Here is a 223,702-nt window from a genome sequence, read left to right on the forward strand (position 1 = left end):
AGGCCCTGCGCATGCAGGCGGCGCATGCCTTCAGGGGCGGCGCCGACGCCCGGCAGGATCACCCGGTCGGCGCGTTCCAGGCCGGCGGCGCCGTCGACCACCTGCGGCTGCATGCCCAGGCGTTCCAGCGCGTAGCAGACCGAGCCGAGGTTGGCGCCGCCGGCATCGATGACGACGACGCGTTTGCCGGCCGCGCTCACAGCACCCCCTTGGTCGACGGCAGGGCGTCGCCCTCGCGGCGGATGGCCTGGCGCAGCGCGCGCGCCAGCGCCTTGAAGCTCGCCTCGATCTTGTGGTGGTCGTTGTCGCCGCTCACGCTGATGTGCAGGTTCAGGCCCGCCGCGTCGCACAGCGAGCGGAAGAAGTGCGGCACCAGCTCGGTCGGCATGTCGCCCACCCGCTCGCGGGCGAAGCTGCCCTGGTAGACCAGGTACGGGCGCCCGCTGAAGTCCAGCGCCGCGCTGGCGTGGGTTTCGTCCATCGGCAGGGTGAAGCCATAGCGGCCGATGCCGCGCTTGTCGCCCAGCGCCTCGCGCAGCGCCTGGCCCAGGGCCAGCGCGGTGTCCTCGATGGTGTGGTGCTCGTCGATGTGCAGGTCGCCCTCGGCCTCGATCTCCAGGGCGAAGCCGCCGTGCTTGCCGATCTGTTCCAGCATGTGGTCGTAGAACGGCAGGCCGGTGTGGATCTTCGGATCGGCCGCGCGGTCCAGGTCGACCGCGACGCGGATCTTCGTTTCCCTGGTGTCGCGCTGGACCACGGCGCGCCGCGGCGCGTCGGCCAGCTCGTGGGCGATGCCGGCCCAGTCCCACTCGCCGCCGAACTGCGGGGTCTTCAACTGGAACGCACGGATGCCGAGGTTGGCGGCGAACTCGTTGTCGGTCGGGCGGTCGCCGACCATCGCCGAGCGCTTCCAGTCGATCGAGCGGTCCTGGATGTAGGGCAGCACCAGGCCGATGCCCGGCTTGCGCGTGGGCTTGTTCTCGTGCGGCCAGCTGGTGTCGATAAGCACGTCGCGGAAGCGGATGCCCTGGCTCTCGAACACCTGCATCATCAGGTTGTGCGGGCCCTCGAAGCTCTCCCGCGGATACTTGTCCGTGCCCAGGCCATCCTGGTTGGAGACCATCACGAACTGGTAGCCGGCGTCGCGCAGCTTCAGCAGGGCCGGGATCACGCCTTCGACGAAGCGCAGCTTCTCGTAGGCGTCGATCTGGAAATCTTCCGGCTCCTCGATCAGGGTGCCGTCGCGGTCGATGAAAAGGATCGGGGTCATGCAGCGGCTTCCAGTGCGGCCAGGATGGCCAGCACGCGTTGGTTCTGTTCGGGGGTGCCGACGGTGATGCGCAGGGCGTCGCCCAGCTGCGGCGCGGCACGCTGGTCGCGCACCACCACGCCGGCGGCCAGCAGGCCGTCGAACGCGGCCTGGGCGTCGTCGAAGCGCACCAGCAGGTAGTTGCCGGAGGACGGATAGACCCGGCGCACGCCCGGCGCGGAGGCCAGCGCCGCGGCCAGCCGCGTACGCTCGCTGCGCACCACCGCCACGCGCTCGGCGGTACGCGCCAGCGCCTCCGGCGACAGGCCGGCGACGGCCAGCTCGGCGCACGGCGTCGGGATCGGATATGGCGCCTGGCAGGCACGCAGCACGCGGATGAGCGAGGGATCGGCGATCAGCGTGCCGATCCGCGCGGCCGCCAGCGCATGCGCCTTGGACAGCGTGCGCAGCACGGCGATGTTGCGGTGGCCGCCCATCAGCGTGGTCGCCGAAGGCTGGTCGGAGAACTCGCCGTAGGCCTCGTCCACCACCACCAGTGCGCGCCCGGCCAGGCGCCCGGCCAGCGCGGCGATGCCTTCAAGCGGCACGTCGCCGCCGGTGGGATTGGACGGGCTGCACAGGAAGACCAGCTTGGCATTGCCCTGCTCCGCCGCCGCAGCCACTGCCTCGAGGTCGACGATGAAGCCATCGGGGCCATCGACCAGCGGCACCTCGCGCAGAGGTGCGTTCTGAAGCCGGGCGCTGACCGCGTACATGCCGAACACCGGCGGCGTGGCCACCACCGCGTCGCGCTGCGGCACGCACAGCGCGCGCACCAGCAGGTCGATGGCCTCGTCGCTGCCGCGGCCCACCAGAACCTGCGACGCCTCGCAGCCGTAAAGTCGCGCCAGCGCCTGCACCAGCGCGGCCGGCTGCGGGTCGGGATAGCGGCGGCAGCTGCTGCGCGGATCGGCCGGGTTGGCCCAGGGGCTTTCGTTGGCGTTGAGCCAGATCTCGCCATCCAGCGCGTGGCTGCGCGCGGAACTGTAGCCGCCGAAGCCGCGCAGGTCTTCGCGGACCAGGGAAAGCAGGTCGTCGCTCATGCCGCCGCCCCCTCCAGGCGCAGGGCCACGGCATTGGCGTGGGCATCGAGCCGCTCGGCGCGGGCCATGGTCACCGCGCAGTCGCCGATGGCGAGGATGCCCTCGCGGCTGGCCGCCTGCACGCTGACGAAGTTCTGGAAGCTGGCCACGCTCACCCCGCTCCAGGCACGCGCGGCGCCATTGGTCGGCAGGACATGGTTGGTGCCGCTGCAGTAGTCGCCCAGCGCCTCCGGCGTCCAGTCGCCGAGGAACACCGAACCGGCGGCCTCGACCCGGTCCAGCCACTCGCGGGGCTGGCGCAGTGCAAGGATCAGGTGCTCGGGCGCATAGGTGTTGCTGATGGCGAAGGCCTGGTCAAGCGAATCGACCAGGACCAGGCGCGAGGAGGCCAGCGCCTTGCGCGCGATCTCCGCCCGCGGCAGCGCCTCCAGCTGGCTCGCAAGCTCGGCCTCGACGCGGTCGATCAGGCCGGCGCTGTCGGACAGCAGCAGCACCTGCGAGTCCGGCCCGTGCTCGGCCTGCGACAGCAGGTCCGAGGCCACGTAGGCCGGGTTGGCGCCGTCGTCGGCGATCACCAGCACCTCGGAGGGGCCGGCCGGCATGTCGATCGCCGCCGCGCCGCACTGGGCGACCTGGCGCTTGGCCTCGTCCACGTAGCTGTTGCCCGGGCCGAAGATCTTGTCGACCTTGGGCACGCTGGCGGTGCCGAAGGCCAGCGCGGCAATCGCCTGGGCGCCGCCGAGCTTGAACACGCGGTCCACGCCGGCCAGCCGCGCGGCCACCAGCACCGCCGGGTCGGCCGTGCCATCGGCGCGCGGCGGCGTGCACAGCACCACCTGGCGGCAACGCGCCAGCGCGGCCGGCACGCAAAGCATCAGCGCGGTCGAAGGCAGCGGCGCGCTGCCGGCGGGAACGTACAGGCCGACGCGCGGCACCGGGCGGATGATGCGTTCGCAGACCACGCCCGGCGCGGTCTCGACGCTGTAGCCCTTGCCCATGCCGGCACGGTGGAAGGCCTCGATGCGCGAGGCGGCATCGGCCATGGCCCGGCGCAGTTCCGGCGACACGGCGGCTTCGGCCGCGGCGAATTCCTCGGCGCTGACCTCGAAACGCTCCAGCTCGACCTTGTCGAAGCGCGCGGTCAGCTCGCGCAGTGCCTCGTCGCCGCGGCTGCGCACTGACTCCAGCACGGCGGCCACGGCCTGGCGGGTGGCGTCGGCCACGACCTGCACCGGACGGGTCAGCGCGCGGGCGCGCCCGGCCTCGTCCAGCGCGGACCACTGCAGCCGGTTCCAGGCCGGCTGCGCGGGGGTGTTCTGCACGGCGCTCATGCCAGCGACCTCTCCACGCCCAGGACCATCAGCTGGCGCGCACCGGCGCGCTCGAGCTCCTCCAGCTGCTGCCAGCTGATCGTACCTTCGCACATGGCCTGCAGGGTCAGGGCGCCATTGGCCGAGGGCAGCTGCACCAGCGGGCCGGCGTCGGCCAGCAGCCGTTCCAGCGCCGGCAGCGCCTCGCGGTCGGCGTTGAACATCAGCAGCTTGCGCTCGCGCACCTGGAGCACGCCGTCCATGCGCCGCAGCAACATCTGCGCCAGCGCGGCGCGGGCGTCGTCGAAGCCACCGACCGGGCCGGCCAGCACCGCCTCGCTTTCCAGCAGGGTTTCCACCGGCTTGAGCTGGTTGGCCTTGAGGGTGGCGCCGCTGGAGACCAGGTCGCAGATCAGCTCGGCCGTGCCCAGGCGCGGGGCGATCTCGACCGAGCCGGACAGCTCCACCACCTGGGCGTCGATCTGCTGTTCCTGCAGCCAGCGCGAGAGGATGGACGGATAGCTGGTGGCGATGCGCAGGCCGCGGCCGCGCAGCTGCGCGGGGCCGGTCCAGTCCCAGTCCTCCGGCACCGCCAGCATCAGCCGGCACTGGCCAAAGCCCAGGCCGCGCAGTTCGCGGTAGGCCTGCGGCAGGCCAACCTGCGCGCGCGCGCCGGCCTGCTCGTCCAGCTCGTTGCGGCCGACCACGCCCAGGTCGCAGACGCCGTCGGCGATCAGGCCGGGGATGTCGTCGTCGCGGACCAGCAGCAGGTCGACCGGGAGGGATTCGCCGTAGCAGAACAGCTTGTCGCGGCTCTCGCGCCAGCTCAGGCCGCAGGCAGCCAGCAGCTTGCGGGCCGGCTCGGCCAGGCGGCCGCTCTTCTGGATGGCGATGCGGAGGCGGTCGCGGGTGGCCGCACCCAGGGGGGGACTCATGGGGATGCTCTCTCGCTGGTGGAAGCGCGCAGGGCGACGGCCCGCGCATAACCGCCGGCACCGCGCTCCAGCGTGCGTGCGACCCGGCCGATGGTGGTGACGCTGACCCCGGTCAGCTCGTAGATCTCGCGATAAGGCACGCCTTGCTGCAGCAGCGGCACCACGTGCCAGCGGTCGGTCATGGCCTCCAGCTCCGCCGGAGTGCACAGGTCCAGCAGGAAGGCACGGACGGCCTCCGGCTCGTCTAGCCGGGCAAGGATCGCCGACAACTGCGCCAGACGCTCCTCGAACCCTTCTTCCCCGCCCTTGACCCGCCGTTTCATTCCGAACCAATGTATTAACGCGTTAGCACATTAGAACACGCAGGCCGGACCCAGGTCAAACCGCCTGGCTGGCTGCAAGTCGACCGGGGATGCGGGGAGGCGCCGCGCGCGATACGGGACAGGCCTCGCCCCGCCGGGAAGGCCAGGAATGCAAGGATTCCGGCAAGTCGCCCCTGCCCGCTCCCGGAAGAGCAGGAAGACCCGGGCGGCGGGGCGTGCAAGGGTCGCCGCCGGTGCGGCTCAGCCGGCCAGCGCCTCCAGCAGCGCGCCGGAAGCCACCAGCTGGACCATGGTGGCGACCTCGCCGTCCAGCGCGCGATCGCGGTCCAGGAACGGCACCGCCTCGCGGATGCGGGCATGGGCCCGGGCCACCGCCGTGCCGGGGTGGAAGGCGTCGGCCGCGGCCAGCTGCGCGCGCAGTTCCTCGACCTCGGCCAGGAAGCGCGCGCGCAGCGGCGCATCCGGCTCCGGGCCACCCTGCACCTTGGCCGCCAGTGCCTGGGCATCGGCGCGCCGGGCCAGCGCGCGGGCGGCGTTGATCATGTCCCGGCGCAGGTCCAGCGCCTGGGCCGCGGTGTACAGCTCCAGCGCCAGCACCTTGCCCAGGTCCTCGACCATGGCCAGCACGTGGCGCGCCTCGTTGGCACCCATCGACACATGGTCCTCGGCATTGGCGCTGGTCGGCACCGAGTACACCGAGGCCGGGTGGGCGCGGCTGGCCAGGTCGTTGACGATCGCCGCGGCGGTGTACTGCACGATCATGTGGCCGGATTCGGTGCCGTCCTCGTTGCCGATCAGGAACGCCGGCAGGCCGTCGTTGGTGGCCGGATCGACCAGCTTGTTCAGCCGGCGCTCGGAGATCGAAGCCAGGGTCGGGATCGCCGCCTTGAGGTAGCTGAGCGCCAGCGCCAGCGGCATGCCGTGGAAGTGGCCGGCGGAGATCACCTGCTCCTCCACGTGCGCCGCGTCGGCCTTGTCCGGGAACACCAGCGGGTTGTCGGTGACCGCGTTGAGCTCGATGTCGAGCACCCGCGCCGCCTGCGCGGCGGCATCGCGCACCGCGCCGTGCACCTGGGGGATGCAGCGCAGCGAATAGCTGTCCTGCGGCTGGTGCTTCTTGCCGCCGCGGAACGGCAGGAAGCGCTGGTAGAACTTCTCGCGCCCGTGGCGCTGGTCGGCCGGCACCCAGTCCCAGCCGATATCGAAACGCAGCCCGCGCGACTCCTCCGTGTCCCAGCTCGATGGCAGCCACGGCCGGAACTTCGGCACCAGGTGGTACGGGATGTCGGCCAGGGTCGAGCCGGAAAGCAGGCGCCGCAGGTTGGCCGCCACCTGCACCTGGCCCGGGTGCGGGCGCAGCGCGTGCACCTCCTCGGCGAACGCGCCCAGGCGCCCGGCGAAGGCGTCGATGGTCATGGCCGCGGCCAGGTCGGCCGTGTCCAGCATCAGCTCCAGCCGGTGCAGCGCCAGCACGCCCATGGCCAGCATCTGCGCGGTGCCGTTGTTCAGCGCCAGGCCTTCCTTGTACGACAGCGACACCGGCTCCAGCCCGGCGCGGCGCAGCGCCTCGGCGCCCGGCATGCGCCGCCCCTCGAAGAACGCCTCGCCGCCGCCCAGCAGGACGATGGCCAGGTGCGACAGCGGCGCCAGGTCGCCGGAGGCGCCGACCGATCCCAGCTGCGGCACCACCGGCACGATGCCGGCGTTGAGCATGGCCGCCATCGCCTCCAGGGTCTGCACCCGGATGCCGGAATGGCCCTTGAGCAGGGTGTTGAGGCGGATGCACAGCATCGCCCGCACCACGTCCGCGGCCATCGGCTCGCCGACGCACACGGCGTGGGTGACGATCAGGTTGCGCTGCAGCTCCTCGTGCAGGGAGCGCCCCGAAGGCGCCGCGCCGGGCAGTTCGTCGCGCAGCGGATGCGCGCCCAGCAGCTTGTCGGCGTTGCTGCCGAAGCCGGTGGACACGCCGTAGATCGGTTCCTCGCGGCGCACCTGCTCGGCGAGGAAGTCCGCCGCGCGCGCCACCGCCTGCAAGGCCTCCGGATCCAGCGCGACCTTCGCGCCTTGGGCCACGGCCACCAGCTGGCCGCGGGTCAGGGATTGCCCGTCGAGACGGATCGTCGTCATGCGCCTGCCTGTTGCGTTGTGCGATGAGGAAGGCGCCGGCGTGCCCGGCGCCGGGAGGCACCGGCCCGCGGCATGGCGGGCCGGGCGGATGGCTCAGCGCCCGGCCAGGGCGCGGGCCTGCTCCAGTTCGACCTTGAGGGTCTCGGCCAGCTCGGCGCGCGGCACGTCGAACTGCTGCTCGCGCACCAGGTCCTTGACCGCGACCACGCCGCGCGCCAGTTCGTCCGGGCCGGCCAGCACCACGAAGCGGATGCCGGCGCGCGAGGCGTACTGGAACTGCTTGCCGATCTTGCGCGGCTCCATCTGCACCTCGGTGTTGATGCCGCCCAGGCGCAGGTGGCGGGCGATGTCCAGGGCGTCGGCCAGCTGGTTCTCGTCCATCAGCGCGACCATGGCCTGCACGCTGCTCTCGGCGATGCCCTCGATCAGCCCGGCCTCGCGCAGCTGCCAGAACAGGCGGGTCAGGCCGATGGAGATGCCCACGCCCGGCAGCTTCGACTTGGTGTAGTGGCTGGCCAGGTCCTCGTAGCGGCCGCCGGAGCAGATCGAGCCGATGCCCGGGTGCTCGACCAGCTGGGTCTCGTAGACGGTACCGGTGTAGTAGTCCAGGCCCCGGGCGATGGAGAAATTCAGGCAGTACGCCGACTCCGGCACGCCCATCGCGCGCACCAGCTCCAGCACCTCGCGCAGTTCGGCGGCGCCGGCGCGCAGCACCTCGCTGGCGCCCTCGCCGGCCTCGGCCAGCACCGCGTCGATCTTCGCCAGTGCGTCGGCGTGCGAGTCCGAACGCACCTCGACGAACGCCAGGATCCGGTCCACGGCCGCGGCCGGCAGGCCGAAGTCCGGGCCGGTCAGGGTCTGGCGCACGTACTCGGGGCCGCGCTTGTCGAGCTTGTCGACCTCGCGCAGGACCAGCGCCTGCTGCTGCGGGTCGGCCACGCCCTGGGCCTCGAAGAAGCCGCGCATCAGCTTGCGGTTGTTGAGCTGCACGCGGAACGCGCCGATCCCCAGCTCGGAGAACACCGAGTGGATCACCGCCAGCACCTCGGCGTCATAGCGGATGGACAGGGTGTCCTTGCCGATGACGTCGATGTCGCACTGGTAGAACTCGCGGAAGCGGCCGCGCTGGGCGCGCTCGCCGCGGTACACGCGCTGCATCTGGTAGCGGCGGAACGGGAAGCTCAGCTCGTGCTCGTGCTCGGCCACGTAGCGCGCCAGCGGCACGGTCAGGTCGAAGCGCAACGCCATCTCCGGCAGGCCGCCGGCCGCGCCCTCGGCGGCGGCGTTGGCCAGCGCACCGGTGGACTGCACGAAATACACCTGCCGCTCGGTCTCGCCGCCGGACTTGGTCAGCAGCACGTCGGACAGTTCGAACACCGGCGTTTCCACCGGCAGGAAGCCGAAGCGTTCATAGTTGCGGCGGATGACGTCGAGCATGCGCTGGAAGGCGATCTGCTCGCGCGGCAGCAGCTCCATGACGCCGGCCGGGGTACGGGGCCTGATCAAGCGGAAAAACTCCTGTGCCAGGGCACGGACGGGATTTGCGATTCTACCGTGTCGGCGGTGCCTGCTGGCGGCGCGTGGATCGCCCCGGCGGGGTACAATGGCGCGCACCCTGTCCTGCGTGCCCGTAATGGCCTGGCCTCCGTTTGATAGTCCCTGCCTCACCCCGCCTCCCGACGAGGCAGGACCGCTGGGCCCCTGCGCGCACTGCCAGGTGCGCCACCTCGCCGTGTGCTCGGTCCTCACCCACGAGGAGATGCACGCGCTGGACGCGGAGGCCAGCAGCCAGCTGCTGGGCCCTGGCGCGGTGCTGGCCCGGCAGGGCGATCCGCGCCGGCACGTGTTCACCGTGGTCCGCGGCGCGCTGCGCATGGTGCGGCTGGCCGCCGACGGCCGCCGCCAGGTGGCCGGCTTCGCCCTGCCGGGCGATTTCGTCGGCCTCAGCGGTTCGCCGACCTACCGCCACGACGTGGAGGCGCTGGGCGAGACCGAGCTGTGCCGCTTCGGCATCGACGCGATGCGGCGCCTGGGCGAGCGCTATCCGCAGCTGCGCGAGAAGCTGTTCGAGCGCGCCTGCGTGGAGCTGGACTCGGCCCGCGACCAGATGATGGCCCTGGCGCGCATGAACCCGATCGAGCGCATGGCCGACTTCCTGCTCAAGCTGGCCGCGCGCGAGGCGCGCGCCGGCAACCCCGGCCCGATGGTGGCGCTGCCGATGCCGCGCGCCGACATCGCCGACCACCTGGGCCTGACCGTGGAAACGGTCAGCCGCTGCCTTACCACCCTGCGCGGCAAGGGCCTGATCGCGGTGCCGGAGACCTACCGCATCGAGATCCTGGATTTCGCCGGGCTCGAGTCCCTGCGCGCGGCCTGATCCGGCGCCGCGCAACCCGCGCTACACCTCCTGCAAGCGCCCCTGCTCCAGCCGCAGCCGCCGCCACGGCAGCGCGGCCGGCACCGGCGCGTGCGAGACCAGCAGCAGGCTGCGCCGCCCCAGCGCCCGCTCCAGGTCCAGCAGCAGGGCTTCGGCGGCGTCCACGTCCAGGCCTTCCAGCGGTTCGTCCAGCAGCAGCAGCGGCCCGGGCCTGAGCAGGGCGCGGGCCAGCGCCAGCCGCCGCGCCTCGCCGCCGGACAACAGCGCCCCGCCCTCGCCGGCCTCGCAGTCCAGCCCGCCGGCGGCGCGCACCCGTGCGTCCAGGCGCAGGGCTTCGAGCGCGCGCCACATCGCCGCCTCGCCGGCCTGCGGATCGCCCATCCGCAGGTTGGCGCGCACGCTGCCGGCGAACACCGGCGCGTCCTGCGGCGCCCAGGCCAGGCGCGCATGCCAGTCGGCCTGGTGGAACCGGCGCAGGTCGATCCCGGCCCAGGCGATACGCCCGGCCTGCGGCTCGAGTACGCGCAATACCAGGGCCAGCAGGGTGCTCTTGCCGCTGCCGCTGTCGCCGGCCACCACCACCCGCTCCCCGGGGCGCAGGCGCAGGTCCAGCCCGTCCAGCAGGGCGCGCCCGTCCGGATGGGCGAAACACACCTCTTCCAGGTGCAGCGCGCCGCGCTCCGGCACTGGCACCGGCCGCGGCGGATCGCCCACCGCCGGCGGCTGCGCGACCAGCGCGTGCAGGCGGCGCGCCGAGGCCTGCCCGGCCAGCAACGCCTGCCAGGCCAGGCCGGCACCGGCCCAGGTTTCCAGCAGGGCCAGGGTGGCGAAGCCCAGGGCGGCCGCCTCGACCGCCCCGATCCGCCCCGCGTGCGCGGCCTGCAGCGACAGCGCGAGCATCGCCAGCAAGGTGGCCGCGCCAACCAGCGACATGCCCATTGCGGCGGCGGAAACGCGACGCTGGCGCTGGCGTCCGGCCCGTGCCAGGCGCGCGGCCGCCGCGTCCACCCGCGCCGCCCAGGCCCGGGTGGCGCCCATCGCAGCCAGGTCCGCGGCCCCCTCGATGCCCTCGTGCACCCGCACCCGCAGGCGCTCCTGCAGGCGCACGTCGCGCGCCTCGCGGCGCAACCCGTCCCAGGCCACCGGCAGGGCCGAAGCCGGCCCCAGCAGCAGCATCGCCGCGGCCAGCACCAGGCCGGCTTCCGGCAGGATCCAGGCCGCCCAGGCGACCGCCGCCAGGCCGAGGCCGAGCATTGCCAGCAGCGGCCCCAGCGCGCGTACCAGCCGCCCTTCCACCTGCGCGATGTCGTCCAGCAACCGCGCCATCAGCGCGCCGGTACGCATCCGTCCCAGCCGCGCAGGGGCCAGCGGCAGGGCGCGGCGGAAGAACCAGCTGCGCAGGTCGCGCGCCAGGCGCAGCATGGCGTCGTGGCCGAGCAGCTTCTCGAAGTAGCGCGAGGCGATGCGGGCGAAGGTCAGCGCGCGGATCCCGGCCGAGGGCGAGAAGAAGTTGAAGCCGCTGGCGGCCCCCGCGGCCAGCGCGCAGGCGGTGATGAAGCCGCCGGCCAGGCCCAGCAGCGCGGTGCCGGCCAGCATGGTCGCCAGCAGCACGGCGACCACCGCGGCCATGCGCGCCCGCCGCCCCGGTGGGAACGGCTGCAGCGGGTCCTCGTGCCGGCTCATGGCGCCACCCCCAGCGCCGGGCGGATGCGCCCGGACGGCAGATCCAGCACGCGCCCGGCCCAGCGCATCACCCGCGGGCTATGGGTGGCCACCAGCACCGCGCAGCCGGGCGCATGGCGCGCCAGCGCTTCCAGCAGGGCCGCTTCGGTGCCCGGGTCGAGGAACGCGGTCGGCTCGTCCAGCAACAGCAGTTGCGGCCGCCGCAGCAGCGCCCGCGCCAGGGCCACGCGCCGCGCCTCGCCGCCGGACAGGCCGTAGCCGCGCTCGCCGACCGGCGTGTCCAGCCCGCGCGGCAACTGCCGGGCAAAGCGCAGCACCTGGGCAGCCTCGGCCGCGGCGTGCAGTTCGCCCGCATCCTGCGCAGCGGCCAGGCGCAGGTTGCCGGCCAGGCTGTCCTGGAACAGCCAGGGTCGCTGCCCGGCATGGCCGCAACGCACGCCCCCGGCGATCGCGATGCTGCCCTCCAGCGGCGCGACCCAGCCGGCGATGGCCTCCAGCAGCAGGCTCTTGCCGCAGCCGCTGGGCCCGGCGAGGGCCAGCCGTTCGCCGGGCTGCAGCTCGAACTCCAGACCCTCGAACAGCGGCGCGGCCCCGGGCTCGGGTGCCAGGGCCAACGCATGCACCCGCAACAGCGGCGCTGGCCGGGCGCCGGTCGCTGGAGGCTCCGGCGCCGGTTCCGGCGCGTGCGCAGGGGCGGCCACGCCCGGCAACCGGCCAAGCACGTCCTCCACTTCCGCCGCCGCGGCCAGGGCGGCGGCGCGATCGTGGTAATGCGTGCCCAGCCGGCGCATCGGGGCGAAGAAATCCGGCGCCAGCAGCAGGCAGAACAGGCCGGTGCGCAGGTCCGGGGCCAGCTCCAGCGGCAACATGCCCAGGTAGCCGAGGCCGAAATACAGCGCCACGATCGCCACGCTCAGCGAGGCGAAGAATTCCAGCACCGCCGAGGACAGGAAGGCGATGCGCAGCACGCGCATGCTGCGCTCGCGCAGGCCCTCCGCCGCGGCGGCGATTCCGGCCAGTTCCGCCTCGCCGCGGCCGTACAGCCGGATCAGGCCCAGCCCGCGCAGGCGGTCGGCGAAATGCCCGCCCATCCGTGCCAGCTCGGCCAGCTGCGCGCGGCTGGCGGATTCGGCGCCCCACCCGACCAGCGCCATCGAGACCGGCAGCAGCGGCGCGGCGAACAGCAGCAGCAGGCCCGGCACGAGGTCGGCGGCGGCCACCGCCAGCAGCAGGACCGGCGGCACCCACGCGACCTCGGCGCGTGCCAGGCGGTACCCGGCGTGGTAGTCGCCGGCCGCCTCGGCATGCGACAGTACCAGTTCGGCCAGCGCCCCGCTGCGCTGGCGGCGCAACCAGCGCGGGCCGCGCGCATGCAGCGCCGCCCATGCGCACCGGCGCAGTTCCTGGCGCACGCCTTCGGCCAGGTCGCCGGCGGCAATGCCGGCGCGCCAGGCCAGCACCGCGCGCGTAGCCAGGCAGCCCCCCAGCAGCAGGAACAGCGGCAGCGTCCCGTCCAGGCCCCGGCCCCGCGCCAGCACCGCATCCAGCAGCACGGCGATCGCCCAGGCCTGCGGCAACAGCAGCCAGCCGCCGGCCACGGTGCAGGCCACCGCCAGCCGCCGCGCGCCGCGAGCGGCGTCGCCCAGTCCGTCCAGCCAGCGCTCGCGCCGGACGCGGGCGTCCTGGTCGTCGGTTGCGGCTGGATCGGCGGTCACGGCCAACGGCGGTCCCTCGCTCCCGGAATTCCGGCAGTCTAGGGCCGATGGCGTGACCGCAAACGCAAAGAGCGGGCCGTAGCCCGCTCCTTACGCGTATCCGGCGATGTGGCGGCGCTTACTGCGCCACGCCCTCGCCTTCCTCGACGGCCTTGATCGACAGGCGGATGCGGCCCTGCTTGTCGACTTCCAGCACCTTGACCTTGACCACGTCGCCTTCCTTGAGCTTGTCGGAGACCTTCTCCACGCGCTCGCTGGAGATCTGCGAGACGTGCACCAGGCCGTCCTTGCCCGGCAGGATGGTCACGAACGCGCCGAAGTCCATGATCTTGGCGACCTTGCCCTCGTAGATCCGGCCCGGCTCCACGTCCGAGGTGATCTGCTCGATGCGGGCCTTGGCGGCCTGGGCGGCGGCGGCGTTGACCGAGGCGATGACGATGGTGCCGTCGTCCTGGATGTCGATCTGGGTGCCGGTCTCCTTGGTGATGCCCTGGATGGTGGCGCCACCCTTGCCGATCACCTCGCGGATCTTGTCCGGGTGGATCTTGATGGTCAGCAGGCGCGGCGCGAACTCCGACAGCTCGGCGCGCGGCGCGGTGATGGCCTTGGCCATCTCGCCGAGGATGTGCAGGCGGCCGGCCTTGGCCTGCTCCAGGGCCTGCTTCATGATCTCCTCGGTGATGCCCTCGATCTTGATGTCCATCTGCAGGGCGGACACGCCGTCGGCGGTGCCGGCGACCTTGAAGTCCATGTCGCCCAGGTGGTCCTCGTCGCCGAGGATGTCCGACAGCACCACGAAGCGGTCGCCTTCCTTCACCAGGCCCATGGCGATGCCCGCCACCGGGGCCTTCACCGGCACGCCGGCGTCCATCAGCGCCAGCGAGCTGCCGCAGACCGAGGCCATGGACGAGGAACCGTTGGACTCGGTGATCTCCGAGACCACGCGCACGGTGTACGGGAACTCCTCGAGGGTCGGCATCACCGCCAGCACGCCGCGCTTGGCCAGGCGGCCGTGGCCGATCTCGCGGCGCTTGGGCGCGCCGAAGCGGCCGCACTCGCCCACCGAGTACGGCGGGAAGTTGTAGTGGAACAGGAAGTTCTCGCGGTACTCGCCGCTGACGGCGTCGATGATCTGGCCGTCGCGGGCGGTGCCCAGGGTGGTGACCACGATGGCCTGGGTCTCGCCGCGGGTGAACATGGCCGAGCCGTGGGTACGCGGCAGCACGCCGGTCTTCACGGTGATCGGGCGCACGGTGTCCAGGGCGCGGCCGTCGATGCGGACCTTGGTCTCCAGGACCGCGTCGCGCATGGTGCGGTACTCCAGCTCGCCGAACTCCTTGGCCACCTCGGCCGGGTCCCAGCCCTCGGCGGCCACGCGCTCGGCCAGCTGCTCGCTGACATCCTTCTTGATCGCGGCGATGGCGTCGCGGCGCTCCAGCTTGTCGCGGATCTTGAAGGCCTCGGCCAGGCGGTTGCCGACGGCCTGCTTCAGCGCGGCGACCAGCGCCTCGTTCTTCGCCGGCGGCACCCAGTCGCTGGGCTTGACGCCGGCCTCGGCGACCAGCTCGTTGATCGCGTTGATGACCTTCTGCATCTCGCGGTGGCCGAAGGTGACCGCGCCGAGCATCACTTCCTCGCTCAGCAGCTGGGCCTCGGACTCGACCATCAGCACGGCGTTGGCGGTGCCGGCGACGACCAGCTCCAGCTTGGACTCGGCCAGCTCGGAGGTGGTCGGGTTGAGGATGTACTGGCCGTCCTTGTAGCCGACCTTGGCGGCGCCGATCGGGCCCTTGAACGGGGTGCCGGCCAGCGACAGCGCCGCGGAGGCGCCGATCAGGGCCGGGATGTCGCCGTCGATCTCCGGGTTCAGCGACATCACCGTGGCGATGATCTGGACCTCGTTCTTGTATTCCTCGGGGAACAGCGGGCGGATCGGGCGGTCGATCAGGCGCGAAACCAGCGTTTCCTTCTCGGTCGGACGGCCTTCGCGCTTGAAGAAGCCGCCGGGGATGCGGCCGCCGGCGTAGAACTTCTCCTGGTAGTCAACGGTGAGCGGGAAGAAGTCCTGGCCTTCACGCGCGCTCTTGGCGGCGACGGCGGTGACCAGCAGTACGGTGTCGTCCATCTTGACGATGACGGCGCCACTGGCCTGGCGGGCGACCTCGCCCGTTTCCAGGGTCACGGTGTGTTTGCCGTACTGGAAGGTTTTGGTGATTTTTGCCACGTCGGTTCCTTGGGGAATCTGCTTGCGATTGACCGGTGACGGCCCTTGCCGGCAACGGGTGGCCGGAGAAGCCCGGCCGCTTGCGGGTGTTGCGCCCCGGTGGTCCCGGGGACGGGCGCCCGCGGTGCTTTGCCGGCGCCCAAATGCAAACCGCGGCGCATCTCTGCGCCGCGGCGGGAAGGTACGTCAGCGACGCAGGCCGAGCTTCTCGATCAGGGCCTTGTAGCGCTCGTTGTCCTTGCGCTTGAGGTAGTCGAGCAGGCTGCGGCGGCGGTTGACCAGCTGCAGCAGGCCACGGCGGCTGTGGTGGTCCTTCTTGTGGATCTTGAAGTGCTCGGTCAGCTGCTCGATGCGGGCGGTCAGCAGGGCGACCTGGACTTCCGGGGAGCCGGTGTCGTTGGCGCCGCGCGCGTTGTCGGCGATGATCTTCTGGGTGTCGATGGACATGGTTTCTCTCTTGGATGCGAGGCTGGCAGGAACGCGCTGGTGCGCACCGCCTGGCCCGCCGCTTGCTTGAAGGCCGCCCTTGGAACCGGCGGGAATGATTGCCTGGGAAAAAAGGCGCGCGAATTGTAACCCCCCGCCGGGGGCCGAACAAGGCAAAACCGGTGCCGCCGGGCGGCCGCCTCAGGCCCCGGCGGTGTTCCTGAACAGCCGTTGCGGCGCCAGCAGCCCGCCCGGCTCCACCCGTCCCAGCCCCAGCGCCTTGCCGTCGGGGCCGTGGACCGCCACCGGGTCGGCCGCGGCCCAGGGCCCGCGCAGGCGCTGGCCCTGGCCCAGGCGCGCGGCCTGGGCGGCATCCAGGTCGACCCGCGGGAAGCCCGCCAGGCCCGCCTCCGGCGGCAGCAGGCAGGCCTCGAGCGCGGCTTCGCCGCCCTCCTCCGCGAGCTGCTGCAGCTGCTCCAGGGTGAACATGGCCGGCGCGGTGAAGGGCTCCACCCACAGCCGGCGCAGGCTGGCGATGTGCGCGCCGCAGCCCAGGACCTCGCCCAGGTCGCGGGCCAGGCTGCGGATGTAGGTGCCCGTGCCGCAGGTCACGCGCAGGCGCAGGAAGGCCGGCTGCATCTCCAGCAGCTCGATGGCGTGGACCTGCACCTGGCGCACCGGGGCCTCGATCACCTCGCCGCGGCGGGCGCGGGCGTACAGCGGCTCGCCGCCCTGCTTGAGCGCCGAGTACACCGGGGCGCGCTGCTGCAGGGTGCCGACGAAGCCGGCCAGCGCGCCCACGACCGCGGCATGGTCCAGCCCGGGGACCGGCCGCTGGCGCAGCACCTGGCCGTCGGCATCGTCGGTGTCGGTGGTGGTGCCGAGCACGATCCCGGCCTCGTAGGCCTTGTCCGAGCCCAGCAGCAGGCCGGCCAGCTTGGTGGCCTCGCCGAAGCACAGCGGCAGCAGGCCGGTGGCCAGCGGGTCGAGGCTGCCGGTATGGCCGCCCTTCTCGGCACGGAACAGGCGGCGGGCCGCCTGCAGGGCGGCGTTGGAACTCATCCCCGCGGGCTTGTCCAGCAGCAGGATGCCGTCGAGCGGACGGAACTTGGTCTTGGTGCGGGTCATCGGGGAACGTCCTGGCGGCCGGGTGGCCGGCCCGGGAGGCCGGCGCCGGCCGGGACGGCGTGGATGCTTACTCGTCGGCCGGGGCCGGCGGATTTTCCTTCAGCAGGATCTCGATGCGCTCGCCGCGGTCGACCGAATCGTCGTAATGGAAGTGCAGCTCCGGCACGTGGCGCAGCTTGACCCGGCGGGCCAGCTCCATGCGCAGCTCGCGCGCCATCTCCTTGAGCGCCTTGACCGCCTCGGCCGAACGGTCCGGCAGCAGCGCGGTGACGAACACCTTGGCATGGGCCAGGTCGCGGGTGACTTCCACGTCGGACACGCTCACCGACGGCAGCCCGTGCTCGCGCACGGCCTCGTGCACCAGGGTGCCCAGTTCGCGGCGCAGCTGCGCCGAGACGCGGCCGGTTCGATGGAAGGATTTGGTCGGCATCTGCGGACTCCTTGCCGGGCGCGGCGCCCGGTCTTGCCTGCGGGCCGGCGGCCCGCCACTGCAGGCCGCCAGGTGGCGGCCCGGAAACGGCGGGACGGCCGCGAGGGCCGTCCCGTCGTCGCGGGCGCCGGCACGGCCTCCATGGCCGCCGGCGCCGCGCAGGTCACAGCGTGCGCTGGACCTCGATTCGCTCGAAGCACTCGATCTGGTCGCCCGGCTTGACGTCGTTGTACTCCTTCACGCCGATGCCGCACTCGGTGCCGCTGCGCACCTCGTCCACGTTCTCCTTGAAGCGGCGCAGCGATTCCAGCTCGCCCTCGAAGATGACCGTGTTGTCGCGCAGCACGCGGATCGGCTTGTTCCGCTTGACCACGCCCTCCACGACCATGCAGCCGGCGACCGCGCCGAACTTGGAGCTGCGGAAGACCTCGCGCACCTCGGCGATGCCGATGATCTCCTCGCGGATCTCCACGCCCAGCAGGCCCGAAGCCACCTGCTTCACCTGGTCGATCACGTCGTAGATGATCGAGAAGTAGCGCAGGTCCACGCCGTTGGCCTCGATGATCTTGCGGGCCGAGGCGTCGGCGCGGACGTTGAAGCCGATCACGGTGGCCTTGGTGGTCACGGCGATGTTGGCGTCGGACTCGGTGATGCCGCCCACGCCGGAGCTGATCACGTTGATCCGGATCTCGTCGTTGGACAGCGCGGTGAGCGACTGCTTGAGCGCCTCCACCGAGCCCTGGACATCGGCCTTGACCAGCAGGTTGAGGACCTGCTGGCCCTCGCCCTTGCCCATCTGCGCCATGATGTCTTCCATGCGGTTGCCCGCGGCCTGGACCAGGCGCGATTCGCGGCGCTTGGCGTCGCGCTGCTGCGCCACGTCCTTGGCCAGGCGCTCGTCCTTGACCACCACGAAGTCGTCGCCGGCGTCCGGCACGCCGGACAGGCCCAGGACCTGCACCGGGATCGACGGGCCGGCCGAGTTCGGCTGGCCGCCGGTCTCGTCGAACAGGGCGCGGACGCGGCCGTAGTGCACGCCGCACACCAGGTAGTCGCCCTTCTTCAGCTGGCCCTGCTGGACCAGCACGGTGGCGACCGGGCCGCGGCCCTTGTCCAGCGCCGACTCGATGACCACGCCGCTGGCGTTGCCGTCCGGCACCGCCTTCAGCTCCAGCAGTTCGGCCTGCAGCGAGATGGCGTCGAGCAGGTCGTCCACGCCCATGCCGGTCTTGGCCGACAGCTCCACCATCTGGGTGTCGCCACCGAAGTCCTCGGCCACGACCTGCTCGTTGAGCAGTTCGTTCTTGACCCGCATCGGGTCGGCCGTGGACTTGTCGATCTTGTTGATCGCCACGATCAGCGGCACGCCGGCCGCCTTCGCGTGCTGGATCGCCTCCTTGGTCTGCGGCATGACGCCGTCGTCGGCCGCGACCACCAGGACCACGATGTCGGTGATCTTGGCGCCGCGCGCGCGCATCGAGGTGAACGCGGCGTGGCCCGGGGTATCCAGGAAGCTGATCACGCCCTTGGGCGTTTCGACGTGGTAGGCGCCGATGTGCTGGGTGATGCCGCCGGCCTCGCCCGAGGCGACCTTGGTGCGGCGGATGTAGTCCAGCAGCGAGGTCTTGCCGTGGTCGACGTGGCCCATGATGGTGACCACCGGCGGACGCGGCGCCGGCTCGCCCTGGGCGCGCTCGACCTGCGCCAGCAGCTCGCTCTCGGCGTCGTCGGTCTCGGCGCGCACGGCCTTGTGGCCCAGCTCTTCGGTGACCAGCACCGCGGTGTCGTGGTCGATGGACTGGTTGATGGTGGCCATCACGCCCATCTTGAACAGCGCCTTGACCACGTCGCCGCCCTTCATGGCCAGCTTCTGCGCCAGGTCGGCCACGGTGATCGAGTCGCCGATGGCGACCTCGCGCACCACCGGCGCGGTCGGGCGCTCGAAGCCGCCCACGCCGCCGCCGTTGCCGCCGCCGCGGCTGTCCTGGCGGCGCTGCGGCTTGCCGCCGCGCCCGCCCGGGCGGGCGGTGGAACGGCGTGCGCGGTCGGCGGCCGACAGGTGCAGCTGGCCGGCGAAGCGCGCCGGGGTGTCGTCGTCGTCGGCGATGGCGTGCCCGCCGCGGCCCTTGTGCTTGGGCGCGGCACGGCTGTCCTCGGCCGCGCGCGGCGCCGGGCGCGCCGGACGGGCCGGCGCCGGCTCGGCCGGCTCCGGCTCGGGCGCGGCCTCGCGCTCCTGCTGCCGGGCCGCCTCCTCGGCTGCCTTGCGCTCCTCTTCCTGGCGCTTGCGCTCGGCCTCTTCCTCCTGGCGCTTGCGCTCGGCTTCCTCGGCGCGCTGGCGGTCCAGCTCGGCCAGGCGCTGCTGCTCGGCGAGGTTGCGCTGGCGGGATTCCTCCAGCTTGCGCAGCACCTCGGCGCGCTCGTCGTCCACCGGCGCCTCGGGGGGAGCCGCCTCGGTGGCCTTGATGTAGGTGCGCTTCTGGCGGACCTCGACGGCGACGGTGGTCTTGCTGCGGCCGCCGCCGACGGTCAGTTCCTGCACCTTGCGCCGGGCCAGGGTGATCTTCTTCGGCGCAGCGATCTCTTCGGCCGGAGCCGCCGAGCCCTTGCCGTGGGTACGGCGCAGGAAGCCGAGCAGCTTGATCTTCTCGGCACTGGTCACGACCTGGTCGGGACCGCTGAACTTCATGCCGGCCTCGGCCAGCTGCTCCAGCAGCTTCTCGACCGGGGTGTTGACCAGCTCGGCGAGCTTGCGAATGGTGGTTTGCTGCGACATTCGGATCCTATGCTCTGTTTGGCGCCCCCTCGCCAGAAAGAGCAAGGGAAACGCGGATTCTAAGCCCTGGCGGGTGCAGGGCGGTGTTCATCGCCGGCTCATGCGCCATGCTCCGGGTGCCTGGCGGGGGCGCCGGTGGGGCGTCCCGGCCGTGCCAGCGACATGCTCATGCGCCACGCTCCAGGCGGGCGATCTCCTCGGCGCGGGCCGCCAGGATCAACGCCGCGGCGCGCTCCTCGTCCAGGCCCTCGATGCCGAACTCGACCACCTCGTCGGCGGCCAGGTCGGACAGGTCCTCGGCGGTGCGCACGCCATGGGCGGCCAGGGCGAAGGCGGTGTCCTCGTCCATGCCCTCCAGCGCCAGCAGGTCCTCGGCCGGGGCGTCCCCGGCCTCCTGCTCCTCCACCGCCAGGGCTTCGTTGAGCAGGGCGTCGCGGGCGCGGGCGCGCAGTTCCTCGACGATGTCCTCGTCGAAGCCCTCCACCGCCAGCAGCTCGCCGACCGGGACGTAGGCGATCTCCTCGACCGTGCTGAAGCCCTCGGCCACCAGGATGCCGGCGATCTCCTCGTCGACCTCCAGCTTGTCCATGAACAGCTGGCGGGCCACGGCCTGCTCGGCCTCGCTCTTGGCCTGCACCTGCTCGGCGGTCATCACGTTGAGCTGCCAGCCGGTGAGGCGGCTGGCCAGGCGCACGTTCTGGCCACCCTTGCCGATGGCCTGGGCCAGGCGGTCCTCGGCCACGGCCAGGTCCATCGAGTGCTTCTCTTCGTCGACGATGATCGACTGCACCTCGGCCGGCGCCATCGCGTTGATGACGAAGTTGGCCGGGTTCTCGTTCCACAGCACGATGTCCACGCGCTCGCCGTTGAGCTCGTTGGACACGGCCTGCACGCGCGAGCCGCGCATGCCGATGCACGCGCCGATCGGATCGGTGCGGTTGTCGTGGGCGATCACCGCGATCTTGGCGCGGTCGCCCGGGTCGCGGGCGCAGGCCTTGATCTCGACCAGGCCCTGGCCGACTTCCGGCACCTCGAGCTTGAACAGCTCGATCATGAACTCCGGCGCGGCGCGGCTGATGAACAGCTGCGGGCCGCGGGGCTCGCTGCGGACCTCGTACAGGTAGCCGCGGACGCGGTCGCCGGCGCGCAGCACGTCGCGCGGGATGCCCTTGTCCTTCGGGATGAAGCCCTCGGCGTTGCCGCCCAGGTCGACGTAGACGTTGCCGCGCTCCACGCGCTTGACCACGCCGGTCACCAGCTCGCCGACGCGGTCCTTCCAGGCGTCCACGACCTGCTGGCGCTCGGCCTCGCGCACGCGCTGCACGATCACCTGCTTGGCGGCCTGCGCGGCGATGCGGCCGAACTCGGGGTTCTCGATCTGCTCCTCGATGTAGTCGCCGACCTCGACGCCGTCGGCCTCGTCGACCGCGTCCATCAGGCGGATCTGCCGGTCCGGCGACTCCATCACCACGTCGTCGGCCACCACTTCCCAGCGGCGGAAGGTCTCGTAGCTGCCGTCCTTGCGGTCGATCGAAACGCGGGTCAGCACGTCCTGGTCGACGTAGCGCTTCTTGGCGGCCGAAGCCAGGGCCGCCTCGAGCGCCTCGAAGATCACTTCGCGCGGCACGCCCTTTTCGTTGGCGACCGCGTCAACTACCAGCAGAAGTTCCTTGCTCATCTGTTTACTCCGCGTGCGGCTTGCCGGCCGCCGGCTTGTTGGAATGCTTGCCCGAATTGCCGCCCTTGCCGGGCTTCTTGCCTGGCGCCAGGCCCAGCGCCTCCCAGTCGGGCACCAGGCGGGCCTTGTCGATGTTGTCCAGCTCCACCACGAACTCCGCGCCGTCCAGGGCGAAGGCCACCTGGCCATTTTCCACCCTCAGGATCGTGCCTTGCAGCCTGCGGCGGCCTTCCTGCGGCAGCTTCAGCCCGACCTTGGCCTGCTGGCCGGCGAAACGGGCGAAATGCGCGGCGGTGAACAGCGGCCGGTCCATGCCCGGCGAGGACACCTCGAGGGTGTAGTTGCCGGAGATCGGGTCGGCCACGTCCAGCTGCGCGGACACCTCGCGGCTGACCGACTCGCAGTCGTCGATGGTGACGGTGCGCTCCGGCTCGCCGCCTTCGGCGGCCGGCACGTCGATGTACAGGCGCAGGGTCGCGCCGCCCGGTGCCGGGAGGTATTCGACGCCCAGCAGCTCCAGCCCGAGCGACTCCACGGTCGGGGCGAGCAACTGGACGATTTCGCTGGTCTTTTCGCTCATCTTCGGCGGCAACTCCAACGCGGTGGGACGGGGCACGGCCTGCCGGCCGCATAAACGACAAGAGGCCCTTGCGGGCCTCTTGTGCTCGAGAGCCCTGTCGGGCTTCTCATCCGATGGTGCTGGAATCGGCGCAACGGCGGGAACATGCGCCGTTGCAAGCCCAGTCTTGAGGATCCCGCAGCCCTGGAAACCCAGGAACACCGCACAACCTCGAAACATGGTAGCGGGGGCAGGATTTGAACCTGCGACCTTCGGGTTATGAGCCCGACGAGCTGCCAGACTGCTCCACCCCGCATCAGAAGCGGAATTATGCCGGCTATCGCGCCTTGATGCAAGGCCCTTGCCGCATCTTCCGGAGCCTGCCCCGTGCCGGCGGCCTGCTCCCCGGAGCCGGCCGCGCGGCCGTCCCGGAACGCGGAGATTATACATGAACGAGCCGCGCGGATGGCCAGTCCGCGCACCTGGAAGACGCGGCGCGGCATCGCGCCCGCCTGCCCTGCAACGCAAAAGCCCCCGGAAAACCGGGGGCTTTTGCGTGTTCCGCGCGGAGCGGCGCGTCCTCACATGAAGGCGCGCTGGCACCACACCATGATCGGATCCCAGGCCAGGCCGAGGGCGAACAGGCCCACCGCGTTGACGCCCAGCACCACGCCAAGCACGCGGTCGTTGTGCGCCGCCAGCGGGGCGCCGGCCGGCTCGTCGAAGAACATGACCTTGATCACGCGCAGGTAGTAGTACGCGCCGACCACCGCCGCGACCACGCCGAGGATGGCCAGCCACAGCATGCCGCCCTGCAGCGCCGCGCGCAGCACGGCCAGCTTGGTCCAGAAGCCCAGCAGCGGCGGCACGCCGGCCAGCGAGGCCATCACCAGCAGCATCAGCAGCGCCATCCACGGGCTGCGCGCGGCCAGGCCCTTGAAGTCGTCGATGTTGTCCGCCTCGAAGCCCTTGCGCGACAGCGCGATGATCACGCCGAAGGCCGCGGCCGACATGATCGCGTAGCCGATGGTGTAGAACAGCGCCGCGGTGTAGCCGACCTGGTCGCCGCCGGCCAGGCCCATCAGCAGGTAGCCGATGTGCGAGACCGTCGAATAGGCCAGCATGCGCTTGATGTTGGTCTGGGCCAGCGCCATCAGGTTGCCGACCACCAGCGACACCGCCGACAGGCCGGCCAGCAGCCACTTCCATTCCGGCGCCAGCGGGCCCACGCCCATCTCCAGCAGGCGCCAGGCCATGCCGAAGGCGGCCAGCTTGGGCGCGGTGCTGACGAACAGCGCGACCGGGGCGGTGGCGCCCTGGTAGACGTCCGGCAGCCACATGTGGAACGGGGCGGCGCCCAGCTTGAAGGCCACGCCGGCGACCATGAACGCGGTGCCGGTCAGCAGCAGCGTGCGCTCGTCGCTGCCCTCGATCGAGGCGCGGATGGCGTCCAGGTGCAGGGTGCCGGTGGCGCCGTAGACCAGCGACATGCCGTACAGCAGCAGGCCGGAGGCCAGCGAGCCGAGCACGATGTACTTCATCGCCGCCTCGGTGGCGCGGCCGTTGTCGCGGTCGGCGGCGACCAGGGCGTACGAGCTCAGCGCCAGCAGCTCCAGGCCCAGGTAGACGACCACCAGGCTGCCGGCCGAGACCAGCATCATCATGCCGGCGGTGGCGAACAGCACCAGCACCGGCAGCTCGCCCTGGTACAGGTTGCGCTCGCGCAGGTAGCTCCAGCCGTAGACCAGGGTCAGGCCGCTCATCAGCACGATGGCGAGCTTCATGACGTCGGCGGCGGTGTCGCGCACGAACATGCCGGACATCACTTCGCCCTGCCCGCCCACGCCGGTGGCCAGCATCGCCAGCACCACGGCCAGCACCAGCACCGACAGGAAGTGCGTCCACACCTTGTGGCGCGCGTTGATGAACAGGTCGACGATCAACAGGGCGAAGGCACCGCCGATCAGCACCAGCTCGGGCAGCAACGGCACCAGCTCGGCGGCGGACGGCATCGCGAGGGACGTGGTCATCTTCGAAGAATCCTTACAGCTTGCTGGTGGCGATCTGGGTCGCCAGGTGCGCGATCGACGGTTCCATCAGGTCGGTCAGCGGCTTGGGCCACAGGCCGAACAGCAGGGTGCCGGCGGCGAACACGCCCAGCACCAGCACTTCGCGTGCGTTGATGTCCTTCAGCTCGGCCACGTGCGCATTGGCGACCTCGCCGAAGAACACGCGGCGGTACAGCCACAGGGTGTAGGCGGCCGCGGTGATCAGGGTCGTGGCCGCCAGCAGCGCCACCACCGGGTGCTTCTGGAAGCTGGCCAGCACCACCATGAACTCGCCGACGAAGCCGCTGGTGCCCGGCAGGCCCGCGTTGGCCATGAAGAACAGCATGGCGAAGGTGGCGAACCACGGCATCACGTTGGCCACGCCGCCGTAGTCGGCGATGCGGCGGGTGTGCATGCGGTCGTACAGCACGCCGATGCAGGAGAACATCGCGCCGGAGACGAAGCCGTGCGAGATCATCTGCATCATCGCGCCCTGCAGGCCCAGGCGGGCGGCGTCGACCGAGCCGAAGTCGCGCACCAGGGTGAAGGCGATGAAGCTGCCCAGGGTGACGAAGCCCATGTGCGCCACGGAGGAGTACGCCACCAGCTTCTTCATGTCGTCCTGGACCAGGGCGACCAGGCCGACGTAGATCACCGCGATCAGCGACAGGGCGATGATCAGCCAGGCCCACTCGTGGCCGGCGTCCGGGGTGATCGGCAGGTTGAAGCGCAGGAAACCGTAGCCGCCGATCTTCAGCGCGATCGCGGCCAGGATCACCGAACCGGCGGTCGGCGCCTCCACGTGCGCGTCCGGCAGCCAGGTGTGCACCGGGAACATCGGCACCTTCACCGCGAAGGCGATGGCGAAGGCGAAGAAGATCCAGGTCTGCTCCTTCGCGCTCAGCGGCAGCGCGTACAGGTCGGCCAGCTGGAAGCTGCCGCCCTTGATGTACAGGTAGATCAGCGCCACCAGCATCAGCACCGAGCCGAGGAAGGTGTACAGGAAGAACTTCATCGCCGCGTAGATGCGGCGCGGACCACCCCAGACGCCGATGATCAGGAACATCGGGATCAGCATGGCCTCGAAGAACACGTAGAACAGGATCGCGTCGGTGGCGGCGAAGATGCCGACCGTCACGCCCTCCAGGATCAGGAACGAGGCCACGTACTGGTTGACCCGCTTCTGGATCGACTCCCAGGCACCAATCAGCGCCAGCGGGGTGACGATGGTCGTCAGCAGGATCAGGGCGACGGCGATGCCGTCGGCGCCCAGGTTGTAGTGGATGTCGTAGGCCGGGATCCAGGCATGGCTCTCGACGAACTGCAGCCCGGGGGCGGCATAGTCGAACCCGGTCACCAGGCCCACGCTCAGGACCAGGGTCAGCAGGGCCACGCCCAGCGCGGACCAGCGTGCGGCCGCGGGCCGGTCGCCCAGCGCCAGCACCAGCGCACCGCCGATGATCGGCAGCCAGATCAGGACACTCAACAGGTGGTTCGCCACGTCGTGTTCTTCCGTGCAGTCAGTTCATTGCCAGTAACGCATGAGCACGGCCAGCAGTGCGATGAGGCCGATGATCATGGCGAAGGCATAGTGGTAGAGGTAACCGGACTGGGTGCGGCGCAGCAGCGCGGCGGCCAGGCCGATCACGCGGGCGCTGCCGTTGACGAACAGGCCGTCCACGATCTTGCTGTCGATCCAGCGCGACACGCGGCCCAGCGCCAGGCCGCCGCCGGCGAAGCCCTTGATCCACAGGTGGTCGAAGCCGTACTTCTCCTCCAGCACGCGCACCAGCGGGTGCAGCCAGCGGCGCAGGCGGCCCGGGACGTCCGGCTTCCACAGGTACAGCACCGCGGCGAGCACGAAGCCGGCGACGGTCAGCCAGAAGGCCGGCATCAGCATGCCGTGCAGCGCGTAGGCCACCGGGCCGTGCCAGTACTCGCGGCCGACCGCGGCGACGGTGTCGCGCGCCGGATCCAGGAAGTCGATCACGCCGGTGAAGAAGTTCACGGCCTGGCCCGGGACCAGCGCCTCGGCGTGGTGGCCGCGCCAGTCGGTGCCGAACAGCATCGGGCCGATGGTGAAGAAGCCGATCAGGATCGACGGGATCGCCAGCAGGACCAGCGGCACGGTCACCACCCACGGCGACTCGTGCGGCTCGTGCGCGCCGTGGTGGCCGTGGTCGTCGTGGCCATGGCCGTCGGCACGCGCGTCGTGGCCGCCCTGGGCCTCGGCGTCGGCGTGCGCGGCCGCGCCATGGGCGTGCTCGTCGTGGTGGGCGACGGCGTCGCGGAAGCGCTCCGGGCCATGGAAGGTCAGGAACAGCAGGCGGAAGCTGTAGAAGCTGGTGACGACCACGCCGCCGATCACCGCCCAGTAGCCGTAGGTGGCCACCCAGGAGCCGGCCTCGTGGGCGTGGTGCGCCGCGGCCTCGATGATCGTGTCCTTCGAGTAGAAGCCCGAGAAGAACGGGGTACCGACCAGGGCCAGGGTGCCGATCACGCTGGTCCAGTAGGTGACGGGCATGTACTTGCGCAGGCCGCCCATCTTGCGCATGTCCTGCTCGTGGTGCATGCCGATGATCACCGAGCCGGCGGCCAGGAACAGCAGCGCCTTGAAGAAGGCGTGGGTCATCAGGTGGAACACCGCCGCCGAGTAGGCCGACACGCCCAGGGCGACGGTCATGTAGCCCAGCTGCGACAGGGTCGAGTACGCGACCACGCGCTTGATGTCGTTCTGCACGATGCCGATCAGGCCGGTGAAGAACGCGGTGGTGGCGCCCACGAACAGGACGAAGTCCAGGGTCGCCTGCGACAGCTCGAACAGCGGCGACATGCGCGCCACCATGAAGATGCCGGCGGTCACCATGGTCGCGGCGTGGATCAGCGCCGAGATCGGGGTCGGGCCTTCCATCGAGTCCGGCAGCCACACGTGCAGCGGCACCTGCGCCGACTTGCCCATGGCGCCGATGAACAGGCACACGCAGATGATGGTGGCCACGCCCCAGGAATGGCCCTCGATGACCTGCACTTCCATGCCCTGCAGCATCGGCGCGCGGGCGAACACGGTGGCGTAGTCCAGGGTGCCGAACCACCACAGGATCGCGGCGATGCCCAGCAGGAAGCCGAAGTCGCCGACGCGGTTGACGATGAACGCCTTCATGTTGGCGAACACCGCGCTCGGGCGCTTGAACCAGAAGCCGATCAGCAGGTACGAGACCAGGCCCACCGCTTCCCAGCCGAAGAACAGCTGCAGGAAGTTGTTGCCCATGACCAGCATGAGCATCGAGAAGGTGAACAGCGAGATGTAGCTGAAGAAGCGCTGGTAGCCGGGGTCGTCGGCCATGTAGCCGATGGTGTACACGTGCACCAGCAGCGAGACGAAGGTGACGACCACCATCATCATCGCGGTCAGGCGGTCGACCATGAAGCCGACGTGGGCCGAGTAGCCGCCGACGTCGAAGAAGGTGTAGACGTTCTCGTTGAACGGCGCGGCGCCGCCGGCGACCAGCTGGTACAGGACCCAGCACGAGAGCGCGCAGCTGACCGCCACGCCCAGGATGGTCGCCGACTGCGCGCCCCTGCGGCCGACCTGGCGCCCGAACAGACCCGCGATGATGCTGCCCAGCAACGGGGCCAGGACGATCAGCAGCAGGTGGGTTTTGGAGATGATCATGGTTGCCGTCTAAGTTCCAGTACGTGCCGTTCGTGCCGTGATGCCGGTGGATCGAGCCGCCGGCCGCGCATGCCGCCACTTCCAATTCCGCCCGGCCTGGGCCGGGTCGGGCGCCGCCGGGGCGGCGCCCTTCGTCTTTGTCGCCCGCCGCTTTCGCGGCGCCCCTACCCGCCCCGGGGCGTCAGCCCTTGAGCGAATCCACCTCGGCGACGTTGATGGTGCCGCGGGTACGGAACAGCGCCACCAGGATCGCCAGGCCGATCGCCGCTTCCGCGGCCGCGACCGTCAGGATGAAGAACACGAAGAGCTGCCCCGCCGCATCGCCCAGCTCGCGCGAGAACGCGATGAAGTTGATGTTGACCGACAGCAGCATCAGCTCGATCGACATCAGCAGGACGATGATGTTCTTGCGGTTGAGGAAGATGCCCGCGAGGCTGATGCAGAACAGCACCGCGCCCAGCGCCAGCATGTGTCCGAGGGTGATCATGCCTGGCCCTCCCCTTCGGCCTTGGGTGCAAGCGGCGCCGGCTTCTCCGCCGGCATGGACACCATGCGCAGGCGGTCGGCGGCCCGGACCCGCGACTGCTCGGAGGCGTTCTGGGTCTTGATGCCGGTGCGCTTGCGCAGGGTGATCATCACCGCCGCGATCACCGCCACGGTCAGGATCACCGCGGCGAACTCGAACGGCAGGATGTACTCGGTGAACAGGGTCTCGGCCAGCCAGCGGGTGTTGGAGGTCTCGGCCGCCAGCGCCGCGGCGTTGTCCGCCGGGAACGGGCTGGCCGAACGGGCCTTGACGCCGATCAGCGCCAGCACCTGCACCAGCATCACCACCGCGACCACCAGGCCGACCGGCAGGAACCGGACCCAGCCCTCCCGGATCGCGGCGACGTCGATGTCCAGCATCATCACCACGAACAGGAACAGCACCATCACCGCGCCGACGTACACCAGGATCAGGGCCACGCCGAGGAACTCGGCACCGACCAGCAGCCAGGTGCAGGCCACGGAGAAGAAGGTGAGGATCAGGCACAGCACCGCGTTGACCGGGTTGCGCACGCTGATCACGGCGCCGGCCGAGGCCACGGCCACGGCGGCGAAGGCATAGAAAGCGATCTTGATCCAGTCCATCGTGGCCTCAGCGGTAGGCGGCGTCGGCGGCGCGACGCTCGGCGATCTCCGCCTCGAGGCGGTCGCCGATGGCGAGCAGCTGCGGCTTGGTGACGATGTTCTCGCCGCGCTTCTCGAAGTGGTATTCCATCACGTGCGTCTCCACGATCGAATCCACCGGGCAGCTTTCCTCGCAGAAGCCGCAGTAGATGCACTTGAACAGGTCGATGTCGTAGCGCGTGGTGCGGCGGGTGCCGTCCTCGCGCCGCGCGGAGTCGATGGTGATGGCCAGCGCCGGGCACACCGCCTCGCACAGCTTGCAGGCGATGCAGCGCTCCTCGCCGTTCGGGTAGCGGCGCAGCGCATGCAGGCCGCGGAAGCGCGGCGACTGCGGGAACTTCTCCATCGGGTACATCATCGTGTACTTGGGACGGAACAGGTACCGCAGGGTCAGCCCCAGGCCCTGGATCAGCTCCAGCAGCAGCAGGCTCTTGAAGTAGTGGACGACTTTGTTCATCGGATCAGGCGCCCTTCTCGAACACGCCAAAGAACACCAGCAGAGCGGTCACCGCGATCCAGAAGATCGTCAACGGGATGAAGACCTTCCAGCCCAGACGCATGATCTGGTCGTAGCGGTAGCGCGGGAAGCTGGCGCGGAACCAGATGTATGCGCTGGCGAAGAACACCACCTTGGCCAGCAGCCACGGCCAGCCGCCCTTCCAGACCCAGTCGATCCACGGCGAAACGTCCGCCGTGACCCAGCCCTGGATCGGGCTCAGCCAGCCGCCGAGGAAGAAGATCGAGATCAGGAAGCTGACCAGGATCATGTTGGCGTACTCGGCCAGGAAGAACAGCGCGAACGCCGAACCGGAGTACTCCACCATGTGGCCGGCCACGATCTCCGACTCGCCCTCGACCACGTCGAACGGCGCGCGGTTGGTCTCGGCCACGCCGGACACCCAGTACACGACGAACAGCGGCAGCAGCGGCAGCCAGAACCACTCGAAGAAGCCGGCGTTGCCCGACTGCGCCATGACGATGTCGGTCAGGTTGAGGCTGCCGGCGGCGATCAGCACGCCCACCAGGGCGAAGCCCATCGCGATCTCGTAGCTGACCACCTGGGCGGCCGAGCGCATCGCGCCGAGGAAGGCGTACTTCGAGTTGGAGGCCCAGCCGGCGATGATGATGCCGTACACGCCCATCGAGGTCATCGCCAGCAGGTACAGCAGGCCGGCGTTGGCGTTGGACAGGACCAGCTGGTAGTCGAACGGCACCACCGCCCAGGCGGCGAAGGCCGGCGCCAGCACGATCAACGGCGCGATGACGTACATCACCTTGTGCGCGTTGGCCGGACGGATGACCTCCTTGAACAGCAGCTTGAAGACGTCCGCGAACGCCTGGAAGATGCCCATGCCCACGTACATGGGCCCGTGGCGCACGTGCATCCAGCCGATTAGCTTGCGCTCCCAGACCACGTAGAACGCCACGGCGATGATCACCGGCATGGCGATGGTCAGGACCTTCAGCACGATCCACAGCGCCGGGCCCAGTTCGCCCAGGCCGTAGAACCACTCGCGCAGCGGACCGACCGCGTTGATCAGCAGCTCGTTCATGCCTTCACCACCTCGACCCGGCCAGCGCCCAGCGGCGCGGTGGCGCCGTGGCCACCTTCAATCCATGCCGCACCCGCGGCCACCCGCGCATCGACCACGGCCGGCAGGGTGGCCGTGCCATGCGCGCCCTTGACCTTGACCACCGCGCCGGACTCGATGCCGGCGGCGTCCGCCGGGTTGAGCACGATGCGCGGGGCGACGTTGAGCGGATGCGCCTGCAGCGCGGCCGCGCGGCGCACCACCGCGTCGGTGCGGTAGATCGCCGGGACCAGGGCCAGCTCCAGGGCGCCCTCGCCCGCCGCGCCGGCCGAGCCGGCGCGCACCTGCACCTGGCGGCCGCCTTCCAGCATCGCGCGTGCGCCGGCCAGGTCGGTGAACTCGAAGCCGGCCAGCCCCAGCTCGCCGCCGAGCGCGCGCAGCACGCGCCAGCCCTCGCGGGCCTGGCCCGGCAGGCGGCCGGCCGCGTGCGCGGACTGCTCGACGCCGTTGAGGTTGGTCAGCGTGGCCTCGATCTCCGGCAGCAGGCCGATCGGCAGGATCACGTCGGCCACCGCGCGGGTGGATTCGCAGGCGAAGTGGCTGAAGGCCACGACCTTTGCAGCGTTCAGCGCCTTCAGCCCGGAGGCGGTGTCGGCGAAGTCCAGGCCCGGCTCGATGCCGTACAGCACGTAGGCGCGGCGCGGCTCGGCGAACATGCCGGCGACGTCGCGGGCGGCCGGCAGCACGCCGGCGCGGGCCAGGCCCACGGCGTTGGCGCCCTGCGGGATGCGGCACAGCGCCGCGCCGGTGGCGGCGGCGAAGTCGCGCGCGGCGGCGCGGATCGCGGCGGCCTGCGGGTGGTTCTCGGCGATGGCGCCGACGATCACCACCGGGCGGGTCGCGCCCTGCAGCGCGCCGCGCAGCTCGGCCCCGCCCAGCACCTCGGCGATGCGCGACGGCGGCACGATGTGCTTGCCGGCGGCGGCGAAGGTGAAGTCGAAGTCGACCGGGTTGACCACGTGGATGCGCGCACCGCGCTTGGTCTGCGCCTTGCGCAGGCGGGCGTGCAGCAGCGGCAGCTCGTGGCGGATGTTGGAACCGACCACGACGACCACGTCGGCCTGCTCGATCTCGGCGACCGGCAGGGCGAACGGCTCGGCGACCGCGGCGTCGGAGAAGTCGCGGTTGGCGATGCGGTGGTCGATGTTGGCGGTGCCCAGGCCGGCCGCCAGCGCGGCCAGCAGGCCGCCCTCCTCGTTCGAGGTCGCCGGGTGCACCAGCACGCCCAGGTCGTCGCCCTTGTTCTCGCGCAGGATCGCGGCGGCGGCGGACAGGGCCTCGGCCCAGGTCGCCTCCTTCCACTCCCCGCCCTGCTTGACCAGCGGCACGGTGGCGCGGTCGGCGGCGTTCAGGCCCTGGTGCGAATAGCGGTCGCGGTCGGACAGCCAGCACTCGTTGACCAGCTCGTTCTCGCGCGGCACGGCGCGCAGCACCTCGCCGCGGCGGCTGTGCAGGAACAGGTTCGAGCCCAGCGCGTCGTGGTAGCCCAGCGACTCCTTGGCGATCAGCTCCCACGGACGGGCGCGGAACTGGAACACCTTGTTGGTCAGCGCGCCGACCGGGCACACGTCGATGACGTTGCCGGACAGCTCGGTGGTCAGCGGCTTGCCGTCGTAGGTGCCGATCTGCAGGTTCTCGCCGCGGTACATGCCGCCCAGCTCGTACGTACCGGCGATCTCGCCGGTGAAGCGCACGCAGCGGGTGCACTGGATGCAGCGGGTCATCTCGGTGGCGACCAGCGGGCCGATGTCCTCGTCCGGCACCACGCGCTTGCGCTCGACGAAACGGCTGACCGAGCGGCCATAGCCCAGCGACAGGTCCTGCAGCTCGCACTCGCCGCCCTGGTCGCAGACCGGGCAGTCCAGCGGGTGGTTGATCAGCAGGAACTCCAGCACGTTGCGCTGCGACTTGAGGGCCTTCTCGTTGCGGGTGAAGACCTTCATGCCGTCCATCACCGGCGTGGCGCAGGCCGGCGACGGCTTCGGCGCGGCGCGGCCGCCGACCTCGGTGTCGACCAGGCACATGCGGCAGTTGGCGGCGATGGCCAGCTTGTCGTGGTAGCAGAAACGCGGGATCGGGATGCCGGCCTTGTCGGCAACCTGGATGATCATCGACCCCTTGGGCGCGGCCAGCTCGACGCCGTCGATGAAGACGGTGACGTGGTCCGGCGGAAGGTTCGGGTTGACGGGCTGCGCACTCACGCGGCCACCTCCACGTTGGAGCGGACGACCGTGCCGTTGCGCTCGTCGTCGACGAGGAAGCGCTTGTTCACGATCGCGTATTCGAATTCATGCCAGAAGTGGCGCAGGAAGCCCTGCACCGGCCACGCGGCGGCCTCGCCGAACGCGCAGATGGTGTGGCCCTCGATCTGCCCCGCCGCGGTGCGCAGCATGTGCAGGTCGTCCAGCGTCGCCTCCAGGTTGGCGATGCGGGTCAGCATGCGGTACATCCAGCCGGTGCCCTCGCGGCACGGCGTGCACTGGCCGCAGCTCTCCTTGTAGTAGAAGCGGGCGATGCGCTGGCAGGCGCGCACCATGCAGGTGGTGTGGTCCATGACGATGACCGCGCCCGAACCCAGGCCGGAACCGGCCTTCTGGATCGAGTCGTAGTCCATGGTCAGACCCATCATCACCTCGCCCGGCAACACCGGCATCGACGAGCCGCCCGGGATCACCGCCTTGATGCGGTTGCCGTTGCGGATGCCGCCGGCCATCTCCAGCAGCTCGGTGAACGGGGTGCCGAGGCGGATCTCGTAGTTGCCCGGGCGCGCGACGTGGCCGGAGACCGAGAAGATCTTGCAGCCGCCGTTGTTCGGCTTGCCCAGGCCCATGAACCACTCCGGGCCGTTGCGGATGATCGCCGGCACCGAGGCGTAGGTCTCGGTGTTGTTGATCGTGGTCGGCTTGCCGTACAGGCCGAAGTTGGCCGGGAACGGCGGCTTGAAGCGCGGTTGGCCCTTCTTGCCCTCCAGCGACTCCATCAGCGCGGTTTCCTCGCCGCAGATGTAGGCGCCGGCGCCGAGGGCGTTGTAGATGTCGATGTCCACGCCCGAGCCGAGGATGTCCTTGCCCAGCCAGCCGTGCTTGTAGGCCTCGGCCAGGGCTTCCTCAAGGTGCTCGAACGGCTCGTGGTGGAACTCGCCGCGCAGGTAGTTGTAGCCCACGGTCGCGCCGGTCGCGTAGCAGGCGATGGCCATGCCCTCGATCACCGCGTGCGGGTTGAAGCGCAGGATGTCGCGGTCCTTGCAGGTGCCCGGCTCGGACTCGTCCGAGTTGCAGAGGATGTACTTCTGCATGTCGCCCTTGGGCATGAAGCTCCACTTCAGGCCGGTCGGGAAGCCAGCGCCGCCGCGGCCGCGCAGGCCGGACTGCTTGACCATCTCGATGATGTCGGCCGGCGGGATCTTCTCGGTCAGGATCTTGCGCAGCGCCTGGTAGCCGCCGGTCTTGAGGTAGTTCTCGTACGACCAGGGCTTGTCGAAGTGCAGCGTCGTGTAGACCGCCTGGTGCTCCTTCGGCGCGGGGCCGACCGGGCCGTAGCCCTCGGAAATCTTCGGGTGATGTGCCATCTGCGCCGGCCTCACTTCAGTCCGTCGAGCAGCTCGTCCACCTTCTCGGGGGTGAGCTTCTCGTGGTAATGGCCGTTGATCACGACCACCGGGGCGCCGCAGCACGCGGCCACGCACTCTTCCTCGCGCTTGAGGTAGACGCGGCCGTCGGCGGTGGATTCGCCCAGCTTGCAGCCCAGCTTCTTCTCGGCGTGCTCGACCAGCTCCTGCGCGCCGTTGAGCCAGCAGCTGATGTTGGTGCAGAACGCAACGTTGTTGCGGCCCACCGGCTGGGTCTCGAACATCGAGTAGAAGGTGGCGACCTCGTAGGCCCACACCGGCGGGATGTCCAGGTACTTGGCGACGGCGGCGATCAGTTCGTCGCTCAGCCAGCCCCCGTTCTGTTCCTGGGCCGCGTGCAGGCCCTGCAGCACCGCCGACCGCTTGCGGTCCGGCGGGAACTTGGTCAGCCAGTGGTCGATGTGCGCGCGCGTCGCGTCGCTCAGCACGACCATCGGGTCGACGTTGCGCGCGTTCTCGAAATTACCGGTGGCCTTCATCGATCCACCTCACCAAACACAAGGTCATAAGTACCGATCATGGCCACGACGTCGGCCAGCATGTGGCCGCGCACGATCTCGTCCATGGACGACAGGTGCGCGAAGCCCGGGGCGCGCAGGTGCACGCGGAACGGCTTGTTGGCGCCGTCGGAGACCAGGTAGCAGCCGAACTCGCCCTTCGGCGCCTCGACCGCGGCGTAGGTCTCGCCGGCCGGCACGCAGTAGCCCTCGGAGAACAGCTTGAAGTGGTGGATCAGGGCTTCCATGTCGTCCTTCATCTCCTCCCGCTTGGGAGGGGCGACCTTGTAGTTCCTGACCATCACCGGGCCCGGGTTTTCCTTCAGCCACTTCACGCACTGGGCGATGATGCGGTTGGACTGGCGCATCTCGGCGATGCGGACCAGGTAGCGGTCGTAGCAGTCGCCGTTGACGCCCACCGGGATGTCGAAGTCCACCGCGTCGTACTTGGCGTACGGCTGCTTCTTGCGCAGGTCCCAGGCGATGCCCGAGCCGCGCAGCATCACGCCGGTCATGCCCCAGGCATAAGCCTGCTCCGGGGTGACCACGCCGATGCCGACGGTACGCTGCTTCCAGATGCGGTTGTCGGTCAGCAGCGTCTCGTACTCGTCGACGCGCTTGGGGAACTCGCGGGTGAAGTGCTCGAGGTAGTCCAGGAGCGAACCCTCGCGGGCCTCGTTGAAGCGCTTGAGCTTGGCGCCCTTGTGCCAGGGCGACTCCTTGTACTTCGGCATCCGGTCCGGCAGGTCGCGGTAGACGCCGCCGGGACGGTAGTAGGCCGCGTGCATGCGCGCGCCGCTGACCGCCTCGTAGACGTCCATCAGCTCCTCGCGCTCGCGGAACGCGTACAGGAACACCGCCATCGCGCCCAGGTCCAGCGCGTTGGAGCCGACCCACATCAGGTGGTTCAGGATGCGGGTGATCTCGTCGAACATGGTGCGGATGTACTGGGCGCGCTCGGGCGCCTCGATCCCCAGCAGGGTCTCGATCGCGCGCACGTAGGCGTGCTCGTTGCACATCATCGACACGTAGTCCAGCCGGTCCATGTACGGGATCGACTGGTTGAACGGCTTGGACTCGGCCAGCTTCTCGGTACCGCGGTGGAGCAGGCCCACGTGCGGGTCGGCGCGGACGATGGTCTCGCCGTCCATTTCCAGGATCAGGCGCAGCACGCCGTGCGCGGCCGGGTGCTGCGGGCCGAAGTTCATCGTGTAGTTGCGGATCTCCTGCCGCAGCGCGGAGGAGTCGCCGGCCGGCGCCTGGCCGGGCTGGCTGTGGCTGTCGGTAAGCATCTGGGCGCTCACTTGGCGGCCTCCCGTTGTGCGGCCTCGCCTGCGGCGGTCTGGTAGCGGGCGTCGTCGCGGATCACGCGCGGCACGCCGACGCGCGGCTCGACCGAGGTCACCGGCTCGTAGACCACGCGCTTGCGCTGCTCGTCGTAGCGGACCTCGACGTTGCCGATCAGCGGGAAGTCCTTGCGGAACGGATGGCCGACGAAACCGTAGTCCGTCATGATCCGGCGCAGGTCCGGATGGCCTTCGAAGACGATGCCGTACAGGTCGAACGCCTCGCGCTCGAACCAGTTGGCGCCGCGCCACACCGGGGTCAGCGACGGCACCACCGGCAGCGAGTCGTCCTCGGCGAAGCAGCGCACGCGCAGGCGGCAGTTGTTGGCGTAGGACAGCAGGTGGGCGACCGCGGCGAAGCGGCGCTCCGGCGCCAGCACCGGCAGCGAGCCGGCCGGGCCCTGCTCCATGGGCTTCTCGCCCCAGCCGAAGCGGCCCGGGCCCTTGCCCTCGACGCCGCGGCTGAAGCCGGTGGAGGACACGTCCTCGGTATCCCACTCGTCGCTGCCGTAGCCCATGTAGTCGACGCCACACAGGTCGGTGAGCTGCTCGAAGCCGAACTCGTCGCGCAGGGCGTGGCAGGTGGCCAGCAGGTCCTGGGCGGAAACCTCGAGGGTGACTTCACCACGGGGCTCGGCCACGGTGACCGTGGCGCCGGGGAATCGGTCGCGCAGTCGCTGGGCGAAGGTGGCAGCTGGCTCGGCCATGGGGCTTGGCGTTTCCGTCGTTCGTGCGCGCCGGGGCGCGCGGTGGATCAGGTAGGAGGGTCAGCGGGCGATGGTGTTGTTCTTGTTCGCCGCCACCGTCTGGGTGCGCCAGATCTTCTTCTGCAGCTGCAGGATGCCGTAGACCAGCGCCTCGGCGGTCGGCGGGCAGCCGGGCACGTAGATGTCCACCGGCACGATGCGGTCGCAGCCGCGCACCACGGAGTAGGAGTAGTGGTAGTAGCCGCCGCCGTTGGCGCAGCTGCCCATGGAGATGACCCACTTCGGGTCGGGCATCTGGTCGTAGACCTTGCGCAGCGCCGGGGCCATCTTGTTGACCAGGGTGCCGGCCACGATCATCACGTCGGACTGGCGCGGCGACGGGCGGAACACCACGCCGTAACGGTCCAGGTCCAGGCGCGCGGCGCCGGCGTGCATCATCTCGACCGCGCAGCAGGCCAGGCCGAAGGTCATCGGCCACATCGAGCCGGTGCGGGCCCAGTTGACCAGGGCGTCGACGCTGGTGGTGACGTAGCCCTTCTCCAGCAGCGGGTTCTCGCCGGCGGGCCGCAGGATGTCCTCGACCCGGCCCTCGGGCATCGGGTTGGTCATCAGGCGGTCGATGGTTTGGATCACTCCCATTCGAGCGCTCCCTTCTTCCAGACGTAGACGAAGCCGAGGAAGAGCATCCCCACGAACAGGGCCATGGTGACCAGCGCGCGCGGCCCCAGGTCCTGGAACACGAGGGTCCACGGCACGATGAAGATGATTTCCAGGTCGAAGACGATGAACTGGATCGCGATGAGGTAGTAGCGCACGTCGAACTTCATGCGCGCGTCCTCGAAGGCCTCGAAGCCGCACTCGTACGGCGACAGCTTCTCGGCGTCCGGACGGCGCGGTCCGAGCACGCGGCCAACGATGATCAGCGCGATGCCGATCCCGGTGGCCACGATCAGGAACAGCAGGGTCGGCAGGTATTGGGCCAGCACGTGTGGTTCTCTCTTGCCTCTGCCCTGGAGCGGGCTTGGGTGGGCGGTGGCGGCCGCGTCAGCGGCTCCCCCTCGCCTGTCCTGCCGCGGCCTGGCCGCGGAACTTGCCAATGCGCCGCGCGGCACGGGAGACCCCGGCCGCGCGGTTGTGCATAGCAGCGGGATTGTAGCGTCCGCGGCGATAAGGGTAAACGCTTTGGACGTTTGTCGCCGCCTCCGCAACTTTCCCGCGGAAACAAAGAAGCCCGCCGAAGCGGGCCGTCTTCGCCCGGCGCACGCGCCGGGACCATGTAGTTGGTGCCCAAGAGGGGACTCGAACCCCTACGACTCTCGTCGCTACCACCTCAAGGTAGTGCGTCTACCAATTCCGCCACCTGGGCCTGAAACCTTCACCGCGCCGCCTGGCGCGGTGGCGCATTGTACGCGTTACTGCTGCGGCTGCGTAGCCGTTCCGGCGGCATTTTCTTCCTGCGCCGGGGCCGGGACCTCGCCCGCCGCCGGCGTGGCGGCCGGGACCTCGGAAGCAGCCGGCGGGGCCGGCAGCTCGCCCGGGGCCGCGACGGGCGCCGCCGGGACCTCGAGCTGGCCCATCACGCCCAGGTCCTGCTGCACCACCGGGCGGGCGCTGTGGGTGGCGTACCAGGCCATGAACAGGCTGATGCCGAAGAACACCACGGCCAGCCACTTGGTGCTCTTGGACAGGAAGTTGGACGCGCCGCGCGCGCCGAACACGGTGCCGGAGGCGCCCGCGCCGAAGCCGGAGCCGGCGGCCGCGCCGGCGCCGCGCTGCAGCAGGATCAGCACGATCATGGCGATCGCCACCAGCACGTACACCACGTTGAGGATCAGCATCAGCATTGTCAGGGTCTCGCTTACCGCGCCGCCGCAGCGGCCCGGGCAATGGCCAGGAAATCGGCGGCCACCAGGGAGGCGCCGCCGATCAGCCCGCCGTCCACGTCCGGCTGCGCGCACAGCGCGCCGGCGTTGTCGGGCTTCACGCTGCCCCCGTACAGGATGGGCAGCGAATCGGCGATTCTAGCATTGTGCGCGGCGATCTGGCGACGGATGAAGGCGTGCATCTCCTGGGCCTGCTCCGGGCTGGCGGTGCGGCCGGTGCCGATCGCCCAGCACGGCTCGTAGGCGACCACCGCCGATTCGAAGCCCCCCACCCCGACCAGGTCCAGCACAGGCTGCAGCTGGGCGGCGATGACGTCCTGGGCGCGGCCGGCCTCGCGGTCCTCCAGGTGCTCGCCCATGCACAGCACCGGCACCAGCCCGGCCTGCAGGCAGGCCTGGAACTTGCGCGCGACCAGCTCGCTGCTCTCGGCGTGGTAGCGGCGGCGCTCGGAATGGCCGCACAGCGCGTAGCGGGCGCCCACGTCGGCCACCATCCGCGCCGAGACCTCGCCGGTGTAGGCGCCTTCCATGTTGGGGCTCACGTCCTGGGCGCCGAACACCAGGGCCGAGCCCTCGAAGTCCTCGATCAGGTCGCCCAGGTAGGGCATCGGCGGCATGACCACCAGTTCCACGCCCGGGACCGGGGCCTGCGCGGCGACCTCGGCCACCAGCGAGGTCGCGAAGTCCCGCGTTCCATAGAGCTTCCAGTTGCCGGCGACGATCCTGCGACGCATGCCTGCTCCCGAATCAGCGGTTGGGGCGCGGAAGAATACCCTGCGGTACGGAAAAGCGCCCCCTGACAACGCTGGACAGGGGGCGCTTCCACCCAGGTGGTGCTTACTTGAGCTTGATCTCGCGCAGGCGCTGCTCGAGGAAGCCCTGGGCGGTGATCGGCTCCGGATAGCGGCTGGGGTTGTCCGCGCTCACGCAGGACGGCAGCACGTCGATCAGGAAATCCGGGTTCGGGTGCAGGAAGAACGGCACCGAGTAGCGCGGCTTGCGCGCCTCCTCGCCCGGGGGGTTGACCACGCGGTGGATGGTCGACGGGTACACGTGGTTGGTCAGGCGCTCGAGCATGTCGCCGATGTTGACCACGATGGTGTCGCCCTCGGAGGTGAACGGCACCCACTCACCCTCGTGCGAGCGCACTTCCAGGCCCGCGGCGCTGGCGCCGACCAGCAGGGTGATGAAGTTGATGTCGCCGTGGGCGCCGGCGCGCACGTTGGGGATGTCGTCGGCGGTGATCGGCGGGTAGTGGATCGGGCGCAGGATCGAGTTGCCGAAGTTGGTCTTGTCGGCGAAGAAGTCCTCCGGCAGGCCGATGTGCAGCGCCAGCGCGCTCAGCACGCGCGAGCCCAGCGAATCCAGCGCCTGGTACAGGGCGTAGCCGTACTCGCGGAACTCCGGCACCTCCTCCGGCCACAGGTTCGGCGGCATGTACTGGCGGTACTTGGAGTCGTCCGGGATCTCGCGGCCGATGTGCCAGAACTCCTTGAGGTCGTAGTGCTGGCTGCCCTTGGCGGTTTCCACGCCGAACGGGGTGTAGCCGCGCGCGCCGCCGCCGCCGGGCACGTGGTACTTCTTCTTCACCTCCTCCGGGAGGGCGAAGAACTTCTTGAAGGCGGCGTAGGCGTTGTCGATCAGTTCCGGCGGGATGCCGTGGTTGCTGATGCCGGCAAAGCCCCACTCGCGGTAGGCCGCACCGAGCTCGGCGACGAAGGCCTCGCGGTCGGTGTCGTAGCGGGTGATGTCGAAGGTGGGGATACGGGCGGACATTAAGGGGAATACTCCGGGGTGGTGCGGCGCCGGCCACCCGGCCGGCGCCTTGGGGATCTGCCGGCTCAGCCGGCCGCCTGGCGCACGGCCGAGGCAAGGGTGTCGAGGGTGGCCTGCATCAGCGCGGCGTCGTCGGCTTCCACCGTGACCCGCACCACCGGCTCGGTGCCGGAGGGACGCAGGAAGGCGCGGCCGCGGCCCTGCACCGCCGCCTGGGCCTGCTCCAGCGCCTGGCGCACGCCCGGCGCGGCGACCACGTCGGCCGCCCTGGCGCCGTCCAGGCGCACGTTGACCGTGGCCTGCGGCACCACCGACAGGCCTTCCAGGGCCTGGTCCAGGCGCTTGCCGGCGCGGCGCAGGGCGTCGAGCACCTGCAGCGCGCTGACGATGGCGTCGCCGGTGGTGGCGCGGTCCAGGCACAGCAGGTGGCCGGAGGCCTCGCCGCCGAGCACGCCGCCGCCCTCGACCAGGGCCTGGTGCACGTAGCGGTCGCCGACCTTGGCGCGCAGGAACGGGATGCCGGCCTGCGCCAGCGCCTTCTCCAGGCCGTAGTTGGTCATCAGCGTGCCGACCACCGGGCCGCGCAGGCGGCCGCTGGCCTGCCAGTCGCGCGCCAGCACGTACAGCAGGCCGTCGCCGTCGACCGTGCGGCCGGCGGCGTCGACCATCAGCACGCGGTCGCCGTCGCCGTCGAAGGCGATGCCCAGGTCGGCACCGGCCTCCACGACCTTGGCCGCGAGGTTGCCGATGTGCATCGAGCCGACGCCGTCGTTGATGTTGATGCCGTCCGGGGCGGCGCCGATGGCGGTCACCTCCGCGCCCAGCTCGCGGAACATCAGCGGGGCGATGTGGTACGTGGCGCCGTGGGCGCAGTCGAGCACCACCTTCAGCCCGCGCAGGTCGAAGCCGCGCGGCACCGAGGCCTTGCAGAACTCGATGTAGCGGCCGACCGCGTCGCGCGCGCGCGCCACCTTGCCCAGCTGCCCGGACTCGACCGTGGCGAACGGCGCGTCCAGCGCGGCCTCGATCGCCAGCTCGGTGGCGTCGTCCAGCTTCTCGCCCTCGGCGGAGAAGAACTTGATGCCGTTGTCGTAGTGCGGGTTATGCGAGGCGCTGATGACGATGCCGGCGTCCGCGCCCAGGGTACGGGTCAGGAACGCCACCGCCGGGGTCGGCATCGGCCCCAGCATCTGCACGTTGACCCCGGCCGCGACCAGGCCGGCCTCCAGGGCCGACTCGAACATGTAGCCGGAGATACGGGTGTCCTTGCCGATCACCACGGTCGGGCGGGCCTGGCCGCCGGCGGCCAGCACCCGGCCAAGGGCATTGCCCAGGCGCAGGACGAAGTCGGCGGAAATCGGCCCCTGCCCGACCCGGCCGCGAATGCCGTCGGTCCCGAAATAGCGGCGGGAACTGCTCATGCTGCGTCCAGCGCCCCGTCGTCGGGCTTGGGCTGGCGCATCAGCATGGCCAGCAGGGTGGCCAGGCGGTCGCGCAGCTCGCGGCGGTCGCAGATCTGGTCGATGGCGCCGTGCTCGAGCAGGAACTCCGAGCGCTGGAAGCCCTCGGGCAGCTTCTCGCGCACGGTCTGCTCGATCACGCGCGGGCCGGCGAAGCCGATCAGCGCCTCCGGCTCGGCGATGTTGAGGTCGCCCAGCATCGCGAACGAGGCCGACACGCCGCCGGTGGTCGGATGGGTCAGCACCGAGATGTAGGGGATGCCGGCCGCGCGCAGGCGGCCCAGGGCCGCCGAGGTCTTGGCCATCTGCATCAGCGAGAACAGGCTTTCCTGCATGCGCGCGCCGCCGGAGGCGGAGAAGTTGACGAACGGGGCGCCGATCTCCAGCGCGCGCTCGGCGGCCAGGGTGAACTTCTCGCCCACCACCGAGCCCATCGAGCCGCCCATGTAGGCGAAGTCGAACGAGCTGGCCACCAGCGGCCGGCCCTTGAGGCGGCCCTCCATGGCGACCAGGGCGTCGTACTCGCCGGTGGCCTTCTGGGTGGCCTTGATGCGGTCGGCGTAGCGCTTCTGGTCGCGGAACTTGAGCACGTCGGTCGGCGCCAGGTTGGGGGCGATCTCGGTGGTGCTACCGGGGTCGAACAGCGAGGCCAGGCGCGCGCGGGCACGGATGGGCATGTGGAAGGCGCACTTGGGGCACACCTCCAGGTTCTCCTCCAGCTCCGGGCGGTAGAGCGCGGCGCCGCAGCGGTCGCACTTCTCCCACAGGCCCTCGGGGACGCTGCGCTTGCGGGTGGAGGCGCTTTCGGTGCGGATGCCGGAGGGCATCAGTTTGCTGAGCCAGCTCATGCGGGGCGGTCGTTTCCGTTCAGCGGCCGGGGCGGCCGGTAAAGGCGGACAGTCTAGCCCAGCACCCCCTCCCCCCGCGCATGAAACCATTTCCGTACCAATACGTATGGTACGCTCCTGCCCCCGCCCCCGATCCATGTTCCCACCGTAATGACGCCCGCGCTGATGCGCCACGGCATGAACCTGTGGCCCCCGTTCCTGTTCACCGGCATCCACGTCGCCGAGCTGGCGCCGGACTGGCGCCATGCCCGGGTCGAGCTGCGCCTGCGCCCCTGGAACCGCAACTACGTCGGCACCCACTTCGGCGGCAGCCTGTTCGCCATGACCGACCCGTTCTGGATGCTGTTGCTGATGCACTGCCTGGGCCGGGACTACTACGTGTGGGACCGCGAGGGCCGGATTGAATTCCTGCGCCCGGGGCGCAGCACCGTCTCCACCGAATTCCGCATCGACGACGCGGTGCTGGAGCAGATCCGGGCCGCCACCGCCGGCGGCGACAAGTACCTGCACTGGTTCGCCAACGACGTGGTCGACACCGAGGGCCAGGTCGTGGCCCGGGTGCACAAGCAGGTCTACGTGCGGCGCAAGCCCGACCGGCGCCCGGCCCCGGGCGGCTGAAGCGGCCGACCGGCGACGGCATCCTCCACGCCGCCACCGCCGCGGCCAGCAGCCTGCCGGCTTCCGGGTCCGGGGGCGGTCCCCGACCCGCCCGGACCATGCGGGTGGCGCTATACAATCCGCGCCATGACCCCCGCCGCCCCTGCGCCGTCGCGCGCCTCGCTGCAACGCCTGTTCCTCACCGGACTGCTGACCCTGTTGCCGCTGTGGCTGACCTGGGTGGTGATCAAGTTCGTGTTCGTGCTGCTGTCCGGGATCAGCAGCCCCTGGGTGGGGCCGCTGTCGCGGCGCATCGCCGCCTCCTTCCCCGGCTACCTGGACTGGGTCCAGGCGGTGTGGGTGCAGAACACCATCGCCATGCTCGCCACCCTGCTGGTGATCCTGGGGGTGGGCGTGCTGGCCCGGCGCGTGGTCGGCCAGCGCCTGCTGCGCTGGTTCGAGACGCTGATCGCGCGGGTGCCGCTGGCCAACGTGATCTACACCAGCGCGCGCAAGCTGCTGGACATCCTGCAGACCAAGCCCGGCAGCACCCAGCGCGTGGTCCTGATCGACTTCCCGCACCGGGAGATGAAGTCCATCGGCCTGGTCACCCGGGTGCTGCGCGAGGAAGGCACCGGGCGCGAGCTGGCCGCGGTGTACGTGCCGACCACGCCCAACCCCACCTCCGGCTACCTGGAGGTGGTGCCGGTGGAACTGCTCACGCCCACCGACTGGACCGTGGACCAGGCCATGGGCTTCATCATCTCCGGCGGCGCCGTGGCCCCGGAAAGCATGCCCTTCACCCGCGCGGGGGAGCGCTGATGGAAGCGGCCGTGTTCGCCCGTCCGCTGCAGGACCGCGCGGTGCGGCTGTTCGTCGTGCTGGCCGCGTTCTTCTGCGCCAACGCGGTGCTGGCCGAGTTCATCGGGGTCAAGATCTTCGCCCTGGAGGACACCCTCGGCCTGGCCCCGTTCGAATGGAACCTGTTCGGCCAGAGCGGCTCGCTGAGCTTCACCGCCGGCACCCTGCTGTGGCCGGTGGTGTTCGTGATGACCGACACCATCAACGAGTTCTTCGGCCGCCGCGGGGTGCGCTTCATTTCCTGGCTGGCGGCCGCGCTGATCGGCTACGGCTTCCTGTTCGCCTTCGCCGCGATCTGGCTGGCCCCGGCCGGCTGGTGGCGCGAGGCCGCGGTGGCCCAGGGCGTGCCGGACTACCAGGCCGCGTTCGCCGCGGTGTTCGGCCAGGGCCTGTGGACCATTGCCGGCTCGCTGACCGCGTTCATGGTCGGCCAGCTGATCGACGTGGCCGTGTTCCATCGCATCCGCCGCGCCACCGGCGAGCGCCACGTATGGCTGCGCGCCACCGGCTCGACCGCGGTCTCGCAGCTGGTGGACAGCTTCGTGGTGATCTGGATCGCCTTCGTGCTCGGCCCGCAGAAGTGGCCGACCTCGCTGTTCCTGGCGGTCAGCACCCTCAACTACGCCTACAAGATGCTGGGCGCGATCGCCCTGATCCCGCTGCTGTACCTGATGCGGCGGGCGATCATCGCCTACCTGGGCGCCGAGCGCGCCCGCCAGCTGCGCGAGCAGGCGGCGGCCTGACCCCCGCCTTCCGGCATATCCCGGGGCCGCCCCGGGCACGCTAGGCTGCAGCCAGTCCCTGGACTGGAGCCGCGCCGATGCTGCGACTGCTGCCCTTGCTGATGCTTGCCGGCACCCCGGCCGCGCAGGACGTGCACGACGTGCCGGAGCAGGTGCAGGCGCTGCTGCGCGACTACCAGGGCCAGGTGCCCGGCGCCTCGGTGCTGGTGCTGCGCGACGGCGAGCCGCTGCTGCGCGCCGCCTGGGGCATGGCCGACCTGGAGGCCGGGGTGCCGGCCACCCCGCGCAGCTGCTACCGCCTGGCCTCGCTGACCAAGCAGTTCACCGCCGCGGCGATCCTGCTGCTGGCCCAGGACGGGCGGCTGTCGCTGCACGATCCGGCCAGGCGCTGGCTGCCCTCGCTGCCGCCGGCGGCCGCGGCGGTCACCCTGCACCACCTGCTGTCGCACACCTCCGGCCTGGTCGACTACGAGGACGTGCTGCCGGCGGGCCTCGACCGCCAGGTGCACGACGCCGACGTGCTGGCCATCCTCGAAGGCCAGGACCGCACCTACTTCCCGCCCGGCAGCGCCTACCGCTACAGCAACAGCGGCTACGCCCTGCTGGCGCTGGTGGTCGAGCGCGCCTCGGGGCAGGACTTCCCGGCGTTCCTGCGCGAACGCATCTTCGCGCCGCTGGGCATGGCCACCGCCGTGGCCCATCGCGAAGGCCACGACACCGTCGCCCACCGCGCCTGGGGCTACAGCCAGGCCGGCGGCGCCTGGGTGCGCACCGACCAGAGCCCGACCAGCGCGGTGCTGGGCGACGGCGGCATCTACGCCTCGGTCGACGACCTGGCGCGCTGGGAGGCGGCGCTGCACGACGACCGCCTGCTGCGCCAGCCCTGGCGCGGGCTGATGTTCGCCCCGCACACGGCCACCGACGAGCCCGACGTGCCGCACTACGGCTATGGCTGGCGCCTCAACGGCGACAGCACCTGGCACAGCGGCGAGAGCATCGGCTTCCGCAACGCCATCGTGCGCTGGCCGCGGCAGCGCCTGGCGGTGGTCGTGCTGAGCAACCGCGACGAACCCGGCCCCTATCCGCTGGCGCTGGCCCTGGGCCGCCTGTACGGCGCGCCCGCGGCCGGCGCCGGGCCCTGACTCGGATTTTCCCGCCCCCGGCACCCGCCATCCGCCGATGGCGCCGCCGGCCGACCGGTCCGCATCATCCAGGAGTTCCAACGGAGGAGACGAATGCTGCAGATCCGCTCGCTGTCCAAGACCTACGCCAACGGCGTACAGGCACTGAAGGACGTGTCGCTGGACATCCCCAGGGGCATGTTCGGCCTGCTGGGCCCCAACGGCGCCGGCAAATCCACCCTGATGCGCACCATCGCCACCCTGCAGGAGCCGGACAGCGGCAGCATCACCCTCGACGGCCTGGACGTGCTCGCCAACAAGGAACAGGCGCGCAAGCGCCTGGGCTACCTGCCGCAGGACTTCGGCGTGTACCCGAAGGTCTCGGCCGAGGCGATGCTGGACCACTTCGCCGTGCTCAAGGGCGTGACCGCGCGCGGCGAGCGCAGGGAGCTGGTGCAGGCGCTGCTGCAGCAGGTCAACCTGTGGAACGTGCGCAAGCGCAAGCTCGGCACCTTCTCCGGCGGCATGCGCCAGCGCTTCGGCATCGCCCAGGCGCTGATCGGCCAACCCTCGCTGGTGATCGTCGACGAACCCACCGCCGGCCTGGACCCGGAGGAGCGCAACCGCTTCCTCAACCTGCTGGCGGAGATCGGCGAGAACACGGTGGTGATCCTGTCCACCCACATCGTCGAGGACGTGACCGACCTGTGCCCGCGCATGGCCATCATCGCCGCCGGCCAGGTACGCCTGGCCGGCGAGCCGCGCGAGGCGATCCGTTCGCTGGAAGGCCGGATCTGGCGCAAGCGGGTGGAGAAGGAGGAGCTGGACCGCCTGGTGCACGAGCACGCGGTGCTGTCCTCGCGCCTGGTCGCCGGCAAGCCGGTGGTGCACGTGCTCGCCGACAGCGACCCCGGCGACGGCTTCGCCGCGGTCCCGGCCAGCCTGGAAGACGTCTACTTCGGCGAGCTGCGCCAGGTCGCGCTGGCTTCCGCCCCGGCAAAGGCGGCCTGAGCCATGTTGCGCCACATCCTGTCCTTCGAAGGGCGCCTGCTGCTGCGCAACGGCGTGTTCTGGATCGTGCTTGCGGTGTTCGGCCTGTTCGGCTTCGCCAGCATGGCCTCGGACAACGTCAGCTTCGGCGGCGGCGTCGGCAACATCATGCGCAACGCGCCGGCGGTGGTGGTCAGCCTGCTGTGCGCCTTCAGCGTGCTGAGCGTGCTACTGTCGACCATCTTCGTGGCCGGCATCGCCCTGCGCGACTTCGAGCAGCGCACCGCGGAGCTGTTCTTCGCCACCCCTCTGCGCAAGCGCGACTACCTGCTCGGCCGCTTCGGCGGTGGTTTCCTCGCCAGCCTGGCGATCATGCTGGTCATCGCCTTCGGGCTTTGGCTGGGCAGCCTGATGCCGTGGCTGGACCCGGAGCGCCTCGGCCCCACGCCCTGGTCCGCCTACGCCTGGGCGTTCGCGGTGCTGGTGGTGCCCAACCTGCTGTTCCTGTCGGCGCTGCTGTTCCTGCTGGCCACGCTGACCCGCTCGATGCTCTACACCTACATCGGCGCGATCGCCTTCATCGTGCTGTGGACGGTCTCCAGCTCGCTGACCTCGGACCTGGACACGCGCTGGATCGCGGCGCTGGTCGATCCGTCCGGCGGCGCGGCCGTGGACGAGCACATCCGCTACTGGTCCAGCGCCCAGTACAACACCCAGCTGCCGCAGCTGGGCGGCCTGCTGCTGGGCAACCGCCTCCTGTGGCTGGGCGTGAGCGCGCTGCTGCTGGCTGCCGCCTTCCGCCTGTTCCGCGCCGACCGCGAAGGCCTGGTCCTGCGCCGACGCAAGGGCGCGGCCGCGGCTGCGACGGCGCCGGCCGCGCTGCCGCCGCTGGCCGGCAGCGCCCGCCTGCGCCTGCCGGCCGTGGGCCTGCGCGAGGGCCTGGCCGCGCGCTGGACCCAGTACCGCAGGCTGGCCGCGTTCGACCTGCGCGCCTCGCTGCTGGGCGCGCCGTTCCTGGTCATGCTGCTGCTGGGCCTGCTGGTGATCCTGGTCGCCCTGATGTTCGGCGACAACATCTACGGCACCGAGCTGTACCCGGTGACCCGGCAGATGCTCGGCACCATCCGCGCCAGCATGAGCCTGTTCCTGGTCGTCGTGGTGACGTTCTACGCCGGCGAGCTGGTCTGGCGCGAACGCGGCGCGCGCGTGGCCGAGGCCACCGATGCCTACGCCCTGCCCGACTGGATCCCGCTGGCCTCGAAGCTGACGGCGCTGGCCGGTCTGGTGCTGGCCATGTACCTGGGCGGCGCGCTGTTCACCCTCGCCTGGCAGCTGGGCCACGGCTTCACCGCGATCGAGCCGCTGCTGTACCTGAAGGGCATCGCCCTGGACGCCCTCGGCTTCATGCTGATGGCGGCGCTGGCGGTGTTCCTGCAGGCGGTGTCGGGCAACAAGTTCATCGGCTACCTGCTGATGATCGTGTTCCTGGTCGCGCAGGCGGCGAAGGGCATGCTGCACTTCGACCACCTGCTGTACAGCTACAACGCCACCACCCCGCTGCCGTATTCGGACATGAACGGCTACGGCCACTTCCTGGGCGCGCACCTGACCGTGCGTGCCTACTGGGCCGCCCTGGCCGTGGCCCTGCTGGCCGTGGCCCTGCTGTTCTGGCCGCGCGGCACCTCGCTGCACTGGCGCGACCGCCTGCGCCAGGCGCGGGCGCGGCTGCGCGCGCCGGTGGCGGCCACCCTGGCGGCCTCGCTGCTGGCCTTCGCCGGGCTCGGCGGCTGGATCTTCTACAACACCAACATCCGCAACGAGTACGTGCCCGGCGACCTGGCCAAGGAGCGCGCGGCCGACTACGAGAAGCGCTACCGCCAGTACAAGGACCTGCCGCAGCCGCGCATCGCCTCGATCCGCGCCGACGTGGACATCTTCCCGGAGGAGCGGCGGCTGCAGATCCGCGGCCACTACCGCCTGGAGAACCGCGGCGACGCCCCGATCCGCGACCTGCACGTGCGCCTGTCCCCGGACTACGAGGTGCGGCGCATGGAATTCGGCCCGCACACCGTGGTCGATGCCGACAAGGTGCACGGCTACACCATCTACCGCCTGGAGACCCCGCTGGCGCCGGGTGCGGCGATGGACTTCGAGTACGAGATCGCCGCGCACCCGAACGGCTTCACCGTCGGCGGCACCGATACCCAGCTCGTGTACAACGGTTCGTTCTTCAACAACTACGCCGTGCTGCCGCAGTTCGGCTACAGCGAGCGCGCGCAGCTGCAGGACCGCAACGACCGCCGCAAGCACGGCCTGCCCGAGCTGCCGCGGATGAACCCGATCGACGACCCGGCCGGGCGCAACGCCAACTACCTGACCACCAACGGCGACTGGGTGGACTTCGAGACCGTGGTGTCCACCAGTTCGGGCCAGGTCGCGCTGGCCCCGGGCTACCTGCAGCGCGAGTGGGAGGAGAACGGGCGCCGCTACTACCACTACAAGTCAGAGGCGCGGGTGCTGCCGTTCTTCTCCTGGCTGTCGGCCGACTGGAAGGTGGCGCGCGACCGCTGGAACGACGTGGCGATCGAGGTCTACCACCACCCGACCCACGCCTGGAACGTGCCGCGGATGATCGACGCGACCAAGAAGTCGCTGGACTACTTCAGCCGCAACTTCTCGCCCTACCAGTTCCGCCAGTTCCGGATCCTGGAATTCCCGGGCTACCAGACCTTCGCCCAGGCCTTCGCCGGCACCATCCCGTACTCGGAGTCGATCGGCTTCATCGCCGACCTGCGCGATCCGGACGCCATCGACTACGTGTTCTACGTGACCGCGCACGAGGCCGCGCACCAGTGGTGGGCGCACCAGGTCATCGGCGCCGACGTGCAGGGCGCGACCATGCTGTCGGAGTCGCTGGCGCAGTACTCGGCGCTGATGGTGATGGAGAAGGAGTACGGGCCGCGGCAGATGCGCCGCTTCCTCCGGTACGAGCTGGACCGCTACCTGGGGAATCGCGCGGCCGAGCGCGTCCAGGAACTGCCGCTGGCGCTCAACGAGAACCAGCAGTACATCCACTACCGCAAGGGCTCGGTGGTGTTCTACGCCCTGCGCGACGCGATCGGCGAGGAGCGGCTCAACGCGATCCTGGCCGAGTTCCTGCGGCAGTGGGCGTTCAAGGGCCCGCCCTACCCCACCACCCGCGACTTCCTCGACCTGCTTTACGCGCGCACCGAACCGGAGCACCACCCGTTCATCCGGGACCTGTTCGAGCGGATCGTGTTCTGGAACCACCGCGCCACCGTGGCCGAGGCGCGCAAGCGCGAGGACGGCAAGTACGCGGTGACCCTCACCGTGCAGGCGGAGAAGGTCTCCACCGACGGCAAGGGCAAGGAAACCCAGGAACCGGTGGACGTGATGGTCGACATCGGCGTGTTCGCCCGTCCGCCGGACGGCAGCGAGGCCGACGAGAAGGTGCTGTACCTGGCCAAGCACCGCCTCACCCAGGCGGAAACCACGCTGGAGCTGGTGGTCGACGAACTGCCCTACGAGGCCGGCGTGGACCCGTACAACAAGCTGATCGACCGCGCTTCCGGCGACAACCGCAAGAAGGTCACCGTGGTGCAGTGAGCCAAGGTTCCCGGCCCCGCATGGCGCGGGGCCGGAACCCATCCGGCTTGCGCGGCCCGCCTGCCGCGCGGCGGGCGCCGCCTCAGCGCAGGTCGCCGATCACCACCTGGGCGGCGTTGTGGCCCGGCGCGCCGGTCACGCCGCCGCCGGGATGGGTGCCGGAGCCGCACAGGTACAGGCCCGGGATGGCCCCGCGGTAGCGCGCCTGGCCCAGCATCGGCCGCGCCGAGAACAGCTGGTTGAGGCTCAGCGCACCATGGAAGATGTCGCCGCCGACCAGGCCGAACTCGCGTTCCAGGTCCAGCGGCGAAAGTACCTGCCGGCCCAGCACCGAGGCGGCGAAGCCCGGCGCGTAGCGGTCCACGGTGGCGATCATCAGGTCGGCCACTTCGTCGCGGTGGTCGTCCCAGCTGCGGCCGCCGGGAAGTTCCGGCGCCACGTGCTGGCAGAACAGGCTGGCCACGTGCATTCCCGGCGGCGCCAGCGAATCGTCCAGGCTCGAGGGCACCAGCATCTCGACGATGGGCTCGCGCGACCAGCCGTGCTCGCGGGCGTCGCGCCAGGCGCGGTCCATGTAGTCCAGGCTGGGCGCCAGGATGATGCCGGCGGTCAGGTGCTCGCCCTCTCCCGGCAACGCAAGGAAGTCGGGGGCCCGCGACAGCGCCACGTTCATGCGGAACGTGCCTGAGCCGCAGCGCCAGTTGCGCATGCGCTCGGCGGTGGCCGGCGGTACCGCGCCGGCCGGCAGCAGGCGCTGGTACAGCAGCTTCGGGTTGACGTTGGCCACCACCGCGCGGGCGCGCAAGGTCTCGCCCGCCGCGGTGACCACGCCGGTGGCGCGCCCGCCCTCGACCAGGATCCGCTCCACGCCCTGGCCGGTGTGGATTTCCGCGCCGGCCGCCTCGGCCGCGCGCGCCATCGCCCGGGTGATGGCGCCCATGCCACCGATGGCGTGGCCCCAGGCGCCCTTGACCCCGTTGGCCTGGCCGAACACGTGGTGCAGCAGCACGTAGGCGGTGCCCGGGGCGTACGGGCTGGCGTAGTTGCCGACGATGCCGTCGAAGCCGAGCAGGGCCTTGATCGGCCCGCTCTCGAACCAGCGGTCCAGGTATTCGGCGGCGGAAATGGTGAACAGGTCCAGCAGGTCCTGGCGCAGCGCCGGCTCCAGCGCATGCAACTGCCGGCCCAGCCGTGCGGTGCGCAGCAGCTCCGGCAGCGCCTGCAGCCAGCCACCGTCGGTGACGTTGGGCGGCGGCTGCAGCGCCAGCGCGCGCAGCACGTCGGCCATCGCCTCCAGCCGCGCCTCGTAGGCCGGCAATGCCTCGGCGTCGTGGCGGGAGAACTTCGCGACCTCTTCGGCCGTGCGCCCGCCGCCGGTGAGCAGGTAGCGGCCGTCGGGCAGCGGCAGGAAGTTGTTGCGCCGGCGCAGGACGATGCGCAGGCCGTGGCCGTGCAGGTCCAGGTCCTCGATCACCTTCGGCTGCAGCAGCGAGACCGTGTACGAGGCCACCGAGTTGCGGAAGCCGGGATGGAACTCCTCGGTGACCGCCGCGCCGCCGACCACGCCGCGGCGCTCGAGCACGGTCACCTTCAGCCCGGCCCGGGCCAGGTAGGCGGCGCAGACCAGGCCGTTGTGGCCGCCGCCGACCAGGAGCACGTCACGCCGCGCGTCTTCGTTCCGCATGCGCGCAGGTATACCACCGGCCACCGGAGCCGCGCCTCAGACCGCCAGGCGGGTACCGGGCCGCGGCAGTTCCACCCGCGCCCCGAAGCGGCGGCCGAGTTCGCCGGCCAGTGCCTGGCGCGCGGGGTCCTCGCCGTGCACCAGGGCCACCGGCGGGGTGCCGCGGAACTGGCCGTACCACTGCAGCAGCCCGCGCTGGTCGGTATGGGCCGACAGGCCGCCGACGGTGTGTACCTGCGCCGCCACCCGCAGCTCCTGGCCGTGGATGCGCACCCAGGGCGCGCGCTCGACCAGGCGCCGGCCGAGCGTGCCCTCGGCCTGGTAGCCGACGAACACCACGTGGGTGTCGCGCCGCTCCAGGCGGTGGCGCAGGTGGTGCTGGATGCGGCCGCCATTGGCCATGCCCGACCCGGCGATCACGATCGCGCCGGAGGCGATCGCGTTGATCCCCATCGAGGCCTGGGTGGTCTCGGTGTAGTACAGGTTGGGCAGCCGGAACGGCGAGGGCCGCTGCCGCCAGACCTGGCTGGCCTGCTCGTCGAACAGCGCCTGGTGGCGGTCGTACACGGCCACCACCTTCCCCGCCATCGGGCTGTCCAGGAAGATGCGCCAGCGCTCCAGCTTCCACTCCTGCCAGTAGCGCGCGAACCAGTACAGCAGCTCCTGGCTGCGGCCCACGGCGAAGGCCGGGATCAGCACCGTGCCGCGCTCGCGCCAGGCGTGCTCGAACACCTCGCCCAGCTCCTGCACGGTGGCGCTGCGCTCGCGGTGGTTGCGGTCGCCGTAGGTGGACTCCATCACCACCAGGTCGGCCTCGGCGATGGCCTCCGGGTCGCGCAGGATCGGCGTGCCCTTCGGCCCCAGGTCGCCGGAGAACACCAGCTTGCGGCCGTCGCCCCACAGCTCGACGATGCTCGAGCCGAGGATGTGCCCGGCATCGCGCAGGGCCAGCTCCACCCCCGGCAGGATCGCGGTGCGCGCGCCATAGTCCAGCGGCCGCAGCAGGTCCAGGACCCGGGCCACGTCGGCCGCGGTGAACAGCGGCGCCTGGGCCGGCTCGCCCGGTGCCCGCCGGCGGTTGGCGCGCTCGGCCTCGGAGGCGGCCAGCGAGGCGGCGTCCTCCAGCATCACCGGCAGCAGGTCGGCGGTGGCCCGCTGCAGCCAGACCGGCCCGCGGTAGCCGCGCGCCACCAGCAGCGGCAACCGGCCGATGTGGTCGATGTGGGCGTGGCTGAGGACCACCGCGTCCAGCCCGGCCGGGTCGAACGGGAAGGGGGCGGCGTTGCCGGCCTCCAGCTCGCGTCCGCCCTGCAGCATCCCACAGTCCAGCAGGATCCGCCGGCCGGCGGCCTCGACCAGGTGCATGGAGCCGGTCACTCCGCCGGCCGCGCCATGGAACTCGATTTCCATCCGCCCTCCTCCCGGGTCCCGGCGCATTGTGCATGACCTCCGGCAGTGCCACCGGCAGTAGACGCTGGCGTACAGTCCGTGCCACTGCCCCCCAGGGGGCCATTGCACGCCCATACGGGCCGGAGACCCCAAACCGTGAACATGCGCAAGACCCAAGCCCTGCTGCTGCCGCTGGCGATCGCCACGGCGCTGGCTGCCTGCTCCAAGAAGGACGAGTCCGCCCCCGCCGCGGAAGCGCCTGCCCTGACCCTGGACGAGAGCCGGCTGCCGCCGGTCAACCGCTTCCAGGTGGCTGACCTGGACGAGACCAAGCAGGCCTGCCACGACTTCGCCGGCTACGCCAACGGCAAGTGGCTGGACGCCAATCCGGTCCCGGGCGACCGCACCAGCTGGGGCGCGTTCGAGATGCTCGACGAGCGCTCCACCGCGATCCAGCAGCAGCTGGCCGAGCAGGCCGGCGCCGACGCTTCGGCCACCGGCGTGAAGAAGATCGTCGGCGACCTGTGGGCCACCGGCATGGACGAGGCGAAGATCAACGCCCAGGGCATCCAGCCGCTGGCCGCCGAGCTGGCCGCGATCGACGCGCTGGCCGACAAGGACGCGATCGCCGAGTACCTGCGCAGCCGCGCCGCCAAGGGCGGCAACTTCCTGTTCGGATTCGGCCCGGAGGCCGACTTCCAGAACCCGGACATGAACATCGCCTACGTGTCGCAGGGCGGCCTGGGCCTGCCGGACAGCAAGTACTACACCGACGCCGACAAGCAGGACATCCGCGACAAGTACGTGGCCCACATCGCCCGCATCCTCGAGCTGTCGGGCGTGGACGCGGCCGCGGCGCAGGAGCAGGCCAAGCAGGTGATGGCGTTCGAGACCCGCCTGGCCAAGGCGTCCAAGTCGCGCGAGGACCTGACCCGCGACGTGTCCCTGTTCTACAACCCGGTCAGCCTGGCCGACGCCGATGCGCTGACCCCGAACTTCCCGTGGTCGAAGTTCTTCGAGTCCCAGGGCGTGGCCGCGCCGGAGATGTTCTCGCTGGCGATCCCGGACTTCCACAAGGAGGTCGACAAGGCCCTGGCCGACACCGACGCGGCCGTGTGGAAGGCCTACCTGCGCTTCCACACCGTCGACGGCGCCGCGCCGTACCTGAGCGACGAGTTCGTGCAGGAGAACTTCAACTTCTACTCGGCCACCCTGCGCGGCCAGAAGGAAATGAAGCCGCGCTGGAAGCGCGTGCTGGCCACGATCAACGGCCAGGCCGGCGAGGCCCTGGGCCAGATGTACGTGCAGGTCGCCTTCCCGCCCGAGTCCAAGGCCAAGATGGAGGCGCTGGTCGCCAACCTCGGCGAGGCCCTGAAGGCGCGCATCCAGAACCTGGAGTGGATGAGCGAGGAGACCAAGGCCAAGGCCCTGGACAAGCAGGCCGCGTTCACCACCAAGATCGGCTACCCGGACAAGTGGCGTTCCTGGGACGGCCTGGAGACCGGCCGCGACAGCTACATCGGCAACGTGCTGGCCGCCCGCGAGTTCAACTACCGCTGGGAGCTGGGCAAGATCGGCAAGCCGGTCGACAAGTCCGAGTGGGGCATGCCGCCGCAGATGGTCAACGCCTACTACAACCCGCTGTCGAACGAGATCGCGTTCCCGGCCGCCATCCTGCAGCCGCCGTTCTTCGATCCGGAAGCCACCGACGAGATGAACTACGGCGGCATCGGCGCGGTGATCGGCCACGAGATGACCCACGGTTACGACGACCAGGGCAGCCGCTTCGGGCCGACCGGCAAGTTCGAGAACTGGTGGACCGAGGCCGACGCCAAGGGCTTCGCCGCGCGCACCGCCAAGCTGATCGAGCAGTTCAACGGCTACACCACCGCCGACGGCCAGAAGGTCAACGGCCGCCTGACCTTGGGCGAGAACATCGCCGACCTGGGCGGCCTGGCCACGGCCTACGACGCGATGAAGAAGGCCACCGAGGGCCAGCCGGACCCGATGACCGACGGCCTGACCCGCGACCAGCGCTTCTTCCTCAACTGGGCCACGGTGTGGCGCCGCAACTTCACCCCGGAAGAGCTGAAGCAGCGCATCGCCACCGACGAGCACGCCCCGTCGCAGTTCCGCGCCATCGGCGCGCCCTCGAACCTGCCGGCGTTCGCCGCGGCGTTCAAGTGCGAGGCCGGCGCGCCCATGGCCCGCCAGGGCGATGCCCAGGTCGTGATCTGGTAAGCGCACGCGCAAGGCAAGCGCACGCGGGGCCCGGCATTGCCGGGCCCCGTTCTTTTTGCGCCGGCGGCGGGCACCCCGGGCCGTCCCCGGCATCGCCGCGGGGACCGTGCCCTCCCCGCCCCGGGCCGGCACCGCTTCGGTCCGGCCGCGCAAACAGGAAAGGCGCGGTTGCCCGCGCCTTTCGCTTTTTCTTTCCCGCCCGCGCCTACTTCACCCGGCGCAGGTGGCTGGGACCGCGCGGCGGGCGCCGCCCGCCAAACGGCGGCTGGCCGCGCCAGTAGCGGATCACCAGCCAGCCGAACAACATGCCGCCCAGGTGGGCGAAGTGGGCCACGCCCGGCTGCCAGCCGGTGAAGCCCAGCACCAGCTCGATCGCGCCGAACACGATGACGAAGGTGCGCGCCTTCATCGGGATCGGCGGGAACAGCAGCATCACCCGCTGGCTGGGGAACAGCATGCCGTAGGCCAGCAGCAGGCCGAACACGCCGCCGGAGGCGCCCAGGGTGGGATACGGCGGGCCGCCGGCGGAGACCGTCCACCAGCCCACCAGCAGCTGGCACAGGCCGGCGCCGGCGACGCAGATGAGGTAGTAGGCCAGGAACCGGCGCGGGCCCCAGGTCAGCTCCAGCGGGGAGCCGAACATGTACAGCGCCAGCATGTTGAACAGCAGGTGGCCGAAGCTGCCGTGCAGGAAGCCGTAGCTGAGCAGCTGCCAGGGCTGGAAATTCTGCGCGGGCGAGAACGGATCGAAGCCTTGCGGCGGCCACAGCATGAAGGTCGAGAAGGTGGCGTTGCCCAGCATCAGCTGCAGCAGGAACACCACCACGTTGGCGATCAGCATGGCCTGGGTGACGGGGGGCAGTCGCGCGAACATCCGCGGCTCCATGGAAGGGGAAGCCCATCATAACGGCCCCGCGCACCGGGCCGGGCCCCGCGCTCAGCGCGGCGGCGGCCCCCACACCATGGCGTCCAGGTCGCCGTGCGCGCCGGCCATCAGCTCGCGGCGCACGCGCCCGTCCACCACCGCCACGCCCTCGGCGCGCAGCCGCTGGCACTGCTCGCGGTAGCCGGCCGACCCTTCGGGGAAGGCGATGCGGCCGTCGGCGCGCAGCACCCGGTGCCAGGGCAGCGTGCGGTCGGTATTCTGCGACAACACCCGTGCCGCCAGGCGGGCGCGTCCGGGCAGGCCCGCGCGCCGCGCCACCTCGCCGTACCCGGCCACCTGCCCGCGCGGGATGGCGCGCACGGCGGCGAGGATGCGGGCGGCGGCGTCCTGGGTGGCGTCGGGCATGGGCCCAGCTTAGCCAGCACCGCCGCGCCGTAAAAGCGAAGGCCGCCTTGCGGCGGCCTTTGCTTTGCAGCGGCGTGGCGGCAGGCAGGCGCTCAGGCCCAGCCGAGCGCCTTCATCCCGCGCAGGAACAGCCAGGCCAGGCCGCCGGCGGCGGGGATGGTCATGATCCAGGCCCAGACGATGCGCTCGATCACGCCGATCTTCAGCGCGCGCGGGTTCTTGGCGAAGCCCACGCCCATGATCGCGGTGGAGATGCTGTGGGTGGTGGACACCGGCATGCCGAAGTGCGCGGCCAGGGTCAGCACCGTGGCCGAACTGGTCTCGGCGGCGAAGCCGTGGATCGGGTGCAGCCTGACCATCTTGTGGCCCAGCGTCTTGATGATGCGCCAGCCACCGGACGCGGTGCCGGCAGCCATCACCAGGGCACAGGTCAGCACGATCCAGGTGGCGATGTGGGTGCTGTCGGTGTCGCCCGGGTGCAGGAACGCCAGCCAGCCCGGCAGGTCGTCCAGGGTGCCGGCGGCCTCGGCGCCCATCAGGGTCAGGGCGATGATGCCCATGGTCTTCTGCGCGTCGTTGTGGCCGTGGGCGAAGCCCATGTACGCGGCCGAGGCGATCTGGGCCTTGCCGAAGAAGGCGTTGACCCAGCGCGGGCGCGCCAGCCGGCGCAGCACGCCGCCGGCGCGGGCCATGGCGGCGATGATCGCCCACAGCAGGACCATCACGCCCACGCCCATGACGAAGCCGGCCAGCGGCGAGGTGACCATCGGCAGGAACACCTTCCACAGCAGGCCCTTGTTCTTGGCCCAGTTGCCGAGGTCCTGCGACCAGATCAGCGCGTCCCAGTTGTTGCCGGCGGCGGCCAGGCCGGCGCCGCAGAGGCCGCCGATCAGCGCATGCGAGGACGAGGACGGCAGGCCGAACCACCAGGTGATCAGGTTCCAGCCGATGCCGCCCAGCAGCGCGCACAGGATCACCTGCGAGCTGGCCTCGACCACGTCGGTGTTGAGGATGCCGGTGGCGATGGTCGCCGCCACCGCGGTCCCCATCAGCGCCCCGACCAGGTTCATCACCGCCGCCAGCGACACGGCCGCGCCCGGCGACAGCACCTTGGTCGCCACCACCGTGGCGATGGAGTTGGCGGTGTCGTGGAAGCCGTTGATGAACTCGAAGACGAGCGCGGCCAGGATCACCACCAGCACGAGGGTCAGCATGGCAGCGGCCCGTCAGCTGTTCTTGAGCGTGATCTGGTAGACCACCACGCCGGCCTCGCGGCAACGGTCGATGGCCTTCTCCAGGATCTCGAAGAATTCCTTCAGCAGGAACATCTGCAGGTGGTCCAGGCGCCCGGAGTAGATGTCGCGGTACAGCTCCAGCATCAGCCGGTCGGCCTCGTTCTCGATCGACCGCAGCTTCTCGTTGAGCACGGTCATCTTGTCCAGGTTCATGTGGCGCAGGCCATGGACCATCTCCACCACCACGCCCGCGGCCTGCTCCAGCATCGCCGCGCGCGGCGCGAAGTCGATGTGGGCCAGGTGCTGGGTCGCCAGCGAGTAGCGGTCCGCGAACTTCTCCACCTGCTTGGGGATCTTGTACAGCGCCGAGCCCAGGGCCTCGATGTCCTCGCGCTCCAGCGGGGTCATGAAGCTGTCCACCAGGGCCTGGCTGATCTTCTCCGAGGCGGTGCGCTCGCGCTGGCGGGCCAGCTTGAACGCATCCAGCGCCGGCTGCCGGTCGGCGGCCTTCATCATCTGGTACAGGGCCTTGGTGCTGTCGTGGGCCGCGATGGCCGCCTCGTCCAGCAGGGTGAAGAACTGCTTGCCGGAGCCGAAAATGGTCTGGAGTGAGAACATCGAAGACTGTCCTCCGCCTCGGGACGGGCGGCGATCCGGGAAATTATGACAGCCCGCGCCGGAGCCCGGTACTGCCGCAGCGCAACATGCCCCGGCGGGAGGCTCCCGCGGCTCTGTTATCATCGCCCCCGCGCCCCGCGGGCGCAGCCTATGGACGACGACCCTAGCCCCCACTTCCGCCGCGCCCTGACGGCGCTGCACGACCAGCCCTCCCATGCACGCCGCGGGGTCCGCCGCCGTGGCTGAGCTGCTGATCGTTTTCGCCCTGATCCTGCTGAACGGCTTCTTCGCGATGTCGGAGATGTCGGTCATGACCTCGCGCAAGAGCCGCCTGAAGCAGCTGGCCCAGGCCAGCAAGCGCGCGGCGCGCGCCCTGGCGCTGTCGGAGAAGCCGGAGAACTTCCTGTCCACGGTGCAGATCGGGATCACCCTGATCGGCATCCTCACCGGCCTGTTCGGCGGCGAGGCCATCGGCCTGGCCATCGGCGACTGGCTGGACGACGTGTTCCCGGCCCTGGGCCAGTACGCGGCCGGCATCGGCAAGCTGCTGGCGGTGGCCCTGATCACCTACTTCACGCTGATCTTCGGCGAACTGGTGCCCAAGCGCCTGGCGATCACCGCCCCTGAGCGGATCGCCGGGTTCGTGGCCATGCCCATGGGCTGGCTGGCGAAGGCCGCCTTCCCGTTCGTGTGGCTGCTGTCGCAGAGCACCCGCCTGGTGCTGCGCGCCGTCGGCCTGGGCAAGGACCAGGTCAGCACCATCTCCGAGGAGGAGATCCGCATGCTGGTGGCCGAGAGCCACGAGCAGGGCGTGATCGACGCCTACGAGCGCGACATGATGAACCGGGTCATGCGCCTGGGCGACCGCACCGCCGACAGCCTGATGACCCCGCGCAACCGCATCGCCTGGCTGGACGCCAACGCGCCGCTGGAGGAGAACCTGGCGGTCATGCGCGAACACCGCTTCTCGCGCTATCCGGTCTACCGCGGCAGCGACGCGGACGTGGCCGGCGTGCTGGAGGTCAAGTCGCTGCTGCACACCGGCGGCGGCATCGAGGGCGGGCTGTTCGACCACCTCAGGGACACGCTGTTCGTGTCAGAGTCCACCCATGCGATGAAGCTGCTGGAGATCTTCCGCGAGGAACAGCAATCGATGGCGCTGGTGGTGGACGAGTACGGCGAGATCCAGGGCCTGGTCACGGTCAACGACCTGATGGGCGCGATCATCGGCCGTCTGCAGGCGGTCGAGCACAACGACGGCGAGGCCCTGGTGGTCGCGCGCGACGACGGCTCGCTGCTGGTCGGCGGCGCCCTGCCCACCGACGACCTGCGCGAGCTGATGGACGGCGCCGCCCTGCCCGACGCCGAGGACGGCGACTACCACACCCTGGCCGGCATGTGCATCGCCCACTTCGGCCGCATCCCGCACGTGGGCGAGCACTTCGACTGGGCCGGCTGGCGCATCGAGGTGGTGGACCTGGACGGCGCCCGCGTGGACAAACTGCTGCTGACCCGCCTGCCGGCGGAGGAAGATGGCCAGCCCGCCTGACCAGGGCGGCACCACCCCGCGCAGCGGGCTTACCCGCGTGCTCGACGCGTTCGCGCACGGCGACCCGGAGGAGCTGCTGAGCCTGGACCGCCTGCTCGGCGGGCTGGGCCGCAGTGCGTTCGGGATGTTCCTGTTCGTGGCCATCCTGCCCGGCTTCATCCCCATCCCCGGCGCCGGCGGGGTCGTCTCCGGACCGCTGGTGATGCTGATCGGGCTGCAGCTGGTGGCCGGCCTGGCGCGGCCATGGCTTCCCCGCTTCGTCGGCCGCCGCGGTCCGCGGCGGCATACCCTTAACCGCTTCCGCGCGCGGATCGCGCCATGGCTGGCGCGGCTGGAGCACCTGGTGCGGCCGCGCCTGCAGGGCCTGGCCGGCAACCGCGCCGCCAACGTCCTGACCGGGCTCCTGCTGCTGGTGCTGGGCCTGCTGCTGGCGCTGCCGATCCCGATGACCAACTACATCTTCGCCGGCCTGCTGCTGCTGTTCGCCCTGGCCCTGCTGGAACGCGACGGCGCCCTGCTGCTGGGCCTGTGGCTGGTCTCGGCCGCCACCATCGCCGGCATGGCCCTGGTCTCGGGCGAGCTGGCGCAGCTGCTGGGCGAATGGATCGGGCGCCTGCGCCGCGCCTGAGCCGGCTCAGGCGTCCCGCGCCGCCAGCCGCGCGGCCAGCTCCTCGGCGCCCAGCGGGTGGCTCAGCCAGTAGCCCTGGACCAGGTCGCAGCCCAGGCCGGCCAGCAGGTCCAGCTGCGCCTGCTTCTCCACGCCCTCGGCCACCACGGTGATGCCCAGCGAGTGGGCCATGGCGACGATCGCGCTGGTCAGGGCCAGGTCGTCCGGGTCGCGCTGCATGTCGGCGATGAAGCTGCGGTCGATCTTGAGCCCGTCCACCGGCACCCGGCGCAGGTGGCTGAGGCCGGAGAAGCCGGTGCCGAAGTCGTCCAGCCAGACCTTCACGCCGGTGGCGTGCAGCCGGGTCAGCAGCGCCCCGGCCTGCAGCTCGTCGCTGATCAGCGCGGTCTCGGTCAGCTCCAGGTGCAGGCACCCGGCCGGCAACCCGGACTCGGCCAGGCACTGGGCCACGATCCCCGGCAGCTCGCCGTGGCGCAGCTGGCGCGGCGACACGTTGACCGAGACGAACGGCGGCTCGCCGCCGCACTCGCGCGCCCAGCGCGCCGCGTCGATGCAGGCCTGGCGCAGCACGCGCGGGCCGAGCTGGTCGATCAGTCCGCTCTGCTCGGCCACGTCGATGAACGCCGCCGGCGAGATCGTGCCCAGTTCCGGGTGCTGCCAGCGCAGCAGCGCCTCGGCGCCGACGATCCGGCCATCGCTGGTGCGGCCGATCGGCTGGTAGACCACGCTGACCTCGCCGCGCTCCCACGCGCCGCGCAGTTCCTGCTCCATGTGCGCGCGGCGCTCGACGGCGTGGTCCATGGCCCGGCTGTAGAAGCGGAAGCCGTTCTTGCCGGCGCTCTTGGCCTGGTACATGGCGATGTCGCCGTTCTTCATCAGGCCGCTGGCGCCGGTGGCGTCCTCGGGGAACAGGGTGATGCCGATCGAGGTGCCCAGGAACACCTGGCGGCCCTCGATCTGCAGCGGGTCGCGCAGTTCGGCCACCAGCACCCCGGCCAGGCGGGTGGCCAGCGGCCGCACGTCCTCGCCCTCGACCAGGATCACGAATTCGTCGCCGCCGAAGCGCGCCAGCCGCGCGTCCGGGCCGCCGTGGCGGCGGACCGCCTCGCGGATGCGGGTGGCGAACTGCAGCAGGGCCTCGTCGCCGGCCTCGTGGCCGAGGGTGTCGTTGACCCGCTTGAAGTCGTCGATGTCGGCGAACAGCAGCGCCAGCTGGCGGCCGGAGCCGTGCAGCTGCTCCAGGCGCTGTTCCAGGTCCTCGCGGAAGGCCAGGCGGTTGGTCAGGCCGGTCAGCGGATCGGTATAGGCGATCTGGCGCACGTCGCGGTCGTGGCGTGCCACGCTCTCGCTCATGCGGTTGAACGCGCGCTCCAGCTCGCCCAGTTCGTCGTTGCGGGCACTGGCGCGCACCTGGACGTTGTAGTCGCCGGCCTCGATCCGGCGCGCCGAGGCGGCCAGGTCGCGGATCGGCCGCACCAGCACCCGCTGCACGTACCAGGCCATGCCCAGCACCACGGCCAGCAGCAGGCCCAGCAGCAGCGCCACCCAGGCGTTCTGGCGCCGCGCCAGCTCGTCGGCGCGCTCGCGCAGGCGTTGCAGGTTCTGCTCCTCGAAGCGGTGCGCGACCTCCAGCGCCAGGCCCACCCGGACCTGGCCGATGCGGCGGCCGTCGCGGCGGACCGGCGCGATCGCCTCGAGCACGTCCTCGTCCTGGCGCACCACCACCTCGGCCACCGGCGGGGCCCCGGCCGGCGGCTCGATCACCCGGAACGGCCCCTCGTCGGCGCGCCCGGCTTCCTGCACCACCCGCCCGTGCGCGTCGGCCACCTGCAGGTACCGGACCAGGCCGTCCTGGCGCTGCTCGCGCAGCAGCGCGGCGATCGCCTCGGTGTCGCCCTCCTGCAGCGGCCGGGCCAGGCGGGTGGCCAGCTGCTGCGCCAGGGTACGGGCGCGCGCATGCAGGTGCGCGTCGATCAGCTCGTGGATCGCCGCACGGCTGAGCTCCTCCGACTCCTGGCGCATGGCCTGCTGCCGCTGCAGGACCAGGCCGAGCAGCACCAGGACCACCACCAGCAGCAGCGACATCGAGGCCAGGAACCTGGCCTGCAGGCCCATGCGCAGCTTCATTCGCCCTCCGTGCAGGCCAGCCGGCGCCGGGACGGCGCGGCCTTGGCAGGGCAAGGATCGGCCCGGAGGAAGGCCACCGCAACGGCCATCGCCCGGCCGTACCTCGACGCACCCGGCAGCGCCCGCGGCGCCACCAGGACCGGATTGCGCATGCTCGACAAGCGTGAATCCCCCCTGTGACCGGCAAAGCCTAGCCGAAAGCCGCTCAGGGCGACAGCGGCCCCTTGCCCGCCGCGCCTGCCAGCCGCGCCATGCGCTGGGCATCGGCCAGCACCCCGCGCAGCAGCCGCACCTCGTGCGCGGTCAGGCCGGTGCGCACGAACAGCCGGCGCAGCTTGCGCATGGCCGAATCCGGGGAGCGCCCCTTGTGGAAGTCGATCTCGTCCAGGGTCTGCGCCAGCTGCGCGAAGAAGCCTTCCAGCTGCTCATGGGTGGCCGGCTGCGCGTCCGGCGGCAACGGCTCGGCCGGAGCCGGATCGGCGGCCAGCACCGCCAGCCGCACCTCGTAGGCCAGCACCTGCACCGCCGCGGCCAGGTTGAGCGAGCTGAACGCCGGATCGGACGGGATGTGCACCGAGGCGTGGCACAGCTGCAGCTCCTCGTTGGTCAGGCCGGTGCGCTCGCGCCCGAACACGATCGCCACCGGCCCCTCGGCGGTGACCTGCAGCGCCCGCTGCGCGGCCGCGTCCGGCTCCAGCTGCTCCAGCTGCACCCGGCGGCTGCGCGCGGTGCAGCCCAGCACCATGCGGCAGTCGGCCACCGCCTCGGCCAGGGTGGCGTATACCGGGGCGCGGTCGAGCACGTCCTCGGCGCCGGCGGAACGGCGGTAGGCGGTGTCGTCCAGCGGCTTTTCCGGGCTGACCAGGACCAGCCTGGACAGGCCCATGGTCTTCATCGCGCGCGCGGCGGCGCCGATGTTGCCCGGGTGCTGGGTACCGACCAGGACGATGCGGATGGCGCCGGCGGCCCCGGCGGCGGATTGTGGGGCGATGGGGGATTCGGACATGGCGCAGATGGTAAACTGCGCGGCCGGCCTCGCGTGCCGGAACGCTCTTTTAATTCGCCCAACCCCCACAGCCTTTACCGGGAGCCTTCGCCATGCTCAACCCCGCCGTCAACGTCATGGTCAAGGCCGCGCGCCTGGGCGGTAACGTCCTGCTGCGCAACATCAACCGCCTCGACGCCCTGAACGTGGTCCAGAAGCAGCGCATGGACTACGCCAGCGAGGTCGATGCCGAGGCCGAGAAGGTCATCGTGAAGGAACTGCGCCGCGCCTACCCGGACTACGGCGTACTGGGCGAAGAAGGCGGCCACCAGCCGGGCCGCCAGTCGCGCTTCCAGTGGGTGATCGACCCGCTGGACGGCACCAGCAACTACCTGCGCGGCTTCCCGCACTACTGCGTGTCCATCGCCCTGGTCGACAACGGCGAGCCGATCGACGCGGTGATCTTCGACCCGCTGCGCAACGAGCTGTTCGCCGCCAGCCGCGGTGCCGGCGCGGTGCTCAACGACAAGAAGATCCGGGTGGCCGAGCGCAAGGACCTGTCCGGGACCGTGATCGGCACCGGCTTCCCGCCGCGCGAGCGCGCCCGCGCCAGCGCCCAGCTCAAGTGCGTGGACGCACTGCTGACCCACGCCGAGGACGTGCGCCGCACCGGCTCGGCCGCCCTGGACCTGGCCTACGTGGCCTGCGGCCGCTTGGACGCCTATTTCGAGGCCGGCGTGAAGGCCTGGGACATCGCCGCCGGCGTGCTGCTGGTGCGCGAGGCCGGCGGGCGGGTGTGCGACTTCCGCGGCGCCAACGCCGCGCGCATGGACGAGCGCGGCCCGGACGGCCGCCAGATCATCGCCGGCAACGTGAAGGTCGCCGACGAGCTGCAGAAGCTGGTGGTCAACACCGGCTACGCCGCCGCGTTCAACTGAGATCCGCGAAGAAAGCCGCCTGCCCTCCGGGGTGGGCGGCTTTTTCGTGCCCGGCTTCTGGCTCCCTCTTCCTTTGGGGCGTGATGGCATCGCCCGCGCGCCCTGGCGCGCATGCCCATCGAACGCCGGCACCCCGACGCGGGCAGGGACGCTGACCGGGGGCTGGGATGTGGGTCGGGATCGCAGCCGCGCCGCGCGTGCGGGCTGCTCCAGGCACCCTGCTCTTTCCCCAACCCCTCCCCCAGGGGGAGGCGCTTGCTTCCGGGAAAAGGAAAAGCCGCCCGAAGGCGGCTTTTCCGGAACCTGCCAGCGGCGTCCGCTCAAGGACGACGCGCCAGCTCCGCCTCGTCCCTGGCCTTGGGCAGCAGGTCCTGCTTGGTGACCTTGAGGAAGCCCAGGGTCAGCAGCGGGCAGGCCAGGAAGATGGAGGACAGGGTGCCGACCACGGCGCCAATCATCTGGGTCAGGGCCAGGCCCTCCAGCGAGCCGCCGCCGTACAGGTACAGCGCCAGCACCGACAGGAAGAACACCAGCGAGGTGATGATGGTGCGCGACAGGGTCTGGTTGATCGAGCGGTTGAAGATCTCGTGCGGCTCCGCGCGCATGGAGCGGAAGTTCTCGCGCACGCGGTCGAACACCACGATGGTGTCGTTGATCGAGAAGCCCATCACCGACAGCAGGCCGGCCAGCACGGTCAGGTCGAAGTCGCGCCCGCTCCAGGCGAAGTAGCCGGCCACCACCAGCACGTCGAACAGCGTGGTCAGGGTGGCGGAGACCGCGAACTTCCACTCGAAGCGGAAGCCGATGTAGATCAGGAAGCCCACCACCACGAACAGCGCCGCGTACAGGCCGTTCATGGCCAGCTCGCGGCCCACCTGGGGACCGACGAACTCGGTGCGCATCAGCGTGGCCGGGTTTTCCGCGGTGGAGACCGCGGCCAGCACCTCCTGCGCGGTGTGGTTGTTGGCGTCGGTGGTGGTCTGGCCGTCGCGCGGCTGCAGCCGCACCAGCACGTCGGTGCCGCTGCCGAAGCTCTGCACCTGCGCGCCCTCGTAGCCGGCGCCGGCCAGGCGCTCGCGCACCTGGTCGACCGGGGTGGACTGGGCGAAGCGCACCTCGACCACGGTGCCGCCGGTGAAGTCCAGAGCGTAGTTGAAGCCCTTGGCGATGCCGGCCACGGCGGCGGCGAACATCAGCACGGCGGCGACGATCGCCACCCAGCGCATCTTCATGAAGTCGATGCGCGGCTCGTGCGGGATGAAAGTCAGCGGGAAGATCTTCATGTCCGGTTTCCTTCCCTCAGACGGCCAGGGACTTGAGCTTCTTGCGGCGGGCGTACAGCAGCACCGCCAGGGAGCGCGACACGGTGATCGCGGTGAACATCGAGGCGAAGATGCCGATCACCATGGTCACGGCGAAGCCCTTCAGCGGGCCGGTACCGAAGGCGTACAGCGCGATGCCGGCGAGGATGCCGGTGAGGTTGGCGTCGAAGATGGTGCCGGAGGCCTTCTCGTAGCCGTTGGCGATCGCCGCCTTGGGCGGCACGCCGGCGCGCAGCTCCTCGCGGATGCGCTCGTTGATCAGCACGTTGGCGTCCACCGACAGGCCGATCGACAGCGCCAGGCCGGCGAAGCCCGGCAGGGTCATGGTGGCGCCGAACAGCGACATCACCGCGACCACGATCAGCAGGTTGAACAGCAGCGCGATGCCGGTCAGCACGCCGAACATGCGGTAGTACACGGCGAAGAACACCAGGGTGAACAGGAACGCGTACAGCACCGCGGTGACGCCGCGCTCCACGTTCTCCTTGCCCAGGCTGGGGCCGACGATCTTCTCCTCGACGAAGTCCATCGGCGCGGCCAGCGAGCCGGCGCGCAGCAGCTTGGCCAGGTCGTCGGCCTCGGCCTTCTCCAGGCCGGTGGTCTGGAAGTTCTTGCCGAACACGCCGTTGATGTTGGCCACGGAGATCACTTCCTCCTTGACCCGGAAGCTGCGCACTTCCTGGCCGTTGACCATCTTCACCTGCGGGATGCGCTCGGTGTAGACCACCGCCATCGGCTTGCCGACGTTGGCGCTGGTGAACTCGAACATGCGGTCGCCGCCGACGTTGTTGAGGGTCACGCTGACCGCCGGCAGGCCGTTCTGGTCGACCGTGCTCTGCGCGGCCACCATCTGGTCGCCGGTCACGATCACGCGCTTGCTCAGCAGCACCGGCGAACCGTCGCGGCGGTAGTAGACCTTGGCTTCCGGCGGCACCCGGCCGGTGCGCACCGCGTCGATCGCGCTGCCCTCGACCACCGCGCGGTACTCCAGGGTCGCGGTGGCGCCGATCATGCGCTTGGCCTCGGCGGTGTCCTGCACGCCGGGCAGCTGCACCACGATGCGCTCCTCGCCCTGGCGCTGGATGATCGGCTCGGCCACGCCCAGTTCGTTGACGCGGTTGCGCAGGGTGGTGATGTTCTGCTCGATCGCCGAGCCGGCGATCTGCTGCAGCTCGGTTTCCGGGATCCGCACCAGCAGGCGGTTGCCGCCCTGCACCTCGACCGACATCGCCGGCAGCGCCTGCGCCAGCACGGTGCGGGCCTGGGCCGGGTCGGCGCCGCTGGCCAGGGCCACGGCGATGGTGTTGTCGGGGCGGCGGTCGACCGCGGTGTAGCGGATGCGGCGGTCGCGCAGGGTCACCCGCACGTCCTCGGTATAGGCGTCCAGGCGCTTGTCCAGCGCCGCCTTCTGGTCGACCTGCAGCACGAAGTGCACGCCGCCCTGCAGGTCCAGGCCCAGCACCATCGGCTTGGCGCCGATGCGCTCCAGCCAGTCCGGCACGTTGGAGGCCAGGTTCAGGGCGACGGTGTAGTTCTCGCCCAGGCTGCCGCGCAGTGCGTCGGCGGCCAGGGTCTGCGCCTCGGCGTCGTCCAGGCGCACCAGCAGGTTGTCGCCCTCGACCGCGACCGACTTGGGCGTCACGCCGGCGGACGACAGCGCGCCGGCGACGCGCTCGGACAGCGCCTGGTCCAGGGCGGCGCCGCGGTTGCCGGTGATCTGCACGGCGTAGTCGCTCTGGTACACGTTGGGCAGCGCGTACAGCACGCTGAGCGCCAGCACGGCCAGGATGACCAGGTATTTCCAGCGGGGAAACTCGAGCATTGCGGGACCCCGCGCGGCCCCGCCCCGCGGGACCACGCTCAGTGGTGGAACGGACGGATCAGGCGGACTTCAGGGTGCCCTTGGGCAGCACGTTGCCGATGGCGGCCTTCTGCACGCGGATGCGGACGTTGTCGGCGATCTCGACGGTGACGAAGTTCTCCCCGATCTCGGTGACCACGCCGGCGATGCCGCTGTTGGTCAGCACCTCGTCGCCGCGCTGCAGCTTGCCGAGCATGGCCTGGTGCTCCTTCTGCCGCTTCATCTGCGGGCGGATCATCAGGAAGTACATGATCGCGATCAGGATGATCGGGAACAGCAGCATGCCGAAGCCGCCCTGCGGCGCGGGGGCCGCGGCGATGATGGCGGTCGGGCTGAGGGTGGCGAGAAGGCTCATCGGTGGTTCCTGTCAAGGCTGAAAATAGCCGTGGATTATGCCATAGGGGCGCCCCGCCCCCATTGCAACGAAACTGGGACCCTTCCGGGGCGCCTCCGGTTCCCGCCGGGCCGACCAGCGGCACCCTGCCCCCGCCCGGCGCCGCCGGACCGGCTCAGCCGCCGGCGCGCGCGGCGTAGAAGTCGCGGCGGAACGCCTCGAACCGGCCCTGCTCGATCGCCGCGCGCATGTCCGCCATCAGCTTCTGGTAGTACCAGAGGTTGTGCAGGGTGCCCAGGATCGGCCCCAGCATCTCGTTGCAGCGGTCCAGGTGGCGCAGGTAGGCGCGGCTGTAGCCGCCGCTGCAGGCCACGCAGCCGCAGCCCGGCTCGATCGGGTCCATGTCCCGCTCGTAGCGGGCGTTGCGGATGCGGACCGTGCCGAAGGAGGTGAAATAGTGTCCGTTGCGCGCGTTGCGGGTGGGCATCACGCAGTCGAACATGTCCACGCCGCGGGCCACGCCCTCGACCAGGTCCTCCGGGCGGCCCACGCCCATCAGGTAGCGCGGGCGGTCGGCCGGCAGGCGCGGATGCAGGTGCTCGAGCATGGCGTTGCGCTCGGCCTCCGGCTCGCCCACGGCCAGGCCGCCGATGGCGTAGCCGTCGAAACCGATGGCCTGCAACCCATCCAGCGAGCGGCTGCGCAGGTCGTGGTAGACGCTGCCCTGGACGATGCCGAACAGGGCGGCGTCGTTACCCAGCCCGTCGTGGGCATCGCGCGAGCGCCGCGCCCAGCGCAGGCTCAGCTCCATCGAGCGCCGGGCCACGTCCTCGCTGGCCGGGTACGGGGTGCACTCGTCGAAGATCATGACGATGTCCGAGTCGAGCACCTTCTGGATCTTCATGCTCTCCTCCGGCCCCAGGAACACCCGGGCGCCATCGGTCGGCGAGGCGAAGGTCACGCCCTGCTCGGTGATCTTGCGGCGGTGCGCCAGGGAGAACACCTGGAAGCCGCCGGAGTCGGTCAGGATCGGCCCGTCCCAGCGCGCGAAGCCGTGCAGCCCGCCGTGGTCGGCGATCACGTCCAGGCCCGGGCGCAGGTACAGGTGGAAGGTGTTGCCGAGGATGATCTGCGCGCCAAGGTCGCGGATCTGCCCCGGCAGCACGCCCTTGACCGAGCCATAGGTGCCGACCGGCATGAACGCCGGCGTCTCCACCGTGCCGCGCGGGAAGGTCAGGCGGCCGCGGCGGGCGGCGCCATCGGTGGTCTGGAGCTGGAACTGCAGTCGGGACATGGGCTCGGGGCGGCAAACGGGCCGCGTATTGTCGCCGATCGCGGGCGCCGGCGCGGGCCGGCGGCGGTCAGCGCTGGAACAGGGCGATGCTCTCCACGTGCGCGGTGTGCGGGAACATGTCCATCACCCCGGCCGAGACCAGCCTGTAGCCGCGCTCGTTGACCAGGAACCCGGCGTCGCGCGCCAGCGAACCGGGGTGGCAGCTGACGTAGACGATGCGGTCCATGTCCTGCAGCGGCAGCTGTTTGAGCACCTCCTCGGCGCCGGAACGCGGCGGATCCAGCAGCAGGCGGTCGAAGCCCTGGCGCATCCACGGCGTGCCGCGCTGGTCCTGGGTCAGGTCGGCGGCGAAGAAGCGGGCGTTGGCCAGGCCGTTGCGCTCGGCATTGGCGCGGGCACGGGCCACCAGGCCCGGATCGCCCTCCACGCCCACCACCTCGCGCACCTGGCGCGCCAGCGGCAGGGTGAAATTGCCCAGGCCGCAGAACAGGTCCAGCACCCGGTGCCCGGGCGAGGTGTCCAGCAGTTCCAGGGCGCGGGCGATCATCTGCTCGTTGAGGCGGGCATTGACCTGGATGAAGTCCAGCGGCTGGAACGCCAGCTCCACGTTCCACCGTGGCAGGCGGAAGGCCAGCTCCGGCGCCGGCTCCTCCAGCGGATGCACGCTGTCGATGCCCTTGGGCTGCAGGAAGATGGCGAAACCATGCTCGCGGCCGAACGCGGCCAGCGCGGCGCGATCGGCCTCGCCCAGCGGCACCAGGTGGCGCACGGTCAGGGCGATGGCGTCGTCGCCGGCGATGAATTCGATCTGCGGGATGCTCTCGCGCGCCTGCAGGCCGTCGACCAGGGCCGACAGCGCGGCCACCTTCATCCCGATCTGCGGGATGGTGGTATGGCACTCGCGCAGGTCGGCGACGAAGCGCGGGTCCTGCTCGCGGAAGCCGACCAGGGTCTTGTCCTTCCTATTGACCCGGCGCACCGAGAAGCGGCCCTTGCGCCGGTAGCCCCAGCTGCCGGCGGTCAGCGGCGGCAGCACCTCGCCCGGGTGGACCTTGCCGATCCGCTCCAGGTTCTCCAGCAGCACCTGCTGCTTGGCGCCGATCTGCTTGCCCTCGTCCAGGTGCTGCAGCACGCAGCCGCCGCAGGTGCCGAAATGCGGGCAGCGCGGCAGCACGCGGTCCGGCGACGCCTCCAGCACTTCCAGGGTGCGGGCCTCGTCGAAACGGCGGCTGCGGGCGGTCAGCTCGACCACCACCGTCTCGCCCGGCAGGGCGCCGGCGACGAACACGGTCTTGCCGTCCTCGCGGCGGGCCACGCCGCGGCCATCGTGGCTGAGGTCGAGGATCTGGAGCTGGAACGGGGTACGGTCGAGTCGGGCCACGTGGCGGAGGCTTCGGGGCGGCAAGGGGGCGGGCATTATCCCGGAATGCGCCTGCGGCGTGTCCCAAATCTGAACGGATGCCCTTGCGGGGCGGCGCCCCTGCGCTAGGATGCACCCAGCCGACAGGGAGTCAGCCACATGGGAGCGCGAGAACCCTCCGTGCCCGCCACCCCGCGGGTCCTGCTGGTCGAGGACGACAGCATCAGCCAGGCCTATTTCCAGGCCGTGCTCGAATCCCTCCCCGCCACCGTGGAACTGGTGGCCACCCAGCAACAGGCACTGGCGCACGGCACCGCCATGCGCCACGACCTCTGGCTCATCGACCTGACCCTGCCCGACGGCTCCGGCATCGAGCTGCTGCGGCAGCTGCAGGCGCACTGGCCGGAGCCGCCGCCGGCGCTGGCCCACACCGCCCATTCCGACCCGGCCGCCCACGCGCCGGCGCTGGAGGCCGGCTTCCGCGAGGTCCTGGTCAAGCCGATGCCCGGCGCCCAGCTGTTGCAGGCCGTGCGCGCCGCGCTGGCTACCGCCGGCAGCCTGCCGGACTGGGACAACGCCGCGGCCGCCGCCGCACTCAACCACGACACCGAGAACATCCGGGTGCTGCGCCGCATGTTCCTGGACGAGCTGCCGGGCGCGCGCGAAGAGGTGCTGGCCAGCGCCCGCCGCGGCGACATCGGCGCGGTGCGCGCGCGCCTGCACCGGCTGCAGGCCGGCTGCGGCCTGGTCGGCGCGCGCCGCCTGGGCGCGGCGGTCGAGTCGCTGCGCCGCGCCCCGGATTCGCCGCGGGCGCTGGAGCACTTCGACCACGTCGCCCGCGACCTGCTGCGCTGAACGCAGCCGGCCCCGGATGGCCAGGCCACCCGGGGCCGCGCCGGCGCCCCGTCAGCCCAGGCTCGCCGAACGCTCGTACCAGTCGATGCGGCGGGTGACCAGCATCACCAGGGCGAGCACGCCGAACAGCAGCAGCGAGCCCATCAGCAGCGCGTGGTCCTCGGCCGCCAGCAGGCTGTAGAGCATCCCGTACAGCCCGGACAGCAGCCCGGCGAACACGCCGGCGCGCCACCAGCTGCGCAGCACCCCGGACACGTAGGCGAACTGCAGGCCGATGCAGGCCGCGGCGGAGGCCAGGTAGGCCAGACCGAACGCGACGTGCTCGGACAGGGCCAGCAACAGCAGGAAGAACACCGCCAGGGCCAGGCCCACCATCAGGTACTGCAGCGGGTGGATGCGCAGCCCCCGCACCAGCTCCAGCAGGGCGAAGCCGACGAAGGTCAGGACCACGAACAGCACCCCGTACTTGGTGGCGCGGTCCACCCGGGTGTGGGCGTCGACCGGATCGACCAGGGCCACCTCCAGGCTGTCCCAGTCCGCCGGCGCGCCGGGGCGCGACGCGGCCTGGCCAGTCGCCGGATCGGCCACCGCGGCCAGCACCTGGGCGCGCGCCGCGCTGGCCAGCGAGGACACGCTCCAGCTGGCGCTGAATCCCTCCGCGCCGACCTCGCGCTGGCTGGGCAGGAAGCGCCCGCCGAACGAGGGATGCGGCCAGGCCGACCGCAGCCGGACTTCGTTGCTGTCGGCGACCGGCACGATCGCCAGCGACTGGGTGCCGGCCAGCTCCATGCGCAGCCGCGCGCGTGAGGGCTCCAGCCGCCTCGCATCGGCGGCCGGCGGCACCAGGCGCGCATGCACGCCGTCCAGGCGGCCGCCCAGGTCGGCGGTGCCGGCGCTCAGCCGCGCCGCGGCGCCATCGACCTCCAGTACCGGGGTGCCGACCAGCCCGCGCACGTCGCCCAGGCCGAATGCCAGGTACGGGGTGCCGTAGCGGCGCCCGTCCACGCGCGGCAGGGCCAGCGGCTCGAACGTCGCCTCCAGCTCGGCCTGCCAGCGGAACACGCGCACGTCGTACAGGCCGACCCGGCGCGCCTCCGGCAGCAGCACGCCGCCGGCGTGCAGCGTGGCCGGCGCCTGCACCAGGTAGCCGGACACGGTTTCCTCGCGCAGTTCCAGGCGGCCATCGGCGCCGGCCGCGCTCACCCGCCGGGTCGCGGTCCACGGCACCACCCTGAGGGGTCCGGCCAGCCGCTGCGGCCCGGCCATGCCCTCGGCCACCCGCTGCACCGCCGCGGCGCGGTGTATCTGGCGGTCCTGGACCAGCCCACGGATCATCGCCAGCGGCACCAGCAGCAACAGCACCAGGGCGCCGACGGTGAGGAACCGCAACAACAGCCTGAATGAAGTCATCGGAATGCTCCGCGGTGGACTGCGGCGCATCCTCGGCGACGTGCGTGGCGGAGCGATGGGGCGTGTTTGAAGCCAGGGTGAAGTCGGCGCCGGCCTAGCCGCGCGGCAGGGCCAGGCCGGCCTCGGCGCCGCCGCCGGCGCGGTTGCCCAGCCAGGCCCTGCCCCCGTGCAGGCGCGCGACCTCGCGCACGAACGGCAGGCCCAGGCCGGAACTGCGCGGCTGGCCATCGGGCCGCGGCAGCGAATAGAAGCGCTCGAACACCCGCTCCAGGGCGTAGTCCGGCACGCCCGGTCCGCGGTCGAGCACGCGCAGCACCGCCTGGCCGCCCTCCTCCGCCAGCGCCAGCACCAGCATGCTGCCGCGCGGAGCGAAGGCCAGGGCGTTGTCCAGCAGGTTGCCCAGCGCCTGGCGCAGCAGGAAGGGATCGCCGGCGACGCGCGGCGGCTGCGCTGGCAGTTCCAGGCACAGGTCCACGCCCGCCGCGGCCAGGCGCGGCTCGCCCGCCGCCGCGACCACGGCGGCCAGCTCCGCCAGGTCCACCGGCTCGCGCCGCTGCAGCCAGCCATGCTGCTCGACCTCGGCCAGGGCCAGCAGCTTGTCGATGGTCTCGGTCAGCCGCCCCTGCTGCTGCAGGATGTTGCGGGCAAAGCGCTGGCGCTCGGCCTCCGGCAGCGGTTCCTGCAGCAGCTCGGCAGCGCCGCGGATCGCCGCCAGCGGGCTCTTCATCTCGTGGGTCAGCGACTGCACGTACTGCTCCACGTAGGCCTTGCCCTCCAGCTTGCGGCGCATGTCCTCCAGCGCCCGCGCCAGGTCGCCGAGCTCGTCGCGGCCCGGTGGCGGTGGTGCGGCCGGCTCGCCGGCGGCCACCGCGCGCGCATAGCGGGCCAGGCGGCCGATGCGGCGCGACAGCCAGGCGGTGACCAGCACCGCGACCAGCGCCGACAGCCCGACCAGCCATGCCCCCTGGTGCAGCATGCGCCGCTGCCCGGCCTCGATGAACGGCTCCAGGCTGCGGTTCGGGCGGGCCACGGTCAGCACGCCGATCAGCCGTCCCGGATCGTCGGGGTCGTGCACCGGCGCGGCCACGTGCATCACCGTGTGGGCGTGGTCGCCGGGCGCCTCGGGGCTGGAGCGCGCGCCGTACTCGCCGCGCAGGGTGCGGTAGACGTCGTTCCAGCGCGAGTTGTCGCGGCCCAGGTCGCGCCCGCGCGAGTCGTACACGACGATGCCGCGGGCATCGGTCACGGTCACCCGCAGGTCGATGCCGCGCTTGGGCACGTCCCAGATGCGCGCGCCCGGGTCGCGCCTGGCCGCCTCGGCCAGCTGCCGGGCGAAGTCGCCCTCGGCGATGCGCCCGGCCTTGAGGTCGGCGGCGGCCATCACCGCCAGCGCGTTGGCGGTGTCGACCAGGGTGGATTCCATGGCCTGGCGCACGCCGGGCTTGACCTCGTCCACGAACACCCGCAGCACGAAGAACGCGGCCAGGCCCACGATCAGGAAGAAGCCGAGGAACAGGCGCAGGCCCAGGCGCATTCAGGCCTCGATCGCGTAGCCGAGGCCGCGGTGGGTGCGGATCGGGTCCGGCTCCACGCCGGCGGCGCGCAGCTTGGCGCGCAGGGTCTTGACATGGGTGTCCACGGTGCGGTCGCCGCTGGCGGCGGCGCTGTCCCAGGCCCGGTCCATCAGCTGGGCGCGGCTGAGGATGGCGCCGGGACGCTGCAGCAGGGCCTCCAGCAGGGCGTATTCGTAGCGGGTCAGGTCCAGCGGCCGGCCGCGGTAGTGGATGCGGTGCCCGGCGCGGTCCACGGCGAAGTCGCCGCGTTCCAGCCAGGCTGCGTCCGCGCCCGCGGCGGGGTGCCGGCGCAGGCGCGCGCGCACCCGCGCCACCATCTCCCGCGGCGAGAACGGCTTGGCCACGTAGTCGTCGCCGCCCAGTTCCAGGCCCAGCACCCGGTCGATCTCCTCGCCACGCGCGGTGAGGAAGATCACCGGCACGCCGCTGAACGCGCGCACCTGGCGGCACACATCGAAGCCGCCGATGTCCGGCAGGCCCACGTCCAGCACCAGCACGTCGACCCCGCCGGCGCGCACCCGCTCCACCGCCTGCCCCCCGAGCAGGCAGTGCTCGGCCTGCAGGCCCTCGCTGCGCAGGGCATAGAGCAGCGTGTCGGCGATCGCCGGTTCGTCGTCGACGATGAGGATCAGCGGCGCGGATGGCATCGGCCAAGCATAGTCGCGCCCCATGGCGGCGGCTATGCTGCGCGCATGAATTACCGCCACGCCTTCCATGCCGGCAACCATGCCGACGTGCTCAAGCACGTCGTCCTGCTGGCGCACCTGGACGCCCTGCTGCGCAAGGACGGTCCGTTCTTCGTGCTCGACACGCATGCCGGCCGCGGCCGCTACCTGCTGCAGGGCGAGGCCGCCGGCCGCACCGGCGAGGCGGCCGGCGGCATCCTCGCCCTGGCCGGGCGCGGCGAAGCGCCGCCGGCGGTCGAGCGCTACCTGCGCGCGGTGGCGGCGATCAACCCGGTCGACGCCCTGCTCGCCTACCCCGGCTCGCCGCTGCTGGCCGCGCAGGCCATGCGCGAACAGGACCGCCTGGCCGCCTGCGAACTGCAGCCGGAGGAAGCAGCGGAACTGAAGGCGCTGTTCGCCCACGACAGGCGCGTGGCGGTGCACGCGCGCGACGGCTACGACGCGGTGCGCGCCCTGCTGCCGCCGCGGGTGGACGGAGTGCGCTACGCGCGCGGACTGGTGCTGGTCGACCCGCCGTACGAGGCCCAGGAAGCCGAATACCCGAAGGTGGTGGCGGCGGTACGCGAGGTCCTGCAGCGCTGGCCGCAGGCGGGCGTGGCGATCTGGTACCCGGTCAAGCAGCGGCGCTCGCTGCAGCCGTTCTTCCGCAAGCTGGCCGGGCTGCCGGCGCGCTCGGTGCTGCTGGCCGAGCTGCTGGTGCGCCCGGACGACTCGCCGCTGCGCCTCAACGGCAGCGGCATGGCGCTCATCAACCCGCCGTGGAAGCTGGACGAGGCCATCGCCCCGGCCCTGCCGTTCCTGCAGCGCCACCTTGGCGAGGCCGGCGCCTCGACCAGGCTGGAGTGGCTCCGGCGCGACGAGGGCTGAGCGCGCTCAGGCGGCCGGGCGGTCCTCGCCCTCCGGTTCGAAGAAGCTCCAGCGCACCACCGGGAACCGCGCCTTGAGCGCGCGCTCGACGGTGTCGATGTCCTCGAGCATGGCCGGGCCATCGTGGGAACGGCGCATGCGCGCATGGGTGGAGACCAGCACGTCGTGGCCCTGCTGCAGGGTGATCACGTGCAGCACCTCGGCGATCTCCGGGCGCGCCGCCAGGAACTCGGCGACCTGCGCCTGCAGGAAGGGATCGACGCTCTGCCCGATCAGCATGGCCTTGACCTCGATCGCCACCAGCACCGCGACCACGATCAGCAGCAGGCCGATGGCGATGGTGCCCAGCGCGTCCCACAGCGGGTTGCCGGTGAGCACCGCCAGGCCAACCGCCACCAGGGCCAGGACCAGGCCGGTCAGCGCCGCCAGGTCCTCGCCGAAGATCACCACGAGTTCGGCCTGGCGGCTCTCGCGGAACCAGCCCCACAGCGAGCGGCCGCCGCGCGCCTTGTCCACCTCGCGCAGGCAGGCGCGCATGGAAATGCCCTCGGCGACGATGGCGAACACCAGCACCCCGGCGGCCCACCACCACTGCTCCAGCGGCTCGGGATGCTGCAGCTTGTGCACGCCCTCGTACACCGAGAACATGCCGCCGACGCTGAACAGCATCACCGCCACCAGGAAGGACCAGAAGTAGATGGCGCGCCCGTAGCCCAGCGGGTACTCCGGGCTCACCGGACGCTTCGACTGGCGCAGCCCCAGCAGCAGCAGGAGCTGGTTGCCGCAGTCGGCGAAGGAGTGCACGGTCTCGGCGAGCATCGCCCCGGAGCCGGTGACGAAGGCGGCCACGCCCTTGGCCAGCGCGATCGCCAGGTTGGCGCCCAGCGCGAAGAAGATCGCGCGCGTGGAATCTCCATTGCCGGCCATGCCTGTCCTCCGTCGCGGGGCCGGCGGAGTCTAGCAAGGCCCCCCGGCTCCCCGCGTGCAGCCCGATGTGGGAATATCGGACCCATGCCACGCAACCGGCTTCCCCCCTGGCACGAGGAATTCGTGCTGCCCAACCGCAGGGCCATCCTGATCCGTCCGATCCGCCCGGAAGACGCCGCGCCGCTGCACGCCGCGTTCGGGCTGCTGGGGCCGGAGGAGATCCGGGTCCGCTTCGCCGGCGGCGAAGGCGGGCTGGACCTGGACGAGGCCGGCCGCCTGGCCCGCCCCGATCCACGCCAGGAGCTGCTGCTGGTCGGCGCCGAGCCCTACCCGCCCGGCGAGGCGATGATCGCCGGGCTCGGCCGCGCGCGCCGGGTGCCCGGCACCCGCCAGGCCGAATGCACGATCCTGCTGGCCCGCTACGTGGCCGGCCTGGGCCTGGGCCGGCACCTGCTGCAGAAGCTGGTGAAGTGGGGCCGCGGCCGCGCCGTTGACCGCCTGTTCGGCGACATTCCCGCAAGCAACGTGCCGATGCTGGAGCTGGCGGAATCGCTGGGCTTCCGCCCGGAGCCGGAGGCGCAAGTCCCGGCCGGGCTGGTGCGGGTGGTGCTGGACCTGGCGCGCGGCTGAGCGCCGCGCGCGGACGCACCCGGTCGGGTGCGCACGGGCCGCCCGCGCCCGCCCGGTACAATGGACGGCTCATGTCGTCGTCGAACCGAGCCGTGTCTCCCATTCCCCCGCTTCCCCGGCGTGGCCAGGCCCGCGCCTGGTGGAACGCGCCGGCCTCGCCCTCCGCGCTGGCCTGGCACCTGGTGCGCGCCGCCCGCGCCCATCCCGGTCCGCTGCTGTTCGTGGCCCGCGACACCCTGTCCGCGCACCAGGTCGAGGCCGACCTGCTGACCCTGCTGGGCGCCGGGGCCGACCTGCCGGTGGTGCCGTTCCCGGACTGGGAGACCCTGCCCTACGACCGTTTCAGCCCGCATCCGGACATCATCAGCCAGCGCCTGGCCGCGCTGCAGCGCCTGCCGCGGCTGGAGCGCGGGATCGTGGTGGTGCCGGTGCAGACCCTGCTGCAGCGGCTGCCGCCGCTGCGCTACATCGCCGGCAGCAGCTTCGACCTGAAGACCGGCCAGCGCCTGGACCTGGACGCGGAGAAGCGCCGGCTGGAATCGGCCGGCTACCGCAACGTGCCGCAGGTGCTGGACCCGGGCGACTTCGCCGTGCGCGGCGGCCTGCTCGACGTTTACCCGATGGGCGCCGAGGCGCCGCTGCGGATCGAGCTGCTGGACGACGAGATCGACTCGATCCGCCGCTTCGACCCGGAGAGCCAGCGCTCGCTGGAGAAGATCGAGGCGGTGCACATGCTGCCCGGGCGCGAGACGCCGATGGACGAGGCCAGCCTGGCGCGGGTGATGGACGCCCTGCGCGAGCGCTTCGACGTCGATACCCGGCGCAGCGCGCTGTACCAGGACCTCAAGGCCGGCATTGCCCCGGCTGGCATCGAGTACTACCTGCCGCTGTTCTTCGCCCCCAGCCGCGATGGTTCCGGATCGACCGCGACGCTGTTCGACTACCTGCCGGTGAGCGTGCTGCCGGTGCTGGCCGACGGCGCCAGCGCCTGCGCCGACGCGTTCTGGCAGCAGGCCGGCAACCGCTACGAGCAGCGCCGGCACGACGTCGAGCACCCGGTGCTGCCGCCGGCCGAGCTGTACCTGCCGCCGGACGCGCTGCGCGAGCAGCTCAACCGCGGCATCCGCATCGAGGTGTGCGGCCCGCAACACACCCACGCCGCCGACGCCGCCGCCCTCGGCGACCAGCCGGCGCCGGCGCTGCCGATCGCCGGGCCCGACCAGCCGCGCGCCGGCGAGGCCCTGCGCAGCTTCCTGTCCAGCTACCCGGGCCGGGTGCTGGTGGCCGCCGACTCGCCCGGCCGCCGCGAGGCCCTGCTGGAAGTGCTGCAGGCCGCCGGGCTGCAGCCGAAGACCGTGGCCGGCTTCCCCGCCTTCCTCGAGGGCGACGAGCGCTTCGCCCTGGCGGTGGCGCCGCTGGAAGACGGCTTCGCCCTGGACGAGCCACGGCTGGTGGTGCTCACCGAGCGCCAGCTGTTCCCCGAGCGCGCCACCCAGCCGCGGCGCGCGCGCCGCGCCGGGCGCGAGCCGGAGGCGATCATCCGCGACCTGGGCGAGCTGACCGAGGGCGCGCCCATCGTCCACGAGGACCACGGCGTCGGCCGTTACCGCGGCCTGGTGGCGATGGACATCGGCGGCATGCCCGGCGAGTTCCTGGACATCGAGTACGCCAAGGGCGACCGCCTGTACGTGCCGGTCACCCAGCTGCACCTGGTCAGCCGCTACTCCGGCGCCTCGCCGGAGACCGCGCCGCTGCACTCGCTGGGCGGCGAGCAGTGGACCCGGGCCAAGCGCAAGGCCCAGGAGAAGGTCCGCGACGTGGCCGCCGAGCTGCTGGAGATCCAGGCCCGGCGCAAGGCCCGCGCCGGCCTGGCGCTGGACATCGACCGCGCCATGTACGAGGGCTTCGCCGCCGGCTTCCCGTTCGAGGAGACCCCGGACCAGCACGCGGCGATCGAGGCGGTGCTGCGCGACCTGCAGTCCAGCCAGCCGATGGACCGCGTGGTCTGCGGCGACGTGGGCTTCGGCAAGACCGAGGTCGCGGTGCGCGCGGCCTTCGCCGCGGCCAGCGCCGGGCGCCAGGTGGCGGTGCTGGTGCCCACCACCCTGCTGGCCGAGCAGCACTACCGCAACTTCCGCGACCGCTTCGCCGACTGGCCGCTCAAGGTCGAGGTGCTGTCGCGCTTCAAGAGCAGCAAGGAGATCAAGGCCGAGCTGGAGAAGGTGGCCAGCGGCCAGATCGACGTGATCGTCGGCACCCACCGCCTGCTGCAGCCGGACGTGAAGTTCAAGGACCTGGGCCTGGTCATCGTCGACGAGGAGCAGCGCTTCGGCGTGCGCCAGAAGGAAGCGCTGAAGGCGCTGCGCGCCAACGTGCACCTGCTGACCCTGACCGCGACCCCGATCCCGCGCACGCTCAACATGGCCATGGCCGGCCTGCGCGACCTCAGCATCATCGCCACCCCGCCGCCCAACCGGCTGGCGGTGCAGACCTTCGTCGTGCCCTGGGACGACAACCAGCTGCGCGAGGCGTTCCAGCGCGAGCTGTCGCGCGGCGGCCAGCTGTACTTCCTGCACAACGACGTCGAAAGCATCGGCCGCATGCAGCGCCAGCTGCAGGAACTGGTGCCGGAGGCGCGCATCGGCGTGGCCCACGGGCAGATGCCCGAGCGCGAGCTGGAGCGGGTGATGCTCGACTTCCAGAAGCAGCGCTTCAACGTGCTGCTGGCGACCACGATCATCGAGTCGGGCATCGACATCCCCAACGCCAACACCATCATCATCAACCGCGCCGACCGCTTCGGCCTGGCCCAGCTGCACCAGCTGCGCGGCCGCGTCGGCCGCTCGCACCACCGCGCCTATGCCTACCTGCTGGTGCCGCCGGACCGCCGCGCCATGACCCCGGACGCGGAGAAGCGGCTGGAGGCGATCGCCTCGATGGACGAGCTGGGCGCCGGCTTCACCCTGGCCACCCACGACCTGGAGATCCGCGGCGCTGGCGAGCTGCTGGGCGAGGACCAGAGCGGGCAGATGGCCGAGGTCGGCTTCAGCCTGTACACCGAGCTGCTGGAGCGGGCCGTGCGCAGCATCCGCCAGGGCAAGCTGCCGGACCTGGACGCCGGCGAGGAAACCCGCGGCGCCGAGGTCGTGCTCAACGTGCCGGCGCTGATCCCGGAGGACTACCTGCCGGACGTGCACACCCGCCTGACCCTGTACAAGCGCATTTCCAGCGCCGGCGACGGCGAGGCCCTGCGCGAACTGCAGGTGGAGATGATCGACCGCTTCGGCCTGCTGCCGGACGCGGTCAAGAACATGTTCGCCATCGCCGAGCTGAAGCGGCAGTGCGACGCCCTGGGCATCCGCAAGCTGGAGCTGGGCGAGAACGGCGGCCGCATCGTGTTCGAGGCCAAGCCGAAGGTCGATCCGATGTCGGTGATCCGCATGATCCAGCAGCAGCCGAAGCTGTACGCGATGGACGGCCCGGACAAGCTCAAGGTGCGGCTGCCGCTGCCGGAACCCGCCGACCGCTTCAACGCCGCGCGCGGACTGCTCACCGCCCTTTCCCCCAGCTGAGCGCCCGCCACCGCTCCTCCCCCGCCCCCACATGCCCGACCCCATCCCCGCGCTGGCGCTGCCGCTTGGCCGCGCCAGCGCTTCGCTCCGTGCGCTGGCCCTGGCCCTCGAGCAGCGCGACGCCTACACCGACGGCCACTGCGACCGCGTCTGCCGCCTGGCGGCGCTGCTTGGCCAGCGCTTCGACCTGGACCGCGAGCGCCTGGCCCACCTGGCCCTGGCCGCGCGCTTCCACGACATCGGCAAGATCGGCGTGCGCGACGACGTGCTGCTGTATCCGGGCCGGCTCGACGCGGCGCGGCGGCAACGCATGCGCCTGCATCCGGAACTGGGCGAGCGCCTGTTCCGCGCCACCGAGCGCGACGACGCCGCGCAGGTGGCGCACCTGATCCGCCACCACCACGAGGCCTACGACGGCAGCGGTTATCCGGACGGCCTGGCCGGCGACGCGATCCCGCTGGAGGCGCGGATCCTGGCCGCGGCCGACGGCTACGACGCGATGACGTCCGACCGCCCGTACCGGCCGGCCCTGCCGGCGCGCGCGGCGCTGGAAGCGCTGGCCGCCGAGCGTGGCCGGCGCATCGACCCGGAGGTCTACCGCCAGCTCGAGGCGGTGCTGCGCCGCGATCCGGACGCCTGAGGCGCCGGCCTCAGAGCTGCGATTCCAGCGGCAGCCAGCCGATCACGCGCGCGGCGGCGCGTTGCCAGGCCTTTGCCTCCGGCTCGCGTTCCCAGGTGGCCGGCGGCTGCGCCGCGTCGTCGTGCCAGCGCAGGCGGCCGTCCTCCAGGGCCAGGCGGTAGGCGGTCTGCGCCGAGGTCTTCTTCGCGTACAGCGCCTCCAGCTCGGCCGCCGCGCCGGGATGGTCGAACATCAGCCCCATCTCGGTGTTGAGCTTGATCGAGCGCGGGTCGAGGTTGAACGAGCCGATGAAGCCGTGGCTGCCGTCGACCACGTAGGCCTTGGTGTGCAGGCTGGCGCCGCTGGAGCCGAACAGGCTGGTGTCGACCGCGCCATGCGGCTTGAGCTCATACAGCGCGATCCCGGCGCGCAGCAACGGCACCCGGTAGCCGGCGTAGCCGCCGTGCACCGCCAGCACGTCGTTGGCCGCCAGCGAGTTGGTGAGGATGCTCACCTCCACCCCGCGCCCGCGCATGCCGGAAAGCCACTCCAGGCCGGCGTGGCCCGGGACGAAGTACGGCGAGATCAGCTTCAGCTCGCGGCGCGCGGTGCTCACCCGCGCGACCAGCACCGGGGTCATCCAGTCCGGCCGTTGCGGCGCGCCCTCGGCCTTCTGCGGCGGGTCGGACACCAGCATGGCGTTCTCGGTCCAGTGCACGCTGCCCCGGCCCTGCAGCAGCTCGCTCACCCGCTCGGAGGCGCGCAGGCGCTCCAGGTAGGGGCCGGCGCGATCCGAGCCCAGGCCCGCGTCCAGGCTCGCGCGCACCCTGTCCAGCGCGTCCGGCGCCGGATCGACCAGCGCCGCCAGCGGGATCGCGCTGGCGCTGTTCCAGTAGGCGTCGAACACCTCCTCGGCCTGGCGCGCGGCGCTGCCGACCATGGCCACGTCGGTGTCCATGAAGTTCACGTCGGCGGCGGCGTCGAAGTACTCGTCGCCGATGTTGCGCCCGCCCACCACCGCGATGCGGCCGTCGGCCAGCCAGATCTTGTTGTGCATGCGCCGGTTGAGGCTGACGAAGCGCAGCAGCAGCTCCACGCCGCGCGCCAGCGTGCCCTCGCGGGCCCGGGTCGGGTTGAACAGCCGGACCTCGATCAGGGGGTGGCTGTCCAGCGCCGCCAGCACCGAGTGGCTGCCATGCACGTTCATGTCGTCCAGCAGCAGGCGCACGCGCACCCCGCGGTCGGCCGCGCGCAGCACTTCGTTGTGCAGCATGTTGCCGGTGAAGTCGTCGTGCCAGATGTAGTACTGCAGGTCCAGGCTGCGCCCGGCCGAACGCGCGGTCATCGCGCGCACGGCAAAGGCGTCGAGGTTGTCGCCCAGGATCACCATGCCGGTCTGGCCCGGGCGCGCGTCGGTGAGCGGCACCACCGCGCGGTCGATCGCGGTCTGCGCGTCGGCCAGCGGCAGGGCCATGACCACCTCGCCGCGCGCGCGCTCGGCGAAGCGGCCGTAGGCGTACAGCGACAGCAGCGAGGCCATGGCGAACACGGCCAGGCCGAGCGCGAGCCACTTGAGGACCTTCTTCGCCTTCGCCTTCATCGCGCCCTCGCCGGTGTGGATCGGCGGATTGTAGGCACGGACCCGCGAGGACGCCGCATGCGGGCGCGCCGCCGTGTCCGGCCTACTCGGCCAGCAGCCGATGCAGCGGCGCGGTCGCCTCCTGGCCTGCCTCGTCCTCGATCCAGGCAGCCACCGCCGCCACTTCCGGGCGCAACTCGGCCTCGGCCTGCAGCAGCCAGTAGCCATGCCCGGAAGACGCCGGCGCCGGCAGCTGGTCCAGCACCACCAGCCGCCCCTCCTCCAGCAAGGGCCGCACCAGTTCGCGCCGGCCCAGGGCGATGCCCTGCCCGGCCAGCGCGGCCTGGATCACCAGGTCGTACTGGTTGAAGTGCAGGATCGCGCGCGGGCGTGCCTGGCCCCAGCCGATGGAGGCCAGCCAGGGCAGCCACTGGATCCAGGGATAGCCGGGCTTCTCGAACTCCAGCAGGGTCAGCCCGGCCAGCGCTTCCGGGCCCTCCAGCGCGTCCACCCGCAGCGCCGGGCTGGCGACCGGGACCACGGTCTCATGGAACAGCAGGCGCGCCCCGGGCGGCGCGCGTTCGGCGCTGGTGTAGCGGATCGCCAGGTCGACCCCGTCGTTGCGCAGGTCGACCACGCGGTTGTGCGCCGACACCCGCACGTCCACGCCGGGATGCCGGGCCTGGAACCGGCTCAGGCGCGGCAGCAGCCACAGCCCCGTGAAGCCGATGGTGGCGCTGACCGTGACCGGCCGGCTGCGGGCGCGCTCGCGCACCGCGCCCAGCGCGTCCTGCAGCTGCTGCAGGGCGGCGTCGGCGCTGCGGAACAGGCGTTCGCCCTCGGCAGTGAAGGCCAGCGAGCGATGGCCGCGGCGGAACAGCCGGGTCCCCAGCTGCTCCTCCAGCGCCTGCACCTGGCGGCTGACCGCCGACTGGGTCAGGCACAGTTCGCGCGCGGCCTCGGTGATGCTCAGCCGCCGTCCGACGGCGACGAAGCCGCGCAGCAGGTCCAGCGAAGGCAACCGGTGCAGGTCCACTCGCATTCCTCCAGCGCATGCAGGCAGTCCGAAATCTCGTTTGAGCCGGACGCTCCGACCACGGTTAATGGCGGCAACCGCAGCTTACACGGATCGCCGCCATGACTTCCCGCATCCTCGAGGATTCCATGACCGCATGCGAACCCGGGCCCGGCCGGGCCCGGGTGTGGATGGTGGTGGTGGCGGCCGGCGCGGTGATGGGCCTGGCCCTGGGCCTGCGCCACGTGCAGGGCCTGTTCCTGTTGCCGGTCACCGGGACCCGCGGCTGGTCGCGGGAACTGTTCGGCCTGGCCCTTGCAGTGCAGAACCTGGTCTGGGGCCTGGCCCAGCCGCTGGCCGGCATGGTCGCCGACCGCCACGGCTCCGGGCGCGTCGTCGCCAGCGGCGTGGTGCTCTACGTGCTCGGGCTATACGGCATGACCCGGGCCACCACCGCCGCCGGATTCGTGCTGGCGGCGGGCGTGGTCACCGGCCTGGCCCTGGCCGGGACCGCGTTCGGCGTGGTCTATGCCGCGGTCAGCCGCCAGGTGCCCGGCGAGCGCCGGGCCTGGGCGGTGGGCATGGCCGGCGCGTTGGGCGGACTGGGCCAGTTCCTGCTGGTGCCGGCGACGCAGGGGCTGATCGAAGGCCTGGGCTGGCAGGGCGCGCTGCTGGCCGGTGCCGCGGCGTTCGCCCTGGTGCTGCCGCTGGCGCGGGTGCTGCGCGAACCGCGCCCGGCCGCCGGTGCGCAGTCCGCTCCCCCGCAGGCGCTGGGCGAAGCCCTGCGCGAGGCCTGCGGCCATCGCGGCTTCTGGCTGCTCAACCTGGGCTTCCTCGCCTGCGGCTTCCAGCTGGCCTTCATCGCCAACCACCTGCCCGCCTACCTGGCCGACCGCGGCCTGGCGCCGGAGGCGGCGGTGGCCGCGCTGGCCACGATCGCGCTGGCGAACGTGGCCGGGATCTACGCCTGCGGCGTGCTCGGCGGCCGCTACCGGCCCAAGTACCTGCTCGCCGGGATCTACCTGGCGCGCAGTGTCGCCATCGCCCTGTTCGTGCTGCTGCCGCCGGGGCCGTGGACGCTCTACCCCTTCGCCGCGGTCATGGGCCTGATGTGGCTGGGCACAGTACCACTGACCAACGGCGTGCTGTCCGGGGTGTTCGGGCTGCGCTACCTCGGCACCCTGTTCGGCCTGGTGTTCATCGGCCACCAGCTGGGCTCGTTCCTGGGCGTGTGGATGGGCGGGCGCGTGTTCGAGGCGACCGGTTCCTACGTCCTGGTGTGGCTGCTGGCCATCGCCCTGGGCGTGCTCGCCGCCGCCCTGCACTGGCCGATCGACGACCGCCCGCTGCTCCGCTCCCCCGCGCCGGCCGCCGCATGAGCCGCCTCCGCGCCGCCGTCGCGCTGCTGGCCGCCGCGGTGGCGTGCGTGCTGCTGTTCGCGGCCTGGCTGCACCCGCGCGTGGTCGCCGCCTGGCTGGGCGCCTGGACCACGGCGCTGTGCGGATGACCCCAACCCCGCTCCATGGAGTTCCGATGCGCATCCACTACGACAACGAACAGCATGCCGCCGACTTCATCCGCCTCAACGAAGCCTGGATCGGCGAGTACTTCCGGCTCGAGGAAGCCGACCGCGCGCTGGCACGCGACCCGATGCGGATCGTGCGCGAGGGCGGCTCGATCCTGACCCTCAGCAACCGCGGCGAGGTCATCGGTGCCTGCGCGCTGCTGCGCGAGGAGGACGGGGTGATGCAGCTGGCGCGCATGGCCGTGGCCGCCGGCGAACGCGGCAAGGGCTGGGGCCGGATCCTGCTGGCCACGGCGCTGCAGCGGGCGCGCCAGCTGGGCGCCAGGCGCGTGCGCCTGTTTTCGAACACGCGCCTGGGGGCCGCCATCCACCTCTACGAGGCCTTCGGCTTCCGCGCGGTGCACCGCGGCCCGCACCCCCGGTACGCCCGCTGCAACATCGTGATGGAATGCGAGCTGCCGCCGGTCGAGGCAGGCGGCACGCCATCCACGGATCCGGCCCCGGAGGTCGAGGCATGAGCCCTTCCCACACGCGTCCGGTGGCGATCGTCACCGGCGGCAGCCGCGGCATCGGCCGCTGCATCGTCGAACGGCTGCATGCCGGCGGCCATGCGGTGCTGTTCACCCATTCGTCCCCGGATGCGGAAGCGGCCGCGCTGCAGGCGGCGCTGGATCCGTCCGCGCGCAGCTGCCGGGCGCTGCGCCTGGACGTCACCGCCGCCGATGCCGCGCCCCGGCTGTTCGATGCCGCCGAGGCACTGGGACCGGTGGCCGCGCTGGTCAACAACGCCGGCGTGACCGGGCGGCTGGGCCCGATCGAGGCGCTGGACGACGCCGACCTGGAACGCATCCTCGCGGTGAACCTGGCCGCGCCGGTGCGCCTGTGCCGCGAGGCCGCGCGGCGCTGGCGCGGGCGCCAGGCACGCTCGGACATCGTCAACATCAGCTCGGTGGCCGCGCGCACCGGCTCCCCCGGCGAATACGTGGCCTATGCCGCCTCCAAGGCCGCGCTGGAAGCGCTCACCGTGGGCCTGGCGCGCGAACTGGCGCCACACCGCATCCACGTCAACGCGGTGGCACCGGGCACCATCGACACCACCATCCACGCGCGCGCCGGCGAACCCGGGCGCGCGGCGCGGGTCGCCGCGCGCATCCCGATGCAGCGTCCCGGCCAGCCGGAGGAAGTCGCCGCGGCGGTGGCCTGGCTGCTGTCCGCGCAGGCGTCCTACGTGACCGGCAGCGTGCTTGCGGTCACCGGCGGCCTGTAGCGCCGGCCCGCCGTTCCGCAACGGAAATATGGCGCCCGGCGCACGTGGGCGCCGGGCGGACATATGCTGCCCCGGCATCCCGCGCAAGGAGTACCGTCATGCCGCTGGTGACCGCCACCGTCCGCAAGCCCAAGAGCGCGGAATTCAAGACCCGCCTGCTCGATGCCGTGCACGCCGCCCTGGTCGCCTCCGGGGTACCGGAGACCGACCGTTTCCAGCGCGTGATCGAGCTGGACGCGGCGGACTTCCGCTACGACCCCAGCTATCCGGACCTGTCCTCGCCACGCGGCGAGGACTTCGTCCTGATAGAGATCCTGTGGTCGGTGGGCCGCAGCGTGAAAGTTAAGAAACGGTTGCTGGCCGACCTGATGGAACGGCTGGCCGCCCAGGGCCTGGATCCGGAGCACGTGATGGTGTGCTTCAAGGAAACCACCTGGGAGAACTGGTCCTTCGCCGGCGGCCGCCTGATCCACGCCTGACCGGCCGCGGGCCGCGGTAGCATCCGCAGGCCCACCCGCGCACCGGAGCCCGCATGCAGATCCGCAGTGCCACGCCCGAAGATGCCGCGGCCATCGCCGCGATCTACAACCCCTACGTCGCCGGCACCTGCATCACCTTCGAGACCGAGCCGGTAGCGACCGCGGAGATGGCCGCGCGCATCTCCGAAACCCTCGATGGCGGCCTGCCATGGCTGGTCGCGGAGGAAGCCGGCACGATCCTCGGCTACGCCCATGCATCGCGCTGGAAGGGGCGTTGCGCGTACCGCTACTCGGTCGAGACGACGGTCTACCTCGACCAGGCCCGCACCGGCCGCGGCATCGGCAAGGCGCTCTACTCGCCCCTGCTTGACGGGCTGCGCAAGGCCGGGCTGCATGCCGCGATCGGCGGCATCGCCCTGCCCAACGAGGCCAGCGTCGCCCTGCACGAACGGCTCGGGTTCCAGAACGTGGCCCGCTTCCGCGAGGTCGGCTTCAAGCAGGACCGCTGGATCGACGTCGGCTACTGGCAGCTGATGCTGCAGGGGTCCTGACCGCCACGCCGATCCACGGCGCCAGCCAGCGCAACCAGCGCGGACGCCAAGCCAGGGCGAACGCCACCGCCAGCGCCGCACCGGCCAGGGCCATCACCCAGACCAGTACCGCCATGCTGGCGTGGTCGGCGGCCAGGGCCAGCAGGAGGCCGACGACGAGCGCCGTGCCGCCAAGCACCCGCAGCAGGCGCGCAGCGCCCGGCGCCAGCGCCCTGCCCCAGGCCTGGCGCGCATGCACGTCCATTGCCAGCGCCAGCCAGCCCATGCCGGCCACGCAGGCCAGCAGGGTCGCGGCATGCAGGAGGGCATCAGGCATGCACCGCCTCCCCCTGCCCGGCCGCAGTCTCACGCAGCGCGGCTGCGGCCGCGGCGGCGCGGGCCTTTCGCCCCAGCCGGACCGCGACGGAACCGGCAATCATCGCGGCCGCCAGCAGCGACAGGTCCACGCCCGCCACCGGCCAGTACCCCTGGCCGAGGGTGCGCAGCAGGTGGTCGCCGGTGGTGATCCAGTTCAGCACCGGTGCGGCCACGGCCAGCAGCGCGATCGCCCAGGCCTGCTCGCGCCAGGCCGGACTGGGCAGTCCGCGCGCCACCGGCGCGCTGCGCCAGGCGGCATGCACCAGCGACGCCAGCCAGGTGCCCCAGAACGCCCAGCGCTCCCAGTCGCCGCGCCCTGCCAGGTCTTCCGGCAACACGCGGTTGGCCACCAGGATGCCCAGGGTCGCCAGGACCATGCCGGTCACCGCGGCCACCGCCAGTGCGTCGACGATGCGCGCCCCCTGGCTGCCGCGCGCGGCATGCTGGCGCTTGCGCTTCTCCACGAAGAACAGGAAGCCGGTGGCGATGCATGCCGCCCCGCTGAGTCCGCCCAGCACGTACAGCCAGCGCAGCAGCCAGTGGCGGAAATGCTGCAGGTGCAGGCCGGTGAGGAACTCCGCCACCCGCGCCGCCGGCGTGGCCGGCGGATCCTCGCGCAGCAGCTCTCCGGTATCGGCCTTGAAGTGGATGCCCTGCCCGACCAGGGCGATGCGGTCGGTGCCAGCGCGGTACACGCTGACGTAGCCGTTGGCATCGCCCACGTGCTGCAGCACCAGGAAACCGACATCGCCGGCCATGCCCCGCGCCTCCCAGCGTCGCTGCGCCTCGGCCACCATCGCATCCACGTTGGCCAGCCCCGCAGGCACGCCGGAACGGCCGTGCGGCAGGCCCAGTGCGGCGGCCTCGTGCTTCTCGTGCAACTCGTGCAGGTCGTGCAGCTGGGTGTGGCCAACCGGGAAGTAGTAGGTCGAAGCGAAGATCAGCAGTCCGGTGAAGGCGAAGAAGAAGTGGAACGGAAGCGCGACCACGCCGGTGAGGTTGTGCAGGTCCAGCACGCTGCGCAGGCGGGCACGGTCGGGGCGGAAGGTGAAGAGCTCGCGGAACAGCCTGCGGTGCATGACCACGCCGCTGACCAGGGCCGCCAGCATCGCCATGGCGGCCAGGCCCACGATCCAGAAACCCAGGTTCTTCCAGTCCACGGTCAGGCTGTAGTGCATCGGGTAGAAGAACCCGCTGCCGATCTTCAGCTGGTCGTCCCGCAGCGCCGAGCCGTCACGCGGATCGATCGTGCCCAGCGCGTACAGCTGCTCGTCCGGGTCCCTGGCGCCAGGCACTTCCCAGCCGGCGTAGATCGCCAACACCGGATCGCGATGCGTGGTGTAGGCGCTCCAGTAGGCGATGCGGTCGAAGCGTTCCGGCATCGGCCCATCCACCCGCGGGCGCATCGCTTCGACCAGGGCTGGATCCGGCTGCAGGCGCTCGAACGCCGGCCGCAGCACCCGTTCGAACGAGGGCATGGGCTGCGGCTCGAAGCGCGTGGCCGGCAGCGCCCAGCGGTCGATCTCGCGGTCGAACACCGACAGGGCGCCGAAGAAGAACGCAGCCATCAGCACGAAGCCGAGGACCAGGCCGAACCAGGTATGCAGCCATGCCATGGCCTGGCGGAAGTTCTGGAACATGCGTGGTCTCCTTCAGGCCATCGTCGATTGCACGAACGAGCCCAGCGCCGCCAGCAGCGCACCGCCGCCGAGCAGCCCCAGCCAGGCCCAGGCCGGATTGCGGCGCCCGGCCACCACGCCCAGCAGCACCGCCAGCCACAGCAGCAGGCCCAGCGCGCTGGCGACGAACTCGGCATCGTGGAATTCCATCCCGGCCTTGGACATCAACGCCATGCCGGCGGCAATGAAGCCCCAGGCGAAGACATAGCCGCCCACCACGCCGGCACCGACCCGCGCGGCAAGCTGCAGGCGTGGATGGCGGGAACGGATCGACGTGGCGGACATGGCTGCGTCTCCTGCGGGGCCGGCGTCAGAAACGCCAGTCCAGGCTCAGGGTGTAGTTGCGCGGGGCACCGTAGTAGCCGGCGCCGTAGCGCAGGGTATTGATGTACTTCTCGTCGCCGATGTTGCCGGCGTTGATGCGCACGGTCGCATTGGGCAGGAAGTCCCAGGCCGCGTACGCGTTGAGCACCGCATGGCTGTCCTGGCTCACCGTGCCGTTGAAGATGCGGCCCTGCCAGCGTCCACCGACACCCCAGGAAAAGGCTTCGTAACCGGGCACGCGGCCAGCCAGCAGCAGGTTGGCGCTGCGGCGTGGCACCCAGGGATAGGTGTCGTCGCCATCCAGCCCGTCCAGCCCGTCCAGCTCGAGCGCGGTATAGCCCACCACCACGTCCAGGTGGTCGTTGATGCGGCCGGTGGCTTCCAGTTCCACGCCGCGCGATTCCACGTCCACGCCGGCATAGATGTAGGTGCCCAGGTCGTTGACGCCCACCGGCGTGGCCAGGTTCTTCTGGTCGGCCCTGAACACGGCCATGGTGGCCAGCAGGCGGTCGTCCAGCCAGCTGGCCTTGACGCCGGCCTCGTAGTTCACGCCCTTGCTGGGGTCGAGGTACCGGTCGTCCGCATCGACCTGGTCCTGCGGCTGGTACAGGTCCGAGTAGCTGACGTAACCCAGCACCTGGTCGCTGAAGTCGAAGGTGAAACCGGCATAGGGACTGGTATGGCGGGTGGTCTGGTCGAACGCCGTCCCCGCCAGGTCGCCGCTGCGCCGGTACTCGGCGAAGTTGGCGCCGAGGATGGCCTTGAAGCGGTCGGTCAGGGCAATGCGGGTGGCGCCGAACACGCGCTTGAGGCGCTGGTCCAGCACCGAGTAAAGCGTGCGCTCGCCCCAGGCCGGCTCGGGGATGGCGTCGGTGGGATAAGGGAACGCAGGCAACGCCCCCCAGGCCGGCGAGGCCGGATCGGCCGGGTACTCCCAGCCATCGGCATCGCTGCGCGACACGCTCGCGCCCAGCACCAGCTCGTGCTCGCGGCCCAGCCACTGGAAGCGGCCGTCCAGCACCAGCGAACCCAGGTGTGCGGTGGACGCGTCCGCCCCTCCCCAGGGATAGCCGTAAAGGCCCAGGCCGGTCTCCGGATCCAGCCCGTCCGCACCTTCGTAGGCATAGAACATGCGGTCGTCGCCGGTGGCGCGCCGGTAGTTGTAGGCGGCCTTCAGCTGCCAGGCGTCGCCGAGGCGGTGGGTGTACTCGACGAAGGCGGTGTGGTTGGTGGTGTTCCACCAGGTCCAGTCCTGGGTGGTGGTGGCGCTGGTCGGCCACTGCGCCTGGGTGCCGTCGTTGTTCGCAAACAGCAGCGCGCCCCACATGATCCCGTCGGACTTCGCGCGCTGGTACGACCAGCCCAGCGCCAGGGTGCCGTTCGCCCCGACCTGGCCATCGACCACGCCGTAGACGAAGTCGCGCTGGTTGCTGTTGGCGCGCAGCCAGGAATCGCCGTCCTCGTGCGCGGCCACCACGCGGCCGGCCCAGGTGGCGTCGGCGGTGAACGGCGTGGAATAGTCCAGCTCGACGCGGGTGGTGTCCCAGGTGCCGCGGCTGATGCCCACGTTGCCCTGCCGCGCGTTGGTCGGGCGCTTGCGCACGTAGTTGATGGTGCCGGCCGCGTTGCCCACCCCGGTCAGCAGGCCATTGGCGCCGCGGATCACTTCCACCTTCTCGTAGCCGGCGGTATCGAACGCGCCGGTGGCGATGCCCCAGCTGTTGGGCATGCCCACGCCGTCGATCTGGGTGTTGAGGATGTCGAAACCGCGCGAGCTGTAGCTGGTGCGGTTGGTCTCCCACTCGTCCACCTGCACGCCGGTGGCCAGGCGCAGGGCCTCGTTGACGCTGTCGGCCCCGAACAGGTGCATCTGCTCGGCGGTGACCACGCTGATCGACTGCGGGGTCTCCTTGATCTCCAGGTCGAGGTTGGTGGCGCCGGTACTGGCGCGGCTGGCGCGCTGCGCGACCACCAGGACCGCGTCCAGCTCGGTGGCGGCCGGCACGCCGCTCTCCCCGGCCAGCACGGACGCGGCGGGCGCGGCCAGCGCGAGGGCCATCGCCACGCACGCGGCAAGGGTGCGGCGGGGGGCAGGCATCGGGACGGGAAACGACGGGGTGCAGCGAGGACTCACGTGACGGCTCCGGGAAGGACATGGAAGGCCGGTCGCCGGGCTCCGGCCCCGCCCGCCCAAGCCAACCGCGATGGCGGTTTCAGGCGTTGGGGCGGCATGGAGCAGTGGCATGGCGGTGGCGGCAGCGGTAACGCCCTGGCCGGCCGCTCATGCGTCCGGTGCCGGGCTGTGCAGCCTGCTGCCTTGGAGTGCCTCGCCTTTCCCGGCGCTGCATCGGCGGCCGCGGGTCCCTGCGGCCGTCCTGGGTGGAGCTGCTGCGCGCATTAAATGCGAATCGCTCTCATTCCGCAAGCGCCACGACTCCGCACCGGCGGTAGGGCGCGGATCAGGGGTCGATGGCGATGCCCAGCCGGCGGCACACCGGCCCGGCCAGGAGCGCACCCAGCACGGCGCTGGGGAAGCCGTACAGCAGTACCGGCACATACGCCATGGACGCCCCGCCCCCGGCATCGGGCCGGATGCAGTCCACGTAACCGGCCCACAGCAGCCATGGCGCGAACAGCGCGCAGGCGCCCACCGCGCGCAGCGGATTGGCGGTGGCCAGCGAGACCAGCGCCGGCAGCAGCGGCGGCAGGACGAAGACGCCCAGGCCGATGGCGAACCGGCGCAGGTCCTGGCCATGGCAGCCGAACCCCAGCACGGCCTGGAGGGCGATCACCACCGTGATCGCGAGGATGCCGGCAAGCCGCGCGCGGGGTCGTCGGATACGCATGGGTCTGCTGCACGAAACGAAACATCCGGCCGGAGCCGGGTGTTTCGATGGTTGCCTACCTGGCCTTGCCCTGGGCGGCGACCGCCGCGGCGGCGCGGGCCGCCGCTTCCGGATCGCCCAGATAGCGGTGCGAGACCACCTTCAGCTCGTCGTCCAGCTCGAACAGCAGCGGGATGCCGGTGGGGATGTTGAGCTCGAGGATCTCTTCCTTCGAGACGTTGTTGAGGTACTTGTACAGCGCGCGCAGCGAGTTGCCGTGCGCGGCCACCAGCACCGTCTTCCCCGACTTCAGCGAGGGCGCGATGGCGTCGTGCCAGTACGGCAGCACCCGGTCCAGGGTGGTGGCCAGCGACTCGGTCGACGGCAGCGCGTTGCGGTCCAGCCCGGCGTAGCGCGGGTCGTTGGCCGGGTGGCCGGCGTCGGACGGATCCATCGCCGGCGGCGGGATGTCGTAGGAGCGGCGCCAGATCTTGACCTGCTCCTCGCCGTGCTTGGCCGCGGTCTCGGCCTTGTCCAGGCCCTGCAGCGCGCCGTAGTGGCGCTCGTTGAGGCGCCAGCTCTTGTGCACCGGGATCCAGTCCTGGTCCAGCTCGCCCAGCGCGATGTTGAGGGTGCGGATGGCGCGCTTGAGCGTGGAGGTATAGGCCACGTCGAAGCGCAGGCCTTCCTCGCGCATCAGGCGGCCGCCGGCCGCGGCCTCGGCCCGGCCCTGCTCGGTGAGGTCGACGTCGACCCAGCCGGTGAAGCGGTTCTCGAGGTTCCACTGGCTCTGGCCGTGGCGCAGCAGGACTAGCTTGCGGGTCACTGTGTGGGGTCTCCGGTTCGGGGGCGAAAGCGAGGCCGATTGTAGCGGCAAGTTGTAGCGGCAAGTCGCCGCCGCAAGCCGCGCCGCATCCGTCCGTCCGGGCGCGTACGGCCACCCCGGCGGCGGCGCGGAAAGCACCGTCGCGGCCACGCGCGCGCAGCGGCGCGCCGGGCATGCAATGCTGCGCCCCGGTCCTTCCCCGGAGCGCCGCCATGACCACCCTCGTCGAACCCCGCGTCCACGATCTCGGCAACGGCTTCCTGGTACGCCGCGCGGTCCCCTCCCTGCAGGCGCGCAGCGTCGGTCCCTTCGTGTTCGTCGACCACATGGGCCCGGTGGTGTTCGACCGCGGCCACGGCCTGGACGTGCGCCCGCATCCGCACATCGGCCTGGCCACGGTGACCTTCCTCTGGGACGGCGCGATCCGCCACCGCGACACCCTCGGCTCGGACCAGGTGATCCGCCCGGGCGACGTCAACTGGATGACCGCCGGCCGCGGCATCGCCCATTCCGAACGCACCCCGGCCGAGGAGCGGGCGACCGGCAGCACGGCCCACGGCATGCAGACCTGGGTGGCCCTGCCGCAGGCGCACGAGGAAGCCGAGCCGGCGTTCTTCCACCACCCTGCGGCCACCCTGCCGCAGCAACGGCGCGAGGGCGCCTGGCTGCGGGTGCTGGCCGGGCGCGCCTACGGCGAGGAATCGCCGGTGCGGGTGTTCGCCGACACCCTCAGCGTGGCCATCGACCTGGAGCCGGACGCCGAAGTGGCGCTGGACACCGGCCATGCCGAGCGCGCGCTCTACATCCTCGAAGGCGAGGCCCAGCTCGACGGCCGCGACATCCCGGCCCGGCACCTGGTGCTGCCCGACCGCGGCACGCGCCCGGTGCTGCGTGCGCGCACCCCGCTGAAGGCCATGCTGCTGGGCGGCGAGCCGCTGGACGGGCGCCGCCACCTGTGGTGGAACTTCGTCTCCAGTTCCAGGGAACGCATCGAGCAGGCCAAGCAGGACTGGCTGGAAGGCCGTTTCGGCCAGATCGACGGCGACCCCGAGTTCATCCCCCTTCCCGCCCGCTGAACGCACGTCTCACGCAGGCTGCGACGCCCACGTCGACCTGCGTCCTCTTCGGTTACGATGGTGCAATGCAACAGCCAGACCCGAAGCGTGGACCCTCCATGCTCTACCAGCTGCATGAACTCAACCGCGCCATGATGGCCCCCTGGGTCCATCTGGCCGAAGCCAATGCCCGCATCTTCTCCGACCCCAACAGCTGGGTGTCGTCGCTGCCGGGGGCCGAGCGCATCGCCGCCAGCAACGAGCTGGTGCACCGCCTGGGCAAGGACTACGAGAAGCCTGCCTGGAACATCCACGAGGTGGAGGTCCAGGGCCGGCAGGTCCCGGTGCTCGAGCAGGAGGCGCTGCGCAAGCCGTTCTGCCGGCTGGTGCGCTTCAAGCGCTACAGCGACGACGCGGCCACCATCGCGGCGATGAAGGACGACCCGGTGGTGCTGGTGGTGGCGCCGCTGTCCGGCCACCACGCCACCCTGCTGCGCGACACCGTCTCCACCCTGCTGCGCGACCACAAGGTCTACGTGACCGACTGGGTCGACGCGCGCATGGTGCCGGTGGAAGCCGGCGCGTTCTGCCTGGACGACTACGTGGCCTACGTGGAGGACTTCATCCGCCACATCGGCGCGCGCGACCTGCACGTGGTCAGCGTGTGCCAGCCGACGGTGCCGGTGCTGGCCGCGGTGTCGCTGATGGCCGCGCGCGGCGAGCCGATCCCGCGCTCGCTGGTGATGATGGGCGGCCCGATCGACGCCCGCCGCAGCCCGACCGCGGTCAACAACCTGGCCACGCGCAATCCGCTGTCCTGGTTCGAGAACAACGTCATCCACACGGTGCCGCCGCCGTACCCGGGCCAGGGCCGCGACGTGTACCCGGGCTTCTTGCAGCACGCCGGCTTCATCGCCATGAACCCCAGCCGCCACTTCATGTCGCACTGGGACTTCTACTCCAACCTGGTCAAGGGCGACCTGCAGGACGCCGAGGCCCACCGCCGCTTCTACGACGAGTACAACGCGGTGCTGGACATGCCCGCCGAGTACTACCTGGACACCATCCGCATCGTGTTCCAGGAGTTCCTGCTGCCGCGCGGGGAATGGGTGATCGGCGGCGAGCGCGTGGATCCGGCGGCGATCAAGGACACCGCGATGTTCACCATCGAGGGCGAGCTGGACGACATCTCCGGCCTCGGCCAGACCGAGGCAGCACACGACCTGTGCAGCGGCATTGCCAAGTCGCACCAGAAGCACCTGATCGTCGAAGGCGCCGGCCACTACGGCATCTTCAGCGGCCGCCGCTGGCGCGAGAAGGTCTATCCGCAGGTGCGCGAGTTCATCGCCAGATACGCACGCGACTGAGCCTTGCCCCATTGGCACAACGGAAAGGCCGCCCCATGGGCGGCCTTTCTTCCTGCAGGACCGGGATGCCGGCTGCGTGCTCACTGCGCGCTGATGTCCTCGGGCGCCAACCGGCGCACCACCTTGCCGGCCTCGTCCAGGAACTCGACCGCGGCGGCGCCGTCGGCGGCCACCCTCAGCACCAGCCGGACCCTGCCTTCGGCGTCCCTCAGGGACAGCAGGGAGGAGCGCTCGTGGTCCTTGCCCAGGAACACGCGCGCGACATTGGCCGGTCCGCCGGTGAGTTCGACTTGGCGTTTCTGCCTCTCGTCCGGCGGCAAAGCGTTCAGCTCCTCCAGGTTCTCCAACATTGGCTCGGACGATCCATCGGGCTGGTCCAGCACCGTGACTCCCGCCCAGCGGATGCCATCCCGTTCGTACTGACCGAACGTGGCCACCTGGTCCTGCTCGTACTGGTCGAAGGAAAAATGCCCTCCTGCACGGGGCTTTCCATCCGGACCGCGCGAGCCACCAAAGACCAGGCCACCGTTCTCGGTGCCCTCATCGTTGTAGAACAGCATGCCGGCGACCTCGCGCGGATGGCGGTGCTCCTTGCCACGGAAGATCAGGCCCGGGAAACGCGTCCGGTTCGATACCACCAGGCGCAGCGTGCCGTCCGGCTCGCGCACGTTGATGCGCTGCACGTCGATCTCCTCGAAGCTGGCGCGCTTGCCCGGTGCGGCCGCGCCGGTCAGCAGGAAGGCGCATACGGCCACCGTCAGCGCGCCTGAATAGGCCAGCAGCCAGCGCATCGCGGTTCTCTGCTCCATGTCGTCCTCTCCACAGACGCCGCGGATCACGGCGGGGGCGACGTTACCGCACCGGGTTGCTCCCGGCAGGACCTTGGGGGCCAACCGCCGAAATTGCCGGCCAGACATGCCGGATTGGATCGCGAACGCGGCACGGGTGTGCACATCCATCGCCGGATACGCGCGCGCCCGGGCCTTGCGCCACGGCTCCGGAAAACGGAAAGGCCGCCCCATGGGTGGCCGTTCCCCTTGCCCGGCGCGGAATGTCCAGGCCTGCGGCAGCCGCCCCCCTGCCTCGCCCCTGGCGCCGAGGCGTCGAGGGCCTCGACCCGCGGCACGGTTTCGGGAAGGACCGGCCGGCGCCATTGGCCGGCCGGGAGGTGGGCTCAGACCACCGGATTGCGCACCAGCAGGTGCTTGGCCAGCCAGCCGTGGCAGCGCCCGACCAGGCGCGCCAGGTGCAGGGTCGCGAACAGCAGCAGCAAGCCGATCGCGAACGCCAGCAGCGCGCCCGCCCAGCTGTCGGCCAGGGCGAAGTACAGGCCGTCCAGGTGGAAGCCGGGGCTATCCCACCAGCCGAACAGGGAGGCCAGCGGCGTCAGCAGCAGCCCCAGGCTCACCGCCAGCAGGGTCACGATGCAGCTGAAGTACGCCGTGCCCAGCGGCAGCATCGCCAGCATGTAGGCCATCGCCGTCCAGGTGCGGCCGTCGGTGAACAGCTCGCCGATGCGGGTCAGCCAGGGCTTGTCGCGCTGGATGTACAGCGGCCGCCGCGGCATGCGCACGCCCAGCAGCACCTCGACGATGCGCCCTTCCACCAGCGACAGCAGCCGCACCGACATCAGGAACAGCAGCAGCAGCGGCACGCCGATGATCAGGATCAGCAGTCCGCCCGAGGTGGAGATGCCGGTGACGACCCAAGTGAAATAGAACACGCCGGTGGCCAGCGACAGCAGCATGTAGAACAGCGCGCCGTAGGTGTACGGGTCGGCGGCCACGCCGAAGAAGCGGCCGACCAGCGAGCGCTGCTTGGGCGGACGCGGCGGGCGCAGGGCGCGGTTCACGGTGACCTCGGTCTCGCGGTAGATCTCGGCCACTTCCTCCGGCGCGCCGTAGCTGCCGGCCACCGCGGCAATCACCTCGGCCTCGTCGCGGCCGGCCTGCTCGGCCAGCTCCGAGCGCAGGTATTCCTCCGCGTCGTACAGCGCGTCCTGGACCAGCGCCGGATCCGCGCCGCGAAGCGCCTCGCGCAGCTGCTCCAGGTATTCCGGGATGGTGGTCGGCAGCGGCCGACCCTGCTTGGCGTTCATGCGCTTACTCCTCCAGGACGGAATCGACGGAATCGCGGGTGGCGCGCCAGGCGGCGGCCCATTGCGCCAGGACCTCGCGGCCGGCGCCGGTGATGCGGTAGCAGCGCCGCGGCGGGCCGGCATCGGATGGCTCGACGTGGCTTTCCAGCAGGCCTGCGCCCTCCAGGTTGCGCAGCACCGGGTACAGCGCGCTCTGCTTGCCGCTGAGCACGCCGCCGCCCACCTGCTCCAGGCGCTTGGCGATGAGGTAGCCGTACAGGGGCTCGCTGGCCCGCGCCAGCACCGCAAGCAGGACCAGCGACACGGTGCCGGCGCTGAGCTCCTTCTGGAACTTCTTCAGCTGGGCCTCGATGTCGACCATGGATGGGCTCCTCGCCTGCCTCTGGCAGGCTCCGGAGCAAGGCTATTCTTAACTTCGGTATAGCGGATGTGCCGATAGTCACCCGGGGCCGTACTGGCCCTGGCGGCCGGGGTCGGGCCAGAATCCGGGCTCCATTCCCAGGTGCCGCCCATGACCCTGCGCCCCGTCCTGCTCGCCTGCGCCCTGTGCGCCGCCTTCGCCGCTCCTGCCCCCGCCCAGGCCCAGACCCGCGGCCTCCAGGAGATCCTCGCCGACGCGCCGGCCTCGGCCTGGCGCGACCTGGACCCGGAGCGCACCCTGTACATGGACCTCGAAGCCGGCCGGGTGGTCATCGAGCTGGCGCCTGCGTTCGCCCCGGCGCACGCGCGCAACATCGCCACCCTTGCACGCGGCCATTTCTGGGACGGCACCAGCATCTACCGGGTGCAGGACAACTTCGTCGCCCAGTTCGGTGATGTCGATGGCGAGGACCCGGAGAAGGCGAAGGATCTCGGCCGGGCCGCACGCAAGCTGCCGGCGGAATTCGAGCGCGAGGCGGCGGGACTGGATTTCCACCGCCTGCCCGATGCCGATGGCTGGGCGCCGGAAGTCGGCTTCGTCGACGGCTTCCCCGCCGGCCGCGACCCGCACGAAGGCAAGGCCTGGCTGGCCCACTGCTACGCCATGGTCGGCGCCGGCCGCAACGCCGAGCCGGACAGCAGCATCGGCGCCGAGCTGTACGCGGTGATCGGCCAGTCGCCGCGCCAGCTGGACCGCAACATCACCCTGGTCGGTCGCGTGGTGAAGGGCATCGAGCTGCTCAGCTCGCTGCCGCGCGGACCCGAACCGATGGGCTTCTACGAAGACCCGGCCCAGCGCACGCCGATCTTCTCGGTGCGGCTGGCCAGCGAGGTGCCGGCCGGCGAACGCCTGCGCCTGCAGGCCCTGCGCACCGACAGCGCCGCCTTCGCCGAGCTGGTGGAAGCGCGCCGCAACCGCCGCGACGACTTCTACAAGCGCCCGGCCGGGCACATCGACCTGTGCAACGTGATGCTGCCGGTGCGCGTGGCCGCCGACTGAGGCTCAGCGCGCACGCTGGCTGATCGCCACGCTGCCCAGGATCAGGGCGCCGGCCAGCAGCATGGCCAGGGTCACCGGCTCGCCCAGGAACACCCAGGCGAACAGCGCGCCGAACAGCGGCACCAGGTAGGTCACGGTGGACGTGCGCGCGGCGCCGATGCGGTGGATCAGGCCGTAGAAATAGATGAAGGCCAGCCCGGTGCACAGCACGCCCAGGCCGATGGCCGAGCCCCAGGCCTGCGCCGAGACCGCACCGGCCGGCCAGTGGGTGGCCGCCAGCGGCAGCAGCAGCAGCGCCGAGCAGCCCAGGGTCACCGCCGCCGAGGCCGCCGGCGGCAGCCCGGCCATGTAGCGCTTCACCAGGTTCAGGCCGACGCCGTACAGCAGCGCCGCGGTGGCGCCGGCGAACACCGCCGGGCCGATGCTCAGACCGGACACCTTGGCCGTGGCCAGCACCACCACGCCGATGAAGCCGGTCAGCAGCGCCACGGCGCGGCGTGCGCCGATCTTCTCGCCGAACACCAGGTACGCCACCAGTGCGGCGAACAGCACGACCATGGCGTTGCAGATCGCGCCGATCGCCGCCGGCGCGCGTTGCGCCGCCCAGGCGAACAGCAGGAACGGCAGCGCCGAGTTCACCACGCCGATGGCCGCCAGCTTCGGCCAGATGCGCAACGGGAACTGCGCCCGCGCCAGCCACAGGAACGGCAGCAGCACCATCGCCCCCAGCGCCAGGCGCAGCTCCACCAGGGCGTAGGGCCCGAACTCCGGCGCGGCCACCCGCATGAACAGGAACGAGCCGCCCCATACCGCGCCCAGCGCAAGCAGTTCCAGCGGGGTGCGCCAGTCGCGGGCGCCGGCCACGGGCGCGGAGGCGGCGCCGGCTTCCAGGCATTGCTTGGTGCCATCCATCGGTATCTCCTCGGGTAACCGGAGCGGCCACGTCGCGCACGCGGCGCGGCGGCCAGGGGGAAGGAATCGTGCGCCGGTGGCTGCCTTGCCGCTCGCCGTTTCCGGCCATCGCATCACCGGCGCGATGGCCACAGCTTCGGCGTCGCCGGGCGCGCCGACAAGCGCGTAGTATCGGGGCGAGCCACAAATCTGGTTCGTGCCTCGCATGGTCATCCGTCCTGCCCTGCTGCCCGCGCTGGCGGTGTTCGCCGCCGCCGCGCGCCACCAGAACTTCGCCCACGCCGCCGAGGAACTGCACCTGACCGCCAGCGCGGTCAGCCACCACGTGCGCAAGCTGGAATCGCTGCTGGGCACGACCCTGTTCCAGCGCCACGCCCGCGGCGTCACCCTCACCCCCGAGGGCCGGCAGCTGGCCGACGCCGCCGCCGCGGCACTGGCCGACGTCTCGGCGGTGGCCGGCAACCTGCGGCCGGATGCAGGCACCCGGGTGCTGCGGATCAGCACCCTGCATTCGCTGGTGCACTGCTGGCTGCTGCCACGGTTGCCGCAGTTCTGCGCCGCGCACCCGGAAGTCAGGCTGGAGATCGACACCAGCCCGGCGCTGGCGCGCTTCGACGAGGGCGGCCCCGACCTGGCGGTGCGCTATGGCCCCGGGCACTGGCCCGGGCTGGTGGCGCACCACCTGATGGACGATGCGATGTTCCCGGTGGCTTCGCCGCGCCTGCCGGGCGTGGCCGGCATCACCGATCCGCGCCAGATCGCATCGCTGCCGCTGATTTCGGACCTGACCCAGCAGGGCTGGCGCGAATGGTTCCGCGCCGCCGGCGTGCGCGGCGTGCGGCTGCCGCCGATGCACAGCTTCAGCGACAGCACGGACGCCATGCGCGCGGCCGCCGAAGGCATTGGCGCGACCCTGGCCCGCCGCCACCTGGCGCTGGGCTGGCTGGAGCGCGGCGACGTGGTGCGGCTGCCCGGACCGACGATGCAGGCGCGGTTCGCGTACTACGCGGTGTATCCGGCGCACCGCCCGCTGGCGCCGGCGGCCTCGAAGTTCATCGACTGGATCAAGCAGCAGGCCAAGGAGGCGCCATGGGCCGACGCGCCGGAACGGCGGCCGCCCGGCGCGCGCCGGCGCAAGGCCCGGGAGGAGGCCTTCCTCACCCGGCCTTGAAACCGGCGTGGCTAGGCTGCGCGGCATCCATCGGGAGAGTCCGCCATGCCCCAGCTACGCCTCCGCATCATCGGCAACCAGGACGACCTGCGCGCGGTCGCCGACCTGCTGCAAAGCATCGAGGGCGTCGAGCACGTCGAGGAAGTGGCCGACCTGATGCCCCGCCTGGACGACGAGGATTCCAGCTCGGCCGGCCTGTCCGACGACATCGGCCCCGGCGCGCACGACCTGGAGATCGAGGCGCCCAACGATTACACCGCCCGGCGCGTGCGCCAGGCGGTGGAGGAGCTGGCGGTGCGCCTGGGCCTGGTGGTGGAGTTCGAGGCGGAAGAGGAGGAATAGGCCGCCACCGCGCTACACGCTGGCGCCGTCGAAGCGCACCACCTTCAGCGCGTCCAGGTCCACCTCCGGCAGGCAGCGCACGTTGATCGCCACGGTCGCGGTGCCGTCCGGGGCGGTGCCCTCGCCGAACGGCGCGATGCCGCAGGTCGGGCAGAAGTGGTGCTGGATGTGCTTGCGGTTGAACAGGTAGGTGCCCAGCCGCTCGCGCGGGGTGGCCAGCTCGAACGCGCTGGCCGGCACGAACCACAGCAGGCCGCCGCGCCGCCGGCACATCGAGCAGTTGCAGTCGACCACCTGGTCGATCTGTCCTTCGACGGTGAACGCGATGCCGCCGCAATGGCAGCTTCCCTGGTACTTCATGGTGTCCTCCCCGTGCGTGGTGGCGCGGCCCAGCCAATGGCAGGGGCATGGGCGGCGCCTTGCCCCTATCCTGCGCCATCCCTCGACACCGGTATAGCCATGCGCCCGAACCTGCGCCCCTGCCTGCTGGCCCTCGCCCTGCTCGCGCCGCTGGCGGCCTGCCAGAAGCCCGAAGCCCCGGAAGCCGCGTCCACCGCCACCGCGCCCAGCCCGGCCGACGCCGCCTTCGCCGACCTGTCCGCGCGCGCGCTCGAGGCCTGGATGCGCTTGTCGCCGGTGGCCGCCACCCAGGCCGGCGACCACCGCCATGACGCCGAGCTGGACGACCTCTCCGCCGAGGGCCGCCGCCAGGCGCTGGAGACCAGCCGCGCCCTGCTGGCCGAACTGGATGCGCTGGACGTGGCCGCGCTGTCCCGCGACAACCAGGTCGACGCCGCGATCCTGCGCAACCGCCTGGAGTACGACATCTGGAGCGCGGAAGTGCTGCAGCCCTGGGCCTGGGACCCGCAGGTCTACGGCGACCTCGCCGGCAGCGCGATCTACGGACTGATGGCGCGCGAGTTCGCGCCGCTGCCCGAACGCCTCAGGTCGGCCACCGCGCGCATGCGCCTGATCCCCGGCCTGCTGGCGCAGGCGCGCGCCAACCTGGATCCGGCGCGGGTGCCGAAGATCCACGCCGAGACCGTGGCCCGGCAGAACTCCGGCCTGCTGGGCCTGGTGGACCTGCTCGTGGTCCCGGCGCTGGACCAGCTGGACGCGGCCGACCGCCGGGCCGCCGAGGAGGCGATCGCCGGCCTGCGCGCGGCCGTGGTCGAGCACCAGGCATGGCTGGACCGGACCCTGGTCCCGAACGCGCGCGGCGACTTCCGCATCGGCGCGGAGCTGTACGACCGCAAGCTGCAGTTCGCCCTGCTGTCCTCGCTGTCGCGCGCGCAGATCCGCCAGCGCGCCGAGGCCGAGCTGGAGCGCGTGCGCGCGGAGATGTACGGCATCGCCCGCACGGTGCTGGCCGACCGCCCGGGTGTCCCCGAACTGCCGGACTCCCCGACCCCGGAACAGCAGCAGGCGGCGATCGAGGCCGCACTGGAGCTGGCCTACGCCGAGCGCCCGGCGCGCGACCGCGTGGTCCCCGACGCCGAGGCGGCACTGGCGCAGGCCACGGCGTTCGTGCGGGAGAAGGACCTGGTGACCCTGCCCGACGCGCCGGTGGAAATCATCGAGATGCCCGAATTCCAGCGCGGCGTGGCGGTGGCCTATTGCGACTCGCCCGGCCCGCTGGACCGCAACCTCAAGACCTTCTACGCGGTCTCGCCGATCCCGGAGGAATGGACCCAGGAACAGGTGGACTCGTTCCTGCGCGAATACAACTCGCGCATGATCCACCTGCTGAGCATCCACGAGGGCACGCCCGGCCACTACCTGGAGGGCTGGCACTCGGCGCGGCATCCCTCCACCCTGCGCGCGGTGCTGCGCTCCGGTCCGTTCGCCGAGGGCTGGGCGGTGTACACCGAGAAGGTGATGGCCGACGCCGGCTACCTTGGCAACGACCCGCTGTTCCGCCTGGTGCAGCTGAAGTTCTACCTGCGCACCATCGCCAACGCGATCCTCGACCAGGGCGTGCACGTGGACGGCTGGAGCCGCGAGCAGGCCATGGACCTGATGGTCCGGAAGACCTTCCAGCAGGAGCGCGAGGCCGCCGGCAAGTGGGTGCGCGCGCAGCTGACCTCGGCGCAGCTGCCGACCTACTTCGTCGGCGCGCAGGAGCACTTCGACATGCGTGCCGCGGCGGAGGCGGAGCTGGGCGAGCGTTTCGACGCGAAGACCTACCACGACCAGGTCCTGTCCCACGGTGCCCCGCCGGTGCGCTTCGTGCGGCAGCTGCTGCTGGGCGAACCGGTGAGGTGACCGGTTCGTGATTCGTGATTCGTGATTGGTGATCCGCGGGAGCCGCCGTCGTCCCGGCATTGGCCGGAGCGACGGGACGCATGCGCAGCCCGGATACGCGGAGCGCGTCCGGGCTGACGCGCCTGCCATGCCAGCCGAAGCCATGGCCGAATGTGCCTGGAGCCGGCGCTGCCCTGGCGGGGGCTTACTCCACCGGCTTCAGCACCAGGTCCTGGAAGTCGAAGCTGAAGTCGGTCAGGTCCGAGGCCGCCTCCATCCGCGCCTCGCGCACCTTGCCGTCCGGATCCAGGTGGAAGGTGACGAAGGCATCGCCGTTGAGCGTGCGCTCGCGCCACTTCACCAGGAAGGTGTCGTGCTGCCAGTGCTGCAGCTCGCCCACCAGCAGCGGGCTGCGGGTGAAGCGCATCAGCAGGCGCCCGTTCTCCTGCTTCACCTCGACGTCGCCGTACCAGGCATCGCGGTAGGTCGCGGCGTAGCCGGACAGCGGCAGCGAGGGCTTGGAGCGCTTGTCGCGCGCGGCCACGCGCTTGGCCCAGGCGTCGTCGGCGCGGGCCTTCGACTTTTCCGCCGCCGCGGCATAGGCCGCCACCCAGTCGACCCGCTCGGCCGGCTGCAGGAAGGCGTCGAGCACGTGCAGGGTGACGGCGTTGAACGCGCCGCCGGATTCCTGGTTGGTCAGCACCACCACGCCCAGGTTGCGCCCCGGCACCAGGGTCACCCGCGAGACCATGCCGGGCCAGCCGCCGGTGTGCCACACCAGCTTCTCGCCGCGGTAGGTCGACAGCATCCAGCCCTCGCCGTAGCCGAGGAAGTCCGGCCTGGACGCGGCCAGTTCCGGCACCGCCGGCTCGGGGATGTTGATCGGCGTGTGCAGCGTCCACATCGACTTGTGCCGGCGCTCGGAGAACAGCCGCTGCTCCCGGCCCTCGGCATCGGTGTAGCGGCCGCCGGCCAGCTGCGCGTTCATCCAGCGCGCCATGTCGTGCACGCTGGAGTAGATGCCACCGGCGCCGGCGGCGTTGTGCCAGGTGAGCGGGAAGGTCGGGCGCAGGGTGGTGAAGTCGGCCTTGGCATGGCCGCTGGCGGCGCGGTCGCCGGGACGCAGGGCGTCGGCGTTGAAGCGCGTCCCGGCCATCCCCAGCGGGTCGAAGAAGCGCTGCTGCAGGAACTGCGCGTAGGACTGGCCGGAGACCCGCTCGATCAGCAGGGTGGCCGCGGCGTACAGGATGTTGTCGTAGGCATAGCGCTCGCGGAAGCTGCTTGCCAGCGGCACGTCCTTCAGGCGCGCCACCACTTCCTCGGTGCTGTAGTCGCTGCCCGGCCAGAACAGCAGGTCGCCGGCGCCCAGGCCCAGGCCGCTGCGGTGGGTCAGCAGGTCGCGCACGCGCATCTGCGCGGTGACGTAGGGATCGGCCATGCGGAACTCCGGCAGGTGCTCGACCACCCGGTCTTCCAGCGACAGCTTGCCCTCGTCGGCCAGCATCGCCAGCGAGGCGGCGGTGAAGGCCTTGGTGTTGGAGGCGATGGCGAACAGGGTGTGGGCATCCACCGGATCGGGCTGGCCCAGCTCGCGCACGCCCCAGCCGCCCTCGAACACCACCTGGCCATCCTTGACCACCGCCACGGCGATACCCGGCACCTCGAAGCGCTCGCGCGCCGCTTCCACCCAGGCGCCAAGCTGGGCCGGATCCAGCGCGGCCGGCGCCGGAGCGGTGGCGGCGGCGGGCTCCTGCGCCACGGCCGGTGCCAACGGCACCAGGCCCAGCGCGAGCAGGCAGGACAGGCACAGGGACGAAGGGCGCAGGGCCATGGGCAGCTCCGGTATGGGTGTGCGCCGATTCTAGGCGCAGCCGCCGTGCGCGCCCGAGTGTCGGAAGTCGGGGCGTGGCCGATGCAGGACCCGCGCGCCGGGTCGGCTACGATCGACATCCGCTCCTCCCCGGCCACCGCCATGTCCGACCTGTTCGATCCCGCCCCCGCCGCTTCCGGCCAGCCGCGCATCCGCGTCGGCATCGGCGGCTGGACCTATGCGCCGTGGCGCGGCGGCGTGTTCTACCCGGAGAAGCTGGTGCAGCGGCGCGAGCTGGAATACGCCAGCCGCCACGTCACCGCGATCGAGATCAACGGCACCTACTACGGCGCGCAGAAACCGGAGACCTACGCCCGCTGGCGCGACGAGACCCCGCCGGGCTTCGTGTTCACCGCCAAGGCGCCGAAGCGGATCATGGCCAGCCGCCGCCTGGCCGGCACCGGCGCGCAGGTGCAGGACTTCGCCGGCGGCATCGCCACCCTGGGCGACCGCCTCGGCGCCATCCTGTGGCAGTTCGACCGCGGCCAGAGCCCGTCGCTGGAGGCGCTGGCCGACTTCGTCGCCCTGCTGCCGCCGGAGGTGGACGGCCTGCGCCTGCGCCACGCGCTGGAACTGCGCGACCCCGCGGCCTTCACCCCGGAGCTGCTGGCCCTGCTGCGCCGGCACAACATCGCCCTGGTCGCGGCCGCCTCCGACGAGCACCCGTCCTTCGCCGACATCACCGCCGACTTCGTCTACGCGCGGGTGATGCAGGCGCGCGCCGGGCTGGCGCAGGGCTATGCGGACGCGGAGCTGGACGCCTGGGCCGCACGGGTCCTCGCCTGGCATGCCGGCGAGGATCCGGCGGACCTGGCGCACGTCGGTCCGCCGCTGCCGCCCGCGAAGCCGCGCGAGGTGTTCGTGTTCTTCATCGCCGCGGCCAAGGAGCGCAACCCGGCCGCGGCCATGGCCTTGCTGCAGCGCCTGTCCGCGGCCTGAGCCCGCCCGTCGCCGGCCCCTGCCCGGCCGCGGCGGTCCGTGCGAGGATGCGCGCCCATGAGCGCGCCCGCATCCGTACGCCGTCCCGTTCCCACCCGCCATGCCCTGGCACTGCTCGCCGCCTACGCGGCGATCTGGACCGCCCTGGCCATCAATCCCAGCTACCGCGAGGACTGGGCCCTGGAGAACGTGCTGGTGGTGGCCGCGGTGGCGCTGCTGCCGGTGCTGTGGCGGCGCATGCCGCTGGCCTGGCCCAGCTGCATCGGCCTGTTCGTGTTCGGCGTGCTGCACGCCATCGGCGCGCACTACACCTATGCCGAGGTGCCGTACGACGCGTTCTTCCGCGACCACTTCGGCTTCTCGGTCGATGCCCTGTTCGGCTTCCAGCGCAATACCTACGACCGCCTGGTGCACTTCGGCTACGGCCTGCTGCTGGCCCCGGCCTGCGTCGAGCTGCTGGACCGGGTGGCGCCGCCGCGCGGGGCATGGCGCTACGTGCTGCCGGTGAGCTTCGTGATGTCCCACGCGCTGTTGTTCGAGATCTTCGAGTGGCTGGCCGCCAGCATGTTCGGCGGCGACCTGGGCCAGGCCTACCTGGGCACCCAGGGCGACGAGTGGGACGCGCAGAAGGACATGCTGCTGGCCACCCTGGGCGCGGCCTTGTCGGTCACGGCGCTGGGCCTGGCCGGCTGGCTGTCGCCGCGGCGCTGAGCCCATGGACGCGCGCCGGCGGCCCCGCCGCGGGCGATAATGCGCCATGCCGATGAACCCCCACACCCGCGCCCTGCTGCAGGTCCACTTCTGCGTCCTGCTGTGGGGCTTCACCGCCATCCTCGGCAAGCTGATCGCGCTGCCCGCGCTGCCCCTGGTGTGGTGGCGCATGCTGCTGGTGGTCGCCGCCCTGGCCCTGCTGCCGCGCGTATGGCGCGGGCTGCGCGCAATGCCGCCGCGGCTGGTGGCCGGCTACGCCGGCGTCGGCGTGCTGGTGGCCCTGCACTGGCTGACCTTCTACGGTGCGATCAAGCTGGCCAATGCCTCGGTGGCGGCCACCTGCATCGCCCTGGCGCCGGTGTTCACCGCGGTGATCGAGCCCTGGGTGGCGCGGCGCCCGTTCCGCCCGCGCGAGCTGGTGCTGGGCGTGGCGGTGCTGCCGGGCGTGGCCCTGGTGGTCGGTGGCGTGCCGGACGGCATGCGCGCCGGCGTGGCGGTGGGCGCGCTCTCGGCGCTGCTGGTGGCGGTGTTCGGCTCGCTCAACAAGCGCCTGGTCGAGCATGCCGATCCGCTGACCGTCACCGCGCTGGAACTGGGCGCCGGCACCCTGGTGCTGGGCGCGCTGGCGCCGCTGATGCCGCTGCTGGCGCCGGAGTTCGCCGGCCGGCTGCTGGCCCTGCCGGGCCTGCACGACGGCATCCTGCTGCTGGTCCTGGCACTGGCCTGCACCCTGCTGCCGTTCGCGCTGGCGCTGGTGGCGCTGCGCCGGCTCAGCGCCTACGCGGTGCAGCTGGTGACCAACCTCGAGCCGGTGTACGCGATCGTGCTGGCGGCGCTGCTGCTGGGCGAGCAGCGCGAGCTGAGCCTGCAGTTCTACCTGGGCGTGGCCATCGTCCTGGCCGCGGTGTTCCTGGACCCGCTGCTGTCGCGCCGGCGCCCGGCGGCGAGCGCGCCGGCGGCGGACGCCGCGCGCCAGCTGGTGGACTGATTCAGTCGGCCACTTCCACCCGCGCGCGGCCGCCGACCTTGGCGCGGTACATGGCCGCGTCGGCGCGGGCCACCGCCTGCCCCGGTTCCTCGCCGGGGCGCCACTGCGCCACGCCGATGCTGGCGGTCACCCCGCCGCCGCCCTCCACCACCGCCACCGCGCGGACCAGGCTCTCGCAATGCGCGCGCGCCTGCCCCAGGTCCAGGCCCGGCAGCAGCAGCGCGAACTCCTCGCCGCCATACCGCGCCGCCACGCCCACGCCCTGCATCCGCTCGCCCAGCGCGTGGCCGACCTGGACCAGCACGCGGTCGCCGGCGGCGTGGCCGTAGGTGTCGTTGATCGATTTGAAGTGGTCCAGGTCCAGCACCGCCAGCGACAGCGGCGTGCCCTCGCGCCCCGCCCGCTCCACCGCCGCGCGCAGTGCCTCGCCGTAGCCTCGGCGGTTGCGCAGCCCGGTCAGCGGGTCGGTACGGGTCTGCTCGGCCAGGTCGGCGTTCTGCGCCTCCAGCAGCTGCGAGTAGTGCAGCAGCTGCTGCTCGTACCAGGCGCATTCGCGCACGTACAGGTTCAGCGCCTCGGTGGTGCGGCGCAGTTCGATCAGGAAGCCGGCCTGGCGCGCCAGCGCGCGCAGCGCCTCCGCACCCTCCTCGCCCAGTACCCGCGGGCGGCTGTCGAACACGCACAGGCTGCCCAGGGCGTGGCCTTCGGCATCCAGCAACGGCACCCCGGCGTAGAAGCGGATGTGCAGGCCGCCGGTGACCAGCGGGTTGGCGGCAAAGCGCGGGTCGCGGGTGGCGTCCTCCACCACCAGCATGCGCTGCGGCTCGAGGATGGTGTGCGCGCAAAAGGCGGCGTCGCGCGGGGTCTCGCAGGCGTCGAAGCCGGTGCGCGCCTTGAACCACTGGCGCTCGGCGTCGATCAGCGAGACCGCCGCCATCGGCGCGCCGGTGATCGCCGAGGCCAGCGCCACCAGGTCGTCGAACGCCTGCTCGCGCGGGGTGTCGAGCAGGCGGGTGGCGCGCAGCGCCGCCAGCCGTTCGGCTTCGTTGCCCGGTCGCGGCGGACGCGGCGCTGGTGCTGTTGCCGGCTGCATGGTCTTCACCAGTTGTCGAACTGCGGGAGCAGGCCGCGCAGTTCCTCCGGGGTCAGGTTGCGCCACTGCCCGGGCTTGAGTGCGCCGAGCCTGACGTTGTCGATGCGCACCCGCCGCAGCTGGGTGACGCGGTAGCCGAACGCGGCTGACATCAGCCGGATCTGCCGGTTCAGGCCCTGGCGCAGCACGATGCGGAAGCCGAACTTGGCGATCCGGCTGGTGCGGCACGGCAGGGTCATCTGCCCGTGCACCGGCACGCCGCGGGCCATGCCGCGCAGGAACTCGTCGGTCACCGGCTTGTTCACCGCCACCAGGTACTCCTTCTCGTGCCCGTTCTCGGCGCGCAGGATCTCGTTGACGATGTCGCCGTTGCTGGTCAGCAGGATCAGGCCTTCCGAATCCTTGTCCAGGCGGCCGATCGGGAAGATCCGCTGCTCGTGGCCGACGAAGTCGACGATGTTGCCCTTCACCGAGCTCTCGGTGGTGCAGGTGATGCCGACCGGCTTGTTCAGGGCGATGTAGACATGGCGGCGCTTGCCCGGCCTGGCGGCGCGCAGCTTCAGCGGCTGGCCGTCCACGCGGACTTCGTCGCCCTCGCCGACCACGACGCCGACGCCGGCCGGCTGGCCGTTGACGGTCACCCGGCGCGCGGCGACCAGGCGGTCGGCCTCGCGGCGGGAACAGAAGCCGGTGGCGGCGATGTACTTGTTGAGGCGGGCGGCGTCTTCGGTCATGGCCCATTATCCGCTTCCGGCCGCCGCCGCGCTGCGTCGCGCGCTCCCCGTGGTCGGGAACGGCTCAGCCGGCCAGCTGGACCTGGTCGCGCCCGCCGCGCTTGGCCGCGTACATGGCCTGGTCGGCCCGGCGCAGCAACGCCGCGGCATCGGCATCGCCGTCGCGCAGGGTGGCCACGCCGATGCTGGCGGTCAGCGACAGCCCCTCCAGGCCCAGCTCGCGCGCGGTGGCGGCCAGGCGCACGCGCAGGGCATGCATGCGCTGCACCGCCGAGTCCGCGGCCACGCCCGGCAGCAGCATCAGGAACTCCTCGCCGCCCATGCGCGCCGCTTCGGAGGCACCGCGCACCGTGGCCCGCAGCGCCTGCGCCACCGCCACCAGCACCCGGTCGCCGGCCTCGTGGCCGTGGTCGTCGTTGATCGCCTTGAAGTGGTCGATGTCGATGAAGGCCACGCTCAGCGCCGTGCCGTCCTCGCGGGCGACGGCGAACATCTCGCCCAGCCGGCGCAGGCCGGCGCGGCGGTTGGGCAGGCCGGTCAGCGGGTCGGTCTCGGCCAGCTGCTGCATCTCGTCGCGCTGGCGGCGCAGGCGGCCCAGGCGCAGGTTGAGGGCGTAGGCGCTCACCGCCAGGAACCAGGTGACCGCCAGCTGGATCACCTCGACCCGGTACTCGATCAGCAGGCGGCTGCCGGCCAGCTCCAGCAGCGCGATCAGGGCGAACGGCAGCATCCCCGCCAGCGCCGGCAGCACCCCCGGGCGCTGCCGCCACAGCCGGTGCAGGGCCCAGCCCAGGATCAGCAGGTAGACCATGCGGAACGCCAGCTCGACCCCGACCGCCAGCGGCTCCAGCCACGCCAGCGGAGCCAGCAGCACGGTGAGGCTGGCGGCGATCCAGGTGCCGGCGGTGGCCAGGACCATGCGCCGGCGCACGCCCGGCGGGAGGCCGGGGCCGGCCACCAGCAGCCACATGCCGCACAGCACCGCGCCCAGGCCCATGCTGGACAGGCCCACGAACCAGCGCGGCTCGTGCCCGGCCACCGGCAGCCAGGGTTCCGGGTAGCCGCTGAGGCCGCTGAGCACCGCCTGCCAGACCACCGACAGGCCGCACAGCGCCGCATAGCCGAGGAAGGTCCAGTCGCGCGCGCCGGGATAGGCCATCAGCGCCGTGGCCGCCAGCACCAGGGCCACCGCCAGGCACGCGGTGCGCACCACCAGGCGCAGGGTGTCCACGTGCTGCACCTCGCTGGGCGCGCCGATGCGGATGGTCGGGATCCAGCCGGGCTTGAGTGCCGGCTGCCAGTACACGATCACCGGGTCCTGGTTACCGGCCTGCGGCACGATCACCATGCCCACGCCCGCGCGGAAGCGGGAATCGCGGGTGCGGGCGTCGTGCATCAGCCCGCACACCCGGTGCCCGCCGTACTCCAGGCGCACCTCGCCGGCGAACACGTTGAACACGCTCACCGCCTGCGGCACGCCGGGCCAGCCGCCCGGCGGCGGATGCACCACCGCCCGCGCCGGCGGCACCGGGGCGTCGGCGGGGCAATCGCGGGTGCGGGGCTGTTCCTGGGTGGGCTGGCCGGTCACCAGGTGGGCGGTCGGCGGCCAGCGCTGGATGCGGCCGAAGGCATTGGCGACCACCACCGCGATCGCCAGCAACGCGAGCACCATCAAGCCGACCCTGGGCCAGATCCATGGATGGAGCCGCGCGCGGCCCGGTCTGCTCCGTTGCGGTTTCACCCGCCCATGATACGGAGCGCGGCCACGGTCGCCCACGGGCCTGGATCATCCTTTGGGATTGTTGCTTTTGTGACCGCCATCAGCCTACCCCGGGGCCGGCCCCGCGCCGGTCAGGAACGCGGGCGCGGCGGTCCCTTGCGGTGCGGTTTCGGGCCGCGCGGTGCGGGGCGCGTCCCGGTCGGGCGGAAACGCCCGCGCGCCGGCGGCGCGTTGGGCGACGGCGCATGGCTGCCATCCCAGCGGCTGATGCGCAGCTGCTGCCCGACCACCCAGGCCTTCTGCAGCACGCCCATGATCTCCGGCGGCATGCCGGCCGGCAGGTCGAGGATCGAATGGTCCTCGTGGATGTCGATGCGGCCGATGTAGCGCGCCTCCAGCCCGGCCTCGTTGGCGATCGCGCCGACGATGTTGCCCGGCTTGACCCCGTGCACGTGCCCGACCTCGACCCGGTAGGTCTCCATGCCCGGCTGCGGCGCCTCGCGCGGCGGCTTGGGCGCGCGCGGCGGGCGCGGCTCGAACTCCCCGTCGTCGCGGCCGCGGCGCGGGCGCTCCTCGAAGGCGCGCGGTTCGCGTGCCGGGCGCTCGCGCGGGGCCGGCTCGTCGCGGGCCTCCAGCAGCAGCGGCACGTCGCCCTGCAGCAGCCGCGCCAGGGCGGCGGCCACGTCCTCGGCGGCCACCTCGTGCTCGGCTACGTAGCGGTCCACCAGCGCGCGGTATTCTTCCAGGCCGCCGGCCTGCAGCGCCCCGCCGATGCGCTCGAAGAACCGCGCCACGCGGCGGTCGTTGACCGCCTGCACGGTCGGCAGGCGCATTTCTTCGATCGGCTGCCGGGTGGCGCGCTCGATCGCGCGCAGCATGCCCTTCTCGCGCGGGGTGACGAACAGGATCGCCTCGCCGCTGCGCCCGGCGCGGCCGGTGCGGCCGATGCGGTGGACGTAGCTCTCGGTGTCGTAGGGGATGTCGTAGTTGAGGACGTGGCTGATGCGCTCCACGTCCAGGCCGCGCGCGGCCACGTCGGTGGCCACCAGCACGTCCAGGCGGCCGTCCTTGAGCTGCTGGATGGTGCGCTCGCGCTGCTGCTGCTGCATGTCGCCGTTGATCGCCGCGGCGGCCACGCCGCGCGCCTGCAGCTTGTTGGCCAGCTCCTCGGTGGCGGCCTTGGTGCGCGCGAACACGATCATCGCGTCGTAAGGCTCGGCCTCCAGGATCCGGGTCAGGGCGTCGAGCTTGTGCAGGCCGCTGACGAACCAGTAGCGCTGGCGGATGTTGGCCGAGGTGGTGGTCTTGGCCGCGATGGTCACCTCGACCGGATCGCGCAGGTAGGTCTGGGCGATGCGCCGGATCGGCGGCGGCATGGTCGCCGAGAACAGCGCCACCTGGCGCTGCGGCGGGGTCTTCTGCAGCACCGCCTCGACGTCGTCGATGAAGCCCATGCGCAGCATCTCGTCGGCCTCGTCCAGCACCAGCGCGCGCAGGGCCGACAGGTCCAGCGAGCCGCGCTCGAGATGGTCGATGATGCGCCCGGGGGTGCCGACCACCACGTGCACGCCGCGGCGCAGCGCGTGCAGCTGCGGGCCATAGCCCTGGCCGCCGTAGATCGGCAGCACCTGGAAGCCCGGCATCTGCACCGCGTAGCGCTGGAACGCCTCGGCGACCTGGATGGCCAGCTCGCGGGTCGGCGCCAGCACCAGGGCCTGGGGCCGGGCCAGCTTCAGGTCCAGGTGCGACAGGACCGGCAGGGCGAACGCCGCGGTCTTGCCGGTGCCGGTCTGGGCGGTGCCCAGCACGTCGCGACCGGACAGCAGTGCCGGGATGGTCGCGGCCTGGATCGGCGACGGGGTTTCGTAGCCGACCTCGGTCAGGGCGGCCAGCAAAGGCTGGGGAAGGCCGAGGTCGCCGAAGCTCGGCGCGGCAGGGGTTTCTTGGTCGGGGGAAGACATCCGGGACTCCGGCGGCGGCGCCTGGGGGCGCGGCGGGGGTACATGAAAGTTGGCCATTGTGCGCTGCAACGCGAGGTTTGTCGCCTCGCGGCTGAATGCGGACCTGCCGTCCGTTCAGCGCATCATGCCCCGGCAAGGCGTTTATCCGCCGCGAAGCCGCACCCGGATGCGACCGGGCCGGCCTCACCCCGGACACCGGCACCGCCGGGTGCAGGGAGGAGCGCTCAGCCCCCGCCGGCAGTCCCGTCGACGTCCGGGCTGCCCTTGGCCGCCACGTCGGCCCCGGGCACGGGCTCGGCGCCTGCAGGGTCGTCCCCGCCCGCCGTCGCATCCGCGGCGGCGCCCAGCGTCGGCTCGACCGCGTTGAACTCGGCCAGCGGGCTCTCCGCCGGGCAGGTGTCGTCGGGGAAACCAAGCCCGCGGCGCAGCTCCAGGCCGCAGGCATTGCGCGCGTACACCTCGCGCTCGCCGCGGCAGCGCTCCTCGAACGCGCGGATCCAGCGGTCGCGCCGCTGCATGAAGTCGTCGCCGCACTTGGCCAGCAGCCGCATCCGGTCCAGGTCGTCCTGGGCGGCGTTGTTGCCGTCCAGGCCGTAGGCGGCCAGCTCGTCCTGGTTGAGCAGGCGCAGGCTGCGGTTGGGCACGGTCTTCATCACGTCGGCCAGCAGCGGCGAGGCGCCGTTGCGTTCCAGGTAGGCGCGCACGGTCCCGTACACCGCCTGCAGCTCGGTGTTGAGCTCCTGGCGGCTGGTGGCGGTGGAGCTGAGGCGGATGATGCGGTGGATGCCCACCCGCCCGGCCAGCACCCGACTGTCGCCGCCGGCCAGCACGAACACGCAGGCGCTGTGGCAGACCGAGTCCTCGCGCACCCACAGGGTCCAGTGGTGGTTGCCGATCCAGTCGCCAGCGCGGATCGCGTCCTCGACCTGGCCGCCGGTGGAGTCCAGGTCCAGCACGCGGTGGACGATGCCCAGCTCGTCGGCGGTCACCGTGACCCGCTGCACCAGGGCGGTGAACTCGGGGCTGATCTTGCCGGTGTAGCGCACGCGCACGACCTGCCCTTCGCGGCAGGCCTCGACGCCCTCGCGCAGCGCTTCGCGCTCCAGCGAGGCCAGCGCCGCGCCGTCGCCCTCGCGGTAGTCCAGGCTGCAGCTGATCCAGGCCTGGCCGGACAGCTCGCGCGGCGACCAGTCCACCTCGCCCTCCGGCTCGGCCGCCTGCCCCTGCGGCAATGCCTCCACCGACATGGCCTCTTCGGGCATCGGATCGCGGCTGACCGCGCCCCCCTCTTCCGGCGAGGCCACCGGCTGGGTCTGGACCTCTTCCTCATCGACCACGAAACGCTGGCAGGCGACCAGCACTCCGATGGCCGCGGCCAGCAGCAGGACCACGGACAGGATTCGGCGGGAGGCCTTGGACATGGAAGGACGGTCGGCTTGCATGCACCCAGTCTAGGCGGTGCCCGGCCGCGCCGGACAACCGCCGATGAACGTCGACGAACGGTTCAGCGCAACAGCGGCAGCAGCACCAGCAGCAGGCCGGCCATCGAGACGCCCCATGCCAGCGAACGCAGGTAGCGCACGCCGTACACGTACAGCGGCACGTACACCACGCGCGCCCAGAAATAGGCCTGCACCCCGAGCGCGGTCCAGGCATCGGCCTGGCCGGTGGCGACCACCGCCAGCACCGCGGCGGCGAAGAACGGGAAGGTCTCCATGAAGTTGCGGAACGCGCGGTCGGCACGCCCGGCCCTGGGCGGGAGCGGACCCGGATCGGCATCGCGCGGCCCGGTATTCCATTCGACCCCGCGCTGGCGGGTCACCAGCATGCCGGCCAGCAGCAACTGCGCCACGCCCAGCACCACCGACCAGCCCAGATAATGGATCTCGATGCCCACGGCCACCTCCTGTGATGTAGGCCCTCAGGGTAGCAACGGCGTTGGGGCTACGATATGCGCATGTCGAACGCGCGCCTGCCCCCGGTCCCGGAGCCTCCTTCCCCCGGGCCGCAAGGCCTGCTGCGCGAGATCCGCCACGTGCGCCCGCTGCCGCCTGGCCGGCTCGGTTTCTCGCTGCGCGCCGCCCTGGCCATGGGCATCCCGGTCCTCGCCGGCTGGCTGGCCGGGGATACGGCGGCCGGCATGATGGCCACCATCGGTGGCTTCACCGCCCTGTACTGCGGCGACCGTCCCTATGCCGCCCGCGCCATCGCCCTGGCGGCGGTGGCGCTGGGCTTCGCCGTGGCGGTGATGTTCGGGCTGTGGCTGCAGCCGCATGCCTGGGCCATCCTGCCGGCACTGGCCCTGGTGGCGATGTTCGCGACCTGGCTGTGCAACGCCATGCGCATCGGCCCGGCCGGCGCCTACCTGTTCGTGCTCGCCTGTGCCGCCAGCACCGCGATCCCGGCCGCCCACCTGCCGCCCTGGCAGGCCGGCCTGCTGGTGCTGGGCGGCGGCATGGGTGCCTGGCTGCTGCACACCGTCGGCATCCTGCTGCATCCACGCAAGCCGGAGCGGCGCGCGGTGCTTGCCGCCGCCCGCGCGGTGGCCGCGGCGATCTCCGCCGACGCCAACGGGCATCCACGCGCCCGCCGGCGTGCGGCCCAGGCCCTCTACGACAGCTGGCAGATGCTGGTGGGCTTCCAGCCGATCCCGGCGCGCCCGAACGGCGAGCTGGCCCGGCTGCGCGGGATCAACCGCGAGCTGCACCAGACCTTCGCGGCCAGCCACGACCCCGACCTGCCGGCCGAACGCCGCGCACAACTCCTGCGGCACGCCGTCCAGCTGGGCGAGGAGGTCCAGCAGGAAGCGATCCGGCGTCCGCGCACGCTGCCGGCCGGCACCGTGCCGCACGGTTACCCGCGCTCCTGGACCCTGCTGCGCGAAGGCCTGGCACCCGGCTCCAACCCGCGCCGCCAGCTGCTGCGCATCGGCATCGCCTGCCTCGCCGCCGGCCTGGTCGCCGGCGCCCTGGACCTGGAGCGCGCGTACTGGGCGGTGGCCGCGGCCCTGCTGATGCTGCACCAGGGCCTGACCTGGCCGCGCACCCTGCAACGCAGCCTCGAGCGCACCCTCGGCACCCTGGCCGGGCTCGCCCTGGCCGGCGCCATCCTCTGGCTGCATCCGACCGGGCCATGGCTGGTGCTGACGGTGATGGCGCTGCAGTTCACCATCGAGATGGTGGTGGTCCGCAACTACGCGCTGGCGGTGGTGTTCATCACCAGCGCGGCGCTGACCATCGCCAGCGGCGGCCAGGCCGTGGACGACATCCCCGGCATGCTGCTGGCACGCGGCGTGGACACCGTGATCGGCTGTGCCTGCGCCCTGCTGGCCTTCCGCCTGCTGCCGCCGCGCGCCAATGCACGCACCGTGGCCTCGGAGATCGGCCAGTGCCTGCTGGCGATCCGGCGGGTTTGCCCGCACCTGGAGCGCGGCGAGGTGACCACGCCGCAGGCGCGGATCGATCGCCGCGACCTGCAGCACCGCAGCTTCCTGCTGGAGCAGGCGCTGGACCAGGCCCTGGACGGCTCGGCGGAGGAGCGCCGCAGCGCCAGCGAGCACTGGCCCGCGGTCGCCGCCTGCCAGCGCCTGGTCTACCGGGTGCTGGCCGCGTGCTGGGACCTGGAACGGGAAGCAGAGGCCGAGGCGCCGGCACGGGATTCGGCCCAGGCCTCCGCCAAGGCCCTCCCGCAGGCGCCCGCGGACGATCCGGGAAGCATGGATGCGGCGGTCGAGGCCCTGTCCAGCCTGTCGCGGGCCTGGACCCACGGCGAGCCACCGCCGCGCCTGCCACACGGGCTGCCCCCGCTGTTCGCCGGCGACCTGGGTGACCTGCACCGGTTCCTGCGGCAGAAACTCCGGGCCTCCTGAGCAGGCTGGCGAAGACGGTCAGCTGGCAGTGGCACGGCGCGCCGGTCTAGCTGTGTAAACCCAGTCGCCCATGGAGTGGAAGACTCGGGAAGGCGAGCCGCGACCCTCTACGAAGTCAATGTAGAGAGCGAATTCTTCGGAACCCTGGGTTTCTTCTTCGGCCACCGTGATCTCCCCCATCACGTTCTAACGCCTGAATTAGGCCGCGCCGCGAAGCGGCGTCGGCTTGAATGAATTGTTAGGTGTGCTAGCCGACGATACCAGCATGCTGCTTGTCGATCTCACGACTAACCTCCCGCAGTTTTGTGTCTAAGTCGGCGTACGTTTCGTGCACTGCCTGAAGTCCGGCTGGAGAGTTGCTCAGAACCTTTGCGAGGTGCTCTTGGTGTCTCATCAATGCAAGGTAATGAGTCCGAAGCGCCAGAAGCGCGTTGAGGCGTCCGATGTCATTAGACCTCTTGGCTTCCCTCGCACTCCAGCGGGCATAGAGGGCAGCTAGGCTGGCCGCTAGAAGCGCCATTGCGGAGAGAGATAGCTCCCAGTTCATCCCGAATTCCCCTTGCACACCTAACACCAGAATTAAGCCGTGCCGCTAAGCGGCATCGGCTTGAATGATTTGTTAGGCAGCACGCCGAGCGCCTTAGCGGTCTCTTCAAGTGGCGTACTGAACCCCAGCTTCTTGGATGGCCGGGCGTTCATTTCAATTACCAGCTGGTCAAAACTGCAGCGATTCAAGCCACCATCTTGCTCGATGAAGCCTTCATAGTCGAGCGCGCAGTTAGTCAGCACGCCGAGCTGGGAAAGATCGGAAGCTCGCGCAAATGCAACAGAGCGATACCCATTCATCACTCGCTCCCGCACATGCCCGGGGTAACCGGCAAGCTCAAGCACTAGGGAAATGCCCCGAACCAGGCTAATGAACAGCTTTTCGGGCGTGAGGCGCTCTCCCTCCAGCATGAGGAAGCTCAGCTGAGTGCGACTACTCATGTACACAAAGGCATTCCGCTCTGCCATTGGCAGGAACGTCACGTACCAATTACCAAGCGGCGCGTCGGTTGGCCGAGCTTCGCCCAAGTGATCTCGTTTGATACGAGCTCTCGTAGCTATGGCGCGTGTAATGATCAGATTAGCCATGACATGTCATATGCGGCCTAACGCCTGAGTTAAGCCGACTTGTGTAGTGGAGCCAAAGCCATGGCAAGCTTTTTCTGCCATGGCTTTGGTGTAACGAAGCAAGTTCGGCTTGAACGAATTGTTAGACCCCGCTGCTATCTCTCTAAACTCTCTGCGAGTGACATCGCGCCAATGCGGCAACCAAAGGTTGCGATGATCAACAGCACAAGAGTGAAGAACGGTCCCCACATGCCATTGAAAAGAGTTGCAAGTAGGGCAACTGGAACAACGCCAACGCCCATGAGCACCAGGCCAACAATTACAGCGAAAATTCCCCATGTGAAGTACGTGAGTAGCAGGCCGAACATCCACAGCGTAGCGCCGAATACATAGGATGCTATGAGAATCGATACGCTTGAGAAGCCTCGTGTAGCTCGAGGAATGGCCAGAGGCAAGAGCACAAAAATAACAATGGCGAACGCTACTAGTGAAATTAGAGTAAGCCAAGGCAATAGGTGTTTACTGACCCACACGCCGCCAAGGATAAAGGCGGTAACAATAGCTATACCGACGGCGGCAATGGCCAAGAAAAGCGCGAATCCGCCGATAGCACCTAATGTCTCTTTTACGTTCACGTTGCTCCCCCTGCTTTTCCTCAGTGATTACGAATCACTGTTGCGAGTTTTGAACGCGCCAAAGACTACGGCCGCGATCGTGGCGATGTTAACGAGTGACCAAAACTCTCTCGTAGCATGCACTGGAAAGATCGGATTGTAGATCCCTGCGAGAACTCCCCATACCCAGACCCAAGTCTGCTGTTGCTGTTCGTGTGACTTGACTGCCAAATAAACGAAAATTGCACAAACGATCCATCGCATAACAGAGTAGTATCCATACGGATTGGAAGGAAGAAGCGCCCACAGAAGTAGCGCCACAACAAGGATATGCGGGGCGAGGGTATTCCAGCTGTTGGAAGGCTCAGTCATCTGTCTTGCGGGGTCTAACGCCTGAATTAAGCCGCGCCGCGAAGCGGCGTCGGCTTGAATGAATTGTTAGGCATTACCAGAAAACGCTGAAAGCAGGATATACCCAGCGGCGAGGACGTAACAGATGCACGTAAGCGCCATGCCAGTGACCCGAAATCGCAAGACTTCGTTCTCCTGCGACACTCCGTAGGCATGGACGAGCCGACCGAGCGCCAACAGGCTGCCAAGGGAATGAACCAGCAGACTCGGCGCACCCAGTTGCTCAGACGCTGCCATAAGGAGCAGTCCGAGCGGCACGTACTCGGCGAAGTTACCGTGGACGCGGATGGCCCGCATTAGGAGAAGATTCTTTCCGTGACCGAGCGAAACGCGGTAGCGCTGCCTAAGGCGAATGGTGCGGAAAGTGAGAAATGCGAAGAACAAGCTAAGTAGAGCAGCGTAAATAGTCCAGATCATGAAAATCTCTCCGTAATGCCTAACGTCTGAGTTAAGCCGCGACGCAGAGCGGCGTCGGCTTGAATGAATTGTTAGATCTCACTCGGCGGAAATCTCTAGAACATTCGATGGCAGAGGAAAATCCAGGATGTCGATCCGGGGGCTATCTGGCATGCCCATCGGTATGCCCTCCACGCACAAGCAGACCTGCTCGACGATGTGAGCAATGTCATGTGTGCCTTGGCTAAGCATTGCGATAAGCTCGGCTTGGCTCCACACGTTTGGTGCACCACCCCGGGAGCTTTCAAATGCGACTGCATCGCGGTGCCATACGCAAGCAGACCCGTCAGGTTGCATGTAAGAGGCAGACGCTCCAAACGCCTGCTCGTCGTAGAACATCTCGACGATCGCGTAGCGGTTTGCAAACGTGCTCTGGCGGCTGAGCTGGTCGGAAAAGTGGGATAAGCCCGAAGAGGTCTGCTTTGAGTCCCACTTGTAATTCGCCGTAGAAAGCCGCGGCCACTTCCCTTCTATGAGCAGAATCTTCCCGATACGGCCCCTTCGGACAATGATGGCTGCATCACACCCCGTCTCTCGCTCTTCCGGGGGACGAAGGACGAAGGATTTAGCCTTTAAGCCTGTGTGGCTGTAGGAATTGATGTTTCGTCGAAGCGCGCCCGTAAAGTTCGAGGTGTAGTCGTTCTCGCTAGCGATTTCGCCAATTATGAGATCACTCCGAATCTCTTTATCTGAGAGCGAAGCGAAGTGACAAAGCTCTCGAATTTGGTTAGGTGGTAGGAGTGCCATGAGTCTTCCAGTGAGATCTAACTCCGGAGTTAAGCCGTGCCGCGAAGCGGCATCGGCTTGGACGAATTGTTAGGCGCTACTTGCCAGCAAGTATGGCCGTCATGTCATGGTCGTAGTAGGCGCGATCGGCGCAGCGCGCATTGAATCTGTCAACAGCTGCGTTAAGAGCATCGACTCTTGCATTGACAGCTGGAAGTTTGGAGTTGTATGTGCCAACCAACCTTCTGTGATCGTTGATCAGCGCATTGAACCTGTCGACGGCTTGTTGGTTGTACACGTCAACGTGAGGCTCCATTGATGTTATGCGGGCCTCAAGTGTGTTGATCTTGGTCTCATCTGCCCGCAATGACGATTGGAGTCGCTCGACCGCGTCTTCTTGGCCGTTGATCTGATTCTGCTCGGTGACACACTGTCTAAGTTGCTCCCTCGTTAGGACGGGGCCGCTATGTCTGGCTCCAGGAGCCAATCCGCGCCCGCCAATCCTAACTCTCCCGCGCCGCGCCTCCGACTCCATCGGTAGCGTAGAGGCAATCGCCCCGAGCAGTCCAAGCAGCAACATTCTTCTTCCGACAGGCATCGGATACTCCCCCTGTAGCGCCTAACACCTAAGTTAAGCCGAGACGCGTAGTGGAGCGAAGCACATGGCAAGCTGTACCTGCCATGTGCTTTGCGTAACGAATCGGCTTCGGCTTGAACGCATTGTTAGGGCTCACCCGACAAACGCCGAGGACCCTATTGTCAATGCACCGAGGAATAGCTTCTTGACGAGCTCACCCACTGTCGCGCGAGCCCCATCATTGAGCGCGTCCGACAATTGCTCCGCAATGGGACGACGCTCAATTCCCTCGTTAACGGCAGCAGGGACTGCTCCAAGCAGAGTGAAGCCTTTGAGGGTTAGCACCGATTCCGGGAACACCGTCTCAGGCTGCTCCAGATAACGTTGATCTGGGCGGCACTCTATGAACCCTTCTTTTGCCAGGAAGTTCATTGCGCCAACGGAATCCTGAGTAAGCACCCGGAACTGCTCTTCTTCGGGGCTCTCAAGGAGATTGGCCACTTCCTGGCCGATTGCTTGAACGTCGAGTAAGACAGGGTTTGGGAACTCCCGATAGAGACGATCGAGGATCCGGGCCGTGAGCTCCTGGAAGATCTGGATATTGCGAGGTTCCGTCATGATGAGCCCTAACGCCAGAATTAAGCCGTGCCGCGAAGCGGCATCGGCTTGAATGAATTGTTAGCCTGCAGCTAGGCGGTACCGCTCAGCCAATGGCAAAAGTGCTTGGGCCGGATCTTTGGCGCCGGTGCGCATTGCATGAACTGCCTCTCCAGCTTGAATGATCCAAGGACGCAGCATTGGGTCATGGATTGAATCGGCGATTCTGTCAAAAACCTCGGCGGCGTTTGAATATTGCTTGAGGTGGAGTAGCAGCGCGCGTTTGGTAGTGCCAATGTCCGCGCCAATGGATTGAGCGAGGCTATCAGCGGCGCCGTACAAGATTGCGTAATACGGTGCCCATACCTTCGGAGGATTGGCGCCAGAAAGCATTGCGTCCATTGCTTGGGCGGAACTCCAAGTCTCCGCAAATGTATCAATCATCTTGGCGAGTTTCCGATGTTTCCCAAAGAACATAGAGTCTCCCTCTGCAGGCTAACACCTGAGTTAAGCCGCGTCGCGAAGCGGCGTCGGCTTGAACGAATTGTTATACGGACTCGAGTTGCTTCAGGGTTTTCCCGCTGGCGTCCTTCCATGCCGTTCGACCATTTGCCGTGCCACCATGGATTACCGCTGCTGCTGCACTTGGGCTAGAGAACTCGTGATTCTTGGTGAACACAAGGTACCCGTCGGCCGGCGCCAACACGCCATCTTTGAGGAGCTGCTCACGAGCGTTAACGACCCAAGGGTAGTCTTTAGCTGAGGGGCGGAGCGAGGGAACAGCCTGCGACTGAGCAAGCACCACGATGCCGTTTGGTGTGAGGTGCCCGCTGGCCTTGAGGCCACCGATCTCACAGAAAAGGAGGCGCGCCTCTTCTTTGGACTCGGGTGGGGCGGCGATGGGCACCAGCACTTCCACTCCTAGAGCGGGAAGCAACTGCTCGATCTTCTCGAGGAAGATTTCCATATCCGCGCGATCAGACTCGGGAAGCTTTGACGTTGTTGCCTGAGAGTTCGTAAGGCTCGCCCGGCCAGCGAGCTTTGCCAGTTCGATGAGTCGGCCTTCCAGGTAGCGGATATGGGACTTGGTTAGGTTCTCGTCTTTGCTCGTGAAGTAAACGACGTGGTTCCAGAAGTCCTTATCTACGTGCTGCCTGAGGCGCGATTGAATCGACTCTGCTTCGCCAATATAAACGGCTGGACCACCGGACAATGGGTCTACGCCAGTGAGCAAGTAGACGCCGACATTGGCCGCCTCCTCGCGCTTAAGGAGCTGGTCGAGCTCTGTTCGCGGGCCCGCGACGGCTTTCCCCGACCAGTTGGAAATCTCACCAGTCCGCAGACGCTTCGGGTCGCCGTGGGGCAGGTAGATTTTGATCGTGGCGCTAGGCATGTGTGTTGTCCGTATAACGCTAGAGTTAAGCCGAGCCGCGAAGCGGCTTCGGCTTGAATGAATTGTTAGGACCCAGGCCCGCGCTTAGTTGCAATAGACAGTTGAGCCAATTGTTTGGCAGGTACGGGTATTTCCATCACTGTCGGTCGTGTAAGACGTACTGCCGATGCGCTGAGTGGTGCTGGTGCGACCATCGCTGCCAGTCTCATACATAGTGTTGCCGATCCGCTGGCGAGTGCTGCTATAGCCATCACTATCGTTTCGATAAGTGGTATTGCCGATAGTCTGGTAGGTGCCGCTCGTGCCATCTGAATCGTTGCGATAGGTAGTATTTCCAATGCGCTGATATGTGCTGGAAGTGCTGTCGTCGTTGTTCTGGTACGTGGTACTTCCAATGCGCTGATAAGTGGACGATTGAGCGAAAGCAGTGGAGGTGACGAGCAGCAGTGCTGCACAAACGAGAATCTGCTTCATAAATGTTCCCCCTGTGGCTGAAGCGGTTTCAGTGTAGCGCAACCGAGAGTCTCCGGCTGGGCCCTAAAACCTGAGTTAAGCCGCGCCGCGAAGCGGCGTCGGCTTGGACGAATTGTTAGGTACTCCGCTGCGTACGCCGGAACCACTCATACATGACCTCCATGGCTAGCTTCGCATCCGCTTCCAGAATCATAGCGGGGTGCGCTTTGGTAGCGAGGAATCGCGTGCCGAACGCGTCGGGGTGATCAGGCGCTTTGCGGTGAGTGAACGGATTGCGGAGTAGGCGAAGCCTGTCAGTGCGGTCAAACAGATCGCTAGGCAGTGGCAGGTGTTGCCGGCCAGCTTTGATCATGAGCTCGAATGTGCGGCGCTCTTGTACAGGCACCACGCTTTCAAGTTCTTCACTAAGGGTCTGCTCTACGAAGGACGTGGCGAGGAGCAACGCGCCCACGAAGTGACCGGAAATGAAACAGAGCCGAGCCTCTTCCAGCATGTGGAGCACGGCCAGCTCACCCATCACGGCACCGGGATGGAAGTAGTGCTGAGCCAGCCACTCAATTCGCTCTACGCGAGCGGCCCGCGACGATTCGTCGGCCCGTACAAGAGCGGCACTGAGGTTTTCACGAGTGGCTGGAATGGGCATCGGGGTGCCTAACGCCTAAGCTCAGCGGCGTGGCCGCGAAGCGGACACGTCCGCTGGAGCGCCTTGTTGGGCTATAGCTGCCCACTTACGGGCGAGGTTTTGGTAGCCAGCACGCTGCAATAAATCTGGTAGCGAGGTTGGAAAATTATATTGACGAAGAATGTCGTCTATGAATTGAAGGTCCTTCCGAATACTGTTCTGCCTGTCTTCATTGACGATGCTGCCGGAATGCACGTAATAGCTGAATGCGAAGTAACCGCCATAGTTATCGCCCTCTCCGAATAGCTTCTTGGTTTTGGCTCCGATCATGACGTAGACCTTTGGATTATCAAGCTGAAGAAAGCTGACAAGCTTTGGATCTTCAACCCGAATGAAACCTTGACGTGTGCCGCCTGAGTATCCGAGGGTGGCGTTCACTGTCCAGCCCGATGTGGGCACCACGCGTTCTCCTTTCCGTTGGGCAAGAAGCTCGATGGCTTTCCTTGCGGGTAAGATTCCTTCCAGCAGCTTCGCCAGCGACTCTGAGGCGTTTTTGATGTCGCTTAGGAAAAGGGCCACCTCATGCGCAAGAGCTTCCTGACCTCTCAGGATTTCATCGCCTGCGGTGTCTTGAACTTCATCGTGATGGGATTCGCTTTCTTGAGCAGATTCACCGCTCCTAATCTTCTGAAGAAATGCCGCAACATGATTTTTGTGAACGAAGATGGCATCGCCACCTTCCACCGACAGGTTGATGATCTCTTCGGCCGCAATGTAGTCCTGTATGCGGGTAAGAAAGCCGTTTACGACCGCCTGTGTGTTGTACAAATGATTCGATGCAATGAATTTCTCCATCTCTGACAGCTTGACGATTTCGCCTTTTCTTAAGCCCTCCTCAACGCAGTCATCGGCGATCTGCCTGCCGATGAGAACGAATTTCTGTGAGTGTTCCATCAACATTGCAATGATGTCATCGCCGCTGTTTTGGCTGCCAAAAGTCTTTTTCAGGAAATCAAACACGCTTTGCGCCCTCTCATTTTCATGCGCTCTGTCCGAACGCTGACGTAATCGTTGCTTCAATTGGGATTCCTGAACGCTCCAGCAACTGCCGCTCGAAATCTTGTACTTGCATATACGCGAGATTGCAGAAGGCTGGCGTCAAATAGCTGTCCCAAGCCGCTTTCATTACTTCTTTCAGGTCGGCCTTGGAAGATACATGCGCTGTTTTCTCTATCGGCTGGCCATGCGCAATCTGGTCTCTTATGGTCTTCAGGGTGGCGACCGTTAGATACGGCTCGATGCTTTCGTCGTAGCACAAGCCGAGTGTCGTCATTACCTCTTTGATCTTTTCGGGAAATGGCCTGCGTTCTTTCCAACCTGAAACGCACTTGCTGCCGATGAAGTTGATTAGCGCTTCCACTGAGAATGCCAGCGCCACAACGCAACTCATGCAATCCAATGCCACGGCGTCCTCGATTTTCTCGTTGACTTTTCTGTTGATCGTCTCGTGGTGGTAGTGCGCAAGGTTCAAGAGATCATTGTGCGGATAGATGTGGACGCTATGGGTCATGAGTAGCCGCCAAATAAAGCCCAACACCTGAGTTAAGCCGCGCCGCGAAGCGGCGTCGGCTTGGACGAATTGTTAGACCGCAAGCCCGGTGGGTACGGTTCCGTAGCTTGCAGCCACTTCAAAAGCCTGGGACGATTCAACAGGGACGAGCTTAATCTTGGCCAAGTCTTTGGGGCCGAGCGGGAAGAATGCGCCACCCGGCTTAGAAAACAGATAGTGGTCGCCGAAGTTTGCGCCACACTTGCAGATGTTCGCGTAGTAGGCGAAGCCTGCGGTGAGCGAGCCGACCTTGGCAAAAGACTCTTCGCCCACAGGCAGTGACTCTGCCAGCGGAGCGGGCAGCTCTTCTACGTTCTGCAGAAAGTACGGGCCCTCGAAAGCTGGCCCATCGTCCCCGGTGATCTCGCTTGCGATGAAACCGTACACGGCACAGCTTTGCCCGCATTTCCAACAGTCCTGCTGCGACTCAACTAGGAAGAACGGTGGATGGATCGTGATTCTGTCCATGCGGTCTAACGCCCGAGTTAAGCCGCGCCGCGGAGCGGCGTCGGCTTGGACGAATTGTTAGCCGCCGCCGCCTTCCGAAGGGGCCGACGGCAGGCTTTGCGTCTCCGGTTGCGGCCGGTTCGACGATCTGCGCGGCCACCTCTTCTGCGATCGTGCGCTCACCTCGGCTCGCACCTCGACTTGCGGCAAGCCAAACTTCGCTGATACCGCGCCATCGGTTGCGTTGACCACGTAGTCAAGCAAATCTTTGGCGCTCAGCAGGTCTTCCACTTCTAGGGCTCGCTGCTTGCCCGTCTCGAACTTGGTTGCAGGCACTGCCTTTCTGTAGCGTTCGTCCACGATGCCGCGGTTGTGAACGATAAGATTGCGCGTGGCGATCAGTTCGACAATATGCTCGCGCTTTCCCTCGGGAACCAGGATGGGAATGCCTCGAGACTGGCACCAATCCTCTAAGTCACCAAAGCCGTCATAAGAGAGGCTAGCAACTTTTCCTTCGATCCAATCCTTAGTAAGGCTGTCGATCGAGTCGAACTGAAGGACATAGCCCAAGGTTAGCTCTTGCTTGCTTGAGCTCAGGATTCGCGGCTGCTTGTGCAGAACCTCGCGGAGAATCTCGACGACGTACACCTGAAAGTTATCGACGGCCCTACTGAGGAACATTTCGATGAACTCTTGCCTTGAGTCGCGAAAGGCTTGCGTGCGGGGCCCGGGCTCATTCTTGGCAAGCTTTACCGGATCGAACTCCTTGTAGCCGTCCTTACCGTCCAGGGCGTCTTGGAGCACGCGCATACCGTAGTCCCCGGTAAGGACAGTATCTGTGACGAAATTGAGGAGCCGCAGATCACAGGCACTGGCCCAGAAGTAGCTGAGCGCGGCGCGTGATCCGCTTTCCAGCGGGCGCGAATGGCTGAATTCTCGCTTGCTCATACCTTCCTACCGCATTGAGTGGCTAACACCTGAATTAAGCCGAGCCGCGAAGCGGCTTCGGCTTGAATGAATTGTTAGGCAGACTCGCGGCCCGCCAACACATCACGCAGCTCTTTAATGCGACGAAGTAAGAAGTACCAAAGGTATGGCAGGGAAAACAGTAGTAGAACTACAAGGGCGATCCCGGCAACGTCCTCCTTGATGTTATCGATCCGGCCTTGTACATCAACCAACTCTCTTTGAATGCCGGTAGCTCCGCCTAGACTTTGGAGAACTTGCGGGTCGCAAACGAGCTTGGGCGAGTCTTTGCCTTGTGGCTCGGATGAGGGCGGGTCAAATTGATCAAATGGGTTTGGCTTTGTGCACTCCTGCACGAGCCTTTCAAGGCTGCGCCTCTCAGGTGCGACTCGAACCGAGTAGGTAAGGATGCCAATCCCAATCGCCGCAACCAAACCAATCAACATCAGTCGGAGCGTGCTTTTGTGGGTCACGAAAATCCCCCTTGCCTGCCTAACACCTGAGTTAAGCCGCGCCGCGAAGCGGCGTCGGCTTGGGCGAATTGTTAGACCAACTATTTCGTCTTCTTGGGTTTCCCCGGGTTCTTGTGCGGCACGGCCTTGTGGACCTCCCGGATCTTTTTGTCTAGTTCCTCAAAGGCTGTGCGAGCGCCGTCCTTCTTGCCCTGAGTGTAGACCGCCTCAAGAACCTGCGAGAGACGAACGCCGTGATAAAGCGTCATGTCCTCCGTAATCTCATCGAGGGCGCGGGACACTCGCGGACTCGCGTAAACGGCAACATGCCCCGACTGCACGGGGATCAAGTTCTTCTGGTTTCTCGGCGCGCCCTTGGCTTTCGCTGGAGCCGCCGTCGTTCCCGACGTAGACGCAGACTTCGTAGGCTTCTTGGATCGAGTTGCCATGACACCTCCCATGTTGGTCTAACACCTGAGTTAAGCCGCGCCGCGAAGCGGCGTCGGCTTGAACGAATAGTTATGCCCTGGCCGCGCCATGCTCTGTAACCAAGGCCGTCTTAAGTGCTTTGTATGCTGCAAGTGCCCGATTGTAGTCAGCGCGGGAATACATCTCATGCTCCAGCGACGTTACCTCGTGGAGATGCTCGTTGCACCGGATGTCCCACACCCAATCCAGCTCAGCCTTCAGTTCGGCGTTGATCACGCCGCTCGTTACCAGACGCGCAGTGCGAACGGTGTATGACCTGCGACTGCCGCCACCGCGCGTGGCTTCTTTGGTTAGCCACTCACAGAGTGCGCCAATGATGCAGATTGCCTCTTTTACGATCATGCTCAGAGCGGCGCCAGACAGATCCGTACGGACGCATAGCCAACGAAAGACATCCAGAGTCATCGAGGCATAGCACGCGTTACGTCGCTGAACCTCTGTGCCGATATTGGGAAGAGTGCTCCGGTAGGTAGCAGCGGGAAGAATGAAACCACGAGGAAAGCGAATCCGCGCCTCAGCGACATTGCTGCGACCGTAGTTCTCTTGGATAGCGGCCAAGGCCTCGTTGGCCTTAGCAACCGTCTCAGCAAGTTGGGTAGGTGATAGGGGCATAACTACCAGTAGACCCCAAACCGGGGTGTAGCCCCGAGTCTGCGGCTGGGTCCCTTACCGCGTCAATTGACGAAGTCTTACTCGAATCAGGCATTTGCCTGATGGTGACCCACTGACCGCCGCGGCACCCTTGCGGTTTCGGCGGCAAGGAGGCCGCGATATGTCTTATGACGGCGAGCAGGCCGCGATAAGCGGGGGTGTAACACCCGGAGGGGCGCCCCGGTTACTTGACCAGGTGCGCGCGCGTTTGCGCCTGAAACACTACAGCCTGCGCACGGAGCAGGCGTATCTGTACTGGATCCGCCGGTATGTCCGGGCGTGGCTGCCGCGGCATCCGGCGGAGCTGGACGGGGCGGCGGTGGAGGCGTTTCTCACCGGGTTGGCGACGCGGGACAACGTGGCCGCCAGCACCCAGAACCAGGCGCTGGCCGCCCTGCTCTTCCTCTATCGGGAGGTGCTGGGCATCGAGCTGCCGTGGATGGAGAACGTGGTCCGTGCCAAGCGGCCGCGGCGGCTGCCGGTGGTGCTGTCGCGCGCGCAGGTGGTGCGGCTGCTGGAGCGCCTGTCCGGGCGGGAGGCGTTGATGGCCGGGCTGCTCTACGGCAGCGGGCTGCGCCTGATGGAGTGCGCGCGGCTGCGGGTCAAGGACGTGGACCTGGAGCGCAACGAGCTGACCATCCGCGATGGCAAGGGCGGCAAGGACCGGATGACGGTGCTCCCAGGCGCGCTGCGCGAGCCGCTGATGCGCCAGCTCGCGGAGGTGCGCCTGTTGCATGCACGCGACCTTGCCTGTGGCCTGGGCCGGGTGCACCTGCCGCACGCGCTGGCACGCAAGTATCCCAACGCGGCCGCGGAGCCGGGATGGCAGTACGTGTTCCCGGCCACGCGCATTTCGGTCGACCCGCGCGACGGGGTGAGGCGGCGCCACCATATCGACGAGAAGGTGCTGCAGTCGGCGGTGCGCCGGGCGGCGCGCGAGGCCGGCTTCGACAAGCCGGTCACCCCGCACACCCTGCGCCATTGTTTCGCCACGCACCTGCTGGAGTCCGGCGCCGACATCCGCACGGTGCAGGAGCTGCTGGGCCACAAGGACGTGGCCACCACCCAGATCTACACGCACGTGCTCAACCGCGGCGCGCTCGGTGTGCTCAGTCCGCTGGACCGTTGACCCCTCGCCCGCCCCACGCGCGCCCTGTGACCGGGTGCGCGCCAGTGTCTGCCACTGGGCCTCGACTGGAAATCACTGGCCGTCGGCTGATTTCCATGCGCGCGCGTATCGAAATCACTAGGACGCCGGTGATCTCCATTCACCGTCGTATGCAAATCGCTGGCGCGCCAGTCTTGATCGCTGGTCGCCGTATGGAAACCGCTCGGCGTCCAGTGATTTCCATTCATCCGCGTATGGAAACTGCTCGACGGCCACTGATTTCCATTCGTTCGCGTATCGAAATCGCTGGCGCGCCAGCGATTGCCACTCATCGCCGGGTGGGAATCACGCAATCAACCGTTTCTGGCCTCTACCCGGCCGGCTGCCCCCAGGTCGAGGCTGCCCCGCACCACCGTCCCGCGTCCCGCCACGCCAGAAGCGCCATGGCGTGTGCCGGCTGCCGGGAGGTAAAGGAGGAGGTGCTCGCCCGCGAGGGCCAGGACCGGGGGCGGGACGGCAGCAGGCCACACGCCAGGGCGCCCCGGCGACCGCCGCCGTGCCTTGACCTCAGTCCATCAGTCCCTCAGTCCCTCCGGCATTCCGGGTAATTCGGCAACCTGGCGACCACTGAAGCGACGGGACGACCGTCACGGCCGTACCACCGCCCCCCGGCGCCCTCGGTCCTACCGCCCCAGCATCGGCAGCTGCAGCCCCTGCTCCTTCGCGCAGTCGATGGCGATCTCGTAGCCCGCGTCTGCGTGACGCATCACCCCGGTGCCGGGATCGTTCCACAGCACGCGTTCCAGGCGGCGGTCGGCGGCCTCGCTGCCGTCGCACACGATCACCACGCCGGAGTGCTGGGAGTAGCCCATGCCCACGCCGCCGCCGTGGTGCAGGCTGACCCAGGTCGCGCCGCCGGCGACGTTGAGCATGGCGTTGAGCAGCGGCCAGTCGCTGACCGCGTCGCTGCCGTCGCGCATGGCCTCGGTCTCGCGGTTGGGGCTGGCGACGCTGCCACTGTCCAGATGATCGCGGCCGATCACCACCGGGGCCTTGAGTTCGCCATTGCGCACCATCTCGTTGAACGCCAGGCCCAGGCGGTGGCGCTGGCCCAGGCCGACCCAGCAGATGCGCGCCGGCAGGCCCTGGAAGCGGATGCGCTCGGCGGCCATGTCCAGCCAGCGGTGCAGGTGCGGGTCGTCGGGGATCAGTTCCTTGACCTTGGCGTCGGTCCTGGCGATGTCCTCCGGGTCGCCGCTCAGGGCCACCCAGCGGAACGGGCCAACGCCGCGGCAGAACAGCGGACGCACATAGGCCGGCACGAAGCCTGGGAAGTCGAACGCGTTGCTGCAGCCCACGTCGAAGGCCATCTGGCGGATGTTGTTGCCGTAGTCGAACACCGGCACGCCCATGCGCTGGAACGCGAGCATGGCTTCCACGTGCACGCGCATGGACTTCTTGGCCAGGTCGCGCACGCGCTCGGGCACCACTTCCTGTTCCTCCTCCCACTCGGCCACGGTCAGGCCCTGCGGCAGGTAGCCGCGCAGCGGATCGTGCGCCGAGGTCTGGTCGGTGACCGCGTCCGGGCGCACGCCGCGGCGCACCAGTTCCGGCAGGACGTCGGCGGCGTTGCCCAGCAGCGCCACCGAGCGCGCCTGGCCGGCCCGGGTGTAGCGCTCGATGCGTGCCAGGGCGTCGTCCAGGTCGGTGGCCTGTTCGTCGACGTAGCCGGTGCGCAGGCGGAAGTCGATGCGGCTCTGCCGGCACTCGATGGTCAGGCTGCTGGCGCCGGCCATGGACGCGGCCAGCGGCTGCGCGCCGCCCATGCCACCCAGGCCGGCGGTCAGGATCCACTTGCCGGTAAGGTCGCCGCCGTAGTGCTGGCGGCCCATCTCCACGAAGGTCTCGTAGGTGCCCTGGACGATGCCCTGCGAGCCGATGTAGATCCACGAGCCGGCCGTCATCTGGCCGTACATCATCAGGCCCTTGCGGTCGAGCTCGTTGAAGTGCTCCCAGCTGGCCCAGTGCGGCACCAGGTTGGAATTGGCGATCAGCACCCGCGGCGCGTCCGGGTGGGTCGGGAACACGCCCACCGGCTTGCCGGACTGCACCAGCAGGGTCTGGTCGTCGCGCAGCTCGCGCAGGGTGGCGAGGATGGCGTCGAAGCATTCCCAGTCGCGCGCGGCGCGACCGATGCCGCCGTACACCACCAGGTCCTCCGGGCGCTCGGCCACGTCCGGGTCGAGGTTGTTCTGCAGCATCCGGAACGGGGCTTCGGTCAGCCAGCTGCGGCAGGTCAGCTGGCTGCCGCGCGGCGCGCGGACGACACGGGAGGGATCGTGGCGTGGATCGGACATGCCGGTACACCTGGATGGAAGGTGCCGGCATTATCGCAGCGGCCCCGCGCCGGCCCGTTGTGCAGCGCGGGGCGCGGTGGCTCAGTGGCCGGCGCGGGGCGCTTCCTGCTGGCGCTGCAGGCGGCGCTCCTCGGCCTCGCGGGCGCGCTCGATCTCCTCGCGCTCGCGTTCGTACTGGATGCGCCGGGCCTCGAACTCCTGGCGGTAGCGCTCGCGCTGTTCGGGCGAGGCGGCGTGCAGCATGCGCCGCTCGGCGCGCGCGCGGTCGGCCTCCATCCGACGGCGGTTGTCCTCCAGCGCCAGGCGATGCCGCTCGGCGGCGGCGCGGCGGCTGGCGTCCAGCTGCTGCTGGCGGGCTTGCTCCGCGGCCTGGCGCGATCGTTCCCAGGTCTGCGCACGGGTGTCCTGGTCGCCGGCACGCTGGCGGTAGCGGTCGGGGGTGACGGACTGGGCCTGGGCCAGCGGAGACAGGGCCAGCCACAGCGCGATGGCCAGGGCCGGGAGGCGTGCGGCTCGCGGGATCGGCATCGGGTCGGCGCTCCGTATGGATACGCCCCCGTTATAACGCGCGCGGCGGCAGCCGCGCCGGCGGGAGCGCGGGCTGCTTCAGCCGGCGCTCGGGAACCGCTCAGGCGCGGTTTGGCCGGTGCACGTCAAGGCTGGCGGACGGCAACGCGCATCTGCCAAGCTTCCGCACCTGTTTTGCCCTCTCCCCATGTGATGTCCTGTTTGCCGCGCCTCGGCGCCTTCCTGTTCCTGTTGCTCTCCCTGGCCGCCTGCGCGGCCGCTCCCGCCCGCACCGCCAAGGAGCCGGCGTACACCCCGCTGCTGCTGGTCTCGGTCGATGGCCTGCGCGCCGATGCGCTCGGCCGCGGCGATACCCCGGTGCTCGACGCCCTGGCGCGCGAAGGCGTGCAGGCCGAGGGCATGCGCCCGTCCTTCCCGGCGCTCACCTTCCCCAACCACTACACCCTGGTGACCGGCCTGCGCCCGGACCACCACGGCGTGGTCCACAACTCGATGAAGGATCCGCAGCTGGGCCGCTTCGTGGTCGCGGACAAGCAGGCGGCCACGGTCGCCGGCTGGTGGCAGGCCGAGCCGCTATGGACCACGGCCGAGCGCGCCGGCATCGCCACCGCGGTGTGGGCCTGGCCGGGCGCCACCGCCGAGCGCGACGGCGTGCTGCCGCGCCAGGGCCAGGCCTTCGACGCGAACATCCCGCTGGACGAGCGCGTCGAGCGGGTTGCCGCGTGGGTGGCGGCGCCGCAGGGGCCGCGCCCCGGGCTGGTGGCGATGTACTTCGAGATGGTCGACGGCGCCGGCCACGACCATGGCCCCGGCTCGGAACAGGCCCGCGCGGCGATCCGCACGGTGGACGCGGCCATCGGCCAGCTGCTGGCGCGACTGGAGACCGCCGGCGTGGTCCCGAACGTGGTGGTGGTGTCCGACCACGGCATGGCCGACGCCCGGAACTTCCTCGCGGTGGAGGACATCGCCGCGATGGAGGAGGCCGAGGTGGTGAGCATCGGCCAGGTGATCGGCCTGGTGCCGCGCGCCGGATACGGGGACGCGCTGCGCGCGCGCCTGCCCGGCCGCCACGCGCAGTACCAGTGCTGGGAGAAGGAGCGCATCCCGGCGCGCCTGCACTACGGCAGCCACCCGCGCATCCCGCCGATCGTGTGCCAGATGGACGAAGGCTGGAACGCCCTGCCGCGGGCGATGATCGAACGGCGCAATGCCGAAGGCCGCCGCGACGCGGGCGCGCACGGCTACGACCCGGACCTTCCGTCGATGCGCGCGGTGTTCCTGGCCCATGGCCCGGCGTTCCGCCGCGGCCTGCGCCTGCCGGTGTTCGACAACGTCGACGTCTACCCGCTGCTGGCGCGCCTGGTGGGCGTGCAGCCGCAGCCGGGCGACGGCAACCCGCAAACCCTGCTGCCGGCGCTGCAGGCGCCCTGATCCGCGGCGCCGCCGGCGGCCGGGCCGTGCCGGCGGCGTCCGCTTTGATGTCCGGAAACGGCCAGTCGGGCCCGGGCGCCGGTGCTAGCCTGCGCGCATGTCCTCCGTCGCCGCCCTGCCCGATCCGCGCGTATGCGAACGCGCCCGCCTCAGCCGCGACCCGCGGTTCGACGGGCTGTTCTTCACCGCGGTGCGCAGCACCGGCATCTATTGCCGGCCGGTGTGCCCGGCGCCGCCGCCGCTGCCGGCCAACGTCGACTACTACCCCAGCGCCGCCGCGGCCGAGGCGGCCGGCTTCCGCCCCTGCCTGCGCTGCCGCCCCGAGCTGGCGCCGGAGGACGGCGCCTGGCGGCGTGGCGATGCGCTGGTGGCGCGGGCGTTGGCGCTGATCGAGCAAGGCTTCCTGGCCGAGCATCCGGTGGCGGCCCTGGCCGAGCGGCTGGCGGTCGGCGAGCGCCAGCTGCGGCGGCTGTTCGTGCAGCGCCTGGGCGCGGCACCACTGGGCGTGCACGTTACCCGCCGCCTGCTGTTCGCCAAGCAGTTGCTGACCGAGACCACGCTGCCGGTCACCGAGGTGGCGCTGGCCGCCGGCTTCGGCAGCCTGCGCCGCTTCAATGCCGCGTTCCAGGAGGCTTATCGCATGGCGCCGCGCGAACTGCGCCGCAGCCTGCAGCAGCGCCCGGCGCTGGCGGCCGACCGTTCGCTGGTGCTGCGCCTGGGCTACCGGCCGCCGTACGACTTCGCGGCCATCCTGGATTTCCTGCGCGACCGCGCCCTGCCCGGGGTGGAACGGGTGGATGGTCAGTCCTATGCGCGCGTGGTCGGCGACGCCAGCGCGCCGGCCTGGCTGCGGATCAGCCATTGGCCATCGACCCGGGCGCGCCCGGTGCATGCGCTGAGGCTGGAACTGCACGGCGTGGCGCCGGCCCGGCTCGCGGACACGGTGCAGCGGGTGCGGCGGATGTTCGACCTGGATGCCGACCCGAACGCGATCGCCGCGGTGCTGGGGGCCGATCCGCGCCTGCGGCCGCTGCTGCGCCAGCGACCCGGGCTGCGCCTGCCCAGCGGCTGGGACGGGCTGGAGATCGCGGCGCGCGCGGTGATTGGCCAGCAGGTCAGCGTGGCCGCCGCGCGTACATTGGCCGCGCGCCTGGTGCAGCGCCATGGCGCGCAGGTGGCGCTGGACGCCGCACCCGGCCTGGACCGGCTGTTCCCGGACGCGGCCACCCTGGCCGCGGCGGACCTGGACGGCCTGGGCCTGACCGGTGCGCGCATCGCCAGCCTGCGCGCGATCGCGCGCGCGGTGCTGGAGGGCAAGGTCGGCTTCGGCCCGGAACAGACCCTGGAGGAATTCGTCGAAGCCTGGTGCGCCCTGCCCGGGATCGGCCCATGGACAGCGCAGTACCTGGCCCTGCGTGCGCTCGGCCATCCGGACGCGTTCCCGGCCGAGGACCTGGTGCTGCAGAAGGCCGCGTCCGGCGACGGCACGCGCCTGTCCACCCGCCAGCTGCGCGAGCGCGCGCAGGCCTGGCGCCCCTGGCGTGCGTACGCCGTCATCCATCTTTGGCGCGAGGCCGCCTTGCCCGCGTCCCGTGCCGGCACCGAAGCGGAGGTCATCCCATGAGCGCCATCCATTACTGCCGGTTCGACAGCCCGGTCGGCCCGCTGACCGTGGCCGCCTCCGATGCGGGACTGCACGCAATCGAGTTTCCGCAGAACCGCCATCCGCAGCGCCGGCTCGGCTGGGTGCCGAAGGAGCACCCGGTGCTTGGCGAGGCCAGGCGCCAGCTGCAGGAGTACTTCGACGGCGAGCGCCGCGAGTTCGACCTGCCGTTGGCGCCGCAGGGCACGCTGTTCCAGCGCCAGGTGTGGCTGGCGCTGGCCGACATCCCCTACGGCAGCACCATCAGCTATGCGCAGCTGGCGATGCGCGTCGGCCGCCCCGCGGCGATGCGCGCGGTCGGCGCGGCCAACGGCCGCAACCCGCTGCCGATCGTGCTGCCCTGCCACCGCGTGATTGGCGCCGACGGCTCGCTCACCGGCTTCGGCGGCGGCCTGCCGACCAAGCGCTTCCTGCTGCAGCTGGAAGGCGCGATCCCGCCGCAGGAGGCCGCGCGCGATCTGTTTGGTGGGGTTCGGGATCCGGGACTGGTGATTGGTGATTGGTGATTGGTGATTCGGGATTCGGGTTGATACGGGCGTCACTGGCTACGCCCGTAGTGGCGGGCGTGGCTTGCGGGCGGTTCGAGGAGCAAGCCACCGGGTGCTGGCGTTTGCCGGCCTGAGCGCTGGTGGACGGATTCGCAGCCCGGCCAAGCGAAGCGCACCAGGGCTCCCGGCGTCCAACGCCAGGGCTGACGCGCGCCCGCCCCGGATGCGGCCCGGGGCCTTGTCCAGGGGTATGCGCGAGCGCCGAACGAGGCCACGGTCGGGACCGCCCCGAAGACGTGATGTGCCGCGCCGTCGTTCAGCCGGCGTCGATTGCGGCGCGCAGCGGGGCGAGGAAGGCGCGGGCGCGGGCGGCGGCATCGTCCGCATCGGCGGCTTCGGCCAGCACCGATACCAGCGCCGAGCCGACCACCACGCCATCGGCGCCGGCCGCCATCGCCTTGGCGCTGGCCGCGTCCTTGATGCCAAAGCCGGCCACCACCGGCACCTTCGCCGCTGCCCGCAGTTCCTCCAGGCGGCGGCTGGCGGCATCCGTGTCCAGGCGGTCGGCGCCGGTCACGCCGGCATAGCTGACGTAGTACAGGTATCCCTGCGCGCTGGCGCTGAGCATGGCCGCGCGCTCGTCCGAGGTGGTCGGCGAGGCCAGCATCACCAGGGCCAGGCCCAGTTCGTTGAACGCCGGCTGGAACTGCGGCGCTTCCTCCGGCGGCAGGTCCACCAGCAGCACGCCGTCGACGCCGGCGGCCACCGCCTCGGCGGCGAACCGGGCCGCGCCGCGGATCTCCACCGGGTTGAGGTAGCCCATCAGCACCACCGGCGTGTCCGCGTCACGCTCGCGGAAGCGGCGCACGCAGTCGAACACGTAGGCCACGGTCGCCCCGCGCGCCAGCGCGCGCTCGGAGCTGCGCTGGATCACCGGGCCATCGGCCATCGGATCGGAGAACGGCACGCCCAGCTCGATGCAGTCGGCGCCGGCCTCGACCAGCGCGTGCATCACCGGCACGGTCGCCTCCAGCGCGGGATCGCCGGCGGTGATGAAGGGGATGAGTGCCTTGCGCCCGTCGGCGCGCAGTCGCGAGAAGGTGGTTTCGAAGCGGCTCATGGATCGCCCGTGGGTTGCGTCGCGCCGGTGGCGCGTTTGCGCGGTGTGGATGCGGTTCGGCGCCAGCACGGCCGGCGCCGGGTTCACAGCTGGATGCCCTCGCGCGCGGCGATGGTGTGCACGTCCTTGTCACCGCGGCCGGAGAGGTTGCACAGGACCAGTGCGTCCTTCGGCAGCTCGCGCGCCAGCTTGATCGCCTGCGCGACCGCATGGCTGGATTCCAGCGCCGGCAGGATGCCCTCGGTGCGGGTCAGCTTGTGGAAGGCTTCCAGCGCCTCCTCGTCGGTCACGCCCACGTACTCGGCGCGGCCGCTGTCCTGCAGGAAGGCGTGCTCCGGGCCCACGCCCGGGTAGTCCAGGCCGGCGGAGATCGAGTGGGTCTCGATGATCTGGCCGTCGTCGTCGCACAGCACGTAGGTGCGGTTGCCATGCAGCACGCCGACCCGGCCGGCCGACAGCGAGGCCGCGTGGCGCCCGGTGTGCACGCCGTCGCCCGCGGCCTCGGCGCCGACGATGCGCACCTGGCGGTCGTTGAGGAAGGCATGGAACAGGCCCATGGCGTTGCTGCCACCGCCGACGCAGGCGGTGATCACGTCCGGCAGGCGGCCGAAGTCGGCCAGCATCTGCGCCCGCGCCTCGCGCCCGACCACGGCATTGAAGTCGCGCACCATGCGCGGGTACGGATCCGGACCGGCGACGGTGCCGATGATGTAGAAGGTGTCCTGGACGTTGGTGACCCAGTCGCGCATGGCCTCGTTGAGCGCGTCCTTGAGCGTGGCCGAGCCGGAGGTCACCGGGACCACGGTCGCGCCCAGCAGCTTCATGCGGTAGACGTTGATCTTCTGCCGCTCGATGTCGGTGGCGCCCATGTACACCACGCACTCCAGGCCCAGGCGCGTGGCCACGGTGGCGCTGGCCACGCCATGCTGGCCGGCGCCGGTCTCGGCGATGATCCGCTTCTTGCCCATGCGCGCGGCCAGCAGCGCCTGGCCGATGGTGTTGTTGATCTTGTGCGCGCCGGTGTGGTTCAGGTCCTCGCGCTTGAGCAGGATCTGCGCGCCGCCCACTTCCCGGCTCAGGCGCTCGGCGTGGTAGATCGGGCTAGGCCGGCCGACGTAGTGCTTCAGGTCTTTCTCGAAGGCGGCCTGGAAGGCCGGGTCGGCCCTGGCCTCGTCATAGGCGGCGGCCAGTTCCTGCAGCGGGCCGATCAGGGTTTCGGCGACGAAGCGGCCACCGTGCTGGCCGAAGTGGCCACTGGCGTCGGGATAGGCGTGGAAGTCCTGGATGGGGGCGCTCATCGGCTTGACGGTATGTAAGGTGGGTTGACCTTAACGCACGACATGCCGCCCATAAAGCGATAAAGTCTGGCGCGACACGTCAGGAAAACTCACATGTCACGCGACCTGCCCCCGCTCAATGCCCTGCGCGCCTTCGAGGCCGCCGCCCGCCTGGGCAGCATGGCCGCGGCGGCCGAGGAGCTGCACGTGACCCACGGCGCGGTCAGCCGCCAGGTCAAGCTGCTGGAGGACGCGCTGGGCACCCCGCTGTTCACCCGGCACGGCCGCGGGCTGGCGCTGACCGCCACTGGTCGCCGCCTGGGCGAGGCCGCGGCCGCCGCGTTCGAGCCGCTGCGCCGGAGCTGGGCGGAGTTGCGCTCGCCGGCGGCGGCCCCCGCCCTGGTGCTGGGCTGCCCGGGCAGCCTGCTGGCACGCTGGATGATCCCGCGGATGGAGCAGCTGGCGACCGAGCTGCCGGACCTGCGCCTGCACCTGGCGGCCAGCGAGGCGACGCCCGATGCGGCGCTCACCGGGATGGACGCCGCGCTCCTGATCGGCACCCCGCCCTGGCCGCCCGGCTGGGACGTGCACCGGCTGGCGCCGGAACGCATCGGGCCGGTGCTGAGCCCGCGACATCCGGCGCATGCCCGGCTGCAGGGTGCTCCCGCCACCGCGCTGCTGCAGGAGGCGCTGCTGCACACCGCCTCGCGGCCCTCGGCGTGGCCGGAATGGGCCCGCCGCAACGGCCTGGATCCGGAAGCCCTGCGCCTGGGCACCGGCTTCGACCATCTCTACTACCTGCTGGAAGCCGCCGCTGCCGGCCTGGGCGTGGCCATCGCCCCGCAGGAACTGGTCGCCGACGACCTGCGCGCCGGCCGCCTGGTCGCACCCTGGGGCTTTACCGAAACCGACGGCTACTGGGCGCTATGCACGCTGCGCGGTGGAGGCGATGCGCGGATCGCGCCGTTCACCACATGGCTGCGGAAGCAACTGGACCACTGAGTCCGGCACGCCGGGCTGGCGCAGGAACCACTACAACACCAGAAGCGTTGCCACCACGGAATTGTGGATGGCATGCGTGATGGAGGCAGCAAGCACCGCCCAGCCCGCACCGAACTTCAGGTACCTGACATATACGAAGGAAAACACCGCGAAGTTGGCCAGGTTCGCGATGCCGCTGATCCAGTCGGCGAGCCCGTGCACCAGACCCCAGACCACGCTCGACATCAGGATTGCCAGCGCGCTGCTGCGTGTCCTTGGCAGGAATATCCAGGAAAGCAACGCCCCCATCACCAGGGTTTCCAGCAGCGGGCTGACCAGCACCCACCCGAACACCCGCCACCCCTCGGGAGACTGAAGTTCGCCGACAGAACCGGTGCTGCCTGTCGCGCCAAAGGCAAAAGCCAAGCTGGCGCCACCGGCGAGGCTGACCGCGCTCGCGCATGCACTTTCCGCAACCAGTTTGGGGATAGGCGGTCGAGTCATGCTGCCCCCATGCCTCCGTCCATTGGAGCCGGGGCAGGCACCGCCCGCCCCGGCCCTTCAATCAAGCGCCGTACACGTTGATGAAGGTGGCGGGCTTTCTTGCCTCCTTGCATGACGCATCCGGCGTCGCGGATCAAGGATCCATCCTTGATTCCTGGGTACGGTCCTCGCGGAATACTATGGCGCTGCCCGGCAAGATCAATCGGATTTACCTGCACCGATGCGCAGGAACAAACCGGCGCTTTGGGTCGGATCCCCCCGCATGAAGCCAGGGTTCCAGGTACTACCGGGCCGCGTCCCCGGCTGCATGCCGGGTTCACCCGACTGCCAGCGGCGCTGCTTCAGCCGGAAAGCCCCACTCATCCCGCAAGCCGCCCGCGGGGAGGGCCTCGGCCATCCCCGCCTACGGACCGCAGCAGCCTCAGGCCGCCGCCGAACGCTCCCGCGGCTCGGGCGTGGGACTGGGGGCCAGCCAGTCCAGCCAGGCTTCGGTGGCATCGTCGCGCCCCGGCGGCTTGTAGCCGGGCGCCACTACGACCAGGCCGCCGACTACATGGCGGAGTTCCTCTTGGGTCATGTCGCGCATCTCGTCCTCCGTTGATCGAGGCCGCCCCGGGCGGGACGGCCACATGCAGCCACGGATGCAGCGGTCGCGCGGACCGGCAGTCGGGCCGGTCCGCGCACCCGCCGGCAGCCGGTCAGGGGGCGACCGGCTTCACCTGCTGGTACTGCTCCAGCAGCCATTCCAGCTCGCGCTGGGCGCGATCCAGGTAGCCCGCCAGCGGATCCGGCGGCGGCACCCGGACCAGCTCGCCACCGCCGACATGCGGGAATTCCCCGCGGTACAGGTCACGCATTCCTCGTCTCCCGTTCGATTGCCAAAGTGATCCGCGCCGGTCAGCGATGCTGCCGGTAGCGGCGCTCCTGTTCCCTGAGCAGGTTGAGCAGCAGTTGCCACCCCGTATCGGACACGCCCGTCCACGGCTGCGGCGGGGGCGCTTCCTCGCCCGCCCCGCCCGCCACCTTTCCGATCTCTGCCTGTTCCATCACGCGCATTGGCGATCTCCTCGAAGTCCTAGTGCACCAGGGATGGCCGTGCCGGCATCCGCGTCGCGCGGGCATGCCGGCCGCAGCCAACCAACGAACGGCTTCACGGCTTCAACCGTGCCTCTATCCGTTCGCGCCGGATGTCGCCCCACTCGGGAATTTCCGGACGGGGGTAATCAGGCGGCTCGGGAGGCCAGGGCCAGGTCTGTCCACCCACCACCTGCCCGACCTCTCCGCTTTCGATCTCGCGCATTCCTGTGCTCCTCTGGGTTGACGGTTGCACCACACATCCGGCGGGCCGCAGCTCTCGCGCCGCGCCCCGCCTCAGGGCCTGGGCTGGTTGCGCCGCGCCTGCTCTTCGAAGAAGTCGAGCCATTGCTGCCACTCGGCCTCGGAGATGCCGCCCGGCAGCGGCAGGTGCGGGGACTCGTCCGGTTCGCCGACCCCGCCCGCGATCCGGGCCATTTCCATCTGCGCCAGCTTCCGCATGTGTTCCTCCTGGAACGCGTACCTGTCCGGTGTGTTCCGCACACCACGGTATGCCGCCCGGGCCGCACCGGCCCGGGCACTCTCAGCACGGCACGGGCACCAAGCGCCCGTCGACGACCTCGTGGCGCAGCTGCTGCACGATCCGCCCCTGGTCCATGACCAGGACGCGGTCGGCGCTGGCGATGGTTTCCGGGCGGTGGGCCACGATCACCTTGGTCAGCGCCAGGCCCTTCACCGCCTCGTTGACCAGGCGCTCGTTGGCCACGTCCAGGTGGCTGGTGGCCTCGTCGAGGAACAGCAGCTTCGGCTTGCGGTACAGCGCACGCGCCAGGATGATCCGCTGCTTCTGCCCGCCGGACAGCGAGCTGCCCATGTCGCCGATCAGGCCGTGGTAGCCCATCGGCATGGCCGCGATCTCGTGGTGGATGGCGGCCAGCTGCGCCGCCTCCTCGATCCGCGCCTGGTCGGCCTGCGGGTCGAAGAAGCTGATGTTGTCGGCGATGCTGCCGGCGAACAGCTGGTCGTCCTGCATCACCGCACCGACGATCGCGCGCACGTTGCGCGGCCCGACCTTCTGGATGTCGTAGCCGCCGATGCAGATCCTTCCCTCGGTGGGCCGGAGCAGGCCCAGCATCAGCTTGACCAGGGTGGTCTTGCCGCAGCCGGAAGCGCCGACGATGGCCACCGACTCGCCAGGCTCGATGGTGAAGCTGCAGTCCCTGATCACCCACGGCTCCGCGTCGCCGTAGCGGAACGACAGCCCCTCGACCTCGATCCGGGTATCCGGCGGCGGCGGCAGTTCCGAGCGTTCGCGCTCGTCCTCCGGCGGCGTCAGCACGATGTCGGCCAGGCGCTCGCCATGCAGGCGCAGCATGCGGAACTCGATCCACTTGTCGATCAGCGCTGCCATCCGCGTGGCGAACTGGTCCTTGTAGGCCAGGTAGGCGATCAGCATGCCCACCGACAGCACGTTCTGCAGCGCCAGCACCGCGCCGATCCAGATCACCACCACCCGCTCGATGCCGAACACCAGCTGGCTGGCGCTGTTGAAGCCCAGGCCCATGCGCGCCAGCCGCACCTCGTGGTTGACGGTGTCGACCATCAGGTTCTCGTACGCGGCGCGCCGCCGCGGTTCCTCGCCGGCGACCTTCAGGCTCTGCATGCCGCGCAGCGATTCCAGCAGGTGGGTCTGCTGCCTGGCCGCGGCGACCAGCTGGCGCTCGGTGCCGTCGCGCACCGGGCGGTAGGCCAGCGCGCGGATGCCGATGTACAGCGCCACCGCCAGCAGCGTCACCAGGGCGAGCTTCCAGCTGTACAGCAGCATCAGGCCGAGGGTGACGACGGCCATCAGGCCGTCGATGAGCGCCTCCACGAAGCTGGTGGTGAGCGTGCGCTGGATCGCCTGCACCGAGGACATGCGCGAGGTGATGTCGCCCAGGTGGCGCTTCTCGAAGAAGTCCAGCGGCAGGCGCAGGGCGTGGGCGAACACGTTGCCCATCCACTGCAGGCCCAGCCGGGTGGACAGGTACACCACCGACCAGCCGCGCAGCAGGCCGATGCCGACCTGCAGCAGCAGCGCCAGCAGGAAGCCCAGGCCGAGCACGGTCAGCAGGTCGCGATCGGCGGACACCAGCACCTGGTCCACGACCCACTGCATGAAGAACGGCGCCAGCACCACGAACACCTGCAGCGCCACCGACAGCACCAGGATCTGCGCCAGCGCGCCCCACAGCCCGCGCACCGGGCCGGTGAGCTGGCGCACGCCGACCGAGGCCGGCGCCTTGCGCGGGCGGAACTCGGCCGCCGGGCCCAGCTCCAGCGCCACCCCGGTGAAGTGGTCGGACGCCTCGCGCAGCGACACCCGGCGCTCGCCGCTGGCCGGATCCAGCAGCACCACGCCGGAGCGGTCGACCCGCGCCAGCACCACGAAGTGGTTGAAGTCCCAGTGCAGGATGCAGGGCAGCCGCAGCTTGTCCAGTTCCTCCAGGTCCAGCCGCAGCGGACGGGTGGCGAAACCCAGCTGCTGGGCGATGCGGATCAGCTGGTCCAGGCGCGCGCCCTTGAGCGAGAGCGGGAAGCGCTGGCGCAGCTCGGACAGGCTGGTCTGGTGCCCATGCGCGGACGCCACCATGGCCAGGCAGGCCAGTCCGCATTCGGCCGCCTCGGCCTGCAGCACCACCCGCGGGGAACGGCCTAGCATGCGCGCCCGCCCTCCCGCAGCCGGCACGCCGGCGCGCGCGCCGCCGCCTGCCCTGCCAAGCGCGCCGCCGCCATCCTTTCCTGCCGTTGCCGCCACATCCGCATCGCCTTCTCCGTCCACCGCCGGCGCGCCGGCGCGCGCCGGATCCCGCCGCCGCTCAACCGGCAACCCGTCCCTGCACCGACCACAGCGGCTCCAGCAGCCATTCGATCAGCGTGCGTTCCTCGCCGAGGATGTCCGCGTCCAGCACCATGCCCGGCTTGAGCGGCTCGGCGCGGCCGTAGGCGCGGATCGCCTGCGCCGGCAGCGTCACCGTCACCCGGTAATAGGGCTCGGGTGCCTGCGCGTTGCCGGTCAGCGTGGCCAGTTCGCCCGGACCAAGCGCGCTGCGGCTGATCCGGTCCACGGTGCCGCGCTGGTGCCCGAACTTCTGGTAGGGGAAGGCCTGGTAGCGCAGCATCACCGCGTCGCCAGGCTCGATGAAGCCGATCGCGCGGCTGGGCACCAGCAGTTCCGCCTCCAGCGTGCCCTCGCCCGGCAGCACCGACAGCAGCGGCTGCCCGGCCTGCACCGACTGGCCCGGCTTGATCAGCTGGGTGGCGACCACCCCGCTGATCGGCGCGGTCAGCACCAGCTCGCCGCGCGCCTGGGTCTCCACCAGCTCCTGCTCCAGCGCCGCCAGCTCGCGCGCGAACGAGGCCTCGCCGGCGCTGCGCTGGCCGGGAATCTCCGCCAGCGCCTGCTGCAGCTGCGCGATCATCCGCCGGGTGGACACGGCCTGGCGCTGCAGCGCCTGCATCTCGCCGACCTGGGTCAGCGCCACCGATTCCTGCTGCTTGATCTGCAGCAGGCTCACGTAGCGCTCGTCCTGCAGCTGGCGCAGGCGGTCCAGGGTCTCGCGCGCCAGCCGGATCTGCTCCTCGCGGGTGCGGATCTCCGCCTCCACCTGGGCCAGTTCCTGGCGCGCGGTGGCCAGCTGCACGCGCAGCCCGGATTCCTGCGCTTCCAGCTGCGCCAGTTGCGCCGCGTGCGCCGATTCCAGGCTCTCGCGGCGGCGGCGCAGGCGCTCCTCCAGGGCGGCGTTGGTGTCGCCGGCGGCGCGCGTGGCGCGCGGGACCGCCACCACCGCCACCGCCTGGCCGGCCTGCACGCGCGCGCCTTCCTGCACGTGGGCGGCCACCACCACCCCGGTGGCCGGCGCCACCACGGTGGCCATGCCCGCGCTGGGGACCAGCTGGCCCACCACCGGCGACCGCCGGGTGTAGGTGCCGAACAGCAGGAACAGGATCACCGCCAGCGCCACCGCGGCGGCGGCAGCGGTCAGCAGCCACAGCCGCAGCGGCTGGGCCAGCGAGATCGCGCCCAGCCAGCTGCCGCGACGCGCCTCCAGCGCTTCCCTGCGGAACAGTTCCTGGCTCATGCCGCGTCCGTGTCCGTTGCCAGGGCCCGCGCCGTCCATGTGCGCCGGATGGCTGCCGCGCTCCGCGCGGCGCGCGGCGCTTCGTGGGTACCAGATGACTCCTTCATCCCTCTCCCCTCGCGCTCGATGTGCGCCGCGTCACAAAGATGACGCAACGCGCACTCGCTTCATCCCGATACTTGCCCGCCGGGATTTGCGACGACAAGCCCGACGATGGTGCGTGGCACGTGCAAAGCCGCTTGCGGCGCAGGCCTCGCGCCGCGTCACACAAGCAACGCACCAGGCGGTGCAAGCGAAACTGCACGAAATGCAGCCAGAATCGCTTGCATTTGCGCCGGTTGCGCAATCGCATTTGGCAGGGCTAGGCTCCAAGCCAATGCCACGGACAGGGCAGGAAGGGAACGCATGAATCTCTCGATGAGAATCCGCATTGCGCGCCAGCGGGCCCGATTGTCGCAGGAGGCGCTGGCCGCACTCCTCGGCGTCACCCGCGGCGCGGTGGCGAACTGGGAATGCGCGGTGGGCGCGCAGCCGGCGACGGCCAGGCTCGAACGCCTGGCGCAGGTCACCGGCGTGTGTTTCGAATGGCTGGCCACCGGGCGCGGTCCGCTCACCTACGACGGCAGCGACGACCTGCCTGCGGTGGATGCGGAACTGGTGCACGATCCGGCCGAGCGCCGCCTGCTGCACGCCTACCGCCTGGCAAGCCGCCCGGTGCAGAAACTGCTGCTGCAAATGGCCGAGGTCCAGGTCCAGGGCGTGGAGGGCCGCCGCCGCGCCTGAGCAGGCGCCGATCGCGCGGCGCGATGGCTCCGGCGCGGAGCATCGCCTGCCTGGCCGATGCGCGCCGAACGGCCGCACCCGCGGCTGCCTGCACGAGCGCCTGTGCGGCCACCAACCCCGCCCCGCTGCGATCACCCGGCAACGGGTGCGGGCAACAGTCTCCCGTCCTCGTTCCTCAGGAGCGGGGCAGCAGATGCATTGTCCGGGCGCCCCTGGCAAGGTGCGCTTGATCCGGCCCGAAGCATCCGGACCGGCGCCTTGCGCTACGAAGGGGAACCGCCCACGCGGCCGCAGGCTCGCGTACGCGCCGATGGCGGGCAGGCAGTGGCGCGCGGCTACCGTTGCGCTTGTCCAGGGCGCTCATGCCTGCGCGACGCGCGGCAGCGCATGGAACGGCGGGAGCAACAGACGGCTCTTCGGCCCGAATGCACGCGCGGACGCTGGCACGGCTGCGCGGCTGGCCTGCGCCCTCGCGTGCCGCTCAGTCCAGTTCGGCGCAGTCCGCGCGCCGCACCTCGGCGACGAAGCGGCGCATCCTGTCGCCGTCCTTGATGCCCGGGGACAGTTCGATGCCGCTGGCCACGTCGACCGCCCAAGGCAGGGTCGCGGCGATGGCCTCGGCCACGTTGTCCGGGTCCAGGCCGCCGGCCAGCACGAACGGCCGGTGCAGGCCGGTGGGCAGGCGCCGCCAGTCGAACGCCTTGCCGCTGCCGCCGGAGCCGCCGGCGCCATGGCTGTCGAACAGGAAGGCAGCCGCGTTGGGCCAGCGCTGCTGCAGCGATTGCGCGTCCCAGGTGCTGCCGTCGCCCATGGGAATGGCCTTCATGTACGGCACCCGGAAGGCACGGCAGAACGCGTCGTCCTCGTCGCCGTGGAACTGCAACAGCGCCGGGCGGATCTGCCGCACCACCTCGCGCACTTCCTCGGCGCTGTTGTTGCGGAACAGCGCCACGGCGCTGACCAGCGGCGCCATCGCCAGGCGCAGCTGCCGCGCCGCCATCGGCGTCACCTGGCGCGGGCTGCCCTCGGCGAAGACGAAGCCCACGGCGTCCACGCCCAGCTCGCTGGCCAGGCGCACGTCGCCGGGGCGGGTCATGCCGCAGAACTTGATGCGGGTGCGGTACAGCGCTCGGCTCACAGCGTCACCTCCTCCGGCAGGCCCCATTCGGCGGGGTAAAGGGGACGCAGGAAGACCAGGCCCTGCGGCGGCGCTGTGGGCCCGGCCAGGGTGCGGTCGCGCCCCGCGAGCAGGCGGGCGATCCAGCCCTCGTCCTGGGCACCGGCGCCCACCTCCAGCAGCGAACCGACGATGTTGCGGACCATGTGGTGCAGGAACGCATTGGCCTGTACCTCGATGGTGACGGTTTCGCCACTGCGGCGGACCTGGATGTCCTGCAGGTTGCGGCGTGCATGCGGTGCCTGGCAATGCACCGTGCGGAAGGCGCTGAAGTCGTTCTCGCCCAACAGCGCCTGGGCCGCGCGGTGCATGGCATCGGCATCCAGCGGGCGCCGCTCCCAGGCCATCGTGGCGCGGTACAGCGCGGGCCGCACCGGACGATTGACCAGGGTGTAGCGGTAGCGTCGGGCGCGGGCGGAGAAGCGGGCGTGAAAGCCCGCGTCCACCGGCACGCACCAGCGCACGCACACGGTCGGCGGCAGGCGCCCGGTCACGCCCAGGGTCCAGGCGCGCGGATCGCGCTCGGCGGTGCTGTCGAAGTGCACGACCTGGCATTCGGCGTGCACCCCGGCGTCGGTGCGCCCGGCGCAGCTGACCGTGATCTCCTGGTCGGCCACCGAGGACAGCGCGCGCTCCAGCGTGGCCTGCACCGTCGGCGGCCCGGACGGCCCCAGGCCCTGCCAGCCCTGGAAGGCGCCGCCGTCGTACTCCACGCCCAGCGCGTAGCGCATCGCCGCTCAGCCGATCTCGCGAAGCAGCTGCGCCGCCTCGTCGCGGGCGGCCGGATCCTGGCCGGCGAGCACCTCGCGCAGCAGGGTGCGCGCGGTGTCCACGTCGCCCAGGTCCAGGTAGGCCACGGCCAGCTCCAGGCGCTCGCGCCCGGCCGGGGCCGGGTTGAGCGGGGTGAAAGCGGACGCGTCGTCGTGCCAGGCCGGGGCCGCGGACTCGCGCGCGGCCGGTGCCGGCGGCGGCAGGTCGTCGTGGCGCAGCGGCAGCTCCGGTTCCACGTCCGGCTCCGGGGCCTGCTCGTCCACGTACGCCTCCGGCTCGACCGGATGCGGTTCCAGTTCCGGCGCCTCCACCGGCACCACCGGGTCGGCCGGCACGTGGGTGGACGGCGCGGCCGCGGCCAGCGCGGCGGCATCGAAGCCGGCGCCGCGGCCGACCGGGATCGGCAGCGGCTTGGGCCGGCGCGCGAACCACCAGGCCGCGCCCGCGGCCGCCGCCAGCAGCAGCAGGACCAGCGGCCACAGACCCAGGCCGCTGTGCGCGGATTCCTGTTCCATCTGCGCCAGGCGCTGCTGCGCCGCGGCCAGCTCACTGTCCTTCAGCTCGATCAGCTTCATCTGCTGCTGCTGCAGCTTTTCCAGTTCCTCGACCCGGCTGCGCAGCTCCTGCACCTCCGACTCGCGGGCGGCCAGGTCTTCCTGCGCCTGGCGCAATTGTTCGTTAGCCAGCATGTCGCCCTCGCCCCCACTGCCCAGTCCGGATGTCGCCGCCTGCGTGCCTTCGGCCGCCACCGCCGGCGCGATCTCCAGCCGCGCGCCGGCAGCAGCCGCGGCCGCTGCCGGGGCGGGAGCCGCGGCGGCGCTGTCGCCGATGGTGCCCTGCTGCTCCGGTGCGCCGGCCACCGCCGGCTGCGGCACCGGCTGGGCCAGCTGGCGCCACTGCGCGGTCTGCTCGCGCACCAGCGCGGCCGCGGTGGCCGCGTCGGCATAGTGTTCCGCGCCCGGCATGCGCAGCACCGCGCCGGCACGCACGCGGTGGATGTTGCCGCCGATGAAGGCTTCGGGGTTGGCGCGCAGCAGCGCCACCATCGCCTGTTCGCGGCTGTAGCCGCCGCGGTCCATGGCGGCGACCACGTGGGACAGGGTCTGCCCGCGCTCGACCCGGGCCAGGGTCTCGCCGGGGGCGGCCGCCACCGTGGGCTGGATGGCCGCAGCCGGAGCCCGTGCCGGGGCCGGCGCAGGCGCCGGTTCCACGGGCGCCGGCGGAGGCGGCGGCAGCGGCTCGGGCGCGCGCACGATCATGTCCGAAGGCAGTGCCTGCGGCGCCTCGATCACCGGGGCCTCGATCGCCACCGCGCTCTGCGGCGCCTCCACCAGTGCCGAGTATTCGCGCACCAGGCGGCCCTGGCCCCAGTCGACCTCGACCAGGAAGGACACCGCCGGCACGTCGACCGGGGCGCTGCTGGTGACGCGTACCACGGCGCGGCCGTGGGCGTCGGCGCTGATCGCGAACTGCAGGTCGCGCACCAGGCCGGTCGGAGGCTGCAGGCCGACGCGGGCGAAGGTCTCGGCCGAAGCCAGGCGCACCCGCGCGTTCTCAAGCTCCCCGGGCTGGTTGGAGATGATCGGAATCTCGGCCAGCAGCGGCTGTCCCGGCCCGGACAGCACCCGGATCTGGCCCAGGCCCAGCGCCAGTGCGCTGCTGCTGGCCAGCAACAGGGCGGTCGCCACCAGCCATTGCAACGGGCGCCACGCGCCCTGTCCCCTCTTCTCCATGGCGCGAACTATAGCGGTTTCGCCGTTCCCACCGCAGCGCCGGCAGCCCGGGAACCGTCCGGCGCGGCACGGAACGCCCGCTTGCAACCGGCCGCCCCGCCCGGCCGGAAGCGGCCGTTGCCCCTCCCCCGGGCCTTGCGGCAATCGCGCGGCCACCCATGGCTGCCCGCGGCACGCGTTTGCGACCGGGACCGGCATGGCCGGCCCAGGCGCAGCGGCCCAGGGCGGGGCCTGCGTCGCCGGCCTGGCAAGCCCGCATCGGCCAGGCGGCTTGCGCGGATGCAAACTGCGGCCTTGTCCGGGCCAAGCCCCCTTTGCAGCCCGGCACGCATCCAGGTCCGGCCCAACGAAAAGGCCGGGGCATGGAGCCCCGGCCTTGCCGTGGTGCAGGAGGCGGCGGCAAGGGACGCCGCCGTCCGGATCAGCCGCCGGCGGCGACCAGTTCGGCCAGCTGCACCGCGTTGAGCGCGGCACCCTTGCGGATGTTGTCGGCCACGATCCACAGGTTCAGGCCGCGCGGGTGCGAGAAGTCCTCGCGGATGCGGCCCACGTACACCGGGTCGTTGCCCGAGGCGTGGGTGACCGGGGTCGGGTAGCCGCCGGCCTTGCGCTCGTCGACCACTTCCACGCCCGGCGAACGGGCCAGCAGCTCGCGCGCGGCCTCGACCGTGACCTTCTTCCTCGTCTCGATCGCCACGGCCTCGGAGTGGCCGTAGAACACCGGCACGCGCACCGCGGTCGGGTTCACCTGGATGCTGTCGTCGCCGAGGATCTTGCGGGTCTCCCAGACCAGCTTCATCTCCTCCTTGGTGAAGCCGTTGTCCAGGAAGTCGTCGATGTGCGGGATCAGGTTGAACGCGATCTGCACCGGGAAGCGCTGCGGGTCCGGATCCTGGAAGTTGAGCAGCGCGCCGGTCTGGCGCCCCAACTCCTCCAGCGCCGAGCGGCCGGCGCCGGACACCGACTGGTAGGTGGCCACGTTGATGCGCTCGATGCCGTACTCGCGGTGCAGCGGGGCCAGGGCCACCAGCATCTGCATGGTCGAGCAGTTGGGGTTGGCGATGATGCCGCGCGGACGGTTCTTCGCCGCCTCCGGGTTGACCTCGGACACCACCAGCGGCACGTCGTCGTCGTAGCGGAAGGCCGAGGAGTTGTCGATCACCACCGCGCCGGCGGCGGCGAACTTCGGCGCGTATTCCTTGGACACGCTGCCGCCGGCCGAGAACAGGGCGATGTCCACGCCCTTGGGGTCGAAGGTGGCCAGGTCCTGCACCTTGACCTTGCGGCCGGCGTACTCGACCTCGCCGCCGGCCGAGCGTTCGGAGGCCAGCGGGATGATCTCGGCGACCGGGAAGTTCCGCTCGGCCAGGATGTTCAGCATGGTCTCGCCGACCGCGCCGGTGGCGCCTACGACTGCGACGGTGAAGCGGCGTTCTGCGTTGCTCATTGGAATGTCCGTGGTTCGTGATTGGTGACTGGTATTCGGAAAGCAGGAGCGCGATGCGCGGGGCCGGGTTCGGGGAACCTCTGCCGGGGTGGGCGCCGTGCTGCGTGGCGCGGGCGGAGGTTCCCTATCGTTTGCCGGTCGCGTCTTTCCCCGCACCGGCAATGGCGCCGGTGGTTTTCTTCGCGGTGACCGGGGTGGCGGGGCGGCCGGCATCCGGGCCCAGGTCCAGCGCGGCCAGCAGGTTGTCCACGGCCAGCTGCACCATCGCCCGGCGCGTGGCCAGCGAGGCGCTGCCGATGTGCGGGGTCAGCACCACGTTGCGCAGTGCCAGCAGTTCCGGGCGCACCTGCGGCTCGTCCTCGTAGACGTCCAAGCCGGCCGCGGCCAGGCGGCCATGGGCCAGGGCATCGGCCAGGGCCAGCTCGTCGACCAGGCCGCCGCGGGCGATGTTCACCAGGGTGGCGGTGGGCTTCATCTTCGCCAGCGCGGCGGCGTCGATGATGTGGTGGCTGGCCGGGGAATACGGCAGCACCAGCAGCAGGTGGTCGGCCTGCGCCAGCAGGGTGTCGAGGTCCACGTAGCGGGCGCCGACGCCGCGCTCCACGTCCTCCGGCAGGCGCGAACGGTTGTGGTAGAGCACCCGCATGCCGAAACCGTGGTGGCCGCGGCGGGCGATGGCCTGGCCGATCCGGCCCATGCCCAGGATGCCCAGGGTGCTGCCGTGCACGTCGGCGCCGAGCATGGTCGAGAACGACCACTGCCGCCACTGGCCCTCGCGCAGCCAGCGCTCGGACTCGGTGATGCGGCGCGCGGCCGCCATCAGCAGGGCGAAACCCAGGTCGGCCGTGGTCTCGGTCAGCACGTCGGGGGTGTTGGTGGCGATCACCCCGGCCGCGTCGAGCGCGGCGATATCCAGGTTGTTGTAGCCCACGCCGACGTTGGCCACCGCGCGCAGCTTCGGCGCCTGCGCCAGCTCGGCCGCGCCGATGCGTTCGTTGAGGGTGACGAGGGCGCCGTCGGCCTCGCGCAGCGCCGCGGCCACCGCCTCCGGTGCGTGCACGGTCACCTCGCGCACCGCGTCCACGTCACAATGGGCCGCCAACTGGTCGACGATGTCATCGAACAGCGGCTGCGAGACCCAGATGCGCGGACGCGGACTGGCCATGGCCGTGCGGTCAGCTCCCCTCGCCCAGCGCGCCGGCGCCGGCCGGGATGCGCGGGGTGATCGTGCCGACGTCGCCGCACTGGGCGCGGTGGCGCAGGGCCTGGTCCATCAGCACCAGGGCGACCATCGCCTCGGCGATCGGGGTGGCGCGGATGCCCACGCACGGGTCGTGGCGGCCGGTGGTGATGACCTCGACCGGATTACCGTGCACGTCCACGGTCGGCCCGGGCAGGCGCAGGCTGGAGGTGGGCTTGAGCGCGATCGAGGCCACGATCTGCTGGCCGGTGGAGATGCCGCCGAGGATGCCGCCGGCGTGGTTGCTGGCGAAGCCGTCGGGGGCGATCAGGTCGCGGTGCTGCGTGCCCTTCTGCGCGACCACGCCGAAGCCGTCGCCGATCTCCACGCCCTTGACCGCGTTGATGCTCATCAGGGCCGCGGCCAGCTCGCCGTCGAGCTTGCCGTAGACCGGCTCGCCCCAGCCCGGCGGCACGCCGTCGGCGACCACGGTCACCCGCGCGCCGACCGAGTCGCCGGACTTGCGCAGGGCGTCCATGTACGCCTCCAGCTCCGGCACCTGCGGCGCATGCGGCCAGAAGAAGGGGTTGGCTTCCACCGCGTCCCAGTCGAAGCCGGCCGGGACGACGTCGCCGATCTGGGCCATGAAGCCGCGCACGGTCACGCCGTGGCGCTGCTTCAGCCACTTCTTGGCGATCACCGCCGCGGCCACGCGCATGGTGGTCTCGCGCGCCGAGCTGCGGCCGCCGCCGCGCGGGTCGCGGATGCCGTACTTCTGCCAGTAGGTGTAGTCGGCGTGGCCGGGGCGGAACTGCGCGGCGATGTTCGCGTAGTCCTTGCTGCGCTGGTCGGTGTTGCGGATCAGCAGCGCGATCGGGGTGCCGGTGGTGCGGCCCTCGTACACCCCGGACAGGATCTCGACCTCGTCGGCCTCGCGCCGCGCCGAGGTGTGGCGGGTCTTGCCGGTGGCGCGGCGCTGCAGGTCGTGGGCGAACTCCTCCGGCGCGATCTCCAGCCCGGGAGGGCAGCCGTCGATGACGCAGCCGATGGCCGGGCCATGCGATTCGCCGAAGGTGGTGACCGACAGCAGCCTGCCGAAGGTGTTGCTGCTCAAGACGCGCCCCGCGCTGTACCTCTACAAGGCCGCCAAGCATCGCATATCGCGACGCCTGCTGCAGCGCGTCAGCAGCGGGAAAAAACGTTGCCGCGGTAACGGCTTAGACGCGGCCGGCGACCCGGCCGGCGCGCCCCGGGGACGGCCCCGCGGCGCGCTTTCCCGGAGCCTCAGCCGCGCGCGGCGGCCAGCTCGGCGATGCGCGCGTTGTGCGCGATCAGCTCGCGGCACTCGACCGCGAACACGCCCATCTGCCCGACCTTGAACTCGATCCAGGCCAGGTCCAGTTCTGGCAGCAGCTTGACCAGGTGCTGCTCGGACTCGCCCACCTCGCAGACCAGCAGGCCGTCCTGGCTCAGGTGCAGCGGCGCGTCGCGCAGGATCTTCAGCACCAGGTCCAGCCCGTCCGGGCCGGCGCGCAGGCCCAGCTCCGGCTCGTAGTCGTACTCGCGCGGCAGGGCGTCGGTCTCCGCGTCGGTGACATAGGGCGGATTGGTGACGATCAGCTCGTAGTGGCGACCGGCCAGGCCGGCGAACAGGTCGGACTTCACGAACTCCACGTTGGTCGCGTGCAGCCGCTCCTTGTTCTCCGCGGCCAGGGCCAGGGCGTCGTCGCTGATGTCCACGCCGTCGACCTGCCAGTCCGGGTTGTAGTGGGCCATGGCGATGGCGATGCAGCCCGAACCGGTGCACAGGTCCAGCGCGCGGCGCACCTCGCGCCCGCCCAGCCACGGCTCGAAGCCGCGCTCGATCAGTTCGGCGATCGGCGAGCGCGGCACCAGGGCGCGTGGGTCGGACTTGAAGCTCAGGCCGGCGAACCAGGCCTCGCCGGTCAGGTAGGCCGCCGGGATGCGTTCCTCGATGCGGCGGCGGAACAGCTCCAGGATCTTTGCCTTCTCGGCCGAGGTCAGGCGCGACTGGCCGTACACCGGGCTGAGGTCGTGCGGCAGGTGCAGCGCGTGCAGCACCAGCTGGGTGGCCTCGTCCATGGCGTTGTCGTAGCTGTGGCCGAAGGTCAGCCCGGCCTCGTTGAAGCGGCTGCCGCCATAGCGGATCAGGTCGATGATCGTGTGCAGCTCGCTGGCCAGGTCGGCGTCGGTCATGGGGGTGTGCGCGCCTGCGGCGCCGGCTGGAAAGGGCCGGGAATTATAGGGCAACGGCCGCCTTTTCCCCCGCAACGGCTATCATGGCCGGCCCGACGCCACGCCCCACGGACGCTGACGCCATGTTCAACCGCACCTTCGGCTACATCCTCGCCGCCGCGCTCGCCGCCGGGCTGGGGCTGCTGGTCGCACGCCAGCTGCTCGACCGCCCCGCCGCGCCCGCCGGCCCTGCGCTGCAGGCGGTGACCCTGCTGCCGCAGCCGCGCGAGCTGCCGCCGTTCAACCTGCGCCAGTCCGACGGCACGCCGCTGCTGCCGGGCGAGCTGGCCGGGCACTGGACCCTGGTGTTCCTCGGCTTCACCTTCTGCCCGGACGTGTGCCCCACCACCCTGGCCGAGCTGGCCGCGGCGCAGAAGCAGTGGGAGGCGCTGCCGGAGGCGGTGCGCCCGCGCGTGCTGTTCGTGTCGGTGGACCCGGAGCGCGACACCCCGGCCAAGGCCGGCGAGTACGCCCACGCCTTCCACCCCGACACCCTGGCCGCCACCGCCGACGTGCCGGCGCTGGAGAAGTTCGCCACCTCGCTGGGCTTCGTGTTCATGAAGGTGCCTGGCAAGACCTACGACGAGAATCCGCAGGACTACAGCGTCGACCACTCGGCCAACATCGCCGTGCTCGACAGCCAGGGCCGGCTGGCCGGCCTGATCCGGCCGCCGCTCAAGCCGCAGGCGATCGCCGAGGACCTGGCGGTGCTGACCGCGAAGGAGCGTGGACAGTGAGCCTCGGCACCTACCTGACCTGGGCCCTGCCGCACCGCCTGCTGTCCTCGTTGGCACGGCAACTGGCCTACTCGGAGAACCCGGCGGTCAAGCAGCGCTTCATCGACGCGGTGGTGCGCCGCTTCGACGTGAACCTGGAGGAGGCCGCCGAACCGGACCCGACCGCCTATCCCAGCTTCAATGCCTTCTTTACCCGCGCGCTGAAACCGGGGGCACGCACGCCCGACCCCGACCCGCGCGCGATCCTGATGCCGGCCGACGGCCGCATCAGCCAGCTGGGCCGGATCGAGGACGACGGCCGCATCTTCCAGGCCAAGGGCCGCTCGTTCACCGCCGCCGAGCTGCTGGGCGACGCCGAGGCCGCGCGCGTATTCGCCGGCGGCAGCTTCGCCACCGTGTACCTGTCGCCGCGCGACTACCACCGCGTGCACATGCCCTGGACCGGCGTGCTGCGCGAGACCGTGCACGTGCCGGGCCGGCTGTTCAGCGTGGGCCCGGCCGCGGTGCGCACGGTGCCGCGGCTGTTCGCGCGCAACGAGCGGCTGGTGTGCCACTTCGACACCAGCTTCGGGCCGATGGCCTCGGTGATGGTCGGGGCAATGCTGGTCTCGGGCGTGGAAACGGTCTGGAGCGGGGTGGAGATCCCGGAGTACGGCGACGACATCACCCGCAAGGACTGGCGCGGCAAGGGCATCGTGCTGGAGCGCTTCGCCGAGATGGCGCGCTTCAACTACGGCTCGACCGTGATCGTGCTGCTGCCGCCGGGCGCCGCCACCCTGGCCCCGGGGCTGCAGGCCGAGTCGCCGGTGCGGCTGGGCCAGGCGCTGGCGCACCTGGCGCGCTGACCGGCGGCGGGGACTCCGGCATCTGGCGCCCCGGGTGCGCCTCGCTACCCGGGCCACGTGCGCGACCCACACCGTTGATGCGCAACGGGCAGCGCTCTACTTCGAGCAGCCGACCAGCTGCAGCTTCTGCCCCTGGCGCAGGGCGTAGGCCGGGGCCTTGAGGCCGTTGGCCGCCGCCAGCTGCTTGATCTGGCAGCCGTGGCGCTGGGCGATGCGCCCCAGGGTGTCGCCACGGGCCACGGTATAGGTGCGCGCCTGCGCCGCCTTGGGCCGCGCCGGCTGCGGACTACCGGTGACTATCGTGGTCGCCACGCCCGGCACCGGGGTCACGTCGCCCACCGCGACGCTGCCCGGCGGCGCCCCCTCCAGCGCCGCATTCGGGTCCGCGGTCACCAGGGCATGGGCCAGTTCGGCGCGGGCCCCGCCCTCGCAATGGCGGCGGTAGAGCTGGGCCACCCGCGCGGTGGCCGCCAGCACGGTGCCGGCCGGGATCACGGTCTCGGCGTCGAAGCGCGGGTTGAGGTTGCGCAGGGTGCGCATGTAGCCGTCGCGGTTGCCGCTGTTGCCCAGGCACACGGTCAGCTCGTAGATGCTGGCCGGGCGCACCAGTTTCAGCGCCGCCGGGGTGGCCTCCACCTTCGGGAAGGTCACGCCGAACTGGCGCGGGTGCAGGAAGATCCAGGCCGCGGCGATCACCATCGGCACGTAGTCGCGGGTTTCCGGCGGGAACTGCTCGTAGGCCCGCAGGTTCCAGAAGCCGGAGCCGCCGCTGGCGCGGTACACGCGCAACGCACGGCCCTCGCCGCCGTTGTAGCCGGCCAGGGCCAGTTCGACGTCGTTGTTGAGCTCGCGCAGGCGCTCGTTGAGGTAGGCGGCGCTGGCCTCGGCCGCCGCGCGCGGGTCGTAGCGGGTGTCGAAGCCGGTGCCGTCCGGGCCCAGGCCGAAGCGGCGCGCGGTGGAAGGCATGAACTGCATCGGCCCGGCGGCGCCGGCGCGCGAGACCGAGTGCACGCGGCCGTTGGATTCCTTGGCCAGGATGCCGAACAGCAGCGCCTCCGGCAGGCCGCGCTTCTCGAACTCCGGCCACATCAGGTGGCGCATGACCTGGTAGTTCTCGTAGCTGGTCATCAGCTGCGGGCGCATGTCGGTCAGCCAGCGGCGGATGCCGGCCTGGATCGCCGGGTTGTAGCGGACCATGCGGTCGAAGGCATGGCGGCTGTCGTCGCCCAGCAGGCGCGCGGCGCGTACCGCCTCGGGCACGTCGGCGGCCAGCGCCGGGTCGGCCTCCAGCAGCTCGTCGTCCTCGCCGGCCTCGTCCGGGCCGGCGCCGCTGTCGTCGATGCCCTCCTTGAGCAGGCGCTTGTAGCTGGCCAGCAGGTCCGACAGCGGGCAACCGCGCTGCTTCACGCAGGCGTCGATCACGTCCTCCATGTCCTCCAGCGCGGCATTGCCCTCCTCCGCGCCGCGCGGGTCGCCGTTGCCGGCCAGCACGGTGGCGGCGCGGAAGCGGGTCTCGGCCTGGGCCATGCGGGCCACCAGGGCCTCGGCGGCGGCCCGGTCGCGCGCGGAGACGCGCTGGGCCAAGGCGGATGGAACGATGCAGGCGAACAGCAACACGGCCAGCAACGGCCGCGACAACGATGGACGGGAGGACATCGGCAGCGGGTTCCAGAAGCGACAGGCAGGGTAGCCCCCGCCGCCGCGCAGGGGCAACCCGCGCCGACGCCGCTAGAATCCCGGCCATTCCACCGCGCGAGGCCCCAATGGACCCGATCCTGCTCGGCAAGGGCACCACCGACGACGTCCCGGTCACCCTGCTGCCGGCGCTCGCCAACCGCCACGGCCTGGTCGCCGGCGCCACCGGCACCGGCAAGACCGTGACCCTGATGACCCTGGCCGAAGGCTTCTCGCGCATCGGCGTGCCGGTGTTCGTGGCCGACGTGAAGGGCGACGTCGCCGGGCTCGCGGTAGCCGGCGAAGGCGGCGAGAAGCTGGCCGCACGCGCCGCGGCCATCGGCGTGAAGGACTACGCGCCGGAAGCCAGCCCGGTGGTGTTCTGGGACCTGTACGGCAAGCTCGGCCACCCGGTCCGCACCACCGTCAGCGAGATGGGCCCCACCCTGCTGGCGCGCATCCTCGAGCTCAACGACACCCAGGCCGGGGTGCTGGACATCGTGTTCAAGCTGGCCGACGACCGCGGCCTGCTGCTGCTGGACCTGGACGACCTGCGCGCGCTGCTCGGCCTGGTGGCCGAGGAGCGCAAGGCGGTCTCGGCCGAATACGGCCTGGTCAGCGCGCAGACGGTGGCTGCGATCCAGCGCGCCCTGCTGCGCCTGTCCCAGGACGGCGGCGAACAGTTCTTCGGCGAGCCGGCGCTGGAACTGGCCGACATCATGCGGGTCAACCATGACGGCCGCGGCGTGGTCGGCATCCTCGCCGCCGACCAGCTGATCCTCAAGCCGCGGCTGTACTCGACCTTCCTGCTGTGGCTGCTGGGCGAGCTGTTCGAGAGCCTGCCGGAGGTGGGCGACCTGGACAAGCCGAAGCTGGCCTTCATCTTCGACGAGGCCCACCTACTGTTCGACGACGCGCCGCCGGCGTTGCGCCAGCGCATCGAGCAGGTGGTGCGGCTGGTCCGCTCCAAGGGCGTGGGCGTGTACTTCTGCTCGCAGTTCCCGGACGACGTGCCGGACAACATCCTCGGCCAGCTCGGCAACCGCGTGCAGCACGCGCTGCGCGCGTACACCCCGCGCGACCAGAAGGCGGTCAGGACCGCGGCCCAGACCTTCGTGCCCAACCCGAAGCTGGACGTGGCCGCCACCCTGCCCCAGCTGGGCACCGGCGAAGCCCTGGTCAGCACGCTGCAGGCCGGCGGCATCCCCGCGCCGGTGCAGGTGACGAAGATCGCCCCGCCGCGCTGCCGCATGGGCGCCATCACCGCGGCCGAGCGCGCCCGGGTGCGCGCCGCCAGCCCGGTCGGTACCCGCTACGACACCCCGGTCAACCGCGAATCGGCGGCCGAGCTGCTGGCCGCGCGGGTCCAGGCCGGCACACCCGCCGGCACGCCGCCGGCGCAGCAGGACGGCGAAGGCGGCATCGGCCAGAAGATCGGCGAGTTCCTGTTCGGCACCAAGCGCCGCCAGGGCGTGGTCCAGACGGTGGCCAAGCAGACCGCGCGCAACGTCGGCGGCTCGGTTGGCCGCAGCCTCGGCAGCAGCATCGGCGAGTCGGTGGCCGGCAAGGCCGGGAAGAAGTACGGCGGGCAGATCGGCAACCAGATCGTGCGCGGCATCCTCGGCGGCATCTTCGGCCGGCGTTGAGCGCCCCGGCGCCGCGCAAGCGGCGCCGACCGCCGACTCCCCGCCCACGCCACCAGGCGCTAGCATCACGCCCCCGCAATACCCATCGGTTGTCCGCATGTCGCGCTGGCGTCCGCCCCCCGAGAAAAGCACCGCCCTGATCACCCGCGACGGCCACGACCGGCTCAAGGCCGAGCTGGACGACCTGTGGCGGGTGCAGCGCCCGGAAGTGGTGAAGGCGCTGGCCGCCGCCGCGGCCGAGGGCGACCGCTCGGAGAACGCCGAGTACACCTACCGCAAGAAGCAGCTGGCCGGGATCGACCGCCGCGTGCGCTACCTGTCCAAGCGCATCCCCGCCCTGCGGGTGGTCGATACCGTGCCCTCCGACCCGGAGGCGGTCTACTTCGGCGCCTGGGTGGAGCTGGAGAACCTGGCCACCGGCGAGTGCATGCGTTACCGCATCGTCGGCCCGGACGAGACCGATGCCGCCCAGGGCCATATCAGCATCGACTCGCCGCTGGCCCGTGCCCTGCTGAAGAAGCGCATCGACGACGAGGTCGAGGCGCAGCTGCCCGGCGGCCCGGCGCGCTTCGTGGTGGTGGACGTGAGCTACGGCTGAGCCGCCGGCGGCGGCCATACGGCGACGCAGCTTGACGTCCCCCGCGCCGACCGGCGACCTTCCCGCCTGACTGCAATCGCATCAGGGGAAGTGCTTTGACGGCTATTGAAACCGGCCTGGCCGCCGCGCCGGCCGCTGCGCTGGCGCCCGCGCCCAGCACCCATCGCGCCCGTACCGGCATCGTGATCGACGCCTCGGTCGACGTCTCGGCGGAGTTCCTGGCCGACCCGGACGTGGCGGTGATCCCGATCCCGATCAGGATCGGCGCCAGCACCTACATCGACCAGCACGACCCGGAGGCCAGCGCGCGCTACATGCGCGAGAACGGCAACGGCGAGGGCGTGGCCGGGCAGTCGATCCCGCTGGACGCGGCGCAGATGAAGAACTTCTTCATCGAGCGCTTCGCCCTGGACTACGACTCGGTCTACTGCCTGACCATCACCTCCACCCGCAGCCCGATCCACGAGGCCTGCAGCGAGGGCAGCGCGCTGGCGCTGCACCACATCCGCGGCCTGCGCCAGGCGGCCGAGATGCGGCGGCCGTTCCAGTTCCGGGTGATCGATACCCGCAACATGTTCGCCGGCTCCGGCATCGCGGCGATGGCGCTGCGCGACATGCTGCAGGCGGGGATGTCGCCCAAGGACGTCCGCGCCGAGCTGCTGCGGATCGTCGATACCACCTACACCTACTACATCCCCGACGACCTGGGCTATGCACGCACCCGCTCGCGCGTGCGCGGCGACCGCAGCATCCACCTGACCAGCGTGCTGCTGGGAAGCGCGCTGGACATCAAGCCGATCATCCGCGGCTACCAGGGCGATACCCACCCGGTGAGCAAGTACCGCGGCCGCGCCCAGGCCTGGGGCAAGCTGTTCCGGTACGCCGCGCGCAGGGTGGCCGAAGGCCAGCTGCACACCCCGCACGTGATCGTCTCCTACGCCGGGGCGATGGGCGAACTGCACGCGACCCCGGAACTGGGCGAGCTGCGCCAGGCCTGCGAGCGCGCCGGCGTCTCCCTGCACGTGCTGCAGATGAGCATCACCGGGATGATGAACATCGGCCCCGGCGGGCTGACCCTGGCCTATTCCGGCCCCGTCCCCAACGAGGCGCCCTGAGCGGCGACGGCCCGCACCGCTCCCGGCCGCCGGGAGAGCCCGGGCCGGAAATCGGCCGCGGCGGGCCTGGCCTGCCGCCGGATTCGCGCCGCCAAGCTGCGGCGGCGCTCCCCGGAAACGAAAGCGGCGCCTTGCGGCGCCGCCCTCGAGGTTGCCGCCCGCGCAGGGCTCAGAGCACGCGCAGCGCCAGTGGCGAGGTGTCGCCGGTTTCGGCGTATTCGACCTCGCCGTAGAGGTCGTGCTCGTCGCTGCCCATGATCCGCACGTCGACGAACTCGCCCGGCTGCAGGCCGGCATCGCGGCCGTCCTGGATCTGCACGGTGCCATCGATCTCCGGCGCATCGGCCATGGAGCGGGCGATCGCCAGCTCGCCGTCGAGGAAGTCCACCAGGCAGCGCTGCACGCTGCCGACCTTGGCCTCCAGGCGCGCGGCCGAGATCTCGCCCTGGCGCTCCATGAAACGGGCCAGGCGCTCCTGCTTGACCTCTTCCGGCACCGCGCCGGGCAGGTCGTTGGCGGCCGCGCCTTCCACCGGCGAATAGGCGAAGGCGCCGACGCGGTCCAGCTGGGCCTCGTCGAGGAAATCCAGCAGTTCCTCGAACTCGGCCTCGGTCTCGCCGGGGAAGCCGACGATGAAGGTCGAACGGATGGTCAATTCGGGGCAGGTCGCGCGCCAGCGCTGGATCCGCTCCAGGGTCTTGTCGACCGCGCCCGGGCGCTTCATCAGCCTGAGGATGCGCGGACTGGCGTGCTGGAACGGGATGTCCAGGTACGGCAGGACCTTGCCCTCGGCCATCAGCGGGATCACCTCGTCCACGTGCGGGTACGGGTAGACGTAGTGCAGCCGCACCCAGGCATCCAGCTCGGACAGGCCCTCGCACAGGGCCTTCATCCGGGTGGCGTACTCGCGGCCGCGCCAGGTGCCCGGCGCGTACTTCAGGTCCACGCCGTAGGCCGAGGTGTCCTGCGACACCACCAGCAGCTCGCGCACGCCGCCCTTGACCAGGCGCTCGGCCTCGCGCAGCACCTCGTCCACCGGCCGCGAAGCCAGGTCGCCGCGCATGGACGGGATGATGCAGAAGCTGCAGCGGTGGTTGCAGCCCTCGGAGATCTTCAGGTACGCGTAGTGGCGCGGGGTCAGCTTGATGCCGTAGTCCGGCACCAGGTCCACGAACGGGTCGTGCCTGGGCGGCAGTGCCTTGTGCACGGCCTCCATCACGCTGGCGTAGTCCTGCGGCCCGGACACGGCAAGCACGTCCGGGTACTGCTCGCGGATCAGTTCCGAGCGCTTGCCCAGGCACCCGGTGACGATGACCTTGCCGTTCTCGTTCATCGCCTCGCCGATGGCGTCCAGCGATTCGGCCACGGCCGAGTCGATGAAGCCGCAGGTGTTGACCACCACCACGTCGGCATCGTCGTAGGTCGGGACGATGTCGTAACCCTCCACCCGCAGCTGGGTGAGGATGCGTTCGGAATCGACCAGCGCCTTCGGGCAGCCGAGGCTGACGAAGCCGACCTTGGGGTTGTGCACGGACATGGGAAGCTCGGGAACGGCGGGCGGGCGCGACCGGCGGGCCGGTGCGCGGGGCGCGCGATTATACCCGCCCCGGCCACCGCGCCCGCAGACGCGGCCGGAACGCCCGGGCGACGCATAATGGCGCCCCCCCCCCACAACCGAGGACGACGCCATGGGCCAATGGATCCAGCTCGACACGCCCCGCGGCCAGGTCGCGACCTGGCAGGCCGGTCCGCCGTCGGCGCCGCGCGGCGGCCTGGTGGTGATCCAGGAGATCTTCGGGGTCAACCCGCACATCCGCGCGGTGGCCGAGGACTTCGTGTCCGAGGGCTACGCGGTGCTGGCGCCTGCGTTCTTCGACCCGGTGGAGCCCGGCGTGGAGCTGGGCTACGACGAGGCCGGCTTCGCCCACGGCCGCAAGCTGGCCGGCGAACTGGGCTTCGACGCCGCGCTGCAGATCCTCGATGCGGCCGCGCAGCGCCTGCGCCGCTACCTGGGCGCGTTCAACGAGCCGCGCGGCGCCGTGGGCACGGTCGGCTACTGCTGGGGCGGCACCCTGGCCATGCTCGGCGCACTGAGGCTGGGCCTGCCCTCGGTCAGCTACTACGGCGCGCGCAACACCGCCTTCCTCGACGACCCGGCCCTGGTCGCCAGCCCCAGGGCGCCGGTGATGTTCCACTTCGGCGAGCAGGACCCCTCGATCCCGCCGGAGGCGGTGGAGCAGCACCGGCTCAAGCTGCCGGGCATGCCGGTCCACACCTACCCCGCCGGCCACGCCTTCAACCGCGAGGTCGATCCGAAGGCCTACGACAAGCCCAGCGCGCGGCTGGCGCGCGAGCGCACCCTGGCCTTCTTCGCCGAGCACCTGCAGTGAGCGGGTTCGAACTGGACCCGCGCCTGGCCGCCGACAGCGTGTTCGTCGCCGACGGGCCGCTGTCGCAGGTGCGGCTGATGGACGACACCCGCTTCCCCTGGCTGCTGCTGGTGCCGCGGGTGCCCGGGGCGCGCGAGTGGATCGACCTGGACGGCAACCAGCAGCGCCTGCTGCTGGCCGAGCTCAACCGCGCCGCGCAGGCGCTGCGCGCCACGCCCGGGGTGGAGAAGCTCAACATCGGCGCGCTGGGCAACGTGGTGGCGCAGCTGCACGTGCACCTGGTCGGCCGGCACCCGGGCGACGCCGCCTGGCCGGGGCCGGTGTGGGGCAGCGGCAGCGCGGTGCGGCACGCCCCGGAGGCGCTGGCGGCGGCTGCCGCGGACTGGCGTTCGCGGCTAGGATAGGCGCCCTTTCCACTGCCGGTTACGCGCCCATGGGTTCCAACGTGTTCGCCGCCCTCGTCCTGATCGTCGTGGGCCTGTTCTTCCTGGCCCGCAACCTGGGCTGGATCGACACGGGGCTGGGCGCGCTGCTGGCCACCTGGTGGCCGGCGGGCCTGGTGGTGGTCGGCGTGGCCATGCTGCTGCGGCGCAAGTAAGCCGCGCGGCCGCCGGTGACAGGGGGCGGCAGCGGTGGCTGACGCCTGTCACCTGACGCCGGTCCGGCGGCGGCGCAAGATGCGCTCCATCCCCCAAGGAGGAAGCCGCCATGTGCCGTCGCCTGGTTCCCGCCCTCGTCCTGATCGTGCTGGGCGTCCTGTTCCTGCTCGACAACCTCGGAATCGGCATCGATGCCGGCCGCGTGCTGTCCACCTGGTGGCCGCTGGCGCTGATCGCGGTCGGCGCCGGCTGGCTGCTGCGCCGCGGCGACGGCACCCGCTGCGGCTGAGCCGGCGGGCGCGCCTGCTCAGGTGCGCGGCAGGGTGACCCCGGTCTGGCCCTGGTACTTGCCGCCGCGGTCCTTGTACGAGGTCTCGCACACGTCGTCCGCGTCGGACTGGAGGAACAGCATCTGGGCCACGCCCTCGTTGGCGTAGATGCGCGCCGGCAGCGGCGTGGTGTTGGAGAACTCCAGGGTCACGTGGCCCTCCCACTCCGGCTCCAGCGGGGTGACGTTGACGATGATGCCGCAGCGGGCGTAGGTGCTCTTGCCCAGGCACACCACCAGCACGTCACGGGGGATGCGGAAGTACTCCACCGTGCGCGCCAGCGCGAAGCTGTTGGGCGGGATGATGCACTCGTCGCCGACCACGTCCACGAAGCTCTTCGGGTCGAAGTTCTTCGGGTCGACGATGGTGGAGTTGATGTTGGTGAAGACCTTGAACTCGCGCGAGCAGCGCACGTCGTAGCCGTAGCTGGACGTGCCGTAGCTGACGATGCGCCTGCCGTCGACCTGCTTCACCTGTCCGGGCTCGAACGGGTCGATCATGCCGTGCTGTTCGGCCATCGTCCGGATCCAGCGGTCGCTCTTGATGCTCATGCAGTGGTTCCCTGGGGCAAGGCGCGTGAACGCGCGATTGTAGGGGGCCGGCCGGGCCGCGTGTACCCGCGCCTGGCCGGGCCTCCCGCCGCGGCGGGGGGAAGCGCGGACCGGGGCGTCAGGCCAGCCGGGCCGCGATCGGAATCGAGGCGCGCGGGCGCCGGGCCAGCGCGGTGGCCAGCGCCTGCGCCGCGGCCAGGTAGGCCTGGGCCGGAGCCGCGTCCGGCGCGGCCACCACCACCGGCGCGCCGGCGTCGCCCTGCTCGCGGATGCGCAGGTCCAGCGGCAGCGAGCCCAGCAGCGGCACGCCGTAGCGCTCGGCCATGGCCTGCGCCCCGCCGTGGCCGAACACGTGCTCGACGTGGCCGCAGTTGCTGCACACGTGCATGGCCATGTTCTCGACGATGCCCAGCACCGGCACCTCGACCTTGTTGAACATGGCCACGGCCTTGCGCGCGTCCAGGGTGGCGATCTCCTGCGGCGTGGTCACCACCACCGCACCGGCCACCGGGATCTTCTGCGCCAGGGTCAGCTGGATGTCGCCGGTGCCCGGCGGCAGGTCGACCACCAGGTAGTCCAGGTCGCCCCACAGGGTGTCGGTGAACAGCTGCATCAGCGCCGAGGTGGCCATCGGCCCGCGCCAGATCATGGGCGTGTCCTGCTCGACCAGCAGGCCGATGGACATGGCCTCGATGCCGAACGCGCGCATCGGCTCGATCGACTTGCCATCCGGGCTCTCCGGCCGCCCGGACAGGCCCAGCATGGCCGGCACGCTGGGGCCGTACACGTCGGCGTCGAGCACGCCGACGCGCGCGCCGAGCCTCTGCAGCGCCAGCGCCAGGTTCACCGCGGTGGTCGACTTGCCGACGCCGCCCTTGCCCGAGCCGACCGCGACCACGTTGCGGATGCGCGGATGCGGGGCCAGCCCGCCCTGCACCGCGTGGGCGGCGATCCGCGGGCGCAGTTCGAACGTTTCCAGCGCCTGGCCGGCGGCGGCCAGGGCCGCCTCGGCGCGCGCCTGCAGCTGGGCCGCCCAGGCGGCGGAAAACGGGAATCCGGTGGTGCCCTGGACCTGGGCGCCGCGGCCGCCCGGGCGCGCGTCCCAACGCACGGCCGCACCGAGCGGGCCGCCGCCGGCCGGGTCTTCCAGGATGGCGAGGATGTCTTGGAGGGGGGAAGCAGCAGTCATGTGTAGGTCACGCCAGGCCGGCCCCGCCCCGGGTGGCGCGGGCGACCGGCTCGATATCGGTTGAGCGCGCCACGGTACAAGAATGCGCGCCGCTTGGCTGCCCCCCGGCGGCGCCACGCAGCGTCCGCATCCGGTCAGCCGTACGGGGGCGGATGCTGGTATAAGAGGCCAGGCCCGCCGCATCCGGCAGGCCATCTGCATCCGGGAGGAAAACATGCGCAAGACCCTGCTGGCCGGCCTCGCCCTGCCGCTTCTGGCCCTGGCCTCGATGACCGCCGCGGCCGCCGATCCGGTCGTCGGCCGCTGGAAGACCATCGACGGCGAGACCGGCAAGCCCAAGTCCTACGTCGAGATCACCCAGGCCGCCGACGGCAGCTTCAGCGGCCGGATCGTCGAACTGATCAACCCCAGCCGCCCCAACCCGACCTGCGACAAGTGCAGCGACGACCGCAAGGGCAAGCCGATCACCGGCATGGAGATCATCCGCGGGATGAAGGCCGACGGCGGCGGCAAGTATTCCGGCGGCACCATCCTCAAGCCCGACGAGGGCAAGGTGTACAAGTCCAAGCTGGCCCTGATCGACGGCGGCAGGAAGCTGGAGGTTTCCGGCTGCGTCGCCTTCATCTGCAAGTCGCAGACCTGGATCCGCGAGTGACGCCGCATTAAGCAAGGCACAGGATCCGTGAAGGGGCGCCATGATGGCGCCCCTTCTTTTTCACGGCGCCTGCACAATTCCCATACGTATGCATATTTCCGGGATAATCAGGGACTTACGTATATACAATGCAAATCGGTCGGCATTTACCCGATAGAAAAAAACTTCTGAAATAACGAATAACTCAACAATTATTTTTTCCTGAAGGTCCTAGCATTCCGGCGTCCCCCAAAGCGCAGGTGGCCGTATGAATGACAGGATCGTCATCCCCCGCAACCGCCTCACCGCTGCCCTGGTGATGGCATTGCTCGCACCCCTCGCCAGTCCCGCCCTCGCCCAGGAATCCGGGTCCCAGGACGGCGCACCCACCCAGCTGGACCAGGTGATCGTCACCGGCTCGCGCATCGCCCGCACCGGCTTCATCACCCCCGCCCCGGTGACCGCGGTCACCGCCGAGGAAATCCGCGGCACCGGCGCCACCAACATCGGCGACCTGATGGCGCGGATGCCGGCGCTGTCGCCCACCTACACCCTGGGCAATTCCACCCGCTTCATCGGCACCGCGGGCCTCGGCCTGCTGGACCTGCGCGGCATGGGCACGTCCCGCACCCTGGTGCTGGTCAACGGCCGCCGCCACGTGGGTGCCAGCCCCGGCTCCACCGCGGTCGACGTCAACACCATCCCGGTGGAATGGATCGAGCGCGTGGAGGTGATGACCGGCGGCGTGTCGGGCGTGTACGGCGCCGATGCGGTGGCCGGCGTGGTCAACTTCATCCTCAAGAAGGACTTCGAGGGCATGGAGTTGCGCGGCCAGCACGGCATGGCCGACGAAGGCAGCTTCGACCGCTCCTTCGTCAGCTTCACCGCCGGCAAGAACTTCGCCGACGACCGCGGCAACGCGGCCTTCTCGCTCGAGTACAGCACCCAGGACCGCTTCGGCCGCGGCGACCGCGAGATCGGGCGGCGCTTCATGGTCTCGGTGCCCAACCCGGACTTCGACCCCAGCCAGCCGCCCAGCCAGCGCAACCCGCAGAACGTGTTCGCCAGGCCCGGCGGCAACCACTCAATCTCCTACGGCGGCGTGTTCACCATCGGCAGCTTCAACGTCAACAACCCGACCAACCGCTACCTGTTCAACCCGGACGGCACGTTCCGCCGCGCCCGCTACGACGGCGTGGTGGTCAGCCCGACCTCATGCGTGGACTGCGATTTCGCCGACCTCAACGCGGTGGCCGACCTGGAGCCGGCGTTCGACCGCTTCAGCGCCAACTTCCAGCTGAACTTCGAGCTCAACGAGAACCACCGCATGTTCTTCGAGGGCAAGTACAGCAAGACCGAGTCGAACTTCTACGGCCAGCCGGCGTTCGACCAGCCGATCCGCATCCGCCGCGACAACGCCTTCATCTCGCCCGAGCTGGGCGCGCTGATGGACGCCAACGGCCTGACCCAGCTGCAGGTCACCCGCTTCAACGTCGACGCCGGCCGGCGCGGCGAGGACGTGGACCGCCAGACCGTGCGCGCGGTGTTCGGCTTCGAGGGCAACCTCGGCGAGGACTGGACCTACGAGGCATCGGTCAACTACGGCCAGTCCAAGATCGACCGCCGCAACCTCAACAACCGCATCAACGAGCGCTGGCACGCCGGCCTGGACGCGGTGCGCGACGAGAACGGCAACATCGTCTGCCGCGCCAGCATCGACGAGGACGCGGTCAACCCGCACACCGGCACGCGCTACTCCAGCTTCGCCAGCAACGGCTGCATCCCGTTCAGCGTGTTCGGCGACGGCGCGGTGGCGCGCACGCCCGAGGCGATCGCCTGGTTCAACACCACCTCGCTCAATTCCTCGACCCTGGAGCAGAACGTGGTGGCGGCCTCGGTGGCCAACAGCCGGCTGTTCTCGCTGCCGGCCGGCGACGTGGGCTTCGCCGCGGGCGTGGAGTACCGCAAGGAGAAGAGCCAGGAGAACACCGACCCGCTGGCCGCGCTGGGCCTGACCTTCCTCAACGCCATCCCCAGCCGCGGCGGCGAGTACGACGTCACCGAGGTGTTCGCCGAGACCACCATCCCGCTGCTGGCCGACCTGCCCGGCATCTACAACATGTCCCTGGACCTGGCGGCGCGCCACTCCGACTACAGCAGCATCGGCGAGACCCTGGCCTGGAACATCGGCCTGAACTGGGAAATCATCGACACCCTGCGCTTCCGCGGCACCTTGGCGCGGGCGGTGCGCGCGCCGAGCATCGGCGAGCTGTACAACCCGCAGTCGGAGAACTTCGCGACCATCAACGACCCCTGCAACTACCAGCCCACCAACCCCAACCGCCCGGATACCGCCGAGGACCGCGCCCTGCGCGTGGCCAATTGCAGCGCGCTGGGCATCCCGGAAGGCTGGATCGACACCTTCAGTGCCAGCCGGCCGGGCGTGAGCGGCGGCAACCCGGACCTGGAGGAAGAGCGCGCCCGCAGCTGGACCCTGGGCCTGGTATGGCAGCCGGACTTCATCAACGGGCTGGGCGTGTCGGTGGACTACTGGAACATCACCCTCAAGGACGCGATCGGCGCGGTCAACGCGCAGACCCTGGCCACCCGCTGCGTCGACTCGCCCGGCGGCATCGGCAACCAGTTCTGCGCCATGATCACCCGCGCCCCGGTGGGCGGCTACGTCGACCCGCAGGGCCGCGACTTCCCGGCCTACTCGATCACCCGCTGGGTGGCGCTGAACGAGAACCTGGCCAAGTCGCGCCGGGTCGGCGTGGACCTGGAGATCGACTACCGCTACAACCTGTTCGGCGCCAGCGCGGTCTCGCGCTTCGTCGGCACCCGCCTGCTGCAGTCGCGGGAGTGGCAGTTCCAGGACTTCCCGGACGAGTTCGACGAGAACGTCACCTACTACACCGACCCGCGCTGGCGCGCCACGCTGGACAACAGCTTCGAGTTCGGCAACTGGAGCGCCAGCTGGAACATGAAGTACGTCGACGGCAACCTGCGGGTCCAGCCCAAGAGCTACAACGCCAACCCGGGCTCGGCCAGGCCGATCATGAATGGCTCGTACACCTACCACAACCTCCGGCTGGGCTACACCTTCCCGGAGAGCGAGCTGAACGTGTACCTCGGCATCGACAACGCCTCGGACAAGGACCCGCCGCTGAACTACTTCGGCGCCGACATCGGCAGCGCCAACTACGACAGCATCGGCCGGTTCTTCTACATGGGCGCGACCTACCGCTTCTGAGCGCCGCCGCGCACGGGCCCGGCCCCGCCGGGCCCGTGCGCCGGGGCGCCGGCAGCCGCCCGGCGGGCCCGGAGCGCCCGCCATGCGATAATCGGCGGTCCCTTTCCCCACCGACCGCCATGTCCCGCTCCGTCCTCGTCACCAACGCCCTGCCCTACGCCAACGGCCCGCTGCACCTGGGCCACCTGGTCGGCTACATCCAGGCCGACATCTGGGTCCGGGCGCGGCGCATGCGCGGGGACGCGGTGTACTACGTCTGCGCCGACGACACCCACGGCACCCCGATCATGCTGGCGGCGGAGAAGGCCGGGGTCACCCCGGAGGCCTTCATCGCCCGGATCAAGGCCGAGCACGAGCGCGACTTCGACGCCTTCGGCGTGGCCTTCGACTGGTACCACTCCACCCATTCGGAGGAGAACCGCGAGTTGACCGGGCGTTTCTACGCCGCCCTGGAGGCGCGCGGCAGCATCGAGCGCCGCTCGATCGAGCAGCTGTACGACCCGGTCAAGCAGATGTTCCTGCCCGACCGCTACGTCAAGGGCACCTGCCCGCGCTGCAAGTCCCCGGACCAGTACGGCGACAACTGCGAGGTCTGCGGCGCCACCTACGGCCCCACCGACCTGATCGACCCGCGCTCGGCCGTGTCCGGCGCCACCCCGGAGCTGCGTGCCTCCGAGCACTTCTTCTTCCGCCTGGGCCAGTACACCGAGGTGTTGCGCGAGTGGCTGGCCGGCGACGTGGCCCTGCCCGGGGTCAAGGCCAAGCTGGCCGAGTGGATCGACGGTGAAGGCGGCCTGCGCGACTGGGACATCTCCCGCGACGCACCCTACTTCGGCTTCGAGATCCCCGGCCACCCCGGCAAGTACTTCTACGTGTGGCTGGACGCGCCGATCGGCTACTTCTCCAGCCTGCTGGCCCTGGCCCGCAGCGGCAAGGCCGGCGGCTTCGACGAGGCGGCCATGGAGCGGCTGCTGCAGCCGGGCGACCACGCCGAGCTGCACCACTTCATCGGCAAGGACATCGTCAACTTCCACGGCCTGTTCTGGCCGGCGGTGCTGCACGGCAACGGCCTGCGCAAGCCCGACCGCCTGCACGTCAACGGCTACCTGACCGTGGACGGGGCCAAGATGTCCAAGTCGCGCGGCACCTTCATCATGGCCCGCACCTACCTGGACGTGGGCCTGGACCCGGACGCGCTGCGCTACTACTTCGCGGCCAAGTCCTCCGGCGGCGTGGACGACCTGGACCTCAACCTGTCCGACTTCGTCGCCCGCGTGAACAGCGACCTGGTCGGCAAGTTCGTCAACATCGCAAGCCGCTGCGCCAAGCTGCTGGACGTGCACTTCGGCAACCAGCTGCCCGCGCCCGGCGCGGACGCCGGCACCAGCGAGGGCTGGGCGCAGGACGCCGCGCAGCTGCTGGCCCAGGTGCGCGAGGCGCTGGCCGGCGCGCCGGAGCTGTACCAGCACGACAACTTCGCCGCCGTGGCCCGCAACGCCATGGCCGCGGCCGACCTGGCCAACGAGTACATCGCGCGCACCGCGCCGTGGGCGCTGGCCAAGGACCCGGCACGCCGCGCCGACCTGCACCTGGTGCTGGGCACCGCGCTGCAGGCCTTCGCCGACATCGCCGGCGTGCTCAAGCCGATCGTGCCGGCCACCATCGCCCGGGTCGAGGCCTGGCTGGGCACGGAGCTGGCGCTGGACCGCCGCACCGAGCTGGCCGGCCGCACCCTGGCCGCCTACACCCCCCTGTTCACCCGTATCGACCCCAAGCTGATCGACGCCATGACCGAAGCCTCCAAGGACACCCTCGCCGCCGCTCCCGCCGCCCCCGCCCAGCCGGAAAAGAAGGCCGAGGCGAAGAAGGACGCCGCGCCGGCGGCCAGCGCGCCGCAGTACATCGGCATCGAGGACTTCGCCAAGCTCGACCTGCGCATCGGCAAGGTGCTGGAGTGCGGCTTCGTGGAAGGCTCGGACAAGCTGCTGCGCTTCCTGCTGGACGCCGGCGAGCTGGGCCAGCGCCAGATCTTCTCCGGCATCCGCGCCAGCTACGGCGAACCGGAGAAGCTGGTCGGCCGCAACGTCGTGTTCATCGCCAACCTGGCCCCGCGCAAGATGCGCTTCGGCATCAGCGAGGGCATGATCCTGTCGGCCGGCTTCGACGGCGGTGCGCTGGCCCTGCTGGACGCCGACGAAGGCGCCCAGGCCGGCATGCCGGTGCGCTGATCCGCACTGCGGCCTGCGCCGCCCGGTGGCGCAGGCCCATCCGCGGGCGCGGCAACGGCGGCACCCGCAACGGCGGCCCGCGCCGCCCCATGCAAGGGACGCGAGGGAGGCCGATGGAACTGGCCCTGGTCGACTTCGACCACACCGTCACCACCTGCGATACCTACGGCCGCTTCCTGCGCCGCCTGGCCACACCAGGGCAGCTGGCACGGGCGCGCTGGACCATCGGCCCCTGGGTGGCCGGCTACCGGCTGGGCCTGGTGTCGGCCTCGGCGCTGCGCGTGCGGGCCACCCGCAAGGCATTCGCCGGGCGCGACGCTGCCTGGGTCCGCGCCGCCGGCGCCGACTACGCCGAGCGCGAACTGCCGGGCCTGCTGCGGCCGGAGATGATGCAACGCATCGCCGCGCACCGCGCCCGCGGGCATACCGTGGTGATCGTCTCCGGCTCGCTCGACGCCTACCTGGCGCCGTGGTGCCGACGGCACGGGCTGGAGCTGGTCTGCAACCGCCTGGAAAGCGTCGATGGCCGCCTGACCGGCCGCTACGCCGGCGGCGACCGCGGCGCGCACAAGGCAGCCGACATCCGCGCCCGCTACGACCTGTCGCGCTACGCGCGCATCCACGCCTACGGCGACAGCCGCGAGGACCAGGCGATGCTGGCGCTGGCGCACGAACGCTGGTGGCGCGGCCGGCGCATCGCCTGAGGCGCCGGATCAGTCGGCCGGCACAGGCTCGAAGAACACCGGCACGAAGCGCCCGTGTTCGAACACGAAGTAGTGGCGGCCATGGCCAGGGCCGTCCCCGAGCCGGCCGCTGACCACCAGCAGGCGGCTGTCGGCGCGGTAGTCCAGCATCTCGCCCTCGCCCGCCCAGCAGCAGGCCGCGCCCGGCAACTGCACCAGCCGCCCGCTGCCGCGGTCGGCGGCCAGCAGCCGCAGGCAGTCGGTGCCGCAACCCCATTGCACCAGCACCTGGTCGCCGGCGAAGTCCGGCGCGCCGGCCAGGGCCTCGCGCAGCACCGGTTCCAGTTCGCGCAGCTCCGGCGCCTGGATGTCCGGCGCCACCGGCGCCGTGTAGGCCTGCACCGCCACCGCGTGCGCCGCGTGGGCCGGCGGCTGTGCGGCCAGCGGCGCGGCCGCCAGCAGCGCCGCCACCGGCCAGATCCGTTTCCAGGACATCGGTTGCCCTCCTCTCGTGCACGCAGCATGCGGCGCCGCGGCGCGTGTGTACAGGCGGCGCAGCGGCGATAATGGCCGGCCCGCCGCATCGCCCGCGCATGTCCGCTCCGCTTCCGCCCCTGGTCGAACGCCTCGACCGCCTGCTGCCGCAGACCCAGTGCGGCCAGTGCGGCTATCCCGGCTGCCGCCCGTACGCCGAGGCCATGGCCACCGGCCAGGCCGGACCGGACCATTGCCCGCCCGGCGGCGACGAGGGCGCGCGTGCGCTGGCGCGGGTGCTGGGCGTGCCGCCCGTGCCCTACGACCGCAGCCGCGGCCAGTGCAAGCCGCCGGCGGTGGCGGTGGCGGTGGTGGTGGAGGCGGACTGCATCGGTTGCACCAAGTGCATCCAGGCCTGCCCGGTGGACGCCATCATCGGCGGCCCGAAGCTGATGCACGTGGTGCTGGATCCACTGTGCACCGGCTGCGAGCTGTGCGTGCCCGCCTGCCCGGTGGACTGCATCGTGATGGAGCCGGCGCCGGCCGCCTGAGGCCGGCGCGGAACGCTAGCGGCCGGCGCAGGCGCGGCACACGCGCTCGACCCGGTACCCCTGCGCGCGCAGGCGCTCGACCAGGCCGTCGCTGCCCAGCAAGTGCAGCGCGCCGACCACCACCAGCACGTCGCCCTGGCCCCGCTCCAGGCGTTGCCGGATCTGCGGCAGCCAGGCCTCGTTGCGGGCCACGTTGATGTGCCGGTACAGCTCCGGGTACTGGCGCCGCAGGTCCTCGCCCAGCAGCCGCCACAGGCCCTCGGCATCGCCGCGGCGCCAGGTGCGGTACATGGTCTCGATGGCCTCGTCCCCGGCCTCGGCCTGCGCCAGGGACTGGTCCAGCATCTGCACCTGGGTGGCCAGCGGCATCCCGGCCAGCACCGCGATCTGGTCGGCCGCCCGCTCCAGCCCGGACGCCGGCTTGCCGGCACTGGCGGCGGCCTGCATCAGCTGCCGGTCCAGGCCCAGCGCCGGGTCGAAGCCCATCCGCTGCAGCTGCCCGATCGCCAGGGTGAGCCCCAGGAACCACGGCTCGACCCCGGACAGCTGCGCCAGCGGCAGGCCGGTGGCGGCGGCGTGCGCCTGCATCCGCGCCCACAGCGCCGGCCCCAGGTCGTCCTGCAGCGTGCCCGGGCGCTTGCGCAGCGCGGCCCGCAGCATGGCGGCCGCAAGCGTGGGCGAGGTCGCCTCGTCCGGCGCCAGTTCGAACACCAGTGCGTCGGCGGCGGCGAAGGCGTCCTCGACCTCGGCGGCCAGCACCTCGTCGCCGGGGCGCAGCATGTGGAACGAGCCCAGCAGGTACACGGAATTGTCCGCGTCGGAGACCTTCCACAGCAGCGGCACCGGCGGCGCGGCCAGCACCGGCAGCGTCAGCAGCAGCCCCAGCAGCAGTACCGCCAGGCGGGCGAAGCGACGGGACGGGCCGCAGGCGCGGGGAAACAGGGCGTGCATCGGCGCTCCCGGGGTCAGTGCACGTTCCCGGTGTAGTTCTTCTCGCCGGCGGTGATGGCCAGGTCCAGGCGGTTCTCCGGCGGTGGCAGCGGGCAGGTCGCAAACAGGGTGAACGCGCACGGCGGGTTGTAGGCGCGGTTGAAGTCCAGCACCACCTTGCCGTCCTCGCCCGGCCAGTCGGCGTCGAGGAAGCGTCCGGCCGGATAGCTGCCGTGGCCGCTGGTGCGGTCGGCCAGCACGAAGAACAGGCCTTCCTCCGGCCCGCCCAGCGCCTCCAGGCGGAAGCTGCGGCCGTCGCGCTCGAACTCGACGTAGCCGGGATTGGGCGAGTCGTTGCGGGTGCCGACGATGTCGGCGATCGGCAGGGTCTTGCCCGGCGGATGCGGCACGAAGCGCGCCTCGATCCGCCAGGCCGGATCGGCCGGCCAGTACTGCAGCCCGGCAAAGCCCACCCGGGTGGGCGCGTCGGCGTGGCGCACGCGCAGGGCATGGCGGTTGCCGCGCTGGACCAGGGTCAGCCTGCCCTTGTCGCCGTCGAAGCCGATCACCGCCTTCTCCGGGTCATGGTCGCTGTAAAGCCGCACCTTGCCCCGCAGCGGCTCGCCGTTGAGGGTCAGCTCCACGCCCTGCTCCGGGGTGAACCAGTAGCGGCCGTCGTCGTCGCGGGTGACCAGGCCCATGCGCTCCGGGCCGAAGGCCAGGCGCATGTTGCTGGCGATGCGTTCGCCGCTGCCGATGTAGTGCGCCTTCAGCTCCAGCCAGTGCAGGCCGACCAGGCTGGTCCAGCCGTCCGGCCGCAGCAGCTCCTGCTCGCGCTCCCGGCGCCAGGCCTCCTGCCCGGCCTGGAACACCGCCGCGGCGGCCGCGCGCTCGGCCTCGGCGGAGATATCGTCGCTGCCCGCCTCGCCGCCGCAGCCGGCCAGCGCCGCCAGCAGCGCCGCCATCCCCATGGCGCGCAGGGCCCTCATCTTCCCCTCAGGAACCATCGATCGATTTCCCCCAGCGTGAATCGCGCCCAGGTCGGGCGCCCGTGGTTGCACTGCCCGGAGCGCTCGGTGGCTTCCATGTCGCGCAGCAGGGCGTTCATTTCCGGAATGGTCAGGCGCCGGTTGGCGCGCACCGCGCCATGGCAAGCCATGGTCGAAAGCAGCTCGTCGCGCGCGGCGGCCACGCGGCGGGTGGCACCGTGCTCGCGCAGGTCGGCCAGGACGTCGCGCAGCAGCGCTTCCGGATCGGCATGCGCAAGCAGCGCCGGCACGCTGCGCACGGCCAGGGTCTGCGGGCCGCTGCGGGTGACCTCGAAGCCCAGCTCGGCCAGGGTCTGCGCCTCGCACTCGGCGACGTCGGCGTCGCGCTCGCCCACCGCCAGCGACAGCGGCACCAGCAGTGGCTGCGCGCGCAGGCCCATGCCGTCGTGCGCGGCCTTCAGGCGCTCGTAGCCGATGCGTTCGTGGGCGGCATGCATGTCCACCACCACCAGGCCGTCGGCGTTCTCGGCCAGGATGTAGATGCCGTGCAGCTGCGCGATCGCGTAGCCCAGCGGCGGGATCTCGCCGCTGCCCTCGGGCAGGGCCTGGTCCTGGCGTGGCAGCGGCGGCGCGGCCGGCGTGGCCCCGTCCGCCTGTCCGTACAGCGCCGCGTACGCGCCCACCGCCTCGTCCACGCGCAGGCCCAGCGGCTGTGGCGCCGGCGTCCACGGCACGAACGGGCGGGCACCGCCATCGCTCACGGCCGGTGCGGCAGCGGGCGCGGCGCCGCCCCAGGCCGCGGCCGGCTGGCCGGCGGGCATGGCGGCGGCGACGCCGGCCTCCATGCCGGCGCGGGTCTGCGCCAGCGCCTCCTGCAGGGTGCGGAACACGAAGTCGTGGATCAGGCGGGCGTCGCGGAAGCGCACCTCGTGCTTGGCCGGGTGCACGTTGACGTCCACCCGGGTCGGATCCAGCTCCAGGAACAGCACGTAGGCCGGCTGGCGGCCGTGGTAGAGCACGTCCTGGTAGGCCAGCTTCACCGCGTGGGCGACGTTGCGGTCGCGCACCGCGCGGCCGTTGACGTACAGGTACTGCTGGTCGGCGCTGGCACGCGAATAGTGCGGCTGCGCGATCCAGCCGTGCAGGCGCAGGCCGGCGCCGCTGTGGTCGATGCGCAGCGCGCTGCGCGCGAAGTCGTCGCCGAGGGTCTCGCCCAGGCGCGCGGCCGCGTCCAGGTCGCCGGCGCGGTAGCGGCGCGAGGGCTTGCCGTTGTGGCTCACCCGCAGCTCCACGTCCGGGCGCGCCAGCGCCAGCGAGCGCAGCCATTCCTCGATGTGGCCCAGCTCGGTGCGCTCGGCGCGCAGGAACTTGCGCCGCGCCGGCACGTTGTAGAACAGGTCGCGCACTTCCACCGTGGTGCCCGGCGCGTGCGCCTTGGGCACCACCTCGCCGATCTGGCCGCCGTCCACGTGCAGCGCCGCGCCGTGCTCGGCGTCGCGGGTGCGCGAGGCGAGCATGAAGCGGCTGACCGAGGCGATCGAGGGCAGGGCCTCGCCGCGGAAGCCGAGGGTGGCCACCGCTTCCAGGTCGTCGAGCGAGGCGATCTTGCTGGTGGCGTGGCGGCTGACCGCCAGCGGCAGTTCCCCGGGCGGGATGCCACCGCCGTCGTCGCGGATCCGGATCAGGCGGATGCCACCCTCCTCCAGGTCGATGTCCACGCGCGTGGCGCCGGCGTCGAGGGCGTTCTCGACCAGTTCCTTGACCACCGAGGCCGGGCGTTCGACCACCTCGCCGGCGGCAATCTGGTTGATCAGGGTGTCGGGAAGCTGTCGGATCGGCACGGCATCACGGCGGCGCGCAGGCCGTCAGGAGGATCAGGCGTGATGATAGCCGCCGCGCCGCCGGCGCGCCGGCCCGCGCTTGGATCAGGGCGTGCCGCCCGCGCCGCCGGCCGCGGCCAGGTCGGCCTCGGCGCGCATCGCGAACAGCGTGCCCGGCGGCGGCTGCCGGCTGAAATAGGTGGTGATGCCTTCCAGCACCGCGCCGGCGACCTTGCGCTGGAACGCCGGGTCGGTGAGGCGCTTCTCCTCGTCCGGATTGGAGATGAAGGCCGTCTCCACCAGCATCGCCGGCATGTCCGAGGTGCGCAGCACGGCGAAGTTGGCGCGCTCGATGTTGGGCTTGTGGTTGTTGCCCACGCGCTTGAGGCCGCCGAGCACGTGCAGGGCCGCGTCCTCGGAGGCGCGCATGTGCCCGCTCTGGGCCAGGTCCAGCAGCACGTTGGCCAGCACCGCCTCGGTCTGCTGCAGGCGCACGCCGCCGACCAGGTCGGCGGCGTTTTCCTTGTCCGCCAGCCAGCGCGCGCGCTGCGAGGAAGCGCCCTTGGTCGACAGCACGTAGACCGAGGAGCCGCGCGCGTTGCGGTTCTCGGCCGCGTCGGCGTGGATCGAGATGAAGATGTCGGCCTTGGCCGCGCGCGCGCGCTGGGCGCGCATCGGCAGCGGGATGAACACGTCGCTGTCGCGCACCAGGAAGGACTTCAGGCCCGGGGTGGCATCGATCTGGCGCGCCAGCTCGCGCGCCATGGCCAGGGTCACGTCCTTCTCGCGCTTGCCGGTGGGGCCGATCGCGCCCGGGTCCTGGCCGCCGTGGCCGGCGTCGATGGCCACGATCAGCGGACGCGCGGCGGCGGCATTGACCGCCGGGCGCACCGGCGCGGGCGCCGGGGTGGCGGCCGGCGGCGGGGCATTGTCGGTAGCGGGCGTGGCCGGCGTGGTGGTCGCAGGCGCCGGGGTGCCGGCCAGCGCACCGGCGCGGCCCTCGAGGATGGCCTGCGGCGAGACCGCCGCCGGTGCCGGCTGCGCCGGCTGCGGCACCGGCTCGCTGGCGCGGCCGGCCTGCACCACCTGCGCGGTCAGCAGCGCGGTGGCACGCGCGGCCTCGGCGCGCGCGGCCGCATCGCTGGCCGGCGCGGGCGTGTCGCCGGAACCGGAAGCGGTGGCGGCTGGAGCCGCGGCGACCGTGGCCGGCCCCGGCCCGGATGGGCTGGCAGCGGTAGCCGGGGTCACCGGACCGTCGCCGGGCCATTCGATCACCAGGCGCGCGCCTTCCGGCGTGGGCTCGGCGCGCACCGGCAGGCTGGCCACCGGCGCGGCCAGTTCGAACACGATGCGGTAGGTGCCGGGCACCGGCTGCCCGGTGCGCACGTTGGTCACCAGGCCGGCAGGGGCCGGCAGCTTCAGGCCCGCGGCGGCGTGCGATTCGGGCAGGTCCAGCACCAGCCGGTGCGGCCCGCTGAGGCTCAGGGTCTTGAACTGCCCGGCGCCGTGCAGCTGCACCTCGGCGCGGGTTCCGGTGGGCCCCTGCTGCAGGCTCAGGCCCTTCACCTCGCCGGCCAGGGCATCGCCCACGCAGCCGATCACGGCGAGCACGAGGCCCGCCGCCAGCACGCCAAACCGGGCGAGGAGGTGGCACATGGGCCGGATTCAATCACCAGCCGGCGTGCATTGCAAGTGAAAATCCTTTAAGAATCCGCCACCTGGGGGATCTTTTTGCGATCACCCGGCAGGAACGCCCTGCAACCGCCCGTTCAGGTCGAGGGCTGACAGCCAGGCCTGGCCCGCCGCGGAGCGGGCTTCCAGGCGGGCGCGGCGCCCGGCTCCGGCGACCGCCAGGTGCACTTCCAGGTCCGGCGCCGGCAGCGCGCCCTGGCCGCGCTCGGGCCACTCCACCAGCCACAGCGTGGCCTCGTCGCCGTCCAGGCCGAGGAAGTCCAGCTCGCCGGCATCGGCGATGCGGTAAAGGTCCAGGTGCCAGGCCTCGCCGCCGGGCACCGGGTAGCGCTCGACCAGGGTGTAGGTGGGACTGCGCACCGGCCCCTGCACCCCCAGCGCGCGCAGCAGCGCGCGTGCCAGGCTGGACTTGCCGGCGCCCAGGTCGCCGTGCAGGTGGACCACGGCCGGCTGCGGCCGGCTCGCGGCCAGGGCGCGGCCCAGTTCGTCGGTGGCCTCGGGACCGGGAAGCTCGATCAGCATCGGGAAACTGCCTGCAAAGAAGGGGGATTGGCCAGCCGCCGCAGCCACGGCAGCAGGTCCGAGGGCAACAGGCCACGCTGGCCGCCGTCGGCTGCCGCGGCGTCACCGGCGGCACTGTGCAGCAGGGCGCCGGCACAGGCGGCCTGGAACGCGTCCAGCCCCTGGGCGCGCATGGCGGCGATGGTGCCGGTCAGCAGGTCACCCATGCCGCCGGTGGCCATGCCGGGATTGCCGGCGTCGAGCACGCAGGGCAGTTCGCCCGGCGCGGCGATGATGCTCCCGGCGCCCTTGAGCACCACCACGCAGCCGTAGCGCTGCGCCAGCGCGGCCGCGGCGACGTAGCGGTCCGCCTGCACCGCGGCGGTGCTGCTGCCCAGCAGGCGCGCGGCCTCGCCCGGATGCGGGGTGAGGATCGCGTCGCCCAGTGGCATGGGCGCTTCGGCCAGCAGGTTCAGGGCATCGGCATCGAGCACGTGCGGCAGGTCGCTCTCCAGCACCTTGCGGAACAGCGCACCGCCCCACCACGAGCTGCGCCCCAGGCCCGGTCCGCAGGCGACGACGCTGGCGCGCGCCAGCAGCGGCGCCAGCGCCTCGGCATCCTCGACCGCGTGCACCATCGCTTCCGGGCGCCGCGCCAGCAGCGCCGGCACGTGCGCCTCGCGCGTGGCCACGCTGGCCAGGCCGGCACCGCTGCGCAGCGAGGCTTCCACCGCCAGCAGCACCGCGCCGCCGCTGCCGTGGTCGCCGCCCACGCACAGCACGTGGCCGGCGCGGCCCTTGTGGCTGTCGCGCGGCCGCGGCGGCAGCCATTGCGCCAGCGCGGATGCATCCAGCAGGCGCGCGCATGGCGGCGCCACCGCCGCGTACGCCGCGGCGTCCACCTGCAGGGTGTCCAGCAGCAGTTCGCCGGTGTGGTCCAGGGCCATGCCGGTGCGCAGGCCGCTGTGTTCGACGATGAACTGCAGGGTGCAGTCGGCGCGCAGGGCGACGCCCGGCGCGCTGCCGCGGTCGGCGTCGATGCCTGAAGGGACGTCGAGCGCGAATACCGGCGCCTGCGCCGCGTCCAGCGCCGCGACCAGAGCGGCCACTGGTTCGCGCGGCGCCGCCTCCAGGCCGATGCCCAGCAGCGCGTCGACCAGCAGCTCGGCATCGTCCAGCGCGCAGGGGAAGTGTTCCAGGGTGCCGCCGATGCTGGCGTAATCGGCCGCGGCACGTTGCGCCAGCGGCGTGCGCGGCTGCACGCCGGCCGGCAGCACCACGCGCACGTCCAGGCCGGCCTGCAAGGCCAGCCGCGCCAGCACGTAGCCGTCGCCTCCGTTGTTGCCACTGCCGCAGGCCACCACGATCCGGCGCGCATGCGGCCAGCGTTCGCGCAGCACCCGCCAGGCAGCTTCGCCGGCGCGTGTCATCAGCACGTAGCCGTCGCCGCCGAGCGCGGCGGTCGCCTCCTGGTCGATCCGGCGGGCGGCGCGGCTGTCGAACAGCAGGGTGGCGGAGGCAGGCATGGCGCAATTCTAAGCCGCGGGCGCCGGGGCCGGCGTTGCGGCGGCTCCTATAATCGGCGCATGTCCCCCACCCCGCCCGCAAGCCCGGCCCAGCCCGCGGCGATCGACCTCGTCGCTGCCGCACGGCGGGTGCGCGAGCTGGCGCGCGAGCACGGCTTCCAGCGCTGCGGCATCAGCGGCGTGGACCTGGCCGAGGACGAGGCCCACCTGCGCGACTGGCTGGCCCAGGGCCTGTACGGAACCATGGACTGGATGGCGCGCCATGGCACCGCGCGCAGCCGTCCGCGTGAACTGGTGCCGGGAACGGTGCGGGTGGTCTCGGTGGGCCTGGACTACGGCCAGGACGGGGACCAGGCCTGGGCCACGCTGGCCGATGGCCGCCGCGCCTACGTGGCCCGCTACGCCCTGGGCCGCGACTACCACAAGCTGATGCGCAACCGGCTGCAGAAGCTGGCCGAACGCTTGCAACGGGAATTCGGCGCCTTCGGCTACCGCGTGTTCGTGGACTCGGCGCCGGTGCTGGAGCGCGCACTGGGGCGCAACGCCGGGCTAGGCTGGATCGGCAAGCACACCTGCCTGATCGACAAGGACGGCGGCTCCTGGTTCTTCCTCGGCGAGATTTACCTGGACCTGCCGCTGCCGGTGGATCCGCCGGCCAGCGCGCATTGCGGCACCTGCAGCCGCTGCATCCCCGCCTGCCCGACCGGGGCGATCACCGCGCCCTACCGGCTGGATGCGCGGCGTTGCATCTCCTACCTGACCATCGAGCACGACGGCCCGATCCCGGAGGAGCTGCGCCCTGCGATCGGCAACCGCATCTTCGGCTGCGACGACTGCCAGCTGGTGTGTCCCTGGAACAAGTTCGCGCGGCGCACCGACGAGCCGGACTTCCGCGCCCGCAACAACCTCGACCAGGCCACCCTCGCCGAGCTGTTCGCCTGGGAAGAGGAGGAGTTCCTGCGCCGCACCGAGGGCAGCGCGATCCGCCGCAGCGGCCACGAGCGCTGGCTGCGCAACATCGCCGTGGCCCTGGGCAACGCTCCGACCACGCCGGAAGTCGTCGCCGCGCTGGAATCGCGCCGCGAGCACCCTTCGCAGCTGGTACGGGAGCATGTGGCCTGGGCGCTGGAGCGGCATCGAGGGGCGTGATTGGTGATTGGTGATTTGGGGGCGCTGCCGGGCGCCGCGACGGCTCGCCCTGGGCTGGCCGCCCGGAGCGCCTCCGGCACCACGCACGCTGCCGCGCTATCCTGTCCCGCCGAGCCGTACGCGCCGATGTCCGAGCAGAACCCCGTCCTCACCCCCGCCCAGCTCAACACGCTGGCGCGCGACCTGCTGGAGAGTGCCTTCCCGCTGGTCTGGGTCGAGGGCGAGCTGGGCAACGTCACCCGTCCGGCCTCCGGGCACCTGTACTTCAACCTCAAGGACGCGCGCGCCCAGGTGCGCTGCGCCATGTTCCGGCCCAAGAGCCAGTGGCTGAAGTTCGTGCCGCGCGAGGGCATGAAGGTGCTGGCCCGCGGCCGGCTCACCCTGTACGAGGCACGCGGCGACTACCAGCTGGTGCTGGACCACCTGGAGGAAGCCGGCGAAGGCGCCCTGCGCCGCGCCTACGAGGCGTTGAAGGCGAAGCTGGAGGCCGAGGGCCTGTTCGACCCCGCACGCAAGCGCCCCCTGCCGCGCTGGGTGCGGCGCCTGGCCGTGATCACCTCGCCCACCGGCGCGGCGGTGCGCGACGTGCTGAGCGTGCTCGGCCGCCGCTGCCCGCTGCTGGACGTGGAAATCCTCCCCAGCCTGGTCCAGGGCGAGACCGCCGCGGCGCAGATCACCTCGCTGCTGCAGCGCGCCGGCGCCAGCGGCCGCTACGACGCGATCCTGCTGGCCCGCGGCGGCGGCTCGCTGGAAGACCTGTGGGCGTTCAACGACGACCAGCTGGCCCGGGCCATCGCCGCCTCGCCGGTGCCGGTGGTGTCGGCGGTGGGCCACGAGACCGACTTCACCCTGGCCGACTTCGCCGCCGACGTGCGCGCGCCCACGCCCTCGGTCGCGGCCGAGCTGCTGGTGCCGGACCGCCAGGACCTGCTGGCGCGCCTGCGCACCCTGCACGGGCGCCTGCGCGCCACCCAGGAACACCGCCTGCGCCAGGCCATGCAACGCCTGGACCGCGCCGCGCTGCGCCTGCAGGCGCAATCGCCGCGCAACCGCCTGCACCTGCTGCGCCAGCGCCAGGAAGCCCTGCGCCGGCGCCTGGACAGCTGCTGGCAGGGCGGCATGCAGCAACGCCACGCGCGCCTGCGCCATGCCGGCGCCGTGCTGCGCGCGCACCACCCGCAGCGGCGCCTGGCGCAGCTGCGCGAACGCCTGCTGCGCCTGCAGTCGCGCCCGCAGGCCGCGATCGCCCGGATCCTGCAGCGCGATGCGCTCAAGCTGCGCGCCCTGGCGCGCTCGCTGGAAGCGTGCAGCCCGCTGGCCACGGTGGCGCGCGGCTATTCGATCGTCACCCGCGGCGACGATGGCGCCCTGGTGCACTCGGTCGCCCAGGTCGCGCCGGGCGACCGCGTGCAGGCCCGCCTGCGCGACGGCACCGTGGCGCTGACGGTCGGGTCGGTCACACCGGATCCGCCGTCACGGCCGTGAGCGGGCGCATCCGCGCGGCGTCTGTCACCAGGCCGTCATCCGGCGGTAATCGCCCCGGCATCGACCGCAGGCAGGCTGGAAGCGCAACCGGAGACGGCCCATGCGCTACGCCCTCGTCACCGAAACCTGGCCACCTGAGGTCAACGGGGTCGCACTGACCGTGCAGTCACTGGCCTTTGGCCTGCGCGGGCGCGGCCATGCGGTCGAGGTCGCCCGTCCGCGCCAGCCCGGTGCTGGCCCGGACGAAGGCCTGGAAACCCTGCTCCTCCCCGGCGCGGCGCTGCCGCATTACCCCGGCCTGCGCATCGGACTGCCCGCATCCGGCGCGCTGCACCGGCAGTGGCGCCGCACGCGACCGGACACGGTGTACATCGCCACGGAAGGCCCGCTGGGGTGGTCGGCACTCCGCACCGCCAGGCGCCTCGGCATTCCGGTCGCCAGTGGCTTCCATACCCGCTTCGACCACTACATGCGCGACTACGGCCTGGCCTGGCTGCAGCCGGGGGCATTGCGCCTGATGCGCCGTTTCCACAATCGCGCCGACGCCACCCTGGTGCCGACCATGGAGCTGGAGCAGGCGCTGCGCACGCAGGGTTTCTCGCGCGTGGTGCGGCTGGCGCGGGCGGTGGACACCACGCAGTTCACGCCGTTCCGTCGCGACACGCACCTGCGCCGCGACTGGGGCGCCGATGCCGCCACGCCGGTGGTGGTGTACGTGGGGCGGATCGCAGCGGAGAAGAACCTGGACCTGGCAGTCCGGGCGTTCCGCGCCCTGCAGCGGCAGCGCGCGGATGCGCGCTTCGTGTGGATCGGCGACGGCCCCCTGCGCGAGGCGCTGGCGCGCGGGAATCCCGACTTCGTGTTCTGCGGGATGCAGCGCGGGGAGGCATTGGCGCGGCACTTCGCCAGCGGCGACCTGTTCCTGTTCCCCAGCCTCAGCGAGACCTTCGGCAACGTCGTCCTCGAAGCGATGGCCAGCGGCGTGCCGACCGTGGCCTTCGACACCGGCGCCGCCCGCGAACGCCTGCATACCGGCGTACACGGGCTGCTGGCGCATGACGACGCCGGCTTCATCGCCGCCGCCGTCGCCCTGGCGGGCGATGCCACCCTGCGCCGCGAGATGGGCGTGGCGGCGCGCACCGCGGTGCTGGGGCTGCGCCCGGAACAGGTCGCGGCCGACTTCGATGCCCTACTGGCGACGCTGGCCCGCCGTGGAGCCCTCGATGCACCTCTCGCCGCCTGATCCGCTCCCCGCCGAGCTGCCGGCGCGCGCCGGCCCCGGTGCACGCCTGCATGCACGCGAGCAGCGCTGGTGCCTGCTGGCCAACCGCATGTGCATGCGCAGGTCGGTGCGCGGCTATTTCGCCTGCGTCAGCCGCCTGGGCGACGGCTTCGCCTGGTACGCGCTGATCGCCTCACTGGCGGTGCTGGGCGGCGAGGGCGGCCGCCTGACGGCCCTGCACATGGCTGCCGTGGGCCTGGCCTCGCTGGCGTTGTACCGTGGCCTCAAGCGATGGACCAGGCGACCGCGCCCGTTTGCCGCCGACCTGCGCATCCGCGCATGGGTCGCGCCGCTGGACGAGTTCAGCTTCCCCTCCGGGCACACCCTGCACGCCGTGGCCTTCAGCGTGGTGGCCCTGGCCCATTATCCGGTGCTGGCGCCGCTGCTGCTGCCGTTCAGCGCATCGGTCGCGGCCTCGCGGGTGGTGCTGGGGCTGCATTATCCCAGCGACGTCCTGGCCGCCATCGCCATGGGCCTTGCGCTGGGCGGCGGTTCGCTCTGGCTGGCGGGCGTTGCCTAGCCGGACGCGCCAGGCAGCGCATCGAAGCCTTCCACCCGCGCGCGCACGATTGCCGGTGCGAGCTGCGCCGGCCAGTCGCGGTCGTTGGCGACCTGGGCGGTGAGGCGCGTGTCTTCCAGCCGCGCGAAGTCGAGCTCGGCGATCGCCCATTCCTGGCCGGCACCGGCGCTGGCCAGGATGCCGTCGGCCGGGAAGCCCACGTCCATCGGCGCGTAGATCGCCGCGTCGCCGGTGTTCGTATCCAGCGCCGGGCTCCAGGGCGCGTCGCCGGCGGTGACGGCCTGGGCGACGAAGAAGCGGTTCTCCAGCGCGCGCGCCAGGCAGCCCACGCGCACCCGGGTGGCTCCGGCGGCGGTGTCGGTGCAGCTGGGCACCAGCAGCAGGCGCGCGCCGGCCTCGTACTGGGCGCGCACCGGCAGCGGGAACTCGCTGTCGTAGCAGATGCTGATGCCCGCGCGCACGCCGGCCACATCCACCACCTTCAGCGCCTCGCCGGGCACGATCACCCCGGTCCGCTTCTCGAAGCCGGTCAGCTGCAGCTTGTCCTGCCACTGGTGGCCGCCATCGGGCGCGAACAGGTCGGCGCGGTTGCGATGGCGGCCGGCGCCGATGTCCAGCAGGAAGCTGCCGGCGACGATGTACATGCCCAGCTCTCGGGCGAGGCCGGAAAACAGCGCCAGCCAGGCCTGGCGATGCTGCTGGATCGCCTGCAGCGAGGCGTGCAGGTCGGCGTAGACCTGCGGCCCGTGGATGGCCGCCAGCTCCAGCGACAGGTATTCCGGCAGCACCGCGACGCGCACGCCCTGCGCCGCGGCCTGTTCCAGCAAAGCGCGCTGGCGCGCGGCAAACGCCTCGAAATCCGCGGGCTTGCCGACTTCGTAGCGGCAGGCGGCGATCTTCATGGGTTCTCCTTCCAGTCGCGCGCCCAGAAGGTCAGCGCGTGTTCGATCTCGCCGCGACCGATCTCCTCCCACGCCAGGCGCACGGCCAGGCCCGGCAGGCGGCGGTAGCCGCGGCCGCTCCAGAACGCGTCGTTGGGGCGGTACCCCGGCGGCCGCCGCGGGTCGTCCGGCTCGCGGTCCACGGCGCAGAACGCGGTCCAGCGGAAGCGGCCGAGGCCGCGCGCATGCGCCTCGCGCGCGTCGAAGAAGGCGTGGCCCACGCCCAGTCCGCGGTACTCCGGCAACAGCACCGACTCGCCGAAATAGAACACGTCCGCGGCCGGCAGGCCGGCCTGCTGCAGCGGCGCGGCGAAGGCCTCGGCATCGTCCAGCAGCGGCAGCCCGGTGGAGGCGCCGACCACGCGGTCGCCGTCCAGGGCCAGCACCAGCACGCTTTCGCGCGAGGCGACGTAGGGTTGCAGGTACTGGCGCTCGTAGTCGCTGGAACTGTCGCCGTCGTACAGGTACGGCCAGTCGCGGAACACGGCCACCCGCAGGCGGGCGACCTCGTCGAGCCAGGGTTCGATGTCGGCACCGTGGACGGTGCGGATCCGGGGCTTGGATGGCATGCGCGGATTCTACGCGCCTGCGCGCGGCGCCTTCAGTCGGCGCCGCGCCCCAGGCGCTGCAGCTGCGCGGCCATTTCCCACGAGGCCAGCGGCCGCGGCCCGAGGTGGTGGGCGAGCACCGCGCGCAGCGGCAGGCGCAGGCTTGCCAGGTCCTCCGGACCCGGCTGCACGTCGGCGGCCAGCGCCAGCAGCGCGGCGCCGGTGGCGGCGGCGTTGCGCTCGCCGTGGCCGCGGTCGCTGAGCAACCTTCGCGGGCCGTGTTCCGGATCGAGCCGGTAGCGCGCGGCCGGGTCCAGCGGCTGGCCGTCGCCGTCCACGTCCAGCTCGAAACCCACGCCGAGGGCGCCGAGCAGGTCGCGCTCGAAGCGGCGCAGGGTCCAGGCCAGGGAGCCGGCGTCGGCCAGCGCGGCGCGGGTGCGGGCGTAGGCCCCGAACAGTTCCGGCAGCGGATCCTGGCGCGGCGCCAGGCGAAGCACCAGCTCATTGAGGTAGAACGCGGCCAGCTGCACCTGCCCGCCCAGCCGCGGCGCGGCGTCCAGGGCCTCGGCGCCGCGCAGCTGGGCCAGTTCGCCGGCCAGCACCGCGTCGTAGCGGATGTGCTGCAGCGGCTGCAGCGCGGCGCGCAGCACCTGCCGCTTCGGCGAGTTCACCCCGCGCGCGACCAGCCCCAGGCGGCCGTGGGCGGCGCTGAGGACCTCGACCAGCAGGCTGGTCTCGCGCCACGGGCGGGCATGCAGGACGAAGGCGCTGTCGCCCTCGATGCGCATGTCAGTCCCCGCCGGCCATGCGCGGCTTACTCCTGGCCGTAGCCGAAGGCCTTCAACGCGGCCTCGTCGTCGGACCAGCCCTCGCGCACGCGCACCCAGGTCTCCAGGAACACCTTGCGCCCGAACAGCCGCTCCATCTGCTGCCGCGCCTTGCTGCCGATCTCGCGCAGGCGCGCGCCGCCCTTGCCAATCACGATCGGCTTCTGGCCCTCGCGCTCGACCCAGATCACCGCGCCGATGCGCAGCAGCGCGCCATCCTCGGCGAAGCGCTCGATCTCCACGGTGGTGGCGTACGGCAGCTCGTCGCCGAGCTGGCGCATCAGCTGCTCGCGCACCAGTTCGCCGGCCAGGAAGCGCTGGCTGCGGTCGGTGATCTCGTCCTCGTCGTAAACCGGCGGTGCCTCCGGCAGCTGCGCCAGGATGTCGGCGACCAGGTCGTCCAGGCCCTTGCGCTTGAGCGCGGAGATCGGATGCACGGCCGCGAAATCCCGGTCCTTCGCCACCTCGGCCAGGAACGGCAGCAGGGTGGTCTTGTCCTTGAGCCGGTCGACCTTGTTGACCACCAGCACCACCGGCACGCCGGCGTCGTGGAGCACGTTGAACGCCAGCGTGTCCTCCTCGTCCCAGCGCCCGGCCTCGACCACCAGCACCGCCGCGTCCACGTCCTCCACCGCGCCGCGCGCGGTGCGGTTCATCACCCGGCTCATCGCCGAGGCCTTGAACCGGCCCTGCTCGCGGTGCAGCCCGGGGGTGTCGACCAGCAGCATCTGCCCGCCCGGCACCGTGGCGATGCCCAGCAGGCGGTGGCGCGTGGTCTGCGGGCGGTTGGAGACGATGCTGACCTTGGCCCCGACCAGGGCGTTGACCAGGGTGGACTTGCCGACGTTCGGGCGGCCGACGACGGCGACGCTGCCGCAGCGGTGGGGGGCTTCGTTGTTTCCGGGATTCACTTGTCGGACCGTCTATGGCTGCCGGAGCGGGGGCTCCAGCCGTTCCAGCACCGCCGCGGCCGCGGCCTGTTCGGCCAGGCGCCGCGAGGTGCCCTGCCCTTCGGCGCTGGCCGGAGGCTCGCTCAGGGTACACCGGGCGAGGAACACCTTGGCGTGTTCCTCGCCGCTTTCGGAGACCAGCTCGTAGGCCGGCAGCGGCTTCTGCCGCGCCTGCAGCCATTCCTGCAGGCGGGTCTTGGCGTCCTTTTCCGGCTTGCCGACCGGCAGCGCCGCCAGCGCCTGTTCGAACCAGGGCAGCACGACCGCGCGGCAGGCCTCGTAGCCGGCGTCCAGGTAGATCGCGGCGACCACGGCCTCGACCGCGTCGGCCAGGATCGAATCGCGGCGGAAGCCGCCGGACTTCAGCTCGCCCGGCCCCAGGGTCAGGCGCTCGCCCAGCTCCAGCTGGCGGGCGATCACCGCCAGCGAGGCCTCGCGCACCAGCTCGGCGCGGGCCCGGGTCAGCACGCCCTCGTCGGCCTTGGGCCAGCGCTGGTACAGGGCCTCGGCGGCAATCAGGTTGACCACCGCGTCGCCGAGGAATTCCAGCCGCTCGTTGTGCGGCGAACCGGCGCTGCGGTGGGTCAGCGCCTGCTGCAGCAGCGACGGATCGGCGAACGCATGGCCGATCCGGTCGCGCACCAGCTTGCGGTCATTCCTCGCCACTACCGCGCCGCGTAAGGGCCTGGCGGGTATCGAAGTTGCCCACCACGTCCAGGTTGTAGATCAGGGGCCGGCGCACCTCGTAGGTGACGCGCATCACCCAGCCGCCGTTGGCGCGCTCGAACTTCACGTTCTGCGGCTTCACGTTCTCGGAATAGTTGATGTACAGGCGGCGGAAGAACAGCTCCTGGATCCGCTGCGGGCTCATGTCGGCCACGCCCGGCTCGTTGGACAGGCCCTTCATCGCCGACCGCACCGCATAGTACTCCTGGTACATCGGGAACAGCTTCATGCCGACGTAGGCGGCGAACCCCAGCACCGCCAGCACCATCAGGAACCCGACCAGGCTCAGACCGCCTTGCTTGCGCTTCATTGCCATTCCCCCAACCGGCGCCTTGCGCCTTACTTGATCCTCGTCCCGATCCGTCCCGGATCGAAACTCCCCGTACAGAACCAGCCCTCGCAGTTCAGCCAGATCAGGAACGCCTTGCCGCGGAGGTTCTCCTCCGGCAGGAACGACGTCTGGGTCCAGAACCGGCTGTCCTCGCTATTATCACGATTGTCGCCCATCACGAAATAGTGGCCTTCCGGCACGGTCCACTCGCCCTGGCCAGCGGGCGCGGCGCGGTCGATCCACTCCAGCACGCGGTGGTCGCGCCCGGGCAGGTGCTCGGTCAGCAGGGTCGCGCCGTCCATCTCCGCGCCGCGGCCCTTGCCCACGTACTGGCCGATCGGGGTGTAGCGCACCGCCTCGCCGTTGATGTACAGGGTGTCGCCGTGGAAGGCGATGCGGTCGCCCGGCAGGCCGACCACGCGCTTGATCCAGTTCTGGTCCGGGTCGTGCGGCGGCTTGAACACCACCACGTCGCCGCGTTCCGGCTCGCCCAGCGGCACGAACTTGCGGTTGGTCACCGGCAGGCGCAGGCCGTAGGAGAACTTGTTGACCAGGATGAAATCGCCGATCAGCAGGTTCGGCATCATCGAGCTGGACGGGATCTTGTACGGCTCGGCGACGAAGCTGCGCAGGACCAGCACCGCGGCCAGCACCGGGAAGAACGCGCGCGAGTAGTCCACCACCGCCGGCTCCTCGTCCAGCAGGCCGGCGCGGGCGGCGCGGCGCCGGGCGAAGAACAGGCGGTCCAGCAGCCACACCAGGCCGGTGGCGAAGGTCAGGACCACCAGGCCGATCTCAAACCATTTCATGCTCGTTCCTTGGCGAGGGAAACCGGGACCGCGGCGCGCGGGAGCGGCGCTCGGGGCATCACTTGCTGTCCACCTGCAGCACGGCCAGGAAGGCCTCCTGCGGGATCTCCACGCGGCCGACCTGCTTCATGCGCTTCTTGCCTTCCTTCTGCTTCTCCAGCAGCTTCTTCTTGCGGGTGATGTCGCCGCCGTAGCACTTGGCCAGCACGTTCTTGCGCAGCGCCTTGACCGTGGTGCGGGCGATGATCTGCGAGCCGATGGCGGCCTGGATCGCCACGTCGAACTGCTGGCGCGGGATCAGGTCCTTCATCTTCTCGCACAGCTCGCGGCCACGGCGGTCGGCGTGGGTGCGGTGGACGATGATCGACAGCGCATCCACCCGGTCGCCGTTGATCAGGGTGTCCACGCGCACGAACGGACCGGCGTCGAAGCGCAGGAAGTGGTAGTCCAGCGAGGCGTAGCCGCGGCTGACCGACTTGAGCTTGTCGAAGAAGTCCAGCACCACCTCGGCCATCGGCAGTTCGTAGCTGATCTGCACCTGGCTGGCCATGTAGGTGATGCCGATCTGCACGCCGCGCTTTTCCTCGCACAGCTTGATGACGTTGCCGATGTACTCCTCGGGGGTGAGGATGTTGGCGCGGATGATCGGCTCGCGGACCTCCTGGATCAGGTTGGCCTGTGGCAGCTTGGCCGGGTTGTCCAGCGGCACCACCGTGCCGTCGGTCTTCAGCACCTCGTACACCACGGTCGGCGCGGTGGTGATCAGGTCCAGGTCGTACTCGCGCTCCAGGCGCTCCTGCACGATCTCCATGTGCAGCATGCCGAGGAAGCCGCAGCGGAAGCCGAAGCCCATCGCCTCCGAGCTCTCCGGCTCGAAGCGCAGCGCGGCGTCGTTCAGGCGCAGCTTCTCCAGCGCCTCGCGCAGGTCCGGGTAGTCCTCGGCGTTGACCGGGAACAGGCCGGCGAACACGCGCGGCTGCATCTCCTGGAAGCCCGGCAGCGGCGCCGGGGCCGGGTCGGCCGCCAGGGTCAGGGTGTCGCCCACCGGGGCGCCGTGTACGTCCTTGATCGAGGCGGTGATCCAGCCCACCTCGCCGGCCTTGAGCACCGGCAGTTCCTTGCGCTTGGGGGTGAACACGCCGACCTTGTCCACCTCGTGGGTACGGCCGGTGGACATCACCAGGATCTTGCTCCTGGGCCGGATCTCGCCCTGCATCACCCGCACCAGCGAGACCACGCCCAGGTAGTTGTCGAACCAGGAGTCGATGATCAGCGCCTGCAGCTTGTCGGTGTCGCGCGGCTTCGGCGGCGGGATGCGGTGGACGATGGCCTCCAGCACCTGGTCCACGTTCAGGCCGGTCTTGGCGCTGACCGCGACCGCCTCGGAGGCATCGATGCCGATCACCGCCTCGATCTCGGCCTTGGCGCGCTCGATGTCGGCGGTCGGCAGGTCGATCTTGTTGAGGACCGGCACCACCTCCAGGCCCTGCTCCACCGCGGTGTAGCAGTTGGCCACCGACTGCGCCTCCACGCCCTGGGCGGCGTCGACCACCAGCAGCGCGCCTTCGCAGGCGGCCAGCGAGCGGCTGACTTCGTAGGAGAAGTCGACGTGGCCCGGGGTATCGATGAAGTTCAGGTAGTAGGTGTTCCCGTCCTTGGCCTTGTACGGCAGGGACACGGACTGCGCCTTGATGGTGATGCCGCGCTCGCGCTCGATCGGGTTGGAATCGAGCACCTGGGCTTCCATCTCGCGCGCTTCCAGGCCGCCGCACAGCTGGATGATGCGGTCGGCGAGGGTCGACTTGCCGTGGTCGACGTGGGCAATGATGGAGAAGTTGCGGATGAACCGCATGGAATCTGCAGACATGAGGGGCGGCGGTCTCGGCCGTCGTCGGGTAGCGGCGGATTATCGCACGCCGCGGGGGCATCCACGGATGTCCCCGCCGCCCCGCGCCCGCGGGCATGCGCCGGCGCCCGGCCGCACGGGCCGGGCGCCGCGCCGGATCAGTCTTCCTGCACGGTGAGGGCGACGAAGCTGGTGGCGCCGGCCGGGGTGCGCACCAGCAGCATCACCGCGTCGCCGGCCGAGGCCGACTTCAGCTCGCGCTCCAGCGCGGCCACGCTGCCCACCGGGGTGCGGCCCACCCGCAGGATCACCATGCCGGGCGACAATCCGGCCTCGCGCGCCTCCGGGCTCAGCACGCCGGTGATGCGCACGCCCTCGTTGTTGCCCAGGCCCAGCTGGCGGCGGGTGGCGGCGTCCAGGTCGGCCACGCGCAGGCCGATCCGGGCCGCCGGCGACACCGCCGCGCCGGAGCTGCTGCCGGAACCGTCGCGCAGGCCCGGCCGCTGGGCGTCGCTGGTCAGCTCGCCCAGGGTCACGTTCAGCTCGCGCTTGCGGCCGTCGCGCACGATCTCCAGCCGCGCCTTCGAGCCCGGCGGGAGCATGCCGATGATCGGCGGCAGGTCGGCGCTGCTGTTGACCGGCTGGCCGTTGACCGCGGTGATCACGTCGCCGATCTCCACTCCGCCCTTCTCCGCGGCGCTGCCCGGCTCGACGCTGTTGACCAGCGCGCCGGCGCTGCTGGACAGGCCCAGCGCCTTGGCCCGGGCCGAATCGATCTCCTGCACCACCACGCCCAGCATGCCGCGGCTGACCTTGCCGGTCTTCTTGATCTGCTCGGCCGCGTTCATCGCCAGGTCGATCGGGATGGCGAAGCTCACGCCCATGTAGCCGCCGGAATTGCTGAGGATCTGCGAGTTGATGCCCACCACCTCGCCGGAGGTGTTGAGCAGCGGGCCGCCGGAGTTGCCGCGGTTGATCGCCACGTCGGTCTGGATGAACGGCACGTACTGCTGGCCGCGGCCGCCGCTGCGGCCCAGCGCGCTGACGATGCCGGCGGTGACCGACTGCTCCAGGCCCAGCGGCGAGCCGATCGCCACCACCCACTGGCCCGGGCGCAGCGAGGAGGAATTGCCCAGGCGCAGGGCCGGCAGGCCCGCGGCCTCCTTGCCCTCCAGCTTGAGCAGGGCCACGTCGTAGCCCTCGTCGCTGCCGACCAGCTTGGCCTGGAACTCGCGGCGGTCGGACAGGCGCACGGTGATCGACTCGGCGCCGTCGACCACGTGGTGGTTGGTGAGGATGTAGCCGTCGCCGATCAGGAAGCCGGAGCCGACCGAGCGGCCCGGGGCGGCGTTCGGAGAAGGCATGCCGAAGCCGGGGCCGAAGAAGCGGCGGAAGATCTCCGGGATCTCCTCGTCGTCCGGCATGCCGCGGGCGGCGGTGCGCGCGCCGATCCGCGCCTCGATGTTGACCACGCCCGGGGTCACCTGCTCCACCAGCCGGGTGAAATCCGGCAGGCCCGTCACCAGCGGCGCGGCGGGTGCGGCCGGGGCGGCGGTGGCAGCGACGGCGGCCGGCGCGGCCGGGGCCGGCGACGGCTCCCGGGCGCACGCGACCAGCGGGATGCTCAGCGCCAGCGCGGCCAGCAGGGGTTTGCGCACACGTGCAGTCATGTAATGGACCTCATCGCTTGCATGGGGAATGGGCCGGCACGTCCCGCCGGCGCCGCCCCGGCAAGGGGCAGCCCGCGGTCACGGCAGGAAGGCCCGGGAAGCCGCTCAGCGCGGCGCGTCTTCGCTTGCGGCCGGCGGCTCGGCCAGATCCGGCCTGGCGTCCCCGCCCGCGGGCGCCGGCAGGGCCGGCTCGAACGGATAGAAGGCGCGACCGGCCGATTGTGCCCCCGCGTTGCCGAAGCTGGCGGTGAAGGCGCCGGTCGCCGGCTGCGGCAGCACCGCCCGCGGCCACGGCCGCGCATGCGGCGCCACCGCGGAGGCAAAGGGATCCTCGTTCGCAGCCTGGCCGGCGAACGGCGCGGCCGGCAGTTCCGCGGCCACCACGGTCATGGCGTCCGCCGGGGCCAGGACCTCGCGCGCCGGCTCGGCCAGCGGCAGCGGCTCGCGCACCACCGGCTGCACCCGCGCCGGACGGCGCGAGGCGGCCGCGGCGGCGACCGCGGCCACGGCCGCCGGCTCGGCGGCGGCCAGGTGGGTCGCCGGCGCATCCTCCGGAGTGGCATCCCGGGCGGCCGGGGCCGCCTCGGCGACTACCGGCGCTGCCGGCAGTTCCGGCGTGCTGGCCACGGTCGGCGCGGACGCCGCCGGCAGCGCGCCCGGATCGCGGGCCTGGCCCATGAACAGGGCCACCACCGCGACCGAGGCCGCCAGCGCCGCGGCGCCGCCGCCCCAGCGCATCCAGCCGTGGCGCGCGCCGCCGCGGGTGCCGGTGGCGGCCACCGCCGCCGCGTCCTCGCGCACGGCCAGGGCCACCGCCTCGGCGAAGCCGGGGGCAGCCATGCGCCCGAGCCGGCCGCGCATCACCTGCCCGTACAGCTGCCAGCGTTCGTAGCTGCCGGCCAGTTCGCGGTCGTGCTCCAGCCGGCGCAGCAGGAAGCGGGCCTCGTCCGGGGCCAGCGCGCCGTCGACCAGCGCTGAAAGCTGCTGGCGATAGTGGAGTTCAAGCCGGTCGACGCCGGGGGCGTCGTTGCGGGGGCGGATGTCCTGGCTCATGTTCTGTTTCGTTCGCGGGTAGCGCTTTGGACCTCGAGCAGCGGCCGAAGTTCGGCATCGATCGCTTCCCGGGCACGGAAGATGCGCGAGCGGACCGTGCCGATCGGGCAACCCATCTTCTGCGCGATCTCCTCGTAGCTCAGGCCGTCCACCTCGCGCAGGGTGATGGCGGTCCGCAGTTCCTCCGGCAGCGCGTCCACCGCCTTCATCACCGTGCGCTCCAGCTCCTCGCGCATGGCCTCGCGCTCGGGGGTGTCGGTGTCGCGCAGGCGGGTGCCGACGTCGTACTGCTCGGCGTCGCTGGCGTCGATGTCGTCCGTCGGCGGGCGCCGGTTGTGGGCGACCAGGTGGTTCTTGGCGGTGTTCACTGCGATCCGGTGCAGCCACGTATAGAACTGGGCGTCGCCGCGGAAGTTCCCGATCGCGCGGAAGGCGCGGACGAAGGTGTCCTGGGCGACGTCCTGGCACTCGCTCCAGTCCGGCACGTAGCGGCCGATCAGGGCGACGATCCGGTGCTGGTACTTGCGCACCAGCAGGTCGAACGCGGCCGTCTCGCCACGCTGCACGCGACGGACCAGTTCGAGGTCCAGGTCCTGGGGTGAATCCTTTTGCGTTCCTTCGGCCATGCCGGGCCGTACTCCTGTCGGCGCGGCCGAGCCGTGCCCTGTGACCGCCGTTGCCGGGAAAAGTTCAGCGGCCTGGCGCGGACCGCTTCCGGATCTCCACATTGTGACGTGCTGCCGTCCGCCCATGCAGGAACTTAACCGCCCGCCGCTTACCGTCGCGCAGGCCGCCCGCCGGCCGCGCGCGCCTTCTCCTGTTATGGGATTTGACGCGGCGGAAACAACCTCGGGATGATAGCCGCCCCTTCCATACACAACCGGATGGTGCACCCATGCTCCCAGGCCTCGACGGACTCCGATTCAGCCACTGGCAAGCCGCCAGGCGCGACGACGGAGTCGTGGTACTGGCGCTGGACCGGGCCGACGCGGCGGTCAACGCGCTCTCGCAGGACGTCCTGATCGAACTGGGCGACATCGTCGAGCGCCTGGCGATCGACCCGCCCAGGGGCGTGGTGTTCCGTTCGGGCAAGGCCAACGGCTTCATCGCCGGCGCCGACCTGAAGGAGTTCCAGGAATTCGACCGCAAGGGCACGGTCAACGACGCGATCCGCCGCGGCCAGGCCGTGTTCCAGAAGATCGCCGAACTGCCCTGCCCGACCGTGGCCGCGATCCACGGCTTCTGCATGGGCGGCGGCACCGAACTGGCGCTGGCCTGCGACTACCGCGTGGCCAGCAATGATCCGTCCACCCGCATCGGCCTGCCGGAAACCCAGCTGGGCATCTTCCCGGGCTGGGGCGGCAGCGCCCGCCTGCCGCGCCTGGTCGGCGCCCCGGCGGCGATGGACATGATGCTCACCGGCCGCCGCCTGGCCGCCAAGGCCGCGCGCAACATCGGCCTGGTCGACAAGCTGGCCGAGCCGGCGGTGCTGGAGGACGTGGCCGCCGCGCTGGCGCTCAAGGGCCTGGAGCGTCCGTTCGGCCAGCGCTTCAAGGGCTGGGCCACCAATACCTGGCTGGCGCGCAAGATCCTGGCCCCGCAGATGGCCAAGCAGGTCGCGCGCAAGGCGCGCAAGGAGCACTACCCGGCCCCTTACGCCCTGATCAGCACCTGGGAGCGCAGCGGCGGCGCCGGCATCCAGGCCCGCCTGGACGCCGAACGCAAGGCCGTGGTCAAGCTGGCCGCCAGCCCGACCGCGCGCAACCTGATCCGGATCTTCTTCCTCAGCGAGCGGCTCAAGGGCCTGGGCGGCAAGGAGCATGGCATCGCCCACGTGCACGTGGTCGGCGCCGGCGTGATGGGTGGCGACATCGCCGCCTGGGCGGCCTACAAGGGCTTCAGCGTCACCCTGCAGGACCGCGAGCAGCGCTTCATCGACGGTGCCCTGTCCCGCGCGCAGGAGCTGTTCGGCAAGCGGGTCAAGGACGCGGCCAGGCGCGCCGAGGTCGCCGCGCGCCTGCAGGGCGACCTGGCCGGCGACGGCGTGGCGAAGGCCGACCTGGTGATCGAGGCAATCATCGAGAACCCCGACGCCAAGCGCGAGCTGTACCAGTCGCTGGAGCCGCGGATGAAGCCGGACGCGCTGCTGGTCACCAACACCTCCTCGATCCCGCTGGACGAGCTGCGCGGCCACATCGCGCGCCCGGCGCAGTTCGCCGGCCTGCACTACTTCAACCCGGTGGCGCAGATGCCGCTGGTCGAGATCGTCCGCCATGCCGCGCTGGATCCGGCCACCGAGCAGCGCCTGGCCGCCTTCTGCAAGGCGCTGGACAAGTTCCCGGTGCCGGTGGCCGGCACCCCGGGCTTCCTGGTCAACCGCGTGCTGTTCCCGTACATGCTCGAGGCCGCGCACGCCTACGCCGAGGGCATCCCCGGCGCGGTGATCGACAAGGCCGCGGTGAAGTTCGGCATGCCGATGGGCCCGATCGAGCTGATCGACACCGTCGGCCTGGACGTGGCCCAGGGCGTGGGCGCCGAGCTGTCGCCGTTCCTCGGCCTGTCGCTGCCGGAGGCGCTGTCCACGGTCGAGCCGGGCAAGCGTGGCAAGAAGGACGGCCAGGGCCTGTACAAGTGGGAGAAGACCGAGAAGGGCAGCAAGCCGGTCAAGCCGGAAGTGCCGCAGGGCTACAAGGCCCCGGACGACCTGGAGGACCGCCTGGTCCTGCCGCTGCTCAACGAGGCGGTGGCCTGCCTGCACGACGGCGTGGTCGACGATGCCGACCTGCTGGATGCCGGCGTGATCTTCGGCACCGGCTTCGCGCCGTTCCGCGGCGGCCCGATCCAGCACATCCGCGCCACCGGCGCCGACGTCCTGCTGGAGAAGCTCAAGGCCCTGCAGGCACGCCACGGCGAGCGCTTCGCCCCGCGCCCGGGCTGGGACAGCCCGCTGCTGCGCCAGCCGCCGGCATAAGCGGCGGCCCTGCCGCGCCGGCGCCCGCGCACCGGCGTGGCCGGCCCCTGGAAGACAGGACGGGGCGGCCCATGGCCGCCCCGTCCCCGTTTCCATGCCCGGCACCGCTCCGGGCGGCCTATTCGATCCCGGCTTCGTCCAGCATCCGCCGCAGGAACGCGACCTGGGCGTCGCGGCGGTCCGGCCCGTCGTAACGGCGCACGATCCACCACTGCCGCGCGCTGGTGGATTGCCCCGGCTCCAGGGCCACGTAGGGCGCATGCACCTCCAGCTCCATCAGGCTCGGATAGGCCGGGTCCGGGCGCCAGTCCAGGTACAGCTCGACCTGGCCCTGCTCGGGGTGGATCCGTTCCAGCGGCTGTTTCTCGAAATGGATCACGAAGGCCTGCCCGGCGTTGAAGCCGGCGATCCAGCCGGCCTGCGGCTGGATGAACACCTTGCCGCGGCGGCCCAGCAGGCCCTCGCCCGGCGGCAGCAGCTCCAGCGAGAACAGGCCGTCGTCGCTGCGGCTCACCAGGGCGTCGTAGCCGCCGTCGGTATCCGAGCGCACGCGCACGCCGCTGCCATCGGCGGCCACCGGCACGTACACCCGCGTCTGCGGCGGCACCCGCGAGTTGAACCAGATGTCGCGCGCCACCGGTTCCTTGCGGATGTTGCGCATGTCCACCACCAGCTCGGCGCGGTCGTGGGCGAGGTTGAACGACTGGGTCAGCTGCACGCCGCTGACCGGGCTGGCCGCGCCCTCCACCACCAGGCGGGCATCGCCCTGCTCCAGCACCTTCGCCGGGGCATGCGCCAGCCACGGATCCGGCGGCCAGATCGCGCCGGCCTTGCGCCGCGCCGGGTTGAGGGCCTGGTGCGTCCACCACTCCGACTGCGGCCCGACCCAGACCTCGTGGCCCAGGTAGGGGATGTTGTCGCCGTCGGCGCGCACCTGCGGGTCCGGCTCGGCCTGCACCGCCGGGCCCTCCAGCAGCAGGTTGGGCGCGCCGGGCAGCGACAGGTGCAGGATGCGCCCGCCCAGCCGCGGCGATACGTCCATCTGCAGCGCGGGGCCCTGCAGGCGCATGCGCAACGGCACCGGCGGCTCGGCCGCGACCGCGGCCAGCGAGGCCGCGCCCAGCAGCGCGGCCAGGAGGGACTTGCGCACGTGGAGTCGGGTTTCGGGCATATGTACCCCCTGGGGTTGTCCGGCCTGCCCGCGTCCGCATGCAGCGGGGGACGCCCCCGCCGGGCAGGTCACATGGTGTGGGTGGGCTTGTCGCCGTTGAGGGTGCCGGCGAGCAGGGTCTCGATCCGGTTCTTGACCGCCTCCCCGTCGGTGCCTTCCGGGAACTGCACGCCGATGCCGGCGACGCGGTTGCCCTGGGCGCCGGCCGGCGTGACCCAGACCACCTTGCCGGCGATCGGCAGGCGCTCGCTGGAATCGGGCAGGGTCAGCAGCAGGAACACCTCGTCGCCGAGGAAGTAGCGCTTGGGCGTGGGCACGAAGATGCCGCCGTTGCGCACGTAGGGCATGTACGCCCCGTACAGGCCGGCCTTGTCCTTGACCGCCAGCGACAGGATGCCCTGGCGTCCGCTTGCAGCACTCATTGGATCATTCCCCTTTACTCGCGCCGGCTAGGTCTTCGTGCTGCGTGCCAGGTCGCGCCAGCCGAGCAGCAGGTCCGCCATCACCAGGTCCGCCCGCACCGTGCTGCGCAGCAGTTCGCGGGCACGGTTGGCGCGGTCGAACCACTCCGCCAGCTTGTGCAATCGGGCTGGATCGGTCAAGCCGGAAGCGGCCTCGCCCACCGCGTGTTCGGCGGCGTGGCGCAGGCGTTCCTCGCCACGCTCGTCCGCGCCCCAGCGCTGCGCCACCTCCAGCGGATCGGCGCGGCCGCCGCCGATCGCGGCCAGGTCGGCCGCGACTTCCTTGCGCAGGGCCAGGCCATCGCCTTCCAGCCAGCTGGCCGCCAGCCCCGGGTGGCCGCGCGCGGCGTCCAGCGCCTCGCCCGCGGCCGCCTGGGCGTGGCCGCGCGCCTGCAGCCAGGCCAGCGCCTCGGCACGCGGCGGCAGGCGCATCTCCAGGCGCTGGCAGCGGCTGCGGATGGTGGCCGGCAGGCGCGCCGGACTGGCCGTGACCAGCCACAGGTAGCGCCCCGGCAGCGGCTCCTCGAGGGTCTTGAGGATCGCGTTCCAGGCGCTGTAGTTGACCGCGTCGGCCGGCTCGACCACCGCCACCCGCGAACTGAACGTGGCCGAGACCTCCAGCCGCTCGGACAGCTGGCGCATCTGCTCGATCACGATCTCGGTGCGCATGCGCGGCGGCGACGGCTTCAGCCGCCACTCGTAGCCGACGAAGATCAGGTCCGGGTGCGCGCTGTGGCCGTCGGGCTGGGCCAGGGAACCGTCCGGGCGGGTTTCCACCGGATCGCGCTGGGTACGGGTGGCGAACAGCTCGCAGCTGCGGCAGCGGCCGCAGGCCCGGCCGCCGGCGCGCGCCTCACACAGCACGTACTGCGCCAGCGCCTCGATCACCGCGCGCTTGCCCAGCCCGGCCGGGCCACACAGCAGCAGTGCGTGGCCCAGGCGCCCGGCGTCCACCGCCGCGGCCGCCTGCTCGTACAGGCGCTGCTGCCAGGGCGCGAAACCGTCCGGGCTCATGCGCCCTCCCGCCGGTCCAGCCACGCCGCCACCGCCGCAGCGACGTCGCGGCCCACCGCCTGCGGCGGCTGCGCCGCGTCGATCAGGGCGAAGCGCTCCGGCTCGGCCCCTGCGCGCTGGCGGAAGCCGCGACGCACGCGCTCGAAGAATTCGTCCTGCTCGCTCTCGATCCGGTCCGGCCACAGGTCGCGGCCGCTGGTGCGGGCGCGGCCCTCGCGCACGTCCAGGTCCAGCAGCAGGGTCAGGCCGGGGCGCAGGCCGACGGTGCGCCGTTCCAGGTCGCCGATCCAGGCCGGGTCCAGGCCGCGGCCGGCGCCCTGGTAGGCGTAGCTGGAATCGGTGAAGCGGTCGCTGACCACGAACGCACCGCGCTCCAGTGCCGGACGCACCACCTCGGCCACGTGCTGGGCACGGGCGGCGAACATCAGCAGCAGCTCGGTCTGCGGGTGCAGCGGCTCGGCCACGTCCTGGCCGGGCGCCGAGCGCGCCAGCAGCAGCTCGCGGATGCGCTCGGCCAGCGGCGTGCCGCCCGGCTCGCGGGTCAGCACCACCTCGTGGCCGCGCGACAGCAGCAGGTCGCGCACCGCCGCCAGCGCGGTGCTCTTGCCGGCGCCCTCGCCGCCCTCGAGGCTGACCAGGCGCGGATGCATGGGCAATGCCTGGCTCACTGCTGCGGCTCCGCTTCGGCGCGCGGCGGGCAGTTGCGCCGGCGCTGGTAGCAATCCACCGCGCGGTTGTGCTCGGCGTAGGTGGCCGAGAACACGTGCGAGCCGTCGTTGCGCGAGACGAAGTACAGCGCGTCGCCGGGCGCCGGGTTCACCGCCGCGTGGAGCGCGGCGCGGCCGGGCATGGCGATCGGGGTCGGCGGCAGGCCCGGGCGGGTATAGGTGTTGTACGGGGTGTCGGTGGCCAGGTCGCGCTTGCGGATGTTGCCGTCGTAGGCGCTGCCCATGCCGTAGATCACGGTCGGGTCGGTCTGCAGCAGCATGCCCTTCTGCAGCCGGCGCGAGAACACGCCGGCGATCTGCGGGCGCTCGTGCGCCTGGCCGGTTTCCTTCTCCACGATCGAGGCCAGGATCAGGGCCTCCTCCGGCGAACGCAGCGGCGTGTCCGGCGCGCGGTTCGCCCAGGCCTCGGCCAGGGCCTGCTCCATCGCCGCGTAGGCACGGCGCAGGATGTCCAGGTCGCTGTCGCCGCGCTGGTACAGGTAGGTCTCCGGCAGGAAACGCCCTTCCGGGTGCTGGCCGGGATGGCCCAGCGCCGCCATCAGCGCGGCGTCGTCCAGGTCGGTGGCCTCGTGCAGCAGCGGCTCGGCCGCGGCCAGCGCGGCGCGCAGCTGGCGGAAGTTCCAGCCCTCGACGATGGTGACGCGGTAGTGGATGACGCGGCCATCGCGCATCCGCCGCAGCAGCTCGCGCGGGGTGATGCCCGGCTCCAGCGCGTACTCGCCGACCTTCAGCCGGCCGGCGGCGTCCAGTTCCCGGGCCAGCAGGCGCCACTCCAGGTCGTGCCCGGCCACCACGCCGGCCTGGCGCAGGCGCGCCAGCACCGTGCGCAGGCCGTCGCCGCGCTCGATGCGCACGCTGGCCGGTTCGCCGGTCCAGGCCGGAGCGTCGGCGAAGCGCTGGTAGTGGTTCCAGCCCCAAGCCGCCACGCCGCCGGCCAGCAGCAGCACGGCCAACAGCACGCCCAGCGAAATCCCGATTGCACGCCTACATCCGCCGGCCACGGCCACCTCGTTCCCAGGAAGGTCGCTCAGGATACCGCGCCGCACGTGCCGCCCGCCGCCCCCGCGCGCGGTTCACGCCTCCGGCACCAGCGCGCGCAGCAGGCCGCGCGCCTTGGCCCGGGTCTCGTCCAGCTCGCGGCCGGGAACCGAGTCGACCACGATGCCCGCGCCGGTGCGGAAGCTGGCGGTGTCGCCCCGCACTTCCGCGCTGCGGATCAGGATGTTGAGGTCCATGTCGCCGTTGCGGCCCAGCCAGCCGAAGGCGCCGGTATAGGCACCGCGCGGTACCTGCTCCAGCTCGGCGATGATCTGCATGCAGCGCACCTTGGGGCAGCCGGTGATGGTGCCGCCGGGGAACACCGCGGCGATCACCTCGCCCGGGGTGGCGCCGGGGCGCAGCTGGCCGCGCACGTTGCTGACGATGTGGTGGACGTGGGCGTAGCTCTCCACCGTCATCAGTTCGTCGACCTCGACGCTGCCGGGCGTGCACACGCGACCGAGGTCGTTGCGCTCCAGGTCGATCAGCATCACGTGCTCGGCGCGCTCCTTGGGATGGCCGACCAGCTCGCGGATGCGCGCGGCATCGTCGTCGCCAGGAAAGCGCGGGCGGGTGCCGGCGATCGGCCGGGTCTGCACCGTGCGCCCGTGCACCGCCACCAGCCGCTCCGGCGAGGAGCTGGCCACCGCCCAGCCCTCTCCGGCGAACAGGCCGGCGAACGGCGCCGGGTTGGCCTGGCGCAGGCGTGCGTACAGCGCGGCCGGATCCAGCGGCGCGTCGAAGCGCGCCTGCCAGCCGCGCGAGAGGTTGACCTGGAACACGTCGCCGGCGCGCAGGTAGTCGAGCACGCACGCCACGCCGTCGAGGAAGCGCTGCGGTTCGTCCTCGCCGATTTCCGCCGGCGGCTGCCACGCCGGCAGCGGCGGCAGCGCGGCGCTGGCCTCCAGGTCGGCGCGCAGCACCCCGAGCAGGTGCCCCTGCCCCGGCTCGGCGATGGCCACGCACTGCCCGCTGGCGCGGTCGCGCAGCACCGCGGCCGGACAGCGCAGGGCCAGCGCCGGCGGGCGCCCGTCCTGGCGCTGCGGCAGCTGCAACACCGGTTCGACCTGGGCGGCCAGTTCGTAGTCCAGCAGCAGGGCCCAGCCGCCTGCGAACGGCCAGCGCGGATCGGCGATGCCGGCATGCTCGCGCCGCCACCATGCATCGAGCGCCTGCAGGAAGGTGCCGGCGTGCTCCGCACCGTCGAGATCGCGGGTGATGCCGTCGGCATCCAGGCGCAGGCCGCGGCCGTCGGCCACCAGCAGCAGGTCCCAGCGCCCCTGGGCGGTGCCGGAGGCGACGGACTCGAGCAGCAGCGGATAGCGCGACGGCGCCTGCCGGTGCAGGGCCAGCAGGTCGACCGACGCCGGAAGCGCGAAGGGCTGGAGCATGGGATGGGCGGCCCCGGCGGCGGATGCCGTTGCGGTGGCGGGCGCCAGCCGCGGCCGGCGCCGTAGCCATCAGATGCGGCCGAAGACCAGGGTGCCGTTGGTGCCGCCGAAACCGAAGCCGTTGGACACGGCCACGTCGACCCTGGCCTGGCGCGCCACGTTGGGCACGTAGTCCAGGTCGCAGCCCTCGCCCGGGTTCTCCAGGTTGATGGTCGGCGGCACGATGCCGTGGTGGATGGCCAGCACCGAGAAGATCGCCTCCACGCCGCCGGCGGCGCCCAGCAGGTGGCCGGTCATCGACTTGGTCGAGCTGACCATCATCTTGTAGGCGTGGTCGCCAAAGGCGCGCTTGATCGCCAGGGTCTCGGCCAGGTCGCCCAGCGGGGTCGAGGTGCCGTGCGCGTTGAGGTAGTCGACCTTCGCCGGATCGATCTTCGCGTCGCGCAGCGCGGCCAGCATGCAGCGCGCGGCGCCGTCGCCGTCCTCGCTGGGGGCGGTCATGTGGTTGGCGTCGGCACTGGCGCCGAAGCCCAGCAGCTCGGCGTAGATGCGCGCGCCGCGTGCCTTGGCGTGCTCGTACTCCTCCAGCACCAGGATGCCGGCACCGTCGCCCAGGACGAAGCCGTCGCGCTCGGCGTCCCACGGGCGCGAGGCGCGCTCGGGCTCGTCGTTGCGGGTGGACATGGCCTTCATCGAGCAGAAGCCGCCCATCGAGGTCGGCGAGGAGCCGCGCTCGGCGCCGCCGGCCACCATCACGTCGGCGTCGCCGTGCTGGATCAGGCGCATCGCCGTGCCGATGGAATGGTTGGAAGTGGCGCAGGCGGAGACGGCCGAGAAGTTCGGCCCCTTCAGCCCGCGGATGATGCTCAGCTGGCCCGGCAGCATGTTGATGATGGTGCTGGGCACGTAGAACGGCGAGATCTTGCGCGGGCCGCCCTCGAGGTACTTGGCGGTCTGCTCCTCGATGCCGAGGATGCCGCCGATGCCCGAACCGATGATCGCGCCCACGCGCTCGGCGTTGGCCTCGGTGATCTCCAGGCCGGAGTCGTCCAGGGCCATGAACGCAGCCGCCAGTCCGTAATGGATGAACGGCTCCATCTTCTTGGCGTCCTTCGGCGGCAGGAACGCGGTGGGATCGAAATCGCGGATCTCGCCGGCGATGCGGGTGGCGTAGGCGCTCGCATCGAAATGCGTGACCGGGCCGATGCCCGACCGGCCGTTGACGATGCCATCCCAGCTGCTGGCCAGGTCGTTGCCCAGCGGCGAGACCATGCCCATGCCGGTGACGACGACGCGACGCTGACTCATTGGCGGCTCCTGCTGCTTCTCGGTGCGGGATTGCGCATGCCGGCGGGTTTCCGCCGGACATGCACGGGGCCGCATGCAGCGGCCCCGTCGGAATGTGGTCGCCGCGGACCACGCGGGTCCGCGGGCACGGCGCGCGTCAGCTCTTGACGTGGGCCTTGATGTAATCGATCGCCTGCTGGACGGAGGTGATCTTCTCGGCCTCTTCGTCCGGGATCTCGCACTCGAACTCCTCTTCCAGGGCCATCACCAGCTCGACGGTGTCGAGCGAGTCGGCGCCCAGGTCGTCGACGAACGATGCGCTGTTGGTCACTTCCTCTTCCTTGACGCCGAGCTGTTCGACGACGATTTTCTTGACGCGCTCTTCGATGGTGCTCATGGGTTTGCTGCTCCAGGCGGAGTGGTTGTTGGTCGAACCGGCGCGAGGATGCGCGGCCCGGGTTTCACTGATCCACAAGGCGGATAGTGTAGTCAAAAGCCGGGGCCACTGGCACCCGCGTGAAAATGCAGGCCATTCAGAAGCTTGCGCGGCTTTTGGGGTCTTGTTTGGCAGCTGCGGGCCGGTGTCAGGCCATGTACATGCCGCCGTTCACGTGCAGGGTCTCGCCGGTGATGTAGCCGGCGTCCGGGCCGGCGAGGAAGGCCACGGCGCGGGCGATGTCCGCCGGTTCGCCGAGGCGGCCCAGCGCGATCTGGCCGAGCATCGCCTCCTTGGCGTCCGCCGGCAGGTCGCGGGTCATGTCGGTGTCGATGAAGCCCGGGGCAACCACGTTCACGGTCACGCCGCGGCTGCCGATCTCCTTGGCCAGCGACTTGCTGAAGGCGATGATGCCGGCCTTGGCCGCGGCGTAGTTGGCCTGGCCGGCGTTGCCGGTGGCGCCGATCACCGAGGCGATGTTGACGATGCGGCCCTTGCGCGCCTTCATCATCCCGCGCATCACCGCCTTGCAGCTGCGGTAGACGCTGGTGAGGTTGGTGTCGAGGATGGCCTGCCAGTCCTCGTCCTTCATCCGCATGAGCAGGTTGTCGCGGGTGATGCCGGCGTTGTTGACCAGGATCGAGACCGGGCCGAACTCCTTGGCGATCGCGTCGACCAGCGCCTCGATGGCGCCGGGCTCGGTGACGTCGAGCCGGCGGCCGTGGCCGCCCTTGCCCGCCAGGCGCTCGCCGATCGCCTGCGCGCCGGCATCGCTGGTGGCGGTGCCGACCACGGTGGCACCGCGCGCGGCCAGCTCGTCGGCGATGGCCGCGCCGATGCCGCGGCTGGCGCCGGTAACCAGGGCGATCTCGCCGCTCAGGGGCAGGTTGCTCATGTCGACCTCTTGAATCTTCAGCTAGGACGGCCGCGGCGCGGCCGCGTGGATGTCAGCGCCAGTCGGCCAGCGCCGCGTCGAAGTCGGCCGCCGCGCCGATGGCGCGCGCGTCCAGCGACTTGTCGATGCGCTTCACCAGGCCGGCCAGGACCTTGCCCGGGCCGCACTCGGCGATGCGGGTGGCGCCACGCGAAGCCAGCGCCTGCACGCAGCCGGTCCAGCGTACCGGCAGGTAGAGCTGGCGCACCAGGGCGTCGCGGATCGCGTCCACGCCCTCGTGCACCTGCGCGTCCACGTTCTGCACCACCGGCAGGGCCGGTGCCTGCCACTGCAACTGCGCCATCGCCTCGCCAAGGCGGTCGGCCGCCTGGCGCATCAGCGGGGTATGCGAGGGCACGCTCACCGCCAGCTTGACCGCCTTGCGCACGCCGCGCTCGGCCAGCAGCGCCAGCGCCGCGTCGACCGCGGCCGCGTCGCCGCCGATCACGATCTGGCCGGGCGAGTTGTAGTTGGCCGGGACCACGATCCCGCTGGACGAGGCCTGGGTGCAGACCTCCTCCACCACCGCGTCCTCGGCGCCCAGCACCGCGGCCATCGCACCGCTGCCGGCGGGCGCGGCCTCCTGCATCAGCTGGCCACGCAGGCGCACCAGGCGCGCGCCGTCGTGCAGCGACAGCGCGCCGGCGGCCACCAGCGCGGTGTACTCGCCGAGGCTGTGGCCGGCCAGCAGCGCCGGCTGTGCGCCGCCCTGGGCCTGCCACGCGCGCCAAGCCGCCACGCCCGCGGCCAGCAGCGCCGGCTGGGTGAACTCGGTGCGGTTGAGCTGCTCTTCCGGGCCCTCCTGCGAGAGCTTCCACAGGTCGACGCCGGCGCCTTCGGAGGCCTCGGCGAAGGCCTCGCGCACCTGCGGGTGCGCCGCCGCCAGTTCGGCGAGCATGCCGACGGACTGGGAACCCTGGCCGGGGAAGACAAAGGCAAGCGTCGCTTGGGTCACGTGCTGTCGCAGTTCGAAGAAGGACGGCGATGATACGGGCGCAACGCGCCGTTTGTCTGTACGACCGCGTATGTGCAGGCCGCGGCGAACGCGCCCGGGACTGCCCGGAAACGCGGAAAGGCCGCACGGTGGCGGCCTTTCCGGTTCGCTGGACGTGGTGCCAGGCTCAGTAGCGCAGCAGCGCCGAGCCCCAGGTGAAACCGCCGCCGAACGCTTCCAGCAGCAGCAGCTGGCCGCGCTGCACCCGGCCGGAGCGCACCGCCTCGTCCAGCGCCAGCGGCACCGAGCCGGCGGAGGTATTGCCGTGGCGGTCGACGGTGACGACCACGCGGTCCATCGGCATCTCCAGTCGCTTGGCGGTGGCCTCGATGATGCGCAGGTTGGCCTGGTGCGGGATCAGCCAGTCCAGGTCGCCGCGGCCCAGGCCGTTGGCCTCCAGGGTCTCGTCGACCACGCCGTCCAGCGCCTTGACCGCGTGCTTGAACACCTCGTTGCCGGCCATGAGGATGCGCACGCCGGCATTGGTGGCGCCGGCGTCGAAGCCGCTGGACACGCCCGCCGGGCAGTGCAGCAGCTCGCGCTTGCTGCCGTCGGCGTGCAGGTGGGTGGAGAGGATGCCGGTCTCGCTGTCGGCCTTGAGCACGACCGCGCCGGCACCGTCGCCGAACAGCACGCAGGTGGTGCGGTCGGTCCAGTCGACGATGCGGGTAAGGGTCTCTGCACCGATCACCAGCGCGGTGCGCGCCGCGCCGGAACGGATGAACTTGTCGGCCACGCTCAGGGCGAACACGAAGCCCGAGCAGGCGGCATTGACGTCGAACGCCGGGCAACCGGCGATGCCCAGCTTCTGCTGCACCAGGCACGCGGTGGACGGGAAGATCACGTCCGGCGTGGTGGTGCCGACCACGATCAGGTCGATCTCCTCGGCCGCGATGCCGGCGGCCTCGATCGCCTTCAGCGCGGCCTGGTAGGCCATGTCGCTGGTGGTCTGGCCCTCGGCCGCCACCCGGCGCTCGCGGATGCCGGTCCGCGTACGGATCCACTCGTCGCTGGTGTCGACCACCTTGGCCAGGTCGTCATTGGTAACCACCTTCTCCGGCAGGTAGCTGCCGGTTCCGGCGATGCGCGAATAGATCCGCTCGCTCATGCGTACTCCCGCAGGGAAGGCTCCCGCGGGAGCCGGAGATTGGCCGCAAACCGGGCGGGCGCGACGCGTCCGCCCGAATGGGGGTCTCAGTCTTCCTCGACCACGTTCTTGGTGGCGATGACCTTCTTGCCGCGGTAGTAGCCGTCGGCGGTCACGTGGTGGCGCAGGTGGATCTCGCCGGTGGTCGGGTCGGTCGACAGCTGCTTGGCGGTCAGCGCGTCATGCGAACGACGCTGGCCACGGCGGGACGGGGTGACACGGGATTTCTGCACAGCCATGGGATTGCTCCAAACTCGGTTGAATTGCGTGTTCTGTAAAGCCTCGAAGCCACCCGCCGGTGCCGTTCCAGGGCGCCTTTGCGCGGCGGCGCGGCCGTACTACTTCTTTTTCAGGGCCGCCAGCGCCGCGAACGGGCTGGCCGCCTGCTGTTCTTCCTCGCTGGCCGACCAGGTCCGGTCGACCGGCTCGCTGTCCGGCGAGACCGGGACCACCGGCAGCGCCAGCACCAGTTCGTCCTCCACCAGGTCCAGCGGCCGCAGGATGCCGTCCTCCGGCACCAGCAGCGGCTCGTACCCCGGCGGCAACGCCGCCTCCTGGGCCTCGTCGCGGATCAGCCCCAGGCGCTGCACCGCCTTCACCGGGAACACGAAGCGCTCCAGGCTGCGCTGGCATACCAGCGACAGGCCGGCCTCCAGCGCCAGCTCGATGAACGGCACCTGCAACGCGTCCTGGCCGAACTCCAGCGTGAAGCTGCATTCGCCCTCGGTGTCGGCGAGGCTGCCCTGCAGGCGCGGCAGCGCCGAAAGCGCCACCCGCCCCTCGAACTGCCGCCGCGTGGCGACCATCCTCCAGGCGTCCAGCGTTTCGGGGACCTGCACTGCGGGCACACCAGCGGACATAAGCCGCTGAATGTTAAGGACCGCCCCGCCCCCTGTCAAACCCGCGCCATGAACGTTTGCCGGTGGGCGCGCGACGCGGGAGACTGGCGCGCCATTTTCCCACGAACCGGCCATGCTCGTCCTCGCCTCGACCTCCCCCTACCGCCGCGAACTGCTGCAACGCCTGCGCCTGCCCTTCGAATGCGCGCGCCCGGAGGTCGACGAGACCCCGCTGCCGGGCGAGGAAGTGGCGCCGCTGGTGCGCCGGCTGGCGGCCGCCAAGGCCGGCGCGGTGGCGGCCGCGCGCCCGGGCGACTGGGTGGTCGGCTCGGACCAGGCCGCCGAGCTGGACGGCCGCATCCTCGGCAAGCCCGGCGGTCGCGAGGCCGCGATCGCGCAGCTGGCGGCGATGGGCGGACGCGTGGTGCGCTTCCACACCGCGGTGTGCGTGCAGGGCCCGGGTGGCAGCTTCGCCGCCACCGACCTGACCCGGGTCCATTTCCGCCCGCTTGGGCGCGCGGAGATCGAGCGCTACGTCGACGCCGAGCAGCCGTTCGACTGCGCCGGCAGCTTCAAGTGCGAAGGCCTGGGCATCACCCTGTTCGAGGCGATCGAATCGACCGACCCCACCGGCCTCGTCGGCCTGCCGCTGATCGCCCTGTCCGGCCTGCTGCGCCAGGCCGGCTACGCCCTGCCCTGAAGCCCGCTCAGCCGCCGGCCGCGCAGCGCGGCGTGCGCACGAGTTGCATCCAGCCGTCCTCGACGCTGCCGTCGCGACCGTGCACGCGCAGCGCCAGGCGATGGCGCCCGGGGCGCACCCAGTCCGGCAGCCGGCCGCGGGCGACGAAGCCCACGTCCGGATGGGTGGGATCGGTGCTGTTGCGCCAGTACTCGGCCACCTGCGGCGCCGGTCGGCCATAGTCGGCGCGCGCCAGCACGCGCCCGTCCAGCAGCAGTTCCACCGCCTCCACGCCGACCCCGTCCTTGAACGCCCAGCCGCTGGCCTCGTACGCGCAGTCCAGGACCGCGCCAGCCGCCGGCGCGTCCATCCAGGCCAGCGCCGGCAAGGTGCACTGGCCCTCGGCGCGGCCGGGCGGCAGCCGGAACAGCAGGAAGCGCTGGGCGAGGTTGTCGACCGCCAGCACCTGCGGCGGCGGCAGCGGCCCCAGCCAGTCGCACAGCGACTGGTAGTACTGCAGCGTGTTCTTGAACGGCACGTCGCTGGCGGCGGCCACCAGCAGCACGTCCGAGTCCAGCGGCTGGTCCACCAGCAGGCCCCACAGCGCCAGCTGCGGCGAGCGGCCGTGGTGGGCGTTGAGCGGGTGCGGCAGCACGCGGATGTCCGGATCGCCCATGGCGAAGCCCAGCTGCGCGCCGACCTTGAAGCTGTCGCCCACCAGCACCGTGCCGTCGGGCATGTCGGCCAGCGCGCCGCGCACTTCCGCCGCCAGCGCGTCCCAGCCGGCGAAGTTGCGCGGATAGTGCTTGCTGCCGGCCAGTTCCGCGCGCACCGCCGGGATCGACACCGCCAGCAGCCAGGCGAACGCCAGCACCGCGCCGGCCGCGGTCGTGGCCCAGGCCGCGCGGCGCCAGTGCCGCGGCCAGCCCTGCAGCAGCAGCGCCGCCAACGGCAGCAATGCCAGCCAGGCCGGCAGCGGCCAGTGGAAGCTGACCCGCTCGGCATCGGTGAAGAACCCCAGCAGGAAGAAGCCGCCGGCCACCAGCCCGCCGAACAGGCCGAGGAAGCGCCACGGCGGCCGCAGCGCGCGCAGCGGCCGCGCGCAATGCCATGCGCCGCGCAGCATCGCCGCCAGCAGCAGCGGGGTGACCATCGCCGCCTGCACCGGCAGGAACGCCAGGCCGCCGGCATGCAGCGCCCACGGGTGCCGGTCCACGAACTGGAAGCGCACGCCGGCATCGCCGTGGTCCAGGTTCCACATCAGCAGCGGCGCCCACGCCAGCAGGCCCACCGCCAGGGCCAGCAGCACCCGCGGATCCTCCAGCAGGCGCCGGCCCTGCGGCAGGACCAGCATGGCCGCCGCGCCGGCCACCATCACCCCGGCGAAGCGGTAATGGCTCAGCGCGCCCAGGGCCAGGCCGATGCCCAGTTCCAGCACCGCCAGCGCGCTCACCTGGCGGGTGAGGTGGGTGCCGGCGTGCAGGCACAGCACCGTGGCCAGGGCCAGCGGCACGTCCGGCAGGGCCAGCAGCCCGAGCGTGCCGGACAGCGGCATCAGCACCGCCAGGCTGCCGGCATGCCAGCCCAGGCGGTCGCCGAACCAGCGCCGGCCGATCCGCGCCACCCACCACGGCACGAACGCGCCCACCAGCAGGAACGGCATGCGCAGCGCCAGCAGGTGGTCGCCGCCGAACTCGGTGCCGAGCCGGGCCAGCCACGCGGTCATGCCCGGCAGGTCGGAATAGGCCGGGGCCAGGTGGCGGCCTTCCTGCCAGTAGAAGGCCTCGTCCACGAACAGCGGCAGCCTTGCGGCCACCACCAGCTTCAGCACGCACGCCGCCGCCCACAGCAGGACGAAGGCGCGCCGCGCGCCTAGCCCGTCCTGCATACCCGGTACACTCCAGGCCGATCCGGTAACGCAGGCATGCGATGGCGAACTCCAGGGAAAGACAGTCACTGATCCTACCCGACCCGCTGGCCGACGCCCTCGCCCGTGCGCAGGAACAGGTCAATGCCATGGTCCTCGGCAAGGCGCACGAGGTACGCCTGGCCCTGGTGGCGCTGCTGGCCGGCGGCCACGTCCTGATCGAGGACCTGCCGGGCCTGGGCAAGACCACCCTGGCGCATGCGCTGGCGGCCACCGTGGGCCTGTCGTTCCAGCGCGTGCAGTTCACCTCCGACCTGCTGCCGGCGGACGTGCTGGGCGTATCGGTATACGACGCCAGTGCGCGCCAGTTCCAGTTCCATCCCGGCCCGGTGTTCACCCAGGTGCTGCTGGCCGACGAGATCAACCGCGCCCCGCCGCGCACCCAGAGCGCGCTGCTGGAGGCGATGGCCGAGCAGCAGGTCACCCTGGACGGCACCACCCACCGCCTGCCCGACCCGTTCTTCGTGATCGCCACCCAAAACCCGGTCGACCTGTCCGGCACCTTCCCCCTGCCCGACTCGCAGCTGGATCGTTTCCTGCTGCGCTTCTCGCTGGGCTATCCCGGCGCCGAGGCCGAGCGCGCCCTGCTCACCGGCGCCGACCGCCGCGAGCTGATCACCCAGGCCGCGCCGGTGCTGGGCGAAGGCGAGGTCCCGGCGCTGCGCGAGGCCGCGGCCCGGGTGCATGCCAGCGAGGCCCTGGTCGACTACGTCCAGGCCCTGCTGGCGCGCAGCCGCCGCCACCCCGGCGTGCGCGTCGGCCTGTCCCCGCGCGCCGGCCTGGCCCTGCTGCGCGCCGCGCGCGCCTGGGCCCTGCTGCTGGGGCGCGGCCACGTGCTGCCGGAGGACGTGCAGGCACTCTTCATCCCGGTCGCCGGCCACCGCCTGGTGCCGGAAGCCGAGGCCGACCAGGGCGCGGCCTTGGCCAAGGCGGTGCTGCACGCGGTGCCGGTGGACTGATGGAACGCCTGCGGGGCTGGGGCGCGCGCATGCGGGCGCTGGCCGCCGCGCTGGAGCGTCCGCGCGCGCCGGAGCCGCTGCCGGCGCTGATCGACCGCCGCCGGGTCTACGTGCTGCCCACCGGCTTCGGCCTGTTCTACGCCGCCCTGGTCCTGGTGATGCTGGTGGGCGCACTCAACTACAACAACAACCCGGCCCTGCTGCTGGCGCTGCTGCTGGGCGCCTCCGGGCTGGCCAGCCTGATCGCCACCCATCTGCAGCTGTCCGGGCTGCGGGTGGAGGCGGCCTCCGCCGAACCGGTGCAGGCCGGCCAGCCGCTGGCCCTGCGCCTGTCCCTGGCCAGCCGCGACGGGCGTACGCGGCGCGGCCTGCGCGCCGACCTCGACGGTGCCCAGGCCTGGGCCGCGGTGCCGGCCAACGGCTCGGCCGAACTGGTACTGCCCCTGCCCACCCGGCGCCGGGGCTGGCTGGGGCCGGGCCGCATCCGCCTGTCGACCACCCAGCCACTGGGCCTGGTGCGGGCGTGGTCGCGGGTCTGGCCACGCCAGCCGCTGCTGGTCTACCCGCGCCCGGAACCGAGCCCGCCGCCGCTGCCGGACAGCGCCGGCAGCCTCGGCCGCGGCCGCCCCGACCCGCTGGGCGAGGAACCGCACCAGCTGCGCGCCTACCGCCCCGGCGACCCGCCGCGCACCATCGCCTGGAAGCACAGCGCGCGCCGCGATGCCCTGGTGGTGCGCGAGTTCGAACGCGCCGAAGGCCGCGAGCTGGTGCTGGACTGGCGCGACCTGCCGGCGCTGGCGGTGGAGGCGCGGATCAGCCGCCTGGCCGCCTGGGTCGACCAGGCCGAACGCGAAGGCCGTCGCTACCGCCTGCGCCTGCCGGCGCAGGACGACATCGGCCCCGGCCAGGGCCCCGAACACCGCCACGCCTGCCTGCGGGCGCTGGCCCTGCTGCCGGACGGCGCCGCATGAGCCGCGCCGACGCCCCGCTGCTGCCCTCCTCCACCCGCGCCTGGACGGTGGCCACCGCCGGCCTGGCCCTGCTGCCGCTGCTGCTGCTCCTGCCGCCGGGCCTGGCGGTGGGGTTCGCCGGCGCCGCAGCGGTGGTGACCTATGCCTCCTGGGCCCGTCCCCTGCCGGCGTGGCTGCGCCTGCTGCTGGCCCTGGCCATGCTTGCCCTGGTGCTGGCGATGATGGGTCCACGCCTGGGCCGCGACACCGGCTGCGCCCTGCTGGCGGCGATGCTGGCGATCAAGCCGGGCGAGTCCCACCACCTGCGCGACGCGCGCAGCCTGCTGGGCTTCTCGCTGTTCGCCCCGTTCGCCGCGTTCCTGCTCGACCAGGGCCCGCTGTCGATGCTGCTGGGCCTGGCCGCGGTGCTCAGCGCGCTGCTGGCGCTGCAGCGCCTGGCCGACGTGGAGAACCAGGCCACCCCGCTGCCCCTGCGCGAGCGCTTGCGGGTGATGGGGCGGCTGGTCGCCATCGGCCTGCCCCTGGCGCTGGCCGCGTTCTGGCTGTTCCCGCGCCTGGCCACGCCGCTGTGGGGCGTGCCCGAGCGCGCGGTCGCCCGCCCCGGCCTGGCCGATCGCATGGAGCCGGGCACCTGGATCGACTTCATGGCCGATGACACCCCGGCGCTGCGGGTGCGCTTCGACACCCTGCCGCCGGCGCCGGAGCAGCTGTACTGGCGCGGCACGGTGCTGTGGAACTACGACGGCCGCGCCTGGACCCGCGAGCCGGGCCTGGACCTGCTGCCACCGCCCGCGCTGCAGCCGGCCGGAGGCGATACGTGGGCGTACGAGCTGGAGATGGAACCCACCGACCGCCGCCAGCTGGTGGCGCTGGACCTGCCGCTGCATGCCCCGGACGGCGCGCAGCTGGGCTTCGACCACACCCTGGCCAGCGACCGCCCGCTGGCGTCGCTGAGCCGCTGGCACCTGCGCTCGGCGCCGGCACGCCAGCGCGACCTGCAGCTGCATCCGCGCGTGCGCGCCCTGGCCCTGGCGCTGCCGCCCGGGCGCGACCCGCGCACCCGCGAACTGGCCCGGCACTGGCGCGCGGAAGCCGGCGACGACGATGTGGCGATCGTGCAACGCGCCCTGGACTGGATCCGCGCCGAATTCGGCTACACCCTGGAGGTGCCGCTGCCGGCACGCGACGCCGCCGACCAGTTCCTGTTCGAACTGCGCCAGGGCTATTGCGAACAGTTCAGTTCCTCCTTCGCCATCCTGATGCGCGCCGCCGGCGTGCCGGCCCGGGTGGTGATCGGCTACGCCGGCGGCTACCGCAACCCGTTCGCGGACTACTGGATCGTGCGGCGCATGGACGCCCACGCCTGGGTCGAGGTATGGCTGGAAGGCCGCGGCTGGACCCGCGTCGACCCCACCGCCGCGGTCGCCCCCGAGCGGGTCTACGACACCCTGGAGCAGCGCCGCGCGATGCAGGACGCCGGCGCCGGCCTGCGCGCGCTGCGCCTGCACAACGTCGGCCACCTCACCGACTGGCTGCGGCGCGGCTGGAACGACCTGGTCCTGGGCTTCAATGCCCAGCGCCAGCAGGCCCTGCTGCGGCCGCTGGGCCTGCAGCGGCTGGAACCGGCGCAGCTGCTGCTGGCGTTCGCCGCGCTGGCCGCGCTGGCGCTGGCGGCGATGGCCTGGTGGCTGGCGCGCGCCGAACGCGAGCGCGACCCGCTGCTGCGCGCCTGGCACCGCCTGGGCCGGCGCTATGCGCGCCTGGGGCTGGGCCGCGCCACGCACGAACCGGCCCTGGCCTGGGCGCAGCGGGTGGCCGCGGCGCGGCCGCAATCGGGCGCGGAACTGGTTGCACTCAGCCAACGTTTCGCCGATTCGCGCTACGCTCCGGTGCCCAAGGGGGAAATGCACCAGCTGGTCCGCGACCTGCGGAGGCATCGCCCCTGATCCTTCCGGAGGTTGAGATGACCTTGCGCAACACCATCCGAATCCTTGCCGCGGCCGCCAGCCTGTCGCTGCTGGCCGCGTGCGCCACCGCGCCCAAGCCGCTGCAGGGCAGCTTCCCGCAGCTCACCCCGCAACAGGCCGCCGGCAGCGTGCCCGCCGCCAGCCCGGTGCGCTGGGGCGGGCGCATCGTCGAGACCCAGCCCAAGCAGGACCGCACCTGCTTCCAGATGGTGGCCATGCCGCTCAACAGCAGCGGCCGCCCGCAGCGCAACGCCAGCGACGCCACCCAGGGCCGCTTCGTCGCCTGCCGCGCCGGCTTCTACGATCCGGCCGTGTTCACCCCGGGCCGCGAGGTGACTTTCGTCGGCCAGGTCGAGGGCACCGATACCGTGCGCATCGGCGAGTACGACTACAAGCTGCCCAGGCTGGCCGCCGACGTGGTCTACCTGTGGCCGGAAGTGCGCGAGGTCGAGGTGGTGGTCCCGCCGCCGGGACCGTACTGGGGTCCGTACTGGGGCCCGTACCGCCGCGGCCCCTGGGGCTGGTGGTGGTAAGCCGCGCCGGCCTTCCCCGGGCCAATGCGAAGACGCCGCCCGATGGGCGGCGTCTTCGTTTGTGGCATGCGCGGCGGAAGTCTGCCGCCGCTCAGCTGCCGAAGCGGCCCAGCGGCGCGCCCGCCAGCAGGTGCAGGTGGACGTGGAACACGGTCTGCCCCGCGTGCTCGCGGCAGTTCATCACCACCCGGTAGCCGTCCCGGGCCAGGCCCTCGCGGCGCGCGTACTCGGCCGCGGCCAGCATCAGCCTGCCCAGCAGCTGGGCGTGTTCGGGACGGGCGTCGTCCAGGGTCGGGATCGCCTCGTGCTTGGGGATGAACAGCACGTGCACCGGCGCCTGCGGCGCGATGTCCTTGAAGCCGAGGATGTCCTCGTCCTCGTAGACGATGGTCGCCGGGATTTCGCGGCGGATGATCTTGCCGAAGATGGTGTCGCTCATGGTCCGTATGCGGTTGGGCCTGGCGAGGCAGCTTACCGCAGCCGGGGTCCCTGTCCGCCCGGGAGGGGCCGCTGCGGCTTCAGGGCATTTCCGAGCGGCTGCCAAAGGCGTGCGAGAGCGTGCCGCGGTCCACGTATTCCAGCTCGCCGCCCAGCGGCAGGCCCTGGGCCAGGCGGCTGGGGCGCACGCCGTGCTGGCGCGCCAGCTGCGCCAGGTAATGCGCGGTGGCCTCGCCCTCGACCGTGGCGCTGGTGGCGATGATCATCTCCGCCACCTCGCCGCCGGCTAGGCGCGTGGCCAGCGTGTCCAGCCCCAGCTCGCGCGGGCCGATCCCGTCCAGCGGCGACAGCCGCCCCTGCAGCACGAAATAAAGCCCGCGGTAGCCGGTGGCGGTCTCGATCGCCATGCGGTCGGCCGGGGTCTCGACCACGCACAGCTGCTGCCGGTCGCGCGCGCTGCTGGCGCACACCGGGCACAGCTCGTCCTCGCTGAAGTCCCGGCACTGCGTGCAATGGCCGATCCGCTCCACCGCCTCGGCCAGCACCGCCGCCAGCCGCTTCCCGCCCTCGCGCCCGCGCTCGAGCACGTGGTAGGCCATGCGCTGGGCGCTCTTGCGGCCGACGCCCGGCAGCACGCGGAAGGCTTCGATGAGTTCCTCTAGAAGCATGTGATCAGTAATTCGTGATTGGGGATTCGCAGGTCCCGCCGCGCTCCGGGACGCGGCGCCGGCGGCCTGTGACATCAAGCGAGCACTGCAGTTGCCGTTGGCTCTTGCGAATCACGAATGACCATAACGAATCACGCTCTTCAGAACGGCAGCTTCATCCCCGGCGGCAACGGCAGCCCCGCCGAGGCGGCGGCCATCTTCGCCTTGGACTCGGCGTCGACCTTGTTGGAGGCGTCGTTGAAGGCGGCGGCCACCAGGTCCTCGACCATCTCCGGGTCGGACATCAGGCTGGGGTCGATCCGCACCTTGCGGCATTCCTTCACGCCGGTGAGGGTCACGCTGACCATGCCGCCGCCGGCGCTGCCGGTGACCTCGAGCTTGGCCAGTTCTTCCTGGGCGCGCTGCAGGTTCTCCTGCATCTTCTGCGCCTGTTGCATCAGCTGGGCGATATTGCCGCGCATCGGTTCAATTCTCGTCTACGGGTCGGATGGAGTCCGGCACCACGCGGGCGCCGTGCTGTTCGACCAGGCGGCGTACCGTCGGGTCGTTGAGGAAGGTCTCCTCGGCCGCGGCCTGGCGCGAGCCGCGCTCGCGGTCCAGCCGCTGGTGCAGGGTCTCGGCCGGGGCCGGACCGGTCTGGATCACGATCTTCGGCGCCCCGCCCAGCTGCCCGGCCAGGGCCTCGGCCAGCGCGTTCACCGAACGCTCGCTGCGCAGGTATTCGAAGCCCGGGTCCAGGGCCAGGGTCAGCACGCCATTGGCGTGGCTGACGAAGGCGGTATTGGTGGCCAGCTGCAGCGCCGGGCCGCTGAGGCCGCCGAGCTTGCAGCTGGCGACCCGCTGCAGCCAGTCCTCGGCATCGGCGATCACCGCGCCATCGGTAGCGGCGGGCGCCGTGGCCGCGGTGGCGGGAGCAGCGGGCACGACCGGCTCCGGCGTCGGCTCGCGCTGCGGCACCGGCGCACCCGGCTTCATCACGATGCCCGGCTGCAGCGCTTCGGCCGCGGCCGGAGGCGCACTGCCGGTGGGCGCGCGCGCCGGCATGGCCGGGGCTTCGTCCTGCGCGGCGGGCCAGGATGGCGGCGCCATCGGCGGCACTTCGCGCGCCGGCGGCTGCGGACGCGGCGGCGCGGCCGCCGCGGGCACCTCCCACGGCGGCGTGTCGGAAGGATCCGCGGACGGCGCTGACACGGGCTCGGCCCGTGGCGCGGCCTGCACCGGCGACGCGGCCACGGCCGTGGCCGCTTCCGGCGCCGGCGCGGCCGGAGCCGCCGCGGCGGCACCCGCCGCCGGCACGCGCTGGCCGCCACCGGAAGCGGCGGCCCCGCTGTCCGCGCCGGGGCCCGGCGGCGGCGCCCCGGCATCGGCCTCGGGCCGGAACGCCAGCATGCGCAGCACGCTCATCTCGAAGCCGACCCGCGGCGCCGGGGCCAGGTCCAGGTCGCGGCGGCCGTTGATCGCCATCTGGTACCAGATCTGCACCACCTCCGGCCGCACCCGGCCGGCGTAGGCGTCCACGTCGATGCCCTCGTCCTCGCGCCGCGCGCCCGGCACCAGCTGCCGCACCTGGATCCGGTGCAGCGCCTCGGCCAGCGCCTCCAGCACGTTGCCCCAGTCAGGGGCGAACCCGGCCAGGCGCTCGACCGTGGCCAGCAGGGCCTCTCCGTTGCCGTCGGCCAGCGCATCCAGCAGCGCCGCCACCTGGGTGCGGTCGACGCTGCCGAGCATGGCCCGCACTGCATCCTCGCGCAGCGCGCCGCCGGCGTAGGCGATGGCCTGGTCCAGCAGCGACAGGCCGTCGCGCAGGCTGCCGTCGGCCGCGCGCGCCAGCTGGCGGATCGCCCCGGCGTCGGCCTCGATGCCCTCGGCGGCCAGGATCTTCGTCATCTGGCCTTCGATCTGGCCCTCGTCCAGCCGCTTGAGGTTGAACTGCAGGCAACGCGACAGCACCGTGACCGGCAGTTTCTGCGGGTCGGTGGTGGCCAGCAGGAACTTCACGTGCCCCGGCGGCTCCTCCAGGGTCTTCAGCAGCGCGTTGAACGCCGCCTTGGAGAGCATGTGCACCTCGTCGATCAGGTACACCTTGTACTGCCCGCGCGAGGGCATGTACTGCGCGTTCTCGATCACCTCGCGGACGTCGTCCACGCCGGTGTTGGAGGCCGCGTCGATCTCCAGCAGGTCGATGTAGCGCCCGGCGTCGATGTCCTGGCAGGCGGCGCACTGGCCGCAGGGCTCGGCGCTGGTGCCCTTCTCGCAGTTGAGCGACTTGGCGAAGATGCGGGCGATGGTGGTCTTGCCCACGCCGCGGGTGCCGGTGAACAGGAAGGCATGGTGCACCCGCCCGCTGTCCAGGGCGTTGCCCAGGGCGCGGACGACGTGTTCCTGCCCGACCAGCTCGGAGAACCGCTTCGGGCGCCACTTGCGGGCGAGGACCAGGTAGGACATCGGCAGACCACGTTCGGCCGGGTTTCCGGCAGGACCGGCATTGTGCCATGCCCGCCGCGCCGGCCGCCCCGCGCTTGTGGCAAGGCCGCGCGGGCGCTAGAATCCCCGGCCCTGCTGGCCGTTGCGACGGCCCGGCAGGTTCCGGAGAGGTGTCCGAGTGGTTGAAGGAGCACGCCTGGAAAGTGTGTAGGCGGCTAAACACCGCCTCGGGGGTTCGAATCCCCCTCTCTCCGCCAGATACGAAAAGCGAAGGCCCCCGCAAGGGGGCCTTTTTCGTGTCTGGCGGAGAGAGGGGCTGGTTCAAACCCCTCACGGTTCGACCACCTGCGTAGCAGGTGGCGCGAGGCGCGCAGCGGCTCGCAATCCCTCCTCGCGCATCTGACGGAGAGAGGGGCCTGGTTCGAATCCCCTGGTTCGACCACCCGCGTAGCGGTTTGCACGGCCAAGCCCCCGCAGGGCGAGGCCCGCAAGGGTCGGATGATCTCCCCTCTCGCCGCCCGACACCGCCCACGCCGCGGCGCACTGCGCTT

Annotated in this window: 210 protein-coding genes and 3 tRNA genes (1 of these 213 only partly in view); 63 read left to right on the top strand and 150 right to left on the bottom strand. The window is 71.1% G+C overall.

The annotated features are described in order from the left end of the window. From hisH to hisS, 8 genes are all read right to left on the bottom strand, one after another. Positions 1–200 carry the 5' end (the start) of an imidazole glycerol phosphate synthase subunit HisH gene (gene hisH, locus PSEJ31_RS0103785; RefSeq protein ID WP_028914699.1) on the bottom strand. 412 nt of this gene lie to the left of the window's left edge, so only the first 200 of its 612 coding nucleotides appear in the window; it begins with the start codon at positions 198–200; its stop codon lies beyond the left edge, outside the window. After that, positions 197–1,270, bottom strand: a complete 1,074-nt coding sequence (gene hisB, locus PSEJ31_RS0103790; RefSeq protein ID WP_019399712.1) for a bifunctional histidinol-phosphatase/imidazoleglycerol-phosphate dehydratase HisB — start codon at positions 1,268–1,270, stop codon at positions 197–199. The genes hisH and hisB overlap by 4 nt, the downstream gene beginning before the upstream one ends. Continuing rightward, positions 1,267–2,352, bottom strand: a complete 1,086-nt coding sequence (gene hisC / locus PSEJ31_RS0103795; protein WP_028914700.1) for a histidinol-phosphate transaminase — start codon at positions 2,350–2,352, stop codon at positions 1,267–1,269. Before hisC ends, hisB begins: the two co-directional genes overlap by 4 nt. Next, positions 2,349–3,683, bottom strand: coding sequence for a histidinol dehydrogenase (gene hisD / locus PSEJ31_RS0103800; RefSeq protein WP_037034446.1), 1,335 nt, complete (start codon positions 3,681–3,683; stop codon positions 2,349–2,351). The genes hisC and hisD overlap by 4 nt, the downstream gene beginning before the upstream one ends. Then, complete coding sequence (gene hisG, locus PSEJ31_RS0103805; protein ID WP_019399709.1) at positions 3,680–4,597, bottom strand: ATP phosphoribosyltransferase; 918 nt, start codon at positions 4,595–4,597, stop codon at positions 3,680–3,682. The genes hisD and hisG overlap by 4 nt, the downstream gene beginning before the upstream one ends. After that, a complete protein-coding gene (locus PSEJ31_RS0103810) occupies positions 4,594–4,866 on the bottom strand; it encodes a YerC/YecD family TrpR-related protein (protein ID WP_019399708.1) in 273 nt (90 codons plus the stop codon). Before PSEJ31_RS0103810 ends, hisG begins: the two co-directional genes overlap by 4 nt. 294 nt (positions 4,867–5,160) lie before the next feature. After that, entirely contained in the window at positions 5,161–7,050 is a 1,890-nt protein-coding gene (locus PSEJ31_RS0103815; protein WP_019399707.1) for an aromatic amino acid lyase, read from the bottom strand. A 93-nt stretch (positions 7,051–7,143) separates the two neighbouring features. Next, positions 7,144–8,556, bottom strand: coding sequence for a histidine--tRNA ligase (gene hisS / locus PSEJ31_RS0103820; protein WP_028914703.1), 1,413 nt, complete (start codon positions 8,554–8,556; stop codon positions 7,144–7,146). Positions 8,557–8,767: 211 nt separating this feature from the next. On the opposite strand from hisS, the gene PSEJ31_RS0103825 reads away from it, so the two are divergent. Next, positions 8,768–9,427 (top strand): helix-turn-helix domain-containing protein, encoded by a 660-nt coding sequence (locus PSEJ31_RS0103825; protein WP_019399705.1) that lies wholly within the window; start codon positions 8,768–8,770, stop codon positions 9,425–9,427. A 21-nt stretch (positions 9,428–9,448) separates the two neighbouring features. On the opposite strand, the gene cydC is transcribed toward PSEJ31_RS0103825, so the two are convergent. The 30 genes from cydC to accD form a co-directional block, all read right to left on the bottom strand. Next, the gene (cydC, locus tag PSEJ31_RS0103830) at positions 9,449–11,110 is read right to left on the bottom strand and encodes a thiol reductant ABC exporter subunit CydC (RefSeq protein WP_028914704.1); all 1,662 of its coding nucleotides are present in this window, start codon (positions 11,108–11,110) and stop codon (positions 9,449–9,451) included. Then, positions 11,107–12,831: a thiol reductant ABC exporter subunit CydD gene (gene cydD / locus PSEJ31_RS0103835; protein ID WP_028914705.1), complete on the bottom strand. Its 1,725-nt coding sequence runs from the start codon at positions 12,829–12,831 to the stop codon at positions 11,107–11,109. Before cydD ends, cydC begins: the two co-directional genes overlap by 4 nt. Positions 12,832–12,943: 112 nt before the next feature. Further along, the gene (gene pnp, locus PSEJ31_RS0103840) at positions 12,944–15,049 is read right to left on the bottom strand and encodes a polyribonucleotide nucleotidyltransferase (RefSeq protein ID WP_019399702.1); all 2,106 of its coding nucleotides are present in this window, start codon (positions 15,047–15,049) and stop codon (positions 12,944–12,946) included. Between the two features lie 186 nt (positions 15,050–15,235). Continuing rightward, a complete protein-coding gene (gene rpsO / locus PSEJ31_RS0103845; RefSeq protein WP_019399701.1) occupies positions 15,236–15,496 on the bottom strand; it encodes a 30S ribosomal protein S15 in 261 nt (86 codons plus the stop codon). A 180-nt stretch (positions 15,497–15,676) separates the two neighbouring features. Next, entirely contained in the window at positions 15,677–16,603 is a 927-nt protein-coding gene (gene truB, locus PSEJ31_RS0103850; protein WP_028914706.1) for a tRNA pseudouridine(55) synthase TruB, read from the bottom strand. A 67-nt stretch (positions 16,604–16,670) separates the two neighbouring features. Continuing rightward, positions 16,671–17,033 carry a 30S ribosome-binding factor RbfA gene (rbfA, locus tag PSEJ31_RS0103855; RefSeq protein ID WP_028914707.1) on the bottom strand — a complete coding sequence of 121 codons (363 nt, stop codon included), beginning with the start codon at positions 17,031–17,033 and terminating at the stop codon, positions 16,671–16,673. A gap of 163 nt (positions 17,034–17,196) precedes the next feature. Then, positions 17,197–19,806, bottom strand: coding sequence for a translation initiation factor IF-2 (infB, locus tag PSEJ31_RS0103860; protein WP_028914708.1), 2,610 nt, complete (start codon positions 19,804–19,806; stop codon positions 17,197–17,199). Between the two features lie 166 nt (positions 19,807–19,972). After that, on the bottom strand, positions 19,973–21,484 hold the full coding sequence (gene nusA / locus PSEJ31_RS0103865; protein WP_019398054.1) for a transcription termination factor NusA: 1,512 nt from the start codon (positions 21,482–21,484) through the stop codon (positions 19,973–19,975). Between the two features lie 4 nt (positions 21,485–21,488). After that, a complete protein-coding gene (gene rimP / locus PSEJ31_RS0103870; protein ID WP_028914709.1) occupies positions 21,489–22,064 on the bottom strand; it encodes a ribosome maturation factor RimP in 576 nt (191 codons plus the stop codon). A 218-nt stretch (positions 22,065–22,282) separates the two neighbouring features. Then, a tRNA-Met gene (locus PSEJ31_RS0103875) sits at positions 22,283–22,359 on the bottom strand. 265 nt (positions 22,360–22,624) lie between these two features. Continuing rightward, entirely contained in the window at positions 22,625–24,073 is a 1,449-nt protein-coding gene (gene nuoN / locus PSEJ31_RS0103880) for an NADH-quinone oxidoreductase subunit NuoN (protein WP_026010401.1), read from the bottom strand. 13 nt (positions 24,074–24,086) lie between these two features. After that, complete coding sequence (locus PSEJ31_RS0103885) at positions 24,087–25,592, bottom strand: NADH-quinone oxidoreductase subunit M (RefSeq protein ID WP_019398057.1); 1,506 nt, start codon at positions 25,590–25,592, stop codon at positions 24,087–24,089. A 24-nt stretch (positions 25,593–25,616) separates the two neighbouring features. Then, positions 25,617–27,764 carry an NADH-quinone oxidoreductase subunit L gene (gene nuoL / locus PSEJ31_RS0103890; protein ID WP_028914710.1) on the bottom strand — a complete coding sequence of 716 codons (2,148 nt, stop codon included), beginning with the start codon at positions 27,762–27,764 and terminating at the stop codon, positions 25,617–25,619. Positions 27,765–27,945: 181 nt separating this feature from the next. Beyond that, positions 27,946–28,251: an NADH-quinone oxidoreductase subunit NuoK gene (gene nuoK, locus PSEJ31_RS0103895; RefSeq protein WP_028914711.1), complete on the bottom strand. Its 306-nt coding sequence runs from the start codon at positions 28,249–28,251 to the stop codon at positions 27,946–27,948. Further along, positions 28,248–28,895, bottom strand: a complete 648-nt coding sequence (locus PSEJ31_RS0103900) for an NADH-quinone oxidoreductase subunit J (protein WP_019398060.1) — start codon at positions 28,893–28,895, stop codon at positions 28,248–28,250. Before PSEJ31_RS0103900 ends, nuoK begins: the two co-directional genes overlap by 4 nt. Positions 28,896–28,902: 7 nt before the next feature. Then, positions 28,903–29,391: an NADH-quinone oxidoreductase subunit NuoI gene (gene nuoI, locus PSEJ31_RS0103905; protein ID WP_028914712.1), complete on the bottom strand. Its 489-nt coding sequence runs from the start codon at positions 29,389–29,391 to the stop codon at positions 28,903–28,905. Positions 29,392–29,395: 4 nt separating this feature from the next. After that, on the bottom strand, positions 29,396–30,487 hold the full coding sequence (gene nuoH, locus PSEJ31_RS0103910; RefSeq protein ID WP_019398062.1) for an NADH-quinone oxidoreductase subunit NuoH: 1,092 nt from the start codon (positions 30,485–30,487) through the stop codon (positions 29,396–29,398). Beyond that, on the bottom strand, positions 30,484–32,727 hold the full coding sequence (gene nuoG, locus PSEJ31_RS0103915) for an NADH-quinone oxidoreductase subunit NuoG (RefSeq protein WP_028914713.1): 2,244 nt from the start codon (positions 32,725–32,727) through the stop codon (positions 30,484–30,486). Before nuoG ends, nuoH begins: the two co-directional genes overlap by 4 nt. Then, complete coding sequence (gene nuoF / locus PSEJ31_RS0103920; protein WP_019398064.1) at positions 32,724–34,094, bottom strand: NADH-quinone oxidoreductase subunit NuoF; 1,371 nt, start codon at positions 34,092–34,094, stop codon at positions 32,724–32,726. Before nuoF ends, nuoG begins: the two co-directional genes overlap by 4 nt. Positions 34,095–34,105: 11 nt before the next feature. Further along, positions 34,106–34,633: an NADH-quinone oxidoreductase subunit NuoE gene (gene nuoE / locus PSEJ31_RS0103925; RefSeq protein WP_019398065.1), complete on the bottom strand. Its 528-nt coding sequence runs from the start codon at positions 34,631–34,633 to the stop codon at positions 34,106–34,108. After that, on the bottom strand, positions 34,630–35,943 hold the full coding sequence (locus PSEJ31_RS0103930) for an NADH-quinone oxidoreductase subunit D (RefSeq protein WP_050992146.1): 1,314 nt from the start codon (positions 35,941–35,943) through the stop codon (positions 34,630–34,632). The genes nuoE and PSEJ31_RS0103930 overlap by 4 nt, the downstream gene beginning before the upstream one ends. 8 nt (positions 35,944–35,951) lie before the next feature. Continuing rightward, the gene (locus tag PSEJ31_RS0103935) at positions 35,952–36,704 is read right to left on the bottom strand and encodes an NADH-quinone oxidoreductase subunit C (protein ID WP_028914714.1); all 753 of its coding nucleotides are present in this window, start codon (positions 36,702–36,704) and stop codon (positions 35,952–35,954) included. 60 nt (positions 36,705–36,764) lie between these two features. Then, the gene (locus tag PSEJ31_RS0103940) at positions 36,765–37,343 is read right to left on the bottom strand and encodes an NADH-quinone oxidoreductase subunit B (RefSeq protein WP_026010402.1); all 579 of its coding nucleotides are present in this window, start codon (positions 37,341–37,343) and stop codon (positions 36,765–36,767) included. Then, positions 37,334–37,690 (bottom strand): NADH-quinone oxidoreductase subunit A, encoded by a 357-nt coding sequence (locus tag PSEJ31_RS0103945; protein WP_019398069.1) that lies wholly within the window; start codon positions 37,688–37,690, stop codon positions 37,334–37,336. Before PSEJ31_RS0103945 ends, PSEJ31_RS0103940 begins: the two co-directional genes overlap by 10 nt. A 295-nt stretch (positions 37,691–37,985) precedes the next feature. Beyond that, a tRNA-Leu gene (locus PSEJ31_RS0103950) sits at positions 37,986–38,070 on the bottom strand. A gap of 46 nt (positions 38,071–38,116) precedes the next feature. Then, positions 38,117–38,548, bottom strand: coding sequence for a preprotein translocase subunit SecG (secG, locus tag PSEJ31_RS0103955; protein WP_037034456.1), 432 nt, complete (start codon positions 38,546–38,548; stop codon positions 38,117–38,119). A gap of 14 nt (positions 38,549–38,562) precedes the next feature. Beyond that, positions 38,563–39,321: a triose-phosphate isomerase gene (gene tpiA, locus PSEJ31_RS0103960; protein ID WP_028914716.1), complete on the bottom strand. Its 759-nt coding sequence runs from the start codon at positions 39,319–39,321 to the stop codon at positions 38,563–38,565. Positions 39,322–39,424: 103 nt separating this feature from the next. Next, positions 39,425–40,363 carry a 2-oxoglutarate and iron-dependent oxygenase domain-containing protein gene (locus tag PSEJ31_RS0103965; RefSeq protein WP_019398072.1) on the bottom strand — a complete coding sequence of 313 codons (939 nt, stop codon included), beginning with the start codon at positions 40,361–40,363 and terminating at the stop codon, positions 39,425–39,427. A gap of 65 nt (positions 40,364–40,428) precedes the next feature. Next, positions 40,429–41,784: a phosphoglucosamine mutase gene (gene glmM, locus PSEJ31_RS0103970; protein WP_019398073.1), complete on the bottom strand. Its 1,356-nt coding sequence runs from the start codon at positions 41,782–41,784 to the stop codon at positions 40,429–40,431. Next, a complete protein-coding gene (gene accD, locus PSEJ31_RS0103975) occupies positions 41,781–42,671 on the bottom strand; it encodes an acetyl-CoA carboxylase, carboxyltransferase subunit beta (RefSeq protein ID WP_026010403.1) in 891 nt (296 codons plus the stop codon). The genes glmM and accD overlap by 4 nt, the downstream gene beginning before the upstream one ends. Before the next feature lie 150 nt (positions 42,672–42,821). Here accD and PSEJ31_RS0103980 point away from each other — a divergent pair, with 150 nt between their 5' ends. From PSEJ31_RS0103980 to PSEJ31_RS0104005, 6 genes are all read left to right on the top strand, one after another. Beyond that, positions 42,822–43,289, top strand: coding sequence for a DUF4442 domain-containing protein (locus PSEJ31_RS0103980; protein WP_019398075.1), 468 nt, complete (start codon positions 42,822–42,824; stop codon positions 43,287–43,289). Between the two features lie 126 nt (positions 43,290–43,415). Beyond that, the gene (locus PSEJ31_RS0103985) at positions 43,416–44,090 is read left to right on the top strand and encodes a DUF502 domain-containing protein (RefSeq protein ID WP_028914717.1); all 675 of its coding nucleotides are present in this window, start codon (positions 43,416–43,418) and stop codon (positions 44,088–44,090) included. Further along, entirely contained in the window at positions 44,090–44,872 is a 783-nt protein-coding gene (locus PSEJ31_RS0103990) for a queuosine precursor transporter (protein WP_028914718.1), read from the top strand. The genes PSEJ31_RS0103985 and PSEJ31_RS0103990 overlap by 1 nt, the downstream gene beginning before the upstream one ends. A 77-nt stretch (positions 44,873–44,949) precedes the next feature. After that, entirely contained in the window at positions 44,950–46,014 is a 1,065-nt protein-coding gene (locus tag PSEJ31_RS0103995) for a serine hydrolase domain-containing protein (RefSeq protein WP_028914719.1), read from the top strand. A 93-nt stretch (positions 46,015–46,107) separates the two neighbouring features. Next, entirely contained in the window at positions 46,108–47,004 is an 897-nt protein-coding gene (locus PSEJ31_RS0104000) for an ABC transporter ATP-binding protein (RefSeq protein WP_019398079.1), read from the top strand. Positions 47,005–47,007: 3 nt separating this feature from the next. Further along, positions 47,008–50,610 (top strand): M1 family aminopeptidase, encoded by a 3,603-nt coding sequence (locus tag PSEJ31_RS0104005; RefSeq protein WP_028914720.1) that lies wholly within the window; start codon positions 47,008–47,010, stop codon positions 50,608–50,610. 82 nt (positions 50,611–50,692) lie between these two features. On the opposite strand, the gene PSEJ31_RS0104010 is transcribed toward PSEJ31_RS0104005, so the two are convergent. Both PSEJ31_RS0104010 and PSEJ31_RS0104015 read right to left on the bottom strand, forming a co-directional pair. After that, the gene (locus PSEJ31_RS0104010; RefSeq protein WP_028914721.1) at positions 50,693–52,294 is read right to left on the bottom strand and encodes an NAD(P)/FAD-dependent oxidoreductase; all 1,602 of its coding nucleotides are present in this window, start codon (positions 52,292–52,294) and stop codon (positions 50,693–50,695) included. A 36-nt stretch (positions 52,295–52,330) separates the two neighbouring features. Then, on the bottom strand, positions 52,331–53,704 hold the full coding sequence (locus tag PSEJ31_RS0104015) for an MBL fold metallo-hydrolase (protein WP_019398082.1): 1,374 nt from the start codon (positions 53,702–53,704) through the stop codon (positions 52,331–52,333). Positions 53,705–53,845: 141 nt separating this feature from the next. Between PSEJ31_RS0104015 and PSEJ31_RS0104020 the strand changes: the two genes are divergently transcribed. Continuing rightward, complete coding sequence (locus tag PSEJ31_RS0104020; RefSeq protein WP_125108702.1) at positions 53,846–55,924, top strand: M13-type metalloendopeptidase; 2,079 nt, start codon at positions 53,846–53,848, stop codon at positions 55,922–55,924. 205 nt (positions 55,925–56,129) lie between these two features. Here PSEJ31_RS0104020 and PSEJ31_RS0104025 read toward each other — a convergent pair whose 3' ends face one another. From PSEJ31_RS0104025 to PSEJ31_RS0104040, 4 genes are all read right to left on the bottom strand, one after another. Further along, on the bottom strand, positions 56,130–56,798 hold the full coding sequence (locus PSEJ31_RS0104025; RefSeq protein ID WP_028914723.1) for a rhomboid family intramembrane serine protease: 669 nt from the start codon (positions 56,796–56,798) through the stop codon (positions 56,130–56,132). Between the two features lie 63 nt (positions 56,799–56,861). After that, positions 56,862–57,215: an MGMT family protein gene (locus PSEJ31_RS0104030; RefSeq protein ID WP_019398085.1), complete on the bottom strand. Its 354-nt coding sequence runs from the start codon at positions 57,213–57,215 to the stop codon at positions 56,862–56,864. A gap of 92 nt (positions 57,216–57,307) precedes the next feature. Then, entirely contained in the window at positions 57,308–58,429 is a 1,122-nt protein-coding gene (locus tag PSEJ31_RS0104035; RefSeq protein ID WP_019398086.1) for an inorganic phosphate transporter, read from the bottom strand. Positions 58,430–58,441: 12 nt separating this feature from the next. Beyond that, positions 58,442–59,068, bottom strand: a complete 627-nt coding sequence (locus tag PSEJ31_RS0104040) for a DUF47 family protein (RefSeq protein ID WP_019398087.1) — start codon at positions 59,066–59,068, stop codon at positions 58,442–58,444. 238 nt (positions 59,069–59,306) lie between these two features. Here PSEJ31_RS0104040 and PSEJ31_RS0104045 point away from each other — a divergent pair, with 238 nt between their 5' ends. Next, positions 59,307–60,617 (top strand): hemolysin family protein, encoded by a 1,311-nt coding sequence (locus tag PSEJ31_RS0104045; protein ID WP_019398088.1) that lies wholly within the window; start codon positions 59,307–59,309, stop codon positions 60,615–60,617. Then, positions 60,601–61,245: an exopolysaccharide biosynthesis protein gene (locus PSEJ31_RS0104050; protein WP_019398089.1), complete on the top strand. Its 645-nt coding sequence runs from the start codon at positions 60,601–60,603 to the stop codon at positions 61,243–61,245. The genes PSEJ31_RS0104045 and PSEJ31_RS0104050 overlap by 17 nt, the downstream gene beginning before the upstream one ends. Positions 61,246–61,251: 6 nt before the next feature. Here the strand turns inward: PSEJ31_RS0104050 and PSEJ31_RS0104055 are convergent, their stop codons facing one another. Both PSEJ31_RS0104055 and PSEJ31_RS0104060 read right to left on the bottom strand, forming a co-directional pair. Continuing rightward, positions 61,252–63,372 (bottom strand): EAL domain-containing protein, encoded by a 2,121-nt coding sequence (locus PSEJ31_RS0104055; RefSeq protein WP_028914724.1) that lies wholly within the window; start codon positions 63,370–63,372, stop codon positions 61,252–61,254. A gap of 205 nt (positions 63,373–63,577) precedes the next feature. Further along, a complete protein-coding gene (locus PSEJ31_RS0104060) occupies positions 63,578–64,378 on the bottom strand; it encodes an RNA methyltransferase (protein WP_051403639.1) in 801 nt (266 codons plus the stop codon). Positions 64,379–64,470: 92 nt separating this feature from the next. On the opposite strand from PSEJ31_RS0104060, the gene PSEJ31_RS0104065 reads away from it, so the two are divergent. After that, positions 64,471–65,295 carry an inositol monophosphatase family protein gene (locus PSEJ31_RS0104065; RefSeq protein ID WP_028914726.1) on the top strand — a complete coding sequence of 275 codons (825 nt, stop codon included), beginning with the start codon at positions 64,471–64,473 and terminating at the stop codon, positions 65,293–65,295. Positions 65,296–65,615: 320 nt separating this feature from the next. On the opposite strand, the gene secF is transcribed toward PSEJ31_RS0104065, so the two are convergent. From secF to rlmD, 5 genes are all read right to left on the bottom strand, one after another. Further along, complete coding sequence (gene secF / locus PSEJ31_RS0104070) at positions 65,616–66,578, bottom strand: protein translocase subunit SecF (protein ID WP_028914727.1); 963 nt, start codon at positions 66,576–66,578, stop codon at positions 65,616–65,618. Positions 66,579–66,594: 16 nt separating this feature from the next. Continuing rightward, on the bottom strand, positions 66,595–68,439 hold the full coding sequence (gene secD / locus PSEJ31_RS0104075) for a protein translocase subunit SecD (protein WP_028914728.1): 1,845 nt from the start codon (positions 68,437–68,439) through the stop codon (positions 66,595–66,597). Positions 68,440–68,497: 58 nt separating this feature from the next. Next, on the bottom strand, positions 68,498–68,833 hold the full coding sequence (yajC, locus tag PSEJ31_RS0104080; RefSeq protein WP_019398095.1) for a preprotein translocase subunit YajC: 336 nt from the start codon (positions 68,831–68,833) through the stop codon (positions 68,498–68,500). A 154-nt stretch (positions 68,834–68,987) separates the two neighbouring features. Beyond that, entirely contained in the window at positions 68,988–70,106 is a 1,119-nt protein-coding gene (gene tgt / locus PSEJ31_RS0104085) for a tRNA guanosine(34) transglycosylase Tgt (protein WP_028914729.1), read from the bottom strand. 67 nt (positions 70,107–70,173) lie between these two features. Further along, complete coding sequence (gene rlmD / locus PSEJ31_RS0104090) at positions 70,174–71,523, bottom strand: 23S rRNA (uracil(1939)-C(5))-methyltransferase RlmD (protein ID WP_051403640.1); 1,350 nt, start codon at positions 71,521–71,523, stop codon at positions 70,174–70,176. Between the two features lie 102 nt (positions 71,524–71,625). On the opposite strand from rlmD, the gene PSEJ31_RS0104095 reads away from it, so the two are divergent. Continuing rightward, entirely contained in the window at positions 71,626–72,321 is a 696-nt protein-coding gene (locus tag PSEJ31_RS0104095; RefSeq protein ID WP_028914731.1) for a response regulator, read from the top strand. Positions 72,322–72,372: 51 nt separating this feature from the next. On the opposite strand, the gene creD is transcribed toward PSEJ31_RS0104095, so the two are convergent. The 3 genes from creD to creB all read right to left on the bottom strand — a co-directional run bounded on the left by creD (position 72,373) and on the right by creB (position 75,952). Further along, entirely contained in the window at positions 72,373–73,731 is a 1,359-nt protein-coding gene (gene creD, locus PSEJ31_RS0104100) for a cell envelope integrity protein CreD (RefSeq protein ID WP_028914732.1), read from the bottom strand. A gap of 94 nt (positions 73,732–73,825) precedes the next feature. Further along, positions 73,826–75,265, bottom strand: coding sequence for a two-component system sensor histidine kinase CreC (gene creC / locus PSEJ31_RS0104105; RefSeq protein WP_028914733.1), 1,440 nt, complete (start codon positions 75,263–75,265; stop codon positions 73,826–73,828). After that, a complete protein-coding gene (gene creB / locus PSEJ31_RS0104110) occupies positions 75,266–75,952 on the bottom strand; it encodes a two-component system response regulator CreB (protein ID WP_028914899.1) in 687 nt (228 codons plus the stop codon). A 45-nt stretch (positions 75,953–75,997) separates the two neighbouring features. Here creB and rlmJ point away from each other — a divergent pair, with 45 nt between their 5' ends. After that, positions 75,998–76,858: a 23S rRNA (adenine(2030)-N(6))-methyltransferase RlmJ gene (gene rlmJ / locus PSEJ31_RS0104115; protein WP_037034459.1), complete on the top strand. Its 861-nt coding sequence runs from the start codon at positions 75,998–76,000 to the stop codon at positions 76,856–76,858. Between the two features lie 6 nt (positions 76,859–76,864). On the opposite strand, the gene PSEJ31_RS0104120 is transcribed toward rlmJ, so the two are convergent. After that, on the bottom strand, positions 76,865–77,785 hold the full coding sequence (locus tag PSEJ31_RS0104120) for a cation diffusion facilitator family transporter (RefSeq protein ID WP_028914735.1): 921 nt from the start codon (positions 77,783–77,785) through the stop codon (positions 76,865–76,867). Between the two features lie 84 nt (positions 77,786–77,869). Between PSEJ31_RS0104120 and PSEJ31_RS0104125 the strand changes: the two genes are divergently transcribed. The 3 genes from PSEJ31_RS0104125 to PSEJ31_RS0104135 all read left to right on the top strand — a co-directional run bounded on the left by PSEJ31_RS0104125 (position 77,870) and on the right by PSEJ31_RS0104135 (position 82,627). Next, positions 77,870–78,415 (top strand): GNAT family N-acetyltransferase, encoded by a 546-nt coding sequence (locus PSEJ31_RS0104125; RefSeq protein WP_028914736.1) that lies wholly within the window; start codon positions 77,870–77,872, stop codon positions 78,413–78,415. A 71-nt stretch (positions 78,416–78,486) separates the two neighbouring features. After that, positions 78,487–81,987 carry a transcription-repair coupling factor gene (gene mfd, locus PSEJ31_RS0104130; RefSeq protein ID WP_028914737.1) on the top strand — a complete coding sequence of 1,167 codons (3,501 nt, stop codon included), beginning with the start codon at positions 78,487–78,489 and terminating at the stop codon, positions 81,985–81,987. A gap of 31 nt (positions 81,988–82,018) precedes the next feature. Beyond that, on the top strand, positions 82,019–82,627 hold the full coding sequence (locus PSEJ31_RS0104135; RefSeq protein ID WP_037034461.1) for an HD domain-containing phosphohydrolase: 609 nt from the start codon (positions 82,019–82,021) through the stop codon (positions 82,625–82,627). 10 nt (positions 82,628–82,637) lie between these two features. Here the strand turns inward: PSEJ31_RS0104135 and PSEJ31_RS0104140 are convergent, their stop codons facing one another. Together PSEJ31_RS0104140 and PSEJ31_RS0104145 are read right to left on the bottom strand one after the other, a co-directional pair. Beyond that, complete coding sequence (locus PSEJ31_RS0104140) at positions 82,638–84,206, bottom strand: phospholipase D family protein (RefSeq protein ID WP_019398470.1); 1,569 nt, start codon at positions 84,204–84,206, stop codon at positions 82,638–82,640. 82 nt (positions 84,207–84,288) lie between these two features. Then, positions 84,289–85,227, bottom strand: a complete 939-nt coding sequence (locus PSEJ31_RS0104145; RefSeq protein ID WP_028914739.1) for a LysR substrate-binding domain-containing protein — start codon at positions 85,225–85,227, stop codon at positions 84,289–84,291. 95 nt (positions 85,228–85,322) lie between these two features. On the opposite strand from PSEJ31_RS0104145, the gene PSEJ31_RS0104150 reads away from it, so the two are divergent. From PSEJ31_RS0104150 to PSEJ31_RS0104175, 6 genes are all read left to right on the top strand, one after another. Further along, the gene (locus PSEJ31_RS0104150) at positions 85,323–86,579 is read left to right on the top strand and encodes an MFS transporter (RefSeq protein WP_232210967.1); all 1,257 of its coding nucleotides are present in this window, start codon (positions 85,323–85,325) and stop codon (positions 86,577–86,579) included. Next, positions 86,576–86,707 (top strand): hypothetical protein, encoded by a 132-nt coding sequence (locus tag PSEJ31_RS17315; protein WP_019398467.1) that lies wholly within the window; start codon positions 86,576–86,578, stop codon positions 86,705–86,707. The genes PSEJ31_RS0104150 and PSEJ31_RS17315 overlap by 4 nt, the downstream gene beginning before the upstream one ends. A gap of 26 nt (positions 86,708–86,733) precedes the next feature. Continuing rightward, on the top strand, positions 86,734–87,243 hold the full coding sequence (locus PSEJ31_RS15630; RefSeq protein ID WP_019398466.1) for a GNAT family N-acetyltransferase: 510 nt from the start codon (positions 86,734–86,736) through the stop codon (positions 87,241–87,243). After that, complete coding sequence (locus PSEJ31_RS0104165) at positions 87,240–87,992, top strand: SDR family oxidoreductase (protein ID WP_019398465.1); 753 nt, start codon at positions 87,240–87,242, stop codon at positions 87,990–87,992. The genes PSEJ31_RS15630 and PSEJ31_RS0104165 overlap by 4 nt, the downstream gene beginning before the upstream one ends. Before the next feature lie 98 nt (positions 87,993–88,090). Next, positions 88,091–88,471: a tautomerase family protein gene (locus tag PSEJ31_RS0104170; RefSeq protein ID WP_028914741.1), complete on the top strand. Its 381-nt coding sequence runs from the start codon at positions 88,091–88,093 to the stop codon at positions 88,469–88,471. Positions 88,472–88,524: 53 nt separating this feature from the next. Beyond that, the gene (locus PSEJ31_RS0104175) at positions 88,525–89,022 is read left to right on the top strand and encodes an arsinothricin resistance N-acetyltransferase ArsN1 family B (RefSeq protein ID WP_028914742.1); all 498 of its coding nucleotides are present in this window, start codon (positions 88,525–88,527) and stop codon (positions 89,020–89,022) included. Here the strand turns inward: PSEJ31_RS0104175 and PSEJ31_RS16435 are convergent. The 6 genes from PSEJ31_RS16435 to gpmA form a co-directional block, all read right to left on the bottom strand. Continuing rightward, positions 88,964–89,338 carry a DUF3325 domain-containing protein gene (locus tag PSEJ31_RS16435; protein ID WP_084220793.1) on the bottom strand — a complete coding sequence of 125 codons (375 nt, stop codon included), beginning with the start codon at positions 89,336–89,338 and terminating at the stop codon, positions 88,964–88,966. The two genes, PSEJ31_RS0104175 and PSEJ31_RS16435, sit on opposite strands and share 59 nt — an antisense overlap. Continuing rightward, positions 89,331–91,019, bottom strand: a complete 1,689-nt coding sequence (locus PSEJ31_RS0104180; protein WP_028914743.1) for a PepSY-associated TM helix domain-containing protein — start codon at positions 91,017–91,019, stop codon at positions 89,331–89,333. Before PSEJ31_RS0104180 ends, PSEJ31_RS16435 begins: the two co-directional genes overlap by 8 nt. Positions 91,020–91,031: 12 nt before the next feature. Continuing rightward, positions 91,032–91,343: a hypothetical protein gene (locus tag PSEJ31_RS15635; protein ID WP_028914744.1), complete on the bottom strand. Its 312-nt coding sequence runs from the start codon at positions 91,341–91,343 to the stop codon at positions 91,032–91,034. A 25-nt stretch (positions 91,344–91,368) separates the two neighbouring features. Beyond that, on the bottom strand, positions 91,369–93,480 hold the full coding sequence (locus PSEJ31_RS0104190) for a TonB-dependent siderophore receptor (RefSeq protein WP_232210968.1): 2,112 nt from the start codon (positions 93,478–93,480) through the stop codon (positions 91,369–91,371). 361 nt (positions 93,481–93,841) lie between these two features. After that, positions 93,842–94,228: a hypothetical protein gene (locus PSEJ31_RS0104195; protein WP_028914746.1), complete on the bottom strand. Its 387-nt coding sequence runs from the start codon at positions 94,226–94,228 to the stop codon at positions 93,842–93,844. Positions 94,229–94,283: 55 nt separating this feature from the next. Further along, entirely contained in the window at positions 94,284–95,033 is a 750-nt protein-coding gene (gene gpmA / locus PSEJ31_RS0104200) for a 2,3-diphosphoglycerate-dependent phosphoglycerate mutase (protein WP_028914747.1), read from the bottom strand. Positions 95,034–95,245: 212 nt separating this feature from the next. On the opposite strand from gpmA, the gene PSEJ31_RS0104205 reads away from it, so the two are divergent. Together PSEJ31_RS0104205 and phaZ are read left to right on the top strand one after the other, a co-directional pair. Next, positions 95,246–96,109 carry a pirin family protein gene (locus PSEJ31_RS0104205; RefSeq protein ID WP_019398457.1) on the top strand — a complete coding sequence of 288 codons (864 nt, stop codon included), beginning with the start codon at positions 95,246–95,248 and terminating at the stop codon, positions 96,107–96,109. 98 nt (positions 96,110–96,207) lie between these two features. Beyond that, positions 96,208–97,455: a polyhydroxyalkanoate depolymerase gene (gene phaZ / locus PSEJ31_RS0104210; RefSeq protein ID WP_019398456.1), complete on the top strand. Its 1,248-nt coding sequence runs from the start codon at positions 96,208–96,210 to the stop codon at positions 97,453–97,455. Positions 97,456–97,535: 80 nt separating this feature from the next. Here the strand turns inward: phaZ and PSEJ31_RS0104215 are convergent, their stop codons facing one another. The 3 genes from PSEJ31_RS0104215 to PSEJ31_RS0104225 all read right to left on the bottom strand — a co-directional run bounded on the left by PSEJ31_RS0104215 (position 97,536) and on the right by PSEJ31_RS0104225 (position 99,914). Next, positions 97,536–98,264, bottom strand: a complete 729-nt coding sequence (locus tag PSEJ31_RS0104215; RefSeq protein WP_026010489.1) for a hypothetical protein — start codon at positions 98,262–98,264, stop codon at positions 97,536–97,538. A gap of 365 nt (positions 98,265–98,629) precedes the next feature. Beyond that, positions 98,630–99,553, bottom strand: coding sequence for a sensor domain-containing protein (locus PSEJ31_RS0104220; protein ID WP_028914748.1), 924 nt, complete (start codon positions 99,551–99,553; stop codon positions 98,630–98,632). Between the two features lie 4 nt (positions 99,554–99,557). Next, positions 99,558–99,914 carry a PadR family transcriptional regulator gene (locus PSEJ31_RS0104225; RefSeq protein WP_019398453.1) on the bottom strand — a complete coding sequence of 119 codons (357 nt, stop codon included), beginning with the start codon at positions 99,912–99,914 and terminating at the stop codon, positions 99,558–99,560. 150 nt (positions 99,915–100,064) lie between these two features. On the opposite strand from PSEJ31_RS0104225, the gene PSEJ31_RS0104230 reads away from it, so the two are divergent. Continuing rightward, the gene (locus PSEJ31_RS0104230; protein WP_028914749.1) at positions 100,065–100,973 is read left to right on the top strand and encodes a peptidylprolyl isomerase; all 909 of its coding nucleotides are present in this window, start codon (positions 100,065–100,067) and stop codon (positions 100,971–100,973) included. Positions 100,974–100,976: 3 nt separating this feature from the next. Here the strand turns inward: PSEJ31_RS0104230 and PSEJ31_RS0104235 are convergent, their stop codons facing one another. After that, a complete protein-coding gene (locus PSEJ31_RS0104235; protein ID WP_019398451.1) occupies positions 100,977–101,885 on the bottom strand; it encodes a DMT family transporter in 909 nt (302 codons plus the stop codon). A gap of 205 nt (positions 101,886–102,090) precedes the next feature. Between PSEJ31_RS0104235 and PSEJ31_RS0104240 the strand changes: the two genes are divergently transcribed. Together PSEJ31_RS0104240 and PSEJ31_RS0104245 are read left to right on the top strand one after the other, a co-directional pair. Next, on the top strand, positions 102,091–103,056 hold the full coding sequence (locus PSEJ31_RS0104240; protein WP_028914750.1) for a LysR substrate-binding domain-containing protein: 966 nt from the start codon (positions 102,091–102,093) through the stop codon (positions 103,054–103,056). A gap of 45 nt (positions 103,057–103,101) precedes the next feature. Then, complete coding sequence (locus tag PSEJ31_RS0104245; RefSeq protein ID WP_028914751.1) at positions 103,102–103,398, top strand: hypothetical protein; 297 nt, start codon at positions 103,102–103,104, stop codon at positions 103,396–103,398. 12 nt (positions 103,399–103,410) lie between these two features. Here the strand turns inward: PSEJ31_RS0104245 and PSEJ31_RS0104250 are convergent, their stop codons facing one another. Then, positions 103,411–103,758 (bottom strand): GFA family protein, encoded by a 348-nt coding sequence (locus PSEJ31_RS0104250; protein WP_019398448.1) that lies wholly within the window; start codon positions 103,756–103,758, stop codon positions 103,411–103,413. A 111-nt stretch (positions 103,759–103,869) separates the two neighbouring features. Here PSEJ31_RS0104250 and PSEJ31_RS0104255 point away from each other — a divergent pair, with 111 nt between their 5' ends. Further along, positions 103,870–105,663 (top strand): DUF885 domain-containing protein, encoded by a 1,794-nt coding sequence (locus PSEJ31_RS0104255; RefSeq protein WP_026010487.1) that lies wholly within the window; start codon positions 103,870–103,872, stop codon positions 105,661–105,663. A 184-nt stretch (positions 105,664–105,847) separates the two neighbouring features. Here the strand turns inward: PSEJ31_RS0104255 and PSEJ31_RS0104260 are convergent, their stop codons facing one another. After that, the gene (locus PSEJ31_RS0104260) at positions 105,848–107,473 is read right to left on the bottom strand and encodes a serine hydrolase (protein ID WP_028914752.1); all 1,626 of its coding nucleotides are present in this window, start codon (positions 107,471–107,473) and stop codon (positions 105,848–105,850) included. A 141-nt stretch (positions 107,474–107,614) separates the two neighbouring features. Between PSEJ31_RS0104260 and PSEJ31_RS0104265 the strand changes: the two genes are divergently transcribed. From PSEJ31_RS0104265 to PSEJ31_RS0104275, 3 genes are read left to right on the top strand one after another with little or no spacing between them, the layout of a single operon-like run. Continuing rightward, positions 107,615–108,451 carry a DUF72 domain-containing protein gene (locus PSEJ31_RS0104265; RefSeq protein ID WP_028914753.1) on the top strand — a complete coding sequence of 279 codons (837 nt, stop codon included), beginning with the start codon at positions 107,615–107,617 and terminating at the stop codon, positions 108,449–108,451. A gap of 57 nt (positions 108,452–108,508) precedes the next feature. Then, complete coding sequence (locus PSEJ31_RS0104270) at positions 108,509–109,162, top strand: DUF2238 domain-containing protein (RefSeq protein WP_019398444.1); 654 nt, start codon at positions 108,509–108,511, stop codon at positions 109,160–109,162. A 46-nt stretch (positions 109,163–109,208) separates the two neighbouring features. Then, positions 109,209–110,150: a DMT family transporter gene (locus PSEJ31_RS0104275; protein ID WP_028914754.1), complete on the top strand. Its 942-nt coding sequence runs from the start codon at positions 109,209–109,211 to the stop codon at positions 110,148–110,150. Position 110,151: 1 nt separating this feature from the next. On the opposite strand, the gene PSEJ31_RS0104280 is transcribed toward PSEJ31_RS0104275, so the two are convergent. The 6 genes from PSEJ31_RS0104280 to PSEJ31_RS0104305 all read right to left on the bottom strand — a co-directional run bounded on the left by PSEJ31_RS0104280 (position 110,152) and on the right by PSEJ31_RS0104305 (position 117,561). Beyond that, positions 110,152–111,243 carry a sensor domain-containing diguanylate cyclase gene (locus PSEJ31_RS0104280; protein ID WP_028914755.1) on the bottom strand — a complete coding sequence of 364 codons (1,092 nt, stop codon included), beginning with the start codon at positions 111,241–111,243 and terminating at the stop codon, positions 110,152–110,154. Positions 111,244–111,248: 5 nt separating this feature from the next. Then, positions 111,249–111,977, bottom strand: a complete 729-nt coding sequence (locus tag PSEJ31_RS0104285; protein WP_028914756.1) for a pseudouridine synthase — start codon at positions 111,975–111,977, stop codon at positions 111,249–111,251. Between the two features lie 64 nt (positions 111,978–112,041). Then, positions 112,042–113,649 carry a GGDEF domain-containing protein gene (locus PSEJ31_RS15640; protein ID WP_051403642.1) on the bottom strand — a complete coding sequence of 536 codons (1,608 nt, stop codon included), beginning with the start codon at positions 113,647–113,649 and terminating at the stop codon, positions 112,042–112,044. Positions 113,650–113,828: 179 nt separating this feature from the next. Next, on the bottom strand, positions 113,829–115,658 hold the full coding sequence (locus PSEJ31_RS0104295) for a DEAD/DEAH box helicase (protein ID WP_028914757.1): 1,830 nt from the start codon (positions 115,656–115,658) through the stop codon (positions 113,829–113,831). A 224-nt stretch (positions 115,659–115,882) separates the two neighbouring features. After that, positions 115,883–117,079 carry a hypothetical protein gene (locus PSEJ31_RS15645; RefSeq protein WP_232210969.1) on the bottom strand — a complete coding sequence of 399 codons (1,197 nt, stop codon included), beginning with the start codon at positions 117,077–117,079 and terminating at the stop codon, positions 115,883–115,885. A gap of 83 nt (positions 117,080–117,162) precedes the next feature. Continuing rightward, on the bottom strand, positions 117,163–117,561 hold the full coding sequence (locus PSEJ31_RS0104305) for an MAPEG family protein (protein WP_028914758.1): 399 nt from the start codon (positions 117,559–117,561) through the stop codon (positions 117,163–117,165). 54 nt (positions 117,562–117,615) lie between these two features. Between PSEJ31_RS0104305 and PSEJ31_RS15650 the strand changes: the two genes are divergently transcribed. Then, on the top strand, positions 117,616–119,526 hold the full coding sequence (locus PSEJ31_RS15650) for an FUSC family protein (RefSeq protein ID WP_051403643.1): 1,911 nt from the start codon (positions 117,616–117,618) through the stop codon (positions 119,524–119,526). A gap of 579 nt (positions 119,527–120,105) precedes the next feature. Here the strand turns inward: PSEJ31_RS15650 and PSEJ31_RS0104315 are convergent. From PSEJ31_RS0104315 to PSEJ31_RS17190, 16 genes are all read right to left on the bottom strand, one after another. After that, a complete protein-coding gene (locus PSEJ31_RS0104315) occupies positions 120,106–120,660 on the bottom strand; it encodes a hypothetical protein (RefSeq protein WP_147208046.1) in 555 nt (184 codons plus the stop codon). Positions 120,661–120,794: 134 nt separating this feature from the next. Further along, the gene (locus PSEJ31_RS16805) at positions 120,795–121,274 is read right to left on the bottom strand and encodes a hypothetical protein (RefSeq protein ID WP_147208044.1); all 480 of its coding nucleotides are present in this window, start codon (positions 121,272–121,274) and stop codon (positions 120,795–120,797) included. Positions 121,275–121,691: 417 nt separating this feature from the next. Further along, on the bottom strand, positions 121,692–122,081 hold the full coding sequence (locus PSEJ31_RS0104320; protein WP_028914760.1) for an MAPEG family protein: 390 nt from the start codon (positions 122,079–122,081) through the stop codon (positions 121,692–121,694). Between the two features lie 78 nt (positions 122,082–122,159). Then, a complete protein-coding gene (locus tag PSEJ31_RS16810) occupies positions 122,160–122,867 on the bottom strand; it encodes a hypothetical protein (RefSeq protein ID WP_147209271.1) in 708 nt (235 codons plus the stop codon). Between the two features lie 709 nt (positions 122,868–123,576). Then, entirely contained in the window at positions 123,577–124,041 is a 465-nt protein-coding gene (locus PSEJ31_RS16815) for a hypothetical protein (RefSeq protein ID WP_147209275.1), read from the bottom strand. A 60-nt stretch (positions 124,042–124,101) separates the two neighbouring features. Then, the gene (locus PSEJ31_RS16820) at positions 124,102–124,497 is read right to left on the bottom strand and encodes a hypothetical protein (protein ID WP_147209277.1); all 396 of its coding nucleotides are present in this window, start codon (positions 124,495–124,497) and stop codon (positions 124,102–124,104) included. A gap of 70 nt (positions 124,498–124,567) precedes the next feature. Further along, complete coding sequence (locus tag PSEJ31_RS16445; protein WP_084220796.1) at positions 124,568–125,413, bottom strand: GIY-YIG nuclease family protein; 846 nt, start codon at positions 125,411–125,413, stop codon at positions 124,568–124,570. Between the two features lie 84 nt (positions 125,414–125,497). Continuing rightward, entirely contained in the window at positions 125,498–125,887 is a 390-nt protein-coding gene (locus PSEJ31_RS16450; protein WP_084220797.1) for a hypothetical protein, read from the bottom strand. Between the two features lie 115 nt (positions 125,888–126,002). After that, positions 126,003–126,530, bottom strand: a complete 528-nt coding sequence (locus tag PSEJ31_RS0104330) for a hypothetical protein (RefSeq protein ID WP_232210970.1) — start codon at positions 126,528–126,530, stop codon at positions 126,003–126,005. 21 nt (positions 126,531–126,551) lie between these two features. After that, a complete protein-coding gene (locus PSEJ31_RS16825) occupies positions 126,552–127,589 on the bottom strand; it encodes a hypothetical protein (protein ID WP_186828188.1) in 1,038 nt (345 codons plus the stop codon). Beyond that, positions 127,549–128,079, bottom strand: coding sequence for a hypothetical protein (locus tag PSEJ31_RS16830; RefSeq protein WP_186828189.1), 531 nt, complete (start codon positions 128,077–128,079; stop codon positions 127,549–127,551). Before PSEJ31_RS16830 ends, PSEJ31_RS16825 begins: the two co-directional genes overlap by 41 nt. A gap of 72 nt (positions 128,080–128,151) precedes the next feature. Next, on the bottom strand, positions 128,152–128,586 hold the full coding sequence (locus PSEJ31_RS0104335; protein WP_147209283.1) for a hypothetical protein: 435 nt from the start codon (positions 128,584–128,586) through the stop codon (positions 128,152–128,154). A gap of 57 nt (positions 128,587–128,643) precedes the next feature. After that, positions 128,644–129,513: a hypothetical protein gene (locus PSEJ31_RS0104340; protein WP_028914763.1), complete on the bottom strand. Its 870-nt coding sequence runs from the start codon at positions 129,511–129,513 to the stop codon at positions 128,644–128,646. Positions 129,514–129,587: 74 nt separating this feature from the next. Beyond that, complete coding sequence (locus PSEJ31_RS16835) at positions 129,588–130,004, bottom strand: hypothetical protein (protein WP_147209285.1); 417 nt, start codon at positions 130,002–130,004, stop codon at positions 129,588–129,590. Positions 130,005–130,084: 80 nt separating this feature from the next. Beyond that, on the bottom strand, positions 130,085–130,285 hold the full coding sequence (locus PSEJ31_RS0104345) for a hypothetical protein (protein WP_028914764.1): 201 nt from the start codon (positions 130,283–130,285) through the stop codon (positions 130,085–130,087). Between the two features lie 217 nt (positions 130,286–130,502). Then, positions 130,503–131,030 (bottom strand): hypothetical protein, encoded by a 528-nt coding sequence (locus PSEJ31_RS17190; protein ID WP_147209287.1) that lies wholly within the window; start codon positions 131,028–131,030, stop codon positions 130,503–130,505. 214 nt (positions 131,031–131,244) lie between these two features. On the opposite strand from PSEJ31_RS17190, the gene PSEJ31_RS0104350 reads away from it, so the two are divergent. After that, positions 131,245–132,252, top strand: a complete 1,008-nt coding sequence (locus PSEJ31_RS0104350; protein WP_051403644.1) for an integron integrase — start codon at positions 131,245–131,247, stop codon at positions 132,250–132,252. A gap of 662 nt (positions 132,253–132,914) precedes the next feature. Here the strand turns inward: PSEJ31_RS0104350 and hutU are convergent. Continuing rightward, complete coding sequence (gene hutU / locus PSEJ31_RS0104355; RefSeq protein WP_028914766.1) at positions 132,915–134,588, bottom strand: urocanate hydratase; 1,674 nt, start codon at positions 134,586–134,588, stop codon at positions 132,915–132,917. Positions 134,589–134,669: 81 nt separating this feature from the next. After that, a complete protein-coding gene (locus PSEJ31_RS0104360; protein WP_028914767.1) occupies positions 134,670–135,116 on the bottom strand; it encodes a hypothetical protein in 447 nt (148 codons plus the stop codon). 192 nt (positions 135,117–135,308) lie between these two features. Here PSEJ31_RS0104360 and PSEJ31_RS0104365 point away from each other — a divergent pair, with 192 nt between their 5' ends. From PSEJ31_RS0104365 to PSEJ31_RS0104375, 3 genes are all read left to right on the top strand, one after another. Further along, complete coding sequence (locus tag PSEJ31_RS0104365) at positions 135,309–136,547, top strand: ectonucleotide pyrophosphatase/phosphodiesterase (RefSeq protein ID WP_051403645.1); 1,239 nt, start codon at positions 135,309–135,311, stop codon at positions 136,545–136,547. Positions 136,548–136,644: 97 nt separating this feature from the next. Continuing rightward, positions 136,645–138,171 carry an AlkA N-terminal domain-containing protein gene (locus tag PSEJ31_RS0104370; protein ID WP_028914769.1) on the top strand — a complete coding sequence of 509 codons (1,527 nt, stop codon included), beginning with the start codon at positions 136,645–136,647 and terminating at the stop codon, positions 138,169–138,171. After that, positions 138,168–138,716 carry a methylated-DNA--[protein]-cysteine S-methyltransferase gene (locus tag PSEJ31_RS0104375; RefSeq protein WP_019397975.1) on the top strand — a complete coding sequence of 183 codons (549 nt, stop codon included), beginning with the start codon at positions 138,168–138,170 and terminating at the stop codon, positions 138,714–138,716. The genes PSEJ31_RS0104370 and PSEJ31_RS0104375 overlap by 4 nt, the downstream gene beginning before the upstream one ends. A gap of 298 nt (positions 138,717–139,014) precedes the next feature. Here PSEJ31_RS0104375 and trpA read toward each other — a convergent pair whose 3' ends face one another. Both trpA and trpB read right to left on the bottom strand, forming a co-directional pair. Continuing rightward, positions 139,015–139,818: a tryptophan synthase subunit alpha gene (trpA, locus tag PSEJ31_RS0104380; RefSeq protein WP_026010385.1), complete on the bottom strand. Its 804-nt coding sequence runs from the start codon at positions 139,816–139,818 to the stop codon at positions 139,015–139,017. A gap of 83 nt (positions 139,819–139,901) precedes the next feature. After that, on the bottom strand, positions 139,902–141,116 hold the full coding sequence (gene trpB / locus PSEJ31_RS0104385) for a tryptophan synthase subunit beta (protein WP_028914770.1): 1,215 nt from the start codon (positions 141,114–141,116) through the stop codon (positions 139,902–139,904). Between the two features lie 93 nt (positions 141,117–141,209). Here trpB and PSEJ31_RS0104390 point away from each other — a divergent pair, with 93 nt between their 5' ends. Further along, the gene (locus tag PSEJ31_RS0104390; protein ID WP_019397972.1) at positions 141,210–142,097 is read left to right on the top strand and encodes a LysR family transcriptional regulator; all 888 of its coding nucleotides are present in this window, start codon (positions 141,210–141,212) and stop codon (positions 142,095–142,097) included. Between the two features lie 30 nt (positions 142,098–142,127). On the opposite strand, the gene PSEJ31_RS0104395 is transcribed toward PSEJ31_RS0104390, so the two are convergent. The 8 genes from PSEJ31_RS0104395 to PSEJ31_RS0104425 form a co-directional block, all read right to left on the bottom strand. Continuing rightward, the gene (locus tag PSEJ31_RS0104395; protein WP_083852393.1) at positions 142,128–142,580 is read right to left on the bottom strand and encodes a CPBP family glutamic-type intramembrane protease; all 453 of its coding nucleotides are present in this window, start codon (positions 142,578–142,580) and stop codon (positions 142,128–142,130) included. A 421-nt stretch (positions 142,581–143,001) separates the two neighbouring features. Then, a complete protein-coding gene (locus tag PSEJ31_RS16845; RefSeq protein ID WP_019397969.1) occupies positions 143,002–143,166 on the bottom strand; it encodes a hypothetical protein in 165 nt (54 codons plus the stop codon). Positions 143,167–143,278: 112 nt separating this feature from the next. Next, positions 143,279–143,437 (bottom strand): hypothetical protein, encoded by a 159-nt coding sequence (locus PSEJ31_RS16850; protein WP_019397968.1) that lies wholly within the window; start codon positions 143,435–143,437, stop codon positions 143,279–143,281. 40 nt (positions 143,438–143,477) lie between these two features. Beyond that, complete coding sequence (locus tag PSEJ31_RS16855; protein ID WP_019397967.1) at positions 143,478–143,636, bottom strand: hypothetical protein; 159 nt, start codon at positions 143,634–143,636, stop codon at positions 143,478–143,480. Between the two features lie 94 nt (positions 143,637–143,730). Further along, on the bottom strand, positions 143,731–143,880 hold the full coding sequence (locus tag PSEJ31_RS16860) for a hypothetical protein (protein WP_156810417.1): 150 nt from the start codon (positions 143,878–143,880) through the stop codon (positions 143,731–143,733). Between the two features lie 71 nt (positions 143,881–143,951). Next, positions 143,952–144,116, bottom strand: coding sequence for a hypothetical protein (locus tag PSEJ31_RS16865; protein WP_156924924.1), 165 nt, complete (start codon positions 144,114–144,116; stop codon positions 143,952–143,954). Positions 144,117–144,198: 82 nt separating this feature from the next. Next, complete coding sequence (locus PSEJ31_RS0104420; protein WP_037034467.1) at positions 144,199–146,316, bottom strand: peptidase domain-containing ABC transporter; 2,118 nt, start codon at positions 146,314–146,316, stop codon at positions 144,199–144,201. Positions 146,317–146,473: 157 nt separating this feature from the next. Next, positions 146,474–147,736: an HlyD family efflux transporter periplasmic adaptor subunit gene (locus PSEJ31_RS0104425; RefSeq protein WP_026010384.1), complete on the bottom strand. Its 1,263-nt coding sequence runs from the start codon at positions 147,734–147,736 to the stop codon at positions 146,474–146,476. A 417-nt stretch (positions 147,737–148,153) separates the two neighbouring features. Here PSEJ31_RS0104425 and PSEJ31_RS0104430 point away from each other — a divergent pair, with 417 nt between their 5' ends. Continuing rightward, positions 148,154–148,519 carry a helix-turn-helix domain-containing protein gene (locus PSEJ31_RS0104430; RefSeq protein WP_232207890.1) on the top strand — a complete coding sequence of 122 codons (366 nt, stop codon included), beginning with the start codon at positions 148,154–148,156 and terminating at the stop codon, positions 148,517–148,519. Between the two features lie 481 nt (positions 148,520–149,000). Here the strand turns inward: PSEJ31_RS0104430 and PSEJ31_RS0104435 are convergent, their stop codons facing one another. The 7 genes from PSEJ31_RS0104435 to prmB form a co-directional block, all read right to left on the bottom strand. After that, positions 149,001–149,657 carry a phosphoribosylanthranilate isomerase gene (locus tag PSEJ31_RS0104435; RefSeq protein ID WP_019397962.1) on the bottom strand — a complete coding sequence of 219 codons (657 nt, stop codon included), beginning with the start codon at positions 149,655–149,657 and terminating at the stop codon, positions 149,001–149,003. Further along, positions 149,654–150,427, bottom strand: a complete 774-nt coding sequence (truA, locus tag PSEJ31_RS0104440; protein ID WP_019397961.1) for a tRNA pseudouridine(38-40) synthase TruA — start codon at positions 150,425–150,427, stop codon at positions 149,654–149,656. The genes PSEJ31_RS0104435 and truA overlap by 4 nt, the downstream gene beginning before the upstream one ends. 6 nt (positions 150,428–150,433) lie before the next feature. Continuing rightward, the gene (locus tag PSEJ31_RS0104445; RefSeq protein WP_084220799.1) at positions 150,434–152,200 is read right to left on the bottom strand and encodes a FimV/HubP family polar landmark protein; all 1,767 of its coding nucleotides are present in this window, start codon (positions 152,198–152,200) and stop codon (positions 150,434–150,436) included. Positions 152,201–152,621: 421 nt separating this feature from the next. After that, entirely contained in the window at positions 152,622–153,647 is a 1,026-nt protein-coding gene (locus PSEJ31_RS0104450; protein ID WP_019399884.1) for an aspartate-semialdehyde dehydrogenase, read from the bottom strand. A gap of 124 nt (positions 153,648–153,771) precedes the next feature. After that, the gene (locus PSEJ31_RS0104455; protein ID WP_028914773.1) at positions 153,772–154,812 is read right to left on the bottom strand and encodes a D-glycerate dehydrogenase; all 1,041 of its coding nucleotides are present in this window, start codon (positions 154,810–154,812) and stop codon (positions 153,772–153,774) included. 10 nt (positions 154,813–154,822) lie between these two features. Next, complete coding sequence (gene aroC / locus PSEJ31_RS0104460) at positions 154,823–155,941, bottom strand: chorismate synthase (protein WP_028914774.1); 1,119 nt, start codon at positions 155,939–155,941, stop codon at positions 154,823–154,825. Between the two features lie 170 nt (positions 155,942–156,111). Further along, positions 156,112–157,044, bottom strand: a complete 933-nt coding sequence (gene prmB, locus PSEJ31_RS0104465; RefSeq protein WP_028914775.1) for a 50S ribosomal protein L3 N(5)-glutamine methyltransferase — start codon at positions 157,042–157,044, stop codon at positions 156,112–156,114. A 122-nt stretch (positions 157,045–157,166) separates the two neighbouring features. Between prmB and PSEJ31_RS0104470 the strand changes: the two genes are divergently transcribed. After that, positions 157,167–157,820, top strand: a complete 654-nt coding sequence (locus tag PSEJ31_RS0104470) for an SCO family protein (protein ID WP_019399879.1) — start codon at positions 157,167–157,169, stop codon at positions 157,818–157,820. Beyond that, complete coding sequence (gene asd / locus PSEJ31_RS0104475; RefSeq protein ID WP_019399878.1) at positions 157,817–158,665, top strand: archaetidylserine decarboxylase; 849 nt, start codon at positions 157,817–157,819, stop codon at positions 158,663–158,665. Before PSEJ31_RS0104470 ends, asd begins: the two co-directional genes overlap by 4 nt. A 96-nt stretch (positions 158,666–158,761) precedes the next feature. Here the strand turns inward: asd and PSEJ31_RS0104480 are convergent, their stop codons facing one another. After that, a complete protein-coding gene (locus tag PSEJ31_RS0104480) occupies positions 158,762–160,321 on the bottom strand; it encodes a transglycosylase SLT domain-containing protein (protein ID WP_037034564.1) in 1,560 nt (519 codons plus the stop codon). 107 nt (positions 160,322–160,428) lie between these two features. Between PSEJ31_RS0104480 and PSEJ31_RS0104485 the strand changes: the two genes are divergently transcribed. The 3 genes from PSEJ31_RS0104485 to PSEJ31_RS0104495 all read left to right on the top strand — a co-directional run bounded on the left by PSEJ31_RS0104485 (position 160,429) and on the right by PSEJ31_RS0104495 (position 163,698). Beyond that, a complete protein-coding gene (locus tag PSEJ31_RS0104485) occupies positions 160,429–161,985 on the top strand; it encodes a helicase HerA-like domain-containing protein (protein WP_028914777.1) in 1,557 nt (518 codons plus the stop codon). 97 nt (positions 161,986–162,082) lie between these two features. After that, positions 162,083–162,583: a transcription elongation factor GreB gene (greB, locus tag PSEJ31_RS0104490; RefSeq protein WP_028914778.1), complete on the top strand. Its 501-nt coding sequence runs from the start codon at positions 162,083–162,085 to the stop codon at positions 162,581–162,583. 95 nt (positions 162,584–162,678) lie between these two features. Continuing rightward, positions 162,679–163,698: a DegV family protein gene (locus PSEJ31_RS0104495; protein WP_019399903.1), complete on the top strand. Its 1,020-nt coding sequence runs from the start codon at positions 162,679–162,681 to the stop codon at positions 163,696–163,698. Positions 163,699–163,867: 169 nt separating this feature from the next. On the opposite strand, the gene rimO is transcribed toward PSEJ31_RS0104495, so the two are convergent. Further along, entirely contained in the window at positions 163,868–165,235 is a 1,368-nt protein-coding gene (gene rimO / locus PSEJ31_RS0104500; protein WP_028914779.1) for a 30S ribosomal protein S12 methylthiotransferase RimO, read from the bottom strand. Positions 165,236–165,386: 151 nt separating this feature from the next. On the opposite strand from rimO, the gene PSEJ31_RS0104505 reads away from it, so the two are divergent. The 4 genes from PSEJ31_RS0104505 (at position 165,387) to PSEJ31_RS0104520 (ending at position 166,976) form a co-directional block, all read left to right on the top strand. Continuing rightward, on the top strand, positions 165,387–166,088 hold the full coding sequence (locus PSEJ31_RS0104505; protein WP_019399901.1) for a dienelactone hydrolase family protein: 702 nt from the start codon (positions 165,387–165,389) through the stop codon (positions 166,086–166,088). Continuing rightward, positions 166,085–166,492, top strand: coding sequence for an HIT family protein (locus tag PSEJ31_RS15655; RefSeq protein WP_037034477.1), 408 nt, complete (start codon positions 166,085–166,087; stop codon positions 166,490–166,492). The genes PSEJ31_RS0104505 and PSEJ31_RS15655 overlap by 4 nt, the downstream gene beginning before the upstream one ends. A 29-nt stretch (positions 166,493–166,521) precedes the next feature. Then, positions 166,522–166,686 carry a DUF5668 domain-containing protein gene (locus PSEJ31_RS17080; protein WP_019399899.1) on the top strand — a complete coding sequence of 55 codons (165 nt, stop codon included), beginning with the start codon at positions 166,522–166,524 and terminating at the stop codon, positions 166,684–166,686. A 110-nt stretch (positions 166,687–166,796) separates the two neighbouring features. Continuing rightward, a complete protein-coding gene (locus tag PSEJ31_RS0104520; RefSeq protein WP_019399898.1) occupies positions 166,797–166,976 on the top strand; it encodes a DUF5668 domain-containing protein in 180 nt (59 codons plus the stop codon). 18 nt (positions 166,977–166,994) lie between these two features. On the opposite strand, the gene dcd is transcribed toward PSEJ31_RS0104520, so the two are convergent. Both dcd and apbC read right to left on the bottom strand, forming a co-directional pair. Beyond that, positions 166,995–167,567, bottom strand: coding sequence for a dCTP deaminase (dcd, locus tag PSEJ31_RS0104525; protein WP_019399897.1), 573 nt, complete (start codon positions 167,565–167,567; stop codon positions 166,995–166,997). A gap of 118 nt (positions 167,568–167,685) precedes the next feature. Continuing rightward, a complete protein-coding gene (apbC, locus tag PSEJ31_RS0104530; RefSeq protein WP_232210971.1) occupies positions 167,686–168,756 on the bottom strand; it encodes an iron-sulfur cluster carrier protein ApbC in 1,071 nt (356 codons plus the stop codon). Between the two features lie 214 nt (positions 168,757–168,970). Here apbC and PSEJ31_RS0104535 point away from each other — a divergent pair, with 214 nt between their 5' ends. From PSEJ31_RS0104535 to PSEJ31_RS0104550, 4 genes are all read left to right on the top strand, one after another. After that, positions 168,971–169,411: a DUF2147 domain-containing protein gene (locus PSEJ31_RS0104535; RefSeq protein WP_019399895.1), complete on the top strand. Its 441-nt coding sequence runs from the start codon at positions 168,971–168,973 to the stop codon at positions 169,409–169,411. A 247-nt stretch (positions 169,412–169,658) separates the two neighbouring features. Then, entirely contained in the window at positions 169,659–172,643 is a 2,985-nt protein-coding gene (locus PSEJ31_RS0104540) for a TonB-dependent receptor (protein WP_028914780.1), read from the top strand. Positions 172,644–172,762: 119 nt separating this feature from the next. Beyond that, on the top strand, positions 172,763–174,871 hold the full coding sequence (gene metG, locus PSEJ31_RS0104545) for a methionine--tRNA ligase (RefSeq protein ID WP_028914781.1): 2,109 nt from the start codon (positions 172,763–172,765) through the stop codon (positions 174,869–174,871). Positions 174,872–174,984: 113 nt separating this feature from the next. After that, positions 174,985–175,575: an HAD family hydrolase gene (locus tag PSEJ31_RS0104550; RefSeq protein ID WP_028914782.1), complete on the top strand. Its 591-nt coding sequence runs from the start codon at positions 174,985–174,987 to the stop codon at positions 175,573–175,575. 9 nt (positions 175,576–175,584) lie between these two features. Here PSEJ31_RS0104550 and PSEJ31_RS0104555 read toward each other — a convergent pair whose 3' ends face one another. Continuing rightward, positions 175,585–176,049: a hypothetical protein gene (locus tag PSEJ31_RS0104555; protein WP_028914783.1), complete on the bottom strand. Its 465-nt coding sequence runs from the start codon at positions 176,047–176,049 to the stop codon at positions 175,585–175,587. A 98-nt stretch (positions 176,050–176,147) separates the two neighbouring features. On the opposite strand from PSEJ31_RS0104555, the gene rnfB reads away from it, so the two are divergent. Beyond that, the gene (gene rnfB, locus PSEJ31_RS15660; RefSeq protein WP_051403647.1) at positions 176,148–176,579 is read left to right on the top strand and encodes an Rnf electron transport complex subunit RnfB; all 432 of its coding nucleotides are present in this window, start codon (positions 176,148–176,150) and stop codon (positions 176,577–176,579) included. Between the two features lie 15 nt (positions 176,580–176,594). Here the strand turns inward: rnfB and PSEJ31_RS15665 are convergent, their stop codons facing one another. The 6 genes from PSEJ31_RS15665 to PSEJ31_RS0104590 form a co-directional block, all read right to left on the bottom strand. After that, positions 176,595–177,530, bottom strand: coding sequence for a TraB/GumN family protein (locus tag PSEJ31_RS15665; RefSeq protein WP_037034480.1), 936 nt, complete (start codon positions 177,528–177,530; stop codon positions 176,595–176,597). Positions 177,531–177,544: 14 nt separating this feature from the next. After that, the gene (locus tag PSEJ31_RS0104570; protein ID WP_051403648.1) at positions 177,545–178,498 is read right to left on the bottom strand and encodes a DUF1684 domain-containing protein; all 954 of its coding nucleotides are present in this window, start codon (positions 178,496–178,498) and stop codon (positions 177,545–177,547) included. Next, on the bottom strand, positions 178,495–180,339 hold the full coding sequence (mutL, locus tag PSEJ31_RS0104575) for a DNA mismatch repair endonuclease MutL (RefSeq protein ID WP_019399887.1): 1,845 nt from the start codon (positions 180,337–180,339) through the stop codon (positions 178,495–178,497). Before mutL ends, PSEJ31_RS0104570 begins: the two co-directional genes overlap by 4 nt. A gap of 84 nt (positions 180,340–180,423) precedes the next feature. Beyond that, positions 180,424–181,974, bottom strand: a complete 1,551-nt coding sequence (locus PSEJ31_RS0104580; protein WP_156924925.1) for an N-acetylmuramoyl-L-alanine amidase — start codon at positions 181,972–181,974, stop codon at positions 180,424–180,426. Between the two features lie 81 nt (positions 181,975–182,055). Next, the gene (gene tsaE, locus PSEJ31_RS0104585; RefSeq protein ID WP_019399675.1) at positions 182,056–182,532 is read right to left on the bottom strand and encodes a tRNA (adenosine(37)-N6)-threonylcarbamoyltransferase complex ATPase subunit type 1 TsaE; all 477 of its coding nucleotides are present in this window, start codon (positions 182,530–182,532) and stop codon (positions 182,056–182,058) included. Then, entirely contained in the window at positions 182,526–184,037 is a 1,512-nt protein-coding gene (locus PSEJ31_RS0104590) for a bifunctional ADP-dependent NAD(P)H-hydrate dehydratase/NAD(P)H-hydrate epimerase (RefSeq protein WP_028914786.1), read from the bottom strand. Before PSEJ31_RS0104590 ends, tsaE begins: the two co-directional genes overlap by 7 nt. A 60-nt stretch (positions 184,038–184,097) precedes the next feature. Between PSEJ31_RS0104590 and queG the strand changes: the two genes are divergently transcribed. The 4 genes from queG (at position 184,098) to PSEJ31_RS0104610 (ending at position 188,473) form a co-directional block, all read left to right on the top strand. After that, positions 184,098–185,186, top strand: coding sequence for a tRNA epoxyqueuosine(34) reductase QueG (queG, locus tag PSEJ31_RS0104595; protein ID WP_028914787.1), 1,089 nt, complete (start codon positions 184,098–184,100; stop codon positions 185,184–185,186). 126 nt (positions 185,187–185,312) lie between these two features. Then, entirely contained in the window at positions 185,313–186,671 is a 1,359-nt protein-coding gene (gene xseA / locus PSEJ31_RS0104600) for an exodeoxyribonuclease VII large subunit (protein ID WP_028914788.1), read from the top strand. A 100-nt stretch (positions 186,672–186,771) separates the two neighbouring features. Continuing rightward, the gene (locus PSEJ31_RS0104605) at positions 186,772–187,914 is read left to right on the top strand and encodes a glycosyltransferase family 1 protein (RefSeq protein WP_028914789.1); all 1,143 of its coding nucleotides are present in this window, start codon (positions 186,772–186,774) and stop codon (positions 187,912–187,914) included. Between the two features lie 88 nt (positions 187,915–188,002). Further along, a complete protein-coding gene (locus PSEJ31_RS0104610) occupies positions 188,003–188,473 on the top strand; it encodes a phosphatase PAP2 family protein (RefSeq protein ID WP_232210981.1) in 471 nt (156 codons plus the stop codon). Here PSEJ31_RS0104610 and PSEJ31_RS0104615 read toward each other — a convergent pair. The 11 genes from PSEJ31_RS0104615 to rpoE all read right to left on the bottom strand — a co-directional run bounded on the left by PSEJ31_RS0104615 (position 188,470) and on the right by rpoE (position 198,800). Continuing rightward, positions 188,470–189,375 (bottom strand): carbon-nitrogen hydrolase family protein, encoded by a 906-nt coding sequence (locus tag PSEJ31_RS0104615; protein ID WP_028914791.1) that lies wholly within the window; start codon positions 189,373–189,375, stop codon positions 188,470–188,472. The genes PSEJ31_RS0104610 and PSEJ31_RS0104615 overlap by 4 nt on opposite strands. After that, a complete protein-coding gene (locus PSEJ31_RS0104620) occupies positions 189,372–189,983 on the bottom strand; it encodes a GNAT family N-acetyltransferase (protein WP_028914792.1) in 612 nt (203 codons plus the stop codon). The genes PSEJ31_RS0104615 and PSEJ31_RS0104620 overlap by 4 nt, the downstream gene beginning before the upstream one ends. A 32-nt stretch (positions 189,984–190,015) precedes the next feature. Continuing rightward, complete coding sequence (gene recO / locus PSEJ31_RS0104625; RefSeq protein WP_028914793.1) at positions 190,016–190,750, bottom strand: DNA repair protein RecO; 735 nt, start codon at positions 190,748–190,750, stop codon at positions 190,016–190,018. Between the two features lie 26 nt (positions 190,751–190,776). Next, positions 190,777–191,700, bottom strand: a complete 924-nt coding sequence (gene era, locus PSEJ31_RS0104630; protein ID WP_019399684.1) for a GTPase Era — start codon at positions 191,698–191,700, stop codon at positions 190,777–190,779. 12 nt (positions 191,701–191,712) lie between these two features. Next, entirely contained in the window at positions 191,713–192,405 is a 693-nt protein-coding gene (gene rnc / locus PSEJ31_RS0104635) for a ribonuclease III (protein WP_019399685.1), read from the bottom strand. Further along, positions 192,392–192,775, bottom strand: a complete 384-nt coding sequence (locus PSEJ31_RS0104640) for a DUF4845 domain-containing protein (protein ID WP_019399686.1) — start codon at positions 192,773–192,775, stop codon at positions 192,392–192,394. Before PSEJ31_RS0104640 ends, rnc begins: the two co-directional genes overlap by 14 nt. 29 nt (positions 192,776–192,804) lie before the next feature. After that, a complete protein-coding gene (lepB, locus tag PSEJ31_RS0104645; protein ID WP_019399687.1) occupies positions 192,805–193,605 on the bottom strand; it encodes a signal peptidase I in 801 nt (266 codons plus the stop codon). A 58-nt stretch (positions 193,606–193,663) separates the two neighbouring features. Then, positions 193,664–195,457, bottom strand: coding sequence for a translation elongation factor 4 (gene lepA / locus PSEJ31_RS0104650; RefSeq protein ID WP_019399688.1), 1,794 nt, complete (start codon positions 195,455–195,457; stop codon positions 193,664–193,666). Positions 195,458–195,609: 152 nt separating this feature from the next. Further along, positions 195,610–197,121: a DegQ family serine endoprotease gene (locus PSEJ31_RS0104655; protein WP_028914794.1), complete on the bottom strand. Its 1,512-nt coding sequence runs from the start codon at positions 197,119–197,121 to the stop codon at positions 195,610–195,612. A 105-nt stretch (positions 197,122–197,226) separates the two neighbouring features. Next, a complete protein-coding gene (locus PSEJ31_RS0104660) occupies positions 197,227–198,174 on the bottom strand; it encodes a sigma-E factor negative regulatory protein (protein WP_051403649.1) in 948 nt (315 codons plus the stop codon). Further along, positions 198,171–198,800 (bottom strand): RNA polymerase sigma factor RpoE, encoded by a 630-nt coding sequence (gene rpoE, locus PSEJ31_RS0104665; protein ID WP_026010294.1) that lies wholly within the window; start codon positions 198,798–198,800, stop codon positions 198,171–198,173. The genes PSEJ31_RS0104660 and rpoE overlap by 4 nt, the downstream gene beginning before the upstream one ends. A 269-nt stretch (positions 198,801–199,069) precedes the next feature. Here rpoE and PSEJ31_RS0104670 point away from each other — a divergent pair, with 269 nt between their 5' ends. After that, positions 199,070–201,145 carry a 3-hydroxyacyl-CoA dehydrogenase NAD-binding domain-containing protein gene (locus tag PSEJ31_RS0104670; protein WP_026010295.1) on the top strand — a complete coding sequence of 692 codons (2,076 nt, stop codon included), beginning with the start codon at positions 199,070–199,072 and terminating at the stop codon, positions 201,143–201,145. 118 nt (positions 201,146–201,263) lie between these two features. Here the strand turns inward: PSEJ31_RS0104670 and PSEJ31_RS0104675 are convergent, their stop codons facing one another. The 13 genes from PSEJ31_RS0104675 to PSEJ31_RS0104735 form a co-directional block, all read right to left on the bottom strand. Next, positions 201,264–202,295, bottom strand: coding sequence for a DUF4380 domain-containing protein (locus PSEJ31_RS0104675; RefSeq protein ID WP_084220800.1), 1,032 nt, complete (start codon positions 202,293–202,295; stop codon positions 201,264–201,266). A gap of 89 nt (positions 202,296–202,384) precedes the next feature. Continuing rightward, complete coding sequence (locus PSEJ31_RS0104680) at positions 202,385–202,738, bottom strand: PilZ domain-containing protein (protein ID WP_019397631.1); 354 nt, start codon at positions 202,736–202,738, stop codon at positions 202,385–202,387. Between the two features lie 27 nt (positions 202,739–202,765). Next, positions 202,766–203,791: a DNA polymerase III subunit delta' gene (locus PSEJ31_RS0104685; RefSeq protein WP_028914797.1), complete on the bottom strand. Its 1,026-nt coding sequence runs from the start codon at positions 203,789–203,791 to the stop codon at positions 202,766–202,768. After that, on the bottom strand, positions 203,788–204,459 hold the full coding sequence (gene tmk, locus PSEJ31_RS0104690) for a dTMP kinase (protein WP_028914798.1): 672 nt from the start codon (positions 204,457–204,459) through the stop codon (positions 203,788–203,790). Before tmk ends, PSEJ31_RS0104685 begins: the two co-directional genes overlap by 4 nt. Then, positions 204,456–205,520, bottom strand: a complete 1,065-nt coding sequence (gene mltG, locus PSEJ31_RS0104695) for an endolytic transglycosylase MltG (protein ID WP_028914799.1) — start codon at positions 205,518–205,520, stop codon at positions 204,456–204,458. Before mltG ends, tmk begins: the two co-directional genes overlap by 4 nt. 72 nt (positions 205,521–205,592) lie before the next feature. After that, entirely contained in the window at positions 205,593–206,948 is a 1,356-nt protein-coding gene (locus PSEJ31_RS0104700) for an aminodeoxychorismate synthase component I (RefSeq protein ID WP_028914800.1), read from the bottom strand. 69 nt (positions 206,949–207,017) lie between these two features. Continuing rightward, a complete protein-coding gene (gene fabF / locus PSEJ31_RS0104705) occupies positions 207,018–208,256 on the bottom strand; it encodes a beta-ketoacyl-ACP synthase II (protein ID WP_083852382.1) in 1,239 nt (412 codons plus the stop codon). Between the two features lie 136 nt (positions 208,257–208,392). Further along, positions 208,393–208,632: an acyl carrier protein gene (gene acpP, locus PSEJ31_RS0104710; protein WP_013535667.1), complete on the bottom strand. Its 240-nt coding sequence runs from the start codon at positions 208,630–208,632 to the stop codon at positions 208,393–208,395. Positions 208,633–208,819: 187 nt separating this feature from the next. Continuing rightward, positions 208,820–209,566: a 3-oxoacyl-ACP reductase FabG gene (fabG, locus tag PSEJ31_RS0104715; protein WP_019397637.1), complete on the bottom strand. Its 747-nt coding sequence runs from the start codon at positions 209,564–209,566 to the stop codon at positions 208,820–208,822. A 52-nt stretch (positions 209,567–209,618) separates the two neighbouring features. Continuing rightward, positions 209,619–210,560, bottom strand: coding sequence for an ACP S-malonyltransferase (gene fabD / locus PSEJ31_RS0104720; protein ID WP_028914801.1), 942 nt, complete (start codon positions 210,558–210,560; stop codon positions 209,619–209,621). A gap of 166 nt (positions 210,561–210,726) precedes the next feature. Further along, a complete protein-coding gene (locus tag PSEJ31_RS0104725) occupies positions 210,727–211,707 on the bottom strand; it encodes a beta-ketoacyl-ACP synthase III (RefSeq protein ID WP_028914802.1) in 981 nt (326 codons plus the stop codon). Between the two features lie 86 nt (positions 211,708–211,793). After that, positions 211,794–211,985 (bottom strand): 50S ribosomal protein L32, encoded by a 192-nt coding sequence (gene rpmF, locus PSEJ31_RS0104730; RefSeq protein ID WP_019397640.1) that lies wholly within the window; start codon positions 211,983–211,985, stop codon positions 211,794–211,796. Positions 211,986–212,084: 99 nt separating this feature from the next. Next, positions 212,085–212,606: a YceD family protein gene (locus tag PSEJ31_RS0104735; RefSeq protein ID WP_037034489.1), complete on the bottom strand. Its 522-nt coding sequence runs from the start codon at positions 212,604–212,606 to the stop codon at positions 212,085–212,087. Positions 212,607–212,718: 112 nt separating this feature from the next. On the opposite strand from PSEJ31_RS0104735, the gene PSEJ31_RS0104740 reads away from it, so the two are divergent. Then, on the top strand, positions 212,719–213,285 hold the full coding sequence (locus PSEJ31_RS0104740) for a Maf family nucleotide pyrophosphatase (protein WP_019397642.1): 567 nt from the start codon (positions 212,719–212,721) through the stop codon (positions 213,283–213,285). 7 nt (positions 213,286–213,292) lie between these two features. Here the strand turns inward: PSEJ31_RS0104740 and PSEJ31_RS0104745 are convergent, their stop codons facing one another. Continuing rightward, positions 213,293–215,152 (bottom strand): glycosyltransferase family 39 protein, encoded by a 1,860-nt coding sequence (locus PSEJ31_RS0104745; protein WP_019397643.1) that lies wholly within the window; start codon positions 215,150–215,152, stop codon positions 213,293–213,295. Positions 215,153–215,193: 41 nt separating this feature from the next. Between PSEJ31_RS0104745 and PSEJ31_RS0104750 the strand changes: the two genes are divergently transcribed. From PSEJ31_RS0104750 to PSEJ31_RS0104765, 4 genes are read left to right on the top strand one after another with little or no spacing between them, the layout of a single operon-like run. Beyond that, on the top strand, positions 215,194–216,150 hold the full coding sequence (locus tag PSEJ31_RS0104750) for an AAA family ATPase (protein ID WP_037034490.1): 957 nt from the start codon (positions 215,194–215,196) through the stop codon (positions 216,148–216,150). Beyond that, positions 216,150–217,121, top strand: coding sequence for a DUF58 domain-containing protein (locus tag PSEJ31_RS0104755; protein ID WP_028914805.1), 972 nt, complete (start codon positions 216,150–216,152; stop codon positions 217,119–217,121). Before PSEJ31_RS0104750 ends, PSEJ31_RS0104755 begins: the two co-directional genes overlap by 1 nt. After that, positions 217,118–219,067, top strand: coding sequence for a DUF3488 and transglutaminase-like domain-containing protein (locus PSEJ31_RS0104760; protein ID WP_028914806.1), 1,950 nt, complete (start codon positions 217,118–217,120; stop codon positions 219,065–219,067). The genes PSEJ31_RS0104755 and PSEJ31_RS0104760 overlap by 4 nt, the downstream gene beginning before the upstream one ends. Before the next feature lie 17 nt (positions 219,068–219,084). Then, a complete protein-coding gene (locus tag PSEJ31_RS0104765; RefSeq protein ID WP_037034491.1) occupies positions 219,085–219,621 on the top strand; it encodes a Slp family lipoprotein in 537 nt (178 codons plus the stop codon). 91 nt (positions 219,622–219,712) lie between these two features. On the opposite strand, the gene PSEJ31_RS0104770 is transcribed toward PSEJ31_RS0104765, so the two are convergent. The 4 genes from PSEJ31_RS0104770 to dnaX all read right to left on the bottom strand — a co-directional run bounded on the left by PSEJ31_RS0104770 (position 219,713) and on the right by dnaX (position 223,172). After that, entirely contained in the window at positions 219,713–220,060 is a 348-nt protein-coding gene (locus PSEJ31_RS0104770) for a histidine triad nucleotide-binding protein (RefSeq protein WP_028914807.1), read from the bottom strand. Positions 220,061–220,139: 79 nt separating this feature from the next. Then, positions 220,140–220,727: a recombination mediator RecR gene (gene recR / locus PSEJ31_RS0104775; protein ID WP_019397649.1), complete on the bottom strand. Its 588-nt coding sequence runs from the start codon at positions 220,725–220,727 to the stop codon at positions 220,140–220,142. Positions 220,728–220,867: 140 nt separating this feature from the next. After that, positions 220,868–221,188 (bottom strand): YbaB/EbfC family nucleoid-associated protein, encoded by a 321-nt coding sequence (locus PSEJ31_RS0104780; protein WP_019397650.1) that lies wholly within the window; start codon positions 221,186–221,188, stop codon positions 220,868–220,870. Between the two features lie 4 nt (positions 221,189–221,192). Then, complete coding sequence (gene dnaX / locus PSEJ31_RS0104785; protein WP_028914808.1) at positions 221,193–223,172, bottom strand: DNA polymerase III subunit gamma/tau; 1,980 nt, start codon at positions 223,170–223,172, stop codon at positions 221,193–221,195. A 143-nt stretch (positions 223,173–223,315) separates the two neighbouring features. Between dnaX and PSEJ31_RS0104790 the strand changes: the two genes are divergently transcribed. Continuing rightward, positions 223,316–223,408, top strand: a tRNA-Ser gene (locus tag PSEJ31_RS0104790). The last annotated feature ends 294 nt before the right edge of the window (positions 223,409–223,702 follow it).

Origin of the sequence: Pseudoxanthomonas sp. J31 (assembly GCF_000510725.1) — a bacterium.
Taxonomy (GTDB): Bacteria; Pseudomonadota; Gammaproteobacteria; order Xanthomonadales; family Xanthomonadaceae; genus Pseudoxanthomonas.

Bases quoted from the DNA above. Each gene is read 5' to 3' on its own strand.
- hisB (WP_019399712.1), bottom strand. From the start codon at position 1,270: ATGACCCCGATCCTTTTCATCGACCGCGACGGCACCCTGATCGAGGAG.
- hisC (WP_028914700.1), bottom strand. From the start codon at position 2,352: ATGAGCGACGACCTGCTTTCCCTGGTCCGCGAAGACCTGCGCGGCTTC.
- hisD (WP_037034446.1), bottom strand. From the start codon at position 3,683: ATGAGCGCCGTGCAGAACACCCCCGCGCAGCCGGCCTGGAACCGGCTG.
- hisG (WP_019399709.1), bottom strand. From the start codon at position 4,597: ATGAGTCCCCCCCTGGGTGCGGCCACCCGCGACCGCCTCCGCATCGCC.
- PSEJ31_RS0103815 (WP_019399707.1), bottom strand. From the start codon at position 7,050: ATGACGACGATCCGTCTCGACGGGCAATCCCTGACCCGCGGCCAGCTG.
- cydC (WP_028914704.1), bottom strand. From the start codon at position 11,110: ATGAGCCGGCACGAGGACCCGCTGCAGCCGTTCCCACCGGGGCGGCGG.
- rpsO (WP_019399701.1), bottom strand. From the start codon at position 15,496: ATGTCCATCGACACCCAGAAGATCATCGCCGACAACGCGCGCGGCGCC.
- truB (WP_028914706.1), bottom strand. From the start codon at position 16,603: ATGACCCGCACCAAGACCAAGTTCCGTCCGCTCGACGGCATCCTGCTG.
- rbfA (WP_028914707.1), bottom strand. From the start codon at position 17,033: ATGCCGACCAAATCCTTCCATCGAACCGGCCGCGTCTCGGCGCAGCTG.
- infB (WP_028914708.1), bottom strand. From the start codon at position 19,806: ATGTCGCAGCAAACCACCATTCGCAAGCTCGCCGAGCTGGTCAACACC.
- nusA (WP_019398054.1), bottom strand. From the start codon at position 21,484: ATGAGCAAGGAACTTCTGCTGGTAGTTGACGCGGTCGCCAACGAAAAG.
- rimP (WP_028914709.1), bottom strand. From the start codon at position 22,064: ATGAGCGAAAAGACCAGCGAAATCGTCCAGTTGCTCGCCCCGACCGTG.
- nuoN (WP_026010401.1), bottom strand. From the start codon at position 24,073: ATGACCACGTCCCTCGCGATGCCGTCCGCCGCCGAGCTGGTGCCGTTG.
- nuoL (WP_028914710.1), bottom strand. From the start codon at position 27,764: ATGATCATCTCCAAAACCCACCTGCTGCTGATCGTCCTGGCCCCGTTG.
- nuoK (WP_028914711.1), bottom strand. From the start codon at position 28,251: ATGATCACCCTCGGACACATGCTGGCGCTGGGCGCGGTGCTGTTCTGC.
- PSEJ31_RS0103900 (WP_019398060.1), bottom strand. From the start codon at position 28,895: ATGGACTGGATCAAGATCGCTTTCTATGCCTTCGCCGCCGTGGCCGTG.
- nuoI (WP_028914712.1), bottom strand. From the start codon at position 29,391: ATGAACAAAGTCGTCCACTACTTCAAGAGCCTGCTGCTGCTGGAGCTG.
- nuoH (WP_019398062.1), bottom strand. From the start codon at position 30,487: ATGAACGAGCTGCTGATCAACGCGGTCGGTCCGCTGCGCGAGTGGTTC.
- nuoF (WP_019398064.1), bottom strand. From the start codon at position 34,094: ATGGCACATCACCCGAAGATTTCCGAGGGCTACGGCCCGGTCGGCCCC.
- nuoE (WP_019398065.1), bottom strand. From the start codon at position 34,633: ATGAAGGCCACCGGTAATTTCGAGAACGCGCGCAACGTCGACCCGATG.
- PSEJ31_RS0103930 (WP_050992146.1), bottom strand. From the start codon at position 35,943: ATGCTTACCGACAGCCACAGCCAGCCCGGCCAGGCGCCGGCCGGCGAC.
- PSEJ31_RS0103935 (WP_028914714.1), bottom strand. From the start codon at position 36,704: ATGGCCGAGCCAGCTGCCACCTTCGCCCAGCGACTGCGCGACCGATTC.
- PSEJ31_RS0103940 (WP_026010402.1), bottom strand. From the start codon at position 37,343: ATGGGAGTGATCCAAACCATCGACCGCCTGATGACCAACCCGATGCCC.
- secG (WP_037034456.1), bottom strand. From the start codon at position 38,548: ATGCTGATGCTGATCCTCAACGTGGTGTACGTGCTGGTGGCGATCGCC.
- tpiA (WP_028914716.1), bottom strand. From the start codon at position 39,321: ATGCGTCGCAGGATCGTCGCCGGCAACTGGAAGCTCTATGGAACGCGG.
- PSEJ31_RS0103965 (WP_019398072.1), bottom strand. From the start codon at position 40,363: ATGTCCGCCCGTATCCCCACCTTCGACATCACCCGCTACGACACCGAC.
- glmM (WP_019398073.1), bottom strand. From the start codon at position 41,784: ATGAGCAGTTCCCGCCGCTATTTCGGGACCGACGGCATTCGCGGCCGG.
- accD (WP_026010403.1), bottom strand. From the start codon at position 42,671: ATGAGCTGGCTCAGCAAACTGATGCCCTCCGGCATCCGCACCGAAAGC.
- PSEJ31_RS0103980 (WP_019398075.1), top strand. From the start codon at position 42,822: ATGACGCCCGCGCTGATGCGCCACGGCATGAACCTGTGGCCCCCGTTC.
- PSEJ31_RS0103985 (WP_028914717.1), top strand. From the start codon at position 43,416: ATGACCCCCGCCGCCCCTGCGCCGTCGCGCGCCTCGCTGCAACGCCTG.
- PSEJ31_RS0103990 (WP_028914718.1), top strand. From the start codon at position 44,090: ATGGAAGCGGCCGTGTTCGCCCGTCCGCTGCAGGACCGCGCGGTGCGG.
- PSEJ31_RS0103995 (WP_028914719.1), top strand. From the start codon at position 44,950: ATGCTGCGACTGCTGCCCTTGCTGATGCTTGCCGGCACCCCGGCCGCG.
- PSEJ31_RS0104000 (WP_019398079.1), top strand. From the start codon at position 46,108: ATGCTGCAGATCCGCTCGCTGTCCAAGACCTACGCCAACGGCGTACAG.
- PSEJ31_RS0104005 (WP_028914720.1), top strand. From the start codon at position 47,008: ATGTTGCGCCACATCCTGTCCTTCGAAGGGCGCCTGCTGCTGCGCAAC.
- PSEJ31_RS0104010 (WP_028914721.1), bottom strand. From the start codon at position 52,294: ATGCGGAACGAAGACGCGCGGCGTGACGTGCTCCTGGTCGGCGGCGGC.
- PSEJ31_RS0104015 (WP_019398082.1), bottom strand. From the start codon at position 53,704: ATGGAAATCGAGTTCCATGGCGCGGCCGGCGGAGTGACCGGCTCCATG.
- PSEJ31_RS0104020 (WP_125108702.1), top strand. From the start codon at position 53,846: ATGCGCAAGACCCAAGCCCTGCTGCTGCCGCTGGCGATCGCCACGGCG.
- PSEJ31_RS0104025 (WP_028914723.1), bottom strand. From the start codon at position 56,798: ATGTTCGCGCGACTGCCCCCCGTCACCCAGGCCATGCTGATCGCCAAC.
- PSEJ31_RS0104030 (WP_019398085.1), bottom strand. From the start codon at position 57,215: ATGCCCGACGCCACCCAGGACGCCGCCGCCCGCATCCTCGCCGCCGTG.
- PSEJ31_RS0104035 (WP_019398086.1), bottom strand. From the start codon at position 58,429: ATGCTGACCCTCGTGCTGGTGGTGATCCTGGCCGCGCTCGTCTTCGAG.
- PSEJ31_RS0104040 (WP_019398087.1), bottom strand. From the start codon at position 59,068: ATGTTCTCACTCCAGACCATTTTCGGCTCCGGCAAGCAGTTCTTCACC.
- PSEJ31_RS0104050 (WP_019398089.1), top strand. From the start codon at position 60,601: ATGGCCAGCCCGCCTGACCAGGGCGGCACCACCCCGCGCAGCGGGCTT.
- PSEJ31_RS0104055 (WP_028914724.1), bottom strand. From the start codon at position 63,372: ATGAAGCTGCGCATGGGCCTGCAGGCCAGGTTCCTGGCCTCGATGTCG.
- PSEJ31_RS0104060 (WP_051403639.1), bottom strand. From the start codon at position 64,378: ATGTCCGAATCCCCCATCGCCCCACAATCCGCCGCCGGGGCCGCCGGC.
- PSEJ31_RS0104065 (WP_028914726.1), top strand. From the start codon at position 64,471: ATGCTCAACCCCGCCGTCAACGTCATGGTCAAGGCCGCGCGCCTGGGC.
- secF (WP_028914727.1), bottom strand. From the start codon at position 66,578: ATGAAGATCTTCCCGCTGACTTTCATCCCGCACGAGCCGCGCATCGAC.
- secD (WP_028914728.1), bottom strand. From the start codon at position 68,439: ATGCTCGAGTTTCCCCGCTGGAAATACCTGGTCATCCTGGCCGTGCTG.
- yajC (WP_019398095.1), bottom strand. From the start codon at position 68,833: ATGAGCCTTCTCGCCACCCTCAGCCCGACCGCCATCATCGCCGCGGCC.
- tgt (WP_028914729.1), bottom strand. From the start codon at position 70,106: ATGTCCCGACTGCAGTTCCAGCTCCAGACCACCGATGGCGCCGCCCGC.
- rlmD (WP_051403640.1), bottom strand. From the start codon at position 71,523: ATGCCCGCCCCCTTGCCGCCCCGAAGCCTCCGCCACGTGGCCCGACTC.
- PSEJ31_RS0104095 (WP_028914731.1), top strand. From the start codon at position 71,626: ATGGGAGCGCGAGAACCCTCCGTGCCCGCCACCCCGCGGGTCCTGCTG.
- creD (WP_028914732.1), bottom strand. From the start codon at position 73,731: ATGACTTCATTCAGGCTGTTGTTGCGGTTCCTCACCGTCGGCGCCCTG.
- creC (WP_028914733.1), bottom strand. From the start codon at position 75,265: ATGCGCCTGGGCCTGCGCCTGTTCCTCGGCTTCTTCCTGATCGTGGGC.
- creB (WP_028914899.1), bottom strand. From the start codon at position 75,952: ATGCCATCCGCGCCGCTGATCCTCATCGTCGACGACGAACCGGCGATC.
- rlmJ (WP_037034459.1), top strand. From the start codon at position 75,998: ATGAATTACCGCCACGCCTTCCATGCCGGCAACCATGCCGACGTGCTC.
- PSEJ31_RS0104120 (WP_028914735.1), bottom strand. From the start codon at position 77,785: ATGGCCGGCAATGGAGATTCCACGCGCGCGATCTTCTTCGCGCTGGGC.
- PSEJ31_RS0104125 (WP_028914736.1), top strand. From the start codon at position 77,870: ATGCCACGCAACCGGCTTCCCCCCTGGCACGAGGAATTCGTGCTGCCC.
- mfd (WP_028914737.1), top strand. From the start codon at position 78,487: ATGTCGTCGTCGAACCGAGCCGTGTCTCCCATTCCCCCGCTTCCCCGG.
- PSEJ31_RS0104135 (WP_037034461.1), top strand. From the start codon at position 82,019: ATGCCCGACCCCATCCCCGCGCTGGCGCTGCCGCTTGGCCGCGCCAGC.
- PSEJ31_RS0104140 (WP_019398470.1), bottom strand. From the start codon at position 84,206: ATGAAGGCGAAGGCGAAGAAGGTCCTCAAGTGGCTCGCGCTCGGCCTG.
- PSEJ31_RS0104145 (WP_028914739.1), bottom strand. From the start codon at position 85,227: ATGCGAGTGGACCTGCACCGGTTGCCTTCGCTGGACCTGCTGCGCGGC.
- PSEJ31_RS0104150 (WP_232210967.1), top strand. From the start codon at position 85,323: ATGACTTCCCGCATCCTCGAGGATTCCATGACCGCATGCGAACCCGGG.
- PSEJ31_RS17315 (WP_019398467.1), top strand. From the start codon at position 86,576: ATGAGCCGCCTCCGCGCCGCCGTCGCGCTGCTGGCCGCCGCGGTGGCG.
- PSEJ31_RS15630 (WP_019398466.1), top strand. From the start codon at position 86,734: ATGCGCATCCACTACGACAACGAACAGCATGCCGCCGACTTCATCCGC.
- PSEJ31_RS0104165 (WP_019398465.1), top strand. From the start codon at position 87,240: ATGAGCCCTTCCCACACGCGTCCGGTGGCGATCGTCACCGGCGGCAGC.
- PSEJ31_RS0104170 (WP_028914741.1), top strand. From the start codon at position 88,091: ATGCCGCTGGTGACCGCCACCGTCCGCAAGCCCAAGAGCGCGGAATTC.
- PSEJ31_RS0104175 (WP_028914742.1), top strand. From the start codon at position 88,525: ATGCAGATCCGCAGTGCCACGCCCGAAGATGCCGCGGCCATCGCCGCG.
- PSEJ31_RS16435 (WP_084220793.1), bottom strand. From the start codon at position 89,338: ATGCCTGATGCCCTCCTGCATGCCGCGACCCTGCTGGCCTGCGTGGCC.
- PSEJ31_RS0104180 (WP_028914743.1), bottom strand. From the start codon at position 91,019: ATGTTCCAGAACTTCCGCCAGGCCATGGCATGGCTGCATACCTGGTTC.
- PSEJ31_RS15635 (WP_028914744.1), bottom strand. From the start codon at position 91,343: ATGTCCGCCACGTCGATCCGTTCCCGCCATCCACGCCTGCAGCTTGCC.
- PSEJ31_RS0104190 (WP_232210968.1), bottom strand. From the start codon at position 93,480: ATGCCTGCCCCCCGCCGCACCCTTGCCGCGTGCGTGGCGATGGCCCTC.
- PSEJ31_RS0104195 (WP_028914746.1), bottom strand. From the start codon at position 94,228: ATGCGTATCCGACGACCCCGCGCGCGGCTTGCCGGCATCCTCGCGATC.
- PSEJ31_RS0104205 (WP_019398457.1), top strand. From the start codon at position 95,246: ATGACCACCCTCGTCGAACCCCGCGTCCACGATCTCGGCAACGGCTTC.
- phaZ (WP_019398456.1), top strand. From the start codon at position 96,208: ATGCTCTACCAGCTGCATGAACTCAACCGCGCCATGATGGCCCCCTGG.
- PSEJ31_RS0104215 (WP_026010489.1), bottom strand. From the start codon at position 98,264: ATGGAGCAGAGAACCGCGATGCGCTGGCTGCTGGCCTATTCAGGCGCG.
- PSEJ31_RS0104220 (WP_028914748.1), bottom strand. From the start codon at position 99,553: ATGAACGCCAAGCAGGGTCGGCCGCTGCCGACCACCATCCCGGAATAC.
- PSEJ31_RS0104225 (WP_019398453.1), bottom strand. From the start codon at position 99,914: ATGGTCGACATCGAGGCCCAGCTGAAGAAGTTCCAGAAGGAGCTCAGC.
- PSEJ31_RS0104230 (WP_028914749.1), top strand. From the start codon at position 100,065: ATGACCCTGCGCCCCGTCCTGCTCGCCTGCGCCCTGTGCGCCGCCTTC.
- PSEJ31_RS0104235 (WP_019398451.1), bottom strand. From the start codon at position 101,885: ATGGATGGCACCAAGCAATGCCTGGAAGCCGGCGCCGCCTCCGCGCCC.
- PSEJ31_RS0104240 (WP_028914750.1), top strand. From the start codon at position 102,091: ATGGTCATCCGTCCTGCCCTGCTGCCCGCGCTGGCGGTGTTCGCCGCC.
- PSEJ31_RS0104245 (WP_028914751.1), top strand. From the start codon at position 103,102: ATGCCCCAGCTACGCCTCCGCATCATCGGCAACCAGGACGACCTGCGC.
- PSEJ31_RS0104250 (WP_019398448.1), bottom strand. From the start codon at position 103,758: ATGAAGTACCAGGGAAGCTGCCATTGCGGCGGCATCGCGTTCACCGTC.
- PSEJ31_RS0104260 (WP_028914752.1), bottom strand. From the start codon at position 107,473: ATGGCCCTGCGCCCTTCGTCCCTGTGCCTGTCCTGCCTGCTCGCGCTG.
- PSEJ31_RS0104265 (WP_028914753.1), top strand. From the start codon at position 107,615: ATGTCCGACCTGTTCGATCCCGCCCCCGCCGCTTCCGGCCAGCCGCGC.
- PSEJ31_RS0104270 (WP_019398444.1), top strand. From the start codon at position 108,509: ATGAGCGCGCCCGCATCCGTACGCCGTCCCGTTCCCACCCGCCATGCC.
- PSEJ31_RS0104275 (WP_028914754.1), top strand. From the start codon at position 109,209: ATGCCGATGAACCCCCACACCCGCGCCCTGCTGCAGGTCCACTTCTGC.
- PSEJ31_RS0104280 (WP_028914755.1), bottom strand. From the start codon at position 111,243: ATGCAGCCGGCAACAGCACCAGCGCCGCGTCCGCCGCGACCGGGCAAC.
- PSEJ31_RS0104285 (WP_028914756.1), bottom strand. From the start codon at position 111,977: ATGACCGAAGACGCCGCCCGCCTCAACAAGTACATCGCCGCCACCGGC.
- PSEJ31_RS15640 (WP_051403642.1), bottom strand. From the start codon at position 113,649: ATGGTGCTCGCGTTGCTGGCGATCGCGGTGGTGGTCGCCAATGCCTTC.
- PSEJ31_RS0104295 (WP_028914757.1), bottom strand. From the start codon at position 115,658: ATGTCTTCCCCCGACCAAGAAACCCCTGCCGCGCCGAGCTTCGGCGAC.
- PSEJ31_RS15645 (WP_232210969.1), bottom strand. From the start codon at position 117,079: ATGTCCAAGGCCTCCCGCCGAATCCTGTCCGTGGTCCTGCTGCTGGCC.
- PSEJ31_RS15650 (WP_051403643.1), top strand. From the start codon at position 117,616: ATGTCGAACGCGCGCCTGCCCCCGGTCCCGGAGCCTCCTTCCCCCGGG.
- PSEJ31_RS0104315 (WP_147208046.1), bottom strand. From the start codon at position 120,660: ATGGCTAATCTGATCATTACACGCGCCATAGCTACGAGAGCTCGTATC.
- PSEJ31_RS0104320 (WP_028914760.1), bottom strand. From the start codon at position 122,081: ATGATCTGGACTATTTACGCTGCTCTACTTAGCTTGTTCTTCGCATTT.
- PSEJ31_RS16810 (WP_147209271.1), bottom strand. From the start codon at position 122,867: ATGGCACTCCTACCACCTAACCAAATTCGAGAGCTTTGTCACTTCGCT.
- PSEJ31_RS16815 (WP_147209275.1), bottom strand. From the start codon at position 124,041: ATGACGGAACCTCGCAATATCCAGATCTTCCAGGAGCTCACGGCCCGG.
- PSEJ31_RS16820 (WP_147209277.1), bottom strand. From the start codon at position 124,497: ATGTTCTTTGGGAAACATCGGAAACTCGCCAAGATGATTGATACATTT.
- PSEJ31_RS16445 (WP_084220796.1), bottom strand. From the start codon at position 125,413: ATGCCTAGCGCCACGATCAAAATCTACCTGCCCCACGGCGACCCGAAG.
- PSEJ31_RS16450 (WP_084220797.1), bottom strand. From the start codon at position 125,887: ATGAAGCAGATTCTCGTTTGTGCAGCACTGCTGCTCGTCACCTCCACT.
- PSEJ31_RS0104330 (WP_232210970.1), bottom strand. From the start codon at position 126,530: ATGCCCATTCCAGCCACTCGTGAAAACCTCAGTGCCGCTCTTGTACGG.
- PSEJ31_RS16830 (WP_186828189.1), bottom strand. From the start codon at position 128,079: ATGACCCATAGCGTCCACATCTATCCGCACAATGATCTCTTGAACCTT.
- PSEJ31_RS0104335 (WP_147209283.1), bottom strand. From the start codon at position 128,586: ATGGACAGAATCACGATCCATCCACCGTTCTTCCTAGTTGAGTCGCAG.
- PSEJ31_RS0104340 (WP_028914763.1), bottom strand. From the start codon at position 129,513: ATGAGCAAGCGAGAATTCAGCCATTCGCGCCCGCTGGAAAGCGGATCA.
- PSEJ31_RS0104350 (WP_051403644.1), top strand. From the start codon at position 131,245: ATGTCTTATGACGGCGAGCAGGCCGCGATAAGCGGGGGTGTAACACCC.
- hutU (WP_028914766.1), bottom strand. From the start codon at position 134,588: ATGTCCGATCCACGCCACGATCCCTCCCGTGTCGTCCGCGCGCCGCGC.
- PSEJ31_RS0104360 (WP_028914767.1), bottom strand. From the start codon at position 135,116: ATGCCGATCCCGCGAGCCGCACGCCTCCCGGCCCTGGCCATCGCGCTG.
- PSEJ31_RS0104365 (WP_051403645.1), top strand. From the start codon at position 135,309: ATGTCCTGTTTGCCGCGCCTCGGCGCCTTCCTGTTCCTGTTGCTCTCC.
- PSEJ31_RS0104370 (WP_028914769.1), top strand. From the start codon at position 136,645: ATGTCCTCCGTCGCCGCCCTGCCCGATCCGCGCGTATGCGAACGCGCC.
- PSEJ31_RS0104375 (WP_019397975.1), top strand. From the start codon at position 138,168: ATGAGCGCCATCCATTACTGCCGGTTCGACAGCCCGGTCGGCCCGCTG.
- trpA (WP_026010385.1), bottom strand. From the start codon at position 139,818: ATGAGCCGCTTCGAAACCACCTTCTCGCGACTGCGCGCCGACGGGCGC.
- trpB (WP_028914770.1), bottom strand. From the start codon at position 141,116: ATGAGCGCCCCCATCCAGGACTTCCACGCCTATCCCGACGCCAGTGGC.
- PSEJ31_RS0104390 (WP_019397972.1), top strand. From the start codon at position 141,210: ATGTCACGCGACCTGCCCCCGCTCAATGCCCTGCGCGCCTTCGAGGCC.
- PSEJ31_RS0104395 (WP_083852393.1), bottom strand. From the start codon at position 142,580: ATGACTCGACCGCCTATCCCCAAACTGGTTGCGGAAAGTGCATGCGCG.
- PSEJ31_RS16845 (WP_019397969.1), bottom strand. From the start codon at position 143,166: ATGCGCGACATGACCCAAGAGGAACTCCGCCATGTAGTCGGCGGCCTG.
- PSEJ31_RS16850 (WP_019397968.1), bottom strand. From the start codon at position 143,437: ATGCGTGACCTGTACCGCGGGGAATTCCCGCATGTCGGCGGTGGCGAG.
- PSEJ31_RS16855 (WP_019397967.1), bottom strand. From the start codon at position 143,636: ATGCGCGTGATGGAACAGGCAGAGATCGGAAAGGTGGCGGGCGGGGCG.
- PSEJ31_RS16860 (WP_156810417.1), bottom strand. From the start codon at position 143,880: ATGCGCGAGATCGAAAGCGGAGAGGTCGGGCAGGTGGTGGGTGGACAG.
- PSEJ31_RS16865 (WP_156924924.1), bottom strand. From the start codon at position 144,116: ATGCGGAAGCTGGCGCAGATGGAAATGGCCCGGATCGCGGGCGGGGTC.
- PSEJ31_RS0104420 (WP_037034467.1), bottom strand. From the start codon at position 146,316: ATGCTAGGCCGTTCCCCGCGGGTGGTGCTGCAGGCCGAGGCGGCCGAA.
- PSEJ31_RS0104425 (WP_026010384.1), bottom strand. From the start codon at position 147,736: ATGAGCCAGGAACTGTTCCGCAGGGAAGCGCTGGAGGCGCGTCGCGGC.
- PSEJ31_RS0104430 (WP_232207890.1), top strand. From the start codon at position 148,154: ATGAGAATCCGCATTGCGCGCCAGCGGGCCCGATTGTCGCAGGAGGCG.
- truA (WP_019397961.1), bottom strand. From the start codon at position 150,427: ATGCGCTACGCGCTGGGCGTGGAGTACGACGGCGGCGCCTTCCAGGGC.
- PSEJ31_RS0104445 (WP_084220799.1), bottom strand. From the start codon at position 152,200: ATGGAGAAGAGGGGACAGGGCGCGTGGCGCCCGTTGCAATGGCTGGTG.
- PSEJ31_RS0104450 (WP_019399884.1), bottom strand. From the start codon at position 153,647: ATGAGCAACGCAGAACGCCGCTTCACCGTCGCAGTCGTAGGCGCCACC.
- PSEJ31_RS0104455 (WP_028914773.1), bottom strand. From the start codon at position 154,812: ATGGCCAGTCCGCGTCCGCGCATCTGGGTCTCGCAGCCGCTGTTCGAT.
- prmB (WP_028914775.1), bottom strand. From the start codon at position 157,044: ATGACCGACGCCGACCTGGCCAGCGAGCTGCACACGATCATCGACCTG.
- PSEJ31_RS0104470 (WP_019399879.1), top strand. From the start codon at position 157,167: ATGTTCAACCGCACCTTCGGCTACATCCTCGCCGCCGCGCTCGCCGCC.
- PSEJ31_RS0104480 (WP_037034564.1), bottom strand. From the start codon at position 160,321: ATGTCCTCCCGTCCATCGTTGTCGCGGCCGTTGCTGGCCGTGTTGCTG.
- PSEJ31_RS0104485 (WP_028914777.1), top strand. From the start codon at position 160,429: ATGGACCCGATCCTGCTCGGCAAGGGCACCACCGACGACGTCCCGGTC.
- greB (WP_028914778.1), top strand. From the start codon at position 162,083: ATGTCGCGCTGGCGTCCGCCCCCCGAGAAAAGCACCGCCCTGATCACC.
- rimO (WP_028914779.1), bottom strand. From the start codon at position 165,235: ATGTCCGTGCACAACCCCAAGGTCGGCTTCGTCAGCCTCGGCTGCCCG.
- PSEJ31_RS0104505 (WP_019399901.1), top strand. From the start codon at position 165,387: ATGGGCCAATGGATCCAGCTCGACACGCCCCGCGGCCAGGTCGCGACC.
- PSEJ31_RS17080 (WP_019399899.1), top strand. From the start codon at position 166,522: ATGGGTTCCAACGTGTTCGCCGCCCTCGTCCTGATCGTCGTGGGCCTG.
- PSEJ31_RS0104520 (WP_019399898.1), top strand. From the start codon at position 166,797: ATGTGCCGTCGCCTGGTTCCCGCCCTCGTCCTGATCGTGCTGGGCGTC.
- dcd (WP_019399897.1), bottom strand. From the start codon at position 167,567: ATGAGCATCAAGAGCGACCGCTGGATCCGGACGATGGCCGAACAGCAC.
- apbC (WP_232210971.1), bottom strand. From the start codon at position 168,756: ATGACTGCTGCTTCCCCCCTCCAAGACATCCTCGCCATCCTGGAAGAC.
- PSEJ31_RS0104535 (WP_019399895.1), top strand. From the start codon at position 168,971: ATGCGCAAGACCCTGCTGGCCGGCCTCGCCCTGCCGCTTCTGGCCCTG.
- PSEJ31_RS0104540 (WP_028914780.1), top strand. From the start codon at position 169,659: ATGAATGACAGGATCGTCATCCCCCGCAACCGCCTCACCGCTGCCCTG.
- metG (WP_028914781.1), top strand. From the start codon at position 172,763: ATGTCCCGCTCCGTCCTCGTCACCAACGCCCTGCCCTACGCCAACGGC.
- PSEJ31_RS0104550 (WP_028914782.1), top strand. From the start codon at position 174,985: ATGGAACTGGCCCTGGTCGACTTCGACCACACCGTCACCACCTGCGAT.
- PSEJ31_RS0104555 (WP_028914783.1), bottom strand. From the start codon at position 176,049: ATGTCCTGGAAACGGATCTGGCCGGTGGCGGCGCTGCTGGCGGCCGCG.
- rnfB (WP_051403647.1), top strand. From the start codon at position 176,148: ATGTCCGCTCCGCTTCCGCCCCTGGTCGAACGCCTCGACCGCCTGCTG.
- PSEJ31_RS15665 (WP_037034480.1), bottom strand. From the start codon at position 177,530: ATGCACGCCCTGTTTCCCCGCGCCTGCGGCCCGTCCCGTCGCTTCGCC.
- PSEJ31_RS0104570 (WP_051403648.1), bottom strand. From the start codon at position 178,498: ATGAGGGCCCTGCGCGCCATGGGGATGGCGGCGCTGCTGGCGGCGCTG.
- PSEJ31_RS0104580 (WP_156924925.1), bottom strand. From the start codon at position 181,974: ATGTGCCACCTCCTCGCCCGGTTTGGCGTGCTGGCGGCGGGCCTCGTG.
- tsaE (WP_019399675.1), bottom strand. From the start codon at position 182,532: ATGCTGATCGAGCTTCCCGGTCCCGAGGCCACCGACGAACTGGGCCGC.
- PSEJ31_RS0104590 (WP_028914786.1), bottom strand. From the start codon at position 184,037: ATGCCTGCCTCCGCCACCCTGCTGTTCGACAGCCGCGCCGCCCGCCGG.
- queG (WP_028914787.1), top strand. From the start codon at position 184,098: ATGTCCCCCACCCCGCCCGCAAGCCCGGCCCAGCCCGCGGCGATCGAC.
- xseA (WP_028914788.1), top strand. From the start codon at position 185,313: ATGTCCGAGCAGAACCCCGTCCTCACCCCCGCCCAGCTCAACACGCTG.
- PSEJ31_RS0104605 (WP_028914789.1), top strand. From the start codon at position 186,772: ATGCGCTACGCCCTCGTCACCGAAACCTGGCCACCTGAGGTCAACGGG.
- PSEJ31_RS0104610 (WP_232210981.1), top strand. From the start codon at position 188,003: ATGTGCATGCGCAGGTCGGTGCGCGGCTATTTCGCCTGCGTCAGCCGC.
- PSEJ31_RS0104615 (WP_028914791.1), bottom strand. From the start codon at position 189,375: ATGAAGATCGCCGCCTGCCGCTACGAAGTCGGCAAGCCCGCGGATTTC.
- PSEJ31_RS0104620 (WP_028914792.1), bottom strand. From the start codon at position 189,983: ATGCCATCCAAGCCCCGGATCCGCACCGTCCACGGTGCCGACATCGAA.
- recO (WP_028914793.1), bottom strand. From the start codon at position 190,750: ATGCGCATCGAGGGCGACAGCGCCTTCGTCCTGCATGCCCGCCCGTGG.
- PSEJ31_RS0104640 (WP_019399686.1), bottom strand. From the start codon at position 192,775: ATGAAGCGCAAGCAAGGCGGTCTGAGCCTGGTCGGGTTCCTGATGGTG.
- lepB (WP_019399687.1), bottom strand. From the start codon at position 193,605: ATGAAATGGTTTGAGATCGGCCTGGTGGTCCTGACCTTCGCCACCGGC.
- lepA (WP_019399688.1), bottom strand. From the start codon at position 195,457: ATGCGGTTCATCCGCAACTTCTCCATCATTGCCCACGTCGACCACGGC.
- PSEJ31_RS0104655 (WP_028914794.1), bottom strand. From the start codon at position 197,121: ATGACTGCACGTGTGCGCAAACCCCTGCTGGCCGCGCTGGCGCTGAGC.
- PSEJ31_RS0104660 (WP_051403649.1), bottom strand. From the start codon at position 198,174: ATGAGCCAGGACATCCGCCCCCGCAACGACGCCCCCGGCGTCGACCGG.
- rpoE (WP_026010294.1), bottom strand. From the start codon at position 198,800: ATGGCCGAAGGAACGCAAAAGGATTCACCCCAGGACCTGGACCTCGAA.
- PSEJ31_RS0104670 (WP_026010295.1), top strand. From the start codon at position 199,070: ATGCTCCCAGGCCTCGACGGACTCCGATTCAGCCACTGGCAAGCCGCC.
- PSEJ31_RS0104680 (WP_019397631.1), bottom strand. From the start codon at position 202,738: ATGAGTGCTGCAAGCGGACGCCAGGGCATCCTGTCGCTGGCGGTCAAG.
- PSEJ31_RS0104685 (WP_028914797.1), bottom strand. From the start codon at position 203,791: ATGAGCCCGGACGGTTTCGCGCCCTGGCAGCAGCGCCTGTACGAGCAG.
- PSEJ31_RS0104700 (WP_028914800.1), bottom strand. From the start codon at position 206,948: ATGCTCCAGCCCTTCGCGCTTCCGGCGTCGGTCGACCTGCTGGCCCTG.
- fabF (WP_083852382.1), bottom strand. From the start codon at position 208,256: ATGAGTCAGCGTCGCGTCGTCGTCACCGGCATGGGCATGGTCTCGCCG.
- acpP (WP_013535667.1), bottom strand. From the start codon at position 208,632: ATGAGCACCATCGAAGAGCGCGTCAAGAAAATCGTCGTCGAACAGCTC.
- fabG (WP_019397637.1), bottom strand. From the start codon at position 209,566: ATGAGCAACCTGCCCCTGAGCGGCGAGATCGCCCTGGTTACCGGCGCC.
- PSEJ31_RS0104725 (WP_028914802.1), bottom strand. From the start codon at position 211,707: ATGAGCGAGCGGATCTATTCGCGCATCGCCGGAACCGGCAGCTACCTG.
- rpmF (WP_019397640.1), bottom strand. From the start codon at position 211,985: ATGGCTGTGCAGAAATCCCGTGTCACCCCGTCCCGCCGTGGCCAGCGT.
- PSEJ31_RS0104735 (WP_037034489.1), bottom strand. From the start codon at position 212,606: ATGTCCGCTGGTGTGCCCGCAGTGCAGGTCCCCGAAACGCTGGACGCC.
- PSEJ31_RS0104740 (WP_019397642.1), top strand. From the start codon at position 212,719: ATGCTCGTCCTCGCCTCGACCTCCCCCTACCGCCGCGAACTGCTGCAA.
- PSEJ31_RS0104745 (WP_019397643.1), bottom strand. From the start codon at position 215,152: ATGCAGGACGGGCTAGGCGCGCGGCGCGCCTTCGTCCTGCTGTGGGCG.
- PSEJ31_RS0104750 (WP_037034490.1), top strand. From the start codon at position 215,194: ATGGCGAACTCCAGGGAAAGACAGTCACTGATCCTACCCGACCCGCTG.
- PSEJ31_RS0104755 (WP_028914805.1), top strand. From the start codon at position 216,150: ATGGAACGCCTGCGGGGCTGGGGCGCGCGCATGCGGGCGCTGGCCGCC.
- PSEJ31_RS0104760 (WP_028914806.1), top strand. From the start codon at position 217,118: ATGAGCCGCGCCGACGCCCCGCTGCTGCCCTCCTCCACCCGCGCCTGG.
- PSEJ31_RS0104765 (WP_037034491.1), top strand. From the start codon at position 219,085: ATGACCTTGCGCAACACCATCCGAATCCTTGCCGCGGCCGCCAGCCTG.
- PSEJ31_RS0104770 (WP_028914807.1), bottom strand. From the start codon at position 220,060: ATGAGCGACACCATCTTCGGCAAGATCATCCGCCGCGAAATCCCGGCG.
- recR (WP_019397649.1), bottom strand. From the start codon at position 220,727: ATGCTTCTAGAGGAACTCATCGAAGCCTTCCGCGTGCTGCCGGGCGTC.
- PSEJ31_RS0104780 (WP_019397650.1), bottom strand. From the start codon at position 221,188: ATGCGCGGCAATATCGCCCAGCTGATGCAACAGGCGCAGAAGATGCAG.
- dnaX (WP_028914808.1), bottom strand. From the start codon at position 223,172: ATGTCCTACCTGGTCCTCGCCCGCAAGTGGCGCCCGAAGCGGTTCTCC.